165 protein-coding genes and 2 riboswitches (2 of these 167 running past the window's edge) are annotated in these 230,686 nt (G+C 57.9%); of the genes, 119 read left to right on the top strand and 46 right to left on the bottom strand.

Annotation, left to right across the window (positions count from 1 at the left end):
* The 16 genes from ABD796_RS22825 to ABD796_RS22750 all read left to right on the top strand — a co-directional run.
* Nucleotides 1-534: the 3' portion of an aldo/keto reductase gene (locus tag ABD796_RS22825; RefSeq protein WP_344912200.1), read on the top strand. The gene continues 471 nt to the left of window position 1, outside the view; only the last 534 of its 1,005 coding nucleotides appear in the window; its start codon lies beyond the left edge, outside the window; the stop codon is at nt 532-534.
* A gap of 238 nt (nt 535-772) precedes the next feature.
* Nucleotides 773-1,882, top strand: a complete 1,110-nt coding sequence (locus tag ABD796_RS22820) for an ABC transporter ATP-binding protein (RefSeq protein WP_344912199.1) — start codon at nt 773-775, stop codon at nt 1,880-1,882.
* A 31-nt stretch (nt 1,883-1,913) separates the two neighbouring features.
* Nucleotides 1,914-4,886: an extracellular solute-binding protein gene (locus ABD796_RS22815; RefSeq protein WP_344912197.1), complete on the top strand. Its 2,973-nt coding sequence runs from the start codon at nt 1,914-1,916 to the stop codon at nt 4,884-4,886.
* Nucleotides 4,876-5,778, top strand: coding sequence for a carbohydrate ABC transporter permease (locus ABD796_RS22810; protein WP_344912195.1), 903 nt, complete (start codon nt 4,876-4,878; stop codon nt 5,776-5,778). Before ABD796_RS22815 ends, ABD796_RS22810 begins: the two co-directional genes overlap by 11 nt.
* A gap of 41 nt (nt 5,779-5,819) precedes the next feature.
* Nucleotides 5,820-6,623 (top strand): carbohydrate ABC transporter permease, encoded by an 804-nt coding sequence (locus tag ABD796_RS22805; protein ID WP_344912931.1) that lies wholly within the window; start codon nt 5,820-5,822, stop codon nt 6,621-6,623.
* A gap of 20 nt (nt 6,624-6,643) precedes the next feature.
* Nucleotides 6,644-8,785 (top strand): YIP1 family protein, encoded by a 2,142-nt coding sequence (locus ABD796_RS22800; RefSeq protein WP_344912193.1) that lies wholly within the window; start codon nt 6,644-6,646, stop codon nt 8,783-8,785.
* Nucleotides 8,782-11,052: a DUF5696 domain-containing protein gene (locus ABD796_RS22795; RefSeq protein ID WP_344912191.1), complete on the top strand. Its 2,271-nt coding sequence runs from the start codon at nt 8,782-8,784 to the stop codon at nt 11,050-11,052. The genes ABD796_RS22800 and ABD796_RS22795 overlap by 4 nt, the downstream gene beginning before the upstream one ends.
* A complete protein-coding gene (locus ABD796_RS22790; protein ID WP_344912189.1) occupies nt 11,049-11,918 on the top strand; it encodes a carbohydrate ABC transporter permease in 870 nt (289 codons plus the stop codon). The genes ABD796_RS22795 and ABD796_RS22790 overlap by 4 nt, the downstream gene beginning before the upstream one ends.
* 29 nt (nt 11,919-11,947) lie before the next feature.
* Nucleotides 11,948-12,913 carry a carbohydrate ABC transporter permease gene (locus ABD796_RS22785; protein WP_344912186.1) on the top strand — a complete coding sequence of 322 codons (966 nt, stop codon included), beginning with the start codon at nt 11,948-11,950 and terminating at the stop codon, nt 12,911-12,913.
* A gap of 311 nt (nt 12,914-13,224) precedes the next feature.
* A complete protein-coding gene (locus ABD796_RS22780; protein WP_344912184.1) occupies nt 13,225-14,595 on the top strand; it encodes an ABC transporter substrate-binding protein in 1,371 nt (456 codons plus the stop codon).
* Nucleotides 14,596-14,835: 240 nt separating this feature from the next.
* On the top strand, nt 14,836-16,191 hold the full coding sequence (locus ABD796_RS22775; RefSeq protein WP_344912182.1) for an ABC transporter substrate-binding protein: 1,356 nt from the start codon (nt 14,836-14,838) through the stop codon (nt 16,189-16,191).
* Between the two features lie 56 nt (nt 16,192-16,247).
* Entirely contained in the window at nt 16,248-17,588 is a 1,341-nt protein-coding gene (locus ABD796_RS22770; protein WP_344912180.1) for an LLM class flavin-dependent oxidoreductase, read from the top strand.
* Nucleotides 17,585-18,913 carry an LLM class flavin-dependent oxidoreductase gene (locus ABD796_RS22765; RefSeq protein ID WP_344912178.1) on the top strand — a complete coding sequence of 443 codons (1,329 nt, stop codon included), beginning with the start codon at nt 17,585-17,587 and terminating at the stop codon, nt 18,911-18,913. Before ABD796_RS22770 ends, ABD796_RS22765 begins: the two co-directional genes overlap by 4 nt.
* Nucleotides 18,914-18,988: 75 nt before the next feature.
* Entirely contained in the window at nt 18,989-20,185 is a 1,197-nt protein-coding gene (locus ABD796_RS22760; RefSeq protein WP_344912176.1) for an LLM class flavin-dependent oxidoreductase, read from the top strand.
* Nucleotides 20,186-20,203: 18 nt separating this feature from the next.
* The gene (locus tag ABD796_RS22755; RefSeq protein WP_344912174.1) at nt 20,204-21,538 is read left to right on the top strand and encodes an LLM class flavin-dependent oxidoreductase; all 1,335 of its coding nucleotides are present in this window, start codon (nt 20,204-20,206) and stop codon (nt 21,536-21,538) included.
* Nucleotides 21,539-21,641: 103 nt separating this feature from the next.
* Nucleotides 21,642-22,715, top strand: coding sequence for an isocitrate/isopropylmalate dehydrogenase family protein (locus ABD796_RS22750; RefSeq protein ID WP_344912929.1), 1,074 nt, complete (start codon nt 21,642-21,644; stop codon nt 22,713-22,715).
* A 68-nt stretch (nt 22,716-22,783) separates the two neighbouring features.
* On the opposite strand, the gene cysK is transcribed toward ABD796_RS22750, so the two are convergent.
* Together cysK and ABD796_RS22740 are read right to left on the bottom strand one after the other, a co-directional pair.
* On the bottom strand, nt 22,784-23,725 hold the full coding sequence (gene cysK / locus ABD796_RS22745) for a cysteine synthase A (RefSeq protein ID WP_344912172.1): 942 nt from the start codon (nt 23,723-23,725) through the stop codon (nt 22,784-22,786).
* Nucleotides 23,726-23,877: 152 nt separating this feature from the next.
* Entirely contained in the window at nt 23,878-24,009 is a 132-nt protein-coding gene (locus ABD796_RS22740; protein WP_344912170.1) for a YqzM family protein, read from the bottom strand.
* Between the two features lie 321 nt (nt 24,010-24,330).
* On the opposite strand from ABD796_RS22740, the gene trxA reads away from it, so the two are divergent.
* Together trxA and uvrC are read left to right on the top strand one after the other, a co-directional pair.
* Nucleotides 24,331-24,648 carry a thioredoxin gene (gene trxA / locus ABD796_RS22735; RefSeq protein WP_344912168.1) on the top strand — a complete coding sequence of 106 codons (318 nt, stop codon included), beginning with the start codon at nt 24,331-24,333 and terminating at the stop codon, nt 24,646-24,648.
* Nucleotides 24,649-24,812: 164 nt separating this feature from the next.
* Complete coding sequence (gene uvrC / locus ABD796_RS22730) at nt 24,813-26,894, top strand: excinuclease ABC subunit UvrC (RefSeq protein WP_344912166.1); 2,082 nt, start codon at nt 24,813-24,815, stop codon at nt 26,892-26,894.
* 212 nt (nt 26,895-27,106) lie between these two features.
* Here uvrC and ABD796_RS22725 read toward each other — a convergent pair whose 3' ends face one another.
* Nucleotides 27,107-28,720 (bottom strand): CPBP family intramembrane glutamic endopeptidase, encoded by a 1,614-nt coding sequence (locus ABD796_RS22725; RefSeq protein WP_344912163.1) that lies wholly within the window; start codon nt 28,718-28,720, stop codon nt 27,107-27,109.
* A gap of 248 nt (nt 28,721-28,968) precedes the next feature.
* A riboswitch (cyclic di-AMP (ydaO/yuaA leader) is annotated at nt 28,969-29,114 on the top strand.
* Between the two features lie 171 nt (nt 29,115-29,285).
* Here ABD796_RS22725 and ABD796_RS22720 point away from each other — a divergent pair.
* Both ABD796_RS22720 and ABD796_RS22715 read left to right on the top strand, forming a co-directional pair.
* Nucleotides 29,286-30,626, top strand: a complete 1,341-nt coding sequence (locus ABD796_RS22720; protein ID WP_344912161.1) for a TrkH family potassium uptake protein — start codon at nt 29,286-29,288, stop codon at nt 30,624-30,626.
* A 12-nt stretch (nt 30,627-30,638) separates the two neighbouring features.
* Entirely contained in the window at nt 30,639-31,304 is a 666-nt protein-coding gene (locus tag ABD796_RS22715; RefSeq protein WP_344912159.1) for a potassium channel family protein, read from the top strand.
* A 68-nt stretch (nt 31,305-31,372) separates the two neighbouring features.
* On the opposite strand, the gene ABD796_RS22710 is transcribed toward ABD796_RS22715, so the two are convergent.
* Nucleotides 31,373-32,245 carry an AraC family transcriptional regulator gene (locus ABD796_RS22710; RefSeq protein WP_344912157.1) on the bottom strand — a complete coding sequence of 291 codons (873 nt, stop codon included), beginning with the start codon at nt 32,243-32,245 and terminating at the stop codon, nt 31,373-31,375.
* Between the two features lie 202 nt (nt 32,246-32,447).
* On the opposite strand from ABD796_RS22710, the gene ABD796_RS22705 reads away from it, so the two are divergent.
* Nucleotides 32,448-37,559, top strand: coding sequence for a heparinase II/III domain-containing protein (locus tag ABD796_RS22705; protein ID WP_344912155.1), 5,112 nt, complete (start codon nt 32,448-32,450; stop codon nt 37,557-37,559).
* A 176-nt stretch (nt 37,560-37,735) separates the two neighbouring features.
* Here ABD796_RS22705 and ABD796_RS22700 read toward each other — a convergent pair whose 3' ends face one another.
* On the bottom strand, nt 37,736-38,635 hold the full coding sequence (locus tag ABD796_RS22700) for a LysR substrate-binding domain-containing protein (protein WP_379117153.1): 900 nt from the start codon (nt 38,633-38,635) through the stop codon (nt 37,736-37,738).
* Between the two features lie 448 nt (nt 38,636-39,083).
* Here ABD796_RS22700 and ABD796_RS22695 point away from each other — a divergent pair, with 448 nt between their 5' ends.
* From ABD796_RS22695 to ABD796_RS35690, 4 genes are all read left to right on the top strand, one after another.
* Nucleotides 39,084-39,749 carry a succinate dehydrogenase cytochrome b558 subunit gene (locus tag ABD796_RS22695; protein WP_344912151.1) on the top strand — a complete coding sequence of 222 codons (666 nt, stop codon included), beginning with the start codon at nt 39,084-39,086 and terminating at the stop codon, nt 39,747-39,749.
* A 16-nt stretch (nt 39,750-39,765) separates the two neighbouring features.
* Nucleotides 39,766-41,526 carry a succinate dehydrogenase flavoprotein subunit gene (gene sdhA / locus ABD796_RS22690; protein ID WP_344912149.1) on the top strand — a complete coding sequence of 587 codons (1,761 nt, stop codon included), beginning with the start codon at nt 39,766-39,768 and terminating at the stop codon, nt 41,524-41,526.
* Between the two features lie 2 nt (nt 41,527-41,528).
* The gene (gene sdhB / locus ABD796_RS22685) at nt 41,529-42,281 is read left to right on the top strand and encodes a succinate dehydrogenase iron-sulfur subunit (protein WP_344912147.1); all 753 of its coding nucleotides are present in this window, start codon (nt 41,529-41,531) and stop codon (nt 42,279-42,281) included.
* A 285-nt stretch (nt 42,282-42,566) separates the two neighbouring features.
* Nucleotides 42,567-43,079 carry a PD-(D/E)XK nuclease domain-containing protein gene (locus ABD796_RS35690; protein ID WP_379116871.1) on the top strand — a complete coding sequence of 171 codons (513 nt, stop codon included), beginning with the start codon at nt 42,567-42,569 and terminating at the stop codon, nt 43,077-43,079.
* A gap of 310 nt (nt 43,080-43,389) precedes the next feature.
* Here the strand turns inward: ABD796_RS35690 and ABD796_RS22680 are convergent, their stop codons facing one another.
* The 4 genes from ABD796_RS22680 to ABD796_RS22665 form a co-directional block, all read right to left on the bottom strand.
* The gene (locus tag ABD796_RS22680) at nt 43,390-44,766 is read right to left on the bottom strand and encodes an ABC transporter substrate-binding protein (protein WP_344912145.1); all 1,377 of its coding nucleotides are present in this window, start codon (nt 44,764-44,766) and stop codon (nt 43,390-43,392) included.
* A 25-nt stretch (nt 44,767-44,791) separates the two neighbouring features.
* On the bottom strand, nt 44,792-46,303 hold the full coding sequence (locus tag ABD796_RS22675; protein ID WP_344912143.1) for an extracellular solute-binding protein: 1,512 nt from the start codon (nt 46,301-46,303) through the stop codon (nt 44,792-44,794).
* A gap of 33 nt (nt 46,304-46,336) precedes the next feature.
* Nucleotides 46,337-46,879: an RNA polymerase sigma factor gene (locus ABD796_RS22670; RefSeq protein WP_344912141.1), complete on the bottom strand. Its 543-nt coding sequence runs from the start codon at nt 46,877-46,879 to the stop codon at nt 46,337-46,339.
* Nucleotides 46,880-47,633: 754 nt separating this feature from the next.
* Nucleotides 47,634-50,651 carry a TIM-barrel domain-containing protein gene (locus ABD796_RS22665; protein ID WP_344912139.1) on the bottom strand — a complete coding sequence of 1,006 codons (3,018 nt, stop codon included), beginning with the start codon at nt 50,649-50,651 and terminating at the stop codon, nt 47,634-47,636.
* A 299-nt stretch (nt 50,652-50,950) separates the two neighbouring features.
* Between ABD796_RS22665 and ABD796_RS22660 the strand changes: the two genes are divergently transcribed.
* The 6 genes from ABD796_RS22660 to ABD796_RS22635 all read left to right on the top strand — a co-directional run bounded on the left by ABD796_RS22660 (nt 50,951) and on the right by ABD796_RS22635 (nt 56,874).
* Nucleotides 50,951-51,373 (top strand): hypothetical protein, encoded by a 423-nt coding sequence (locus ABD796_RS22660; protein WP_344912137.1) that lies wholly within the window; start codon nt 50,951-50,953, stop codon nt 51,371-51,373.
* A 160-nt stretch (nt 51,374-51,533) separates the two neighbouring features.
* Nucleotides 51,534-53,885, top strand: a complete 2,352-nt coding sequence (locus ABD796_RS22655; RefSeq protein ID WP_344912135.1) for a glycoside hydrolase family 31 protein — start codon at nt 51,534-51,536, stop codon at nt 53,883-53,885.
* Nucleotides 53,882-54,793, top strand: a complete 912-nt coding sequence (locus tag ABD796_RS22650) for a Gfo/Idh/MocA family protein (protein WP_344912133.1) — start codon at nt 53,882-53,884, stop codon at nt 54,791-54,793. The genes ABD796_RS22655 and ABD796_RS22650 overlap by 4 nt, the downstream gene beginning before the upstream one ends.
* Before the next feature lie 41 nt (nt 54,794-54,834).
* Nucleotides 54,835-54,942 (top strand): twin-arginine translocation signal domain-containing protein, encoded by a 108-nt coding sequence (locus ABD796_RS22645; RefSeq protein ID WP_344912131.1) that lies wholly within the window; start codon nt 54,835-54,837, stop codon nt 54,940-54,942.
* 366 nt (nt 54,943-55,308) lie between these two features.
* Nucleotides 55,309-56,628 carry an ABC transporter substrate-binding protein gene (locus tag ABD796_RS22640; protein WP_344912129.1) on the top strand — a complete coding sequence of 440 codons (1,320 nt, stop codon included), beginning with the start codon at nt 55,309-55,311 and terminating at the stop codon, nt 56,626-56,628.
* A 39-nt stretch (nt 56,629-56,667) separates the two neighbouring features.
* Nucleotides 56,668-56,874: a hypothetical protein gene (locus ABD796_RS22635; RefSeq protein WP_344912127.1), complete on the top strand. Its 207-nt coding sequence runs from the start codon at nt 56,668-56,670 to the stop codon at nt 56,872-56,874.
* Between the two features lie 88 nt (nt 56,875-56,962).
* Here ABD796_RS22635 and ABD796_RS22630 read toward each other — a convergent pair whose 3' ends face one another.
* Entirely contained in the window at nt 56,963-59,992 is a 3,030-nt protein-coding gene (locus ABD796_RS22630; RefSeq protein ID WP_344912125.1) for a TIM-barrel domain-containing protein, read from the bottom strand.
* A 132-nt stretch (nt 59,993-60,124) separates the two neighbouring features.
* Here ABD796_RS22630 and ABD796_RS22625 point away from each other — a divergent pair, with 132 nt between their 5' ends.
* Genes ABD796_RS22625 through ABD796_RS22610 form a run of 4 tightly spaced genes read left to right on the top strand, consistent with a single transcriptional unit; the run spans nt 60,125 to nt 65,463 of the window.
* Nucleotides 60,125-61,477: an ABC transporter substrate-binding protein gene (locus ABD796_RS22625; RefSeq protein ID WP_344912123.1), complete on the top strand. Its 1,353-nt coding sequence runs from the start codon at nt 60,125-60,127 to the stop codon at nt 61,475-61,477.
* A gap of 53 nt (nt 61,478-61,530) precedes the next feature.
* Nucleotides 61,531-62,613, top strand: coding sequence for a Gfo/Idh/MocA family protein (locus tag ABD796_RS22620; RefSeq protein WP_344912121.1), 1,083 nt, complete (start codon nt 61,531-61,533; stop codon nt 62,611-62,613).
* A 24-nt stretch (nt 62,614-62,637) separates the two neighbouring features.
* A complete protein-coding gene (locus ABD796_RS22615; RefSeq protein ID WP_344912119.1) occupies nt 62,638-63,519 on the top strand; it encodes a sugar phosphate isomerase/epimerase family protein in 882 nt (293 codons plus the stop codon).
* Between the two features lie 39 nt (nt 63,520-63,558).
* On the top strand, nt 63,559-65,463 hold the full coding sequence (locus tag ABD796_RS22610) for a glycosyl hydrolase family 28-related protein (RefSeq protein WP_344912117.1): 1,905 nt from the start codon (nt 63,559-63,561) through the stop codon (nt 65,461-65,463).
* Between the two features lie 84 nt (nt 65,464-65,547).
* Here the strand turns inward: ABD796_RS22610 and ABD796_RS22605 are convergent, their stop codons facing one another.
* Nucleotides 65,548-65,721 (bottom strand): hypothetical protein, encoded by a 174-nt coding sequence (locus ABD796_RS22605; protein WP_344912115.1) that lies wholly within the window; start codon nt 65,719-65,721, stop codon nt 65,548-65,550.
* 458 nt (nt 65,722-66,179) lie between these two features.
* Here ABD796_RS22605 and ABD796_RS22600 point away from each other — a divergent pair, with 458 nt between their 5' ends.
* Genes ABD796_RS22600 through ABD796_RS22585 form a run of 4 tightly spaced genes read left to right on the top strand, consistent with a single transcriptional unit; the run spans nt 66,180 to nt 89,161 of the window.
* Nucleotides 66,180-71,522 carry a hypothetical protein gene (locus tag ABD796_RS22600; protein ID WP_344912112.1) on the top strand — a complete coding sequence of 1,781 codons (5,343 nt, stop codon included), beginning with the start codon at nt 66,180-66,182 and terminating at the stop codon, nt 71,520-71,522.
* A 36-nt stretch (nt 71,523-71,558) separates the two neighbouring features.
* Entirely contained in the window at nt 71,559-79,211 is a 7,653-nt protein-coding gene (locus tag ABD796_RS22595; RefSeq protein WP_344912110.1) for an S-layer homology domain-containing protein, read from the top strand.
* A 32-nt stretch (nt 79,212-79,243) separates the two neighbouring features.
* Nucleotides 79,244-88,453: an FN3 associated domain-containing protein gene (locus ABD796_RS22590; protein WP_344912108.1), complete on the top strand. Its 9,210-nt coding sequence runs from the start codon at nt 79,244-79,246 to the stop codon at nt 88,451-88,453.
* Between the two features lie 30 nt (nt 88,454-88,483).
* Nucleotides 88,484-89,161 carry a S1 family peptidase gene (locus tag ABD796_RS22585; protein ID WP_344912105.1) on the top strand — a complete coding sequence of 226 codons (678 nt, stop codon included), beginning with the start codon at nt 88,484-88,486 and terminating at the stop codon, nt 89,159-89,161.
* Between the two features lie 195 nt (nt 89,162-89,356).
* On the opposite strand, the gene ABD796_RS22580 is transcribed toward ABD796_RS22585, so the two are convergent.
* Entirely contained in the window at nt 89,357-90,367 is a 1,011-nt protein-coding gene (locus ABD796_RS22580) for a cation diffusion facilitator family transporter (RefSeq protein ID WP_344912103.1), read from the bottom strand.
* A 324-nt stretch (nt 90,368-90,691) separates the two neighbouring features.
* Here ABD796_RS22580 and ABD796_RS22575 point away from each other — a divergent pair, with 324 nt between their 5' ends.
* The 8 genes from ABD796_RS22575 to ABD796_RS22540 all read left to right on the top strand — a co-directional run bounded on the left by ABD796_RS22575 (nt 90,692) and on the right by ABD796_RS22540 (nt 97,684).
* The gene (locus ABD796_RS22575) at nt 90,692-91,048 is read left to right on the top strand and encodes a hypothetical protein (protein WP_344912101.1); all 357 of its coding nucleotides are present in this window, start codon (nt 90,692-90,694) and stop codon (nt 91,046-91,048) included.
* A 194-nt stretch (nt 91,049-91,242) separates the two neighbouring features.
* Entirely contained in the window at nt 91,243-91,740 is a 498-nt protein-coding gene (locus ABD796_RS22570; protein ID WP_344912099.1) for a cation:proton antiporter regulatory subunit, read from the top strand.
* 1 nt (nt 91,741) lies between these two features.
* Entirely contained in the window at nt 91,742-92,986 is a 1,245-nt protein-coding gene (locus ABD796_RS22565; RefSeq protein WP_344912097.1) for a cation:proton antiporter, read from the top strand.
* A gap of 5 nt (nt 92,987-92,991) precedes the next feature.
* The gene (locus tag ABD796_RS22560) at nt 92,992-93,858 is read left to right on the top strand and encodes a YitT family protein (RefSeq protein WP_344912095.1); all 867 of its coding nucleotides are present in this window, start codon (nt 92,992-92,994) and stop codon (nt 93,856-93,858) included.
* A gap of 238 nt (nt 93,859-94,096) precedes the next feature.
* On the top strand, nt 94,097-95,161 hold the full coding sequence (locus ABD796_RS22555) for a Gfo/Idh/MocA family protein (protein WP_344912093.1): 1,065 nt from the start codon (nt 94,097-94,099) through the stop codon (nt 95,159-95,161).
* A 199-nt stretch (nt 95,162-95,360) separates the two neighbouring features.
* Entirely contained in the window at nt 95,361-95,990 is a 630-nt protein-coding gene (locus ABD796_RS22550) for a DedA family protein (protein ID WP_344912091.1), read from the top strand.
* A 302-nt stretch (nt 95,991-96,292) separates the two neighbouring features.
* The gene (locus ABD796_RS22545) at nt 96,293-96,637 is read left to right on the top strand and encodes a hypothetical protein (protein WP_344912089.1); all 345 of its coding nucleotides are present in this window, start codon (nt 96,293-96,295) and stop codon (nt 96,635-96,637) included.
* 201 nt (nt 96,638-96,838) lie between these two features.
* Nucleotides 96,839-97,684, top strand: coding sequence for a YitT family protein (locus ABD796_RS22540; protein WP_344912926.1), 846 nt, complete (start codon nt 96,839-96,841; stop codon nt 97,682-97,684).
* Nucleotides 97,685-97,816: 132 nt separating this feature from the next.
* Here the strand turns inward: ABD796_RS22540 and ABD796_RS22535 are convergent, their stop codons facing one another.
* Nucleotides 97,817-100,048 carry a helix-turn-helix domain-containing protein gene (locus tag ABD796_RS22535; protein ID WP_344912087.1) on the bottom strand — a complete coding sequence of 744 codons (2,232 nt, stop codon included), beginning with the start codon at nt 100,046-100,048 and terminating at the stop codon, nt 97,817-97,819.
* Nucleotides 100,049-100,323: 275 nt separating this feature from the next.
* Here ABD796_RS22535 and ABD796_RS22530 point away from each other — a divergent pair, with 275 nt between their 5' ends.
* The 4 genes from ABD796_RS22530 (at nt 100,324) to ABD796_RS22515 (ending at nt 104,227) form a co-directional block, all read left to right on the top strand.
* A complete protein-coding gene (locus ABD796_RS22530; protein ID WP_344912085.1) occupies nt 100,324-101,982 on the top strand; it encodes an extracellular solute-binding protein in 1,659 nt (552 codons plus the stop codon).
* A 70-nt stretch (nt 101,983-102,052) separates the two neighbouring features.
* A complete protein-coding gene (locus ABD796_RS22525) occupies nt 102,053-102,229 on the top strand; it encodes a hypothetical protein (RefSeq protein ID WP_344912083.1) in 177 nt (58 codons plus the stop codon).
* A gap of 186 nt (nt 102,230-102,415) precedes the next feature.
* Complete coding sequence (locus tag ABD796_RS22520; protein WP_344912081.1) at nt 102,416-103,324, top strand: ABC transporter permease; 909 nt, start codon at nt 102,416-102,418, stop codon at nt 103,322-103,324.
* Nucleotides 103,325-103,342: 18 nt separating this feature from the next.
* Entirely contained in the window at nt 103,343-104,227 is an 885-nt protein-coding gene (locus ABD796_RS22515; RefSeq protein ID WP_344912079.1) for a carbohydrate ABC transporter permease, read from the top strand.
* A gap of 90 nt (nt 104,228-104,317) precedes the next feature.
* Here ABD796_RS22515 and ABD796_RS22510 read toward each other — a convergent pair whose 3' ends face one another.
* Nucleotides 104,318-105,787 (bottom strand): extracellular solute-binding protein, encoded by a 1,470-nt coding sequence (locus tag ABD796_RS22510; protein WP_344912077.1) that lies wholly within the window; start codon nt 105,785-105,787, stop codon nt 104,318-104,320.
* 257 nt (nt 105,788-106,044) lie between these two features.
* Between ABD796_RS22510 and ABD796_RS22505 the strand changes: the two genes are divergently transcribed.
* Entirely contained in the window at nt 106,045-107,034 is a 990-nt protein-coding gene (locus ABD796_RS22505; protein WP_344912075.1) for a zinc-dependent alcohol dehydrogenase, read from the top strand.
* Between the two features lie 159 nt (nt 107,035-107,193).
* Here the strand turns inward: ABD796_RS22505 and ABD796_RS22500 are convergent, their stop codons facing one another.
* The 4 genes from ABD796_RS22500 to ABD796_RS22485 form a co-directional block, all read right to left on the bottom strand.
* A complete protein-coding gene (locus ABD796_RS22500) occupies nt 107,194-109,029 on the bottom strand; it encodes an FAD-dependent oxidoreductase (RefSeq protein ID WP_344912073.1) in 1,836 nt (611 codons plus the stop codon).
* A gap of 229 nt (nt 109,030-109,258) precedes the next feature.
* Nucleotides 109,259-110,065, bottom strand: coding sequence for a histidinol-phosphatase (locus tag ABD796_RS22495; protein WP_344912071.1), 807 nt, complete (start codon nt 110,063-110,065; stop codon nt 109,259-109,261).
* A gap of 84 nt (nt 110,066-110,149) precedes the next feature.
* Nucleotides 110,150-111,052 (bottom strand): LysR family transcriptional regulator, encoded by a 903-nt coding sequence (locus ABD796_RS22490; RefSeq protein WP_344912069.1) that lies wholly within the window; start codon nt 111,050-111,052, stop codon nt 110,150-110,152.
* Nucleotides 111,053-111,113: 61 nt separating this feature from the next.
* Nucleotides 111,114-111,500, bottom strand: a complete 387-nt coding sequence (locus ABD796_RS22485) for a VOC family protein (protein ID WP_344912067.1) — start codon at nt 111,498-111,500, stop codon at nt 111,114-111,116.
* Nucleotides 111,501-111,703: 203 nt separating this feature from the next.
* On the opposite strand from ABD796_RS22485, the gene ABD796_RS22480 reads away from it, so the two are divergent.
* Together ABD796_RS22480 and ABD796_RS22475 are read left to right on the top strand one after the other, a co-directional pair.
* Nucleotides 111,704-113,230, top strand: coding sequence for an MDR family MFS transporter (locus tag ABD796_RS22480; protein ID WP_344912064.1), 1,527 nt, complete (start codon nt 111,704-111,706; stop codon nt 113,228-113,230).
* A 172-nt stretch (nt 113,231-113,402) separates the two neighbouring features.
* Nucleotides 113,403-114,023 carry a PadR family transcriptional regulator gene (locus ABD796_RS22475; protein ID WP_344912062.1) on the top strand — a complete coding sequence of 207 codons (621 nt, stop codon included), beginning with the start codon at nt 113,403-113,405 and terminating at the stop codon, nt 114,021-114,023.
* A 186-nt stretch (nt 114,024-114,209) separates the two neighbouring features.
* Here ABD796_RS22475 and ABD796_RS22470 read toward each other — a convergent pair whose 3' ends face one another.
* Together ABD796_RS22470 and ABD796_RS22465 are read right to left on the bottom strand one after the other, a co-directional pair.
* Nucleotides 114,210-115,766 carry a sensor histidine kinase gene (locus tag ABD796_RS22470; RefSeq protein WP_344912060.1) on the bottom strand — a complete coding sequence of 519 codons (1,557 nt, stop codon included), beginning with the start codon at nt 115,764-115,766 and terminating at the stop codon, nt 114,210-114,212.
* On the bottom strand, nt 115,756-116,451 hold the full coding sequence (locus tag ABD796_RS22465) for a response regulator transcription factor (RefSeq protein WP_344912058.1): 696 nt from the start codon (nt 116,449-116,451) through the stop codon (nt 115,756-115,758). Before ABD796_RS22465 ends, ABD796_RS22470 begins: the two co-directional genes overlap by 11 nt.
* Nucleotides 116,452-116,781: 330 nt before the next feature.
* On the opposite strand from ABD796_RS22465, the gene ABD796_RS22460 reads away from it, so the two are divergent.
* The 3 genes from ABD796_RS22460 to ABD796_RS22450 all read left to right on the top strand — a co-directional run bounded on the left by ABD796_RS22460 (nt 116,782) and on the right by ABD796_RS22450 (nt 118,927).
* Entirely contained in the window at nt 116,782-117,378 is a 597-nt protein-coding gene (locus ABD796_RS22460; RefSeq protein WP_344912056.1) for a YitT family protein, read from the top strand.
* 205 nt (nt 117,379-117,583) lie between these two features.
* The gene (locus tag ABD796_RS22455) at nt 117,584-118,042 is read left to right on the top strand and encodes a chemotaxis protein CheX (protein WP_344912054.1); all 459 of its coding nucleotides are present in this window, start codon (nt 117,584-117,586) and stop codon (nt 118,040-118,042) included.
* A 105-nt stretch (nt 118,043-118,147) separates the two neighbouring features.
* Nucleotides 118,148-118,927 carry an SDR family NAD(P)-dependent oxidoreductase gene (locus ABD796_RS22450; RefSeq protein WP_344912052.1) on the top strand — a complete coding sequence of 260 codons (780 nt, stop codon included), beginning with the start codon at nt 118,148-118,150 and terminating at the stop codon, nt 118,925-118,927.
* Here the strand turns inward: ABD796_RS22450 and ABD796_RS22445 are convergent.
* On the bottom strand, nt 118,914-119,075 hold the full coding sequence (locus tag ABD796_RS22445) for a hypothetical protein (protein WP_344912050.1): 162 nt from the start codon (nt 119,073-119,075) through the stop codon (nt 118,914-118,916). The genes ABD796_RS22450 and ABD796_RS22445 overlap by 14 nt on opposite strands.
* A 267-nt stretch (nt 119,076-119,342) precedes the next feature.
* Entirely contained in the window at nt 119,343-119,615 is a 273-nt protein-coding gene (locus tag ABD796_RS22440) for a YusU family protein (RefSeq protein ID WP_344912048.1), read from the bottom strand.
* Nucleotides 119,616-119,797: 182 nt separating this feature from the next.
* On the opposite strand from ABD796_RS22440, the gene ABD796_RS22435 reads away from it, so the two are divergent.
* The 15 genes from ABD796_RS22435 to ABD796_RS22365 all read left to right on the top strand — a co-directional run bounded on the left by ABD796_RS22435 (nt 119,798) and on the right by ABD796_RS22365 (nt 138,117).
* On the top strand, nt 119,798-120,589 hold the full coding sequence (locus ABD796_RS22435; RefSeq protein ID WP_344912046.1) for an alpha/beta hydrolase family protein: 792 nt from the start codon (nt 119,798-119,800) through the stop codon (nt 120,587-120,589).
* A 79-nt stretch (nt 120,590-120,668) separates the two neighbouring features.
* Nucleotides 120,669-121,091 (top strand): MarR family winged helix-turn-helix transcriptional regulator, encoded by a 423-nt coding sequence (locus ABD796_RS22430; protein WP_344912044.1) that lies wholly within the window; start codon nt 120,669-120,671, stop codon nt 121,089-121,091.
* Nucleotides 121,092-121,215: 124 nt separating this feature from the next.
* A complete protein-coding gene (locus ABD796_RS22425) occupies nt 121,216-122,760 on the top strand; it encodes an MDR family MFS transporter (RefSeq protein WP_344912924.1) in 1,545 nt (514 codons plus the stop codon).
* A 508-nt stretch (nt 122,761-123,268) separates the two neighbouring features.
* Nucleotides 123,269-125,224 carry a DUF8034 domain-containing protein gene (locus tag ABD796_RS22420; RefSeq protein WP_344912041.1) on the top strand — a complete coding sequence of 652 codons (1,956 nt, stop codon included), beginning with the start codon at nt 123,269-123,271 and terminating at the stop codon, nt 125,222-125,224.
* Between the two features lie 141 nt (nt 125,225-125,365).
* Nucleotides 125,366-126,016 carry a hypothetical protein gene (locus ABD796_RS22415; RefSeq protein ID WP_344912039.1) on the top strand — a complete coding sequence of 217 codons (651 nt, stop codon included), beginning with the start codon at nt 125,366-125,368 and terminating at the stop codon, nt 126,014-126,016.
* Nucleotides 126,017-126,252: 236 nt separating this feature from the next.
* Nucleotides 126,253-127,269 carry an NAD-dependent epimerase/dehydratase family protein gene (locus ABD796_RS22410; protein WP_344912037.1) on the top strand — a complete coding sequence of 339 codons (1,017 nt, stop codon included), beginning with the start codon at nt 126,253-126,255 and terminating at the stop codon, nt 127,267-127,269.
* A gap of 3 nt (nt 127,270-127,272) precedes the next feature.
* A complete protein-coding gene (locus ABD796_RS22405) occupies nt 127,273-128,340 on the top strand; it encodes a dihydrodipicolinate synthase family protein (protein ID WP_344912034.1) in 1,068 nt (355 codons plus the stop codon).
* A 94-nt stretch (nt 128,341-128,434) separates the two neighbouring features.
* The gene (gene sdaAB, locus ABD796_RS22400) at nt 128,435-129,124 is read left to right on the top strand and encodes an L-serine ammonia-lyase, iron-sulfur-dependent subunit beta (RefSeq protein WP_344912032.1); all 690 of its coding nucleotides are present in this window, start codon (nt 128,435-128,437) and stop codon (nt 129,122-129,124) included.
* Nucleotides 129,121-130,107, top strand: coding sequence for an L-serine ammonia-lyase, iron-sulfur-dependent, subunit alpha (gene sdaAA, locus ABD796_RS22395; RefSeq protein ID WP_344912030.1), 987 nt, complete (start codon nt 129,121-129,123; stop codon nt 130,105-130,107). Before sdaAB ends, sdaAA begins: the two co-directional genes overlap by 4 nt.
* A 182-nt stretch (nt 130,108-130,289) precedes the next feature.
* Complete coding sequence (locus ABD796_RS22390) at nt 130,290-131,480, top strand: M20 metallopeptidase family protein (protein WP_344912028.1); 1,191 nt, start codon at nt 130,290-130,292, stop codon at nt 131,478-131,480.
* A gap of 108 nt (nt 131,481-131,588) precedes the next feature.
* The gene (locus ABD796_RS22385; RefSeq protein ID WP_344912026.1) at nt 131,589-132,935 is read left to right on the top strand and encodes a helix-turn-helix domain-containing protein; all 1,347 of its coding nucleotides are present in this window, start codon (nt 131,589-131,591) and stop codon (nt 132,933-132,935) included.
* Between the two features lie 926 nt (nt 132,936-133,861).
* On the top strand, nt 133,862-134,767 hold the full coding sequence (locus tag ABD796_RS22380) for a Gfo/Idh/MocA family protein (protein WP_344912024.1): 906 nt from the start codon (nt 133,862-133,864) through the stop codon (nt 134,765-134,767).
* A 97-nt stretch (nt 134,768-134,864) separates the two neighbouring features.
* On the top strand, nt 134,865-135,917 hold the full coding sequence (locus ABD796_RS22375) for an alpha/beta hydrolase family protein (protein ID WP_344912022.1): 1,053 nt from the start codon (nt 134,865-134,867) through the stop codon (nt 135,915-135,917).
* Between the two features lie 19 nt (nt 135,918-135,936).
* Entirely contained in the window at nt 135,937-137,034 is a 1,098-nt protein-coding gene (locus tag ABD796_RS22370) for a hypothetical protein (protein WP_344912020.1), read from the top strand.
* Between the two features lie 252 nt (nt 137,035-137,286).
* Nucleotides 137,287-138,117: a helix-turn-helix domain-containing protein gene (locus ABD796_RS22365; protein WP_344912018.1), complete on the top strand. Its 831-nt coding sequence runs from the start codon at nt 137,287-137,289 to the stop codon at nt 138,115-138,117.
* Between the two features lie 227 nt (nt 138,118-138,344).
* On the opposite strand, the gene ABD796_RS22360 is transcribed toward ABD796_RS22365, so the two are convergent.
* The 3 genes from ABD796_RS22360 to ABD796_RS22350 all read right to left on the bottom strand — a co-directional run bounded on the left by ABD796_RS22360 (nt 138,345) and on the right by ABD796_RS22350 (nt 141,872).
* A complete protein-coding gene (locus ABD796_RS22360) occupies nt 138,345-139,229 on the bottom strand; it encodes a carbohydrate ABC transporter permease (protein WP_344912016.1) in 885 nt (294 codons plus the stop codon).
* Between the two features lie 15 nt (nt 139,230-139,244).
* On the bottom strand, nt 139,245-140,141 hold the full coding sequence (locus tag ABD796_RS22355) for an ABC transporter permease (RefSeq protein WP_344912014.1): 897 nt from the start codon (nt 140,139-140,141) through the stop codon (nt 139,245-139,247).
* 66 nt (nt 140,142-140,207) lie between these two features.
* Entirely contained in the window at nt 140,208-141,872 is a 1,665-nt protein-coding gene (locus ABD796_RS22350; protein WP_344912012.1) for an extracellular solute-binding protein, read from the bottom strand.
* 249 nt (nt 141,873-142,121) lie between these two features.
* On the opposite strand from ABD796_RS22350, the gene ABD796_RS22345 reads away from it, so the two are divergent.
* The 9 genes from ABD796_RS22345 to ABD796_RS22305 all read left to right on the top strand — a co-directional run bounded on the left by ABD796_RS22345 (nt 142,122) and on the right by ABD796_RS22305 (nt 155,918).
* Entirely contained in the window at nt 142,122-144,395 is a 2,274-nt protein-coding gene (locus tag ABD796_RS22345) for a helix-turn-helix domain-containing protein (RefSeq protein ID WP_344912010.1), read from the top strand.
* Nucleotides 144,396-144,568: 173 nt separating this feature from the next.
* Nucleotides 144,569-147,130 carry a DUF4838 domain-containing protein gene (locus ABD796_RS22340; protein WP_344912007.1) on the top strand — a complete coding sequence of 854 codons (2,562 nt, stop codon included), beginning with the start codon at nt 144,569-144,571 and terminating at the stop codon, nt 147,128-147,130.
* A 70-nt stretch (nt 147,131-147,200) separates the two neighbouring features.
* Complete coding sequence (locus ABD796_RS22335) at nt 147,201-148,148, top strand: carbon-nitrogen hydrolase family protein (RefSeq protein ID WP_344912005.1); 948 nt, start codon at nt 147,201-147,203, stop codon at nt 148,146-148,148.
* A 126-nt stretch (nt 148,149-148,274) separates the two neighbouring features.
* Nucleotides 148,275-149,426 (top strand): Gfo/Idh/MocA family protein, encoded by a 1,152-nt coding sequence (locus tag ABD796_RS22330; RefSeq protein WP_344912003.1) that lies wholly within the window; start codon nt 148,275-148,277, stop codon nt 149,424-149,426.
* An 18-nt stretch (nt 149,427-149,444) separates the two neighbouring features.
* Nucleotides 149,445-150,611, top strand: a complete 1,167-nt coding sequence (locus ABD796_RS22325) for a dihydrodipicolinate synthase family protein (RefSeq protein WP_344912001.1) — start codon at nt 149,445-149,447, stop codon at nt 150,609-150,611.
* A gap of 21 nt (nt 150,612-150,632) precedes the next feature.
* Nucleotides 150,633-151,454: a sugar phosphate isomerase/epimerase family protein gene (locus tag ABD796_RS22320; RefSeq protein WP_344911996.1), complete on the top strand. Its 822-nt coding sequence runs from the start codon at nt 150,633-150,635 to the stop codon at nt 151,452-151,454.
* 280 nt (nt 151,455-151,734) lie between these two features.
* Entirely contained in the window at nt 151,735-152,961 is a 1,227-nt protein-coding gene (locus ABD796_RS22315) for a Gfo/Idh/MocA family protein (protein WP_344911994.1), read from the top strand.
* Between the two features lie 191 nt (nt 152,962-153,152).
* Nucleotides 153,153-154,166: a LacI family DNA-binding transcriptional regulator gene (locus tag ABD796_RS22310; protein WP_344911992.1), complete on the top strand. Its 1,014-nt coding sequence runs from the start codon at nt 153,153-153,155 to the stop codon at nt 154,164-154,166.
* A 396-nt stretch (nt 154,167-154,562) separates the two neighbouring features.
* On the top strand, nt 154,563-155,918 hold the full coding sequence (locus tag ABD796_RS22305; RefSeq protein WP_344911990.1) for an ABC transporter substrate-binding protein: 1,356 nt from the start codon (nt 154,563-154,565) through the stop codon (nt 155,916-155,918).
* 287 nt (nt 155,919-156,205) lie between these two features.
* On the opposite strand, the gene ABD796_RS22300 is transcribed toward ABD796_RS22305, so the two are convergent.
* Together ABD796_RS22300 and acsA are read right to left on the bottom strand one after the other, a co-directional pair.
* Nucleotides 156,206-157,468 (bottom strand): serpin family protein, encoded by a 1,263-nt coding sequence (locus ABD796_RS22300; RefSeq protein ID WP_344911988.1) that lies wholly within the window; start codon nt 157,466-157,468, stop codon nt 156,206-156,208.
* A 274-nt stretch (nt 157,469-157,742) separates the two neighbouring features.
* A complete protein-coding gene (gene acsA / locus ABD796_RS22295) occupies nt 157,743-159,464 on the bottom strand; it encodes an acetate--CoA ligase (RefSeq protein WP_344911986.1) in 1,722 nt (573 codons plus the stop codon).
* Nucleotides 159,465-159,779: 315 nt separating this feature from the next.
* On the opposite strand from acsA, the gene ABD796_RS22290 reads away from it, so the two are divergent.
* From ABD796_RS22290 to ABD796_RS22265, 6 genes are all read left to right on the top strand, one after another.
* Nucleotides 159,780-160,844, top strand: a complete 1,065-nt coding sequence (locus ABD796_RS22290) for an SIS domain-containing protein (RefSeq protein ID WP_344911984.1) — start codon at nt 159,780-159,782, stop codon at nt 160,842-160,844.
* Between the two features lie 34 nt (nt 160,845-160,878).
* A complete protein-coding gene (locus ABD796_RS22285; RefSeq protein WP_344911982.1) occupies nt 160,879-161,670 on the top strand; it encodes a DeoR/GlpR family DNA-binding transcription regulator in 792 nt (263 codons plus the stop codon).
* A 12-nt stretch (nt 161,671-161,682) separates the two neighbouring features.
* Nucleotides 161,683-162,651: an ROK family protein gene (locus tag ABD796_RS22280; RefSeq protein WP_344911980.1), complete on the top strand. Its 969-nt coding sequence runs from the start codon at nt 161,683-161,685 to the stop codon at nt 162,649-162,651.
* A 1,071-nt stretch (nt 162,652-163,722) separates the two neighbouring features.
* On the top strand, nt 163,723-165,204 hold the full coding sequence (locus tag ABD796_RS22275; RefSeq protein WP_379116811.1) for an FAD-binding oxidoreductase: 1,482 nt from the start codon (nt 163,723-163,725) through the stop codon (nt 165,202-165,204).
* Between the two features lie 4 nt (nt 165,205-165,208).
* Nucleotides 165,209-165,787, top strand: coding sequence for an MFS transporter (locus ABD796_RS22270; protein WP_344911976.1), 579 nt, complete (start codon nt 165,209-165,211; stop codon nt 165,785-165,787).
* Between the two features lie 171 nt (nt 165,788-165,958).
* Nucleotides 165,959-167,404, top strand: coding sequence for an extracellular solute-binding protein (locus ABD796_RS22265; protein ID WP_344911973.1), 1,446 nt, complete (start codon nt 165,959-165,961; stop codon nt 167,402-167,404).
* A gap of 83 nt (nt 167,405-167,487) precedes the next feature.
* Here ABD796_RS22265 and ABD796_RS22260 read toward each other — a convergent pair whose 3' ends face one another.
* The 4 genes from ABD796_RS22260 to ABD796_RS22245 all read right to left on the bottom strand — a co-directional run bounded on the left by ABD796_RS22260 (nt 167,488) and on the right by ABD796_RS22245 (nt 172,872).
* Entirely contained in the window at nt 167,488-168,405 is a 918-nt protein-coding gene (locus ABD796_RS22260) for an N-acetylneuraminate synthase family protein (RefSeq protein ID WP_344911971.1), read from the bottom strand.
* A gap of 21 nt (nt 168,406-168,426) precedes the next feature.
* On the bottom strand, nt 168,427-169,392 hold the full coding sequence (locus ABD796_RS22255; protein WP_344911969.1) for an ABC transporter substrate-binding protein: 966 nt from the start codon (nt 169,390-169,392) through the stop codon (nt 168,427-168,429).
* A 125-nt stretch (nt 169,393-169,517) separates the two neighbouring features.
* Nucleotides 169,518-171,152, bottom strand: coding sequence for a helix-turn-helix domain-containing protein (locus tag ABD796_RS22250; protein ID WP_344911967.1), 1,635 nt, complete (start codon nt 171,150-171,152; stop codon nt 169,518-169,520).
* 91 nt (nt 171,153-171,243) lie between these two features.
* Nucleotides 171,244-172,872, bottom strand: a complete 1,629-nt coding sequence (locus ABD796_RS22245) for an FAD-dependent oxidoreductase (protein WP_344911965.1) — start codon at nt 172,870-172,872, stop codon at nt 171,244-171,246.
* 269 nt (nt 172,873-173,141) lie between these two features.
* Between ABD796_RS22245 and ABD796_RS22240 the strand changes: the two genes are divergently transcribed.
* The gene (locus ABD796_RS22240; RefSeq protein ID WP_344911963.1) at nt 173,142-174,422 is read left to right on the top strand and encodes an S-layer homology domain-containing protein; all 1,281 of its coding nucleotides are present in this window, start codon (nt 173,142-173,144) and stop codon (nt 174,420-174,422) included.
* 313 nt (nt 174,423-174,735) lie between these two features.
* Here ABD796_RS22240 and ABD796_RS22235 read toward each other — a convergent pair whose 3' ends face one another.
* Nucleotides 174,736-176,040: an aminotransferase class I/II-fold pyridoxal phosphate-dependent enzyme gene (locus tag ABD796_RS22235; RefSeq protein WP_344911961.1), complete on the bottom strand. Its 1,305-nt coding sequence runs from the start codon at nt 176,038-176,040 to the stop codon at nt 174,736-174,738.
* 110 nt (nt 176,041-176,150) lie between these two features.
* Nucleotides 176,151-176,906 carry a YceI family protein gene (locus ABD796_RS22230; protein WP_344911959.1) on the bottom strand — a complete coding sequence of 252 codons (756 nt, stop codon included), beginning with the start codon at nt 176,904-176,906 and terminating at the stop codon, nt 176,151-176,153.
* 236 nt (nt 176,907-177,142) lie between these two features.
* On the opposite strand from ABD796_RS22230, the gene ABD796_RS22225 reads away from it, so the two are divergent.
* From ABD796_RS22225 to ABD796_RS22210, 4 genes are all read left to right on the top strand, one after another.
* Complete coding sequence (locus tag ABD796_RS22225; RefSeq protein WP_344911956.1) at nt 177,143-177,826, top strand: response regulator transcription factor; 684 nt, start codon at nt 177,143-177,145, stop codon at nt 177,824-177,826.
* On the top strand, nt 177,823-179,229 hold the full coding sequence (locus tag ABD796_RS22220; protein ID WP_344911952.1) for a HAMP domain-containing sensor histidine kinase: 1,407 nt from the start codon (nt 177,823-177,825) through the stop codon (nt 179,227-179,229). The genes ABD796_RS22225 and ABD796_RS22220 overlap by 4 nt, the downstream gene beginning before the upstream one ends.
* A 371-nt stretch (nt 179,230-179,600) precedes the next feature.
* Nucleotides 179,601-180,077 (top strand): NUDIX hydrolase, encoded by a 477-nt coding sequence (locus tag ABD796_RS22215; protein ID WP_344911948.1) that lies wholly within the window; start codon nt 179,601-179,603, stop codon nt 180,075-180,077.
* Between the two features lie 341 nt (nt 180,078-180,418).
* Nucleotides 180,419-181,759, top strand: a complete 1,341-nt coding sequence (locus ABD796_RS22210) for an ABC transporter substrate-binding protein (RefSeq protein ID WP_344911944.1) — start codon at nt 180,419-180,421, stop codon at nt 181,757-181,759.
* A gap of 195 nt (nt 181,760-181,954) precedes the next feature.
* Here the strand turns inward: ABD796_RS22210 and ABD796_RS22205 are convergent, their stop codons facing one another.
* The 3 genes from ABD796_RS22205 to ABD796_RS22195 all read right to left on the bottom strand — a co-directional run bounded on the left by ABD796_RS22205 (nt 181,955) and on the right by ABD796_RS22195 (nt 184,361).
* On the bottom strand, nt 181,955-182,758 hold the full coding sequence (locus ABD796_RS22205) for a helix-turn-helix domain-containing protein (RefSeq protein ID WP_344911941.1): 804 nt from the start codon (nt 182,756-182,758) through the stop codon (nt 181,955-181,957).
* A gap of 134 nt (nt 182,759-182,892) precedes the next feature.
* Complete coding sequence (gene asd / locus ABD796_RS22200) at nt 182,893-183,681, bottom strand: archaetidylserine decarboxylase (RefSeq protein WP_344911938.1); 789 nt, start codon at nt 183,679-183,681, stop codon at nt 182,893-182,895.
* A 440-nt stretch (nt 183,682-184,121) separates the two neighbouring features.
* Nucleotides 184,122-184,361, bottom strand: a complete 240-nt coding sequence (locus ABD796_RS22195; protein ID WP_344911935.1) for a hypothetical protein — start codon at nt 184,359-184,361, stop codon at nt 184,122-184,124.
* A 188-nt stretch (nt 184,362-184,549) separates the two neighbouring features.
* Nucleotides 184,550-184,658, top strand: a riboswitch (TPP riboswitch).
* A 125-nt stretch (nt 184,659-184,783) separates the two neighbouring features.
* On the opposite strand from ABD796_RS22195, the gene ABD796_RS22190 reads away from it, so the two are divergent.
* The 3 genes from ABD796_RS22190 to tenA are packed head-to-tail and all read left to right on the top strand — an operon-like array spanning nt 184,784 to nt 188,609.
* Nucleotides 184,784-185,377, top strand: a complete 594-nt coding sequence (locus ABD796_RS22190) for an ECF transporter S component (protein ID WP_344912922.1) — start codon at nt 184,784-184,786, stop codon at nt 185,375-185,377.
* A gap of 21 nt (nt 185,378-185,398) precedes the next feature.
* Entirely contained in the window at nt 185,399-187,900 is a 2,502-nt protein-coding gene (locus ABD796_RS22185) for an ATP-binding cassette domain-containing protein (RefSeq protein ID WP_344911932.1), read from the top strand.
* Nucleotides 187,901-187,946: 46 nt separating this feature from the next.
* A complete protein-coding gene (tenA, locus tag ABD796_RS22180) occupies nt 187,947-188,609 on the top strand; it encodes a thiaminase II (RefSeq protein WP_344911929.1) in 663 nt (220 codons plus the stop codon).
* A 197-nt stretch (nt 188,610-188,806) separates the two neighbouring features.
* Here tenA and ABD796_RS22175 read toward each other — a convergent pair whose 3' ends face one another.
* Nucleotides 188,807-189,778, bottom strand: coding sequence for a hypothetical protein (locus ABD796_RS22175; RefSeq protein WP_344911926.1), 972 nt, complete (start codon nt 189,776-189,778; stop codon nt 188,807-188,809).
* On the bottom strand, nt 189,747-191,006 hold the full coding sequence (locus tag ABD796_RS22170; RefSeq protein ID WP_344911924.1) for a M48 family metallopeptidase: 1,260 nt from the start codon (nt 191,004-191,006) through the stop codon (nt 189,747-189,749). The genes ABD796_RS22175 and ABD796_RS22170 overlap by 32 nt, the downstream gene beginning before the upstream one ends.
* Before the next feature lie 164 nt (nt 191,007-191,170).
* Here ABD796_RS22170 and ABD796_RS22165 point away from each other — a divergent pair, with 164 nt between their 5' ends.
* From ABD796_RS22165 to ABD796_RS22135, 7 genes are all read left to right on the top strand, one after another.
* Complete coding sequence (locus tag ABD796_RS22165) at nt 191,171-191,473, top strand: hypothetical protein (RefSeq protein WP_344911921.1); 303 nt, start codon at nt 191,171-191,173, stop codon at nt 191,471-191,473.
* 287 nt (nt 191,474-191,760) lie between these two features.
* On the top strand, nt 191,761-193,536 hold the full coding sequence (locus ABD796_RS22160; RefSeq protein WP_344911917.1) for a sensor histidine kinase: 1,776 nt from the start codon (nt 191,761-191,763) through the stop codon (nt 193,534-193,536).
* Nucleotides 193,529-194,644, top strand: a complete 1,116-nt coding sequence (locus ABD796_RS22155) for a response regulator (RefSeq protein WP_344911915.1) — start codon at nt 193,529-193,531, stop codon at nt 194,642-194,644. Before ABD796_RS22160 ends, ABD796_RS22155 begins: the two co-directional genes overlap by 8 nt.
* A gap of 206 nt (nt 194,645-194,850) precedes the next feature.
* Complete coding sequence (locus tag ABD796_RS22150; protein ID WP_344912920.1) at nt 194,851-195,729, top strand: ABC transporter permease; 879 nt, start codon at nt 194,851-194,853, stop codon at nt 195,727-195,729.
* Nucleotides 195,723-196,583 carry a carbohydrate ABC transporter permease gene (locus ABD796_RS22145; protein ID WP_344911913.1) on the top strand — a complete coding sequence of 287 codons (861 nt, stop codon included), beginning with the start codon at nt 195,723-195,725 and terminating at the stop codon, nt 196,581-196,583. The genes ABD796_RS22150 and ABD796_RS22145 overlap by 7 nt, the downstream gene beginning before the upstream one ends.
* Nucleotides 196,584-196,661: 78 nt before the next feature.
* A complete protein-coding gene (locus tag ABD796_RS22140; RefSeq protein WP_344911911.1) occupies nt 196,662-198,212 on the top strand; it encodes an extracellular solute-binding protein in 1,551 nt (516 codons plus the stop codon).
* A gap of 125 nt (nt 198,213-198,337) precedes the next feature.
* Complete coding sequence (locus ABD796_RS22135; RefSeq protein WP_344911908.1) at nt 198,338-202,414, top strand: chitobiase/beta-hexosaminidase C-terminal domain-containing protein; 4,077 nt, start codon at nt 198,338-198,340, stop codon at nt 202,412-202,414.
* A gap of 205 nt (nt 202,415-202,619) precedes the next feature.
* Here ABD796_RS22135 and ABD796_RS22130 read toward each other — a convergent pair whose 3' ends face one another.
* Nucleotides 202,620-203,915 carry a hypothetical protein gene (locus ABD796_RS22130; protein ID WP_344911904.1) on the bottom strand — a complete coding sequence of 432 codons (1,296 nt, stop codon included), beginning with the start codon at nt 203,913-203,915 and terminating at the stop codon, nt 202,620-202,622.
* A gap of 311 nt (nt 203,916-204,226) precedes the next feature.
* Here ABD796_RS22130 and ABD796_RS22125 point away from each other — a divergent pair, with 311 nt between their 5' ends.
* Nucleotides 204,227-205,516: an aspartate aminotransferase type Ic gene (locus ABD796_RS22125; RefSeq protein WP_344911900.1), complete on the top strand. Its 1,290-nt coding sequence runs from the start codon at nt 204,227-204,229 to the stop codon at nt 205,514-205,516.
* 126 nt (nt 205,517-205,642) lie between these two features.
* Here ABD796_RS22125 and ABD796_RS22120 read toward each other — a convergent pair whose 3' ends face one another.
* Nucleotides 205,643-206,266 (bottom strand): NUDIX hydrolase, encoded by a 624-nt coding sequence (locus tag ABD796_RS22120; RefSeq protein ID WP_344911897.1) that lies wholly within the window; start codon nt 206,264-206,266, stop codon nt 205,643-205,645.
* 67 nt (nt 206,267-206,333) lie between these two features.
* On the opposite strand from ABD796_RS22120, the gene ABD796_RS22115 reads away from it, so the two are divergent.
* Nucleotides 206,334-206,852, top strand: coding sequence for a dihydrofolate reductase (locus ABD796_RS22115; protein ID WP_344911895.1), 519 nt, complete (start codon nt 206,334-206,336; stop codon nt 206,850-206,852).
* An 84-nt stretch (nt 206,853-206,936) separates the two neighbouring features.
* Here ABD796_RS22115 and ABD796_RS22110 read toward each other — a convergent pair whose 3' ends face one another.
* On the bottom strand, nt 206,937-207,083 hold the full coding sequence (locus ABD796_RS22110; RefSeq protein WP_344911893.1) for a hypothetical protein: 147 nt from the start codon (nt 207,081-207,083) through the stop codon (nt 206,937-206,939).
* Nucleotides 207,084-207,228: 145 nt separating this feature from the next.
* On the opposite strand from ABD796_RS22110, the gene ABD796_RS22105 reads away from it, so the two are divergent.
* Nucleotides 207,229-207,591: a helix-turn-helix domain-containing protein gene (locus ABD796_RS22105; protein ID WP_344911891.1), complete on the top strand. Its 363-nt coding sequence runs from the start codon at nt 207,229-207,231 to the stop codon at nt 207,589-207,591.
* 207 nt (nt 207,592-207,798) lie between these two features.
* Here the strand turns inward: ABD796_RS22105 and ABD796_RS22100 are convergent, their stop codons facing one another.
* Nucleotides 207,799-208,683, bottom strand: coding sequence for a LysR family transcriptional regulator (locus tag ABD796_RS22100; RefSeq protein ID WP_344911889.1), 885 nt, complete (start codon nt 208,681-208,683; stop codon nt 207,799-207,801).
* A 111-nt stretch (nt 208,684-208,794) separates the two neighbouring features.
* Here ABD796_RS22100 and aroA point away from each other — a divergent pair, with 111 nt between their 5' ends.
* Nucleotides 208,795-210,156, top strand: coding sequence for a 3-phosphoshikimate 1-carboxyvinyltransferase (gene aroA / locus ABD796_RS22095; RefSeq protein ID WP_344911887.1), 1,362 nt, complete (start codon nt 208,795-208,797; stop codon nt 210,154-210,156).
* Nucleotides 210,157-210,163: 7 nt separating this feature from the next.
* Here the strand turns inward: aroA and ABD796_RS22090 are convergent, their stop codons facing one another.
* Nucleotides 210,164-211,237, bottom strand: a complete 1,074-nt coding sequence (locus tag ABD796_RS22090) for a YheC/YheD family endospore coat-associated protein (protein ID WP_344911885.1) — start codon at nt 211,235-211,237, stop codon at nt 210,164-210,166.
* A 254-nt stretch (nt 211,238-211,491) separates the two neighbouring features.
* Between ABD796_RS22090 and ABD796_RS22085 the strand changes: the two genes are divergently transcribed.
* Both ABD796_RS22085 and ABD796_RS22080 read left to right on the top strand, forming a co-directional pair.
* Nucleotides 211,492-211,830, top strand: coding sequence for a L,D-transpeptidase (locus tag ABD796_RS22085; RefSeq protein ID WP_344911884.1), 339 nt, complete (start codon nt 211,492-211,494; stop codon nt 211,828-211,830).
* Nucleotides 211,831-211,869: 39 nt separating this feature from the next.
* On the top strand, nt 211,870-213,033 hold the full coding sequence (locus ABD796_RS22080) for a glycosyltransferase family 4 protein (RefSeq protein WP_344911882.1): 1,164 nt from the start codon (nt 211,870-211,872) through the stop codon (nt 213,031-213,033).
* 114 nt (nt 213,034-213,147) lie between these two features.
* On the opposite strand, the gene ABD796_RS22075 is transcribed toward ABD796_RS22080, so the two are convergent.
* The 3 genes from ABD796_RS22075 to ABD796_RS22065 all read right to left on the bottom strand — a co-directional run bounded on the left by ABD796_RS22075 (nt 213,148) and on the right by ABD796_RS22065 (nt 215,338).
* On the bottom strand, nt 213,148-213,558 hold the full coding sequence (locus ABD796_RS22075) for a VOC family protein (RefSeq protein WP_344911880.1): 411 nt from the start codon (nt 213,556-213,558) through the stop codon (nt 213,148-213,150).
* A gap of 223 nt (nt 213,559-213,781) precedes the next feature.
* Entirely contained in the window at nt 213,782-214,834 is a 1,053-nt protein-coding gene (locus ABD796_RS22070; RefSeq protein ID WP_344911878.1) for a CotH kinase family protein, read from the bottom strand.
* 147 nt (nt 214,835-214,981) lie between these two features.
* Complete coding sequence (locus ABD796_RS22065) at nt 214,982-215,338, bottom strand: hypothetical protein (protein ID WP_344911876.1); 357 nt, start codon at nt 215,336-215,338, stop codon at nt 214,982-214,984.
* A gap of 248 nt (nt 215,339-215,586) precedes the next feature.
* On the opposite strand from ABD796_RS22065, the gene ABD796_RS22060 reads away from it, so the two are divergent.
* The 11 genes from ABD796_RS22060 to ABD796_RS22010 all read left to right on the top strand — a co-directional run.
* Complete coding sequence (locus ABD796_RS22060) at nt 215,587-221,523, top strand: WIAG-tail domain (protein WP_344911874.1); 5,937 nt, start codon at nt 215,587-215,589, stop codon at nt 221,521-221,523.
* Nucleotides 221,524-221,898: 375 nt separating this feature from the next.
* Nucleotides 221,899-222,810 carry a glycosyltransferase family 2 protein gene (locus ABD796_RS22055; RefSeq protein WP_344911872.1) on the top strand — a complete coding sequence of 304 codons (912 nt, stop codon included), beginning with the start codon at nt 221,899-221,901 and terminating at the stop codon, nt 222,808-222,810.
* 4 nt (nt 222,811-222,814) lie between these two features.
* On the top strand, nt 222,815-223,945 hold the full coding sequence (locus ABD796_RS22050) for a glycosyltransferase (protein WP_344911870.1): 1,131 nt from the start codon (nt 222,815-222,817) through the stop codon (nt 223,943-223,945).
* Nucleotides 223,942-224,679 (top strand): glycosyltransferase family 2 protein, encoded by a 738-nt coding sequence (locus tag ABD796_RS22045; protein WP_344911868.1) that lies wholly within the window; start codon nt 223,942-223,944, stop codon nt 224,677-224,679. The genes ABD796_RS22050 and ABD796_RS22045 overlap by 4 nt, the downstream gene beginning before the upstream one ends.
* A gap of 128 nt (nt 224,680-224,807) precedes the next feature.
* Nucleotides 224,808-225,536, top strand: a complete 729-nt coding sequence (locus ABD796_RS22040; protein ID WP_344911866.1) for a sugar phosphate nucleotidyltransferase — start codon at nt 224,808-224,810, stop codon at nt 225,534-225,536.
* On the top strand, nt 225,533-226,747 hold the full coding sequence (lhgO, locus tag ABD796_RS22035; protein WP_344911864.1) for an L-2-hydroxyglutarate oxidase: 1,215 nt from the start codon (nt 225,533-225,535) through the stop codon (nt 226,745-226,747). The genes ABD796_RS22040 and lhgO overlap by 4 nt, the downstream gene beginning before the upstream one ends.
* A 16-nt stretch (nt 226,748-226,763) precedes the next feature.
* Nucleotides 226,764-227,327 carry a dTDP-4-dehydrorhamnose 3,5-epimerase gene (gene rfbC, locus ABD796_RS22030; RefSeq protein WP_344911862.1) on the top strand — a complete coding sequence of 188 codons (564 nt, stop codon included), beginning with the start codon at nt 226,764-226,766 and terminating at the stop codon, nt 227,325-227,327.
* A complete protein-coding gene (locus ABD796_RS22025; protein WP_344911858.1) occupies nt 227,327-228,370 on the top strand; it encodes an NAD-dependent epimerase/dehydratase family protein in 1,044 nt (347 codons plus the stop codon). The genes rfbC and ABD796_RS22025 overlap by 1 nt, the downstream gene beginning before the upstream one ends.
* The gene (rfbD, locus tag ABD796_RS22020) at nt 228,367-229,257 is read left to right on the top strand and encodes a dTDP-4-dehydrorhamnose reductase (RefSeq protein WP_344911856.1); all 891 of its coding nucleotides are present in this window, start codon (nt 228,367-228,369) and stop codon (nt 229,255-229,257) included. The genes ABD796_RS22025 and rfbD overlap by 4 nt, the downstream gene beginning before the upstream one ends.
* Before the next feature lie 4 nt (nt 229,258-229,261).
* Nucleotides 229,262-230,398 carry a CgeB family protein gene (locus ABD796_RS22015; protein ID WP_344911854.1) on the top strand — a complete coding sequence of 379 codons (1,137 nt, stop codon included), beginning with the start codon at nt 229,262-229,264 and terminating at the stop codon, nt 230,396-230,398.
* A gap of 98 nt (nt 230,399-230,496) precedes the next feature.
* On the top strand, nt 230,497-230,686 hold the start of the coding sequence (locus tag ABD796_RS22010) for a GT-D fold domain-containing protein (RefSeq protein WP_344911852.1). 827 nt of this gene lie beyond the right edge of the window; only the first 190 of its 1,017 coding nucleotides appear in the window; the start codon lies at nt 230,497-230,499; its stop codon lies off the right edge, out of view.

Genomic DNA, 230,686 nt, shown 5'->3' with positions numbered 1-230,686 from the left:
GGAGCATCCAACTTCGCAGCCTGGCAGCTCGCCAAGGCGCACGGCATCAGCGCCGCGAACCGGCTGCACCGGTTCGAGAGCATTCAGCCGGAATACAGCCTGATCTCGCGGGAAATCGAGCAGGAGCTGATCCCGTTCGTCCAATCCGAGCAGGTCGGGGTGATCGTCTACAGCCCGCTCGGCAGAGGCATCCTGACGGGCAAATACCGCGCCGGGGAAACCCCGCCGGAAGGCTCCCGCCTTGCGGCCGGCGAGAAGCGGCTGCAGCAGCTGCTTCAGAAGAGCCACAGCCTGACGCTGCCGGAAGCGCTAAAGACGCTGGCCGACCGCCGCGGGCTGACGCTCGCGCAATATTCGTTGGCTTGGGTGCTTAGCCGTCCCGGCATCACGTCGGCGATCCTCGGCGCTTCCAAGCCGGAGCAGGTGACGGAAGCGGCCAATGCTTGGGATACGCGACTGAGTCCCGAGGAGCTTCAAGAGATCGACCGCATTACGGAAAGCTTGTATGCGCCCAAGGTGCCGGTGCAGGCGTAACCCGCCGCATCCCGCATAGCACGGCGGAAGGCTTACGGCCGCAGCGCGAAGCAGCCGGCCTATGGCAATGCCAATTTCATGATCGACCGTTCAAACGGAGGCTGTCCAGCGAACCTTTCACACAAGGGATCGTTGCGGACACCTCCGTTTTTGCGTTTGCCCCGGGTTGGCCGCGATAGCGGTTCGGCCGGCGAAGGGCGAAGTAGACGTAGCGAGTTTTGGCGACCGGGAGGGACGTATGGCGAGCATTCGCATTCATCATCTGTACAAACGATACGGCAAAGACAAGCAAGCAGTGGTCAAGGACTTCCATATGGACATCGAGGATAAGGAATTTATCGTGTTCGTCGGCCCTTCGGGGTGCGGCAAGTCCACGACGCTGCGGATGATCGCGGGCCTGGAGGAAATATCCGAGGGCGAGCTTTACATCGGCGACCGGCTCGTCAACAACGTGCCGCCCAAGCAGCGGGATATCTCGATGGTGTTTCAAAATTACGCCCTGTACCCCAATATGAGCGTATTCGAAAATATCGCGTTCGGCCTGCGCATGGCGAAACTGCCGAGACACGAGATCGACCAGGCGGTCAAAAACGCCGCGCGCATTCTGGAAATCGAGTCGTTTCTGAACCGCAAGCCGCGGCACCTGTCGGGCGGCCAGCGGCAGCGCGTCGCTCTCGGCCGGGCGATCGTGCGCAATCCGAAGCTGTTCCTGATGGATGAGCCGCTGTCGAATCTGGACGCGAAGCTTCGGGTTTCGATGCGGATGGAAATCATCAAGCTGCACCAGCGGCTGGAGACGACCTTTATCTACGTCACCCACGACCAGATCGAGGCGATGACGATGGCTGACCGGATCGTCGTAATGAAGGACGGCATCATCCAGCAGATCGACTCGCCGGAGCGGATTTATTCGATGCCGAGCAACATGTTCGTAGCCAGCTTCATCGGGTCGCCGCAGATCAATTTCGTGCGCGGCCGCATTCTCGACAACAAGCTCGGGGGGCTGGAGTTTCATACATCGCGGTTCAAGCTGCCGATCCATGAGGCGCATGCCGGCGCCTTGAGGAAGCACAAGCAGGTCGATCGTACGGTCGTACTCGGCATCAGGCCGGAGCATCTCAATCTGGAGGCGCTGTTCTCCGAGGCAGTCGTATCCGGCGCCTACAAATTTACCGAATTGATGGGCGCCGACCGGTACTTGTACGTGGACATCGGTCAGGAGCAGCTGGCTATCGCCCGCGTCGATCCGTCGGTCCATTTCCAAGCAAACGAAACGGTTCGGCTCGGCGTACAGATGCTGAAGGCGCATTTTTTCCATCCGGATACCGGAGAACGCTTCACAGAATAGCACGATGGCCGTAAAAGGGAGTGGTGGCAAGTTGGTCCCGAGCACCCGGTGGTTGAAATACATAGGCAGCTTCGCGCTGCTGGCAAGCCTCATCGCCCCCCCGGCGGCGGCTCAATCCGTCCCGGCGGCGCCGACAGCGGCAACCGCAGCCGCCCCGGACAACGGCCGGACGGCAATCGCCGCTTCCGCCGACCCGGCATTGCCGGGAGTGGAGCCGTCTTACGCCGAGGCCGCCGCCGGATGGGAGAAGCAGGGCATACGGAACGCGTCGTCGACGGTCACCGTACGGGCGGATCAGCCGTCCGGCGTGTCGGACCCCGCGCAGCTGGCGGTCGGCGATTACGACGGGAAATCGCGCGTGCTCGTATGGAAAGCGGCAGGCAAAGGGTGGGTCGAATACAAGTTCGACGTGCCGGAAAGCGCGCTGTACGAAATACGTCTCGCTTACCGACCGCTGACCGGCAGCAGCGCGTCCGGCCCGGTATTGCTGGAGGTGACGGTGGACGGCGACAGACCGTTCGCCGAATCGTCGTCGACGGCGCTGTACCGGACGTGGCAGGACGTGCGTCCGATTGTGACGAACAGCGACGGCGACCAGATCCGCCCGCGCTCGAAGGACGTGTCGACGTGGGGCACGAGGGCGCTGCTCGATTCCTCCGGCGCTTACGCCGAGCCGCTGCAATGGCACTTCGCCAAGGGGAGCCACACGCTTCGTCTGGCCGGTGCCGAGCCCGTGGCGATCGAGCAGATCCAGCTCGCTCCGAGGGAGCGCATCGCTTCATACGAGGAAGTATCCGCGTCGTATCCGAAATCGCCGCCGGCGCAAGCGCCGACGCTGACGATTCAGGCCGAGGAGTTCGAAAGCAAAAACGACACGGCCATCAAGCTGTTCTCGGACCGTAATCCGCGCACCGTGCCGCGCGCGAAAGGGCGGATTACGTACAATACAGTCGGAGGCATTCGCTGGGTCGAGCAAAACCAGGAAATTACATGGTCGTTCGAAGCGCCTGCGGATGGAGCCTACAAGATCGGCTTCCGGGCGCTGCAAAACACGGTTTCGCAAAAAACGTCGTTCCGCACGGTACGGATTGACGGGAAAGTGCCTTTCCGCGAGTTTCTGGCCTACGGCTTTCCTTATTCCGCCAGCTGGAAAGGACGGGTGCTGGAGCAGCCGGACGGCAAGCCGTATCTCGTCTATTTGACGAAAGGCAAGCATACGCTGTCGCTGGCCGTCAACCATGCGCCGGTCGAGCCGGTCATTTCGGAGATCGAGTCGATCTCGCGCACGCTCGACGCGATCGATTGGGATTTGCGCTCGCTCGTCGGCGCGGTTGTCGACCGCAACCGGACGTGGAATATGGAGCAGGATTTTCCGGGCTTGACGGATAAGCTCGCCAAGACGGCTGAGCAAATGGAGCAGCTGGCCGCGCAGGCGGTCCAAGTGAACGGCAACAAGGACTCGATCAGCCAAGGGCTCGATACGGCGGCCAAAGACATCCGTTCGCTGCTGCGCAAGCCGGAGGAGATCCCCTACAACGTCAAGGAAATTTCCGCGATGCGCGACAAATTCGGCACCTTCATCGAAACGCTGCTCAAGCAGTCGCTGCAGCTCGACGAAATTTATATCGCCCCCGGAGACGGAGCGCTTCCCGCCATGGAGGCTTCGCTGTGGAGCCGGGCGTGGGGCGGGCTGGCGAACTTTTTCTATTCGTTCGACAGCCGGGACAGCATCACGAAGCTGGACGACAGCAAGCTGAACGTTTGGGTGCAGCGGGGCAGAGACTACGTCGATCAGCTCCAGCAGCTGGCGGACGAGCGATTCACGCCGGATACGGGCATACAGGTCAAAGTGAATCTGATGGCCAATCCGGAGCTTCTGCTCATGTCCAATGCGGCCGGCGTGCAGCCGGATATCGCGCTTGGCTTGACTCAGGATTTGCCGGTGGATTTGGCGATTCGCGGCAGTTTGCACAATTTGGCCGGTTTTTCCGATTTCCCGCAAATGTACCAAAACTTCAGTCCCGGCTCGTGGCTGCCTTTGTTTTACGACGAAGGCTATTACGGGGTGCCGGAGACGCAGTCGTTCCAGGTATTGTTTTACCGCGAGGACATTTTGAAGAAGCTCGGGATTGCCGTTCCGCAAACGTGGGAGGACGTCTACGACATTTTGCCGACGCTGCAGCAGAACTATATGAATTTTTACGTGAACCCGAGCCAATTTTCCCAGTTTTTCTATCAGAATAATGTGGAATTGTATGAGCCGGACGGTCTGAAAACGGCTTTGGACCAGCCGGAGGCGTTCAAAGCTTTCAAGCAGTGGACCGATCTGTTCAATACGTACGCGATCGAGCGCGAGGTGCCGAGCTTCTACCAGCATTTCCGCGACGGGACGATACCGATCGGCATATCCGACTACAACATGTACGTGCAGCTGGCCGCGGCGGCGCCGGAGCTGAACGACCGCTGGAAAATCGCCCTTATGCCGGGGGTCAGGCAGAAGGACGGCACGATCGCCCGCTGGGCCGGCGGCGGCCAACGCACCGGCGTCGTGTTCGAGAAATCGAACAAGAAGGAGCAGGCGTGGCAGTTTCTGAAATGGTGGCTGTCGGCCGACGTCCAGCAGCAGTACGGGGCCGATATGGAGGCGGTGAACGGCGTCGCCTTCCGGTGGAACACCTCCAATGTGGAGGCGTTCACCCGGCTTCCCTGGAAAAGAGAGGATGCACAGGTGATTTTGACGCAATGGAAATGGTACAAGGACATCCCCAACGTGCCCGGCGGCTACTTCTTGGAGCGGGAGACGAACAACGCCTGGATCCGTACCGTCGTCGGCACGACGAATTACCGCGCGTCGCTGGAGCAGGCGGTGCGGGACATTAACCGGGAGCTGCGCAGGAAACAGCAGGAATTCGGGTTCGTCGATCAGGAGGGCAACCGGCTGAAACCGCTCGACGTGCCGGTGATCGCCCGGCCGTGGGAAGGGATCGACCGCTATGTGGAGTAGACTGTGGTCGCACCGGACGTCCTATCTGTTCATCGCTCCGTTCATGCTGTGCTTCATCGCCTTTATCGTCGTGCCGGTGCTGACCGCCATCGGTCTCAGCTTTACGTATTACAATGCGGTTTCGCGGCCGGTGTTTATCGGCTGGAGCAACTTTCAGTATTTGGTGTCGCAGGATTTGCTGTTCTTGAAATACGCTCTGCCGAACACGTTCAAATTCGCACTGATCGTCGGGCCTGGCGGCTATGTGGCCGCCTTTGCTCTCGCCTGGCTCATCTCGCTGCTCAGCTCGCGGCTGCGCAAATGGATCGCGCTGGCGATGTACACCCCGTCGCTGACAGTCGGCATCGCCATGACGATCATCTGGCTGCCGATGCTGTCCGGCGACCGGATCGGCTATCTGAACAGCTTCCTGCTGAATCAGGGCATCATCGACATTCCGAAGCTGTGGGTCACCGATCCGAAGCTGCTGATGAACTCGATGGTCGTCGTTACGTTGTGGTCGAGCATGGGCGTCGGCTTTCTGGCGATGCTGGCCGGCATTCTCAACGTCGACCCTACGCTGTATGAGGCCGGCAAAATCGACGGTATCCGCAGCCGGCTGCAGGAGGTATGGTATATTACGATTCCGTCGATGAAGCCGCAAATGCTGTTCGGCGCCGTTATGGCCATCGTCACGACGTTCAAGACAGGGGCGATCGGGGTAGAGCTGTCGGGTAAAAACCCGACGCCGGAGTACGCCGGCCATTTGATCGTCAACCATATACACGACTATGGCTTTGTCCGCTTCGAGATGGGTTATGCGGCGGCGATTTCCGTATTCCTTCTGGTGCTCATGTACGCGTCCAACCGGCTGAGCTGGAAATTGTTCGGATCGAAGGAGGGGCAGGCGTGAGAAAAGCGTTCCGTCTTTCGCGGATTGCGCTGACGGTATCCATGGTGCTGTTTGCCATATTGATGCTGCTGCCGATCTTGTATATATTCAACCACGCATTCAAGCCGTACCACGAGTTGTTCGTTTATCCTCCGAACTTTCTCGTGCGAGAACCGACCGTGCAAAATTTTATCGAGCTGCTGTGGGTGACGTCGAACTCGATTATTCCGCTGTCGCGGTATTTGTTCAACAGCATCAGCATTTCGCTGGCGACCGTCGTCCTTACGACAGCGGCCAGCGCGCTGTGCGCCTACGCGCTCGCCAAGCACGTATTCCCGGGCCGAGCCTTCGTCTTCTCGACGATCGTGCTGATGCTCATGTTCGCTCCCGAGGTCGTGCAAATTCCGCGCTATCTCGTCGTCAGCGGTCTGGGCCTGATGAATACGTACTGGGGACACATCCTGCCGATGCTTGCCCTGCCCGTCGGGGTGTTTCTGCTCAAGCAGTTCATGGAGCAGATTCCCGACGCCCTGCTCGAATCGGTGCGGCTCGACGGAGCGAACGAATTCGTCGTCTTCCTGCGCATTGTCGTGCCGATCTGCATGCCGGCCGTGGCGACGGTGGCGATCCTGGCGTTCCAGAGCTCGTGGAGCAATATGGAGACGTCGACCTTCTTCATGCAGGACGACGAGATGAAGACGTTCCCGTTCTTCCTCTCCACGCTGACCAACAATTTGGCCAACAACGTGGCGCGTCAAGGCGCCGCGGCGGTGGCGGCACTGATCATTCTGGTGCCGAACCTGATTTTTTTCGTAGTTCTGCAAGGGAAAGTAATCGATACGATGGCGCATTCCGGCATCAAATGACCGAAGGGGAGGACGCATCAGTGAACAGGCGGCGGTGGCTTCGTCCGACAATCATGCTTGTGCTGGCGGCGCTGCTTGCGGGAGCGGCGGACGTCCGGCAGGCAGGCGCCTTTACACCTTACACGACGTACTACAAGGACGGGTACGGCCAATTGGTGCAAATCCAGTCCGCCTATAAGCCGGTCGACGTCCTCGGGCTCGATCTGACGGGGGGAGCCGGAGCGGAGAGCCGCGACCCGGCGTTCGCCGCTTCGCTCAACCAGCCGCAGGATCTGTTCGTCGACGGCCGGGATCAGATTTATATCGCCGATACCGGCAACAACCGGATCGTGCAGCTTGACGAGCGGGGCCGGTTCGTGCGGGCTCTGGATGTCAAGGAAAGTCCTTTGAGCCGGCCGAACGGCCTGTTCGTCGACGCGCAGGGGGACCTGTACGTCGCGGATACCGGCAACCAGCGGGTCGTGAAGCTGGACGGCGAGGGCAAGCTGCTGCGCGAGTACAAGCGGCCGTCCTCGGGCTATTTGCCCGCATCGTTCAAGTACGAGCCGACGAAGCTGGTCGTCGACAAGCGCGGGTTTCTGTACATTACGACGCTGGGAGCGTTCCAGGGGCTCCTGCAGCTCGACCCGGAGGGCAGCTTCCAGAACTTCTTCGGCGCGAACAAGGTGGCGTTCTCGCTGTTCGATTCGTTCAAGCGCTTCTTCTATACCCGCGAGATGTACCGCAGAGAGCTGAGCAAGCTGCCGGGAGCGATCGTCAATACGGCGATCGACCGCAACGGCTTCGTCTATACGGTGACGAAGGACATCAAGACCGATCAGGTCAAGAAGCTGAACATCGCCGGTCAGAACCAGCTGGAGACGCGCGGCGAGTTCGTGGCCTCCAAGGAAGCCAGCTACGGCGAGGTCGCCTGGTGGGCAGACCGCAATTCGGTGCCGCAGCTCCAGGACATCGCAGTGGACACGGACGGCAACATGACCGTCGTCGACGCTCTGCTCGGGACGATCAGCCAGTACGACGAGAACGGCAACCTGCTGTTTTTCTGGGGAAGCCGCGAAATCGCCGCCACGTCCAAGCTCGGTCTGGTCAAAAGCGCCTCGGCCATCGCCGCCACGTCCAAGGGCGAGCTGCTCGTGCTGGACAACGTCAACAACCTGATCCAGCGGCTCGTGCCGACCGAGTTCGGAGCTCTGGTCCATCAGGCCAACAAGCTGACCCAGGAAGGGCGTTACGAGGAAAGCGAGCCGCTGTGGCGAGAGGTCGTCCGGCTTGACGCCTTCTATACGCCGGCGTTGATCGGGCTGGCCAAAGCGGCTTATAAGAAGGAAAACTTCGCGGAAGCGGAACAACTGTTCTACAAGGCCGGCATCGGTCAAGGCTACTCCGACTCGTTCTGGCAGACGCGGCTCGTCTGGTTCCAGCGCCATTTCGCGCTGCTGATGAATAGTGCCGTCGCCGTCGCCCTGCTGCTCTTCGCGGTCGAGCGGCTGAGTCGCAAATGGGCCTACCGAGGCAAGCTTGCCGCCTGGTTCCGGTTCCGGCGCCCTCTGCTGACGCAGCTTAGGCACACGGGATATTTGATCAAGCAACCGATCGAGGGTTTCCACGCCATCCGCCACGAGAACAAGGCCAGTTTGACGAGCAGCCTGCTCATCGGCGGGGCGGCGATCGCTTCCTTCTCCTTCGTCAAGGCCGATACGAGCTTTGTCTTCAATCCGGCCGTTTATACGGGCGTGAAGCTCGGGCCGCTCGCAGCGCAGTTTGCCGCACTGTGGATCGGCTGGGTGATCTCCAACTTTCTAGTCAGCTCGCTCATGCGCGGCGAAGGGCGGCTGCGGGATGTGTTCAACGGCAGCGCGTACGCGCTGTTCCCGGTCATCATCGTCGGCATCCCGCTCACGCTGCTGTCCCATATCCTGACGCTGAGCGAGCAGGCTATATTCGGCTTCCTGCAGATCGGTCTGGTCGGCTGGACAGCGCTGTTGTTTTTCTGGATGGTGCAGGGCATTCAAAACTATAGCGTCGGAGAAGCGGTGCTGAACATCGTCTTTTCCTTGCTGGCGCTGGCCGTCATGAGCACGCTGCTGTTCATCTTCATCAGCTTGAGCGGCGAGCTGGTCCATTTCGTGTATTCCTTGTACCAGGAGGTGGTAATCCGGTGACGTTATCGAAAGTGCGGCTTCTATGGACGGTATCGGCTTCCGCGGTCGTGCTGGCCGCCACCTTGTGGCTGGGCGTGCAAATATGGAGCTGGCAAAAACAAGCCTCGACCTTACCGGCCAAAACGGCGCCGGCCGGCGCGTTCGCAAGCGCGGGCAGCACCGTGCTGCCGCCTGTCCTGCCGCCGGAGGAACGCTTCAAGCCTGTGGCCGAATCGGCTTCGCTGAAGCTGCTGGCAGACAGCGTAACCGGGCATTTTCAGGTGCTCGACAAAGCGAACGGCAGCGTGCTGCGCTCTTACCCGGACCCGGCTTACTGGGCCAAGGAGACGCTCCCCGCAGGCTGGAAAAACAACCTGCTGTCGCCGATTATCGTGGAATACGCCAACATCTCGAACTTCAAATCGGCGACGAAAACCGTAGGCCTGATCGGCGAGGACGGCTTCGTGGAAGGGTTCCAGACGACGGCGGACGGCTTCCGGGCGACGTTCGTGTTCGGCAAGGGACAGTTCAAAATTCCCGTCGAGGTGGCGTTGAAAAACAACTACGTGGAGACGTCGATTCTCGACGAAGGCATCGTCGAGGGAGGCAGCTTCAGCCTGCTGAACGCCAAGCTGTATCCGCTGTTCGGCAGCAAGCCTACCGACGGCCAGGACGGCTATCTCTTCGTGCCGGACGGCTCCGGGGCGCTTATCCGCTTCAAGCCAAACCGCATCATGCAGCAGCTGACTTACAACGAAAGCATCTACGGCAGCGACGGTTCCTTCTACAAGGAGAACACGGAGCGGCAGCCGGTGACGTTCCCGGTGTTCGGGCTGAAATCGGGCAGCCAGGGCTTTCTCGCCGTCGTGACCGAGGGCGCGGAGGCGGCCAACGTCTATGCGGCCCCGTCTGGCTCGGTGGGCATCTCCAACTGGGTGACGGCCGAATGGCAGTACCGCAAGCGATTCTTCCAAAGCGTCAGCAAAAGCACGGCGGACGGCTTCTTCACCTACTCCGCCGACAAATTCGCCGTTCCCCGGCGGACTGTCCGCTATTACGTGCTCGGCCCGCAAACGAACGATTACGTCGGCATGGCTGCGGTGTACCGTTCCTATCTGCAAAACGAGAAGGGCGTCAAGCCGCGGCAGCCGACCCGGCAGGGCATCCCGCTGTATATCGACCTGATCGGCGGCGATATCGAGAAAGGGCTGCTGCTCGACCGGTATAAGACGGCGACCCCGACATCGGAGGCGGTCCGGCTCGTTCAAGATATTTACGACCGGGGCATCCGCAACCTGACCGTTCATTATGCCGGCTGGCAGGGCGACGGCTACAGCACGCACGGCGACTATTTCCCGGTCGATTCGCGGCTCGGGGGCAACAAGGGCATGAAGGCGTTCATCGATTTCGCCCATTCTCTAAGCATCCCGGTGTACTTGGCGGCGAATTATTCGATCAACAACGACGGCAAAGGCTTCTGGCCGAGACGCGACGGTTTGCGGGATTTGGCCGGCAACGTGCTGGAAACGCAGCTCACCGGCAGGCAGGACCCGAGCTCGTTCGTCAGCCCGGGCTTTTACCGGAAGAAGGTCGCCTCCGATTTGCCGGACTTCAAAGGACTCGGGGCGGACGGCATTTATTTCGAGGACGGCATCGGCAGCCTGCTCAGCACCGATTACAACAGCCGCTACCGGGCCAGCCGCGGCGAGGCGATCGGCGTCCAGAGGGACATCTTCGACCGGACGAAGCAATCGCTCGGAGCCGTTGCCGCCAATAACGCGAACGCTTATGTGTGGGACCAGATCGATCACCTTCCGAGGCTCGCCGATGATTATTCGTACGATATTTTCTTCGACGAGGCAGTGCCGTTCGCGCAGATCGCGCTGCACGGCTTGATCGGCTATACGTCGGAATGGGCCAACCTGCGGGACGAATCGCGCAATGCCTTCCTGCGCAGCATCGAATACGGGGCTTACCCGACGTATATCTTCACCAGCTCGGCTTCGGATAAGCTGAAGGACGCCTATTCCATCTGGCAGTACAGTCTGAATTACAAGGACTGGCTCGACAGCCTGACGGAGGAGTACCGCAGAACCGACGAAGCGCTCTCGGCCGTTCAGGACAAGGCCATCGTCGGACACCGCGCGCTTGCGCCGAACGTGAAGGAAACGGTATACGAGGGCAAGTACCGGATCATCGTCAACTACAACTCGACGGAGTATACCGAGGGTAAGCTGCGGGTGCCCGGACAAGATTTCGTCGTCGTCAAGGGAGAAGCTGCGCCATGAAACTAACCGACAGATTGAGCACGTCCACGCTTCGCAAACTGGAAGGCTCGATGTTTATCGCGCCGTGGATATTCGGTTTTTTCGCCTTCGTCGCCTATCCGCTCGGGTACTCGCTGTATATGAGCTTTTTCCAGGTGAGGATCACGGTCAATTCGGTCGTGTACACGTATGTGGGGTTCAAAAACTACAAGGAAATACTCGTCTCCAACGGCAGCCTGCTGTATAACGACCTGTTTCCGTTTTTGCGCGAGTCGGCGATGATGATTCCGATCATTCTCGTATTTTCGCTGATGGTGGCGATTTTGCTCAATATCCGCTTTCCGGCGCGGACGCTGTTCCGGATCGTCTTTTTCCTGCCGGTCATCTTCTCTTCCGGGCAGATCGTGCAGGAGTTCATCAATCAGGGCGAAGGCTCGCTGATGATCATGCAGGCGCTCAAGATCGATGCTTACCTGCACGACTACGTGCCGGAATCGTGGGCGAAGCCGATCCAGACGGTGCTCGGCTCCTTCGTGCTCGTGCTGTGGTATTCCGGGGTGCAGATTCTGATCTTCCTGGCCGGCCGGCAGACGCTGTCGCCCTCGATGTACGAGGCGGCGCGCATCGACGGCTCCACGCCGTGGAATACGTTCTGGAAAATTACGCTGCCCGGTCTCGTGCCGTATATGTTCCTGAACCTAATGTACACGGTCGTCGATCTGTTCACGTTTCCGTCCAACCCGATCGTATCCAAGGTCAATACGACGAACTACGGCAGCTCGAGCGCGCTCGCCTGGATTTATTTCTCCATTATATTGCTGTTCGTGGGACTGACGCTGCTGCTGTACAGCCGGGTGGACAAAGCGCTTGCCGGAAGCCGGGCGTAGAAGAGGCCATACAAGGGGAGGGAAAGGCCATGGAGCCGCAAAAGCGGAGCGGGCTGAATCGTGTGCCGGAAGCGGCCTTGCGCAATACGCTCGACTTTTTGAAATACCGGTTTATCGGCGTGGAGTTCGACAAGGGCATTTTGTTCAAAATCTTGCTGTACGTCATTCTGATCAACGTGGCGTTCATTTATATCAAACCGATCCTGTACATGGTCACGACAATGGTCAAGGATGCGCAAAACATTTTGGACCCGACCGTCATCTGGGTGCCGAAGTCGCTTTATTTCGGACATCTGGCGGAGGCGACGCGCATTCTGCATTACGTGAAAAGCTTCTTCATCAGCATCTCGCTGTCGGCGTCCGTCTCGGTGCTGCAAATTTTTTCTTGCGCGGTAGCCGGCTACGCGTTCGCGCGGCTCGATTTTCCGCTCAAAAACTTGTGGGTGTCGCTCTTGCTGTTCACCTTCATTATGCCGCCGCAGGTCATCATCCTGCCGTCGATCATGCTGTTCAAAGGGTTCGGGTGGATGGACACGTTTCTGCCGATGGTCGTGCCGGCGCTGTTCGGGCACGGGCTGAAGGGAGCGATGTTCGTCATCATCTACCGCTCGTTCTATTCGAACTTGCCGAAGGAGCTGGACGAAGCGGCGCGGATGGACGGGGCCAACGCGATCAAGCTGTTCTTCCGCGTCATGTTCCCGCTCTCCAAGTCGGCGATCGTCGTCGTCGTGCTATTCTCGTTCGTCTGGAACTGGAACGACTTTTATTTGCCGTCGATCTTCATGTTCACCGCTCAGAACGTGCCGCTGTCGATTACGCTCGCCCGGCTGGCCGCCGAGCTGAAGCTGGCGGCGGGCGCGGGGGAGATGACCGTGTACGCGGAGTCGATCAAGATGGCGGCGGCGTTCCTCATTATCGTGCCCCTGCTGGTCGTCTACTTTTTCGCCCAGCGCTGGTTCATCGAAGGGGTAGAACGGACGGGGCTCGTCGAGTAGCGGTGCGCGGCCGGCTTCCGGCCGGCCCGGCCTATACGGTCAAACCGGTTGACGTCATGCAGCGAACCGTCATGCATGGGGGGCCTTGTGCGGCGAGGCGGATGTTTAGCCAATTCTGCATGTCCAAATACCTAGTAAACAGGTTTGATAAATAAGATTTATAGGAAAGGGGGAATGCCTGGAAACGAAGATGCGACAATACGACGAGGCGGCTTGCAAAAGGGGTTTGCCGGCTTGCGGCCCTTAGAAGGCGGCAAGCGGCGGTACGGTACAGCATGATTATAAACTCGATAACAGGCGGTGTCTTGGAGATGAAGAAGAAACTAGTATTGACGGTAAACGCAGTACTCGCGGTCAGCCTGCTGGCCGCGTGCGGCAAAGACGGCGGCGACGCCGGGGCTCCGGCTGCAGGGGGGGCGGCCGGCAATGCGGAGCAGAAGGCCAGCTTCAAGAAGCTCGGCGAAGAGCCGCTGAAGCTGACGTTCTTCAGCACGAGCGGCACGTTCCCGGACGTGGAATTCAATACGCTGATCGCCGCGCCGATCAAGGCCAAATATCCGAACGTGACGATCGAGCGCATCTCGCCGGCGGCCCAGACGACCAACGAGGAGGTGCTGTCGACTTATACGCCGGACATCATTTATTCGTCTTCGTCCTCGCACCAGCGGATCATCCGCACCGGGGCGTATGAGGATTTGCGCGGACTGATCAAGCTGCACAAGTTCGACGAATCGCGCATCAAGCCGATTTTGTACGATTACATCAAGGAAATTACGAAGGGCAAGGGCGACGCCATCATCGCCATCCCGTTCAACGCCAACCAGCACGTGCTTTACTACAACAAGGACATCTTCGACAAGTTCGGGGTTCCGTATCCGACGAACAAGCAGCAGACGTGGGACGAAGTGCTCGATATGGCGCGCAAGCTGACCCGGACGGACAACGGCAAGCGCTACGTCGGGCTGTCCGTAGACAATTTGACCGGTCTGGCCAAAGGGCTCGGGCTGCCGTACGTGGACCGCACGACGGGCAAGGCGGCGCTGGATACGCCGGAATGGCGGCGCATTTTCGAGCTGAACAAAAAGATATTCGAAATCCCCGGTTACGTCGCTCCGGACAAAAAGTGGAATTACGGCCGCGAGGAGTTTTACAAAGATCAGACGATCGGCATCCGCGTGACGTGGCTTGCCAACATGGTCGGGCCGATGGAGGAGCTGCGCCAGCAGGGCGTGGAATTCAACTGGGACATCGCGCCCGCTCCGAACTTCGCCGATCAGCTCGGCAAGACGAGAGAAGCGCAAATTCACTCGCTTTCCGTCAACAGCAAGAGTAAGCACAAGGATGAAGCGTTCCAGGTGATCGCGGAAATTTTGTCGGACGACGGTCAGAAGATCTTGGCGAGAAACGGGCGCGTTCCGGCGGTCATCAACCCGGCCCTAGAGAAGGAGTACGGTCTGGACATACCGGTGCTGAAGGGCAAAACCGTGCAAAACGTATTCGTCGGCTCGCCGCTTCAGGAGCACTATGTTCATCCGTACGAGCTGGAAATTACGTCGAAGTTGACCGACGCCGGAGCCGATCTGGCGATTAACGGTCTGGACGTCAATGCCACCATCCGCAAAGCGTCGGAAGCGATCAACAAGGAGGTCGAGACGCTGAAGACGACGATCGGCGCTCCGTAACGACAATAACGATCCGTTCGGCTCAAGCGGCCGACAGGCCGGCCGTTCGAGGCCGAGCGGATGAAGCGCCGCGAGAGAGCTTCCTGCGCTCTCGTTACGAAACGGTCATGTCCTTTCTTCCGACCGGCAGCCGTCAGACTTCTTATGGACCCCGGACAGGGAGAGCGCCGGCTTTAAGCCGGCCCTCTTCCGCCGGAGTCGCCGGGCTGCCCTATCCGAACGATAGGCGGTGTACTTTCCATGGTAAAGAGAATGTTGACGATTCATCTGCTGTTGCTGGTTCTATTGCTTGCGGCGTGCTCATCCGCCCAATCCCCCGGAAACGGACAGACCGCATCGGGAGCCGGCTCCGATAGCCCGGCCTCTTACAAAAAGCTGGGCGCGGAGCCGCTGAAACTGTCTCTTTACACGACGGGCGCCACGTTCACGGACATCGAATTCGCCACCATGATCGCCGATCCGATCCATAAGAAGTATCCGAACGTGACGATCGAGCGCATTCAGTCCGCTTCGAACGCGACGGCCACGGAAGTGCTGTCCACCTATACGCCCGATCTTATCTTCGGGAGCATGTCGCAGACGGTGATCCGCACCGGGGTTTACGAGGATTTGCGGGAGCTGATCAAGCGGCACAAGTTCGACGAAAGCCGGCTGAAGCCGGTCGGTTACGACTACATCAAGGATATTACGAAAGGCAAGGGCGACGCCGTCCTGGCCATACCGTTCAATATCAATCAGCACATCATGTACTACAACAAGGACATCTTCGACAAGTTCGGCGTTCCGTATCCGACCGCGCAGCAGCTGACGTGGGACCAGGCGGTCGAGCTCGGCGCCAAGCTGACGCGAACGGTGAATGGCATCCACTACATCGGGCTTGTGGCGGATAATTTGACCGGGCTGGCCAAGTCGCTGGAAAATCCGGTGCTCGACCGGCAGACCGGCAACGCGGCCATCGATACGCCCGATTGGCGCCGGGTATTCGAGCTGCAGAAGAAAATTTTCGATACCCCGGGTTACATTACCGCCGACAAAAAGTGGAACTGGACGCGGGACCATTTCATGAAGGATCAGATTATCGGGATGCGCGTCTCGTGGCTCGCCAACATGGTCGGCCCGCTTGAGGAGCTGCGGCAGCAAGGGGTCGAGTTCAACTGGGACATCGCGCCGACGCCAACGTTTCCCGACAAGCTCGGCTCGACGCGCGGGGCGCAAATCCATGCGCTGTCGGTCAACAGCAAGAGCAAGCATAAGGACGAGGCGTTCCAGGTGATAGCCGAGATTTTGTCGGACGACGGACAGCGCATTTTGGCCCGCAACGGCCGGGTGCCGGCTGTCGTGACCACCGAGCTGCAAAACGATTACGGCCTCGATATTCCGGTGTTGAAGGGCAAGCAGGTGCAAAACGTATTTATCGGCAAGCCGCTGCAGGAGCATTTCATTCACCCGTACGAGTCGAACATTACCGTAAGGCTGACCGAGGCCGCCGAGGATTTGGCGATCAACGGATTGGATGTGAACTCGGCGGTGCGCAAGGCCAGCGAGGCGATCAACAAGGATGTCGCGACGCTGCGGACGACGCTGGGCGAATTTTGACGGCCGGCGGGAGACGGCTTAGGTACGATTTCCCGCACGATAAGGAGGCAGGGGACATGAGTCAATCGGCAAGAAAGCTGCATCTTAACGCTTTTCTGTTCGGAACCGGACATCATGAGGCATCTTGGCGGCTTCCCGGCGCGGCGCCGGAAAAAAACACCGAGTTTTCGCATATTCGCGCGATTGCGCAAACCGCCGAGCGCGGCTTGCTGGATTCGCTGTTTTTGGCCGACGGGTACGAGGGACGCGCGAACAAGCTGGAGCCGTTCACGCTGCTGTCCGCCTTGGCGGCGGCGACGAAGCGCATCGGACTGATCGCTACCGTCGGCACGACGTACAACGAGCCGTTTCACGTCGCCCGCAAATTCGCCTCGCTCGACCATATCAGCAAAGGCCGGGCCGGCTGGAACATCGTGACCGGAGCGGGGGCGGCGGCGCCCAATTTCAGCAGGGAGGAGCATCCGGAGCACTCGGAGCGGTACGAGACGGCAGAGGAGTTCGTCGAAATCGTCAAGCGGCTGTGGGACAGCTGGGAGGACGACGCCATCGTCAACGACAAGGTTGGCGGCATCCATATCGACAACAGCAAAGTGCACGATATCAACTTTCAAGGTGATCGCTACAAGGTCAGGGGGCCGCTCAACATTGCCCGCCCTCCGCAGGGCTATCCGGTGCTCGTGCAGGCCGGCTCCTCGGAGACCGGCAGATCTTTTGCCGCCCGCTTCGCGGAGGTGATCTTTACCGCGCAGCAGTCGCTTGGGGAGGCGCAGACGTTCTACGCGGACGTGAAGTCGCGACTGGCCGGCTACGGACGCCGCCCCGACGAGCTGATCATTATGCCGGGCATCAGCCCGATTCTGGCCGAGACGGAAGCCGAGGCGCGGGACATCGAGGACGAACTGTTCCGGCTGATCGATCTGGACGGAGCCGTCCGCAGGCTGTCCGAGCGTCTGGGGCTGGAGCTGTCCGCCTCGCGGATCGACGAGCCGCTGTCGGTGGAAGCGGCCCGCCGCACCGAGCAGGTGAACGGCAACAAAAGCCGGCACCAGCTCGTGCTCGATCTGATCGAGCGCGAGCGGCTGACGCTGCGGCAGCTGATCAACCGGCTTGCGGGAGCGAGAGGTCATTTCACCTTTACCGGTACGCCGCTGCAATTGGCCGATACGCTGGAAGCTTGGTTCCGCCAAGGAGGAGCGGACGGCTTCAACGTCATGCCTCAGGTGTATCCGGGCGGGCTGGAGCTGTTCGTCGACCGGGTCGTGCCCGAGCTGCAAAACCGCGGGCTGTTCCGCACCGAATACGAGGGTACGACTTTGCGCGATAATCTCGGACTGAACCGTCCGGCCAATGTCCGCTACGCGGCGGACGACCATTCGCAGCGGGAGGTGGGAGCATGAGCGGCAGCCGTCGGGACCGTCATGTGCATTTGAACGTATTTTTGCGGGTAACGGGTCACCATGCGGGCTCGTGGCGTCATCCGGACGCGCATCCCGAGCTGGAGCACGATATCGATTATTTGATCGCTTTGACGCGTATTGCTGAGCGCGGCCTGCTCGATTCGGTGTTTCTCGCCGACGGGTATTCGGGCAGAGGCAGCAAGCTGGAGCCGTTCACCCAATTGTCGGCGCTGGCCGCGGCGACCGAGCATATCGGCCTGATCGCCACGGTCGGGACGGTGTACAACGAGCCGTTCCACATCGCCCGCCAGTTTGCTTCGCTGGACCATATCAGCGGCGGAAGGGCGGGCTGGAACATCGTCACCGGAGCCGGCTCGGCGGCCCATAACTTCAGCATGGAGGAGCATCCCGAGCTGGATGTGCGCTACGAGACCGGCGAGGAATTCGTCGAGGTCGTGAAGCAGCTGTGGGACAGCTGGGAGGATGACGCGCTGCTGTTCGACAAGCAGGGAGGCCGCCAATACGCCCCGGGCAAGGTGCACGAAATCAACTTCAAGGGGAGCAAATACGCGGTGAAAGGGCCGCTCAACATTCCCCGCCCGCCGCAAGGGTATCCGGTGCTCGTGCAGGCCGGCTCCTCGGAGGCGGGCAAGGAGCTGGCGGCGAAGACCGCCGAGGTCGTGTTTACGGCGCAGCAGACGTTGGCCGCCGGCCGCGCCTTCTATGCTGACGTCAAGGGCCGGCTCGCCAAGTACGGCCGCAGCCGCGACGAGCTGGTGATTTTGCCGGGGCTGGCCCCTATTATCGCGGATACCGAAGCGGAGGCGAAGGAGCTGGAGGAGGAGCTGTTCGGGCTGCTCGACAAGGAGGCGGCGCTTCGTCACTTGTCCCATTACTTCACCGTCGATCTGGCCGACTATCCGCTTGACGGGCCGGTGCCGGTCGACAAATCGAAGCCATACGGCTCGATCAAGCAGGGCATTTCGAGCCGCCACGAGGCTGTCGTCGACGCGGCGGTCCGCGACAACATGACGATCCGTCAGTTCGTCAACCGCAGCGCCGGGGGACACGGACACGTCACCTTTACGGGTTCGGTCGTCCAAGCGGCCGATTTTATCGAGAACTGGTTCCGCAGCGAGGCGGCCGACGGCTTCAATCTGCTGCCGCAGCTGTTCCCGAGCGGGCTCGAGATTATCGCCGACAAGCTTATTCCGGAACTGCAAAACCGCGGCCTGTTCCGCACCGCCTACGAAGGCGGCACGCTGCGCGACCGTCTCGGTCTGGCCCGTCCGGCCAATACGCGCCATACCGCCGCCGCCCAGTAACGGCTGCGACCGGAGCGGGGGCGACTATTCCTCATCACCGAACATTCATCATCGAATAAAGGAGTGGCAAGCACCATGTCTTATCAACATCCGATCGAGCCCGAATTCGGCTGGTATATGCCGACGCGGGGAGACGGGCCTTACATCGGCGTGAAGCCGGAGCGCGTCGTCGATACGGCTTACTTGATCCGCGTCGCCCAGGCGGTCGAGGAGGCCGGCTATACGTTCGCGCTTATTCCGACGGGAGGGGAATGCGCGGACGCCTGGATTATCGGGGCGACGCTCGCGGCGCATACGAAGACGTTCAAGCCGCTTGTGGCGATGCGTCCGGGGCTGATCGCCCCGGGGCTCGCCGCACGCATCGGGGCGACGCTCGACGAAGCGACGGGCGGCCGCGCGCTGATCAATATCGTGACCGGCAGCTCCCCGGAGGATATGCGGTCGATGGGCGACCCGCTCGCCTTCGACAAGGACGCCCGCTACGAGCGGACGCTGGAATATATTAAAATCGTCCGCCAGCTGTGGATCAACTCCCATGGCGCGCCAAGCGAACGGGCGCTGGCCGAGCATGCCGACGCCAACGCGATCGAGCCGGTCAACGTGAACGGCAAATATTTTACGATCGAGGGCGGGGTCAGCTATCCGCCGACGGTGCAAAGGCCGCATCCGCCGTTTTATTTCGGCGGCAGCTCGACGGCGGCCAAGCGGACAGCGGCAGAAATCGCCGACGTCTATTTGATGTGGGCGGAGCCGCTCGACTGGATCAAGGAGCAGATCGCCGAGGTGGAGCAATACCGGGAGGAGCTGAAGCGCGATCAGGGCGTGGACCGGACGATTCGTTACGGGCTGCGCGCGCAGGTCGTCATTCGCGAGACGGAGGAGGAAGCGTGGGAGGCGGCTCGCTCGATCATCAGCAAGGTCGATCCGCAGGTGAAGGAGCAGCAGGCCGTCCGTCACGCGGGAGCGCTGTCGATCGGGCAGCAGCGGCAAAATCAGGTGCGCGAGCAGGCGGCCGCCAACGATTACGTCATCGGGCCGAACTTCTGGGCCGGTCTGTCGATCATCCGCGGCGGCGGAGCGATGGCGTTTGTCGGCACGCCGGATCAGGTAGCCGACCGGCTGATCGAATATGTCGATATCGGCATATCGTCGTTTATATTGTCGGGCTATCCGAATCTGGAGGAAGCGAGCATTTCCGGCCGGTCGCTGATCCCAGCCGTACGCCGCAAGCTGGCGGAACGGAGCAAAACGGCGGCTTTTGCGCACGAATAAGGAAAGAAGGAATCGCAAATGGGCACATCCGAACGCAAGGTGCATTTGAACGTGTTTTTGCGCGGCGCAGGCCATCACGCTGCGGCCTGGAGACATCCCGAGACGACGCCCGAGCGCGGCTTTCAATTCGATTATTACAAGCAACTGGCGCTGACCGCAGAACGGGGCTTGCTCGATTCGGTGTTTATGGCGGACGGCTACGTCGGCACGGGGAGAAGGCTGGAGCCGTTCACGCTGCTTTCGGCCTTGGCCGCCGTCACCGAGCACATCGGGCTGATCGGCACGGTGGGTACGACCTATAACGAGCCGTATCATGTGGCCCGCAAATTTTCCTCGCTCGATCATATTAGCGGGGGGCGGGCCGGGTGGAACATCGTCACCGGACATACCGACGAGACCGCCTTCAATTTCGGCAGAGAGTCCCATCTGGAGCATTCGAAGCGGTACGAATACGCGACGGAATTCGTGGAGGTGACGAAGCGTCTTTGGGATAGCTGGGAAGAGGACGCTTTTATCGCCGACAAGCAATCCGGGGTGCAGATCGATGCCGCGAAGCTGCACGATATCCATTTCGAAGGCAGCGTCTACAAGGTCCGAGGGCATCTGAACATTCCGCGTCCGCCGCAAGGCTATCCGGTGCTCGTGCAGGCGGGCTCATCGGATAACGGCAGGGAGCTTGCCGCGGCGACTGCCGAGGTGATCTTCACGGCCCAGCCGACGCTGGCGGAAGGGCAGTCGTTCTATGCCGACGTGAAAGCGAGACTGGCGAAATACGGGCGGACTGCGGACGAATTAATCGTCTTGCCGGGACTTTGCCCGATCGTCGCCGATACGGCTGCGGAGGCGCAGGATCTCGAGGACCAGCTGAACGCCTATACCGAAGCGGAAGCTGCGGTCGAACGGCTGTCCGAGCGATTCGGCGTCGATCTGACCGGCTACCCGGTCGACGGTCCGATTCCGGTGCACGCGTTCGAGGAGGCGAAGGGGATCGAGACCGTCAACGGCAGCAAAAGCCGTCACCAGCTCATCCTCGACCTGATCCGCAACGAAGGGCTGACTTTCCGGCAATTGATCAATCGTCTCGCCGGAGGGCGGGGGCACCTGACCTTTACGGGCACCGCGATTCAATTGGCCGACGTGATCGAGCAATGGTTCCGCAGCCGGGCATCGGACGGCTTCAATGTGATGCCGCAGCTTTACCCGAGCGGTCTGGAGCGGTTCGTGGACAAGGTCGTGCCGGAGCTGCAAAACCGCGGCCTGTTCCGGACGGAGTACGAAGGCGCGACGCTTCGCGAGAACCTTGGGTTGAAGCGTCCGGAAAACCGGTATCGCGTTATCCCGGCCGCCCGGTAACAAGGCGGTTGAGGCAAGCATTCCGCCCGGTCCCGTTCGACAGGGCCCGGCGGAATGCTTTTGCTTTGTCTTTTGTCGCAGAGGAAGAGAAGGGATGGATGTTATGGGTGCTTATGCGATAGGTTTACTGTCGGGAGACGGGATCGGCCCGGAAATAACGGCTTCGGTTGTGGAGGTGCTGGGGGCGGCGCAGCGTCATAGCGGCTCGGCTCTGCTCCGCTGGGTGCGGCTGCCGATGGGGCAGACGGCCATAGCGCGCTACGGCGAGGCGCTGCCGGCTTTCGTCAAGGAGACGCTTCGGGAGTGCAGCGGCTGGATCATGGGACCGCACGATTCCGCGTCCTATCCGCCGGAGCTGCGGCACGAGCGCAATCCGAGCGCGGAGCTCCGCCACGGCTTCGACTTGTATGCGAACATCCGCCCGAACCGGTCGATCGCCGGAATCGCAAGCGTCGCGCGGCAAGCCGATCTGGTTATCGTTCGCGAGAACACGGAAGGCTTCTACGCCGACCGGAACTTGTTCGGCGGCGACGGGGAATGGCACGTTACGCCCGATGTGGTCGTGACGGCCGGCGTCTTTACGAGGAAAGCGTCGGAGCGTATCGCCCATGCGGCTTTCCGGGAGGCCGTAAGGCGCCGCAAGCTGGTATCGATCGTTCACAAAGCGAATGTCATCAAGCGCGGCTACGGCCTGTTCCTGGACTGCTGCTACGAGGTGGCCCGGCAGTATCCGGAGGTGCGGGTGAACGACTACCATATCGATGCGGCTTCGGCCCTTCTGGTGCGCCGGGCGGAAGAGTTCGACGTGATCGTCACGACGAACCTGTTCGGGGATATTTTATCCGATCTGGCTGGCGAACTGGTCGGCAGCATCGGACTCGCTCCTTCGCTTAACGCGGGCAGCGACTATGCGATGGCGCAGGCGGCGCACGGCTCGGCTCCCGACATTGCCGGGAGGAATGCGGCCAACCCGGCCGGTCTTCTGCTGTCGGCCGCGCTGCTGCTGGACTGGCTGGGGGATCGGCATGCCGATCGAAGGCTGAGGGAGCTCGGGGATGTGACCGAGCGGGCGGTGTACGCCGCCATACGCGATGGCGTGCGCACGGCCGATCTCGGGGGGACGGCGACGACTGCGGAGTTTACGGCTGCCGTAACGGCAAGGCTCGGAGAAAGCTGAGCTTCTTGCGAATCGGATTCTGCCGCGTCGCTCTGCCGTCCCCTGCCCGCCGATCGAGGGAGAAATCGTTAAATATGTTCCACAGGGAACAGTTCGGTCGACAAATAGCGTTCGCCGGTGTCGGGCAGCAGTACGACGATCGTCTTGCCGGCGTTTTCCGGACGGTTGGCCAGCTGCAGGGCCGCGTAAGCCGCCGCGCCGGAGGAGATGCCGACGACCAAACCTTCGTTGCGGGCGAGCAGCCGCGACGTCTCGAGCGCGTCCTCGTTTTTGACGGGGAAAATCTCGTCGACCGTATCCCGGTTAAAGTTGCCTGGCACGAAGCCGGCGCCGATGCCTTGGATTTTATGCGGACCCCGGGCGCCTCCGGACAGAACGGGCGAGCCGGACGGCTCCACAGCGATGATCTGAACCGACGGCTTGCGCTCCTTCAGCACTTCGCCGACCCCGGTAATCGTGCCGCCCGTGCCGACCCCGCCGACGAAAATATCGACCGCTCCGTCGGTGTCGCGCCATATTTCTTCCGCCGTCGTCTTGCGGTGAATGGCCGGATTGGCCGGGTTCGTAAACTGCTGCGGGATGAACGAGTTGGGAATCGTCGCCGCCAGCTCCTCGGCTTTGCGGATCGCGCCGGGCATGCCGTCCCCGGCCGGAGTCAGTACCAGCTCGGCGCCAAGGGCGAGCAGCAGCTTGCGGCGTTCGATGCTGAAGCTTTCCGGCAGCGTGATAACCAGCTTGTAGCCGAGCGCCGCAGCCGCGAAAGCAAGCGCTACGCCGGTATTGCCGCTGGTCGGCTCGATGATGACCGAATCTTTGTGCAGGAGACCGCGCTCCTCCGCGTCTTTGATCATGGCGAAGCCGATGCGGTCCTTCACGCTGCCGGCCGGATTGAAATATTCCAGCTTGGCGATCAGCGTCGCTCCCGCCTTCGTCTGTTTGTTGAAATTGACCAGCTCCAGCAAGGGGGTGTTGCCGATCAGATCGGTCAAGTTGCGGGCGATTTTAGCCATGAATGTCAAGCCTCCCGGTATTTAAATCCGATTTATCATATCGGTTAACTAAAATTTACTATAGGAGGGAATGAAACGCAACAACAAAAAAAGCCTCCCCGTCTTAAACGGAAAGGCTTGTCCCGCGTACGGCGGCTCGAGGCCGCGGCGAATCAGAACAGTTGAATGATGGTGGCGATAAGCGCGACCAGAAAGAAAAAACCGAACGTAGCGCCGAACCCGATGGCAACATCCAAAAAGTCGTTTCTCGGTTCTTCGTTGACGTGCATTCTAGGATCAGTCATGCGAGTCCCCCCCGTGCTTCACAAAATAGGCTATGCTTAGTATACCGAATCGCCGAATGGATTGTAAAGGAAAAGAAGTGACAAAACTTCAACATTTGCGGCAGGCACGAATCCTGGTACAAAGTCGGACCTTAAACGGTATCCGTAAAATGGACCGAATACACAGGAGTAGCTCTGACATTGTACTAGTATACGCCGTTTGCGAACGGAATATGTTTTCAGTTATGAAATGGACCGTAATTGTGGTATACTTTACATGTTGGACGAAATAGATTAAAATATAGCTACACACTTTTTGTTAGTGAAAGGGAGGATATTCCTATGGCTATCGTAACGGTATCCGATCAATCCTTTAAAAATGAAGTCGAAGGCAGCGGAACGGTGCTTGTCGACTTTTGGGCTCCGTGGTGCGGACCTTGCAAAATGATCGCCCCGGTATTGGAAGATCTGGATAAAGAAGTCGGCGAGCAATTGAAAATCGCCAAGCTGAACGTGGACGACAATCCGGAGTCCGCATCCCGCTTCGGCGTCATGAGCATCCCGACTTTGATCGTGTTCAAGGACGGCCAGCCTGTCGACAAAATCGTCGGCTTCCAGCCTAAGGACGCCTTGAAAAACGTAGTCGGCCGTCACCTGTAAGCGGCAGCCGATCATTCATACGCGGGCGGGATTGTGCAGAAGGTCCCGCTCGTCGTATGATAATAAAAGAACGACGAAAGCTCGGTTTCGCGCGTTTGGCGATACGGAGCTTTTTTTGTATATAGGACCGAATGACGGGATATAGAGGTAGGGGAGGACGGAACATGCCGGAGGAACGCGTCGGGGGACGAGACAAAACGCCCGAGCCGATCAAGCGGAAGCTTGCTCTGCTGCCGGATAAGCCGGGTTGTTACCTGATGAAAAACCGGGACGGCACGATTATTTATGTCGGCAAGGCCAAGGTGCTCAAAAACCGCGTGCGGTCGTATTTTTCCGGCAGCCACGACGGGAAAACCCAGCGGCTTGTCGCGGAAATATGCGATTTCGAATATATTGTGACAGCAAGCAACATGGAGGCGCTCATCCTCGAGTGCAACCTGATCAAGCAATACTATCCGCGTTATAACGTACTGCTGAAGGATGATAAATCGTTTCCGTATATCAAAATCACCCAAGAGGCTCATCCGCGCCTCGAAGTGACGCGCAAGGTGATCAAGGACAAGGCCAAATATTTCGGCCCGTATCCGAACGCCTTCGCCGCCCAGCAGACGAAGAAGCTGCTCGACCGGCTGTACCCGCTGCGCAAGTGCCGGACGCTGCCTGACCGCGTCTGCCTGTATTATCATCTCGGGCAATGCGTGGCTCCGTGCGAATTCGAAGTGCCGGCCGGCGAGTACGAGCGCATGGTCACGGAGATTGCCCGCTTCCTGAACGGGGGCCACGAGGCGATCAAGGACGAGCTGATTCGCAAGATGGAGGCTGCTGCCGAGGAGCTGAATTTCGAGCGGGCGAAGGAGCTGCGCGACCAGATCGTCAACATCAACGCGGTGATGGAGAAGCAGACGATCAACATGGCGGATGCGGTCGACCGCGACGTATTCGGCTATACGGTGGATAAAGGCTGGATGTGCGTGCAAATCCTGTACATGCGCCATGGCAAAATGATCGAGCGTCACGTGTCGCTTTTTCCGTATTACGGCGACGAATACGAAGATTTCATTACGTTCGTAACGCAATATTACAGCGAAAACCCGGCTATGCCGAAGGAGATCTTCCTGCCGTCGGTGGAAGAACGCTCCGGACGGACGCAAGCCGATGCCCGGTTGCAGGCGGCGGCTTCGCTCGACGGGCTCGATGAGCCGCTTGCGGCTGTGGCAGCGGAGTCGGAGGCTGCCGAAGTATTGGTATCGCCGACCGATTCGGCAACCGGTATTGTACCGCACGAAACCGTCTCGACGGCTGCCTCGTTGCCAACGGAAGGCGAGCTTGCCGTCGCCGACGCAGCGGTTGCGGCCGATCCGCTCGCCAAGGAACGGACGACCGACGACGAGGTGGCCGAATCGCTGGAGGCTTGGCTGAAGATCAAGGTGCATCACCCGCGTCGCGGGCGGAAGAAGCAATTGGTCGGCATGGCGTGCGATAACGCCCGGGTCGCTCTCGAGGAGAAGTTCCGGCTGATCGAGCGGGACGAGGAGCGTACGGTGAAGGCGGTGGAAAGTCTCGGCGAATGGATCGGCACCGGCACGATCCGCCGCATCGAGGCATTCGACAACTCGAACATCCAAGGCACGGACCCGGTATCGGCGATGGTCGTGTTCGTCGACGGCAAGCCGGACCGAAAGGAATACCGCAAGTACAAAATCCGCACGGTGCAAGGGCCCGACGATTACGAGACGATGCGCGAGGTCGTCCGCCGCCGGTACGAGCGCGTGCTGAAGGAACAGCTGCCGATGCCGGACCTGATCGTTATCGACGGCGGGAAGGGGCAGATCGGGGCCGCTCTCGATGTGCTGGAGAACGAGCTGGGACTGTATATCCCGGTTTGCGGTCTCGTCAAGGACGCGAAGCATAAGACGGCGCAGCTCATGATGGGCGATCCGCCAGAAATCGTGCCGCTGCCGCGGGACAGCCAGGAATTTTATTTGCTCCAGCGCATTCAGGAGGAGGTGCACCGTTTCGCGATCACGTTCCACCGCGAGACGCGGGCCAAATCGATGGTCGCCTCCCAGCTTGACGCCATACCGGGTATCGGAGAGAAACGGCGCAAGCAGCTGCTGAAGCATTTCGGCTCGTTGAAAAAAATCAAGGAAGCCGCCGTGGAGGACTTCCGCCCGATCGGGATCGGGGACAAGCTGGCGCGGGACATTTTGTCCGCCCTGCAAGGACCGGACGCTTCGGCGGATTGATTGCCCCATGAAATGGAAACAGAACGATTGGCCCGGGGCAGGATGTAGCTCCCGGGCTTTTCGGCGCGTTCTTCGAGGCCAGCGCTCGGATAAAAGCAAAAAACCAGTCTGACACTCCTTGTGTCTGGACTGGTTTTTTGTTTTAAGAATAGGTTGACCCGACAGGTTTATTAGCCGCAAAGCCGCCATGGTCACGGTACGGGCGTTATCGGTCAGCCCGGCGGCGCATGGATACTTCGTCTCCCCCGGAAGTTGCGGTGCAGCCGCCAGATCGTCCACGCGACGATGGCGGGCAGGATGATGTAGAACAAGCCGAGCGCGACATCGTCGAATCCGCCCATGTTCATCAAGGAAAGGCTCATCAGCAGGCTGTCCATGATGGCGTGCGCGAACAGGACGGTGGCGAAGCCGAATTTCAGGAAGGCGTAGCCGAATACGACGCCGAGCACGGTCACCTCGATAAACCGGGTATACACCGGGTAGATCGGATATTGCGTATGACTGAACGCCCAGATCATACTCGGCACGAGGACGGCCAAAAACGTGCTCGGCAGCAGCCTGCGGAACAGCGCGATGCCGAAAAACCGGTATATCGCTTCCTCGGAGATAGCCGCCGTCCATGCCATTAGCGGAAATAGCTCGGGTTTGAGCAGGTTATACATCGACCCGGACGGATCGTTGACCGCCCACATGTCGAACCGCTGCTCGGCGATGAAGAACAGCAGCGACTGCAAGCCAAGCAGGAAGCAGGCCAGCAAGTAGCCGCGCTTCATTCCGGCGAGTACGTCCTCGCCGAATCCGTCCTCTCGCCATCTCGGCCACAGATGCAAGCCGCGATCCTGCCAGAGGGGCTGACCGGCCGCCAAGGAAAAGTAGCCGACGGCGCCCATCACCGCCACGACGATATTCATCAAGATCATCATACCGCCCGTCGTATCGCTTGCCAGAAACGGATCGATCGTGTCCGTCTCCAGCGATTTGAACGCCGGCAGCATATTCCAATTATTGATCCAATACAGCACCAGAAACGTGAAAGTCAGCCAAAGACCGCGGACGAAAGCGATCTGCTTGCGCCTCGTGATCATCAGCGCGATCGCCGCCATGCCCATGATGACCGAAACGATCATATTCCACCGGGTCATCGTCGAAGCGGCCCGGTCCTGCTTTCCGACCCAGTCGGTGTGGCTTTTCGGCACCAGCAGCTCTTTGCGATAAGCCGTCACCTCGCCGTCCCGGATTTCCACGATCTCCCGCAGCTTCGCCTCGCCGAGCTTCACGCCGCGGTGCTCGAAAGCGAATTGGTACGGCTTCGTAGTGTTCGGAATGAGCATTTGCAGCCCTTCAAGCGGAATGCCCGCTTGCTGCAAGTACGTCTCCGCGATGAGGCGGCCATCGCGTACGGAAGGCGCGCTGCCGCTGCTGCGCTTTTGCCAGCCGAGCACGGAGCCGTTCGTCATATTGACGTCGACCTTGTAAACGGTTTTGCCTTCGGCGGCAAGCTCGACCCGATAGAAATCGATCGGTACGTTTTCGGCAAAATGGTCCTTATAGCCGTGCACCAGGCCGTTTTTTTGCACATAGCCGCTTAGCAGCTTGTCGGACTGGTAGATGGCTATCGTCCCGCGGACCTTGGTGTTGCCGTTCAGGCGGGCCGTGTAGTCTTCGGCTGCGGAGATGGCGGCATGCTTCGTGACGGCGGGGCGCGTCTCGTTGATAACGGCTTTATCCTTCGCTCCGGACAAGGACGGCCAGACGTTCGTAGCGATAAACAGCAAAATTCCGATAATGGCCAAAGTCCCGAGCAAGGAAGATTGCGAGCGTCGCATGCCAGCCCCCCTCTTTTTTTCTACCGTATCACACTTTATGGGCAATTGCCACTTTGCCCGCGGCCCCCGAACGCTCCTCCGAAACGGGCTTTACGCCGGGAAACGGAGCAATGCGTATACGGGACAACGAAAATGGCCCGACAGCGCGCTTAATTTGCCCGATCTCCTGTTTTTACAGCGATTATCCTGAAATTGCGGCTTTGTGCTCTGAACGCTGCGGGATTATAATCACTTCGTCAGCTACAAACCACCATATCGAGCCGAATTTCTTTATGAAAACGGGGGAACCATTTTTTGTAGGGGTGAATTTCGCCGGTGGCCGTCGCCGCCGCGAATAGGGTGCCTAACGACCCGAATCCGTCAGCTAACCTCGTAGGCTCCAGTCAGGAAACCACACCGCCAACGGCATTGGGATTCCAGTGTCTTTTTTTGTTGTTCCCATAAAAAAACGCGACCCTCCGGCGCGCTTTCGCTCCGCTCGTTCGGCGAAACGGAGTCGCCGCAGCAGGACGCCGATTGTGACGCCCGCTGCCTGTTCCCATCATCCGACGAGGAGAAATCGCCCTTGAAACGAAAATCGCTGCTGGGCCGTCTCACGCCTCCGCAATTTCTTGTCATCGGATTCGCGCTCATTATTGTTCTTGGCGGCGTGCTGCTGTCCTTGCCCATATCGTCGGCGAACGGACAAGGACTCCGCTTCGCGGACGCCTTGTTCACGGCGACATCGGCCACCTGCGTGACCGGCTTGGTCGTGGTCGATACCGGCACTTATTTTTCCGTCTTCGGCCAAGTGGTCATTATGGCGCTTATTCAGGTCGGCGGTCTCGGCTTTATGACGATGTCCACCTTGATCGCGCTCGTGCTGGGCAAGCGGATTTCGCTGCGGGAACGGCTCATCTTGCAGGAGGCGCTGAATCAGGGCTCCATGGAAGGCATCGTGCGGCTCATCCGCAAGGTGCTTGTCTATTCGCTGGTCATCGAGCTGACCGCCGCCGCATTGTTCGCCATTCGCTGGTCGTTCGATTTTTCCCCGGGGCGGGCGATTTATTTGGGCGTATTCCACGCCGTATCGATGTTCAATAATGCCGGCTTCGATTTGTTCGGCCAATTCCGCAGCCTAGTCCCTTATGCCGACGACGTTCTGGTGAACGCGGTGGCCATGGCGCTCATCGTACTCGGCGGCATCGGGTTTATCGTCATGGCCGAGGTGATGGAATACCGCAACAGGCGCAAGCTGTCCCTCCATACGAAAGTCGTGCTGAGCATGACCGCTTTCCTGATTGTGTTCGGGGCCATCGTCATTTTCCTGTTCGAATATACGAATCCGCGCACGCTCGGCGCGCTGGACGGCTCGGGCAAAGTGCTGGCCGCCTTCTTCCAGGCGATCACGCCGCGCACGGCCGGGGCCAATACGGTCGATATCGCCGGGCTGCGGCAGGCGACGCAGTTTTTTATCATCATGCTGATGTTTATCGGGGCGTCTCCGGGCTCGACCGGCGGCGGTATCAAAACGACGACGTTCACGACGCTGATCGGAGCGATGGTGGCGATGATGCGAGGCAAGGAAGACATCGTGCTGTTTCATTACCGTCTGGCCAAAGACCGTATTTATAAAGCGATTACGCTCACCTTATTCGCGATTATCCTCGTAATCGTGGTGGCGATGGTGCTGTCCACGACGGAGGATCATCCGTTTCTGATGATTCTGTTCGAGGTCACTTCGGCGTTCGGCACGGTCGGCTTGTCGATGGGGCTGACGCCGGATTTGACCCTCGTCGGAAAGTGCATCATTATGCTGACGATGTTCGCCGGCCGTCTCGGCCCGATCACGCTGGCGTACGCCCTGCAGCCGAAACCGGACAAGGAGCTGTACCGGCACCCGGAAGGCAAAATCATAATCGGTTAGGAGAATTTCTCGATGAAAATGAAACAATTTGCCGTAATCGGTCTGGGCAGGTTCGGCTCCAGTCTGGCGAAGGAGCTGGTCAATCAGGATCTGGAGGTGCTCGGCATCGACCGCGATGAAGAGACCGTAGAGGAAATGTCCGATGTGCTGACGCATGCCATCGTGGCTGATTCCACGGAAGAAGAGACGCTCCGCTCGATCGGGATACGCAATTTTGACTGTGCCATTGTCGCAATCGGCAACGATATTCAGGCCAGCATCATGACGGCCATTCTGCTTAAGGATCTCGGCGTGAAGAAGGTAGTGGCCAAAGCGTTGACCGAGCTGCACGGCAAAGTGCTGGAGCGGCTTGGCGTAGACCGGATCATCTACCCCGAGCGCGATATGGGCATACGAGTGGCGCATCAATTGGCCAACCCGAATCTGCTCGACTATATCGAGCTGTCGAAGGAATACACGATCGCCGAGCTGTCGGTGCCGCAGAAGCTGAACGGCGTCTCGCTGCAGAAGCTCGACCCGCGGGCCAAATACGGCTGCAGCGTCGTGGCGATCAACAAAAGCAGCGGCATCATCATCGCTCCGGCCGCAGCCGATGTGTTGAACGAACGCGATGTCATGGTCATCATCGGCACGAACAAGCAGATCGAATCGTTCGAGGAAGAGCTGGCCGGCAACTGACGAAACGACTGTCGCGCCGGACGCGTTCGCTCTGTTCCTGTTCTCCGTCCGGCACGGTCAAACGGTTCTTACAGGCTATGCCGGTTTTGGCGATATTCGCTCGGCGAGCAGCCGGTCCAGCGTTTGAACTGTTTGCTGAAATGCGCGCCGTCCTGAAAGCCGAGTTTCGCGGCGATCCGTTCGAGCGGCTGGTCCGGATCGAGCAGCTCCAGGCGGGCGCGGTGAAGCGTTGCATGGGTCCAGTGCTGACGCGGGGAGCGGCCGAATGTTTGGCGGAACAGACGCGCGCAGTAGGAGGGGCTGTATCCGAGCTTCTCGGATATGCGCGCGATGCTGTGCTCCACCGCGGTTGCGCTTCTCCCGTCGGCCGACCGGACGCTTTCCTCGATCATCTCGGCCATCCTTCGGGCAAGCCGCTGTCCTGCCTCTCCGGGATTGTTGACGGAAGGAACCGGCTCCTCCGCGTCCCCGAGCGCGGCAAATACGGCAAACAACTGGGAAACCAGCTTCATGCGGTGGGACGGCTGAGCCGGATTCGAGTCGTACGCCTGCCGGATCGTATCGATCAGGCAGACCAGCGGATCGCGAATGACCCGCTCCGCCTCGGAGCCCCGGCGGTACAGCCTGCAGCGATGCCTGCTCAAGGCGGCCCGGAACGGATAGTCCTCCACATCAAAGTGCAGCGCAAAATACGTCGCTTCCGTGTTTCTCGTATCGGTTACGCGATGGGGAACGCCAGGCGGAATAAGCAGTACGTCCCCGGCCTGCATCGTCATCTTATCGTTGGCGACAAGCACGTCCTGAATGCCATCGATCAAGTAGTTCATCTCAAAAACCGTATGATCGTGCAGAGGTCTCGACCAATGAGGCTTCGTCACGCGCAGATGGGTCTGGTATACCCGGAAGGCGGTATCCATATCGGGCATATACATCGTGTCCATTCTGAACCTCCCAACGAACGAATGGTAGCATGACTTAATAATAACATGTTTAATACTTGTATTGATCAAATCTAATCCAAAATAGGGCAAATTTGTCCAAATTCTCGTATCAAATGTCCATGTGCTTTCCTTCGGCACTCCTTTATACTGACGAAACGATGCGTTCTTGCATCCAATCCGTTCTCAAGAAGGAGTGAATTGATTGAGTTCCAGACGATTGTCCGTTCATCAGGTTTGCCGGGATAGGCGTTTTGTCCCGTGGATCAGCGCGATTGTGTCGTTCGTGCTGCTGATCGGGCTGCTTCCGCCGACGAAGGTATCGGCCGAAACAGCGGACGAGCCGGTCGTATACCGGTTTTTGGATGCGTTTTCAGGGACGGGGAACTTGACCGCGCTGGGCGTTTTGACCGCGCCGCCGGTGACGACCCGCAACGCCGCCTACGGCGCGGCAATCGGAGCGAGAGCGGTCGGGCAATCCCGCTCGTTCCAGTTTGCCGTTGCCAAGACGGGGACTTATAGCATTTCTTTTAAAGGGTATTTGTATTTCAGCGCCGGCATCGGCCAAATCGCGATCGACGGGACAACTGCGGGGACGTACGACTTTTACGATCCGGGCAGCCGGTTCGGTCCGGTCGTCGTACTGGCCGAACGTTATTTGGAAGCCGGAAACCATACTGTTACGTTTACGGTTACCGGGCGAAACCGATCGGCGACTGTGGGGGATAACTACAGCATGTATGCGAGCGAGCTGATTTTGACGCCGGTAGAGCCCAAGGTGTTGCTTGCCGCCGCGCCGGCAAAGACGGGACTGACCGTCGGGGAGACGGCCTCCATCCGGCCGTATGTTTCCATGTCGGATGGCACGCCGGTCACCGTTACCGGCGTTACCTATGTCAGCAGTGCGCCGGCCGTTGCGGCGATAAGCGCGGAGGGAACCGTTACGGCTTTGTCGGTCGGTACCGCTGTTGTGACGACCACGGCTGCGACGAACCGGGGCATCGCTACAGCGGACGCGTCGATACGGGTATCGAGCAATGCTGCTCTGCAAGGAGTTCGTATTGATCTGTCGCCCGATGAGATGTATCCCGGGGCCGTATCGCAGATTGCGTTGATCGGCACGCTTGCGGACCAGACGACCGTCGAGCTGCCTTCGGCTGCCGCCGAATATCGGGTGGACGATCCATCGGTGGCCGCCGTATCGCCGCAAGGAACATTAAAGGGTCTGGCCTTCGGCGAGACCGTGCTGCGGGCGGTCGCGACCTGGAACGGCGCGACGGTCGAAGGTTACCGCAACGTGACCGTCGGCGTCAGGAAGCCTTCTTCGCTCAAGCTGGAGGCGGCGCCTTTGACCGTGACGGTCAGCCAATACGGGGAACCGAAGCTGACCGGGCTGTACGGGGACGGGACGGAGGCGGCGTTGACCGGCGCGCATATCGTTTACGCCAGCTCGGATGAACAGACGCTCGCCGTGGATGCCGCAACCGGGGCGTATCGCGGCGTGCGGCCCGGCATCGCGGAGCTGAAGGCGACCGTTGCGACAGGCGGCGTCACGCTGAACGCGGCGGTGCCGGTGACGGTTACGGCATTGACCAGCGACAAGACGCGCAGTACGTATTATACGCCGCAAAAGGTCGCCAATGCGCGTCAAAACGCGAGCGGGTACGATTGGGCGGCTTCCGTGCGCAGCGCGGCCATAACGGCTGCGGACGTTTACGTCAACCTCGATCCCGACTTTTTATGGAATCTGGTCGCGCCGCAGTCCATCCCCCGCAGCTATGGCGTCAACCAGGCGAAGGGCAGTCCCGTGACCGGCAAGGAGATCGACAAGTACGGAAACTATCCTTATACGGCGGATCCTATTAACGAGCCGTGGAAGATAGTAGACCCGAGCAGCGGCTACAAGTTTCCGACCAACGACTTCGGCGCGTATTACGCCAGCGGTCTCGATAAGCATGGCACGTTCCGACCGGAGCTGGCCGACCGCAGCCTGCTCGTCAACACGCTCTACCCGGAAAAAGGCCCGACGTGGGGCGTGGACGACGGATACGGCTGGGTGGACGGCAACGGAGACACCTATACGTTCGTCGCCTACTATGCCCACTGGTTTTTGTGGCATACGAGCGGATTCATAACGAACGCCATTACGACACTGCGCGACGCGTACCTGTACACCGGTGACGTCAAGTATGCACGGGCGGGGCTAATTTTGCTGGACCGGGTGGCGGACGTATATCCCGAGCTGGACACGTCGGTGTTCGATCCGAAGATATTCTTGCAATCCGCCGGCGGCACGGGGACGGGCAAGGCGATCGGCTCGATTTGGGAGACTAGCACCGTCAAGGCGTTCGTCAGCGCCTACGACGCTTTTTTCCCGGCGACGGACGATGCGCAGACGATCGCGTTTCTTAGCGCCAAGGGCAGCCAGTACAAGCTGTCGCGCAAAGACTCGGCGACCGGCATTCGCCGCAATATCGAGGACGGCATCCTGCGCCAGGTGTACCCGGGCGTGAAGAAAAGCCAGATCCGGGGCAACGTGGGCATGCATCAGAGCGCGCTGGCTATGGCGGCCGTCGTGCTCGACACGATGCCGGAAATCGGCGAATGGCTCGATTTTAACAACCGCTCCGGCGGGCTGGTATCCAATCCGTGGCGCGTGACGGGCGGCAACGTGCTGACCTCTCTCGTGAACGACGTGGATCGGGACGGGCACGGCAATGAAGCCGCGCCGGGCTACAACCGGCTTTGGCTCGGCAATTTCATTCAGGCAGCCGACATTTTGTACGGCTACGACAAATACCCGATGGCCGACCTGTATCAGAACATCAAATTCCGCAGCATGTTCGATTCGATGTACCCGCTGCTTCTGTCCGAGCGCTACGTCCCGTCGATCGGGGATTCGGATTCGACGGGCAATCCGTCCTTGACCGGCCTCGACAAAGCGCAGGCGATCCGGGCGTTCGAAATTTACGGAGACCCGATCTTTGCGCAGATGGCTTACTTTCTGAACAACGATACGACCGACGGCATTCATGGCGACATTTTCTCCGAAGATCCCGGTTCGGTGGCGGCCGGCATCCGTGCGGTTATCGACGAGAAGGGGCCGCTCGTTCAGAAGAGCGTCAATTTGACGGGCTACGGCTTTTCGGCCTTGCGTGACGGGGAGAACGACAAGACGAAGTACGGCATCGGCTACGGCTTTCCGCAGCTTGGCGTAACGGAGGCGACGACGGCCTACAATACGTACGAAGCGTCGGGAACGGTCCAGCTTGAGGCAACGACGGCCGGACAGCGCATCGCGTTCGCCTTCGAGGTCGAGAAGCCGGGAACGTATTTCGTTCGGCTCAAGCCTTTCCGCGCCGCCTCATACGGTATATATAACGTCTATATCGACGGAGTGTTCGTGAAGCGGATCGACTTTTTCGGCTCGTCCAAGGACGAGGAAACGCTGGCCGAGCTCGCTTTGGCAGCCGGCAGCCATACGATCCGGTTCGAGAACGAAGGCAAGTCGCCGACGGCGAGCAATTTCAAGATGGGCGTTACCTCGCTGCGTCTGCTCACGGCGGACGAGTTGGAGCGGGTGGAGAAGCAGCGCAATACGCTGCGCGACACGTGGATGTACTACGGCCGCAGTTCAGGCCATGGCCATCGCGATACGTTGAACCTCGGCCTGCATGCATACGGGCTCGACCTTGCCCCTGATCTGGGCTACCCCGAATTCGCCGACTCGGTCGATATGCACCGGGCGCAGTGGGTGACCAATACGATCAGCCACAATACGGTCGTCGTGAACAAGCGGAAGCAGAACAGCCAGTTCGTGGGCATTCCCGTCCAATTCGACGAGACCGACCGCGTGAAATGGACAGAAATCGGAGCGCCGCGCGTTTATCCGCAGACGGAAACGTACCGCCGTACGACGGCGATGATTCGCGTGGACGACGATCAATCGTACACGGTGGACTTTTTCCATGTGAAAGGCGGAACCGACCACCATTACAGCTTTCACAGCGCCGAAGGAACGGTTACGACCGAGGGACTGACGCTGACGGCGCAGCCGACCGGCACCTATGCGGGACCGGGCGTCGCCTTCGGCGAGCGCGCAGACGACGTGGCCGGGGCAGGCTACATGGGCAGCGGCTTCCATTGGTTGAAAAACGTGGAGCGTACGAGCGGTGCGGTCGGGCCGTTCAGCGTGGACTGGAACGTGCGCGATACGTGGAATGTGCTCGGCCAAGGCGCGCGGGCGAACACGGACATTCATCTGCGTCTGACGATGCTCGGGGCCACGGACGAGGTGGCATTGGCCGACGGCGTGCCGCCGAGGAACAAGCCCGGCAATCCGCCCGAGCTGCGGTATATGATCGCCCGCCGTTCGGGACAAAATCTCGACAGCCTGTTTACCTCCGTCATCGAGCCGTACAAAGGCCAACGGTATATTAGCGCAATCGAACAAGCGGAAGTGAAGAAGAACGGCGTTGTCGTCCAAACGGAGCAAAGCACGGCCGTACGCGCGGTCAAGGTAACGCTTGTCGGCGGCCGTATCGATTATGTGATGCTGTCTTCCGATCCGGGTATCACGTACACGATCGACGACAAGATCGAGTTCCGCGGCGCTTTCGGCGTATACGCCGAAAAGGACGGGAAAACCGACTATTTGTACGCGGGTGACGGAGCTTCGATCGGCAAAATCGGCGAAACCCCGCTCGTCTCGAACGCCGCAGCGACGGGCAAGGTGATCGATTTCACCAAGGAGCTGTCGCTTGCCAACACGATCGACGTCGAGCTGCAACTGCACGGAACGGACCCCGGTCAATTGGCCGAACGCATGGTCTACATCGCCAATGACGGCGAGCGCAACGCCGTTTATCCGATTCGCGCCGTTACGGGGCTCGGCGGCAACCGTTATCGGCTCGACATCGGCGACAAGACGACGGTCCGCGGATACGTCGATGCGAACGATTTCGGAAAAGGGTACGTCTATGATTTGGCGGCAGGAGCAAGCCTGCGCATTCCGCTGTCGGCGGAAGCGTCCTTCGGGGAGAAGCCGGTCACGCTGGCGGATATTGCTTCGGCCATCGACGGTTATCGCAGCGGCGGAGGTCTGAATCCGGTATTCGCGGATCAGCTGGCTTACCGGCTTGCGATCATCGAGCTGCTTATCGACCGGGGAGAAACGGCTACGGCGGTCGCCTACATGAACGATTTGCTGGCGCAAATTCGCGATCTTTCCGTGCGACAGCAGGGGCTGATCTCCGAAGCGGCGTTCGGCTGGCTCGAGGCCGCAGCGCTGGCCTGGATCGAATCGGTGTCGCCTTGATCTGACGAGAGGGTTGACGAGGGTAGACTGGATTGGAGAACGGAATGAAGAACGGACGAGAAGTTTGAGGGAGAGTTGCATTACTCGTCTTTCCGGACAAACTGGCAGAAGCGGGAGTACGGCCTTCGTGGCCGCACGTCCCGCTTCTTTGCCGTGTGTCCGGCGCTGCGATCGGTTCAACGGAAAATATGGCCGCCCGCATAATGCTGCTTGGCATGGTGAATCCACTGCCGCGTCGACGTGTTTAGAGACGACTCCGACCCGAACAGGAGGGAGGTCGTGCGCGTCGTCTCCTGCAGCTCGGGAATGTTGCGCAGCACGAGCCCGTTATTGTCCAGCACCGTTTGGCGCAAATACGATTTCGGCAGCAGCGTCGCCACATTGCACGTGGAGACCAGCCGCAGTATCGCTTCGAACGAGTCGATTTCCATTTTGACGTCGGGATACACCATATACCGATGAAACAACTCGTCCATCAAAATCCGGTACCAGGTGCCCTTGGAAAACAAAATCATCGGCAGCTCCTGCAGCTCATTGATATCGATGCCGGGTTTTTCCACCCATTTGTGGTAGGAAGGCAGCACGAGGCACAAATGATCCTCAAACAACGGCACGCATGTCAGCTCGGGGTTGTCGATTTTGGAAGCGACCAGTCCGAGGTCGACCTTTTTTTCTTTGACCAGGCTGACGATTTCATGGGTTTTGCCGGTGATCGCTTTAATGTCCGTCTCGGGAAATTCGCGCGTATACAAGGCGATCAGGTCGGGCAACGTTGATTGCAGCGTCGTCAGGCTGGCGCCGATCGTAATGCTCTTGTACGAGGAGCGGTGCTCGGCGATGCGCTGCAGCAGCTTGCGCTCCATCTCGCCGACTTCCAGAGCGTACTCGTAGCAAATTTGGCCGAGTCGGGTCAGCTCGAGCTTCTTGCCTTTGCGCTCGAACAGCAAAATGCCGAGCTGCTCCTCCAATTGGGCCACTTTGCGGGAGAGCGCGGGCTGCGAGATGTTAAGCGTCTGGGCGGCCTTGTTCAGGCTGCCGTGCTCGACGACGACGGCGAACGCTTCCAGGTTCGGCAGCATCGGAGTGCCTCCTTTCTTCGTATCGCTTCAATAATATAGGCAACGATAGTTCATGTGCCTCTTATAAGCTGAGCGCATAACCAATTATAAGAAAACGGCACTTCCATTATAAGTCCTTTGGGAGTAACATGAAAGCTGTCAAAGAAAGTTCAAAATTGCGGTTTCGGCTCCACTGAAATGCAGCAAGCAGGTTCTCGATCCGGAATCAGCGCGGGCAACGACGAATGACGTCCAAATTTGACATTCCGGGGTTTAAACCTGCTCTTCCTTGGCAAAATAGGCATGTATATGCAGTTATGCCGGGAGGGAACGGTGTCGACGAAAACGCTGTCGAAAATTCGACTTTATGCGACATTTTGTTGACGCTTGTCACACTCGGGAGTACAATGAAAGATGGTTTGTTTTGCACACGTTGTCATATTTCTCTAAGGGGGAACTCGTTTCCATGACCGGTAATTCCTATTACTACCGAAAGCTTCATTCATTGCTCGGGGTAATACCTGTCGGCTTCTTTCTGGTCGAGCACTTGATTACGAACTATGAAGCGTTCAATGGCGGACATCAAGGTTTTATCGACTCCGTACGGTGGTTGAACAGCTTGCCGCTCGTCTTTTTCCTGGAGCTGTTCGGCATTTGGCTGCCGATTCTGTACCATGGCATTTACGGCTTGTTCGTGGCGTTCCAGTCGCGCAGCAACGTTAGCAATTACGGGTATTTCCGTAACCTGATGTTTACGCTGCAGCGGGTAACCGGGGTCGTTACGCTGATCTTTATCGCCTGGCACTTCTTCACGACCCGCTTCCAGGTGACGCTCGGCAATCAGACGCACGATTCGCTCGGCGTTCTGATGCACGAAGTGTTTACGACGCCGGCGTACTTCACGATGTACCTGATCGGCGTACTGGCTTCGACGTTCCACTTCACGAACGGCATGTGGTCGTTCCTCGTCAGCTGGGGCATCACGGTCGGGCCTCGCGCGCAGCGCGTGTCGAGCATCGTATGGATGGGCGTATTCGTGGTCATGTCGATCATGTTCATTCTGACGATGGTAGCCTTCACGGACGCGTCGTTCCAGGATACTTCCGTGCTGGATATGGCGGGCAAACATTAAGGGGGAGTGAACAGCAATGGCAAAATCCAATATTATCGTTGTCGGCGGCGGCCTTGCCGGGCTGATGGCTACCGTAAAAGCGGCCGAAGCCGGGGTTCACGTCGACCTCTTCTCGCTTGTACCGGTAAAACGTTCCCACTCCGTATGCGCCCAAGGCGGGATCAACGGAGCGGTTAATACAAAAGGCGAAGGCGACTCCCCTTGGGAGCATTTCGACGACACGGTGTACGGGGGCGACTTCCTCGCGAACCAGCCGCCGGTCAAGGCGATGTGCGAAGCCGCGCCGGGCATCATTCACCTGATGGACCGGATGGGCGTCATGTTCAGCCGGACGCCGGAAGGTCTGCTTGACTTCCGCCGCTTCGGCGGAACGCAATATCACCGCACCGCTTTCGCGGGCGCGACGACCGGCCAACAGCTGCTGTACGCGCTGGACGAGCAGGCGCGCCGCTGGGAAACCGAAGGTCTCGTTACGAAGTACGAGAACTGGGAGTTCATGTCGGTCGTAATCGACGATGACGGCGTATGTCGCGGCGTGTGCGTGCAAAACCTGCGCACCATGGAAATTCAGACGTTCCGCGCCGATGCGGTTATTTTGGCGACAGGCGGACCTGGCATCATCTTCGGCAAGACGACCAACTCGGTCATCAACACCGGGACGGCGGCAAGCGCCGTGTACCAACAAGGCGTTACGTATGCGAACGGCGAATTTATCCAAATTCACCCGACGGCGATCCCGGGCGACGACAAACTGCGGCTTATGTCCGAATCGGCACGTGGCGAAGGCGGACGCATCTGGACGTACAAGGACGGCAAGCCGTGGTACTTCCTCGAGGAGAAATATCCGGCATACGGCAACCTCGTGCCGCGCGATATCGCGACTCGGGAAATTTTCCACGTCTGCGTCGATATGAAGCTGGGCGTCAATGGCGAGAACATGGTCTACCTCGACCTGTCCCACAAAGATCCGAAAGAGCTAGACGTCAAGCTCGGCGGTATCATCGAAATTTACGAGAAATTCATGGGCGACGACCCGCGTAAAATTCCGATGAAGATTTTCCCGGCCGTTCACTATTCGATGGGCGGCATGTGGGTCGATTACAACCAAATGACGAACATTCCGGGCCTCTTCGCGGCCGGCGAATGCGACTACCAATACCACGGTGCGAACCGTCTGGGCGCGAACTCGCTGCTGTCGGCGATTTACGGCGGGATGGTGGCCGGTCCGAAGGCGATCGAATACATCAAAGGCTTGAATAAGTCGGCTGAGGACGTATCCAGCTCCGCATTCGACCGCGAGACGAAGAAGAACACCGACAAATACGAGAAGCTCCTGAAAATGGACGGCACCGAGAACGCCTATGTGCTGCATAAGGAACTGGGCGAATGGATGACGAACAATATGACCGTCGTCCGGACCAATCCGAAGCTGCAGGAAACGATCGGCAAAATCAAGGAACTCAAGGAACGCTACCAGAAGCTGAACATGACCGACACCGCCCGCTGGAACAACCAAGGCGTGGCCTTCTCCCGTCAGCTGTGGAACATGCTGGAGCTGTCCGAAGCGATGACCGTCGGCGCCCTGCTGCGCGACGAAAGCCGCGGAGCTCACTACAAGCCGGAATTCCCGGACCGCGACGACGACAAGTTCATGAAGTCGACGCTGGCCAAGTGGACGCCGGACGGCCCGCAAATCTCGTACGAAGATATCGACGTATCGCTGATCGAGCCGCGTAAACGCGATTACACGGCCAACAAGAAGACGGGAGGTCACTGATTATGGCTGAGACGAAAACAATCAAGTTGGTTGTCACCCGTCAGGACGGCCCGGATTCGCAGCCGTACACGGAAGAATTTGAAATTCCTTACCGCCCGAACATGAACGTCATTAGCGCGCTCATGGAAATCCAGCGCAATCCGAAGACGGCCAAAGGCAGCGATACGACCCCGGTATGCTGGGAATCGAACTGCCTGGAGGAAGTATGCGGCGCCTGCTCGATGGTTATCAACGGCAAGCCGCGCCAAGCGTGCTCCGCGCTGATCGACAAGCTGGAGCAGCCGGTTCGCGTGGCGCCGATGAAAACATTCCCGATCGTCCGCGACCTCGTCATCAACCGCGAGCGCATGTTTAACGCGCTGAAGCGCGTCAAGGCTTGGATTCCGATCGACGGCACGTACGATCTCGGCCCGGGTCCCCGGCTTGCCGAATCGAAGCGCCAGTGGGCTTACGAGCTGTCCAAGTGTATGACGTGCGGCGTCTGCCTCGAAGCTTGCCCGAACGTAAACGACCGGTCGAGCTTTATCGGTCCGGCGGCGATCTCCCAGGCCCGCCTGTTCAACACGCACCCGACGGGCGAGATGAACAAGCACGAGCGTCTGGACGCGCTGATGGACGACGGCGGCATCGAAGGCTGCGGCAACTCGCAGAACTGCGTCCGCTCCTGCCCGAAAGGCATCCCGCTTACTACGTCGATCGCGGCGATCAATGCCGAAACGACGAAGCATCTGTTCAAGAAATGGCTTGGCATGTAAGGCCGGGCTCTAGCATACGATGATTGAAAGAGGAGAATGCTGTGGCATTCTCCTTTTTTGACGTTGGCGAAAGTTTAACTTCGCTAAAGCGGTATAGCGAAGGACGGCTTACAGGGCAAATCGCGATAAACGGATTCTCCGGATGATGAGACGGGTAGACACGTTAACGTGTCGACATTGCGTCGCGACTTCTTTCATCAATGCCGGGCTTTCTGGAATGTCCCAGACTACGATATGTAAAACTTATTCACCAAGTAATTCCGTGAAAAAGCGCCGGTTCCGACGGTGCGCCCCGACTTTTGGTACCTCGTAGTGTTCCAAAGAACACTAACTCGGCAAAATGGCGGGTTTTCGGCGCGGGTAAGGTTCTTTCGAGCATTATCCGGAGCTGCCACCGCGGAAAAACAACGATTTCCCGGCTTCCGGCGCTTCGTAGTGCTCCAAAGAACACTAACTCGGCAAAATGGCAGGCATTCGGCGCGGATAAGGTTCTTTCGAGCATTATCCGGAGCTGCCACCGCAGAAAAACGCCGATTTCCCGACTTTCGGCTCCTCGTAGTGCTCCAAAGAACTTTACATCTGACTGAACTGTACCACCCCATTAGCGAGCGAGAAGTCGACCAAGGGTATATCGATATTTATTTGGAGAAAGATTTTCGAAAGCAAGAAATTCGCTACGAGTGGCTTTGGGAAAGCAAATATTTGCGTCTGGAGGACCGCAGGAGGTCAAGAAACAAGGGAAGGATCAACTTCTCGGATATGCAAACAGCCGTCAATGGAGAGAGCGCCGGGATTTGAAAAAAGCGCTGTGGATCGTAGTCGGCAAATCGGAGCTATATGTGGAAACCATTCCATAAAGAGGTTCAATCACAAATTGGATATATAGCCGGAAAGCCTTGAGCCATCATTGAGCCATCATTGAGCCATCAAGGCTATTTCGGCTTGTAGAAGGTTCGTATAAGGGACGATTGGGGAAAACGTAAAGCAAGCCGCGCCCGCGAGAACAGCGGGAAGGCGGCTTGCTTTACATTCCTAATAGAGAGGCAATTCGTCTGATCAGGTCGCTTTGCCGTCTCGTTCGGCGAAAGGGTGGCACGAGGATGAGCGCTCATTTTCCCCCAGGTTTCGCCTTTTCCTCCATCCATGCTTGATCCAGCGAGGCTTGTCCTTCCTTCTGGATCGTTCGCATCGCTTCCTCTACCGTTTTGCGGCCGTTGACCGCTTCGTCGATCTCGCGAATGACAAGAGTCAGGAATGTCATATAATAGCTTCCCGGCATGGCCGCGTACGCGTTGTCGTCCTGCTTTTTTGGCTTCAAGCTGTAGAACGGATCCAGACTGCGGCCGTCTTTCGTTTTCGCGAAGGCGGTGCGGGTTGACAGGACGTCGGACGTTTTTTGACTGACCTTAGCCGCTTCCTCGCTGTTGAAATATTGGACGGCCTTCCAAGCGGTTTCGGGATGCTCCGCGTTAGAGGAGACCGCGTAAATCGGAGAGATTCTGAGATGGCGGGTAACGTCCGGGTTCGCCGGATCGACGGGAACGGTGACGATGCCCCAATTCAAGCCGGTTTCTCCCCACTGCTTCATGCGAAACATTTGCTCCGTGCCGCTGATCATCATCGCCGCTTTGCTCGAGCTGAACAAATCCATTTGCTTGGTTTCCTCGGGGCCGTAATTGATCGGCTTCCCGTCCTTGTAATAATAGAACAGGTTGCCTTTTTTGAACCCGTCGATGACATGGCCGAACGCCTTTTTCCAAATATCCGACTCGAGGGTGACCCGTTTGCCGTCGGGACTTAAAAAGTCGGCGCCTTCTGTAGCCGCTATGTCCGCAATGAAATCGAATGGCGTCCAATACTTTTCGTGAATGCCGTAGATCCGCTTCTCCGGGTTCGGATCGACCGGAAACCGGCGGGCGAGCTGCATCGTTTGCTCCCATGTCATTTTATCGGTCGGATAAGGAACTCCGAATTTGTCGAACAAATCTTTGTTGTAATACAGTGCGCTGCTCGACAGCTCCGGAGCCAGGCCGTACAATTTGCCCTCGTCGTTTAGCCGCAGCTGCGCGAGAGCTGCGGGAGTAAAGCTGTCCAGGTCGAATTTCGATTTCCGGACGAACGGCTCGAGATCAAGCAGAAGCCCTTCGTTCGCCCATCTCTGGTATTCTGCCGGGTCGTACGTAATCAGTAAATCCGGCTTTTGCTCGCGAATGAGCTTCGTGTAGCCTTCATAGTAGTTTTTGTCGGGGCCGAACAAGTCTTTGGTCGGAATGACCTGAACGTCCACCTCCGGAAACTTGACCGCAAAATAATCGCCGTAACTCCTCGAAAACGACTCTTCATCGTACATCGGAACGCGCAGCATCCCTTTGGCCGGTTCGGCGGATCGCTTGTCCGAACAGCCGGCGATAAGGGCGGACAACGCCAGCAAGCCGGTTACAGCCACGCGAAGGGGCCGAGTGAAGAGCAAGTCGTCTTTGTTCATTTCTAATGTTCAGCCTCCATCCCGTTCACGGTTTTGCAGCGGCTTTCTTCTGATCGAGCACCCATTGTCCACGCTGCTGAATCGCCTCAATCGCCTGGTCCAAGCTTTTCGCGCCGGATGCGGCCGCCTTAATCTCTTCGGTGACGGCTGCGGACATAGCGTTGTACAGCTCGTTCGTATAGATCGGATTCGCCCGGGCGGCGGCCTCCGTATCCGGCCGAAGCATCGTAAACGCTTCGATGCGGTACGAATTCGTCGACTTGGCGGTCGTTTTGCGCGTGCTGAGACCGATTCCCGCCATTTGAAGGGCTACCTTTTTCGTCATCGATTCGCTGTGAATCAGCTTGATCAGCTCCCAAGCGTCTCTCGCATGGGCCGCCTGTGCGGGTATGGCGTAGATGCCGTCAAATGAAATTGACGCCGACACGTCCGGATTGGCCGGGTTCACCGGCTCCGTTGCGATATCCCAAGCAAATTCGGCCAGGTTGTACCGCTTCTTCGCTTCGATCAATTCACTTGCCATCGAGGAATTCGTCACCATCATGGCTGCATTCCCGGTCATAAACGGATTGCGCTTGTAGAAATCGATGCCCGAAATGGAGCCGGTTCTCGGCTTCTCTTCGTACAGCCAGCCTTTTCGGACTCCGTCCGTCACGAACTGCCATATGCTTCGCCATGACTCGGTATGAACCGTCATCTTGCTTCCGTCCTCGTTCGTCAAGCCGAGCCCGAGCGTCCGGGAAGCGGCGTCGGCAGCTCCGAAAGGCGAGGCCATATAAAGGGAAAGGCCGTATACCCGGTTGTCTCCTTCTCCATCGGCGGGAATGCGCTGCGCCAGCCGGAACAGCTCGTCCCAGCTCATCTTGTCGGTCGGATACGGGACGCCGAACCGGTCAAATATCGTTTTGTTGTAATACAAGGCGTTGGCCGAGAAGTTCGGGGCCAGGCCGTACAACGTTCCGCCGCCCATCGCCCTGATCGAGTCCACGATGCCGTCGTTGAAGCCCGACAGGGCGTATTTGTCCTTGTCTATCAGCGGCTTAAGCGAAAGCAGCGTTCCTTTGGCGGCCAGCTCCCGGTAAATGTCGACCGGCAAATAGACAAGGTCGGGCTTGTCGCGGGCAATCATGTCCTCGTATTGGGCGATCCGGTCCTTCTGCGGATCGTAAGGCGGCGAATTGACCGTCTCGATATCCATATTCGGGTATTGGATAATAAAAGCGCTGCCGTAACGGCTCATGAACGACATGCCGTCGTACCATTGCACCTTAAGCGATCGTTCCGTCTTGACGTCAAACGGGTCGCTGTCAACCTCTTGCCTGAAGAAGCTCAAAATCGGCTCCCGCTGGACAAAGAGAACGGCGCTTACCAGCAGTAGAACGGCTGCCGCCACCCATGCCTTGCCTTTGCCGCGTCTATGTGTCGCTTCCAATGCGATTCGCTCCTCCACGCTTTGCTTCAATTTGGCCGGCACTCCTTGCGGATTCAAGGGGAAGTGCCGCAGTTCTTTTTCCCAATCCGAACGTATCGGTCTCAAAGGTATCGCCTCCTCGCTGTCGGTCCTCGCAGATCAGTCGAACAATTGTTCCTTCAAAAGAACGGGGACCTTCGCCCGCGCCCGGTGCAAGCGCGACTTGACGGTACCCTGCGAAAGGTTGAGCATGGAGGCGATCTCGGGAACGGTCAACTGGTGATGGGCGTATAAGAGCAGCGCTTCCCGCAGCTTCTCGGGCAAATCCATCACGGCTTTCCAGATGTCGCCGTTGACCATCCGGCTCAGCACTTCCTTTTCCGTCGAAGAAGCCGTTTCCGACCTGCGGATCGTCGCCATCAGAAGCACTCGGCGGGCCCATGCCGATTTGCGGTGGTCTTTGGCGACGTTGCGCGTGATCGCGAGCAGCCATGTTTTGACGCTCGATTCCCCGCGGAAGGAGAACATGCTGCGGTATACCTTGAGGAAGACGTCCTGGTAAATGTCGTCCGCCTGATCGAAACGACTCGTCAGGAAGAAGGCATAGTTCCACACATCGTTGCCGTAGCGCTCCATAAGATCCCTCAGGATGATGTTTTTGTCCGTGCTGTCGGACAGCGTGCCCAAATAGTCCAAACCCACTTTTTGTTCACCTCGATCAATTGGACGAGCGCTTCGGGAAAAGGGTTCCCTGCTTTGCGGGGAAATTGTCGGGTGGCATTAAAGGAAGAGGAGGGGAGTGCCGGGAAAAGCGGGCTGTTATGTGCGATCGGTTAAGCAGCGGTGGATTGATTTTGCATATAGGTTTAGCCAAAAACAGTGTGCAGCGTTAATATCCTATTTTGTCGAATTTAATTTTAAAAGTATATTTCATTAATAGACAATTCGTGATTTTTTTGCGTGGCTCAATTAGGTTGGAAGACACGCTCTAGAAAACCTCACGTACGGTTTGATGGGGAGGGGCAGAATTTTCTGCCCTTTACTCTAGCACAAGTGTAGGTGCGCCCGGCTGCAGAGGGACATCCGGAAAGCCGGGCGCAGTCAGCAATGCTCATCCGTCCATGACGGAGCCGGTATTTTTATAACCTGTAGACGGGGGCAGGTCGATACGGCTGCAGGTGATTAATACTCCGGCGGCCGTATTCGGATCTTGCTGTTTCGTCAGACAGTGGCATAAAACTATAGTGAAATTATTTATAAAAAAAAGCGCGAACCCGTGCGCCCGCATACTCGGCGGAGCAACGTTTCACGCTATTTTTCAGCCCATCGGGATTACAAACATTTCAGGCAAGGCGGAGTACGAGACAACCAATTCGTCGCCCGGCATCAAGGTGTACTTGATGTCCTTTCCGAGCATGAAGCCGCTATGCGGCTTTCGCGCGGCTTGTGGCCGCCGTCAATGTTTCAGCTCGCCGGGAGTCACACCCCAATATTTGCGAAACACGCGGATGAAATGGCTCGTATCCTTGTAGCCGAGGCGTAAGGCCGCCTCCGAGACGGTGCTGCCGGCGACGAGAACCGCTTTGGCCCGTTCCATCTTTCTGGATAGCACGTAATCGGTGAACGTCTTGCCGATCTCCTGTTTGAACAATCGGCTCAGATGGGACGAATTGACATGCAGCCGTTCGGCCATCGTTTGCAGCGCAAGCTCGCCGTCGATCTCCTTTTCGACAATGCCGGACACTTGCTTGATCAGCGGATGGACGTTCGCTTTTTTGGAATATCGTCTGTAGTCGACGAAGCGCTGCACGGCTCCCCGCATGAGGCTATAAGCATGCTCGCTCCCGGACAGAGCCTGCATGTTGCGAAAAGCGTCGTAATCCCCGCCGAGCACCGTCTGAATCGTCCAACCTTGGCGGTTGCAAATGCGCACGAACAAACCGTAAAGGATGAGCAGGTTTACGCGCGCTTCCTCCGTGTCCGAATGGCGTTCCATCTCCTCGACCCACCATTGCTCCAAAGCCGTGAACGCTTTGGCCGGATCCCCGGTCTCCAGCCCGATTTCCAGCTCGGCCTCCCACAATGTATTCGCTCCGGGCGAGGCGGGCTTTGGCTCGTCATGCCCGCGATCCGGCAGGGGGGAGGCGGACCACGCTCTTCCGGGCGGCTCTAGAACTTCCCCGTCCGGTCGTTCCGCCGCTTCGCCGACGTTGCCGGCAGGTTCCTCAGGTTTCTTGCGCCGGGTAGCATCGTAAAGGACTTCGATCGTCAGACCGTCCGGTCTATCTGTCTTTTCCTCCACGATCAGGCGGACGAGCCAAGACGTCCGGTCAAAATGCCAACCGGCATCCGTCATACCGCTTTCCTGCGGCTGCCCCATTTCCTCGATGACGCGTCCGTCGACGGCGACCTGCAGCGGTTTCGCCTGAACGTGAAGAAGCAGCTCGTATTTGCGCTTGACTGGCATCCCCTCATACTGTCCCGTCCGCCGGCCGATGGCGATCCGAGTCCATTTCTCCGTCGCCCGGCAAGAGATGGCCGTCTCGGCGACCTCGCGATCCAAATACCGGTAAGTCGTCCCGTCATCCTCGATAAGCGTATATTCGCTTTCCCCGTGCGGATAAACATGCAGGCCGAGTTTTTCCGGCTGCTTGGCTCCGATATGCGTCACCTCCGGCCAGACCGGAATAATAGCTCCTCCACGCACGAACAACGGACCGCCAGCCGGGGCTGTCACGGCATACTCCATTTCCAGCGGTCCCGTATGCCGTTTGCCCGTCCAATAATCGAACCAGACGCCCTCGGGCAAATAAATCCGATTCGTCAACGCGGCTGTTAGCAAGTAGTCTCCCAGCATGTATTGATGGAGCAGTCCGTCCGATCGCGAGTCGGCGGGATAAGCCAGAGGCATAGCGCGGACGATAGGCATTCCGGTGCGAGCGGCACAGTGGGCCGCCGAGTAAATATACGGCAGCAGCCGGTAGCGCAGCTTGGCGTATGTCTTGAACGTTTGCAGCAGGTCATGTTCCAGCAGGCACGGATGACGCCAATAAGCCCAACTGTTCAACTGCGACCATGGCTGTAAAAATCCGAAATGAATGCCTTCGGGAGTCGAGACATCCATATCCGTGGTCGTATGGACGTGACCCGACATGCCGTGGTTCAGCAGGGAAACGAGCCCCGGCTCTTGTTCGGAGTTTCCGGACCATGTTGCGGCAAATTGCTGCATGCCGGTAAACCCGGACACGGTGTAGATCATCGACCTAAGACCGGTCTGCTCCTTAAAGCCCAAATGCATCTGCTTGGCCAGCATAAGCGGATACAGGTTGTGCATCTCTTCGTCATCCATGCCGTTGCCCCATCGGCGTCCGGGCTGTGGGATCGCTTGGTAAGCTCCGCTCAGCTTGAAGGCCGAGACGCCCTGCTCGACAAACTTCCGCAGGTGAGCGTACCAGGACTCCTTATCCGCTTCATGGTCCGACGGCTCTGCTGCCTTGGTCCGGGCGCCTGCCAGCTGCCGCTCTTCATACACGCTCAGGTCATAATCGCAGCCCAGCCATAAGCTAAGCTTGAAGCCCAGCTTGTCCAGCGCTCCGATGAAGGTGTCGGATTTTTTCGCATAAGAGGGAATGCCGAACCGTTCCGGGTGCCAGCTCTTGTTCGCCGAGAAATCGTTAAATTCTTTCATCCATCCCGGCTCCAATCCGATCATGTCGCAAGGAATGCCTTCGCGGCGAAAATTGAGGGCGTCATCGACCATCTGGCGGGCGTTGACCTGCTCATGGCATACGTAGGTCAAGCCGTACGCCCAAATGGGCAGCAATACCGGTTTTCCGGTCACGTCCGTGTAGCGGTCCAGCAGTTGCTCCAAACTATCGCCGACAAAAACAAAGTAGTCCAGTTCCCCGCCTAGTCCTTCGAACGTCAGCCGATCGGGCTGCGTGCAACCGATATCGATTTCATGCTTCCATGTCGTATTGACCAGAAGCCCCCAGCCTTTGCTGCTCATCAAAAGCGGAACGGGAGCGTAACGCTTCACATTCTCCACCCACATGCTCACGCGATGTCCGCGGTGTTGAAGGCGCTCTCTCGACTCATCCCCCAGCCCGTACCATTTCTCGCCGTCCGTCATCGAGAAATGGACCGCAAACCCTGTTCCGGCCCCATACCGGGACGGTGCAGCGTGATTGGTCAGAAGCTCGCCGGACTCCTTGTACAAAGAAAGCATTCCACTTGCAGCCTCGACACGGAGCATTGCTTTTGCAGTGCTCAGCGTGATGCGGGAACCGTCATTATCCGTTATGACATCGCACAAGTGCCGACTGCGGATGATACCGTATCGTTCGAGCGCGGATTCCGGAAAGTCGTTCGTTTCTCTCATACGAATGCGAAACGTATAAGGAGATACGGCTTCCACGCGCATAAAGCCGCCGCTTGCGATTGGAATTACGGTTGAATGAGCGTATTCGTCCAAGTTGCACGGCCTCCTTGTCAGCTAATAGAGAAATTGTCATAACTAGGCGATCGATTGCAATCGATCTTCCTACGTTCTGAATGCGGTTTCATATAGAATGATTGTAAATCGGCGAAGGGAGAGAAAGCAATGGTCAACAGCAAGGTGAAAAAAGCGCGGTGGCATTAGCGGCGACAGTGCTGACAGTGGGAATGCTTGCGGGATGCACAAACGGGCCGAACGAGCCGCCGCAGGAGCCGATCGAGCTTGTCATTTAATATCCGTTTATAAACGATTGGGATGAAGACGGATTAAAAAAGATGATGGGGGAACCGCTCAAGAAAAAATTCCCCTATATCACTCCCAAGTTTATCGTCGGTGGTTCGAAGCCGGGAACAAGCATTACCGAACTGATTGCGGCAGGCCAGAAAATCGACATTATGTTTTTCTCGATCGGAGCGACGCCGCCTACGCTGCTGGATCCGAAAATGGAGTACGATATTTCCCCGCTGATTAAAAAATATGACTATGATCTGAGCACACTGGAGCCGACGACGGTTAATATGGCCAAGCAAATCGCCAAAGACCGTAATACGGCCATGTTCCTCGAAATCACCGGTACGCATGCCGCCCAACTGGAAGGAATGAACTTTGATATCGCTACGTTTCCGGTCTTTAAAGATGCGCCGTCGGTCGGTCCTCAGCGATGCTGCCCCAAAAATACGGTCCTGCGAGCGCAGTAACGAGATATAACAGCATCGCGACGACCGAATTTTACAATGCGGTCATTGCAACGATTACCGGTGTGAAAGATCTGAATACAGCGTTTCGCGATGCCGAAGAAACGGCCAATCAAAAAATTCAGACGGCGAAGCCGAAATAAGTACTGGAAAGGTGCACACTGTGGAAAAAAATCAGATTCATCTATCGCTGCAAAACGGCGAGCAGATGCGAATTCAAGTTATCGCGCCGGATACATTCCGCATCCGCATAAGCGCAGCGGGCGATTTCCGCGAGCCGGCGCTGATCCGTTACGGAATATTGGACAACCGGCAAAAGGCTGCCGTTTGTTCGGTAGACGATCAAGAGCACGTATGGATCATTCGTACGGAACGGGCACAGCTTCGGGTAGAGAAAAGCAGCGGCCGCATCGAACTTACGAATGTCCAAGGGGAGCTGCTGACAAGTCACGCAATACCACCGTGGTCGAACCCGCAGCGCGGGTTCGGCGCAGAGTTCCAGCTAGCTGATGAGGAACGGTTGTACGGGCTCGGCGACGAAACGAGGGAACGTATTCAAAAGCGCGGTCATCGGGCTAACATGTGGGTAGCGAATGTGAAAGCTTACGCTCCGATTCCATTTCTGATGAGCAGCAAAGGCTGGGGGCTTCTCATCAACACGACTTGGAGACATGCCGTAGATATCGGGAGCGCTAAGCCCGACCGGCTGCGATTTTGGGGGCGTCGCGGCGAATTGGACTATTACTTATTCGCGGGTGAAACGCTTGCCGATCTGTTGCAAAGCTACACATCCGTCGCCGGCAAGCCTCAGCTTCTCCCGATCTGGTCATACGGCCTTACATTCGTATGCAATGAGCAGGCAAATGCTCGCGAAATGATCGACGATGCGCTGAACTTTCGCCGGGAAGGCATCCCATGCGATTTGATTGGGCTGGAGCCGGGCTGGATGGAAAAGCATTACGATTATTCGGTGAACAAAAACTGGCATCCGGAGCGGTTTGCCATTCCGAAATGGTTGCCGGACGGAGGGCCTGCCACTTTTTTCGGCGCCTTGGAACGGCTTGGCTTTAAATTAAGTTTATGGCTGTGCGCCGATTACGACCTTAGTTTGCATGAAGAACGGCTAATTCAAACGAATGAGGAAACAACAAGCGTTACTACCGTTTCAGGCGGCGAGGGGGCCGGATTACAAGGCGCGCATCCGGACGATTATGAACAAGATACGGCACTCCAATACCCGGTATATATGGATGGGATCACGAAACGAAGCGAGGCGTGGTATACGCATTTGAACAAGTTTGTGAGACAGGGCGTTTCCGCGTTCAAGCTGGATGGAGCCAAACAAGTTCTCGACCACCCTGACCGGCTGTGGGGCAACGGGATGAGCGATGAAGAGATGCATAATCTGTATCCGCTGCTGCTAGCGAAGCAAATGTACCAGGGCTTCAGGGAGCAAGCCGGACGCAGGCCGATGATTTATACGGCGGGCGGGTACGCGGGCATCCAGCAATATGCGGCCACCTGGGCGGGCGATACCGGCGGAGGACCGAAGCCGCTAGTGTCTCTGCTCAATCACGGGCTGTCCGGTCACGCGAACACGAGCTGCGATATGGACGTATTTACTCCGGCCGGGCTCCATTTCGGATTTCTGCAGCCATGGTCGCAGGTGAATAGCTGGGCGTATTGGCGCCACCCATGGCTGCTTGACAAAGGCATGCTGGCCATGTTCAAGATGTACGCGAAGCTGCGCTACCGTCTGCTGCCGTATATATATGCCACAGCGCATGTCGCCGCCCGCTCCGGTATGCCGATCGTCCGGGCGATGCCGGTCGCTTTTCCCGACGATCCGCATTCGGATGAGCTGCTGCACCAATATATGCTCGGGGATTTTTTTCTGGTCGCCGCCTTTACCGATCAAGTTTATTTGCCGGAAGGAGAGTGGATCGACTATTGGACCGGCAAACGGGTTGTCGGTCCGGCGAATATCGCCTGCGACGTGCCCGCATATGCGGGAGGACCGCTGTTCGTCCGCGCGGGCGCGATTATTCCGACGTGGCCGGAGATGGATTATGTAGGCGAGAAATCCGTTGAGCGTCTCGGCTTGCGCGTTTATCCGTGCGGAGACAGCGAATTTACGCTTTATGAGGACGACGGGACGACCTTTGCATACGAGGAAGGCAAGATCGCGACGACATCGTTCGTATGTCGCGAGCGGGAGGAAGACCTCGCTATCCATATCGGTGTTCGGGCGGGCTCCTATAAAGGCATGCCGGAAAGCCGAAGCTACAATCTCGTTATCGATTCAGAGGAGCAACCGGCACATGTAACCATGGGCGGAGAGGAACTGCCGCAACTGGCGAATTCGGAAGCGGATCGCTTCGACGGCGATGCCGGCTGTCCCGCGCCGGAGGGCTGGATTTATGATCCCGAACGGCGAACGATTCGCCTGACGGTGGCGGAAGACGAGCAGAAGTGCAATCCGCTGGAAATTCGGATAAGGAGGTCGACCCGTTGACGAAAACGACTGCGACTGCGTTAAAGCTCGGGATGATCGGCCTGGATACGTCGCATACGACCGCCTTCGCCCAATTGCTTAACGATCCGCAAAACCCGCACCATGTTCCGGGGGGCCGCGTGGCCGTAGCCTTTCCCGGCGGCTCCCCCGATTTCAAGTACGACTACGTGCCGAAGTACACTGCCCAACTGCGCGACGAATTCGGCGTAAGCATCGTAGACAGTCCCGAACAAGTCGCCCGGGAATGCGACGCCATTCTGCTTGTATCGGTAGACGGGCGCGCGCATCCGCAGCTGCTTGAAGCGATTGCGCCGTATGGCAAGCCTGTTTTTGTCGACAAGCCTTTTGCCGTCTGCACCGCCGACGCCGTCCGCATGTTCGGGCTGGCCGAGCGATATGGGTTTCCCTTGATGAGCGCTTCCTCGCTGCGCTATGCACAGCCGTTGACCGAAGCGCTCTGGGACGGGGAGAGCGGCGCCGTGATAGGCGCCGACACTCAGGGCCCGATGGCGCTCGAACCGACGCAGCCGGGACTGTTCTGGTACGGCATTCACGCCGTTGAAATGCTGTATGCGATTCTCGGACCAGGCTGCATCCACGTGACTGCCGAAACATCGGAGCACCATGAGCTCGTTGTCGGCAAATGGAAAGACGGCCGCATCGGCACGGTGCGCGGCAACCGCAAAGGCAACGGCGTCTTTGGAGCCGTCGTCCACCGTGAAAAAGGAAGCCGATGCATAAACGCGTACGCGGGAACGAAGCCTTTTTACGCCTGCATGCTGGAAGAGGTGTTGACCATGTTCCAGACGGGGGGTTCGCCGCTGGCCAAGGAAGAAACGATCGAAATCGTCCGTTTTATCGAAGCGGCCAACGAAAGCAGGCATAGCGGAGACACGGTCGATTTGTAACAGAAGGAGTCACGGAAGATCGCGATATCGGAGGGATATCGATGAATGGTACCGAGAATATGTGCAGAAGAAAGCTGTTGGCTGCGATCGGAATGGCAGGAGCGGCCGCGGCGGTGGGCGGGATGCAAAGCGGGTGCGGCATCTGGTGAGCGGTTCAAAAGAATGATCGGGTCGGATGCCGTAAGCGTCGCCTGGTTCGGTCGGAGTCGAATTTGTCAACCTGTTCCATAACACGATCGAGCTGGCTCGGTTACCCGTTTCTGCACAAACGTCCTACTATCGGCGAAAAACAGTCTCGGGTTTTACGCCAATCTCATCTCGCTGGGACTGTTTCAATACGGCAAAGTCCATCTACTGCTGAAAAATCAAAATTCGGGCTGGGCGAACGGAAACGAATTTTATGGCGGCTCCTTTGGCGAAGGCGACGACAAAGTGATCGGCGCGAGGCTTATGGCAGGAAAATCACGTTTAAAAGCGGACAATTAAAATGGAATATTTTACAAGGGAGGTTCGATATGGTAAAGAAGAGCTTATACGGATGGAAGGTCGTCCTGCTTGCGTTCATCACGGTTGCGGCAACAGCTTGCAGCGGGGGCCAGAGTACAGGAAAGCAGCAGACGCAGGAGCAGACGCCGCAGCAGGCGCAGGAGCAGAAGAAGCCTCTGGGGCCGATTGAGCTGAGCTTGTTCAGTTTGACCGGGGGGACCCAGGAATGGTTCGATACCACATACGGCAAATATTTATATGAAAAATTTCCTGACATCAAGTTTAAGGTGAGTTTTGCCGGCCAGACAAAAATTGAGGAATATGTCGCGAACAAAAACCCGCTCGATATCGCATTCGGAGCCTACACCACCTACCATCTGAATCTGCGCGAGCTGAATCTGCAAAACGACATTAGCGACTTGATCAAACGAGACAAGGTCGACTTGGCCAAATTCTCCCCTGCCGTCATTGAGCTGCAGCGCCAGATGGCGAACGGCGGGATCTATGGTCTGCCCGCTTTTGTAGGCACCTCCGGCTTGTACTACAACAAGGACTTGTTCGACAAATTCGCCGTTCCTTATCCGAAGGATGGGATCACGTGGGATGAAGTGTACGATCTGGCGGTCAAACTGACGCGGAAAGAAGGAGACACGTCCTACTACGGTTTCGTCAACGATAACTTTTACTTGCAGGTCAACCAATATTCACTGGATCTGGTCGATCCGAAAACACTCAAAGCGAGCTTCGAAACAGATGCCTGGAAAAAGATCGTTCAAACGTTTACTAAATTCATGATGATACCGGGTGTCGATGTTACACAAGCTACCGTTGTCAATTTCAATACCAAAGGTAACGTGGCGATGGCCACGAACTATACCGGCTGCTGCGGAAACACGCCCGGAGCCGCCGTCGCGAACTGGGGCGTTGTCCGAATTCCCGACTTCCCGGATATTCGGAATGTGGGACCGCAAGTATTCCCGAATTACTGGTTTATGAGCTCGATCAGCAAGCAGCGAGACGCCGCCTTCGAGGTAATGAAGTTTATTTCGTCCGAGGAATTCCAGATTTCTCTGAACGCCAGAGGATTGGCTACTGCGTTGAATGATACGAAATTGCACCAGAGCTACGGCAAAGATCTCCCAAAGTATAACGGTCAAAATGTGGCGGCCTTGTTCCCTAAGCATGCCAAGATGTCCAACATTACCGAGTATCAGGTCGTCGCCGCAACAGAGCTGAACACCGCGCTTACGAACATCGCCACGAAGGGCGTTGATCTCAATACCGCTTTGCGCGAAGCTGCGGAGGCAACGAATAAAAAGATTGACGAAGCCAAGACAACAAAGAGATAACAAAACGCTGCTTTTCGATTCGGGGTATTTACCGCAAAAGTGCAACTCGGCCAATACCGACAAGGAACCCTGCTGTACAACGATAACTGCGTGGCTGGCAGCTTTGCGGGTTGGGTCTGCGTTGCCGGCGGTACTCCCGGGTACGAGCCGGAAGCTTCCGCGCTGATAACCGAGCTGCTGCTCCGGTACGTCTGGGCCGAGCTTGGCAAAGAGCCGATGCCGATGCCGCGAATAACGGGCTCTTGATTCGCCCCGCCCGGTACCGAACGAAAAGCACCGCGCCCTTCCTGAGAAGGATGCGGTGCTTTTCAGTGTATGCGGCTTGCGGCCGCCGTCAATGTTTCAGCTCGCCGGGAGTCACGCCCCAATATTTTCGAAACACGCGGATGAAATGGCTCGTATCCTTGTAGCCGAGCAGGTCGGCCGTCTCCGAGACGGTGCCTCCGGCGATCAGCAGCGTTTTGGCCCGTTCCATTTTGCGGGACAGCACGTAATCGTTGAGCGGCTGGCCGATCTCCCGTTTGAACAGCCGGCTCAGGTAGGACGAATTGACGTGCAGCCGTTCGGCCAACGTTTGCAGCCACAACTCGCCACCCGGCTCTTTCTCTATAATGTCGGACACTTGTTTGATCAGCGGATGAATGTTGTCCTTCTTGGCGTACCGCCGGTAGTCGAGGAAGCGCTGAACGGTTCCCCGCATCAGGCCGTACGCATGTTCGCTCCCGGACAGAGCCTGCACGTTGCTGAAAGCGTCGTAGTCTCCGCCGAGCACCGTCTGCAGCGTCCAGCCTTGGCGGTTGCAGACCTGTACGAATAGTCCGTACAAAACGAGCAAGTTAACGCGCGACTCTCCGGCTTCCAATTGACTCTCCATCCGTTCGATCCACCATTGTTCCAAAGCCGTGAACGCTTTAGTCGGATCTCCGGTTTCCAGGCCTATCTCCAGCTCGGCTTCCCATAGCGCACCCGCTTGGATCGGTGACATCTTCGACCCCGGGTCGTCAGCCCAGCAATTTGGCGGAGGCGAGGCGGGACGCATCTTGCCGGAAAACTCCGCCGCTTTTGGTTCCCGGCCCGCACGTTCCACCTCTTGGCCGCCCTGGCTGCAGGCTGCCGCCGATTTCCGGCGCAAGGTTGCATCAAATAAAAATTCGATGCTCAGGTCGTCCGGTTTGTCCGCCTTTTCTTCCGCATTCAGGCGGACGAGCCACGTCGAGCGGTCAAAATGCCAACCGGCATCCGTTATGCCGTTATACGGCGGCTGTCCGACTTCCTCGATAATGCGCCCGTCGACGACGACCTGCAGTGGCTTCGCTGTCACGTGCAGAAACATCTCATATCGGCGCTTTGCCGGCATTCCTTCGTACCGACCCGTCCGTCGGCCGACGGCGATCCTCATCCATTTCTCCGTCGCCCGGCATCTTACGGACGTCTCGGCGACATTGCCCTCCAAATACCCGTAAGTTGTCCCATCATCCTCGATGAGTGTGTAGTTGCTTTCCCCGTAAGGGTATAGATGCAGGCTGATCGTTTCCGGCTGCTTCGTTCCGATATGGGTCACCTCCGGCCATTCGGGAATAATCGCCCCTGCCCGCACGAACAACGGCCCGCCCGCCGGCGCCGGCGCGTTATAGTCGAGCTCCGCCGGTCCGGTATGCCGGCTTCCGGTCCAGTAATCGATCCATTCTCCTTCTGGCAAATATACGGTTTCGGTAAAAGCGGTGACCAGGAAAAAATCCCCTAGCATGTATTGGTTCAGTAGTCCGTCCGCACGCGGATCGTCGGGAAACGCGAGCGGCATCGCCCGTACGATCGGCATGCCGGTGCGGGCGGCCTGATGCGCCGCCGAATAAATATACGGCAGCAGCCGGTAGCGCAGCTTGGCGTACGCTTTGAACGTTTGCAGCAGATCGCGCTCCAGCAGACACGGATGACGCCAATACGCCCAACTGTTTATCTGCGACCATGGCTGCAAAAATCCGAAATGAATGGTCTCGGGAGTGGAAACATCCATATCGGCGGTCGTATGAACATGGCCGGACATGCCGTGGTTCAGCATGGAAACGAGCGCCGCCCCCTTCCCGGAGCTGCCCGCCCACGTTGCGGCGTATTGCTGTATGCCGGTAAAGCCGGACAACGTGTAAATCATCGGCCTGAGCCCGGTCTGTTCCCGGAACCCGACATGCATTTGCTTGGCAAGCAGAAGCGGATACAGGTTATGCATTTCTTCATCGTCCATGCCGTTGCTCCATCGGCGGCCGGGCTGCGGAACCGATTGCCACGATCCGCTCAGCTTGAACGCGGCGACGCCCTGATCGACAAATTTTCGCAAATGCTCGTACCATGGCTCCTCGTCTTCCGTCTCAGGCGTTAGCGCGGCGGAGTACGGGGCGGCTCCAGCCAGTTGCCGCTCTTCGTATACGCTCAAGTCATGAACGCAGCTCAGCAACAGACTCAGCTTGAAGCCGAGCTTGTCCAGGGCACCGATAAACGTTTCCGATTCATTCGAGAACGGGGGAACCCGAAACCGTTCCGGGTGCCAGTTTTTGCTCGTCGACCAGTCGTTCGGCTTTTCCATCCAGCCCGGCTCCAGCCCGATCATATCGCACGGAATGCCTTCGCGGCGAAAGTTAAGGGCGTCGTCCATCATTTCGCGGGCGTTCACCAGTTCGTGGCACACATAGGTCAGTCCGTACGCCCACCTGGGCAGCAGCGCCGGCTTGCCGGCAACGTCCGTGTAGCGGTCCAGCAACTGCTTCGGACTGTCGCCGACAAATACGAAGTAATCCAGCTCCCCGTTCGCTCCTTCGAATGTCAACCGGTCGGGCTGAGTGCAGCCGATGTCGATTTCGTGCTTCCACGTCGTGTTGATCGCAAGTCCCCAGCCTCTGCTGCTCATCAGGAACGGAACGGGAGCGTAGCGCTTCACGTTCTCCACCCACATGCTGGCGCGATGACCGCGATGCTCGATACGCTCCCTCGTTTCGTCCCCGAACCCGTACCATCTTTCCCCGTCGGCCAGCGTGAAATGAATGGCAAACCCTTGTCCCGCTTCGTAGCGGGAAGGCGCGGCATGCCGGGTCAGCAGCTCGCCGGAGGCGCGGAGCAAGGCAAGCGTCCCGTTCGCCGCATCGACCCGTAGTTCCGCCTCGGCGGTGCGCAGCGCGATGCGGGAACCGTCGTTTTGCGCGACCATATCGGCATTGGGCCGGCAGCGGATAATGCCGTATCGTTCCAGCGCGGATTCCGGAAAGTCGTTCGTCGTTCGCATCCGGATCCGCAGCGCGTGCGGGGCTAACGCTTCCACGCGCAAGAAGCCGCCGCTTGCGATCGGAATAACGGTGCAATGGCTGTTATCGCTCAAGTTGCAGGGACCCCCTCGACGGCTGATGAGATACAAGTCATACATAGTCGATCAGTTGCAATAGATCGGCTAACGACGCGAATGCGTTTTCATATATAATCTGATTGTAATTCGACGAAGGGAGAGAAAGCAATGGTCAACAGCAAGGTGCGAAAAGGGGTGTCGGCCGTGACCGCGACGGTGATTACCGTTCTGATGGCCGCGGGATGCTCAGGCGGGGGGACGTTGCAAACGGCGGAAAAGGAAGGAACCGTCAAGGAAGGACAACCCGCCAAGCCGGTCGAACCTCCGCAGGAACCGGTCGAGCTGGTCATTTATTATCCGTACGTCAGCGATTGGGACGAAGCCGGCCTTATGCAGACGTTCGGGGAACCAATCAAGAAGAAGTTCCCCTACATCACTCCCACTTTCATAGTCGGCGACTCCAGGCCGGGCAGGAGCATTACCGATCTGATTGCCGCGGGGCAAAAAATCGACATCATGTTTTGTTCCATCGGCGCGACGCCGCCCACTATCCTTGATCCGAAGCTGGAGTACGATATCACGCCGCTGATCAAGAAGTACGGCTACGATCTGAACAAACTGGAGCCGACGAGCCTAGATATGGCCAGACAAATCGCCAAGGGTGGCCTTTACGGCTTGCCGGCCTACGTTCCGCCTTCGGCGCTGTATTACAACAAGGACATCTTCGACAAATTCGGAGTGCCTTACCCGAAGGACGGCATGACGTGGGACGAGATGTACGAGCTGAACAAGAAGCTGACCCGCAAGGAAGGAGACGCGCAATATTACGGTCTGTCGATGTCGTTCAGCGGTGCGGCGCAGATGAATGCGCGGAAGCTGAATCCGATCGATCCGGCGACAGAGAAGGCGAACATCAATACGGCGGGCTGGAAAAGCTTCGCCGAAAATTTCATCCGGTTCTATCAAATTCCCGGTTACAGCACGTCTGTTGACGTAAGCGCGCAATTCAACCGGTTTTTCAAAGACCGCAATACGGCGATGTTTGTGGAGCTTACCGGCATTCATGGCGCGCTCCTGGAAGGAATGAACTTCGACATCGCTTCGTTCCCGGTATTCGCCGACGCCCCCTCCGCGGGACCGCAGCCTTACCCGACCTACTACTATATTCCGAACACAAGCAAGGTTAAGGACCAAGCGTTCCAGGTCATCTCCTACTTCACCTCGGAGGAGTTCCAGCAGCAGAAAGCCAGGGAAGGGAAGCTGCTGCCTATATTGCAAAACAAGACGGTAAAGGAATCGTTCGGCCAGGACGTTCCGCTGTTCAAAGGGAAAAATACGAAAGCGATGCTACCGCAAACATACGGCGCCCCGAGCGCGGTGACGCGGTACAACGGCATCGCCACGACCGAATTTTACAATGCGGTTATCGCCGTTATCGGCGGGACGAAGGATTTGAATACGGCTTTCCGCGATGCCGAGGAAATCGCCAACCAGAAAATACAGACGGCCAAGCCGAAATAACATGCATAAGGAGCTTGTAGTCGGAAACTAAAATTGGAAGAGGATGTGTATCAATGGATGCAAAGGTGCTAAAGGTTGGGATTATCGGGCAAGGTCGCAGCGGCCGCCATATACATGGAAACCAACTGGTTAAGATGAAAGAGCTTTATGAAATAACGGCAATTGCGGATTCAATCGAAGAACGACAACAGCTTGCAAAGCGCGAATATGGCTGTAACGCTTATCATACATGGCAAGAAATGATTGAAAACGAAAAACTTGATCTCGTTGTGAATGCCGCTCCGAGCCATCTTCACTTTGAAATTTCAATGCAATTATTGGATAGAGGGGTGAATGTTCTTTGTGAAAAGCCGCTTGCGAAAACGGCGGAAGAGGTAAACCGGCTAATAGAGAAATCGAAGAAGTCTAATAAAATCCTTGCGGTCTTCCAAAATGCCCGTTTCCAGCCTGCTTTTATCCAGATTCGCAAGGTAATTGAATCCGGGATACTCGGACGTATTATCCAGATCGATTTTACCAGCAACGTTTTCGCGCGCAGATGGGACTGGCAAACGCTGCAAAGCAGCAACGGCGGGAATTTGATGAATACCGGGTCGCACCCTTTAGACCAAGCGCTACAGCTGTTTGGAGCGGATGTTATGCCGGAAGTCACTTGTATTATGGATCGAGCGAATACGTTTGGAGATGCGGAAGACTATGTAAAGCTGATTCTGAGAGGTCCTGGCCGTCCAACAATCGATCTTGAGATTTCATCCTGCAGCGCGTATCCACGACATCCATTTATCGTACAAGGAACAAACGGCGGACTGTATGGCAGTTTACAGCATTTGGAGTGGAAGTATTTTATTCCGGAGGAAGCGCCCCCGCAGCAGCTCATAAGAGAGCCGCTATTCGATCAGAACGGGAATCCTGCTTATTGCAGCGAAACATTGAACTGGTATAAGGATAGTTGGGATATAACTAATCGTTCAGATTCTATGACGTTAGATTCCATGGAAAAGAACTTGTACAGCAAGCTATATCAGACATTGGTGAATGGCGTTCCTTTTGAAATCACACCGCAGCAGGTGCGGCAGCAAATGATGGTTATTGAAGAATGCCGTCGGCAAAATCCACATATTTATGCTGGGTTATAATAAGAAAGCAGAGGAACATTCGAAATGAAAATAGCTGTGTTTAGCGTGACATTAATCGATTACAGCATCCATGAAGCGATGCGTATAGCGAAGCAGATCGGCTTCGACGGAATCGAAATCGCCGGGAGAGAGCCTCACTTATCAAGTACGACGAGCGCTCCGAGGATCAAGGAGATTAGCTCCGTAGCGGACGGGCTCGGCTTGGAAATTCCGGCGATAGGAGCCTATGTAGGCGGTTTTTCAACGGCAAGCGATCAAGAATGCCAGCAGGCGTACAGCGACTTTGAGCGTATTCTCGAAGCTTCGGGCGTGCTTGGCTCCGATATGATTCGTGTCTCTGCGGGGGGGCCGACCGCATTTTTAGCTCAAGACTATCATTATGCCAAATCGGCTCACTGGCTGAAAAAATGCGCAGAGGCGGCGAACGCACAAGGAAAAAAGATCGTTCTGGAAATTCATAATAATTCGCTGGTCGAAACGGTTGAATCCGGCTTGCGTCTCGTGGGTATGGTCGGTGCGGACAACATCGGGTTGATTCACGATGCAGGCAATATGTACATTACCGACACGGATTATGGAAGAGAATCGGTCATTCAACTCGGCAATAAAATGTTCCACGTTCACGTTAAAGACGAGAAGCGTATAGCTGAAGCGGGCGCACCGGGAACGTTCAGCAATTTGACTAAGCACGGTACCGAGAAGTTTATGCAATGCTTGCTTGGAGAAGGCGCTGCCGATCATCAGCCTCTGTTCGATGCGCTGAAGGAAACCGGTTATTCCGGCTGGCTATCGCTGGAATGCTTTGCACCGCTGCCGGCCTACGAACGGCTGGAGCACGACTTCAACAAAGTGAAGCAAATGTTGGGGCGAGCACGAGTGCAAAGCACCTTCGAAACCGCTAAATAACTCCACAAAGCCGCAAGACCACAAAACGGAGGGATTGTTATGAACGGTACGGACAGCATGAGCAGAAGAAAGTTGCTGACTGCGATCGGCCTGGCTGGCGCCGCCGCCGCCGCAGGCGGCTTGCAGGCGGGGCTGGCGCGTGCGCTCGCGGCCCCGACCGGGGTCAGCGAAGCCGTATACGGGGGAGGGATCGGCTGCTCGAGTTGCGTCATCCCGACCACAATCGCGGCAATTCGAAGCAAGACCGATTCTGGCGTGGACGAGCTTTATTATGTGACCGATCCGGGCCAGGAGGGGCATTTCCGGCTTGACCCGGCCGACGCAGCCTCAGTGGACAATACGGGAACGGTACTCGTTTCGGCATACGGGGAACGGTTTAAGCGGCTGTACGGACGGGAGCCGGTCAACGCGGCCTGGTTCGGGACCAAAGGGGATGGCATCGCAAACGACACCTCCGCCATCCGGCAAGCGATCGCCGCGGTCTCGACCGGGACGGTGTACGTGCCTCCCGGCAGCTATCTGATCAACGATACGATCGAAGTCCCCCCAACTCTAAGCTTCATCTGCGAAGGCGCTCTAGTGTACGACGGGGAAGGAACCGCTGTCAAAATCGGCTCCGACACGGCGTATACGCGAAATAAGACGTATAAGCTCTCCGTCGACAAAAAAACGATTAATTTTGCCGGCAGCTCCGTCGGCGTGGAGTTCGTTAACCTGTACCACAACACGATCGAGCTGGGATCGGTCACCCGCTTTTGCACAAACGTGCTGCTATCGGCGAAAAACAGCCTTGGCTTCTACTCCAATTTTGTTTCGCTCGGCATGTTTCAATACGGGAAAGTCCATGTGCTGATCAAAAACCAAAACAAGGGCTGGGCGAACGGCAACGAATTTTACGGAGGCTCGTTTACAGGCGGCTACGACCAGGCGATCGGGGTCAAATTTGAAACCGACTATAACGGATTGAACGGCAACGCGTTTTATTCGCCGAAATTCGAGATGGGAGTGGGCGGAACCCGCTTTACGGTACCCGTCCATATGGTGAATTGCAGCGGCAACCGGTTTATAGCCGTACGTACGGAGGCGAACAATCCGAATTATTTCGCTTACCTGAAGGACTGTCTGGACAACCATTTCGATTTCACCATGGCGCTCAGTTCAACGAAACTGTACGAGCTGGGAAAATCTTTGCGCAACGCGGTCAACGACAACAAAACGCTGCTGTTCGATTCGGGCTTCATTGCGCAGAAGTGCAATTATTACGAGGGAGACAAAGTGTTCGTGCGTAATCTGGATTTGCTGTCTTTGGACGGGGCGTTTCAGCGCAGCTCCGTCGTCGAATCCGGCGTCTCGCTCGTCACCTTCAACGGGCAAAGCGTCAATTGCGCGACCTTGCGAATGATTCTCAGCCTGTATGTGGACACTTCGCTTCTGAAAACGTTCCGGTTCGTCAAAAACACCGTACCCGGTACGGGCACACGGCTTCACTTCCGCTGTCTGGACGCAAGCGGCTCGCTGCTGACGGGAGAGAGCGTGCCGGTAACGGCCGGCGATGGCTGGGAGTACAACCGGTACATCGTCTCCAGCAATGAGCCTTATTTATACACCTACTACGGGGGAACGTACACCGAATCCAACGACTCCGTCCTGACCGACATCCGCGTCCATCCCGACGTAAAAACCATTCAGCTGCTGGTGGCGATGAAACAGTTGATCTGCTTTCAAATTTACGGAATTGGAACGACCGGGCCGGAACTGTGCCGAATATGGACGAATTCCAACAACGACCGGGCCTACGCCGCCGCAGCTCCAACGCTGGGCGAATACCGCAAGGGCACCATTATGTACGACGACAACAGCACGGCCGGCGGTTACGCGGGATGGGTTTGCGTGACGGCGGGATCACCCGGCACATGGAAGAGGTTCGGCGCAATCGAAGCTTGATTTCGGTCCGTTCCGATCATCGGCTCGCAGCAGAAAGGTCCCGCCCCCGAATCGACAGGGCGGGGCCTTGCGACGCGGAAAGCCTCACGGGGCCAATGCGTGCCGCCGAGTTGGGTGATCGAGCTCGGCCTTCAATGTGGCTTCCAGCACATCCTTGAACATGTCCCTCAACGTCGCCTGGACCTGATCCACGGACTGAAATTGATGCTCCTTCACCAGTTCCTGAATCGCTTGCTTGCTCCAAAATTTCTCCGCCATTACGTATTCCCTCCGAAATTGAATTATCTAGTATGCCCCATTTGAATCCATTTCAAAGGTTCCACGTTTCATTTTACAGACCTATATGAATTTGTCCCTTATACAGACTGAGCAGTGTGGCCCTATTCATCGTTTCCCACCACAATGGCTATATCAAAGTACCGCTAAAGATCTTATGGTGTATTGGTTTGTGTTCCTCCACATCGAAATGATTGCCTGTGATGTCGGATGCAGTTCCATGTCGCCCCCTTCACATCCCCCCACCCCTTTCCACCTCCCCATGTCCAGAATCGGTTCAGAATCGATCGTTATAATAGTTCTTATGGCCTTATTCGCCTTTATTTGAGCGGGGGAAAAAGGAGGCATTCTGCATGGAATCCTAGAATTCGACAAAAAAATGAATCAATTGCAGAAACGGCAGTCGTTTCATGATAGGACTTTAGAAGGAGGAATAATTGGTGTATAGAAGAAAGCCCGCCAGAAAAGCAATAGCGATCGTTCTAACGCTGATGGTGTTTATGTCGCTTCTGCCGAATCCGTTTTTCGGATACGTGTATGCGGCGGACGATAAGAAGGACTTGGAGGTCAGATTCGGGGCAGGAACACGGATTGGGAACCTGTCCTATGAGGCGGAGAACGCATTCTTGAACTTTTATCATAATCAGACGCCCGGTTTCGTTCAGACCATAACCTCCCCGCATCATCGCACAGGCGATTGGGCAGGGGGCGATGTTTTATTGGGATCGACCGACCAAGATGGCGACGAGACGGCCACGGTACAATTTCAAATCAAGGTGAAAGACAATCCCGTCCTGAAAGCTCTTGCTCAAAGCGGGCACGCCGAAATTTTGTTCGGCTATAATCGGATTTATTACCATTCCGGGGGCGTATGGCCCTTCGACTGGAAGAGAAACAGTACGATCCGCTTCGAGTTGAATGACCAAACCCGGCTGTACGCCACCACTTCAGGCGACGAGGATGACGTAGGCCCCGGGAGCGGGTCCGCAATCATTAATGAAAATTCCGTCATTAAGATAACGGTAACCGGCGGGAGAAGAAAGGACGGCGAATCCCCGACGGGTGCTTCGGGGGTGTACATCAAGTTCCAAGACAAAACCCGTCCGACCCTGACCGGCTACACGTTCGACGGCAACGGGGCGCAGCGCCAGAACAATGCGGGCCAACGGGAGCTGTACGTCAAGCAGGATGAAAACATTACGCTGGCTTTCGACTTCAGCGAGCCGGTTATGACGACGGCGATCGACCCGCAAAACAGCGACTACTTTTTGCGCCATCCGCTGTTTGTGAATCCGGACGGAGACGGTCTGCCGGCTGCGGGCCAGCCGCAATATTTGAAAAACATTACGTTTGACGCCAATACGCTAAAGACGGTCCACAGCAGTATCGCTTACCAGTACAAAGGCGTCAAATACCATCACAGCGGCAACAATGCGCTGGAGCCCAAAGTGTTCGGTCCGACGACGAATGTCGCGCCGATCGACCAGTCGCTGGAGGAGAAGCTCAGGGGCGCCGTTCTTACGGATGCCGCGGGCAATTTGGCCGACATTAACTGGCCCGCCACTTCGTTCTCCCGAAAAGCGAGCAACGCCAGCAATATTTACCTGAGAGGCAAATCGGTCGATCCGTTCAACCCGAATGCCGGTCTCCGGGTGATCGTCGATGCGGTTGCGCCCAAATATTCGAAAGGCGCCAACGGCATCCAGCCGGAAATATTGACCGGATCGACGGTCAATAACGGTGACGTCATCCTGTTCACCGTCCAATTATCCGAGGAGACGGTCGTGAAGAACGGCTATCTTCTGGAAGATACGTTCCTGAAATTCAACAACGGCATGAAAGCGAGATACGATTCCGGTGCGGGCACGGCCAATTGGACGTTCAAGATGACCGTCGATCCCGGCGTCGCCGTGGAGACGCCGCTGCTCAAAGTCATTGCCCTGAGCAACGAGGCCAAGCTGGACGATTCGGACTTATACGTCATCTATGACTATGCGGGCAACCCGCTTATTCAGCCGGCGGATTACGAGGGCATTCACCGGGACGGCAACGAAACGAACATCAACTCGAAGATCGATTGGGCCGGCTTGTCCATCGATAACACGCCGCCGGTTATTTCCTACCAATACGAAGCAGGCGGGGCGAACGATACGACTTACCTGAAAAACGGCAAAGTGACGATCGACGCCAACGATCCGCCGGTGATGGTTCCGTCTCTCGACCCGCTAACCGACCTGCGCGGCACGCTGCGGCCGAGCAACGGCATTTACCGGCCGTCCAACGTAACGGGCGCCGGATCGCCGGCCGTCGGACTGGTGTACTACACCTGGACGCGCTCCCCCGGCGACCCGTTCCAAGCCAGAACGGCGGATCAGAACGCGGCTGTCAAACGCTATTCGCTGTCGGCCAAGCAGCCGTCGCAGGAACTGTACCCCGACGAGTTTGCCGGACTGAACTTGTCCGTCGCCAACAACAAGACGAATATGATCGCTCCTCCGCCGGAAGCGTTGACCGAGCAAGGAAGCGGAGAGTGGTATTTGCATACGTGGACGGCCGACATGACGTGGGACACGGCCAGAGAACGGATGCAGTACGAGAAGATGAAGACTTACAAGCAAAACAACGCGGCGCAGTACGAAGCCTGGAAGCTGGAAAAGGACGGCTCCGACGCCGACAAGACGTTCTACGCCGATAACAAGGCGATGATGGCAGTCGGCCAGTATGGCGACGTTAACGTATGGCCGTTGGACGATTTCAAGCACGACGACTCCAACTGGACGTACAACCGGACCGTTCTGAAGCTGGACAATAGCGGACCGAGCATTTTGCTGGCTGCAACGAGCGGCGACAAAACCGCCAATGTCCAAGCGACCATCCAGATGACGGACGAGCACAGCGGCCTCCAAAACGGCTGGTACGCCTGGGTAAAGGCGGGCAGCACTCCGTTGGCTTGGAACGAAGCCGTCCTGACCGGCGGTCTCGTGACGGTATCCACGCTCAATGAAGTGGCGGAGGACGGCCAATATTCGCTATATGCGAAGGCGGTCGATTTTGCCGGGAACGAGCGGATCGTCAATTTGACCGAAGCGAACCCCGTCACGGTCGATTCGACTAGCCATGTGAAAGGCCGCTTCACGCCGATTCCCAACACCGGCTATACGAAAAGCACGGACGTCGTGTTCCACCTCAGCGGCCTGTCGTCGATGAGCGTAACCGGCGTGACGTATGTGACTTATGCGACGTACGGACCGAATAGCCTGTCCGGTCTGACCGGTACGGCACCCGTCGTCTCTTATGCATTCAGCGCCAGCTCGGTTCGTCCGGAGAGCGCGTCCGCGTACACCGTTTTCCAGTCTTGGAGCGATGACCCGCTTACGGGCGAGCGCAACTATACGATTCCGGCGGATTCGTCCAAAAACGGCATTCACTATATCCATATCCAGGTCAAGGAAGCGAATGCCGACCGGTACTACTATTTTTCGATCGCGTATTATTTCGATAACCAGCCGCCTGCGGTGACGTTCAGCAAGCAGTCCGTGCCGTACCCGCAAGCGTCCCACGCCGTGACGGTGACGGTAACCGAGCCATACAGCACGAACGGACTCCGGCAGCGGTACCAATGGGTAAAAGGGGACGCTCCGCCGCCATCGGCCAGCTCCGAATTGTGGATCGATCTTCCGGCCGGAGGGCTGGTCGTCATTGACGACAAAGCGCTGCTGCCCGGGGAAATCGCCGATTTCCGGCTCTATGTCCACGCCGTCGACGGTGCCGGCAACGAGACGCTGACGGCCACATCGGGCCAGTTCAAAGTATCCCGCGCGGGAGGGAAGGACGATCCGCCCGCTCAGACGACGTCGGACCTGATCTATTTGTACGGAGATGCCGATGACGGCTATACGGCCATCGTCAAGCTGGGGCTGGATACGATCGATAAAGCCGGTTATGCGTACTCCATGTCTCCGGATGGGGGGGATAGCTGGGCCAAGTGGCGTCCGTATACGAACTTCGTGGCGGTGAAGGTGCCGACCGGCGACGTCTCCAAGCTGAACATCCAGGTGAAGTACAAGACGCCGGGAGGCTCCATGAGCGCGCCGCAGAAGCTGGACGTCAAGGCCGTGTCGGTCGAACAGCCCGTCTATGCGCTGGCTGCTCTCAGCACGACCCGTCCGGTGCATCCGACGATCGGCGTAGGGATCGACGTGACGCCGCCCTTAGGCATTAAGGTCGTGCCGTCATCGGTCAATCCGTCCGTTCCGGTGCGCAGCGGCAACAAATTTACGGTAAGCGAGAACGGGACGTACAGCTTCGATCTGACCGATACGAGCGACGCGTCGCGCAAGGACACGCTCTACGTCGTCGTCGACAACATCGACGGCATACCGCCCATGGCGTCGGTCAGCATACTCAATACGGCCCCGACCAACGGCAGCGTTCTCGTACAGCTTGAACCGAGCGAGCCGGTCAAGGTTACGAATCACGAGGGGCCGATCTATACGTTTACCGAAAATGGCAGCTTTACGTTCCAATTTCTCGATGAGGCGGGCAACAGCGGCACGGCAAGCGTAACGGTGGACAATATCCGCAAGGAAAAGCCCCGGGCCAAGATCGTCCGTTCCTACGCCTACGGGGAGCTGGGCAGCCAAACGTTCGGCACGATTCGCGACGGCAACGGCAGCGTGCTGCTGTCCTCGGGCGTAACGCTGGCCGTCGAGAAGGAGGACCCGCAGGCGGAGGACATTACCGTCGTCGGCGGGCAGGCGAGCGTCGTGTTGCAGCAGAACGGTTCGGTTTCCTTTACGGTAGCCGACCGGTTCGGCAATACGGAAGTGCTGCGCGAAGAGGTGCAAACGATTGTGTCTGCACTGCCCGAGCCGGAGCAGATTACGTATACGTTCGTCGACGAGTCCGGCAATCCGCTGCCGGAGGAGCAGATTGCGACCATTGACGGCAAGCGTTACGCGAAAGGAAAAGTAAAAGCGACCATCGTCGGCCGAACGTCCGCTCCGAATGCGGTGTTCTCCGGTACGTCCGCCGTTGAGGAGAACGGGGTGTACCAAAACCGGATCAGCGGTCCAGACGGAAGCTATACGTATTCCCGTTTTTATTCGGCCAACGGCAGCACGGCCGTCGCTTTGTCGGACTTGCTCGGCAATGTGACGAAAGTTCCGCTAACCATAGAAGGAATTGACAATAAAGCGCCGGAGCTGGTCCTTGGCCAAGCAACTGTCGCCATCGCCCAGAACAAGCCGGGCTTCGACTTCCGCACCGATCTGGGCGGCTTCCGGGTAAGCGACAATGTGTCCAAGCCGGAGCGGATCGCGGTGACGATAAGCGGGCTGGACCTGGGCAAGCTCGGGAGGCAGCGGGTCGCCTATAAGGCGGCGGACGAAGCGGGCAATGTCGCGACCGTCTATCAGGACGTGGTCGTCGTCGGCGAGACGGGCATGAGCATTATGGCGGACGGGGTACTGATCTCCGCATCGTCCGGCGAATCGGCGCTATTCGACCGCAACAAGCTGACGTTCCGCGTGACCGGCTTCGACCGGATGGACGTGAACGGGCAGGAGCGCGTCAACGAGTGGGCTACGTACGATTTGATGTACCAGTCGGGACTGTACCGCGAAGGGCAAATGAAATATATCGCGGAGCGGGTCAGCTACCAGGATCTGCTGAACGGGCAGTTTGCCGTGACGTTTCCGCAGACGGGCTGGTATACGATCATCGTGCGCAACCAGGAGCGGGAGCGGGAATATGCGACGTTCTTTATCGGCAGAAAAGAATAGCAGGCTACTCTTCATTCAGAAACAGGAGGCGCTCAGGTGAAGCTCGTCAATAGGACGCTAGCACTCTTACTTGTTTTTATACTTCTTGCAAGCTCGCTGACCGGCATCACGACGGTGCTCGCCGCGGAGGCGAGCACACCGAACAAGACGGTGCTGCAAAACGATTTCATTAAAGTTACGGTCGACAACGGCACCGGCCGCTTTGGCATCCGCACCGTGGAGGGCCAGCCGATCCGCAAAAACGACCAGAACGTCAACATGCTGTTCCGCGGCGACGATCCGGAAACGTCCTTCACGACGTTCCGGATCGACGGAACGGATTATATTTTCGGCAACCCCTACAAATTCGCCGCCAATTTCTTCTCGGAGATTACGAAGCCGCGTATTGTCGTCAATTCGGACGGCACGCAGCAGATCGAGACGGTGTGGAAAATCAAGGGCGTCGAGATCAAGCAGGTGTTGATGCTGTACTTGTCATCCGCGGACAAGACAAGAGCCGGCAACGTCAATGTGCGCTATGAAGTGTTGAACCGCAGCGGAGCCCAGGTCGAGCTCGGATCGCGCATATTGCTCGATACGATGGTCGCCGGCAACGACGGACCGGAGTTCCAGATCGGCACGGCGTACAAAGTGCCGCTGATGGTCGAGCGCAAGCTTGTCCATAATCCCGAAGCGGACCCGAACATCTCTGAGGAGGACCGGGCGCTGTATAAGCTGCCTCCTTACTGGGTCATGCGGGACAAGCTGGATTTGTCCAACCCGCTCGCTACCAATGTGGTGGCGTACGGCTTCAACAATTTTGCCGAGAACAACATCCATATCGTCGACGAGATGATCGTGGGCCATTGGAACGGACTCGCGAACACCAAATGGGATTACACGCCGAACGGCAACCTCGATTTCACGAGGGATACGAACGATTTCGGCACGGCCGACTCCGCGGTTGCTTTTTATTGGAAGCCGAAGCCGCTGGCGAACATGGCCGCGCAATCGTTCGAAACCGTATACGGACTGGGAGAGATTATCGAGCCGGACAAGGCGTTCTCCATCCGTTTCATGGACACGGCGCAGCAATTGGCGACGCTCGGGGACAACAGCGATTATGCCGACGAGGGCGTGTTCGATATTACCGCCGAGGTGGAGAACCTGGCGATGTTCAATATGGAGCATACGGACATCACGGTGCAGCTGAGCTTGGAAAGCGGGCTCAACTTCGTCAAGCTGGACGAGGCTGGGAAGATCGTGCGGGACAAGAACGGCAAGGTCGCGACCGAAGCGTACCGCAGCAAGGAGCTGCAGTTCATCAAGCCCGCTACGCCGGAGGAGGCGGCTCAGGGCATCAAGCCCAAATACAAGCCGGGCGATACGATTGTCGCTTCCTTCAAGGTGCAGGCGAAGGGCAAGCCGTGGCCGACTACGAAGGAATACTTGATGACGGCGAGAAGCCCGGAGACGCAAGGCAAGGTCGAGGGCATCGAGGACGAGAGCATCAAAGCCCAATACGAGTCGAGCAAGGCGAATTTTATCCTGCTGCCGCCGATCGGACAGGCGGCCGCCACTTACGCGTACGGGCTTTCGCCCAAAGAGCTGTTCAGCAGCGACGTAAAATATTTGACCGTCAACCTGACGAATATCGAGGCATACACGGCCGGCAGCGCCAATGCCGAACCGAACTTCGATCTGTTTTTGAAGGAGAAGCTGACCGGCAAACGGTACAAGGTTCCGGTAAAGGAGTCCGTCATTCTCCAGCCTTCGGACGACGGCTTCTCCGGAGACATGCGCATCACCTACCGCGGCGGAGCGCTGGTCGACAGCGCCGGCAACGTACTGCAAGGCGGATTGGGGGCCGATCTGCCGCTCGGCGAATACCAGGTCGAGATCGTCTTTAAAGGCGAAACCGGGGGCGATGCGGAGATCGCCGCCATGTATAACATCACGACGAAGCAGACGTTCAGCGTGACCGACAATCCGCAATCCCGCATCCGGGAAGCGGGACTGCTGGCCGTTTACAAGCAGAAGGTCGATTTATCCCACGTGACGCCTTCGATTGGCGGCAATCTGCTGAAGGAAATCAACGAAGCTTTCCCTGGAAAGCCTTTTGCCAGCGGCACCGACTTGTACAGCGCCGTTACCGTTTATAAGTCGGCCAAGCAGTACGTAGGCGCGGCCAGCAAGGCGCTGGACCCGAAATTCAAGCTGAATGAATTCCTGTCCGACGATTCCTTGAAGGAGGTTCCGGCCTACCAGTACCGGCTGTTCGACTCGCAGCAGGAGTACGACCGCTTTTTTGACGAGACGGACGCGCGCGGAGAACCGGTCCGAGAAATGCTGGTCAACGTGCGCGGCATGATCAAGCAGGTCGGCACGGGTACGGATCAGCAGGTTGTCGTTGACACGAAAACCGAGCCGGCGATCATTAACGATTCCGTCGCGTACAAAGGCAAGGATATGGTATTCGTTCGGGGCAAGCTGGATATTTTCAATGCTGCCTCGGGTGTGAACGGCTACAATACGATGCCGTTTTTCGACACCTTGTTCGTCAAGGGCGAAGGGACGCTCAGCGTGGCGGGCAGCGGCTTTATTTTCCACCAGGGCGAATGGACGCTGGATTTCTTCAACGGTTTCAACAAAACGTTGGGCGAAGGCTACGTCATCGAGAATCAAATATTTCCGGACAGCGAAGACAACGAAGAGGACGACAGCCTGAACGGCACGCTCAGCTGGGCGGTGGGGGCGCTTGGCGACCGGCTTAATCCGCTTCGCCAGCTCATGCTGACTCACGTGTACTTTAACAAGCAGAGCTTATTCGCGCCGCCGAGCTTCTCGATTTCCGGCTTCGGTTTTTCCTTCAACGATTTCATCCTGCGGCAGGGCGGCATTTCGTTCGGCGGCAAGCTTTCGATGAAAATTGTCGATGCCGAGGTGCGCAACGTCATTTTTAACAGCAAAGGGTTCGTGGGGGTGGACGCGGGGTTGAAGTTCGACCTGAGCAAAGACCTCGGCCTGTTCGAAGCGAAGAAGAAGGACGGCAAAAAAGCGGACAAGAAGGGCGCAAGCGGCGAAATCAACGTCGTTCACTACGTGCAGGACGTGCCGGACGTCTCGAACCGGTACGGAGTGAAGTTCAAGGCGGACATTAAAGCGCTGGAAGTGCAGGCGGAGCTTTCCTTGAAAAAGGTGGCCGACGGCCGCATCCTGCCCGACGTAATCGCCTTCGGCACGACGCTCGGCAAGCCGGGGGTGCTCATTACGGGAGCGACTTACTTGACCGCCGTACGCGGTGCGGTGCGCGAGCTGGCCGACACGATCGCTGGGGGCACGAGCAAGGACCCGTTCCCGCTCGTTGTCCAAGCCGGCGTCAGCATGCGGTTCGGCATCGCGCCGGCATACCATTTCGGCGATATCGACATGACGGTGAAAAGAACGGGCATCGCGCTGCAGGGCAAGCTCGACTTCTCCGTCAAGATGGACCCGGATAAGAAGGATCTCGTGCCGATGATCAGCAAGGCGCTGCTCGAAGCCCAATGGGTGACTCCATGGTTCGTACGGCTGCAGGCCGAGGTGGACATCGGCGGCTGGGATGTCATCGTCGGCAAGGCGGGCATCTTCGTCGGACAAAATCTCGAGAAAAACAGAACGGACTTCGAAGGCTATCTGGGAGCCAAGCTGCAAATACCGAGCGGCGTGCCCGTCGTCGGCGGCTTGCCGCTGGCCAGCGTGTTCTTCGGCATCAACAACGATAAAATATGGGGCAGCGTAGGCATCCTGTTCATCTCGCTCGGCGTTACGTACTACTGGGGCGGCGGCGTCGAATTCGGCACCTCGGGCGAAGGATTGCCGGAAGGCTTCGTTCATTTGCTGGTGGAAGATCCCGAGCGCGGCCCGCAGCTGCTCGTCATCGGGCAGGGAATGGAGACGATCGCGACCTCGCGCATCGATACGGAACAGCAAACCCACGAGATCGTCTACCGCGATGTAGCGGAAGGCGTCAAAATTCTCGACAACGGTTCGCTGAACATGGGAATTGGCGGCATTAACGCGAAAAACGGCGGACGCGTGCACGAAATACCGCTGGATGCGGTAACCGGCAACGCGCTGATCGAAATTGAATACGAGAGCAAGGACATGCCGGCTTTTACGGTCAAAGACGCCGCAGGCAGGTCGTATCCGGTCGTATTCGACGACAACAACACGAACCCGCAGGCCAACGCGTTTCATCAGATTGTGTCCAGCAAGGATAGCTCCAGCAAAGTCGATATTAAGCGGGCGTATGTCATCGTTCCGCAAAGCCAGGCCAAGCTGGGGGGCAAATGGACGCTGACCGCGGTATCCCCCGTGGAAACGCGGCTGCTGAACGTGCCGGTCGGACCGGAGCTGAAGAGCGTAAGCCTGGCCAAGAACAGCTCCGACGCCAACGTGTTTACCGCGGGTTGGAGCGTGGACAACGCGAAGGCGGGCGACACGGTCAATCTGTACTTGACGAAGGATGCGGTTTCGACGGCAACGACGAAGCTCGCGGACGGCAAAGAAGTGCTGGAACCGGGCGAACCGGGCTTGCTGATCGCCAAAAATGTGCCTGTGGCGCAGGGCGGAGACGTTACGGGAGTGACAAGCAGCGGCAGCTATTCCATCGATGTGACGCGGGTTCCGCTGCTCGGCGATACGGAAGACATTCGCGGCCTGCTGCAGCAGGGAAGCTACTATGTGCGCGCCGAGCTGAAATCGAACGCAGGCTTCGGCACGAAGACGTCGGTCGAGAAATTCGATATCGTCGACCCGCTGGCGCCTGCCGAAGTAAGCGAAGTGGACATCAAGCCGGCAGGCAACGGCTACTTCGCGCTTTCCTTCAAGCCGGGCGCGCCGCGGCCGGGTCAAGAGCCCTTCGAGCGCAGCTACCGGATCGAAGCGCTGCAGGAGGCGGGCGGCAAGCTGGCGGCTTATCCGAACTTTGCCGAGCAGCTGCTGACCGAAGCCGAGCTGGCCGGTCATTGGAACGCGGCGAGCGGCAAGTACGAAGGCATCCCCGTCGGCGGCTGGACGGCGATGTCGACTTCGGACGAGATCAATCAGGGAAGCTTGAACGGAACGACGCTCGATTTGAAAAACGTAACGTACTCCGGCCTTAAAGTCGGCGAAGAGTACGTGATCGGCGTGACGGCGGCGACCAAGCCGCCGAAGGACGCCGACAAGCATGAGAATGTGCATTACGCAGGCAGGATCGACAGCGGCAAGAAGCTGCTGCCGGTGCCGGCCAAGCCGAAGCTGAAGACGGACGAGGCGGCAGCCGCCGTCTCGATCGCAGCGGCAGACGGAACTAGCGGGTTCGATCAGCCGGCTTATATCGAGCGGCTTACGAATAAAACCGAGCAGACGATCGACGTTTCGTCGGATCAGCGGAACGTCGTCGTGGAAGCTTTTTACGCCGAGCAGTCTCTCGGTTCCACGGCTTTGACGAATACGGCGAACGGCAGCCGCGGGACGCTCCGCTTCGACCGGTTCAAGACGGACGGCCCGTATGCCATTGAGCTCGTTTCGACCAACACGGACACGGGCGATGTGTCGGTAACGATGCTGTACTTGACGGTGGACACGAGTCCGCCGATCCTGTACATCGACGAGCCGTCGACCGGAGTCCGGTCGAAAAACGGACTGATTACCGTTTCCGGCACAACGTCCAACGACGCGGTCCTGACGGTGAACGGAACCCGGCTGACGGTTGCGGACGACGGAAAGTTCAGCGGTCAGGTGAACGTATCGGGCGCGGAGCCGGCGGTGACGCTGGCCATCGTCGCCCGCGACGGCGCAGGCAACGAGAACCGCGCCGACGTGTCGGTGACAAGCGACTCGTTCCGTGTGCCGGTAGCCCTCGTATTCAAGAGCGCGAAGACTCTTCAGCCCGGCGAAAAGGCGGCTATCGAGCCGTATTTGCGCGTTCCAGACGGCAAAGACGGACAGGGCAAGCCGAAATTCAAGGAAATCGCCGTGCCTGCCGAGGACCGCAGCCGGTTGAGCTACGAGGTGACGACGGGCGATGCGATAAGGCTGGAGAAGGACGGCACGATGACCGGGCTGAGCGTCGGCTCGAGCCTGATTACGGCCCGATACGCCATCTCCGATAGCGTCTCCCTTGAGGGAATGCTCGCGGCTTCCGTCGAAACGTCCAAGCCGGCCGGCCTGGGGGCGATCGACGCCTACACGGCCGCAGTGACCGGAAACACGTCCCGCACCAAGGTCGTTATCCGTTCGGCCGGAGATTTGACCGGACGCCAGCTCGTTTACCGCGTGTATCCGAATCGCTCGGAAGCGGTCATTCCGCAATGGAATCAGGACATCAGCGCATGGAGCTTCCTGCCGCAGAACGGGGAGATCGCCGCAAAGTCCGGCGATACGGTCATCGTGGCGACGAGAGCGTCGTCGACCAAGCGGGCCGACGCCGCAAGCGGCTTGCTGACCGCGGCTATTTGGAGCGCTGCGTCTCCAGGCATCGGCGGCGGAGGCGGTGGAGGAGGCGGCTTCCCGTCAGCGGGCAAAAGCGGGCTCACCGTCAACGGGCAAGCTGTCGAAGCGGAGCGAAAGGGAGACGCGCTGACCGCCCGCATTAAGGCAAAAGACGCGGCTGCCGACGCCGGCAGCGATATCGTGGTAGCCATGAATGACGCGTCGGTCAAAAACTATACGTTCCGCTTCGAGCGGGAGATCGGGCAATGGGCTGTCCGCAATAAGAAACATATTGTGATCGAGCTGCCGACAGCCCGCCTGGTCATTACGCCGGATATGCTGGCCGGAATGAAGGAGGAGCTCGAAGTCAGGGTCGCTCCGAACGGAGAGGCGGAGCTCGCTGCGCTGAAGGGGATAGCCGGCTCCGTGGAAGCCGCTTTGCTGGCGGACGGGCAGGGCGTAACCGTCGAGACGAACGTGCCGGAGGCGAATTGGAACTCTTATCTGGCTCTGCGGCTTCCTGTTCCGGAAGGATTGCAGCAAGGCGACATAACGGCGGTTATTACCGCAAATGCGGACGGAAGCTGGACCCCGGTGCCCTGGAGGCTCGATGAGGGCGAGGGGCAGGCTTACGTCGATGTACGCCTGACCGGCAGCGGCAGCGTTGGCTTGATTCGCAATACCAGAACGTTCGGCGACGTGGCTGCGGATTTCTGGGGCAAGGCGGTTATCGACGAAGCGTCGGCGAAGCTGTTCGTGCAGGGCAAGCAGCCCGACCGCTTCGATCCGGAAAGCCGCATTACGCGAGCGGAATACCCGACGCTGCTGCTTAGGGTCGCAGGCTGGATGAGCAAGACCGGTACGGCGAGCTTCCACGATGTGAGCGAGAACGATTGGTTCGGCCGCAGCGTGTCGGTGGCCGCCCGTATGGGTATCGTGAACGGGCTGGAGGATGGCCGCTTCGCTCCGGAGGCGACATTGTCCCGGCTGGAGGCGATGACGATGGCCGGACGGCTTCTGAAGGCGCTCGGCATCGGCGAGGAGATCGGGGAAGAGGAAGTCGAGCGTATTCTGGATGCTTACGGAGACAAGGAGCAGATTCCGGATTGGGGGAAAATTCCGGTTGCGCTCAGCATCAAGGCGGGCATCATCGAGGGGGATAACGGTCTGATCCGTTCCGCGGATTCGCTGACCCGGGCCCAAGCCGCCGCAATCGCCACCCGGCTGGACCGTTATATAACGGGCAAATAAACATTGAGGATATTAACGAAGGCGGTGCATAGATGGTTTTGAAGCGCAAAGCGGTATATGCGGCTCTGTTCGCCGTGCTGCTTCTGACGGTATCGGCTTGGACGGGGCTGCGATTGTTCCGGGCCGAGGCTGTCTCGGGAACGTGGCTGGAGCATGCGGATACGGACTGGTATATTTCGACATACGCATCGTTTGTTATCGATACGCCGGAGAAGCTGGCCGGCATCGCCAAGCTGGTCAACGAAGGGAAACGGGCGGATGGCACGCCCGTTCAGGTCAACGGCTTCAGCGGCAAATTGCTGCAGGTTGACCGCAATCTGGACTTGTCCGCCTATGCCTGGGTGCCGATCGGTACGGCATCCAGCCCGTTCAGGGGCAGCTTGATCGCCCAAGGCGGGCAAGTGTTTACGGTGTCCGGCATGAGCATCACCGGAGGCGCTATTTACGCCGGGCTCGTCGGTTTCATGGACAACGGAACGGTCGGCGGCTTCGTATTCGCCGGCAATGGCACGATTTCGGTAACCGAGAACGTCTACGGAGGAAGCGTGAGCAACGACGTGTACGGCGGGTTGTATGCCGGCGCAGCCGTCGGAAGGATGATCAACAACAGCGCGGTGTACAATGTGACGAATCAGATCGCGTTGAACGTCAATGCACTGTCGACGAGCGTCTACGCAGGCGGCATCGTCGGTTCGGGCGAAGGAAGCGTCTCGAATTCGTTCAATCAGGCACCAGTCACCGTAAGCGGAGCGAACGCCCATGCGGGCGGTATCGTCGGCCGTGCGGATAACGGCGGATTGAAAGTCAAGAAAGCGACCAATAACGGGGCGGTGGGCGTGAGCGGCAGCGGGGCGCTGCATGCCGGCGGTATCGCCGGGTCCGCGCTCGGGTCGATAGTTATGGCTGAGGACAATACGCCGCTCGTTAATACGGCAGCCGTCAAGATTGCCGGCGGGCAGACCGGTTATGCTGGCGGTATCGTCGGCAAAGCGGGCGGGGAGGCTTCGTTCTCGAACAATACGACGAACAGCGGAGCGGTCGAGATCGAAGCGGCGTCGGCGAGCGGCACGTATGCGGGCGGTCTCGCAGGCGCCATAACGGCCCAGCAAATCGATCCCGTGTTTTCTCTGGCTTTCGCCAATACGGCGCCCGTCGTCAACCACGGCGGCGCCAACGTTCATACCGGCGGGCTTGCCGGTCTGATCGCCAGCTCCTTTACCTGGGAACAAAGCTATGTGAATACCGTCGGCATTACGGCAACGGGCAGCGGCCCGATGTATACCGGCGGTCTGATCGGACACATTACCGGCGATTTGCGGTTCGGCGGCTTTGCCAAAAACACGGCGCCGATTGCCGTATCGGGCGGAGCTCTGGCGGCGAAGCCGGACGAAGCTTACACGGCCGGTCTGGTGGGCTATGCGGGCGGCCGCGTGCTGTTCGACCATCCGGCGGCTCAAGCTTACGGTAACAGCGGGGCCATAACGGTACATGGCGGAACCGGGTTGTATACGGGGGGCGTTGTCGGCAACCGGGCTTATGCCAGAACGTCGGGCGAGCCGAGCAGCAACGTATACAGTACCGCCAAAATAACGGTAATCGGGCAAACGAAGCTGTATACCGGCGGCTTTATCGGGCTCGTGCCGAATGAAGGCGCCGATAAGGCGATATCCGGCGCTTCCTTCACTAACGAAATCGAGGTAACGGGCGCCGCATCGGATGCGAGCCACACGATCAGCACCGGCGGCATTGTCGGCTATTACGTCAACGGCAGCGGCAGCGGAACGGTCAATCAGTCGTCGTTCCAGGGCAAGCTGACCTCTACCGGCGGCTCCTACGCGTACACGGGGGGCATCGCCGGCTATATGGACGGAGGCAAGATAACCGGCGTTCAGGTCGGCAATACGGCGGCCGACTACGCGGCCATTCGGGCCGACGGCGTAATCGGAGGCGTGGCCGGCTATTCGAAAGGAACGATCGATACGGCTGCCGTCGTCTTCACGAAGCTGACCGTCCGGACGAAGGACGGCTCGGCAGGCGGCATAGCCGGTAAGGCGCAAGGCGTCATCCAAGCGGCAACGGTCGGAGACGCGGCTTATGCAGACGGCTACAGCGTGCGTGTGGAAGCGGACGTGCGCAACGCTCCGGACGGCATCGACCGGCTGACGGCCGGGGGGATCGTCGGGCAGAACGAAGCTGCCCTGACGATTGCCGCAAGCGCCGTCGAGAACGTCGGCTTGCTGAACGAAAGCGGCCGGAGCCAATATACGCTTGGCGGCGTAGCCGGCTCGTTGACGGGCGAGGCGTCGGTAGGCGCTGCCGGTACGCCTGTGCGGGTCAAGCAGCTGAAATTCGAGATCAAGTCCGACGATAGCCGCATAGGCGGAGCGTTCGGCGCGAGCCGCGCTCCTATCGCATATGTGAAAACCGAGCAGCTGGATTTCCGCATTACGGCGGCAAATGCCAGGGCGGGGGGCATTGCCGGCGTTTACGATGTCGCCCCGGGAACCATTCCGGCGGAAGCTGTGCACGGAACGGGCGAGCATCCGCTTGTCGCGTCGGGAATCGCATTTGATTCGCAAGGAACGGCTGCCCGGGTCGGCGGTCTGTTCGGGGAAAATAGCGGCTTCACGCAGAGAGGGCTGGCCGAGCGGATCGCGATCGGTTCTAGCGGCGCTTCCAACCGGGTCGGCGGCATAGCCGGAAGCAATTCCGGCACGCTGGAAAACAGCGAAAGTCGTCATGCGGTCATTTCCGTGCAAGGCATGGCGGCCGAGGCAGGCGGGGTGGCCGGACATTCGGAAGCGCCCGCAGGCGGCGCTGCCGCGGCTGTCGTGAGCGGAGCGCTGGTGACGGCGGGCGAGGAGCCGCTTGTGACGACGACGGTTCCGAACTCGTTCGTAGGCGGCATCGTGGGATGGGCCAAAACGACGGACATTACGAACCCGCGGGTAACGGCGGTCGCGCCGGACTATGCGATATTGTCCGTACAGGCCGCACAGGTGGCGGTTGGCGGCATCGCCGGTCGGATCGAGCAGGGTAAAATCGCCGGCGACGCAACCTTGACGAATGCGGAAAATGTGCTGATTTCCACCTCCGCGGCAAGCGTGTCCAGTTCAGTCGGCGGCATCGCCGGGTATAGCGAGAAAACCAAAATCGAACGGTTGTCGACCCAGAAGGTGAATCTGGTCGTAAACGGCGGCGAAACCGTCGTCGGCGGCATCGCCGGTTACAACCGAGGCTCCAATACGGGCATTATTGCCAACAATTACATGGCGGACCTGAGCATCAAAGTTAATGCGGGCGCCGTATCGCCTACGGTCGGCGGCTTTGTCGGCCTTAACGATGCGCGCGAGGGCGATGCCGGCCTGAATCCGGCGACGGCGGTGAGCACGATTCAGAACAGCCGCATCGTCGGCAGTGTGCAGGTAGCCGCGCCTTCCTCCGTCACGGGCGGCATGGTCGGCGAAAACCGTACGCTTGTGGCGAACAACAGCATCGCCGATAAAATTCCCGTAGCCGTCAAAGGCGACGGCAGCACGATCGGCGGTTTGGTCGGCTTGAACACGGAAGCCGGAACGCTTTATTACACGTACTCCAATGCGAACTTGACGATCGAAGGCCGCGATACGTTGGGCGGTGGCTTGGTTGGTCACAATAAAGGCCGCGTGCTGTCCTCCTACGTGGACATCGACATCGTCGGTCGCGCGACCGGCACGGACAGCCAATCCGTCTTTCTCGGCGGGCTCGTCGGGCGCAATAGCGGCGGCGGTACGATCGACAAATCGTATAACGGCTCCAAGGTAACGGCGGAAGGCATCTATTCGGTCGTGGGCGGCCTCGTCGGCGAGCATGCCGGCGGAGCGATTACGAATTCGTATGCCGCCAGGGAAGTCACGGCTAGCGCCGACTATTCGTACGCCGGCGGCTTTATCGGCAGAATCGTCAACGGGACGGTGACGACCAGCTATTCGGCGGGTCAAGTATATGCAGCTGGCGGAGCTTATGCCGGCGGCTTTGCCGGACGATACGACAACCCGAGCAAGGAGCTGCTCTACAAAAACTATTACGTCAAAGACGAAGACGAGAAAATCAACCACGATTTGCCGGACTTTGCGGAAGGCAATCATCGTTGGCTGCAGGTGCATGTGCGGCTGAGCACGATATTGGCCTCGACGCTCAAGGAACGGGATATTTTCCCGGCCTTGTCCACCTGGGATTTCAGCGATACGTGGAAGTACGGCTCGCTGAAATCCGACTATAAATATCCGGAGCTGTACCGCAGCGCCAACACGGGCGGAGACGGGGGCAGCGGCAGCGACGTCAACGCGAACATCAATTGGTATATGCGGGATAAGGACGCCATTTATTACGATATCCGGACGGAGGCCGAGCTGGCCGGTCTGGCGGCCGTCGTGAACGGCTCGTTCCCCGGCGTCGAGCGGTTTTCCTTCGAAGACCGGATCGTGCGGATCGCCAACCCGATTCATATTCAATCGAAGCAGTGGGTGCCGATCGGCAGCAGCGAGGCGAATCCGTTCCAAGGGAAGCTGGAAGGCAACGCGCATCTGATCGACGGGTTAAGCCTGATTCCCGATCAGACGTACTCCGGGCTGTTCGGGGTGATCGGCCCGAAGGGACAAGTCGATAACGTCGTGATGGAGCCGTTGTCCGTAGCCGGGCAGCAGTTTACCGGCGTACTGGCCGGGGTGAATCAAGGGAAAGTATCGCGTATCTCGATCAAGCTGCTGAACGGCTCGACCGTTAGCGGCGGCACCGTCGGCGGCGTGCTGGGCCGGAATACGGGAACGTTCGAGGCGATTTCGCTGTCGCTGGAAGGCGGCAGCCGCATTGAGGCGACAGGTACCGGTTCGATTGCCGGCGGGCTTGTCGGCGATAATGTCATGGCGCTTCATCCGGGCTTGTACCAATTCACCATAACCGAAGGAAGCATCGGCAGCCTGGCGGGCAACGCGACCGTAGGCGGCCTGATCGGGCAGCAGTCCGGGGACGTATCGGGCATCAGCCGTCCGATCAATGCGGCTTATCGGATCTATGCCGCGGGAGCGGGCAATACGCTCGGCGGTCTGATCGGCCGTCAAATATCCGGCACGGCGGATGGGCTGGCCGTCACGTTTACCGACGGCGTGCTGGAAGCGAAGGGCGCCGGCTCGGTTGCGGGCGGCCTGATCGGCCGGTCGGAGGCAGGAGGCCTGATCCGCAATGCGACGGTTACCGCTACCGGCGAAGGCCGGACGATATCGGCAAACGGTACGGTCGGGGGGATTGTCGGCAGCAAGGAAGGAAGCGGCACTAACAAGTTCGATATGGAAAACGTAAAGGTCGACAAAATCGTTCTCGTCACGCTCGAGCCAAGCGCCGAAGCGCTGGCCGGCGGCATCGCCGGGGAACTGACGAACGCAGCCGTGCATCAGGCCGTATTCGACGCGACGCTGCGGGCGTCCGGCGTGAACGTGACGGCGGGAGGGATCGTCGGCAAGGCGGTTCACTCTATTTTGTACAAGTCCGATGTCGTATCCGACATCGCCGTCATCGGATCGGGGACGAGCGCCGTCGGCGGCATTGCAGGGGTTATCGCTTCGCACGATGTCCATGCGTCTCTGGACTTCGGCGGCATGATTCCGTTATACCGGGGCATTTATGAAGCAAACGTTCATTCCAAGACGATCGAGGCGAAAGGATCGGGCAGCAGCGCGGACTTGTTCGTCGGAGGCATCGTCGGCCAGAACCGGACAGCTTCCATTTACAGCGCCAAATCGACCTCCGACCTGTTGGCGGATGGGGCCAGAACGATTGCGGCAGGCGGCATCGCGGGTGCAAGCGACGGCGTGATCGTCGGCTCGTGGGCGCAGAACGGCATCACGGCCGGCGCAGGAACTGTCTACGAAGTCGGCGGAATCGTAGGGCGGGCAACGGGGGGAGCGATCCATTATACCCGCATAACCGCTCCGAACGGGCAAAAAATTGCGATCGGCGCCGCGGTGCGCAATCCGGGCGCGGTTCCGGCTACAAGAGTGGGCGGCTTTGTCGGTAGAGGCGATGCGGTCGCGGTAACGGACTCCTTTGCGGACATTCCGGTCGAGGTTTTATGCGACAATCCGGACAACACGATCCATGCGGGCGGGTTTGCCGGTTTGCTCGGCGATGCGGGCATCGGCGACGCGCGGATGGAAAGGGTGTACGCTACAGGAGCGGTCGCCGTCAAAGGCATTACCGGCTCGTACGTCGGCGGCTTTGCCGGCTCGGTGGACCGTTACGTCATTGTCGACGCCTATGCGACCGGCAATGCGGCGAATACGGGCTTCGATACGGCCAGCGGCGGGTTTGCCGGAGTCGTGGAGCGGCGGGCCGTCATCCGACACGCCTATTCCTCGCAGCGCAGCATCGCGACGACCGGGATCAATCATGCGACCCGCTCGTATACCGGCGGCTTCGTCGGCTATAACGACGGTACGCTGGAGGACGTATTCGCACGCGAACCGGATATAGCCGTAAACGTTAGCGGAGCCAACGTGTATAAAGGCTCGCTGGTCGGCTACCAGTTCCGGGACGGTAAAGTGATTCGCTCCGCCTATCTGGGCGGTATGAACCCGATCGGCTACAATCAGGGCGGCTCGGCGGACGTAAGCCGACAAGATGTTTTCGGCAATTATGCGTTCGGCGATTGGAGCTTCGATCTCGACGCCGCCTTCCTGATCGATGCCAAGGGGGCGGAGCTGACGCTTTATAACGCGCAGCAGCTCGGCGGGGCGGTCGCCTTGTATAACGACCCTACGGCCCTCGGCTTATACCGGCTGTTCAAGCGGGACGCGACGGAGAAGCCGGAGATCGCCCGGATCGTTCTTGCGGCGGATATCGATCTGAGCGGCCGCTTATGGAAGCCGTTCGCCGACTTCCGCGGATTTTTGGACGGGAAGGGCCATACGATCACGGGATTCCGTTTGACGAAACCGGCCGCCGACCTGCAGGGCTTTATAGCCGAAAACCGCGGACGCGTCGCCAACATCCGCTTTATGCAGGCGGAAGTGCAGGCGGGGTCCAAAGCGGGGATCGTTGCCGGAATCAACCATCCGGGCGCTTCCATCGACGACGTGTCGGTGATCGCCGGTACCGTGAATGGCACCGATTTTATAGGCGGTCTGATCGGTTTTAATGGAGGAGCCATAACCGGATCGTCCTTCCTGGGTATTGTAACGGCGACAGGCGGTCCGTCCGGCGGAATCGCCGGCTACAACGAAGGGCGCTTGGAGCGGGTCTACACGGGCGGCGCGGCGATCGATAATGCGGTCGGACCGGCGTTGTCGGCGGTAACCGTCTCTGTTGGCGGCCTCGTGGGAGAGAACGCGCCCGTCGGCTATATTGGCAACGGCTTCTCCTATATGGACGTGAGCGCCGGCGGGGATCATGCGATTGCCGGCGGGATCGTGGGTACGAACCGCGGCGAAGTCGTTCAGGTTTACGCTTCCGGGAAAGTCGGAGCAAACGGCTTGGCAGAAGCGAAGGCCGGCGGCATCGCCGGTTATGCGGAGCGGGGCTCCATCGCCGGAGCGGTCTATGTTGGCGAAGCGACCGCATCCGTAGAGGGCAAAATCAAGCGCGGCAAAGCGCAGTTCGGCGGCATCGCCGGCCGCAAAGACGCGGCGGCGACAATCTCGAACGCTTATTTCAACAAACAGATGCTCAAGGACGCAACGGCTTATTACGACCAATCCGGGGCGCGCGCGGACGGAGCGGTCGGGGAAGCGATCGGGTTGTCCGCCCGCCAGCTGACGGGAAGCAGCTTGCCCGCCGGCCTCGATGCGGCGGCCTGGAGGTCTGCGCAGGGCTTCTATCCGCAGCTGGCGTCGTTTGCCGGACAAGACGTATCGAAGCTCGCGGCAGCCGCCGTCGTGCTGAACGACTCCGATCTTGTGCACCGGATCGGCTCTCCTTTCGAGCTGACCCGCGATAACAAGGTCGTCTGGTCGGCCGAAGATGCGGCAGCTCTATCCATCGTCGACGCGGCGGGAACGATCAAAGGGACGCTGAAGACCAAAGATGCGGCCAAGCTGCGCGTAACGGTTCAAGACTACAGCCGTCCGATTGTGCTGAACGCCCCGGCGCCGTTATACGAAGAGACGGCCAAGGCTCCGGTATTCGGCACCTCGAGCCGGACGTTCACCGGATCGTTGTCGGTGACGCTGTCCGCCGACGAGCCGTCGGCCCGCATTTACTATACCTTGAACGGCGGTCAGCCCGGAACTAACTCTACGTTGTATAACGGGCCGATCCAGCTATCGGATTCGGGAACGATCCGGGCGGTCACGATGGTCGCGGGCAAAGAGCCGAGCGAGGTGCTGACCGGCACATTCTCGCGGCAAGCTGTCGGAGGAGGCGGAGGCTTCTACGTTCCGCCGGCACCGGACATTACGATGCAGATCGGCTCCAATACCGTAAAATCGGACGGGAAAACGCCGGTGACCATAGCCCTGAACAGCAAGCTGACGCTGACCGCTCCAAAGGGCAGCATCATTTACTATACGACGGACGGCAGCGTGCCGACCAAGAAGAGCGCGGTTTACAAGGACGGGATTATCATTACCGGCAACACCGTAATCAAGGCGATTACCGATAAGGACGATCGGGTGATGACGTTCTCCTATGAGGTCGAGAAAGCGAAATTCGACATGAAGGGCGAGGCCGGCCGCATTCCATATATGACCGGCTACGAGAACGGGCTCTTCAAGCCCGATGCGGCTCTTACGAGGTACGAGCTGGTAGAGGCGTTGGAGCCCCTGCTGGACAGAGAGGACGTAACGGTGGCCGGCCTACTGGAGGACGTTAAGGAAAGCGCCGAGCCGCTGGTCGCATTTTTCGCTTCCGCCGGCCTGATCGAAGGATATCCGGACGGTACGTTCCGCGGCAACAACGGGCTGACGCGCGCCGAATTCGTGGCGATGATGTCCAGAGTGTTGAAGCTGGATATCGCCGATGCGGGGGAGACACTGCTGGCTGACGTTTCCGGCCACTGGGCGGAAAAATACGTCAATGCATTCACCAAGGCCGGTTATGTGGACGGCTTCCCGGACGGCACGTTCATGCCGGACGGAGAAATTACGCGGGCGCAGGCTGTCGTCGTCATCAACCGGATCATCGGGATGAAAAACGAGCGCCTGCCGGCACGGTTCAGCGATCTGACCGCAGACCATTGGGCTTACGATTACATTATGCCTGCATTGAAATAAGCGGGAAGCTTGGAGGAAGGCGGCTGATCGATGAAACGAACGATAGTAATCTGGTGTTTGCTTCTTCCTTTGCTGTCGGGCCTGCTTCTGTTCGCCAATGTCCAGGCGAACGAGCCTGCCGTCTTCGACGCGGAAGCCGTCTTCGAACGGAGCGGGGACGCCGTCTTCTACTTGCGGATTTTGCGCGACGACGATTCCGTGAAGGCGACGGGGACGGGGGTCGTTCTGACCCCCGGCGGTCTCGCGGCGACGGCGTATCATGTCGTTAAGGACGGCGAACGGCTGGAAGGCGTTTTTCCCGACGGGCGCACGGTAAGCCCGATCAAGGTCGTCGGGTACGACGAAGCGACCGACGCCGCTCTCATCGAGCTGCCGGAGCCTGCTGCGGCTCAGAAGGAGCAGGGCGGCTACGCTGCCGTTCCGCAGCGCGGATCGGCGCTCAAATACGGCGAGAAAGTGTTTGCGATCGGCTATCCGATGGCCAACACTCCGATTATTACGGAGGGAATCGTCAGCTCGCCCAAGGCGGAGATCAACGGCCGGGATCGCGTTCTGATTTCGGCCCAGGTGGCGAGCGGCATGTCCGGCGGCCCTGTGCTCGACCGGTACGGCAATTTGGCGGGGATCGTCTCCGGCTCGTTGCGGACGATAAATAATATTCATCTGGTCATCCCCATGGAAGACATGCGGAGTTTGCTGCCGAACTAGAACGGCAACGGCTTCCGCTTTGGGCGAAAAGACACCCTTACCATGGCCGATGACGGCTTTAAGCCCCGGTACCGCCGATGAAGCGGCGCCGGGGCTTTGTTCACGTCAAGAGGGACAAATGATTAATGATCGGTTCCGAAAGAAGACGATGCAGCTTCGGCGACCGGCAACGATACGCCCGTTTGGGACGCCTCATTACGGCTGAGCACCAGCCTCAAGAAATTGCCGGCTCTCAACCGGTCCGGATGCGTGACGGAGCTTCCGCGCCCGCTCCTCCTCTTCCTTATGGAGCAAAAATTGCTTGCCGTATTCCCCATGCGGATGAATCGTCGCATGCTCGATCTGGATCGTCGAGTGTGCGATGCCGTATTGGCGCTGCAGCGTCTCGTTGATCGCCAGAATGACGCAGAACGGCTGTACCCGCTCGTCGATAAACACATGGGCCGACAACGAGTAATGATCGGAAGAAATGGCCCACAGATGCATCTCATGCACATCCTCGACGCCTTCCACATCGCCTATCGAGGCGCGGATTTGATCAAGGTCGTATTTGTCCGGAACGGATTCCATCAGAATCAGATACGATTCCTTGACGATTTTGGCCCCGCCGATAAAAATGATGCCGCCGATCACGACGCTAATGAGCGGATCGAACCACCCCCAGCCGGTGAACGATATGAGGATAGCCGAGGCGATGACGCCGATCGAGCTGAGCAGGTCGCCGATAAAATGCCACAGCGCGCTTTTGACGTTCAGGTTGTCTTCTTCCTTCATACTGCGGCTCAACACCATCGTCAGCACCAGATTGACGACGAAGCCGATCGAGGCGATGGTCAGCATCAGCGACAGGTTGATCTCCTGCGGATGAAGCGCCCGGCGCACGCCTTCGTAGAAAATTCCGGCGGCGATGAGACAGAGAGCGAAGCCATTCAGGAACGAGGCGATGATCTCGAACCGCAAAAATCCGAATGTGAAACGGGCGTTCGGCTGACGGGAAGCCAAGTAGATGGCGGTCATGCTCAGCCCGAGAGCGATCACGTCGGACACCATATGGGCCGAATCCGACAATAAGGCGAGCGAATGGGAGGCGAGCCCCCCGACAATTTCCACGACCGTAAAAAAGGCGGTCAGTATTAGCGTAATCCAGAGCGCGCGCTTGGAAGCGACCTGTTCCTTGACATGACGCAAATGATGATAATCGTACATCGGAAGTCACCTGCTTTCCAGAGGGGAGAAGATTCGGAATTGTTCGTGTTTTTCATTATACTCCTTGAGTTTTTAAAATCAATACTTATTTATAATAATTATAAATAAGGAAGAATGGTTATCGTTATCAGTTCCTCTGCCGTATCGGTTGAACGAAATAACTTCAAGAATTATAGAAGAAAAAATAACGTTTTCAAGCGATAAAGGGAGAGAATAAGAGTAAATTGGATATAAGAATCGATAACCCTGATAATAACTTGGAATTTGGCCGAATTTATGTTAAAATGAACCTAACAATAAACGGAAAGGAGGGAAAACCCTTTGATGCATACAAAGTCTGTCCGCAAAGCCGGATTGCTGATTATTGCGTTCGCTCTTCTCTGGTCGTTTCTGATGCCGACCGCTGAACGGGTCGTCACGCCTATCTCCAAGTCGATTCCGGCCGTGTCCGCACCGGCTTCCATCCATTCTCCGCTCGGTGCGCCCGTTCATTTTGCGCAGAAGCTCCGGCTCTTGCTGCCGCTTATCATATTGTTCGTGTTCGTTTGCTCCATTCTTTGCGATATTCGCGTGCGTACGCGCGTCGAACGCTTTGCCCCCCCAGTACCGCTGCTTCGCAAGCAGTTGTTTTTGCGTCCCCTTAAATTCACTTCCATGTATGTTCCCGCGTATTTCGCGTAATCCTGACTTTTTAACGGAATGAACCAGCCATTGTCGGAAAAGAATAACAGCGAGTGTCGCATGCAGTTGCCGTACTCGGGTATTGTTAGGCATGCCCGCAATAGCTTTCCCATTCAAGAACGGGCATTGCCCTTATCCGATTGTGCCGCTGCATCTGGACGGTTGCACACCATACCACAATCGGAGGATAACGGATGAAACCAATAAGGGAGTCAGATTTGCCGGGAATCGGCCGCAAATACGAAATCGAGACGTATTCCCGGGAGAAGTTCGTCATTGTCATACACGATGACGGCCGCAGAGAAATTTATACGCCGGACCGCGAAGATCCGGATGAGAGCGTATCGATCGCCACGCTGGAGGACGACGAGGCGCGGGCGATTGCCGCCATTTTGGGAGGAATGAATTACAAGCCGAAAGCGATGGAAACGATCGAGGTCGCGCTGAACGATCTGATTATCGAATGGTACCGCATCGATACGGATTATCCTTGCGTGGGCGTATCGATCGGCGAACTCGGCGTACGTCAAAAAACCGGAGCAAGCATCATTGCCGCCGTATATCCGGACCATACGCATCACATCAATCCGGGGGCGGAATATAAGCTGAAGGGCGGCAGCACGCTCATCGTCGCCGGTGAAAGGAATCAGCTCAAGGTGCTCAAGCAACTGCTCCAGCATGGGGGGCGTTAATATGGATCACCTCGTGCTGGAGATCGGCCTTGCCGTCGTCCTGATCGCTGTAGCCGGTCTGCTGTCGACGAAACTGAAGTTTTCGGTCATTCCGTTTTATATTTTGATCGGCATGGCGGTCGGACCGCATGCTCCAAAGTGGGGCGTGTTCGACTTCCGCTTCATCGAAAGCGCGCCTTTGATCGAATTTATGGGCCGTTTGGGCGTGCTGTTTCTGCTCTTCTACCTTGGTCTGGAATTTTCAGTCGGACGACTGATCAAATCGGGCAAATCCATCGTCGTGGGCGGTACGATCTATATTGCCATCAACTTTACGCTCGGCTTGCTGTTCGGCTTGGCGTCCGGGCTGCCCTTTAAGGAAATGCTCGTCGTCGCCGGCATCACCACGATATCGTCGAGCGCGATCGTTGCCAAAGTGCTCGTCGATCTAAAGCGAACGGCCAATCCGGAAACGGAAATGATTCTCGGCATCATTATGTTCGAGGACGTGTTCCTCGCGGTCTATATTTCCATCTTGTCCGGTCTCGTGCTAAGCGGCTCCTCGTCCTTCGTGGGGGTTGCCATATCCGCTCTGGTAGCGCTTGTGTTTATGCTGGGCGTGCTCATCATCGGGCGCAAAGCCGTACCTTTGCTGAACAAGGCGCTTAATATCCGCTCGAACGAGCTGTTCCTGCTTGTCGTCTTCGGGGCTCTGATGGTCGTTGCCGGCTTCTCCGAGACGATTCACGTCGCAGAGGCGATCGGCGCGCTGCTTGTCGGACTCGTACTGGCGGAAACCGAGCATATGAAGCGCATCGAGCACATGATCTTGCCGTTCCGCGATTTCTTCGGGGCGATGTTCTTCTTCAGCTTCGGCTTGACGATCGACCCGACTACGCTCGGAGGGGCGGTGTGGCTGTCGCTGGGAGCCGTTGTGCTGACGCTGATCGGCAATTTCGTCGCCGGCATGCTGGCCGGACGTAGCGCAGGCTTGTCGCCGAAGGCGTCGGTCAATATCGGGCTGACGATCGTGTCCCGCGGTGAATTCTCAATCGTCATGGCCAATCTCGGCAAAGCCGGTGGGCTGCTTGCGATCCTGCAGCCGTTCGCCGCCCTGTACGTCCTTATTCTGGCCATACTTGGGCCGCTTCTGACAAAAGAATCGAAACACATCTATAATTTGCTGTACCGGCGGAAAGGAAAGAAGGCCGCCCAAGAGCAGACGCAGTCCCCGGAACCGGTTGCGGCCGAGCAAAGGGAGGGCTGAGGCGTATGCGTGGCGCCATGAAAATCGGTTATCGTCCGAAACGGTTCAAGGGCCCGTCCCGAATCGGTTGGCCCGCCGTCTTCTCCTTCCTGGCCGGAGCCGTGCTGATCGCTGTTGGTCTCGAACTGTTCCTGAAGCCGAACCGGCTCGTAGCCGGAGGGGCTCAGGGCATCTCGATCATGCTTTCCCATATAACGGAAATGCGAATGGGCTTGTTCCTGTTTCTCATTAATGTCCCGTTCCTGTTCGTAGCCGATCCCCGCTTTGGCAAAAAAACAGCGCTCATCCGACTCGCCGCGCTTCTGGCGACGGCGGCCGTCACCGTGCTGCTCGATCCGATTCCGCCGCTTACGGAGCACTCGCTGGCCGCTTCCATGCTCGGAGGACTCGCTCTCGGCTGCGGCGCGGGGCTCGTGCTCCGGGTCGGCGGCTATACAGACGGGGTCAATGAAGCGGCGTATTGGGTCAAGCGGAAAGTGTCGTTGTCCATCGCTGAGCTGGTCATGCTCGTCAATCTGTCGATTTTGGCGGTTGCCGGCTTCTTGTTCGGCTGGGAGCAGGCGATATATTCCGTCATCGCCTATTTTATCGCTTACCAGTCGCTGCGTTTTACGATGAGGGGCCACCACCGCTACACGATGGTGCATATTTGCGGAGGCAGTCTCGATGCGGTCCGTCTGGAAATGCAGCGCGTGCTCGGCTCCGGGTTTCCCGTCGTGACCGAGAAGCCGGGGGAGGACCTGACGGTCATTATTACCCGCGAGCAGGAGCAGCCGCTGCGCGAGCTGCTGCACGAGGCGGCGCCGGCTGCGACGGTCAGCATGGTTCCGCTGCAAAGCGCGAAGCATCATGAATACAAATATTTGCAATGAGCGCCAGAGGAGGAGCTTCTTCCGCTGTTGCGGGCTTCAGATCGGGGAATTCGGCTCCGGGACGTCCGCAAACGGAATGAGGCTTCTTTTGTATGCCAGGCGTTAAAAAGTGCAAAACATCGGACCGGGATGATAAAGATTGTACGCGCCGGACCGTTTATGATGGACTTGTGAAGGAAACGCCGTCAATACCGGCAACTACGAACCTACAACGGGAAAAGGGAAAGGATGCGGGAATATGAGTAAAATTCGTCTTGGCATTATCGGTTGCGGAGGCATGGCCGGAACGCACTCGGGAGGATTTCATTATTTGTTGGACCGGCTGGAAATTACCGCCACATGCGATATCGAGCTGGAACGCGCGCAGAAGGCGGCCGAGCTGACCGGCGCCAAGCTGGCGGTTGCGGATTATCACGATCTGCTGGACCATGTCGACGCCGTGCTGGTCGTTTTGCCCCATGACTTGCATTTTGAAGTGGGCATGGCTTGTCTGGAAGCCGGCAAGCATGTGCTGATGGAGAAGCCGATGTGCAATACTGAAGAGGAATGCCTAAAGCTGATCGGCAAGGCGGAGGAAGTCGGCAAGGTGCTAATGACCGCATATCCGGTGCGGTTCTGGCCGATCGTGTTGAAGTTGAAGGAATTGATCGATTCGAAGGCGTACGGGGAATGCTTCCAGCTATCGGTCTGGACGGAGCAGTACACGCGCTACTATGACGGGCATTGGGCGCTTTCGGCGGATCGGCTAGGCGGGGGGCAGTTTTTCAGCCACGGCTGCCATTACGTCGACCTGCTGCTTTGGTTCCTTGGCCGTCCGGTGCGCGGCACGCACATGGGCACCAACTTCGGCACGCCCTGGATGGAGAAGGAAGGCACCAGCAACGTAACCCTCGAGTTCGAGAACGGGGCATTGGGCTACCACTTCGGTACATGGGGCGCCCGCGGAACGCGTCTTGGCTGGAGTGTTCACGCACACTGCACGGAAGGCATGCTGGAAATCAACCGCGGCGACAATAAGCTGTACGCGCATACGCATATCAAGGAAGAGAAGGCCAATCTCGATTCCGGGTCGCGGACCCAGGTTCTGTACGAGGCCGACGAATCGGGCAAATTCACTCACCATGAGCTGGAGCACTTCATCGACTGTATCCATAGCGGCGCGACTCCGATTACCGACGGACCGACCAGCCTGCAAGGGCTGCGCGTCATCTGGAAGCTGTACGAAGCGGAGCGCAACAACACCGTAGCCGATCTGCGCGGACTCGGTTTGGATCAGCCTTGGGAGACAGTCAGCCGCACGTAAAGCGTATATTTTCTCAAAACAAAACCCGGATTTTCACACGGAAGCGCAAGCTGCCGTCGCGGAGGTCCGGGTTTTGGCGTCGTTCGCCCCGACTATTGTCCGGGAAATATACTGATCCCCGGTCCGTTCATGCGTCCCGCTCCCTCCGGTATACTGAGCATAACAAGAATGCCGCAACGATCTCAAGGAGCTGTCGACCATGGAATGGATGAACGTTTTATTTGAGCAATACGGCTATGTGCTGCTGTTTTTCGGCTTGTTTGCCGAATCGCTGGCGCTGCCGTTTCCCGGCGAGCTGGCTATGGCGATATCCGGAAATATGGCTTATTTAGGGAATTCTAACATTTGGCTCGATATGTTGTTTTCGTTTTCGGGCGCCGTGATCGGCACGATGCTTACGTACTGGCTGGGTCGCCGGCTCGGTGCGCCGTTTTTCGCCAAGTACGGGAAGTACATCTTCCTGAAGCGGGAACGGCTCGACAAGCTTTCTTCCTGGTTCGGCAAATACGGCACGAAAATTATACTCGTCAGTTATTTCGTTCCCGGCCTGCGCCACTTTACCGGCTATGTGTCCGGCATTATGAACATTCGCCTCGGCACGTTTATGCTGTACAATACGGCCAGCGCGGTAATATGGGTCGCGTTCTACGTGTCCGTCGGCCGGCTGTTCGGCCCGCAGCTGGAGCAATTGCTTCATCTGGCGTCTGCCTACTCGTGGCGGGCGGCGGCCTTGCTAATCGCGGGATTTGCTCTGATGCTCTATATCAAGAAGCTCAGGGTCAAGCTGCAGAGGAAAAGAGTCGACGAGAGAGGCTTCTCCGAATCGTGAAGCCTATACGTCTAGCTTCGAATACTGAAATGCCGATTAGAGCCTCCCTGTGGACGAGGCTCTTTTTGCCGCTTTCATAACGGGGGCACGATCCGGGCGTATACTATCGAAACTGGGGAGCGTGCGTCGCATTCGAGCACGAAGCACGAAAAAAGACGATTCATTTCTGACACAATACGTGATATTCGGAGAAAATCGGAGGGAATAGCATCAAAAAAGCCAGGATGAGGCGTTTCGCTTTGAATTTTGCACGAATTTGTGATATTCTGGCTTTAGAGACATAACGGGGGAGGGGGCAGACTATGATTGCATCCAGAGCGTTGCACATTCATCTGAAGCTGATCGTCACCTTTGCCTTGCTCTGGTCGTTCCTCATGCCCACGATTGAAACGGTGGTCACTCCTGTCTCCAGTTCCATCCCCGCGGTTTCATCCGCAGCCGCCGGATGCTGCATCGCCAGTACCGTCGGCCAAAGCATTGAGAAGCCGGAAGAAGCGGTCGCTTTTACCGTATTCGCGCTTTTGCTGTTTCCGCTGAGACGGATCGTAACCGCTCTGCGGCTGCGAACCACCCGCGCCATCCCTCTCCTGATGAAGAGCTTGCTGCTTCGTCCGATCAAATTCACTTCGAATTATGTTTCCGTCTAGTCGCGTTTCGTCAAGCTGCATCATTGCGCATGCCTTGCCGTATCGGAAGGAGCTTATTTGTCGTGCTGTTTGATCCACATGCGCCAAGGCATGCGTACCCGCGAAGTCAGCCGTTTCCGCGAAAAAGCTCTTGGGAGGTTTCCGATGAAAACAGACACTGTACAGCTGCAACAAGCGCAGCCCCAAACCCAGCATACCCATATGACGCGATCGAAGTTCATTCAACGGGTGCTGTTCATTACATTCGGCTCGGCCCTGTTTTCCGTCGGGCTGGAAATTTTTCTCGTACCGAACAATATTATTGACGGCGGCATCGTCGGCATTTCCATTATCGCCTCGGCTCTGTCGGGGCTTCCGCTCGGCATTTTCCTGCTCGTTCTGAACATTCCGTTCTTTTATCTAGGGTATAAGCAGATAGGCAAAACGTTCGCTTTATCCACCTTGTTCGCGGTCATCGTCATGTCCGCCGGCACGTGGCTGCTTCATTCCGTCAAGCCGCTTACCGACGATCCGCTGCTCGCGGCCGTATTCGGGGGCATCATTCTCGGCGTCGGGGTCGGCATGGTCATCCGGTTCGGGGGCTCGCTCGACGGTACGGAGATCGTCGCCATTCTCGTTACCAAAAAATCGCCGTTTTCAGTCGGCGAGATCGTCATGTTTTTCAACGTGTTCATTCTGGCCAGCGCCGGGTTCGTGTTCGGCTGGGACCGCGCGATGTATTCGCTGATTGCTTACTTCATCGCTTACAAGATGATCGATGTCATTATCGAAGGCTTCGACGAATCGAAGTCGGTATGGATCATCAGCGAGCGGCATGAGGTGATCGGTCAGGCGATCATTCAGCGGCTGGGCCGCGGCGTGACGTATTTGCATGGGGAAGGGGCTTACACAGGCGGTGAGAAACGCGTCATTTTTTGCGTCATCACCCGTCTGGAGGAAGCGAAGATGAAGACGATCGTCGAAGAAGTCGATCCGTCGGCGTTCTTGGCAGTCGGCAACATCCACGACGTCAAGGGCGGCCGTTTCAAGAAAAAAGATATTCATTGATGCGAGTAGGGGATATCCCCCAAAAAAAAGAAGCCTCGACGCGGGTCGTCAAGCCCCGCGCGGGGCTTCCTGCATTTTTCTGTATTACGTACGGGTCACGGAAGGCATTTGGCCGGTCCGTGCGGCGACGCTTCACTTCTGAGGGTTCAATATACGGTCACGGCGGTATTCCCCGGGTGTGAAGCCGGTCAGGCGTCGGAACATGCGGGTGAACGAGTTGGCGTTCTGGTAGCCGACCCTGGCGGCGATATCCTGAATTTTTTCCTCGGTGGCGGTCAGCATTTCCTTGGCCTTGCCGATTCGGAATTCGTTCAGGTAGTCGCTCAGGTTTTGTCCCGTCTTTTCCTTAAAATAGTTGCGCAGGTAACCGGTCGAGATATTCAGCCGATCGGCGATCAAGTCCTGGTAAATGTCATCCCCGTAATGCTCCTCAATGAACCGGACGACAAAGTCGACGATCGGGTCGCGCGCCTCGCGCTTCTCGCGGATCAAGGCTGACGCCTGTGCAAGCAGCCGCTCGAAAAACTGCCCGTACTGCTCGGCGGATACGAAGCGTTCGATTTCGTCAAAAGGCGAGCCTTGCGAATCCAGCGCATGCGTATCGATTTTGTGGGCCATCAGCGTCATCAGCACCTTGGATACGAGATCGCTCGCAAACTGCCGGTAATGCCAGGCGGAGGCAGCGGATTTATCCAGCCGGTTCAGGGCGCCGCGCGCCAATGCCGTCAGCGAAGCCTCGTTGCCGGATTCCAGCATAGCCGCGAAGTTGCGGTCCTCCTCGTTCGTCCAAAGCAGGAGCGGATTCGTTGCGCCGACGGCGTCGACGATTTGCGTCTCGTCGTTCAGCTTGCGGCTGCGAACCATTTCGCCGGCGGCCTCGTAAGCGGCCGTGAACTCCGTGGGCGCCCATAGACGGGGTTGACAGGCGATCGTCAGCTGGTAGTACGTCTTATCCCTATCGAATATGGACTTCAAATAAAGCAGCTTCTCGGCGATTGCGGCAGAGACGTCCTCGTCCGTAAAGACGATGGACAGGATGCGGTCCTTCTCGATCTGCATCGTCAACGAGTCGGCGAACGAGCCGGTTATGTTTAAATTGATAAATTCCAGAAAATACGTCGCCTTGAGCGGATGTTCGTTGCCAAGCTGCCCGTATTCATGCGTATAATGAATATGGAACATAATAAAGTGAAACGGTCTGTCGGTCTCCACCAACGACTGCATATCGGTGTCCAGCGCCTGGATGCTTTTGATTTTGTCCAGGTAGCCATACTTTTGCAGCAGCGTGTTTTTGCGGTGAACCGATTCGATCATATGCTCGAGCCCTTCGCTGATTACGTTGAACTCGTGAATCGTGCTGCCGTGCCGGATGGCGGGATTCATTTGCCGCAACGATTCGACAATGCGCTGCACGGGGCTCTTGAAGCGGAAGCTGAGCAGCACCGACAAGGCGAGGCTGATCAAGATCGATAGCGCGAACAAGGACAGCAGCAGCACGTTCATTTTCGTCAACTGGGACGCGACGCTTTGATACGGCACTACGCTGACATAGGTAAGGCCGGACAAGCGCCCCTGCTGATAAAAGAAATAATTGTTCGCATGCGACACGTATGACAGACCCGTCGACAGCTCCGGCAAAGCGGCGGGGCGCAACCCGGCGCTGAAAAACAGCTGCCCGTCTTTGTCGGTCATATAAAAAGGGTTGTCGGACGTCCCCTTCAAGGCGGCGAACATGCGGTCCGGGTCGACGAGGGCGCCGACGTAGAACTGGCTGCCGATCTGGCTCTTGACGATAATCGGGAAGTAGCGGCCTTTGTCGAACGTTACGAGATCCATACCGCGCTTCTGGAAATCGGCCGACGGAAAGGCGCGGAAATGAAAGTCTTCCGAAAACTGACGGGCCCAGAAGTCGGAGCCGTATTCGCGGCTGACGTAATATTTGCCGAACATGTCCTCGGCGCGCGTATAGCCGTTCTTGTCGATGACGAAGCTTTGGTCTTTGAAGTAAACGAAAACGTTTTCCAGATCGAGATTGTAATTGCCTACAATCGTCTTAAACTCGTCGGCCAGCTCGTTGACGATCGGGAAATCGGAATCGATATTGCCTTTCTTCAAGGCAACGACCGAATTGTTGAAAAAGTAGCGGGTGAGCAGGTCGTCCAGCTGGCTTAGCTGCTTTTCATAGCCGTCTACCGTTTTGGATACGCTTATCGAATTGGAACGGATCAGTTGATCGCGCATTTGACCGTAGAAGAAATGATAGGCGAATACGTTGAAAGCGAAGGAAATGAAAATGACAATCATGAAGCCGAGCAGCAGTTTGGCGAACAACGATTTGCCGTTAAACCGGATACGGCGTTGCAAAGGTGATTCCTCCGTTCTGAAGGCGTTTACGTATATTCAGTATACTAGATGAAACCGATTTCAACTACCGTTTTGACTATTCCGATTCGTATCTCCTATTCCGAATGGCAGAAAGATGGCCGTAGGATCAAGAAGTGCCGGTTCGGAATAAATGCGGCGAAACGGATTGTTGTGGCGGCAGCCGGCAGCGCTTACGATGGGCAGCAAGGATACCTGAAATTGGGGAGCGGTGTCCATCATAACGCGATCGCGACAGAAAGGGGTTAGAAAGCAAGATGAAACAAGCGCTCAAGATGTTGGTCGGCTTAAGTTTGATAGCGGTTCCAATGCTCGCCGCATGCGGTAAGACCGAAGAAGCGGCCAAAACGCCTGCGAATGCGGGCAAGCCAAATACGGAGGCCGGGGCGAAGGTGCCGGAGAAGTACGATCCGCCGATCGAGCTGACGACGGTCAACTTCAGCTATGCGACGACGAAATTTTTCAACGGGGAGGATATCAACAACAATATTTGGACCCGCACGCTTCAAGAAAAATACGGCATCAAGGTGAAAACCCAATGGTACGTGCCGAACACGGAATACGATAAGAAGACAAATCTGATGATCGCTTCCGGCGATATCCCCGATTTCTTTGCGGCCACGCCACAGCAGTTCCGGCAGTTGGCCGAAGCTGGCCAACTGGAGGACATGACCAAGCTTTATAACGATTATGCGCCGGAGTCGATCAAGAAGGTGATGAAGGAAGCCGGGGATACGGTGCTGAAGTCGGCGATGCTGGACGGCAAGCTGCTGGCGATTCCGTGGTCCGGCGTGGCGAAGGAAGGGCCGGCGGTGCTATGGATCCGCAAGGACTGGAAGGACAAGCTGAACCTGCCCGATCCGAAGACGATCGACGATATGGTGGCGATCGCGGACGCCTTCACGAAGAAGGACCCGGACGGCAACGGCAAGGACGACACGTTCGGCCTGGCAATGGACAAGGAGCTCAGCATGGCGGTCGGGTGGCTGAACGCTTTCGGCGCCTCCAACGATTTCTGGATCAAGGACGCCTCCGGCAGTCTCGCGTACAGCGAAATCCAGCCGCAGACGAAGCAGGCGCTCGCCAAGCTTAGCGAGATGTACAAGGCAGGCCACTTCGATCCGGAATTTATCGTCAAGGATACGAACAAGGTGAACGAGAGCATCGGCGGCAATAAGATCGGCATGATGATCGGCAGCCGGGGCTCGGCGAACTTCCCGCTTGTCGCGCTGACGCCGAATCAGGAATGGCAGGCGTATCCGATGCCGACGATCGACGGCAAGCCGTTCCAGGCGCAGCTGCCTTTAAATATTTTCAGCTACTATTGGGTTGTGAAGAAAGGAACGAAGCATCCGGAAGCGATCTTCAAAATGATGGACTTCTGGCTGGAAACGTATTATTACAACAAGTCCGAAGAGGTGTACTACAAATATATCGTGCCGAGCAAGGAAGACCAGTCCGGGCTGTGGACGTATTCGCCGGTCAAAATTTATTTGCCGGACAACAATATCGAGAACTTCCGGCAGGCGACCGCCGTGCTGGATGGCAAAATCAAGCCGGAGGATCTGTCTCCCGAGCGGCGCAAAGTGTACGACCGGATTATGCTCTACAAGGGCGGCCAGAAAAACCTGTGGGGCGAGTTTGCCCAGAACGGCCCCGGCGGCTCCGCGAGCATCATTGATCAGGTTATTAAGGAGAACCGGTTTGTCAGCAATGAGTTCTACACGACGCCGACGGCGACGATGGCGGAACGCAACGAGCAATTGAAGAAGCTGCGGACGGAAACGTTCATCAAGATCGTGACCGGCAATCTGGGCATCGACGCGTTCGACAAGTACGTGGCGGACTGGAAAAAGCAGGGCGGCGACATCATTACGAAGGAAGTGAACGACTGGTACGCCGCCCAGAAAAAATAAAGCGTTGGCGACGATCGGAAAGACGCGGATGAATGCGTCTTTCTTTTTTTTACCCGCTGCGGAGGCTGCCTTGAGGACCAAGCGCCGTATTCCGGTGCGCAGCAACTATGCCGAAACGGCGGAGCGGGGACATTTTGTGCGCAGCGGAATAGAAGTGACGAAACGGATCGTTGTAGCGGCCGCGCCGGACGGGCTAAGATTGGATTGCGGGGAGCCGTTTCGGTCGAGGCGCAAGCCGGCTGGATGATGCTGGCTGGCGGATACTGGCGAGGACGAGCGGACCCTGGGCACGACATTGCGGAAAGGGGCATATAGGCATGCAGACATGGCCGCTTGAAAGTGGCAGCGGTTTCACCGATTGCGTCTTGCCGCACCATCGGGGCGGAAGCGGAATCGGCGAAGCCGGGAACGAAGGAAAGGGGGCGCGTCGGCGATGAGAACGATACGGACCGCGAAACGGTTAAGGGAGCTGCCGCTCCATTTGATGATACTGCCGGGGGCCATTCTCGTGTTCATCTATCATTATGTTCCGATGGGCGGACTCGTCATGGCGTTCCAAAAATATATTCCGACCCGGGGCATTCTTGGCTCGGAATGGGTGGGCTTGCGCAATTTCACCTACGTATTCAGCTTGCCGAGCACGCTGGAGGTGTTCCGAAATACGCTGTTCATTGCCGTGCTGAAAATTATCGCCGGACTGATCGCTCCGATCGGCACCGCGCTGCTGCTCAATGAAATCGGCAAAGCCGCGTTCAAGCGGACGGTCCAGACGCTCGTCTATTTGCCGCACTTTTTGTCATGGACGATTCTCGCGGGCATCCTGATCGATATTTTGTCTCCTGGCCAAGGGATCGTCAACAAGGTGCTTGGCGTGGTCGGCATCGACCCGATCTTTTTCCTTGGGGACAACAAATGGTTTCCTTACACTATCGTCGTCTCCAACGAATGGAAGGAGTTCGGCTTCAGCACGATCGTGTATTTGGCCGCCTTGTCGGGCGTCGACCCGTCCTTGTACGAATCGGCGGTCATCGACGGCGCGGGTCGGTGGAAGCAGACGTGGCACATTACACTGCCCGGCATCCGTCCGGTCATCGTCCTGCTGACGACGCTAAGTCTGGGACAAATTCTGAACGCGGGCTTCGAGCAGGTGTTTAATCTATACAGTCCTTACGTTTACGAAAGCGGGGACATCATTGATACGATGGTGTACCGGATGGGGCTCGAGAACGCCCAGTACAGCTTAGCGACGGCCGTCGGCCTACTGAAATCGGTCGTGTCGCTGGTGATGATCTCGATCTCGTACTTGCTCGCTTACCGATTGGCCAATTATCGCATCTTCTAGAGAGGGAGGGAACCGGAGGTGGTCGAAAGTCCGTCATGGGGCCGCAAGCTGTTTATCGCAGGAAATTATACATTTATGGCGTTTCTCGCCTTTCTATGCCTGTTTCCCATCGTCCACGTGCTGGCGGTGTCGTTCAGCTCCAGCTCGGCCGCGGCGGCGGGGAGCGTGGGACTGTGGCCGGTGGAATTTACGACTAAGGCTTATGAATTCGTCATCCGCAAAGTCGAGTTCACCCGCTCATTCGGCGTATCGCTGGAGCGGCTTGTGCTCGGGACCGTCTTGAACATGACGATGTGCGTGCTGATCGCCTATCCGCTGTCCAAGGAAACGCGCGATTTTAAGATGCGCACGGTGTACGTCTGGTATTTCTTCCTGACCGCTTTGTTCGGCGGGGGGCTGATCCCGACGTACATGACAGTCAAGAATACCGGACTCATGGACACAATCTGGGCGCTGGTGCTGCCCGGAGCTGTCCCGGTGTTCAATGTCATCCTGCTGCTCAACTTTTTCCGGGCGCTGCCCAAGGAGCTGGAGGAGGCCGCCTTTATCGACGGCGCAGGCCATATACGCACGCTGTGGAGCTTGTTCATCCCGCTGTCCAAGCCGGTGCTGGCGACCGTGCTGCTGTTCACGATGGTCGGCCATTGGAACGCCTGGTTCGACGGGCTCATCTATATGAACGATCCGACTAACTATCCGCTGCAAAGCTATCTGCAAACCGTTATTATCCAGCAGGACATGAGCGCGATGTCGGACAGCGACGTGGAACTGATGCAGGAGCTGTCCAACCAGACGGTCAAGTCGGCGCAAATTTTCCTCGGTGCCCTGCCGATTATCGCGGTCTATCCGTTCCTGCAAAAGTTTTTCGTCAAAGGGATTGTGCTCGGCAGCGTCAAGGGCTGAGCGTTGCGGATGCTGGGACCGTAGTCGCACTAGCAAAAAGCGGCAAATCGGGGGCTGCGGCGGAACGGGCGTCGCTGAAGCAGCAGCACGTTAGCCGTGCTGCTGTTCGGCGCGATCCGCGCCCAAAGGGAAGGAAAGCCGGCTTAGCTCCGCAAGCAGCGTATCGTCGTCGATCATGCTTGACCAGTACAGCTTGAGCAGCCGGTGCAGCGGTTTGAGCAGCGGAATCGGCAAGCCGAGATCGGCATGCCAGCGGAATGAAGGGATAATATCGCGAAACAGCTGGAAATGCTCGGGCCGGTTCAAGCCGGCCTGCTGTCCGTTCGGCTGGGCGGACTCGGCACGCTCGGCCGCTTCGGCGGCCGGTTTGCAGGCGGGGATGCTCAGCGTGCGGGAGCGGATGGCCCGCTGGGCCTCATGGGAAGCGGCATAGCTGATAAACAGCTTGACCGCTTCTTTGTGCTGCGACGCTTTGCCGGCCATAAGCCCGATGGCGATGGCCAGCGTCGCCGGGGAACCCGAGGTCGGCAGAGGGACGGGAGCGATATCGTACCGCAATGCTTCGCGCTTCAGGTCGTTCAGGCTGTTGTAGGTGGCCAGCTGCATCGATATTTTGCCTTCGGCGAACAGACGGGTCGCTTCCGGCTGGTTTTCCGACAAATAGGGCGGGAATACGTCGCGGTTGCCGATAATGTCCCCGCAGAGGCGAATGCCCCCCAGCAGCTGCGCGCTGTCGGTCGGCGCATAATAACCGCAGTCGTCGCGCGCGAAGCCAGCTCCGGTCTGCAGAAGGAAAAACGGCCAGCGATTGTCGGACAGCGCGAAGAAATGGAACCCGTGCCGCTTGCCGGGCACCGTCAGCCTTGCCGCGCTGTCCAGCAAGTGCTGCCACGTCCAGCTGGAATCGGGCTCGAGCAGACCGGCTTCGGCAAAATGGTCCTTGTTGTAGCAAAGCACGAGCGGCGTAAACATCAGCGGCTGAACGAACGACTCCCCGGTCCCGTCCACGGCAAACCGTTCGTTCAAAAACGGGTATGTGCCGGGCGCGGGAACGAGTGGTTCGAAGCGCTCGGCCGCGCCTTCGGCAATCAGCTCGGTGAAGTCCATATGATGAACGGTATATAGATCGGCCGTTCCGTTCGCGACGCTTTCGCGAATCGTACCGGCGTAGGAGCCGGAATCGGTGAGCGGGCTTGCCGTGATCGGCTTTACTCGGATCGCCGGATAAAGCCGATGGAAATCCTCCAGCAGCTCGGTAAAGGCGACATCCCTTTCGATGGACGGGTAGCAGGCGATCGTAATCGTTGTCCGCTGATGGCTGCTATTCGCGGCGACACGGCTGCCGACCTTGTCGATTTTGACGATCAGTCCTTCGGCGACGAGCTGCTCCAGCCCTTTGCGCACCGAATTGTTGCTCAGGTCGAATTGTTTGGCTAGCGCGCTCTCGGCGGGCAAAAAGTCGTCCTCCGCATAAGTCCCGTCCAAAATCCGGCTGCGCAGCTGCCCGACCAGATGGTCCAGCCGATCGGCGAACGTTTTGCGGCTTTGTCGTTGCGGCATGTCGTCGCCCCCTTGTCATGACTCCATGGTTTTCCTTCAATCAGTATATCCTAATTGATATCTTTTTTGAAATATAAATTACTGTTAGCCGGAGTAAATGAATAATAAATTACAATATGAATTAATATCATCTTTTTTCTATTGACCGCACTGAATATCAATTATAAAATGAATTAGAATCGTGAGTTACAGGATCGATAGGCAGAAGGCAACCGACCGATTATTGCAATCGGATCGTTACATGGGAGGGAATACTTATGAAAGCGGCAAGAAGTTTGGACGGCCGTTTGGAGATCGTCGACATTGCGTTACCGGAAACGACGGACTGCTCCGTGCTTGTGCAGACGGAATATTCGGCGGTGAGCACCGGCACGGAGCTGATGGTGCTGCGCAAAGGGATCAATGCTTTCCTCGGCTATAGCGCAACCGGCATCGTCAAGGAAGTCGGCAAAGATGTGGATCATGTGCGCGTCGGCGAGCGGATCGTATGCTACGGCGCGCAAACGCATGCCGAATATTTCAATGCCAACCGGAATCACGTGGCTCCTCTGGCCGAGCACGTCGATCCGAAAGTGGCGGCGTTCTCCGGCATCGCTACGATCGCCTTGCAGGGGCTGCGGCAAGCGGACTTGCGCTTCGGCGAAACGGTCGTCGTGCTCGGCCTTGGCATCGTAGGCCAATTGGCGGCGCAAATCGCACAAGCGGCCGCTTATCGCGTCATCGCGATGGACGTGATGGAGACGCGCTGTACGATCGCCGAGCAGTCCGGCATTGCGGACGTATGCCGTTCGGCGGATCAGGTGATCGAGCGGGTTCGCGAGGCTACGAGGGGACAAGGCGCGGATTGCGTGCTCATCTGCGCAAACACGAAAGAACACAAGCTGATCGACCAGGCGATCGACTGGATTTGCGATAAAGGCAAAATCGTCATCGTCGGCGATACGAATACCGAATTCGACCGCAACAAACTGTTCGCCAAGGAAGCTCAGATCACGATATCGCGGGCGGGGGGACCGGGCCGCTACGATACGGCATACGAGCAGGAAGGGCGGGATTATCCGTATGGCTACGTCCGCTGGACGCTGCAGCGCAACCTGGACGAATTCGCCCGCCTGTTGGCATCGGGCCGGATGAACTTGCAGCCGCTCATTACCGGCATGTGCCGTCTGGAGCAGTTGGAGGACGCTTACGCGCAAGCGGCGGCTTCGCCGGCGGAGACGATGGGAACGCTGATCGAGTTCGTTTGAATACACGGCCAGATCATTCTGTCCCAATCATAAAGAAGCCTCCCGCCTATCCGGGCCGGTCTGTGGACCGCCGGGTGTTGGCAGGAGGCTTTTGTTGCGTTGCGCGGGCCGATTTCGTTCCGGCTCCGGGGCTTTCGCTTCATCTTCCGTCAAATATAATCAAGGTTGCGCCAGAGGGGCAAGTTCCTCGCTGTAGATGGTAATGATCCGGTTCTGATTGTCCCAGTATGTCTTGTAGCCGAACAGATCGCTAATATCGCGCAGGTTGATCAGCACCCGGTTGTTCAGGATGTGGATCGGCGCAACGATGGTCCGCTCCCGGTCGGGATCGTCGGTGCGGGTGTAGCGAATCTCGCCGCGGTCGAGATCGATGCGGATCGACTGCGCCCCGAATGCGCGGAGCAGCTCCTCGACGGGCGTCCATGTTTTGCCGTCGACGGTGACCGGCCTGTGAGCCGTGAATTTGACCTCTTGGTCGTTGAAATAAACGCGGATAAACGGCAGCGTGCGCGCCTGATTCCGGTTGGCCAGCAGTGTAATGTGGCCCGCATTCAACTCGGCGATGTCGGTTTCGGACATGCCTTCGATTTTACTCGCGCCGTTGCCCGGTTGCAGCTCGACGCCGTACCGCTCGCGCATCTGCTGCTGGAACGCGGCCATCTGCTCGGGCGATACTTGCTTCAACACGGTGCCCGTGCCCTTGAGCCGGGACAGAAGCGTGCCGATGCTCTCTGCGGCGAGCGCCCCGTTCGGCTGAATGCGCGCGCTGCCGTAAGCGACCGGTGAGGCTCCGACCAGCTTGCCGGTCAGGATGACGTTGTCCGCATCTCGCAGCAGGTAGCTGCGCAGAGGCATGCCGTATTTGTCAGGCCTACCGATGGCGAAGCCCTCGCGGTTCGAGCGGGAGCCCTGGATGTCGATGAAATAGCCGCCGACGGCCACATTGTCCCAGAACATCTTGCCGCCGAGCAGATCGGAAGCCTGGAGCGTATACTCCGTCGGGTAATGATCGAATTCGCGAATATACAGGTAGTCCGGCTCCCCATCCAGTTCCAGATGCTGAAATCCGGCGATGTGCTGCCGCAGATGGTCGCGGATGCGCGGCATCTCTTCGCGGGCATACGCCATCGCCCGGCTGACCGTTTCCGGCTTGCTCGGATCGACGTCGTAAACCTGCAGGGCGTTTATAATAATTTGCCCGTCCTTTTGGTTTAAAATATTAAGCCCGCGCAAATTGACCTTATCCGGGTTTTGCGGCTCGTAGCGGGCGACGATGGGCGGGAAGCCGTAAGCGATGTTCGGATCGACATACGTCTCCGGACCGTACTGCGTCATCCGCTCCGCTTTGTTCATGCTCCAGAACTGGGCGTAAAACGTTTGCCAGTCCACGCCCTTGAATTTCATCATATAGGTAGCGCTCATATATTCATTTTGGGTATTTTGATAAAGCGCTTCCAGCCCCGGTAACCGCCCGATGCCGAGCAGCCGGACTAGCGCCCCGTTGTCGGTATTGTCCGCGAAGTAGTCCGCTTCGATCGTGTGGGACCGGCCTGCGGACGTGCGATACGTCAGCTTCCGGAGCGTGCCGCCGTCCTTTTCCGCTTCGATCAGCGTGATCCCTTTGAGTGTCGGAATGCTTTTGGACAAGCTGTGAAAATACGTCTGGAAATCGCCCAGCTTGCGTATGCCGCCGGCGTAGTAGCGCTCGAACAGCTCCTTGATGGAGCCTTGTACCAGGGAGGTGCCTTTATCGTCGAACGTTTCGTCCAAATACAGCATTTCTCCGCGGAGCAGCTGCCCGCCGACTTTGGCGTCCGGCTCGAGCAGAATGACCTTCAGCCCCAGATCCTGGGCTCTTCGGGCCATATACATGCCTTCCAGCTCCGTGCCGATGATGACGAGATCCGCTTTGCGGACCGATTTAAACCCGAATTCCGCGTACAGCACAACCGCCGCGAGAATGGCAAGCGCTCCGACCCAACTCTTTTTACCCAACCCATGCAACTCCTTGATATCCTGTAAGATGAGCGCCGATTACTGCCTCTATTGTACGGTAAAATGCGGAGCCGGGCAACGGGCACCCCAGATCAGGTCGGGCTTCACCCAAAGAAAGGGGCCCCTCGTCGATGGGACGGGAGGCCTACTCGTATCGATTTCATTCATTCGTGCTGCAACGGGAGGACCATTCTTCGTTAGCGCGCGCAGGGTGTGCCGCGCCGAACGGTTACAGCGGGACGATGACCCGCTCCTTCTGCCGGAAAAATACCCATTCCTTGAAGCCGATTTCCTTCAGCTTCCGCTTGACCTCGTCAAACTCGTCGCCAACCCGGTCCGGTACGTGGGAGTCGGACCCGAACGTCGCCGATACGCCGTAGTGCAGGGCGCGTTCGAGAATCGCATCGGACGGATACCAGCCTCCGCAATCTTTCATTTTGCCGGACGTATTGATCTCGATAGCCAGCTTGTTCTGCCCGATGACGCGCAGCGTCTCCTCAATGGCTTGGGTGGGGATATCGGAGAAGGGGGGGTAATAGCCTTTCATCGCGTCGATATGTCCGAGAATCTGGAACATGCCGCTTTGCGCCGACTGCCGGATCAAGCCGTAATACAGCTCCTTCTGCCGCACCTGCTCGCTTTCCTTCAAATGAGTCCAGCGCTTCTTGTTGAAAATGCTAATGCCGTCCGACTTGTGCACCGAGCCGATAATGTAGTCGAACGGATAGCGGGCGTAGATCGCCCGGTAAGTCTCGGCGTGCTCCGGGAAGAAGTCCGATTCGACCCCGAGCAGCACCTCGATACGGTCTTTAAACTCTTCTTTCAGCCGAAGCACTTCTTCGATATAACGGTCGAATTCGCTGCGGGCCATGGCAATGCCCGGCCACGGCTGGTCTTCCTTTTCGCCGAAATAAGGCGAGTGGTCCGATATGCCGATCACCTGGAGGCCATGTTCCACTGCGGATTCGATATAGTCGCGGATATGGCCTTCCGCATGTCCGCAGCGATCGTGGTGCGTATGCAGATCGAATTTCATGTTGGGCTCTCCTTTAAGAGCTTTGCGCAGCAAAGCTGGCATCGTAAGCATAAGCTGAGCTTTGCGCAGCAAAGCGGCATCCTTTTATTCCGAGCCGTGGAAGTTCGACTCGGGCATCCCCTTCAAATCGCTCAAAAACTGCTGCATCGCGGAGCTCGTATATTTGCCGGCTTTCGTAATGACGCCGATCGGATGCGTCAGCTCCAACTCGTTGACCTGAATCATCTTGAGCGTCCCGAGCCGCAGCTCCCCTGCGATCGACAGTTTGGAAATGATCGCTGCTCCGAGATTAAGCTCGACCATCCGCTTGACCTCTTCGCTGCTTGACAGCTCCATCACGATCGGGGGCTCGATTTTGTAATTATGGAACACTTGATCCGTAAAACGTCTGCCGGCCGTTTCGGGGGACAGCATGATAAAGGGGATATCCTTCAGCTTGTCTACGGTAGTATGCCGCAAATCCGCAAGCGGATGCTTGGGCGATACGACAAGCTCAAAAGTATCATAATACAGGATCGACGTATCCAGACCCGGATGCTTGTCGAACAAATAGCCGATGCCGACATCAAGGGCGCCGCTCTCCACGCTCGCCATAATCTGCGAAGAGGTCATCGAGTGGATGGTCGTCTTGATCAGCGGATACTGGTTTTGAAAATAAGAAAGCACCCGCGGCAAAATCTGCATGGCGATTGAAGTCGTCGTACCGAGTTGGATATGGCCTTGCGGCGTATGGTTCAGATCGTCCAGCTTCTGCTTCAGATCTTCGACCGTCTGCAGAATGCGTTCCGCATGCTCCAGGAAGATCTTCCCGCTGTCCGTCAGCGTTACCGGCTGATTGCGGTCGACGAGTACGGTGCGGAATTCTTCTTCGAGGCTCTTGATCTGAGCAGAAACCGCCGGTTGGGTCAGATTGAGCAGCTCGCCCGCTTTACGGAAGCTCATCGTCTTGGATATGGTGACCAGCGTTTCCAACTGGTTGATATTCACGGCATTCTCCTTTCTTTGCGTCTCCGCTTGCCGCCGGGTTTACCCGGACGGCCGGAGAAAATCAGGCTGGCTGGAACAGCTCCAACCATTCGCCGTCCGGTCCGTAGAAGAACCGGTAACGCGCGCCGTTCGGCAGCACGGTGATGTCCGGATCGATGAACGTAACGTCCAGCTTGGCGATGCGGGCGATCTCAGCGTCCAGATCGTCCACGGTAAAAGCGATATGATGAACTTTACCCTCTTCGGCGAGGCGTCCGGTATAGCCTTGGACAAGCTCCAACTGAGTTTCGCCGGCTCCCGGGCTGCCAAGAAAGGCCAGCTTGATCGTGCCGTTGCCATGATCGAGGGTACCGAGCGTTTCCAGGCCGAGCACATCGCGGTAAAAGGCGATCGAGCGCTCCATGTCGGTTACCATAACGCCTACATGTTCGATTTTACGTACTGCCATTCTCTACCTGCTCCCTCCGAATAGAAGTGAAAAATCAGTCTCCCGACTGTTCCGATGTCGTCTTGTCTATTGTACCTTTAACGTGTCGGCAGGGAAAGTCCCGCCTAGGAAACATTTCCTATTTTCGCTCTTGCAATATACTCAAATTTGAATATAATAATTTGTGTATCTTATTTTTTGGAAAAAATGAGGGATGTGACAAAATGAATGCGCAAAAATCCAATGTCAAGCTGACCGTTGTCGGCCTGATGCTCGGCCTGCTGTTGGCCTCGCTCGACCAGACGATCGTCTCGACGGCGATGCCGACGATAATGGGCGAGCTGGGCGGTCTCGACAAATTCGTCTGGGTCTACTCCGCTTACCTGATTGCGAGCGTCACCGCCATGCCGATATTCGGCAAGCTTTCGGATATGTACGGCAGGAAGCTATTTTATTTGCTCGGTCTGACCGTGTTCATGGTCGGCTCCGCTCTGTGCGGCACCGCCGATTCGATGGTGCAGCTGATCGTGTACCGCGTGATCCAGGGGATCGGCGGCGGGGCGTTGATGCCGATTACGTTTACGATCGTCTTCGATATTTTTCCTCCGGAAAAACGGGGCAAGATGCAAGGGCTGTTCGGCGCGGTATTCGGCATATCGAGCGTCTTCGGGCCGCTGGCCGGGGCGTATTTTACCGATTATATGAACTGGCGCTGGTGCTTCTACATCAATCTGCCGCTCGGCATCGTCTCGTTCTTTCTGCTGCTGCGCGCTTACCACGAATCGCTGGCGCACCGCAAGCAGCGGATCGACTGGCTCGGCACCATCACGCTTGCCGCAGCCGTCCTGTCTGCCATGTTCGCGCTGGAGCTGGGAGGCAAGGAATACGCCTGGGGCTCCTGGCAGATCGTCTCGCTGTTCGTTAGCTTCGCCGTCCTCTTCTTGGCCTTCTTGCTGACCGAGACGAAAGTGTCCGACCCGATTATCCCGCTCGGCTTGTTCCGACATCGGCTGTTTTCCTCCAGCATGGGAATCAGCTTCGTATACGGGGCGATCATGATCGCCGGCGCTTCTTATATTCCGCTATTCATTCAAGGCGTATTCGGCGGCTCGGCTACAAGCGCCGGCTCGGTCTTGACGCCGATGATGCTCGGCGTCGTCGCTTCGAGCGCGATAGGCGGCCGTTTTATCGGCAAGCTGTCCTTCCGCACGATTATGCTCGGCTCGGTCACGCTCATTCTGATCGCGGTGTTGTTGCTGGGCACCATCGATATCGGGACGCCGCGCTGGGTCATTACTTCGTATATGGTGTTGATCGGCCTTGGCATCGGTGTCGCGTTCCCGGTGACCTCGATCTCCGCGCTGTACAAGGTGGAGGCGAACCGCCGCGGCGTCGTCAACTCGCTGGTCGGCTTCTTCCGAACGATCGGCTCGGCGATCGGCGTGACGGTTTTCGGCTCCTTGCAGAATGACGCCCTGCGCACCAAGATGAAGGCGATTGCGGATCCGGCCTTTGCCGACAAAATCCCGAACGCCCAGGTGCTGCTGCAGCCGGAGGTGAAGAAAAACATTCCGGGCCCGATACTCGATAAGCTGATCGCCGCGCTGGCCGATTCGATCGCTTATGTGTTTCAATGGTCCACTTTATTCGTGGCCGTTGCGGTCATTCTGATCCTGCTGATGGGCAGAGCCAAGATGGAAGTTTCGGCCTCGGGCCCAAAAGCGGAACCGACATCACCTTCGCACGTATAACTAGGGATAAGGACATCCTTCGCGTTCCTGGCGCACATGACGGGAAAGAGGGATGACGTAAACCTGGCGCGCGTTCGGGCATGGCACCGTCGGAAACTGGCGGTTTTTCCTCTGAAGGGATGTCATGCGTCGACGTGCGCAGAAATTTGCTTGCAGGTGATGCCAAGTGTCGATGAGACTCGCAATACTCGGGTTATTGATGGAGGGCGAGAGCCATCCTTACGAATTGCGACAAAAAATGATAGAGCGGGAAATGCACCGCTTTATTAAAATGAAAGACGGCTCGCTCTATTACGCAATCGATCAATTGAAGAAAGAAGGCATGATCGAAACGGTCGAGGTCGTACGCGACACGAACCGTCCCGAGAAGACGATATACCGCATTACCCCGGCAGGCAGAGACTGCTTTCAGAGGTTGCTGATCGAACAGATGGAGGCGGATGTGCCATTCCATCACCCGATGCATATGGCGCTGCCTTTCTCTCATTATGGGGATACGGATAAAATTATCGAGGTGCTGAGGAAAAAGCTGGTCTTGGTCGAAGAGCGGACCGAACGGATGAAGCAAGTATACGAGGAACATATCGGCATCGTGCCGCGGGGCGTGCTCCATCTGATGATCAGCGGCTACGAGCACGGACTGACCACCACGCGCTGGCTGAGACGGCTGTTGCAGGATGCCGAGGACGGGCTGCTCAAGAACTGCTTCGATGCGATACCGGAATATCCTCCGACGCTGCCGGCCGACCGGCCGGAAAAGCCGGACGGCGCCGGTGAAGGGGGAGCGCTCTGACTGCGGGCTCCTTTAACATTGCATAACAAAAGAAGTCTCCCATCCACTTTATGGTGGTTAGGGAGACTTCTTTTGTTGTGCCGGCGCAGCTTGATCCCGGGACAGAGCGTGACCGGAACGGGGAAGCGAAAGCGACGGCTTCCGCTCTTCCCGACAGCGGCTTATCTCCATCCGCATCGGGTCCCGTCAGTCGGCCAGCTTGAGCCGGACCCAGAAACGGATTTCGTCGCCCTCGCACTCGGCCCATATTTCGCCGCCATGGTAGTCGATGATGCTCTTGGCGATGGCGAGTCCGAGTCCGGAACCGCCGCTTTCCGACGTGCGGGCCGGATCGATACGGTAGAAGCGATCGAACAGACGTTCCAGATCTTGAGGCGAAAGCGGCGTACCGTTGTTGCTGATGCGTACGGTCGCGTAGTCGCCTTCGCGGAACAGCAGCACCCGGATCGTGCCCGGCTTGTGGCTGTATTTGACGGCGTTGGTCAACAGATTGTCGAATACGCGAATCATTTTATCGGCGTCGACGCTGACCTTGAGCTTCTCCGGCGGGAACGCCCGCACGATCGACAGATCGTTCTCCTCGGCGTAGCCGACCATCTCTTCCAGCAGCTGCTCAAGCAGCTCGTTGATGCACACCGTGTCCAGCCTCAGCATATCGCCTTTATTGGACAGCTTGGTGTATTCGAACAAGTCGTCGATCAGCGTTTTGAGCTTCTCCGATTTGCCGTAGGCGATGCTGACGTACGAGTCCGCCTGTGCATCGGACTCGTAATTTCTATCCTTCAGCAGCCGCAGGTATCCCATGATAAGCGTGAGCGGCGTGCGCAGGTCGTGGGAGACGTTGGTGATCAGCTCGTTTTTGGTCGCCTCCGCGCGGCGTTCCTCCTCCATCGTCTGCTCCAGCTCCACCGTCATCCGGTTGATGCTGTCCGCCAGCGTGCCCAGCTCATCACGGCTTCTCAGCGGGACGCGATAATGCATCTTGCCTTTGGATATTTCCAGCAGGCCGCTGGCCAATTCCTCGATATATTTCATTTTTCGCTTGGTAATCCAGAAGAAGACGAAGATAAAGGCCACGAACGCCAGCAGCGCCGGCATCGGGCTGCCGCCCCCCGATTGGTAGACGATATTCGGCGATGGCAGGCCGGATACGACAAGATAAGCTTTCTGGCTTTGCAGATTCAGCGGGTAGAAGCTGGAATACTCCTGGTTCTGGTATCGTCTGTCGTTGATCCGGGCGTCCATCGCATTGCGGATAATGTTGTGCAGGTCCACCTGGCTTTCGGTGGCGTTGGCCGACTTGAAGAGTACCCGGCCGTCCAGATTGAGCAGCAATATTTTCAAATCCGGCTTCCATTGATTGTAGCGGGCGATAATATCGGCGATTTTCTTCTCCGTTGCTTGCTCGCCAGCCGGCGCGGACTCGGCGGTATTGGTGCGGTACATGACGGAAGGATTGTCGTTCTCATTGTTGATGTCGTTCAAGATCGAACGGGCTTGCATATCGATCTCGTGGACTCCGTTCGAGTAATCGATGATCGGATATTTGTTGGCGTCGGCGAACAGCGGCATCGTCAAGCTGCGCACGACCAAACCGACCAGCACGCAGAAGACGAACGTCAAAATGAGCTGCAGCCGGATGCTCGATTCGATATGCCGCCGGACGAAGACGTAGATGTCGCGCAGAAAGCCGAGCGCCATAAACAACCAGTGAAGCGGATTGAAGAGCGACCTACTTTTCAATTTTGTAGCCGACCCCCCATACGGTCTTGATGTACTTCGGCTGGCGAGGCGTCGTCTCTAGCTTCTCGCGTATTTTGCGAATATGCACCATAACCGTATTGTCCGATTCGTAGAAAGCTTCGTTCCAGACCGACTCGTATATTTTCTCGATGCTGAACACGATGCCGCGGTTGCGCGCCAGCAGCTCGAGTATGGCGAATTCGCGCGGCGTCAGCCTCACCTCGCGGCCCTCCACATGAACTTCGTGGGTCGCCGTATTGATGATAAGCTCGTCGATCTCGATCTCTTCCTCCAGCCGCGGGACAGCTACATTCAGCCGCTTGTAGCGGCGAAGCTGGGATTTCACCCGCGCGACCAGCTCCAGCGGATTGAACGGCTTCGTCATGTAATCGTCGGCGCCCGTGCTCAGTCCCATGATCTTGTCCATATCCTGGCTTTTGGCGGAAAGCATGATGATCGGCATGTTTTTTTCTTCGCGGATGCGCATGCAAGCCTGAATGCCGTCCATCCGCGGCATCATAATATCGAGAATGATCAGGTCGACCTCTACGCGCCTCAGCACGTCAAGCGCTTCGACGCCGTTGGCGGCCCGCAGCAGGTTGTATCCTTCGTTTTTCAAGTAGATTTCCAGCAAGTCCAAGATTTCCTGCTCGTCGTCCACCAGGAGCAGCGTCTCCTGTGCCATACGCAATCGTCTCCATTCGTTGTTCTCGCGATAAAAGAATACCACAGCCGGCCGGCGATAGAAAACGCGGCTTCGCGCCTGCCGCCGCCCGGACGGATCGCATGATGCCCGCCAATGCTCGGATTTTCAAGTCGTATACCGCCGGCAAGCCTGCGGCAGAAGCGGGCTTGTACCTCGACAATAAGAAGCGAACCGCTTCATGACACGGTTATGCAATGAGCCTCATTATAGCCTTCATTTCTTAAGAAAGTTCCTCGCGAGTTCTTAAAGAATTCTTAATCCCATACAATGAATGGGACGAGGAATAAGGAAAGGGCGTGCAACGCGTTCATGAAATGGATAGCCATTGTGCTCGGCAGCTCCGCCTTGGCGTTCGGGGTAGACGCTTTTCTGTCTCCATACCGGCTGATCGACGGGGGCTTGATCGGCATCGGGCTGCTGCTTAACTATCACTTCGGGATCATGCCGGGCTTGACGGTTTTGCTCATTAGCGCGCCCGTGTTCGTTGGCGTGTTTTTTTATGATAAGGCATTGTTCCGGAGTGGCGTATACGGTCTGCTCGTGTCCTCGCTGTTGATCGATCTGTTTTCCCCGGCTGCGGAATGGTTCCGGCTGGGGATCGCCGCGCATGCGCTGCTCGGGGGCTGGCTGATCGGGACCGGAGTCGGCATGATGCTCGCATACCGGACCAATTCCGGGGGAACGGATCTGATCGGGCAAGTGGCCGCTGACCGTACCGGGCTTCCGGCCGCGTTTTACATTTTGCTGTTCGATATGATGGTGCTGCTCGCTGCCCTGCACGTCATCGGAGCGGTCCGCACGCTGTATTCGCTGCTTGCGATCGTCGTTGTATTCGCGGCTACCATGCGCTATTCGAAACGGAAGTTTTTAGGCAAAAGCATCCATTTTTTTGGGGTAAAACGATAAAAATAGGACTTTTTTACTCGTCAAAAAACGACAAACAACGGGATTTTACGCCAAAACTTTCCCGTTTGACCAGTTCGAAACGACTGCTTCCTATATACAGGTTTAGGAAACTCGGGTATAATTGGATCAAGTCCTTTGCAGTGTTCAGCGGGTCGGCCCCGCAAGTTGCGGAGGTTCATGTTTGTCGAAAAGGGGACTCTGTGTAATGAAGGCCGAGTACATCAATCCATTTTTGGAATCAGCGAGAATCGTACTGGAGCAACTGATCAATGTGCGTCCGACGACCGGACAACTCGGTATCAAAGACGTCAAATTCGTGGAAAGCCATATTTGGATTCAGATCGGCATGACGGGCCAGATGGAAGGCGACATCGTTTTCGGGCTTCACGAGGAAGTGGCGCTCAAGCTCGTATCGGCCATGATGGGCGGATATTCCGTAACGGAGATGGACGAGATGTCCCAGAGCGCAATTTCGGAGCTTGGCAACATGATCAGCGGCAATGCCACGACCATCTTATATAATCAAGGAGTGCGCGTCGATATTACGCCGCCGAAGCTGATCCAGACGGCTGCCGCCGCCGGTTTCGCTCCGACCCGGGCTTTGACGATTCCGCTGATGATGGATCAGATCGGACAGCTGGATATTAAAGTTTTAATTACTTGATGGAATTGACTCGCGCGTTTGTATATAATGAGATTCAAGCGGAAGAGGCCCTGCAGCCTCTTTTTTCGTTGTGCCATTCCCGTCGGAAGGAAGTGGACGCGGTATATGTATAATTGGAACGGACGCGTTGTCGCCATTACGGGCGCGTCGAGCGGCATTGGAGCGATAACGGCGGAGCGGATCGCCGAAAGGGGCGGGACCGTACTTCTGATGGCGCGTAGCAAGCGGAAGCTTGACGAGCTGGCCGTGCGGCTGAAGGGTGCGGCGTTCGCTTACGAGCTGGACGTCTGCTCGGACGATTCGGTGCAGGCTGTCTTCAAGAAGGCTTGCGAGCGGCACGGCCGGATTGACGTGCTGATCAACAACGCGGGCTTCGGGAAGTTTACGACGTTCGAAGAGACGCCGTTGGCCGATTTTGACAAAATGATGGACGTCAACTACATGGGAATCGTCCGCTGCACGCAGGCTGTTTTGCCGGCCATGCGCAAAGCGGGGCAAGGTCATATCGTCAATATCGCTTCCTTGGCGGGCAAGATCGGTACGGCCAAATCGACCGGCTACGCCGCCACGAAGCATGCGGTGCTCGGTTTGACGAACAGTTTGCGTCAGGAGCTGCACGGAAGCGGCATAACGGTTACCGCAATCAATCCCGGGCCTGTCGATACGCCTTTCTTCGATCTGGCCGATCCAGGCGGCGGTTACGTCGCGAATGTCAAGAAGCTGATGCTGAAGCCGGACCGGGTCGCATTGGCCATCGTAAGGGCGGTGGAACGGAAACAAGCCGAAGTCGATTTGCCGCGAATTGCCGGATTTGGCGCCAAGCTGTTTCATTTGTTCCCGCGGACGTTCGAGCGGGTCAGCCGCCGGTTTCTCAATTTGAAGTAAGCAGCAGGGCAATGCCGATCAGGGCTCCCCAGATCGGGAGGCTGAACAGCACGGCCCACAATAGGCCGACGATAACGCTGCCGCCTTCCAGTATAGAATCTTCATAAAGGCCGGCTTTCGACCGGCTTTCTTTATCGCTTTTGAACATCGCGTTCGCCCCTTGCGTCGATATGGGAATACATGTAGTATGGGCGAAGCGGCGCATTCCAAAACGTGGAGAGCCTTATAAAAACCAACAACTCTGCATCATATGAACAGGCCGGCTTGTGCAAAAAATACGGCAGATTTGCGGCAACGAAAAATAGACCTTCCTCGGAAGGTCTTTGCCGGCTCTTTGCCAAAGAAGCCTTAAGTGTCAAAAAAAGAGGAAAGAATAGCCGCATCTCCGGATGGCGGCTTTGCCGGGTTCCCTCTTTTATTCCGGATTGCTTTTGACGGACTGATCCCGCTCCGCGCGCACCGCTTCGTTCATACTCTTGATCTCCTCGAACAGCTTGCGGATTTCCTGCTTCGCTTCCGGATGGCTTTGGTTCCAATGGCTGGCGAGGGCCGGCATCGTCTTGTGAATGTGATTATAGATCGCCCATTTCTTTACTTTTTCAACGGTTCCGGGGGTGGATTGGCCGGTCAGCAGCTCGGCGAATTTGTCCACCAGAGCGTCGAATTCACGGTCGAATACTGGATTCATGGCTTAAAGTCAACCTTTCTCGCGTCATTTATTTCCAGTCTACTGAAACCGGGCGCCGCTTGTCAAAGGCATCCTTGCGGATGTTCGAAACGCAGGCATGGACACAACTGGTTACAGGCTTTGTTGGCCAAGCCGGGCAAGCTACATCCAAATAAACAAAATAGAAGGGGGAGAAGCGAACTATGGGGACGGACGGCACGTTGGCGGAACGGGAGCGGCTGCCGGACCCGGCGCCGGGAATGCGTCTGGAGCGGTGGACGTATTGGAGCCAGGGGTTGAAGGTAAAAGGGTACTGGTGCGCGCCCGAATCGGACGTTCCGCTGCCGGGACTTGTGTACTGCCGCGGCGGCATCCGTGGCGTTGGTATGGTTCGCGTGGCGCGGATCGCTACGCTGGCCAAACGCGGCTACGCCGTGTTCGCCCCTTTTTACCGGGGCAATGAAGGCGGGGAGGGGCGCGAAGATTTTGCCGGGGAAGACCGGCACGATCTGTACAACGGCATCCGTCTGCTGCGCGCCATGCCCGAAACAAAGCCGGGTGCGGTGCCGCTGATCGGCTTCTCGCGCGGAGCGATGATGGCATTGCTGGCAGCCAAGGAATGCGAGGGCGTGGGGCCGGTGACCGTCTGGGGCGGCGTAAGCGATCTGCTGCTGACGTATGAAGAACGCGTCGATCTGCGCCGCATGCTGAAGCGGGTCGTGGGGCATCCCCGCAAAGACCCAGACCAATATTGGGCGCGCTCTCCCGCTTGCTGGGCGGACCGCATTGAATCCCCGGTGCTTATCGTGCATGGATCGGTGGACGAGCATGTCGGCGTCGAGCACGCTTACCGGCTTGCCCGGGCGCTGGAGGCGGCGAACAAGCCTTACCGGTTGGATATTTACCACAGTCGGGCTCATGTATTCCCTCGTGAAGAGGACGACAGCGTCCTGGATTCCATTTTTGCCTGGATTGGGCAAACGTCAGGCAATTGACAAAAGCCGAAATGGATTTTATAATTTAAACTAGTTAAATATTAAATAGTGAAAATAAAAAAGACAGGTGGTGTATCGATTGGGCGCCGATTCGGAAACCTATGTCGAACGATTTCATACTGCGATGGAAAGTTTCAGACGAAAAATGCTTCAAGAATTTTCCTCGCAGGTAACGTTCGGATTGACGCCTCCGCAATTTTTTTTACTGCATCTGATCAAGGAAAAAGGTCCTTGCAAAGCTACCGTACTCGCCGAGCAAACCGAAGTGAAGCCGAGCGCGATTACGGTCATGATCGATCGTCTCGTCAATCACGGTTATGTGGAGCGGAGCCACGATACGAAGGATCGCCGGGTTGTCCTGATTCAGTTGACTGATCAAGGCAAGCAGGTGCTGGAACAGATGGAAAGGATTCGCAGGCAGATGGTTCAGCGTTTGTTTGACAAGATTGAACCTCAGGAAGCCGAATATTTTTTGAATATTTTAGAAAAACTCGTTAAATAAACATAAACTTTTGGCTTACCATCCAGTCCCAGGCATATAAGGAGGATTTCCTTTGTCAACCCAACAAGAAATAAAACCGGCAGAGCAACCGCTGCAGCGCCGGGGGCTGCTTATTCTCGGCCTCATGATCGCGATGCTATTCGGGGCGCTCGACCAGACGATCGTAGGCACGGCGATGCCGCGCATCGTCGGCGAGCTGGGCGGGCTCGGCCTGATGGCGTGGTTGACTACGGCTTATATGCTAACTTCCACCGTCGTTGTCCCGATAGCCGGCAAACTGGCCGACTTGATCGGCCGCAAAGTCGTTTACGTTACCGGACTTGTAATTTTTATCGCGGCATCCGCTTTGTGCGGCATGGCCCAAGGCATGACCGAGCTCATCATTTTCCGCGCCCTGCAAGGTATCGGAGGCGGCATTATGATGCCGATGGCGATGATCATTATCGGGGATATTTTTACAGGCAAGGAACGTGCCAAATGGCAGGGCGTATTCGGCGGCCTGTTCGGCTTGTCTTCCGTCATCGGTCCGCAAGTCGGCGGTTGGCTGGTCGATTCGCTGAACTGGCGCTGGGTGTTTTACATCAACTTGCCGGTCGGGGTGCTCGCCACGATTTTGATCGCCATGGCTCTGCCGAAGCATAAAGCCGAAGGCAAAGTCGTCTTCGATATCCCGGGCATGGCCACGATGATCGTCGGGGTCGTCAGCCTGTTGCTGGCGCTCACGTTTGGCGGCACGAATTACGCTTGGGGCTCGTGGCAAATTATCGGTTTGTTCGCGCTCGCAGTCGTCTCCCTCACAGCCTTTATTCGGATCGAATCGCGAGCTGCCGAGCCGATCCTGCCGATCCGTCTATTCAGTAACCGGGTATTTACGTCCATCAACGCCGTCGGCTTCCTGATGGCGGTCGGCATGTTCGGCGCGATCATGTTCGTGCCGCTGTTCATGCAAGGCATCGTCGGAGTGAGCGCATCGGCATCCGGCACGGTCATGACGCCGCTGATGATATCGATGATCATTACGAGCATCGTCGGCGGGCAGATCGTTTACAAAATCGGCGTACGCGTGCAAATCATGGTCGGTATGATCATTATGGCCGGAGGGTTTATTTTCCTGACCCAGCTCGGAATGAATACGACCAAGCTCGGCGCATCCGGCATTATGGTCGTGCTCGGGGTCGGAATGGGACTTGTTATGCCGATTTTGACGCTGGCGCTTCAGGACAGCTTTCCGAAATCCGAGCTTGGCGTCGTCACGTCGTCCAGCCAGTTTTTCCGCTCGATCGGCGGTACGTTCGGGATGACCATTCTCGGCGCGATCATGAACCACCAGTCGACCAAGCTGCTGACGCAGGATTTGGAGCCGGTGTTGACGAAGGTGCCGGACCAGTCGGGCATGATCGCCGGCTTGACGGAGAAAATTCATACCGATCCGCAAAGCCTGTACTCCATGCTGCTGTCTCCGGAAGCGGTGGCGAAGCTGCCGAAGGAATTCGTCGATCTCGCATCGCCGATCCTGAAAAGCTCCATGGTAACGGCGCTGCACAGCGTCTTCTGGCTCGGCTTTGCTTTTGTACTGCTCGGTGCGGTCATGACGCTGCTCATTGGCCGGATCAAGCTGACGGAACGCAAGAAGGGCGAGAAGAAAATGCAGGAAGCGACTATACACTAAAAACCGAAAAAAGAAAGGCCGCTTGCGACCCAATGGTTGCGGCGGCTTTTTTGACTTCTATAACTCGGATGTACTCCATCGAAAAGGCTTCGATCCGAGCTCTTCTTATGTTCAGAATCCCGTGCCTGGTGCACCGCGGGATCGAGCAGTCCATCAGCTTCTGTAACGTTTACCTCCAACGGATTCATGACGGCTTTCAAGCATGTAGAGAAGATATGCCATAAGATGAAGAACTCTGGCTATTTCATTACAAGTGAAGATCTTTACAATTTACATTAGGAGAGGGCACTACGTGGAGTACACTCCATGGGCCGAACCGGGCTTCATGTGTCAACGCTTGGGCAAGGCGACGCTCGGCCGGCGGGAGATTTCGCAACGAGCGATGAGCTTGAAGCCGAGAAGATGATCCATAAGGCAATCCATAAGGGATTGAAGCCATGAGGAGCTGCATCGGATGTACGCCTTGTTCCACGGTAAGAAGTTGTTCGAACAAGAGGAGGGGATAAGTGTGAAAGAACATGGGAACGAACTGCCGCAAATCGAAGCGACAGAACGCATGGTGCCCCCGGAGTGGGCGTTGCGGGAGCAGTGGCTGTTCGCAAGCTTGAATCAGGCTGCGAAGGAGTTTGTCGAGCGCTATACTCATCCGGACGGCACCTTGATCTGGCAGAAGGAATGGCCGGGGATGGACGGATCGGACGACCCGTATGAAGCATTCATGAACCTGGCGCTGCTCTACGTGCTTGGCGGAAGCCGGGAACTGCACGACGTGTCGCGAAAAATATGGGAAGCCATTACGTGGCAATGGACGGAGTACGGGCAAATCCATCGGGAATTCGACGCCTACTACGATTGGATGCACCACGGAGAGGGCTATTTATTTCTGTACTTTCTCGGGCTGGCCGGGCCGACGACATTGAAGGACCGGCAGCGGTCGGATCGCTTCGCCCGGATGTATACGGGCGACGATCCGGAAGCCCAGAACTACGATAAGGCGCTGCTGCTGATCCGATCGCCTCTGAACGGCAGCAAGGGACCCCGCTTTACGGTGTCGGAGGAGGACTGGAGCACGCATCGCGGCATTCTCGATCACTATCCGGCTCCGTACGAAGACATCCCGGGCGTCGATTATGCAAGCGGCAAATGCCCTTGGTCGGACGACGAAGTGTATCGGCAGCTGATCGCGACAATGAACGAGCGGATGAACCGCGGGGACGTCCCTTTAAATTTGAACGCCAGCGGTTTGATCGCACATGCTTACATGCATACGAAAGAAGAGACTCTCCGCGAATGGGTGGTCGATTATCTCGCTGCATGGGAGGAGAGAACCCTCCGTAACGGCGGGATTATTCCGGACAATGTCGGCCTGACGGACAAGATCGGCGAATATAACGACGGCAAATGGTGGGGCGGGTACTACGGTTGGAGGTGGCCGCACGGCTTCATGACGATCATCGAGCCGCTGACGAACGCTTGCATGAATGCCGTTTTGCTTACAGGGGACATGAAACGCCTGGCGCTCGCCCGCTCCCAGCTCGACGCGAACTGGGAGCTGCGCCGGGAAGAGAACGGACAAGTGCTCGTCCCGAACAAGCACGGGGATCGCGGCTGGAGCGATTGGCGGAAACCGCTGATCAAGTATCCGATTTATCTGTGGACGATGTCTATGGCGGATGAAGATTTGCAGCGGATCGAGCGGATTCCGAAGGATCATGAATGGAATGAAGTCATCGTGCCGGTCGTATCCGGGAGGGACAGCCGTACCGGAAGGGAGACGAAGCACTATATCGGCAATACGGAGCCTTGGTTTCAATATATTCGCGGCTGCAACCCGGATTATCCGGTAACCGTCTTGACCGCCAATATGGAGCTTGTCGGCCGACAGCTGGAACGGATGCGCTCCGATGAGGGCAATCCGCGCAATTGGAGCAGCGGCTTCCATGACGGGGACTTTTCCAACATTCATATCTGGCAGGAGATGTGTCCGCTTTATTTCGAGGCTCTGGTGCAGCTGACGCTGGGCGGACCGATGCACATTTCGCACGGCGGCTTGCAGCATGCGCGGGTGCGATATTTTGACGCACAGGAGCGGCGGCCGGGTCTTCCCCCTGGAGTTTCGGCGCTTGTAGAGGCGCTTGCGGACGATAGCGCGACGCTTCAGCTCTGCAACACCAGCCTATTCGACGAACGGGAGGTCGTCATTCAGGCGGGGACGTTCGGCGAGCACCGGTTTACCGGAGCGCAGCGGATCGGTCCTGACAGCCGCCCGCAAGGGCCGTCCGTCGAGATCGGGGGCAAGTGGTTAGCCGTTCGTCTAAAGCCTGGAGCGGGCATCAGGCTGAGCCTCGGCATGGAGCGGTATGTGAATGCGCCAAGCTACGAGGGGCCGTGGGAGAATTGCTATTCCTCCGACCCGTCGTTAAGCGGACGGAGCGGTCAAAGGGGCGAAACGCCATGTACGTAAACAGTCGCGTTTCCTTCAGCAAGGACATCCTTTTTTCGAATGTAACGGACTTTCTTATCATTCGCTCAACAACGAGCTGAGCAAAGAGGAGGAAGGTAAGATTCGTGCAGGCAACGGCCGGCGATTTTACCGGAGCGAACCATGATAATAACAAGATGGATGTATCGGGCTCAATTGATGGAAGGTTCCCGAGACGGTTTCGTCCGGGCATTGGAAGAATCCACCCCCCTCTGGGGACAGGAGCTTCGGGCGCAGGGGATGGTCGACGGCTGCTTGTTCGAGAAAGATGGCGATTTATATCTTTACCTTGAGACGAGCGGCGAAGGCTTCGAATGGAAATGGCCCGACGCTTGCCGGGAGATGCTGCAGCTGTGGCCGGGGGAGAAGGGCGGCTGTCGATTGGCGGTGCCGATGCTCGATATTTTTCACGACGGTGAGGCGGAGGGACGGGAATTCCGCAGCGGGGATTCCGTCCGCGAGCGGATCGGCTCGCTGGCGCGGCTGAAGCCGGAGATGTACGGCAGCTATGTCTTCTATCATTACGCCAAGCAGGAGGAGACGCCGGGCAGCTTCAATTCGACTTATATGATTGGCGCGCACGAAAATATAATTTTCTCTTATCACGAACTGCCTGCGCCCAAAGGAGAAAGCCAATCGACGCGAAGAACGTGGCCGGAGCCCATTACTCCGAACAACTGGCACGACATCATGCTGCCGCATTTCATCCCCTGGTCGAGCGGAGAGTCTGGGCCCGTCCTGTGGGAGAAAATGAGCATTCTTCTTTCTTTCTAACACGTAAATACGATGGCCGGCATACCTCCTTCCGGAGTGTAGACCGGCTTTTTTTTGCGTGAAGGTTTATCCGTATTTTTTTTCTTTTCCGCACAGCGCCTTGCTTCGTCTTCTCATGTCGGACGTATTGTCGTGGGCGAAGCTTTTTGGACATTTTATAGACTTGTCTTTTAATCTGCGAATCGCATAAGCTTAAGGTAGTAATTCATCCATTCCGAAACGCGAAGGGAGTTATTATGAAAACGATAGCGGAATTAGAAGCAAAGCTGGCGGAGCCTTCCGAGGCGCTCGTCAAAGATATTGCGGCGATAGACGGGGATATTATGCTGCTCGGGATCGGCGGCAAAATGGGGCCAAGTCTGGCCAGACTGGCGCAAAACGCGCTGAAGCAAGCGGGCGTCAGCAAAAAAATATACGGCGCGTCGCGTTTCTCGGACAAGGAGCTGAAAGCCGGGCTGGAGGCCGACGGCATTGAAACGATTGCGGTCGACCTGCTTAACGACAACCAGCTTCAGCAGCTTCCCGACGTGAAAAACGTCATTTATATGGCCGGCAACAAGTTCGGAACGACCGGCAACGAGCATTTCACCTGGGCGATGAACTCGTACTTGCCCGGCCGCGTCGCTGAAAAATACAGAAATTCGCGCATCGTCGTCTTCTCGACCGGCAACGTGTATCCGCTCACACCGGTATTCTCGGGCGGCGCGACGGAAAGCACGCCGCCTGGAGCGAACGGCGAGTACGGTATGTCCTGCCTCGGCCGCGAGCGCGTGTTCGAAAGCTTCTCGCACAAATACGATATCCCGATGGCGATCTACCGTCTGAACTATGCCATCGATCTTCGCTACGGCGTTCTGCTGGAAATCGCCAAGGCGGTCAAAGCCGGCTTGCCGGTCGACGTAAGCATGGGCCATGCCAACGTCGTATGGCAAGGCGACGCCAACGAATGGGCGATCCGCTGCCTAAACGTATGCAGCACCCCGCCGGCCGTTTTCAATATGTCCGGTCCGGAAACGCTTTCTCTCCGCTGGGTGGCCAACGAGTTCGCGGCCCGTCTCGGCACGGAAGCGAACCTTATCGGTCAGGAATCGGATACCGCGTTGCTCAGCAATAGCGCGAAAGCGCACAAGACGTTCGGCTATCCGCGCGTCAGCGTCGGGCAAATGATCGACTGGATCGCCGAGTGGGTCGCCGCCGACGGCAAAACGTGGAACAAGCCGACACATTTTCAGGAAAGAGAGGGGAAATATTAAACGATGAGCCGCAAACCATTAAGTCCCGAGCAAACGAAGGCTCTCCACGACGGCCTCGTTATCCCCGCCCAGCCGCTCGCGCTTACCGAGGAGCGGAAGCTCGACGAACGTCATCAGCGGGCGCTTACCCGTTATTATATCGCTGCGGGCGCCGGCGGCGTCGCCGTAGGCGTGCACTCCACGCAGTTTGAAATCCGCGAGCCGCAATACAACCTGTACGAGCCGGTGCTCCGGCTTGCGGCGGAAGAAGTGGATCGCGCCGGATTGGATCGTCCGTTCCTGAAGGTCGCGGGCATCTGCGGGCCGACCGAGCAGGCGCTGAACGAGGCGGATATCGCCGTGAGCATCGGCTATGACGCCGCGCTCGTCAGCATGGGCGGACTGAAGGAATGGACCGAGGAGCAGCATCTCGACCGCCTTCGCGCGGTGGCGGAGAAAATTCCGGTTATCGGCTTTTATTTGCAGCCGTCGGTCGGCGGCCGTATTTTCAGCTACGAGTTTTGGCGGCAATTGGCGGACATCGACGGCGTCGTGGCGATCAAGATGGCCCCGTTCAACCGGTACCAGACGATCGACGTCGTGCGCGCCGTCGCCTCGTCCAGCCGCAGCGCCGAAATCGCGCTGTATACGGGCAACGACGACAACATCGTCACCGACCTGCTGACGACCTACCGCTTCCGGATCGACGGCAAGCCGGTCGAGAAAAAAATCGTCGGCGGCCTGCTGGGCCACTGGTGCGTCTGGACGAAGAAAGCGGTCGAGCTGCTGGAGGAAGTGAAGCAGGTGCGCAACGACGCGACTTTGTCCGCCGAGTGGCTGACCCGCAACATCGAGGTTACCGAGACGAACGCCGCTTTCTTCGATCCGGCGCATCATTTCGCCGGCTGCATTCCCGGTATTCACGAGGTGCTGCGCCGCCAAGGATTAATGAAAGGGACATGGTGCCTCAATCCGCATGAGGTGCTGTCGCCGGGGCAATCCGAAGAGATCGACCGGATGTACCGCGATTACCCGCACCTCAACGATGACGAGTTTGTCCGCGCTCATCTGGGCGAATGGCTTGCCGATTGATCGAACAAAAAGCGGACAGTGAAATAATGCTGTCCGTTTTTGTCCGTTTCGAATAAAATATTGCATGACGGGGAAAACGAGGGGTTAAACGAACATGCGATTCAAGGACGTTTTTTCGATTATCGGTCCGGCCATGGTGGGACCGTCAAGCTCGCATACGGCGGGCGCCGTCCGAATCGGACGGGTGGCGCGGCACATACTCGGCGAACTGCCGCAGAAGGCGGACATTTTGTTTTACGGCTCATTCGCGGATACGTATCGCGGGCACGGCACCGACCTGGCCATCGCAGGCGGATTGCTCGATTTCGACACCGACGATGCTCGAATCCCCTCTTCGCTTGCGATTGCCGAACAGCTCGGAATGGATATCGTGTTTAAAGAATCGAAAGGCCAGTTTCCCCACCCGAATACGGCGAAAATTATCGCCCGAAGCGGCGAGAGGGAAATTACGGTCATCGGCTCCTCGATCGGCGGGGGCAACATTGAAATGCTCGGCGTGAACGAATTCGACGTCAAATTTACGGCGATGTACCCGACGCTTATCCTGTTCCACGACGACCGGCCGGGCATGATCGCCGACGTTACGCGGGTGTTGAGCCGGGAAAACGTCAATATCGGACATATGTCGGTGGACCGGAAAGGGCGCAGCGGAGAAGCGCTCACCGTCATCGATACAGATAGCTCGCTTACAGCCGAACTGATTCGGGAAATCGCGCAGCTTGCCACGGTGCGCGACGTCCGGCTGGTCGATCTGACGGCGGCTGGAGGGGGCGAATCATCATGAGATTCCGTACGCTGCAGCAACTGGTCGCTCTGTGCGAGCAGGAAAATAAAACGCTCGGCCGTCTGATGCTGGAGGAGCAGGCCAAGGAATCCGGCAAGGACGAGCAGGAAGTTTTCCGGAAAATGTCGGAGTATTACGCGATTATGAAAGATGCGGTCCGCAAAGGGCTGACCGAGGATACGACGTCCCGAAGCGGACTGACCGGTCGGGACGCCCAGCGCGTCATGACGTATATCGGCGAGCATGAGGCATCGGTCGGACAGGTTGCCGCCGAAGCGATGGCAAACGCGCTGGCCGTCTCGGAAGTGAACGCCTCGATGGGGCGCATCATTGCCACGCCTACGGCCGGCTCGTGCGGCATTATACCGGGCGTGTTTGTGAGCAGTCAGAACCGTTTCGGCTGGGACGACGATACGATGACGTACGCTTTGTTCGCCGCCGGCGCCATCGGTTACGTCATCGCCAACAATTCGTTCGTCTCCGGCGCCGAAGGCGGCTGCCAGGCCGAAGTCGGTTCTGCCATCGGCATGGCGGCCGGCGCCATGGCCGAGCTGCGCGGCGGGACGCCGTCGCAGGCGGCTCACGCGGTCGGCCTCGCGCTGAAAAATACGCTCGGCCTGATCTGCGATCCGGTCGGCGGACTGGTGGAAATTCCGTGCATCGTGCGCAACGGCTTCGGGGCGGTCAATGCATTGGCCGCCGCAGATATGGCGTTGGCCGGCGTGCGCAGCGTCATTCCGTCGGACGAGGTGATCCAGGTGATGCTGGAGGTCGGCATGAGCATGCCGGAGAAGCATCGCGAGACGGCAAAGGGCGGGCTGGCCCAGACGCCTACCGGTAAAAAAATTATGGATTCGTTGTACCGCAAAGGCGCGCCGAAGCAGTCGTCCGGAAAACAAAGCGACGGCGCAACAGGCCCGGCTCCGGCCGATGCCGATAAGGCAGGCGGGGCTGCCGAGCACGCGGCCGATCCGGAAGGCTGACGCTTTACCGCCGCCCGCGAGCCATCGTTGGCAGCATCAATGAAGGAACGGTATTCCGTTACGGGCTTTCCGAAGCATCATCCGGAGGGGCGTCTGAAGCGGAGACGGTTCCTTTGTGCTTATCAAGCTGTTTTTATTTTTCCCGGCAAGCTACTTTATAGCAGGAGAGGATGAATCAACGCATGACCCAAGCCATTATGTTTCAATCGCTAGTGGACGCGGGTAAACGGCTGGAGCCTGAGCTCGTCGAATTTCGGCGCGACCTGCATCTGAATCCCGAGCTGAGCATGCAGGAGGCGGAGACGGCCGCCAAGGTGGCGGACCGTTTGCGCGCCTACGGATATGAAGTGAAGACTGGAGTCGGCGGACATGGCGTCGTCGCCGAGCTTACCGGCGCGAAGCCGGGACCGACGATCGCGCTGCGCGCCGATATGGATGCGCTTCCGATCGAGGAGGAAAGCGGCGAGTCGTTCTCGTCCCGGCGCCCGGGCGTGATGCACGCTTGCGGCCATGACGCGCACACGGCCATCTTGCTGGGTGCGGCCCGCCTGCTAAGCGAAGAAAAGCATCGTCTGGCAGGCTCGGTGCGCTTCCTGTTCCAGTCGGCGGAGGAAATAAATCGCGGCGCCAGACTGATGATCGAACAAGGAGTTTTGGAGGGCGTCGCCGAAATATATGGATTGCATAACCTTCCTACGCTGCCGGCGGGGAAAGTGGCCACCCGTTACGGCTCGCTGATGGGATCGGTGGACCGGATCGATATCGCGCTCACCGGCAAGGGAGGCCACGGAGCCATTCCCGATGCCAGCATCGACCCGGTCGTCGCCGCTTCTGCAATCGTCATGGGGCTGCAAACGGCGGTTAGCCGGGAAATTTCCCCGTTCGACCCGGTCGTCGTCACGGTCGGCAGCTTGCAGGCGGGGGATACGTATAACGTCATTCCGCACCGGGCTTCGCTTGTCGGCACGATCCGCACGTTCTCTCCGGTCGTGCAGGCATCGATGAAAGAACGGGTAACCCGGCTTGCGGGCAAGATCGCGGAAGCTTACCGGTGCGAAGCCGTCGTCGAATATACCGAAATGACGCCGGTGCTGGTCAGCGCGGACGATTGCGTCGCCCACGTGGAGCGCACCGTCGAGGCGGTCATCGGCGCGGACAACCGCATCGAAGCCGCGCCGACGCTCGCCGGCGAAGATTTCTCGCTTTATTTGCAGCAGGTGCCGGGCTGCTTCTTCTGGCTCGGTTCGGGGCCGCAGGAAGGTGCGGAGCACGCGTACGGGCTCCATCATCCGAAGTTCCGCATTGACGAGCAATGCTTGCCGCTCGGCGCTTCGCTGCTGGCGGCTATCGCGATCAGCCGTCTCGGCGGTTAGCCATAAACCGCTGAAATCCCGCGTCTTTCGTCGTGCGTGTCGGCTTGCCGCAACACGCGGCTCTACCGGCCGAGTACGTCATTATATGTCATGTCTGGAGGCTGAACCATGGCCGAAACGAACAACGCTCCGATCGCCAAAGGCATTGCCATCGGGATCATCGGTCCCGAGCAACTGGTCGAGAAGATGAACACTTGCTTAAAGGGGTTTCCGTCGTTCGATCCGATCTCCCGCGTCTATACGCGCGAAGAAGAAGCGCCGGAACTGGCCCGCGATCTGATGGATCATGTCGAGGTGCTGCTGTTCTCCGGTCCGGTGCCGTACCGGCTGGCCGTGCAGAAGCTGAACTTTAAAATACCCGTCCATTATGTCCGGTTGTCAGGCACGGGTTTGTACCGGTCTCTGTTTCGGATAGGGCTGCATAGCGGGTTGGCCGAGATGTCTGTCGACACGCTGTCCAAGCAGTCGCTGGAGCAGGCGTTCCGCGAGCTTGGCGAAACGTACCGGGGCACCGTTCATTATCCCGGCTCGGAGTTCGTGTCCCAATCGGCTTTAATCGATTTCCATGCCGAGCAATATCGCAGCGGCAAGGCGAAGGCGGCTTTGACGAGCGTCGGCTCCGTCGCGGCTGCGCTGACCGGCATGGGCATCCCGAACGAATGGGTGCTGCCCACCGATCAGGATATTATCGTGTCGCTGGAGCGCTCGCTGCTGTCGACGGAGACAAGGCGCAGCAACGAATCGCAGATCGTCGTCGGCTTTATTCACGTGGACGAGTTCGACCGGCTCGCCAAGAAGAAATCGTCGGAACACGAGGTGCAGCGGCTCAAGCTGGACATCCACCGCATGCTGCTCGGCTATGTGGAATCGCTTGACGGGCATCTGACCCATCTTGGCGGGAATGAATATTTGTTCATAACGACGCGCGGCATATTCGAACGGGAAACTGGCGGCTACAAGTCGATCCCGCTCGCCCGCGTCGTGGAAAAATATTACGGGCTGTCGCTCAGCATCGGCATCGGCTTCGGCCGCTCGGCCAACGAGGCCGGGACGCATGCCCGACTGGCGCTGCGCAATTCCAAAGAGAGCGGCGGCGATATTTGCTTCATCGTGCGCGAGGACAAGAGCGTAATCGGTCCGCTGGAAATGACCCATCCGCACGAATATGATCTGTCGCTGATCGACGCCAATTTGCTGAAACGGGCCGAGGAAGCCGGGTTGACCTCCGGGTACTTGAGCAAGCTTGTGGCCCACGTGACCCGCTTTGGCAAAACCGACTACACCGCGCAGGAACTGGCCAACGTGCTTGACGTTACCGTACGCAGTACGCACCGTTTCCTGCTGGCTTGGCTCGATTCCGGGCTGATTGAGATTATCGGCGAGGAGAAGGGCAAATCAAAAGGCCGGCCCAAACAAATATACCGGCTTTCGTTCCTGAGCGAGCTGGTCCGCTAGCTGCCGGCAAAGTGTGTGTACGCACGATGCGGCGCCGGACAAGAAGGGCCTTTCGAAAAGAACCTTATCGGCGCCGGAAGCCTGGCATTCTTTGGAGCGATACGAAGCGCGGAAAGCCGGCGCGCGGGTAGCGGGACTGGCGTTTTTTCGGGGTGACGGCCGCGGATAATGTCCGAAAGAACCTTATCGGCGCCGGAAGCCTGGCATTTTGGCGAGATAGTGTTCTTTGGAGCACTACGAAACGCGGAAAGCCGGGGAATCGGCGTTTTTTCGCGGTGGCAGCCCCGGATAATGTTCGAAAGAACCTTATCCTCGCCGGATGCCTGGCATTTTGGCGAGATAGTGTTATTTGGAGCATTACGAAGCGCCGAAAGCTGGCGTATGCGCGTCGGAACTGGCGTTTTTTCGCGGTGACAGCCCCGGATAATGCTCGAAAGAACCTTATCCTCGCCGGAAGCCTGCCATTTTGGCGAGATAGTGTTCTTTCGAGCACAACGAGGTGCCGAAAGCCGGAGCGTGCGCGTCGGAACTGGCGTTTTTTCGCGGTGGCAGCCCCGGATAATGTTCGAAAGAACCTTATCCGCTCCGGAAACCCGCCATTTTGCTGAGATAGTGTTCTTTGGAGCATTACGAAGCGCCAAAAGCTGGCGCGCGCTTCGGAACTGGCACTTTTTCGCGGAGGTAATTGTGAGAAGGTACCAACCGTATACAGCAGCCGGTATGATTCGGTATGGCTTCCAAGATTAGCGTGGCATTAGGCGAGCACCGAGAGTCCGAAACAGGAGCCGCAAAATCGTAAAATAAAGCGAATCCCATCGAAAGAAAAGGCAATATTTCCGCAGCCGCTCTTGGTATAGTTACTAAGGAAACGGCCTTCTCCGGAAGCGTCGGAAATATACTTACTTACGGATGAGGAGGTGCGTTCCATGTCGAACGCATTGAAAATCGGAATCATCGGATTGGATACGTCCCACGCTACCGCTTTTACGCAGCTGTTAAACGATGCCGCCCAACAATATCACGTACCGGGAGGCAAAGTGGTTGTCGCTTTTCCGGGAGGATCCCCGGACTTCGAACTGAGTATTTCCCGCGTGCAGGGTTTTACCGATAAGCTTCGCGACGAGTATGGGGTACAAATCGTCGATTCCGTGGAAGCGGTCGCCAAGCAAAGCGACGCTATTTTGCTGGAGTCGGTGGACGGACGCGTGCATTTGGAGCAGTTCGCCAAAATTGCACCCTTCGGCAAACCAGTGTTCATCGATAAGCCTTTGGCGGTCGCGTCCGAAGACGCCAGACAGATCGCGGCTCTCGCCGCCAAGTACGGCGTCGCCGTCATGAGCGCTTCTGCGCTTCGTTATGCGGAAGGGCTCACCGAGGTACTCGGCAACGCCGAGAAGGGCGCGGTGATCGGGGTTGACGCCTTCGGTCCGATGGCGATCCAGCCGACGCAGCCGGGCTTTTTCTGGTACGGCATCCATACGGTCGAGATGGTATTCGCCGTGCTGGGCAAAGAATGCGTGGACGTTACCGTCACGACAAACGACGACCACGATATTATCGTGGGACGTTGGGCGGACGGGCGCCTCGCCACGCTGCGCGGCAACCGCAAGAACAACAACTCGTTCGGTGCGGTCGTTCACCGCGAAAAGGGCAGCCAGTTCGTGGACGTCTATTCCCATCCGAAGCCGTATTACGCCAGCTTGCTGGAGCGCATCATTCCGCTTTTCCAAGGCAAGGGCGCTGCGATCGATTTCGCGGAATCGATTGCGGTCATCCGCTTTATCGAAGCGGCTAACGAAAGTCGCGACAGCGGCAAAACGGTAGCTCTGTAAGCAACTAAACAAACATATAGAACGGCAGCCTAGAGACAAGCGGGAGAAGGATCGACCTGCTTGTCTTTGTTTTTGAATCGGAAAGGAGGCGGCTCACTTGAGCTATACATTGGAACGGTTGAGGCAAGGCGGGGTGCCCCCGCTTCTGAAGGGCATAACGGACAAGGCAGGCTGGGAGGCGAAGCGCACCGACATCCGGCGGCGGTGGCACGAGGCCATCGGCGGCATTCCGCCGTCGGTGCCGGTCCGCTACGAGGTGCTGGCGGAGGAAGAGGAGGAGCGCCATACGCGGCTGCATCTCCGCTACGAAACGGTTTACGGCGATGTCGTAACCGCTTATCTGCTTATGCCCAAAGCATCGCCGGGACTTGCCGGAGGCAAGCTGCCCGCCGTGGTGGCGCTTCATCAGACCGACCGCGAAGGGAAGGCCGAGATCGCCAAGCGGACGGGTCGCCCGAATCTGCGGTACGGCTTGGAACTGGCCGATCGCGGTTACGTCGTGCTGGCCCCGGATACGATTACCGCTGGGGAGCGCATTTACGAAGGGGCGGGCGCTTTTCAGACCGCCCCCTTCTACGAGCGTTATCCGGAGTGGTCGGCGGTAGGCAAAATGATCGCCGATCACCGCCAAGGCGTCGATCTGCTCGTATCGCTCGATCGGGTCGACGCAGCGCGCATAGGCGCCATCGGCCACTCTCTTGGCGGATACAACGCGATTTTCCTGGCGGGCGCCGACGAACGGATCCGCGCGGTCGTCTCCAGCTGCGGCTTCGCCACGTTTACAGGCGACTCGAATCCGGGCCGCTGGGGACGTCGCGACTGGTTTTCCCATATTCCGGCGATATCCGACGCACTGGAGCGCGGGGAAGTGCCGTTCGAGTGGCATGAAATCGCCGCTTTGGCGGCGCCGACGCCACTGTTCAACTGGAGCGGCCAGTCGGACTCGATCTTTCCGCATTGGCAGGCGATTGTGCAAGCGATGGGCGATCTGCACGGACTGTACGATTGGCTGGGCGCAGCGGACAGAATGCTGTCGCTCGACGGGACAAGCCCACATGATTTTCCGCTCCCGGTGCGGGCGGCGGCGTATGCGTTTCTGGATATGTGGTTGAAGGGTACGGGCGAGGCCGGAAAAACTGAAATCCAATAAAGGGCGGGGAGTGGGATCGATGACGCAGGCTACACAATCGCAAGCCAATTGGACGGTACGGTTTCCTCTGGACGGGGATATGCTGACCGAGCGGGACGGCGAAGTACGGGACGGCAAGCTGCATATTGTCGTAGAACTGGACGTTCCGGACGAAAGGGCTCTGCGGGTGAACGGGGCGCCGGTACGGCCGCAGGATGGGATCTGCCGCGCGGACGTTACTCTTGAAGGCTACAGCAACACGATCGTAATTGACGACGACAAGCAGCCCGGCGCCGGACAGACAATCGTCGTCTATTGGCTGCGGCGGGCCACGAGCAAATTCCGTTTGTCCGTAGACGATAGCATTTGGTTTTTGCAGGATATTGCGCAGCAGCGCGACGCGTACCGCTCGATTTTCGACAACCCGTATTTGGCGGTCTTCAAAGAAGCGCACGATACGTACGGGCTGAAGGTGCAGTTCAATCTGTACGACCGGACGGACGGCTTCGATCTGTCGCAGATGCCGGAGCGCTTCAAACCGGAATGGCAGGCGAACGCGGACTGGCTGCGTCTAACGTTCCATGCTTTGCAGAACGATCCTCCCAAGCCGTATGAACACGCTTCGCCGGAGCAGCTGCTGGTGGACTGCGAGCGGGTGACCGGGCAAATTGTCCGTTTTGCCGGGGCTGAGCTGCTCGATCCGGCGACGACCATTCATTGGGGTGCGGTCACCCGCGAAGGATGCAGAGCGCTGCGAAGCTTCGGGATGAAGGGCTTGGCCGGGTATTTCCGCGTTGAGGACGGAAAGCCGATTGTCTCGTATTACTTGAGCAATGAGCAGACCGCTCATCTGGAGAAACGGGACTTCTGGAAAGACCATAGCGAGGATCTGGTGTTCGTGAAAATCGACGCCGTGCTCGACCGTCTCCAGCTCGATGAGGTCGTCCCCGCTCTGGAGCGCATCAAGTCTTTGCCGCACGAATCCGGTTTTCTGGACGTGATGGTTCACGAGCAATATTATTACCCGCACTATTCGGCCTACCAGCCGGATTACCGCGACAAAATTATGGCGACCGCCCGCTGGGCAGCGGAGAACGGCTACGAGCCGGCGTTTCTGAGCGAATGCTTGTTTGAGTAGAGACAGGTTGTAAGCGTACGCCCAACGCGCTAAAATGGCATAGGGAGCCTTGCCGGGGAAATCGTGCCGGGCGGGCTTCCGGTACGCGGTCGGTTGTTCGGCAGCCTTGAAGCGGACGGTTCGTTACGCGGGACACGGCAAATACCCGCAGCGGACGATTCGCGGTAGAGCTTTAGGCACACCGGCGCGTATATCCCGCGGGCTTTTGCGTTTAACGTATGCAGGAGACGCTTCCGTGATGGAGGGAATGCCATGGCGATCAAATGGATCGACCTGTCCCGGAATCCGATTTATATTTACGAGCAAAAACATATGGGCGGCCATAACGTGTCCGAGCATCATCACCAGAGCTATCAAATCTTGTTCGTGCTCGACGGACAAGGCTCGATCCGGTTGGACGGGGGCGAGACGCAGGAGCTGAAGGCGGACGATACCGCGCTGCTCGTGCCTTTCTCCGTTCATGCCGTCATGTCCGATTCCCGGCTGACGCTGCTCGTGCTCGCTTTCGACGAAACGGCGCTCGATCCGGAGACGGCCGGTCAACTGCTGCACGGCCATCTGCATACGTCGATGCTGATGAAGCCGTCGCTTTTTACCGGCAGTGAGCTTCGCCAACAGCTGCGGAAGCTGCTGTTCGAGCAGTCCAAGGAGCCCTCGGCGCTCGGAACGCTGTCGATGCGTATTCAGCTGTCTCAGCTGCTCCTGACGCTGACCCGGGCCGTTCAAACGTCGACGGGAACGGGCTCCAACCGGCAGCGCGCGGAGAAAATCCGCAGCTATATCGATTCGCATTATTTCGAACCGCTCACGGCGGCGGATATTGCATCCAAGCTCGGCATTAGCACGCGGCATGTCAACAACATTTTTAAAGAACGGTACGACATGACCCCGATGCAGTACTTGACCGAGGCGCGCATCCGGCTTGCCCAGAAGCTGCTGGCGGAGACGGATAAGGATATTATCTCGATCTGTTTCGAGGCCGGGTACGACTCGGTGTCGACGTTCTACCGTTCGTTCAAAGCCGTTGCGAAGCTGTCTCCCAAATCGTACCGGCAGATGAACCGGCCGACCGACGTGGAATGACGAGGGATTGTGCCGAAAGCTCCTGCAAAAGGAGCTTTTTTACGTATGTGAAAATTCGGCAGCGGATCGATCAACGTGCTTAGTTACTAAAGCTCTCAAAGACCGGCCGGTGGAACTTGCGGACGGTTGGATGGTTCGACTTCCCGCTAAACATATCTGCTCCCAGAGGACGGCGTAGCCGTTTATCCCGGTCTCGTCCATCATTTGGAATCGCCGTACCTGCACGATTATTCCTTCACGCTGCCGACAACGATGCCTTTGATAAAAAACTTTTGCAAAAACGGATAAACCAGCAAGATAGGCAAGGCGCCGAGAAAGATTTGCGCCGCGTTGATGGTGCGATTGGAAAGGGCCTTCATCAATTCCGCTTCCGCGGCGCTCGACGCCGAGAACGATTTGTCGATGATGACGGTTTTTAAATAGCTCTGCAGCGGATAGTTGTCCGGAAGATTCATATAGATGATGCCGTCAAACCAGGAATTCCAATGCCCTACCATCGAAAATAATGTTAGCGTGGCGATCGACGGAGCGGATAAAGGGATGTAAATGCTCCATAATGTGCGAAAAGGCGTCGCGCCATCCATCTGCGCCGATTCCTCCAGCTCCTTCGGCAGCCCGCGGAAAAAATTCAGCATCAGAATGACGCTCGTAACAGGCACGATACCGGGCAAAATAAGCGCCCAGATCGAATCGATCAATCCGGTAGTTTTGACGGTCATATAGGTTGGTACCAGACCGCCCGAGAACAAAATCGTGATCAGAAAATACCAAGCGTAATAAGTTCGCCACTTAAAGACGGAGGCTTCCTTCGAAAGTGGGTATGCGGTGAGGACGACCATGATCATATTTAGAACGGTTCCGAGCACTACGCGCTTGACGGATATGCCGAATGACTCCAGAAAAGCCGCTTTGCCGAACACGAAACGATAAGCGGACGTCGTCCACTCGACCGGCCACAGCGTCACCTTGCCCGCCGCTGCAGCCGAACTGGAGCTGAAGGACACGGCCAACACATGAATTAGCGGAAACAGGCAAAGGAAAGCCAAGAAAGATAAAAAAATATAATTAGCGACAAGGAATGTTCTGCGCCCTATTGACATGCTCTGAATCAATGTGTCGTCCTCCCGCTAAAAAATGCGATATTTTGCGAATCGGTAAGCCAAATAATAAGAAACCGAAATAAATACGAAGGAAATGATCGATTTCAAAAGTCCGACCGTCGTCGCGTTGCTGTACTGGGCGTTCAAAATGCCCATGCGATATACATAGGTGTCGATAATATCCCCGGTCTCGTAGACGAGCGGATTGTACAGATTGAATACTTGCTCAAAGCCCGCGTTCAGGATGCTGCTCATGCTTAATGTAGCGAGCAATACGATAGTCGGCCTTATGCCCGGAAGCGTAATATGCCATGTTTGTCTCAGCCTGCTCGCACCGTCCATAACCGCCGCCTCGTAAAGCGCGGGATTGATCGAAGTAAGCGCCGCCAAATAAATAATGGTGCTGAAGCCGAACTCCTTCCATTCGTTCGTGACGACCAGCAAATAGGGGAAAATATCCTTGTTGCCGAGAAAGAAGATCGGTTCGAAGCCCAACCATTGAATAAGCTGATTCACGATACCGTCGGACGGGGATAAAATATCGATCAGAATACCGCCAAGCAGTGTCCAGGAAAGAAAATGCGGAAGGTAGATGATCGTTTGGACCCCCCGTTTAAAAACCTGCCGCGATATCTCGTTTAACAGTAGGGAAGTGCAGATCGGAGCAATCAGGCCCACGACGATTTTCATAAAGGCGATGAACACGGTATTCCAGAATACGCGACCCGTTCCGGGCAAGCTGAACGTATAATAAAAATTGTTCAAGCCTACCCATTCCGAACCGAAAAAGCCTTTAGTCGGAACATACTGCTGAAAGGCCATGACCAAACCGAACATCGGAATGTATTGATACACGAAAACGAACAGAAATGCAGGTAAAAGCATCAAGTGAAGATAGCCCGTATAGGACAAACCTTTCTTCATGAAACAGTCCCTCCGATGGAAGTGGAGAGGAGAGGGAATAACGAGCCCTCTCCAATCGGGTGATGTTTATTTTTGTGCGGCATACCATTCATTCACTTCTTTGGTGATCTCATCGCCGCCGAGCTTTTTCCATGAGGCGACGAAGCTGTCGAAATCGCTTACAGGGGCGGTGCCCATAATGATTTTGGTGAACGTTTCCAGCATCATCGCCGTCAGATTCGCTTGTTTGCTGACCATGGAAGCGGTAGGCGTAGTTGTAAATAGATTTGGCATAAACTGATCGTTTTTCAAATACTGCTCGAGCACTCTTCCCGACCCTTCGGGACCGTTCTGGGCATTTTCCCACCAGAAGGATTTATCGCCGTCTTTATATTTCGTTATTTTTTCGAGTATGGAGCGCTGTTGAGGGGTAATGTCCGCCACTGTTTTTTTGCCGCTCAGAACCGCATTGACTTGCCGGTAGGAATCGAGATTGTTTAACGGTCTGTACATTTTGGCCGGCGCCAGGAACCAAATCGGATTGAGATCTCCCGGCGGCGCGATAAACGTTTTGTAATCTTCATCCGATGTAGTGAAATAGAACTTGTCCGTAAATACATCCAAAATTTTTAAAAGTGCCTCCGGATGCTTGCTTCCTTTTTTCACAACCCAGTAAAAGCCGTTGACGTTCAAATCATGCTGCAGCTTGACAGGCTTGTCGTCGAGGGAAGGAACGGGATAAGAATTCCACTCCACGTTCGGCAAGCTCGCCGATGCGGGATAATTGGCTCCGCCTCTGTCGGAGAAGAAAATGCCGACTTTGTTCGCTCCGATCGTTTCCATCGCTTTTTCGGCATTTTTCACGGCAAACTCCGGATCGAGATGTCCGGCTTTGAACATCTCCTGCAGCTTTCCGAGCGCGGTTTTCATCTCGGGCTGAATGCTGCTGAACGCCAGTTTACCGGATGCATCTTTTATCCAAATATTGTTGTAAGCATGATAGCCGTTCAAGAAGCCTGTCAAATACAGGAGGTTCTTATCGAGCATGATTCCGAACGTATCTTTCTTGTTATTTCCGTCCGGATCCTGTTCGACGAATGCAGCGGAAATGTTCAGCAAATCGTTCATCGTTTTCGGTTCCGGCAAATTCAGCTTCTTCATCCAATCGCTTCGAATCCACACCATCGGTACGCTTTCCCGCTGCAGACCCGTCCAAGGGATGGCCATCAGCTTGCCGTCGATCGTCGCCGATTTCAGCACTTCCGGCCCGGCTTCCTGCATCAGCTGTTTGACGTGCTCCGGTGCGTACTTCTCGTATACTGCGGTCAAATCCTCGATTAATCCGGCTTGGCTAAGCTGCTTGAACTGCTGAGGCTCCGCTGCAAAAAAATCCGGGATATCACCCGATGCGATCATCAGATTCGTTTTTTGCTGAAGTTCCTCTCCCGAGGTCGTCGCCCACTTTCTTGTCACTTTTATGCCGAGCGTGTCTTGGATGTATCTGGTCCACATATTGTTGTTGATGGAGTCCCCGTTCGCGAACTTGACCAGAGAGCTATAGTTGGATACGGTCGTCACTTCGATCGGGGGGTCGTACTTGGCCGAACTTCCCGGATCGGTCTTCGGCGGCGAGCTGCTCTCTGGCGCTTCCGATTTTTCGGAGCTGCAAGCCGCGAGTAGGGTCGACAAAACGAGCAACAGCGAGATTCCCTTCACCTCTCTGCTCGTCAAGCCAATTTGTCTTCTTTTCATTCTCGATGGACCCCCTTAGTGATTGGATGTTTCACGTTCACGCCGGAAAAGGCTTGCGGCGGTTCGGTGCTGTGCTTAATGTAGCCCAGTCGGCAGGCGGATAGTAGATGCAATTTTTCATATCGTAATAAATAACGGTCGGGCATGAAAAATGGAATATAATATGAATTATAAGCGATGTTAAAGCAGTTGAGATCCTGCTATATTGTTCGGACAAACACCATAACCGCTTGGAGGGCCTGATCGCCAATGTGGAACATGCTGCATTTACCCTTTAAGAAACAGTCCTTGCTAAATCGGCTGATCATGAGCTTTCTGATCGTCATTGTGTGTCTTGCGGCGTTCCAGTTCTTGTCCTTCTCCTTCTTCAAGAAAAAGGTTCAGCAAGAGATTGTGAAGTTTAGCAGTCTCAATTTGAAGTATGCCGCAGAAAGCTACGAGAAAAATTTGGAGCTCATCGACACGACCATTGCCACTCTTTATTTCGATGAGAAGATGCCCCTTATTATGAACGACCGGTCCGCGGGCAATTTCAAAATGTTGAATCTTTTCGTGTCCCAGCTCCAGCGGCATGTAAGCGGCGACCAGCTTTACGCGGACGATATCGTCGTTTATTTCGGCGACACGGGTACTGCAATCAGCAAAGAGGGGATACGCAGCATTGGGGATTTGGCAAACATCGAGATCATTAGCGACGCTTATCCCGCCGCATTCTGGGAGGAGCAGGTTTCGAATACGTATAGCTACAAATGGTTTCCCGCGGCCGAATTCAAACGGAAAACGTTGGACAAGCAGATTATTTCCAGGGGCGAGCTGTTTCCGATTATTTACAAAAACAGCCTCAACCCGCAAATGTATTTCCTCGTCTTACTGGATGCCCGCCAAACCTTTAAGGCTTTTTATCGTTCCATCCAGGACGATTTCTATATTGTAAATGAAGCGGGCGATGTTCTATTCCATACGGATCCGTCGCAAATGCCGGAAAAGAAAGACTTGCAAACGTATGCAAACGCGGATGAAGGGAACTGGAGTCAAGGAAGCAACTTGCATTTCTACACGAAAGGCAAACATTCGGGTCTGACCTACGTCAGCGTCGTTCCCAATAGCGCAATCACGGCTCAGCTTCAGCAAATGAATATCGTGCTGCTGGTCATTCTCGGAGCGGCCGTTCTCGTCAGCATTGCGATCTCCGTGTTCTTGAGCTGGAGGTTCCATCATCCGGTACAGCAAATCATCAAGCTGATCCAGAGGCCGAACGAGGCGTCTCCCACTGGGAGCAGCATTAATGAATTCAATATCATCCGCGGCAAAATCGGCGACATGATGGTGATTAACGAGGAAATCAGCAACGATTTGAGCAGGCAAAACTCGATTATCAAGAAATACAACTACATTAACAAGATGAAACGAATCTATTCGAGCTACGACAAGGTAGAGGAAGATTTGCTGGAATCAGGCAATCCGTTCTATGTAGTGCTGTACTCTATGACTTTTACGAATAGGCTCCATAAGTTTTCGCCCGAGAACCAAGCGAGAGGCATATATTACATGGACCAATTTATTCAAAGAAGCTTGATGGACGATTTCCCGGACGCTGTAACGATTCAGATCGAGAAGGATCAAATTTTATCGCTGCTATTCGTGAAAGGGCAAGAGCAAAGAAACGATCTGCTGGCAAATCTGCAAGGCTTGCAAACGATTTTCGACCGGGACAAGGATTATTGTCTTGTTACGATCGCGTCTGATCTCGTCTTGCGCGATTCCACCGAATTTACGACGGCCTACGAGGAAACCTTGGAGATGCTGCAGCTGCGTAAAATGGTGCCGGGCACCCAGCTTATCGTCGAGCCGGTACCCAAAAGCGCCCATGTCCTGCGCGTTCCTTCCCTTAATCAGGAATTTGTCGCCCATTTGCAGGCGGGTAACGAAACGGCGATTCAGACCGCCGATCTCATGCTTCGCAAGTTAGCCGGTAATGAGGGGAATTTGTATCAGTTTACGCATCTTTCCAGAGAAATCATTGTCGCCGTTATGAAGGCTTTGACTGCCGCCAATATCGATGAGGAAGCTATGCCGGGGAAAGAATCGCCTTACGAGAGACTGAAATCATGCGCTGTTGCAGAGGATTATTTCGCTTTTTTTCAGGAGCTGCTTCAGCATTCACTGAATTTGATCCGCGAGAAGAAGGCGGAGCAGGAGCCATTGAAGGACTCGATTTTAAACTATTTACACCGCAATTACCATATGGATATTTCGCTGGAAACGGTGGCGGACAAATTCAATTTGTCCAGCGGCTACTTATCCCTCTTCTTCAAGGAAAAGACGCAAACGAATTTTCTCTATTATTTGAACGAGCTGAGGGTCGGCAAAGCGAAGGAACTGCTGCTCGAGACTAACATGAAAGTCCATGACATAGGCGAACGGGTCGGCTTCCAAAGCGCGAATTCGTTTATCCGTTTATTCAAAAAGTTTACGGGTATCCCGCCGGGCGCATTTCGGCGGATGAATCATAAATTGGAATAGCTTTAGGGGTACAAAACAATTTTTTCGTATTCCATTTTATATGTCATGCAAAATGGAACACGTTATACAAAATGGCATATGGTGTTCGACATCTCCGGTTTCTATGATGGACCCAGACCGCTTATCGGCAACAGCCGTCCGGAATGCGGTTCCAAAAAAATGGAGGTGAAAGAATGGCAGGTTTCAAACGTCAAAGAGTTATCCCGCTGCTGCTGCTAATCGGCATGTTGTTCAGTACGACAGCGGGGAATGCAGCGGCACGGACAGAACTCCCGACACTTGAGCCGACAGCCTATACGGTTGTTCATGAAGGAGTCGGCCAAGCGGTCATCGTACACGCAGCGAATACGGATCAGAGGGTTATACAAGCCGCCGCCAAAATAGCAGGCTATGTGGAGCAGTCAACCGGAGCGATGCTGCCGATCATGGATGAACTCGCATGGACGGGCAGTAACATAAGCGATAAAGTCCCGATCTATGTAGGCATCGCCGCTCAGTTAAGCGCAGGCTCGCAAAGCGATTTGCCGTCGATGGACGATGAAGGCTTTATTATGGAAGCGGGCAACGGCGGAATTGCGATCGCCGGGAAAACATCGGCAGGAACGGAACATGGCATTTATGAGTTTCTCGAGCGATACGTCGGAGTACGCTGGCTGCTGCCCGGACCGGACGGAGAGGATGTTCCGCAAATGTCCTCGATTGTAGTGCCCGTCGGGATAGTAAAGCAGGAGCCGGCTTTTATGTCCCGAATCCTGAGTCCGATGACGTTGCCTACTAATGTGACCGGTCCCGTTCAATTCGAATGGGCGAGGCAAAACCGGCTGCCGTGGCGTTTTAACGCCTATCACAATATGTATTTACTGTTTCCGGGAGCGAAATACGGAACGAGCAATCCGGAGTTTTATCCGATCATCCATGGACAAAGGTTTATTCCGGGCGCACAGGATATTTCCGGATGGCAGCCGTGTTACTCGGAGCCGGCGACCATAACGGAAGCCGTGTATACGATCGTCCGGTTTTTCACGGACAACCCGGATCAAGTCAGCTATTCGCTTGGCGTGAACGATTCGGCCGGTTTCTGCGAAGAGAACCCGAATCATCCGTTGTATACGAATAAAAGCAATTCCAAAGGGTTTCACGACATGTCGGACATTTACTACAATTGGGTTAACCAGGTGGCTGAAGAGGTGCTGAAGGTATTTCCCGACAAGTGGTTTGGCGTACTGGCTTATGAAAATGTCATCGATCCTCCGTCCTTTGCATTGAATCCTCGCGTCGTTCCCGTTCTGACGAAAGACCGGATGGCGTGGCTCGATCCGCAGGTGGGAGCGGCTGACGATCAGTTAATGGCGCAGTGGAACGCGGTCGCATCCAGCACGGGATGGTACGATTACATGTATGGCACCCCGTATGCCGTTCCGCGGATTTATCCTCACCTGATGGCGGATAATTATGCAAAAGCTAAGCAAATGGGCGTATCGGTGCAGTACGCGGAAATTTACCCGAACTGGGGAGAAGGACCGAAAGCCTGGCTGTCCGCCAAGCTGCAATGGAATCCGGATCAGAATGTTGATGCACTCCTGCAGGAATGGTACGAAAGAGCAGTAGGCCCGAATGCCGCGCCAGATTTAGCCGCGTATTATGCGCATTGGGAGAACTTTTGGACACAGCGTATACCAAGCTCGACATGGTTCCAGAAGTATAAAAATAGCATCTATCTGCTGTTCTCCGACCCGATATATCTCGATCTAGTCACCATGGACGATATTACGGTCAGCAGACAACTGCTGGAGTTGGCGCTGGCCAAAGCCGTGACGGATAAGCAGAAAGCCCGTGCCGCGATGTTATTGCGGGCGTTCGAATACTACGAGGCCTCGGCCATCAGCTATATGTATTCCAAAGCCAATTTGGGCTCGGGCGGGGATATTAACTTTGCGATCGAGCAGCTATTCAGCGATGAAGATGCCGGAAGCGAGTGGACCGAGAAACGGATCCAACTGCTGGATTCCTTTAAAGACGATCCGGTTCTGCTTCATCCCTTGGATCCGCGTAATGTCGGGCTTATGTGGAGCGGGACTCCGAATCTTGCCGGTCCATTCTGGAGTATCGTCGATTACGTGAAAAGCCATGAGCCTTCGGGAGGACCGGTCAGTATCAGGATTCATGGCTATACGGCTAGCGCGGATCCGCGAACGAAGAAAACCGCCCAAACGCTGGAGAAGGCCATGGCCGGACCGCCTTCGCTTACCCTGAACGGATCATTCGAAACGGCAACGAATCAGGTGCCGAACAACTGGGCGGAATGGAACGCTAGCGCGAAGCAAACCACCGTTACAGAGCATGTATACTCCGGCCAAGCCGGCGTGGAAATTCAGCTTGCAGGCGGCGAGGCCATGGGGGGCATCGCGCAAATTTTGGCGACCAAACCCGGACCGCTAGCGGGAAGGGTCTACTTTAAAGTGCCGGAAAATACGGTGACGGCAAACGGTACGCTCCAATTAACGTTCCACTATCGTCTGAAAAACGAGACGTCCGTCTTCTTCGCCTTGCGTTCGGAAGCCAAACGGTTGGCGGACTATGCGGGAGAAGGCTGGGGCACGGTCGATCTTTTTGCCGAAATCCCCGAGACTGTCAACGGCGTCGAAATTGATTATGCCCAGCTTGTCGTGCTTCTACAAGGGCTGCCTGCGGAGAGCAAGATTTATGTTGACGATGCGGAGATGTATCAGTACTAGAATGGAAATCGAGGGGGGCGACATCTTGACGAAGGACGCCCTCCGGGTTTGATTCGAAGGAGGAGTCTTCATGGCGAGATTTGCGAAAATCAGCTCTATCGGCTGCGACTACAAGGAAATCGACTCAAGTCTGGATATGCGCGAAGCCGTTCAAGTAATGAAGAAGCATTTGCGAGGCAAGCTGAGCCGGGTTTTGCCCGACCGTCCCGATCTGATCGTGTTTCCCGAGGTATGCGATATGCCGCGCAGCTTCACGGGGGAGCGGCTCAAGGCGTTTTATCAATGCCGAGGGGACTCCATTCTGACGATGATGCGCGAAACGGCAAAGCAGCAGCGCTGTTACATCGCTTATCCTCGCCTGCGACAGGTCGAAGACGGAACTTGGCGGAATTCCGTGGAGTTGATCGGCAGAGACGGGGAGATTGTCGGGATCTATAACAAGAACCATCCGGTCGATATCGAAATCTCGGTTGACGGCGTATTGGGCGGCAAGGACGCGCCGGTTTTGTCGTGCGATTTCGGAACGGTGGCCTTCGTCATTTGTTTCGATTTGAATTTTGACCGTTTGAGGGAACTATACGTGAAGGCCAAGCCGGATGTGCTCGTCTTCGTCTCCATGTATCATGGCGGGCTGATGCAGCAGTATTGGGCATATTCGTGCGGCTCGTTTTTCGTAAGCGCGATCAGCCAGTCCTACCCGAGCCAACTTATTTCTCCGCTCGGTCAGGTGCTCCGGACGAATACGAATTATTTCGACAGCTTCACGGAAAAGGTCAACTTGGATTACGTGCTCTGCCATCTCAACGGTCACTGGGAAAAGCTCGTCGCAATGAAAGAGAAGTACGGGGAACAGGTGCGCATTGTCGAGCCGGGCTATGTCGGAGCGGTCCAAATATCCAGCGAAGCGGAGTCGCTCACGGTCAATCAGCTGGTGCAGGAATACGAGCTGGAAACCTTCAGCGATTACTTAAAGCGGTCGCTAGATTTTCAATCTTTGCCGGGCCATGTCGAGCCGTAATAAGAAATATATCCGATTGTCCGCAAAATCGCTTCCGAAATTGAGAATCGCTTTCCCGGAATTGTAAGAAAAGCGCTTTCGCCTTCGTATACAATACGGGTATACGAACCGAAGGGAGCAATGAACATGGCAGTGAAGCATATCGGTATTATTATGAACGGGGTAACGGGCCGCATGGGCACGAACCAGCATTTGATCCGCTCGATTCTGGCCATTCGCAGTCAAGGGGGCGTCGCGCTTCCGAACGGAGACGTCATTATGCCCGATCCGATCCTGGTCGGCCGTCAGGAAAACAAGCTGCAGGCTTTGGCGCAAGCCCATGGCGTGGAGCGGTGGAGCACCGACCTGGAGGCATGCCTGGCCGATCCTTATAACGAAATTTATTTTGACAGCCAAACGACGGTCCGCCGCGCCGAAAGCATCAAGCAGGCGATCGCCGCAGGCAAGCATATTTATTGCGAGAAACCGACGGCCGTCGATCTCGAAGGTTCGCTCGAGCTGGCCCGCGTCGCGACGAAGGCCGGCGTGAAAAACGGCGTCGTACAGGACAAATTGTTCCTGCCGGGCTTGCTGAAGCTGAAGCGGCTGATCGATTCGGGCTTCTTCGGGACGATTTTGTCCGTACGTCTGGAATTCGGCTATTGGGTGTTCGAAGGCGACTGGCAGCCGGGGCAGCGGCCGTCCTGGAACTACCGCAAGGAAGACGGCGGCGGCATTATCGTGGACATGTTCGCGCATTGGCGTTACGTGCTGGACAATTTGTTCGGCGAAGTGAAATCGGTTTCGTGCCTCGCCGCCACTCACGTTTCGAAGCGGCTGGACGAGCAGGGCGTGCCGTACGACTGCACGGCGGACGATTCCGCTTACGCGACGTTCGAGTTGGAAGGCGGCATTATCGTACAGGCGAACTCGTCCTGGACGGTGCGCGTCGACCGCGACGATCTGCTGACCGTTACGGTGGATGGCACCGAAGGCAGCGCAGTGGCAGGCTTGCGCGATTGCAAAACGCAGCACCGCGTCAATACGCCTAAGCCGGTATGGAATCCGGACATTCCGAACCCGTTCAAGTTCCGCGACCAGTGGGTGCAGGTTCCGGACAACCAGTCGTTCGACAACGCCTTCAAAATACAATGGGAAATGTTCCTGAAGCACATCGTCATCGATACGCCGTTCCCGTGGGATCTGCTCGAAGGCGCAAAAGGCACGCAACTGGCCGATCTCGGCTTGCAATCGTGGCGCGAACGCCGCTGGATCGACGTGCCGCAGTTGAGCTTGTAAGAGGAGGCGAGAAGCGTTATGGCCAACACACTGCTGCTCCCCCGCGCGGGGGGCGAACTGTACGCATATACGATGGGCGACGCGATCCGATTCGCAAAGCACAGCGAGCCTTTCAAAGGGCGCATCGCCTTCTCGGCCGCTCATGTCGTCTGCGATCCGTTCGCGGATGCCGATCCGCTGAATAACGCCCAGATCGATTGGAACGGGACGCTGGCTTACCGGCACCATCTGTGGTCGCTCGGCCTGGCCGTGGCGGAGGCGATGGATACCGCGCAGCGCGGGATGGGACTCACCTGGGAACGCTCCAAGGAGCTGATCCGCCGTTCGGTAGCGGAAGCGCGTTCGGTGGGCGGGCGGATCGCCTGCGGAGCGGGCACGGACCATCTCGTCCCCGGTCCTGCCGTGACGCTGGACGATGTAGAAGCGGCTTACGAGGAGCAGGTCGGTTTCGTCGAAGGCGAAGGCGGACAGGTCATCTTGATGGCGAGCCGTGCCTTGGCCGCTTGCGCCAAAGGACCGGAGGACTACGAACGCGTGTATTCGCGCATCCTCGGCCAAGTGAAGCAGCCGGTCATTCTGCACTGGCTGGGCGATATGTTCGATCCGGCGCTGGCTGGCTACTGGGGTTACAAGGAGGATCTGGACGCTGCCATGGATGTTTGTCTGCGGGTGATCCGGGCGAACGCGGACAAGGTGGACGGCATCAAAATATCGCTGCTCGACGCCGGCAAAGAAATTCGTATGCGCCGTCTGCTGCCCGAAGGGGTCAAGATGTATACGGGCGACGATTTCAACTATCCCGAACTGATCCGCGGAGACGACCAAGGCTACAGCCACGCGCTGCTCGGCATCTTCGACGCCATCGCGCCCGCTGCGGCCGAAGCGCTGCATGCGCTCGATAGGGGCGATCTGGACCGTTATGAAGCCTTGATGGAGCCGACGGTGGCGCTGTCGCGGCATATTTTCCAGAAGCCGACCTATGCTTACAAAACAGGGATCGTGTTCATGGCCTACTTGAACGGCCATCAGTCGCATTTCCGCATGATCGCGGGCGCCGAAGGCGCACGTTCCGTCGTCCATCTGGCCGAGCTGTTCACGCTGGCGGACAAGGCCGGTCTGTTGGCCGACCCGCAGCTGGCGATCGATCGCATGAAGCGGGTGCTGGCGCTCGCGGGTATTCACTAACACCTTACGGGAGGGATCGCCTTGGAAGCGTTACGCTCCATCGAGAGACTTAGCTTGAATCAAATTACGACGGACCGGCTGAATATGCGGGAAGCGGTCGACGTATGCGTCCGCGCCGAAGTGCCTTGGATCGCCTTGTGGCGTCATAAAGTCGCCGAGGCGGGTCTTGCCGAGAGCAAGCGGCTCGTCCGCGATGCGGGCTTAAAGGTCTCCAGCCTGTGCCGCGGCGGCTACTTTCCGGCGGCTACGGCAGCCGGACGCCAGGAGCGGATGGACGATAACCGTCGCGCCGTGGAGGAAGCCGCCGAGCTTGGCACCGACGTGCTCGTGCTCGTCTGCGGACCGGCGCCGGACCGCGATATCGACTATGCGCGCAAGACGGTGGCCGAGGCAATCGCCGAGCTCGCTCCGTTCGCCCGTTCGCATGGCGTGAAGCTTGGCATTGAGCCGCTTCACCCGATGTATGCGGCCGAACGGTCGGTCATCAATACGCTGGCGCAGGCGAATACGCTCGCCGAACGGTTTGACGTGCAAGACGTAGGCGTCGTCGTAGATGCCTTCCACGTCTGGTGGGACCCGGAGCTGTACGATCAGATCGAGCGGGCCCGGGGCCGCATTCTCGGTTTTCACGTCTCCGACTGGATCGTGCCGGTGCCCGATCTGCTGATGGGCAGGGGCATGATGGGAGACGGCGTGATCGAGCTGCGCCGCATGCGCCATGCGGTAGAGGCGGCAGGTTATGCCGGCCCGATCGAAGTCGAGATTTTCAACCAGAAGATTTGGGATATGCCGGGGGACGAAGCGCTAAGCTTGATCAAGGAGCGCTACCTGGAGCACGTCTAGCTTTTGCCTTTGCGATACGGACAAGTTCGTATTGCGCACACTGCCCGGGAGGCCGACCGCTTCCCGGGCAAACGTGCGCGCCCGTACAATGGCAGAGCTAATCCTGGGGTCTGACTTTGTATTTGCACAAACCAAAGCAAGGTCCGCTCTCTTTTGCTGAACAAGAAATCCGCCCATTTCATTGGATGAAAGCGGCTTCTTAAGCTTGCCGAGCAAGAGATCGGTCCCTTATTATGAAATAAGGTTTAGGGTTTGACTTCGTACCAGGGAGGAAAACGGTGTGAGAACAGTTCGAGCAGGGATTATCGGCATAGGCGGATTCGGCGTCAATCATGTGAAAGCGATGGCCGGTCTGGTTCAGGAAGGTTTGCTGGAGGTGGTCGCATTCGCCGATGTGCGGGCCGAGGCGTACGCCGCGGAGTACAGTCAGCTCCTGTCGTGGAACGCCGCTCCGTATGCCGATTACGAGAAGATGCTGGCCGAGCATCCGGAGATCGACTTCGTGGTCATCTCGACGCCGATCGCCGCTCATAAGCCGATGAGCATCCGCGCGATGCAGCTCGGCTTTCATGTGCTGGTGGAGAAGCCGCCGGCCGTCACGGTGCAGGATGTGGACGAGATGATCGCCGCCCAGCGGGCGAGCGGCAAGCTGTGCCAGGTTAATTTTCAGAATACGTCCGGGCGGGCGTTCCGGGAGCTGCTGGAGCATATTGCGGCCGGAGCGATCGGCCAACTGACGGATGTAACCGGCGTGGGCATGTGGAAGCGGCCCCGCTCGTATTACGAGCGGACCGGCTGGGCGGGCAAGCTGACGTACGGCGGCCAGTACGTGCTGGACGGCACGTTCAACAATCCGCTCGCTCACCTGCTGAACAACTCTCTGATCGCCGCGGGAAGCGGGGACGCGTCGCGGGCCGAGCCGCAATCGGTGCAGGCCGAGCTGTATCATGTCAATGCTATCGAGGGCGACGACGTGTCCTGTATCCGGGTAAATACGGCGAACGGCGTGGACGTATATTTTTATGCGATGCTGTCGCATCACGAGAACGACGCGCCCTACATATCGCTGCGCGGAAGCGAAGGAGAAGCGTTCTGGAGCTACCAGAACAAATGGACGATCCGCAACCGCGAGGGCGAGACAAGCAGCGCCTACGGAGCGGAGAATTTGCTGCGCAACATGTACTTGAACCTGATGCAGGCGATCGGCGGGGAGGGCAAGCCTCTGCTGTCGCCGATCGAGCGCTGCCGCAGCTTCGTTCTCGCATCCAACGGCGCGTACGAGTCGTCGGGGCTGATTCGTCCGATCGGCGAGCCTTACGCGGTCGAACGGGAAGAAGGCGAGACGACGGTGCGCCTGCTGCCCGGGCTTTCCGAAGCGATGCAGGACGTTGCCGCCCAAAGGAAGCTGTATTCGGAGTACCCGCTGCCGTGGGCTGTGCCGACGCAGCCGTTCTCCACGAAAGGGTACGACCGGTTTGAGCTTCCCGCCGGGATGGCGCGACGCTGACGGCCGAATTGCAAATGCTGGTGGAAGCCGGTCCGTAAGCGGAAGCCGCTCCGACCGCCTGTAGCCCCCATGCGAAACCGTTCCTTCCGGTCGTCGACCGGACCGGACGGTTTTTTTGCGATGCAATTGGAGCCGGAATACGATATAGTATACGTAATCGTACTTGCATTTATGGTGAAAAGAGGATTTCCATGAGAGTGACAGTGAAGGATATCGCCAGGATGGCCGGGGTTGCCCAGCCGACCGTCTCGAAGGCGTTGAACAACGATCCCGGGGTCAGCGAAGAAACGAGAATGCGTATTCTCCAAATCGCCAAGGAGCTCAATTACGTGCCGAACCTGGCCGCCAAACGGCTCGTCACCCGCCATTCGAACTGCATCGGTCTGATCTGGCCGCGGACGGAAGGGCTGTTCTACTACCATCTGTGCAACGCCATTCAACGGGAAGTGACGCAGCGCGGCTTGACGCTGCTCATTTCCGTCGCCAATCCGGCGGCGGCCATCCATACGTTCAACGAGCATTTCGTCGACCGTATTTTGTTTTGGCATATGGCCGAATGGGTTCCGAATATGCCGTTTCTCAAAGAGATGGAAGCGTTCCAGGGCGAGCTGCTGCTGATGGGCGGCGTGAGCATGGAAGGGGCGCATCGGATCGAGATCGACCGCCGGGCGGGTATTTACAAAGCGGTGCGTCATTTGGCCGAGCTCGGCCACCGCAAGATCACGTTTATCGGCAAGCCGTCGGACAAGCTGAACGGCTATTTGCAAGGGCTGGTCGAGTTCCGGATGGAGCATCATCCCGATTACTTCATCCAGCGCGACGAGAAAGGCAAGGTGCCGGAGCAAACGGTGATCGAGCTGTTCTCTCGTCCGGTCGGGGAGCGGCCGACCGCGATGATCATCGACAGCCAGGGCGTGTTGTTCCAGATGCTGAAATGGTTCCGCCGGCTGAAGGTCAACATTCCGGACGACTTGTCCTTGATCGTCTACGACGATGTACCGGAGATGGAGGACATTCTCGACGTGTCCCTCACCGTGGTCGGACCGAATATCGGCATGCTGGCGAAGCAGGGCGTCGACATTTTAGCCGCCGACCGGTCGGACAAGTCCGCGAAGGAGGGCGAGGGAGAGGCCTCCCGTCCGATTCGGCTGCTGATCGAGCCCGATCTGGTCGTCCGCCAGTCGACCCGGACAGTAACTAGCTGACGGTTGACCGGTCCAGATGCCACTCCACCCCCGTTTTGACGAAAGCGGGGGTCAAATTCGTTTCTTGAGACAACCCGAAACCAAGCGATGCACGTTTTTCTTTACAAATAGAGAATACGTATACTATAATGATCGCATAATCGAAATTAAACTCCATATTTATGCTTCTTTTGGTTTATGGAAACCGAATTCTTTTTAGTTTAAGAAATCGATTTCTTAGAAGCGGGCACAATGCCGTTAAGGGGGGATGACAGCAGGGGGAAGACAGGAGCCATCGATCCGGTAGAGTCATATAGGCACAAATGCAAACGTTTTCAATGCGGTGACAAGCGTTTCGGCTAGAACGGTACGATTGCCTGGGAATCCATTTGAAAAATCTATAGGGGGGCAACTTTCATGGTGAAGCAAGCAGCATGGTGGAAAACGGCGGCGGCCGGCTGCGCGGTGGCGACGCTCGTCGCGGCGTGCGGCCAATCGGACGGCACGGGTGCGAATTCGGACGCCACGGGGAATGCGGACAGCAAGGCGAGCAAGCAGGCTGCGGTCGACTATACGCAGGGCAGCTACGAGGTCGTCATTCAGGATTTGGCCGGAGGCGGCGAAGAGCCGTTCGAGAAAACGTTCGGCCAATACATCCGCAAAGCATTCCCGAACTTTAAAATAACGTTTATTCAAAGCAAGGACGGCACCCGTCTGCAGGATTTGACCACGGCCGGGCAAAATGTCGATCTTGTGTACGCTTCTCTGGAGACGATCTCGAGTCCCTTGCTCGCCACCGGCCAGCAGTTTGACATGACCGGATTGATTCGCGAGCACGACATCGACCTGAGCAAGTTCGAGAAGACGACGATCGATGCGGTCAAAACGATGGGCGGAGGCAAAATCTACTATTTGCCGGTTACGACGATGGTGCAGGTGATGTTTTACAACAAGGGCATCTTCGACAAGCTTGGCGTGCCGTACCCGAAGGACGGCATGACATGGGACGACATGCATGTGATGAATCAAAAGCTGACCCGCAGTGAAAGCGGCGTCAACTACATGGGAATTTCCGCCTCGCCGAACCATATACTGCGGATGAACCAGATGTCCGCGCCGTTCTACGACCCTCAGACGAAGAAGCCGACGCTAAGCGACGAGCGATGGAAGGCGGCGTTGGAGACGTATTTCCTGAACGAGGCGACGTCTACGTACAAGTCGTGGTCGACGGCGAAAAAGAAGCTGCCGTATTATACGGAAATGACGGCTTCGCAGGAGCTGGCCATGATGGTATTCAACTCGCAGTGGCCGTTCGACGGCCCGCAATATGTGAAGGACATCGACTGGGATCTCGTTTCGCTGCCGACGCTCAAGGGGCAACCGAAGGTCGGCTCGCAGGCGTCTCCGCGGATGTTCGCGGTCACAAGCACGGCCAAAAATAAAGGACCGGCGATGGAGATCATCAAGCGGCTGACGTCGACCGAGGTGCAGACGGAATATTCCAAACAAGGCTTCATGACCGTGCTGAACGACGACAACGTCAAGAAGCTGATCGGCAGCGAAAGCATCTACAAGGACAAAAACTGGAAGGCCGTCTACTACAACGACATCGCGCCGAAGGCATACCAGAGCATTTACGACGGCGACATTTTGCAAAAGTATTTGACGCCGAACGTGCTGAAGGTTGTCACCGGACAAACGGACTTGAACTCGGCGCTGCGCGACGCGCAGGAGCAGGCGGAGAAGTTCGTCGCGGCCGAGCTGGCCAAGTAGCGATTGCTGCAAACCGACGCGTTCGTGCGGCAGGACGGCTTTCCGGATTCATCCGGTATCGGCAGCATGATCCCGGTCGTCGTGTCGTCGGGAGGAGCACGGCTCAAGCGGCTTGTAAGAAGGCGATTGGCTCAGCGTGAAGTGGTTCTTAGCGGGGCGCAGCACCTGGCTATAGTAAGCGCTGAAGACGGAGTCGACTCTCGGCGCGCCGGCCGGCATGACGCCGGTCGGCCTGCATTGAAGACAAGAACCCGAAGACACGAGCCCGAAATAACGCTCCGTTCCGTTTAAAACTGCGGATCGTACACCGTTCCGACAAACAGCAGCGCGCCGGTCTGGCGCTCTTGAAGGGCGAACAAGAACGGGCGGTCGATATTCATCCGAAAGCCGGATGGATTCGGTGCGGAGCCGGCTCTCATTTCCACTTTGGTGACGGCTGCGGCTTCGGTTCCTTTTTCGTCTACCCGGACATACGTTTTGTGCTTGACTTCTCCGATGTACATGTTGGGCGGAGGGGTGAGCATGCCGCTGAAGTCTGCTTTGAGCGGATCGAAGGCGAGCGCCATGCCCATAACTTTCAGCGGCTCGTTAAGTGTAGCCGCGTATTCCAATTTGAAGCGGGGGAGCGAAACTTCGCCCTCCTGCTTTTGCAGCGACCCGATCAGGGCGGACCATTCCGTACCGGTCAGCCGCTCTACAAGCGACGAGAGCTTCACGCCCTCGTCAGGCAGCAGAATGATCATCCCGGTGCTGCCGTTGCCGTAAGGGAGCCTGACGGCGGCGTAGCCTTGCTGCTCGGCATAATCGAACGAGCCCCTGCGCGCCATCGTCGAACGATCGACCTTCGTTCCGTCGGCGAGCAGGAACGGCCTGTCGCGCGTCGCTTCTTTGTCGAACGGAATGGTCCAATCGCCTTTGAAATAGACCGCATTGAGCAAAAATAACATCGTTTGCGGGTCGATCGGGGCGTTCACCATCTGGTCGATCCGGCCATTGGTCTGCTTTTTTGCCCATTGGTTGATCGTATCCGCCGCACTCCGTTTGCCGAAATCGAGCTGTTCCGTCCGGGCGCCGTAAAACTCTTTATTCAGAGTGAGAAAGTCTTTTTGAAAAGGCACTCCTTTGCGGGCCCAGAGCGAATTGGCGACCGAAAGCTGGACGGAGGCATCGGCGTTTTGCAAAACGTGCTGAAGCGCGCGCGCCCCGACGTTCGTTTCTTCCGCGCCGATTCCCTGAAGATGCAACCCTTGCGCGAGGGCGTTGCGCGTCGGCCCGGCTGCGCCGTTTATCGTCATGGATAGCGCCAGCGCAACGCTCACCGGAGACAGGACGGCATTGCCCGCTTCCGGTCCGACTGCGGTCGTTTTGCGAAACAACTCGAAGCCGAAATCGTTATACGCGCTCACCAGCCTAGGTCCGACGTCTTCCGCCGTGTACGTTTTGCCGTTGTTGTTCTTCTTGTCCGGTTCTCCGCAGCCCGTTCCTATAACCGCCATCAGACATATCGCCGCCAATATGGATGTTCTTCGCGAACGTTTTCTTGAATGCATGCTCGTCCCCCCTTGCTTATTTCCGTTGGCCCCGTATATATTTTGCTTTTAGGTAAAGCGAACTTTAGCTCAGGTCTCGGTTTTCCGAAATGGAGCCTCTTCCGGTTTTGGACGAAACAAGCGTCCGGAATGTTGCGTTTTTACGGAAAAATTTTCCGTTCCTCGGTATGACTGGCTGGGAGGGAAGAACTGTCTTTGGGCAAAATGGGATAAAAAAACGCCTTTCCGTCGCGGGAATCCCCGTCCGGAAAGGCGTTTATTCGTTATGCAGGTATTAGTCTTCGATCGTCGACAGGTCGCCGGTCGGGAGACCGAGCTCCCACGCTTTGAGCACGCGGCGCATGATTTTGCCGCTGCGCGTCTTCGGCAGCTTGTCCTTGAATTCGATCTCGCGCGGAGAGGCGTGAGCGGACAGGCCGACCTTGACGAACTTGGCGATGTCGGCTTTCAGCTCATCGCTCGGCTCGAAGCCGGCGCGCAGCGAGATGAACGCCTTGATGATTTCACCGCGCAGCGGGTCCGGCTTGCCGATGACGCCCGCTTCCGCGACCGCCGGATGCTCGACCAGCTTGCTTTCCACTTCAAACGGCCCGACGCGCTCGCCGGCTGTGTTGATGACGTCGTCGACGCGGCCTTGGAACCAGAAGTAGCCGTCCTCGTCCATATAAGCCGAATCGCCGGATACGTACCAGCCTTGCAGGCGGAAGTATTCCTCGTATTTGGACGGGTTATTCCAAATTTTGCGCATCATCGAAGGCCAAGGCGTCTTGATCGCCAGATTGCCCATCCGATTTGGCGGCAGCACATTGCCGTTGTCGTCTACGATAGCGGCGTCGGTGCCCGGAATCGGCTTGCCCATAGAGCCCGGCTTGATGTCCATGCTCGGGTAGTTACAGATCAATTGGCCGCCCGTTTCCGTCATCCACCACGTATCGTGAATGCGCTGCTCGTACACTTTCAGACCCCAGCGTACGACTTCTGGGTTAAGCGGTTCACCGACACTCAATACGTGACGGAGGCTCGACAGGTCGAATTCCTTCACAGTATCGTCGCCAGCGCCCATCAGCATGCGGAAAGCGGTCGGAGCGCTGTACCATACGGTAACTTTGAACCGTTGAATCGTATTGTACCAATCTTGCGGGCTGAACCGTCCGCCGCGGATGACGTTGGTCGCGCCGTTCAGGAAAGGAGCGAAGACGCCGTAGCTCGTGCCCGTTACCCAACCCGGATCGGCCGTGCACCAGTACACGTCGTCTGCTTTCAGATCGAGTACGATTTTGCCCGTATAGTAATGCTGGATCATGGCATTGTGAACGTGAACAACGCCCTTCGGTTTGCCGGTCGAACCGGACGTATAATGCAAAATGAGGCCGTCTTCGCGGTCTACCCATTCGATATCGAGCTGCTCGGAGGCTTGCGCCAATTCTTCCTTGAAATTCAGTTGACCTTCGCCTGCTTGAATATCGTCACCCACGAGGATAACGTGCTTCAGGTGCGGCAAATCCGCTACGGGAACGCGGGGCAGAAGCGCCGGCGTCGTCACGATCGCTACCGCTTGGCTGTCTTCCAGACGGTCGCGCACGGCTTGCTCCATGAAGGCTTCGAACAGCGGACCGACGATGGCGCCGATTTTGATCGAACCGAGCAAGGAATAGTACAGTTCGGGTGAACGCGGCATAAAGATGAAGACGCGGTCTCCCTTTTGCACGCCCAGCTTGCGGAGCACGTTGCCGAACTTGTCGGAATTCGTTTTCATTTGCCCGTAAGTGACGGCTTCTTCGCGGGCGGCGTCGCTGTAGTAGAGGGCAACCTTGTCGCCTAGCCCGGCTTCCACGTGACGGTCTATTGCCTCGTACGCCATGTTCACTTTGCCGGTCGCATGCCAAGAAAATTCCTTCTCGACCTCGCTCCAATCGAACGAGCGGCGGGCTTCTTCGTAACTTTTCAAGTTGGCATTCGTTGCTGTCGCTTTAACGATGTCCGTTTGCTTCTCCATAAATCTGCTCCTCCCGAATGAAACACCTTATGAAACGCTTTCAGTGTTGCATCTCTTAAAACAATGTTTCAAAAAAACTCCCAAGATATTATATCATATCGGTTTCTACCTTTGCATGAGATTTTTCAATTTTTGGACAAGATTATATAGGGAGGAGAATGTCCCTAACATGTCCCTAATGCGAAACGTCTGCCAGTTCTCGATTTGGCGAACTATTTGATTGAAAAAATCAATAAAATGATTGAAAAAATCAAAAACCGAACTTATACTATATAATAGAATGACTTATCCCATCCAGCGAAGGAGTGGTTTCAAATGACAACCGCACATACTTACGGCCAACTGACTTACCCGGAAATATCCGCGCAGGCGGACGCGCTGGCGGCAGCGCTCAAGCAATTGGAAGTTCAGAAAGATTGGGTCGACCGTTTTATCGGCAATCCGGCTTTTGACGAAATTATTTTTATCGGCTCGGGCTCTTCTTATTATCAGGCGCAAACGATGGCCGCTACGTATAAAAAATGGGTCGGACGCCCGGCAAGCGCGCATCCTTCCTCGGAAATTTATTTGTTCCGCGACGCCGCAACGGTGCCCGGACGCCAGTATTTGCTCGTCGGCGTATCGCGTTCCGGCGAATCGACGGAAGTGATTCTGGCGCTCGAATCCGTCAAGGACGTTCCGGGATGGACGACCTGCGGCATTACGTGCCACGAGGACAGCAAAATGGCGCAATTGGCCGAATGCCTCGTTTCTCCGCTCGGGAAGGAAAAGAGCACGGTCATGACGAAATCGTTAAGCAGCATGACCTTCATGATGCAGGCGGCCTCCGCGCTCGCTTCCGGCAAGGCGGATCTGTTCGCGGAAGCGGCCAAGGTCGTGCAAGCCGACGCAGCCGTCGTTCAGGCGGCGGACCCGTTCGCGAAGACGTTCGTGCAGAACCATGAACTTCACAAGTTCGTTTACTTGGGCATGGGTTCGTATTACGGCTTGTCTCAGGAGGCATGCCTGAAAATTAAAGAAATGTCCTACGTGTGGACGGAAAGCTTCGGCACGCTGGAGTTCCGTCACGGACCGAAGTCGATCGTGGAGCCGGGGACGCTCGTCTGCCTGCTGCTGTCGGAGACGGCCCGTTCTTACGAGCTGAAGGTCGCGGAAGAAATGAAGGAATACGGCGCGACGGTACTGATCGTGACGGCCCGCAAGGGAGACGATACGGCTTTCGCCGACGCGGTGTTCGAGACGGGCGGCGCGGATTGGAGCGACGAGTCGCGGGGCGTACTGTACTTGCCGGTGCTTCAATATATCGGCTTCTACACGGCGCTTAAGAAAAACGTCGATCCGGACCATCCGCGCAATTTGACGCAAGTCGTTAAAATTTGATACTTATTACACCGAATCATGGAGTGAACGCTTTATGCAGGAGCAGTCTCTTACCAAAGGGGAGCAGCGACGCCAGGCGATCCTCGGCATGCTGAAGCAGAAAGGGCGGGTGTCCGTGCAGGACATCGTCGACACGCTTGGCTGCTCGGAAGCGACCGCCCGGCGGGATCTGGACGCGCTGGAGCAGTCGGATTCAGTCATCCGCACGATCGGCGGGGCGATATACGACGCTTACCATACGGTCAAGGAAGCGTCGTTCGAAGAGAAAACGTCGCTATCCTGGGTAGAGAAGGAACGAATCGCGGCGACCGCGGCCTCGCTCGTCGAGGAGGGCGATATTATTGGCCTGTCGGGCGGCACGACGACTTACCTGATCGCCAAGCAGCTCAAGGAGCGCAGCGGCATTACGGTCGTGACGAACGCCTTGAACATCGCGATGGAGCTGGCCGACAGCGACGGCATTCAGCTTGTCGTGGCCGGCGGCGTGCTGCGGCACAAAAGCTACGAGTTGTGCGGCCCGCTGGCCGAGAAAATCGTGGACAGTCTCAATATCGGCAAAATGTTTCTGGGCATCGACGGTTTTGCGCTCCCCCAAGGACTGACGACGCATTCCGAGTCCGAGGCCGAGATCGCCAAAATTTTGATCAAACGGTCCGAGCGGACGTTCGCGGTGTTCGACAAGTCCAAGGTCGGGCGGGTGTCGCTCTTCTCCATCGCGCCTGTGGCGTCCGTGCATGCGTGCATTACCGACGTCCCTTTGGAAGGGCAGCTCCGGGAAGAACTGCGCAAGAGCGGCATTCGCGTGTATGTGGCCAAGCAGAAGTAGGAGGAAGCGAAGATGACTCATTACATTGGAGTCGATATCGGGGGCACGAATATCGTATGCGGGCTGCTCGACGAACAACTGGAACTGCTCGGTAAAGTGAAAAAGCCGACAGGCGCGGCGAACGGCGTCGACTATGTACTCGATCTGATCGCCTCAATGATCGACGAATTATTGGCCGGGCAAGGGCTGTCGCGCGCCGATCTCGGCGCGGTCGGGATGGGCAATCCCGGTTTTATCGATCCCGAGCGCGGCATATCGCTGTCTTCGGCCAACCTGAAATGGCACAACGAGCCGATCAGCGACAAGCTGGGCGGACGGCTCGGCGGCATTCCGGTGTTCATCGATAACGATGTGCGCATGTACACGTACGGGGAGGCGGCGCGTGGCGCCGGACGCGGCTTTAAGCACGTCATGGGCGTTACGCTCGGCACCGGCATCGCGGCTGCCATGATCAATGACGGCCAGTTGTACTACGGCAGCGGCTTTCTCGCAGGCGAGCTCGGCCACGTGCCGCTCGACGGGGAAACGGCGCTGTGCGGCTGCGGCCTGCGCGGCTGTCTGGAGACGATCGCTTCCGCGACGGGCATTGCCCGCATTGCCCGCGAGCGGCTGGAGCGCGGGGAGCCGAGCGTTCTGGCGGAGTGGTTCCCCGGGGAACAACGCAGCGCCATAACGGCCGCCGATATTTCGCGCGCCTACGATCAGGGCGACGCCTTGGCGCGCGACGTGCTCGACTTTGTCGGCCGCAACCTGGCCAAAGGGCTGGCCTGGGCGATCGCGCTGTGGAGCCCGGACGTCATCGTGATCGGCGGCGGCGCAGCCAATGCCGGCGAGCGGCTGTTCGCCCCGATGCGCGAAGCGCTTGAGCCGCTCGTTCTGCCGATGTACCGCGACCGGCTTGTCATCAAGACGGCCGAGATGAACGACGATGCAGGAGTCGTTGGCAGCGCCGCATTCGCGAAAGCCCGGGCGGGGGCCTGATTTAGCCCGGTTCGATTGTTTAGCTCAAGAACGTTCTGCGTAAAAACGCCTTCGTCTGCCTGCTTGGCGGAATGGAGGCGTTTTTTGACGCGGATAAAGCTTTCGGCAGGCGGTTTTCGGGGCCCGAGTGAAAACGCCGGCTTAGCTCCTCTCCGCGCTCCTCCAGGTGGAGCTAATGCTCCTTCGAACACTATTTCGCGTCCAACGCCGCTTCAGTTGCGAAATAACGCTCTTTCGAACACTATCTCCAGTCAACTGGCCCGAAAACGTCCGCTCCGCGCTCCTCCAGGTGGAGCTAATGCTCCTTCGAACACTATTTCGCGTCCAACGCCGCTTCAGTTGCGAAATAACGCTCTTTCGAACACTATCTCCAGCCAACTGGCCCGAAAACGCCCGCTCCGCGCTCCTCCGTGTGGAGCTAATGCTCCTTCGAGCACTATTTCGCGTTCTACTCGGCTTCAGTTGCGAAATAACGCTCTTTCGAACACTATCTCCAGCCAACTGCCCCGAAAACGTCCGCTCCGCGCTCCTCCAGGTGGAGCTAATGCTCCTTCGAGCACTATTTCGCGTCCAACGCCGCTTCAGTTGCGAAATAACGCTCTTTCGAACACTATCTCCAGCCAACTGGCCCGAAAACGTTCGCTCCGCGCTCCTCCGTGTGGAGCTAATGCTCCTTCGAGCACTATTTCGCGTCGAACGCGACTACAACCGCGAAATAACGCTCTTTCGAACACTATCTCCAGCCAACTGGCCCGAAAACGCCTGCTCACGCTCCTCCGCGTAGAGCTAATGCTCCTTCGAACACTATTTCGCGTTCAACGCGACTCCAACCGCGAAATAACGCTCTTTCGAACACTATCTCCAGCCAACTGGCCCGAAAACGCCCGCTCCGCGCTCCTTCCAGGTGGAGCTAATGCTCCTTCGAACACTATTTCGCGTCGAACACCGCTCCAGCCGCGAAATAGCGCTCTTTCGAGCACAAACTCCGGCGCATGTTGACGCAATGACGACGATGGCGTACGTGTCCCAGCTTCTAATCAAGATAGCCGGAGAAAGGATTTTCCGCCAGTCATGTCGAACTTTGACAAAAGAATTTGCCGAAAGTGGGGGCATCCGGTGAAGAAAAGCATTGTCCTCGCGCTGCTGGCCGTACTCTGCTTGTTCGAGTACGTTCGCACCTCCACGCCCGACCAGGACCCGTACCGGGTGACCGATTACAGCAGGCTGCATCCGGTCAAGGTGGAACGGGTGGCGCAGGGGAAGGAAGAGAAGCAGCTCATCGCTTTGGTGCGGGAAGCGTCGGAGAAAGGGCTGCGGCTCTCGATCGCCGGCCAGCGGCACAGTCAAGGGGGCCACACCTATTATAAGGACGCCATCGTCCTCGACATGACGTCCTACAATCGCATACTGGAGCTCGACCCGGAAGCGAAGACGGTGCGCGTACAAGCCGGGGCGACGTGGGGCGACGTGCAGCGGGCGGTCCAGCCGAGCGGACTGGCGGTGCGGACGATGCAATCGCAAAATATTTTTACCGTAGGCGGTTCGATCAGCATCAACGCTCACGGCCGCGATATTCGCAACGGCTCGATGATCGGTTCCGTCGAATCGTTCCGGCTGCTGACCGCAGACGGGGAAATCCGCAGCGTCAGCCGGACGGAGCAGCCGGAGCTGTTCTCCGCCGTCCTCGGCGGCTACGGCTTGTTCGGGGTGATCACGGATGTGACGCTGCGGCTGACCGACGACGAGATGTACCGGATGACGACCGAGCAGGTCGAAGTCGACCGTTACGCCGCCTATTTCCGCGAGCATGTTATGGCCGATCCGGATGTCCGCATGCACATCGCCCGTCTGTCAGTCGCGCCGGACCATTTCCTGCAAGAGATGTATGCGATCAACTACACGGTTGACGGGACGTCCTCCCCCGATCCGGGGGCGCCGCTCCAGTCGCGGGAACGTTTCGTCGGCGTGAAGAAACTGCTGTTCCAGCTGAACCGTTCCGGAGATTGGGGCAAAAATGCTTACTGGGATTTGCAGCAGTCCGTCGTGCCGATGCAGCAGGGCAAGCGGATCAGCCGCAATAACGCGATGGGGTCGGAATCGGCCTTTATGGAATACCGTCAGCCGGGAGCGAACGATCTGCTTCAAGAATATTTTATCCCGGTCGACCGGTTCGGCGACTTCGTCGCCTCGCTCCGCACGGTGCTGTCCGAGGAACGGATGAACCTGCTCAACATAACGGTACGATATGTCGGGGAGGACCGCGAGCCGCTGTTGGCCTATGCGAAGGAAGACATGTTCGCGCTCGTCTGCCTGTTCCACGTCTCGCTGTCCGAGCATGCCCAAAACGAGTTTCAGCGCGGTGTGCAGCGGATCGTCGACGCGGCGCTCGCGCTCGACGGCACGTACTATTTGCCGTATGCGCCGTATGCCACGAAGGAACAGTTTCAAAGGGCGTACCCGCAGCAGGAAACGTTTTGGGCGCTTAAGGACAAGTACGATCCGCAGGGCTTGTTTATGAATCAATTTTACGAGCAGTACGAGGGGGGCGAATAAGCCGATGGATGTGAAATGGCTGATCCGTTCGCAAAGCATTGTGACGCTTGCGGCGGGAATGATCTACCCGTATTATCTGCTGTTTCTGAAAAACCTCGGAAACAGCTATTCCAAATACGGGCTGGCGTTCGCCGTGTTCACGATCAGCTCGGCCGTCGCCTCGCAATGGCTCGCTCCGAGGCTCGACCGTCAAGCCGTCCCGGTGCTGATCGCCAGCTCGCTCGGGATGAGCGCGGCGATGGTCGCTTTTCCATGGGCGCCCTCCTATGCGGCGGTGCTGGGGTTGCAGCTGTGGATGGGCGTATGCAACGCGATGCAAAAAATGAGCGAGCGGCAGCTGCTCGCCGACCATACGGTCAGCGGCGCCCGCGGGACGGCTATCGGCTCCTATCATTTCTGGACCTCGGTCGCTTCCGGGTTCGCGGTCGTCGCCGGAGGCTATATGATCGATTGGTTGAGCATCGACGCTCTGTTCTATGCGAGCGCGCTTTTGTACGCATACAGCGCCTGGGCGGTTTGGCGTCGACAAAGGGGCCGCGGCGTGCGCGCGGACGCAAGGGATTTGGAGGAGGACACGGTATAGCCGGAAAACAGGCGTGCTATACTAAATAAATTGAATCATTCAACTTCATTCGCTAAACTCCGATAGAAGGTGCTTGAGTTAAGATTCAACTTGAAGAAAAGGCTAACAATTTACAAACGATGTGACGTACGGTAAAATAGGAATAATAGACTTGTATTGGAGCGAGATCCATTGCTGCGAAGAAGGAACCTTTTTCAGGAGCGTTACAACCACTTTCTGCACGAGTTGAAAAATGAAATATTGAGCGGCGGCCTTCAGCCCGGCGAATTTATCTTGCCCGAAAATACCCTTAGCGAAAAATACCAGATCAGCCGCGTATCGGTGCGCAAGGTGCTGGCTCAACTGGTGGACGAAGGGCTGATCGAGAAAATCGCCGGCAAGGGCAACCGGGTTAAGCCTCCCGTCGAGGAGATCGTCAGGCAGACGATTACGCTGGCCTGGTTTTCCCAATCGTACGAGCAGGAACTGCTCGGCACCATAATCCGCCAGTACGAGGCGGTCCACCCTTACGTTAAGATAGAGCTGGTCATTTTGCCCTCGGAGCAATATACGACGAAGCTTGCCGACATGATCGAGCAGGGAAGCGGACCGGACGTCTTCTTCATTTCGGATACGCATATCCGGGATATGATCGAGAACAAACGCTACGACGTTATCGAACCGTACGAACCGGCGAAGTTTACGCCGGAGCTCAGCTATGGTAAGCTGTTCGATATTTTCAAAGTCGACGGCAAGCAGCTGTCCGTTCCGATCCATTTCTCGCCGATCGTGATCTGCTATAACAAAACGATGTTCAAGCAGGCGGGCATTACCGGAGACGACCCTCTCCGCACATGGAACGATCTGCTCGACGCCGCCAAGAAATGCACGGCCGAGCCGAACGAGGACGGCATGATCGATCAGTACGGCTTTTGCTTCTCTTCGTCGACGAACCGGTGGCCGTCGTTTATTTTGCAGAACGGCGGACGGTTCAAGTCGGACGACGGAAAACGCTCGGTGTTCGGGGATGCCCGCAATGTCGAAGCGCTGCAATTTTGCAACGATCTGATGTACAAGCATCAAGTGTCGCCGATTTACTCGCATGCGAGCAGCTATTTGGCGGAGCAGGTGTTCAAGAAGAAGCGCTGCGCGATGATGCTGTCGACCTACTATTTCATGAACGAGTTCCGCGGGATGGATTTGAGCTGGGACGTGCTGCCCGTGCCGCATAACCGCGAAAAAGGGACGCTCCTGCTGTGCGGTTCCTTGGCCATCAACAAATACTCCGACAAGATCAAGGTGGCGCAAAGCTTCATCGACTTTTTCGTCGACGAGGAGGCGCAAACGATCTTGAAGCGCGGAGGCTGTACCATTCCGGCCCTTCGCTCGGTAGCCGAGGACAACTCGCTGCTCAATCCGGATATTCACCCCGAGCATTACAATACGTTCGTCGATGTGATGGAGTACAGCTATTCCCACCGCGCTCTGGGTGTTACGCGCGCCGACGTGGCCATTATGGACGACGAGCTTAACCTGCTGTGGGCCAATATGGACACGCCGGAGGAAGTATGCCGCCGCATCGAGGAGCGCATGAACAAGCGGTCCGAATCAAATGGGAGCGGGATCGTCCGCGCTTAATTCGCCAGAAACGAGTAACAGGCCTGCTCCAGGAGACAGGCCTGTTAGACGTGCAAGCGAAGGAGGCGATGCCGTCTGTCCGATCAGGCGAGCGGCTGAACCGGGCCGTACGTTTTGCCTACGATCGGGGCGAGGCTTTCCAAATCGAATGCCAGCCGGCTCCATTCCCGGGCGGAAAGCGCGATGTCCCGCTCGCCGTCTTGGTTGTCGTCGTCAAGATCCAGCTCGATAAAGATGCCGCTCGCTCCGGCGGCCACCACCGCTTTACTGAGCGGACCGACCATCTCGCGTCGTCCCGGAGCGTGCGTCGGATCGGCGAATACGGGCAGGTGGCTTAACGTTTGCAGCGCCGGAATGGCCGCAATGTCCAGCGTATTGCTCGTATACGTTTCGAACGTGCGGATGCCCCGTTCCAATAGAATAACGTTCGGGTTGCCGCGTTCGAGGATGAAATCGGCGCAGCGCAGCAAGTCGCGGTACGTGGCGCTCAATCCCCGCCTCAGCAATACCGCTTTGTCCGTTTTTCCGAGATGGTGCAGCAGATCGCGGTTTTGCATATTGCGTACGCCTACAGCCAAAATATCGGCATATTCGGCGCATACCTGGACATGCTGCGAGGACGGAACGGGCGTCATCGCCAGCAGTCCGTGCCGGTGGGCAACGTCGCGCAGCGTTTGCAGCCCTTCGATGTCCATTCCCTCTTCGACTCCGAGTACGAATTCGCCGCGCAGGATGTGCGCTCCCGATGCTTTCAGCAGCCGCGCCACTTCTTCAAGCTGCTCGCGCGATTTGTATTCGCTCGGGCCGCCGATGACCGACAGCGCGTCGCCGCCGATCGTTGTATCGCGAATGCGGATGACCGTGTTGTCCGGTTTACGGCTCCGGCTCCCCGCACCGTTGTACCCTTCTCCCGGCCGGGCATTTCCGGCCGGGGCGCTGCCGTCGCGATCGCCGGCCGTCATGGAAGGAGCCCCGCTATTCATCGTGCTTATCGTAGTCATGCGAATTCCGCCTTCCCCTCGTTATTTTTTGGATGCGAACAACGTATCCGCCAGCTCCAGCGATTTCATCATGCCCATCGCCGAATAGTCCAGCCACGGCTGCTGATCGATCATATACACATGTCCGTTTTTGACTGATTTCATATTGGTCCAGATCGCGCTGGCTTGAAGCTCCTTGTACAACGTTTGGGCATCCGAAGTAGGGGATACCTCCAGCAGAATGCGGTCTGCGTCATACTCGGGCAGCACCTCCCGGGAAATCGCTTGCGGCCCGTTAGGCAGCTTGTCCAAGCCTTTGACCGGCTTGAGCCCGAGATCCTGATACAGCAGCGAACCGTAGCTGCGGTCAAGGCCATAGAGGCGCAGTTCCTTCGGCATGATGCGCAGCACCATTACCGTATCGTCGCCGGCCGTCTTCTTGACGTTTTCTTTGACCTTGGCCAGCTTGGCGTCATATTCCGCCAGGAATGAATGGGCTTCCTTGACGCGCCCGGTCGCTTCGCCGAGCTTGACGAGCTGTTCTCTCCAGGTCAGCGTGCCCAGAGCCGGCAGCGAATAGAGCGGGGCGATTTTCTCGATCTGCTCCTTGTTGCTTTTCAGCAGCTCGTCCTGCCCGATAATGAGGTCCGGAGCCGCCTGTACGACCGCTTCCAGATTGGGCTCCTGCGAATTGCCCAGATTGACCGTGCCTTTCAGCATATCGGCCACGTGGGGCAAGAAGTCTTTGCCGGCCTGCGTCACGGCTCCGTAAGGCTGAATGCCGAGCGCGAGCAAATTGCTTGTATGCAATATCGATAACGACACGATACGCTTCTTGTCCGCTTCGGGGCCGGATGCCTCCGGTTTGGAATCGTTCTTTGCCGCCGTAGCACCTTCCATCTTCGTTTCAGCGACGTTTGCCCGGCTCTCTCCGCCGCTGCAAGCGGCCGTAACGAGGAGCAGCAGGCCGAACATCATGGCGCCTGTCGTTCTGTATAGCTTGCTCATGCTGTATGCCTCCCATGGAAAATGTGGATAAAACAATAATGATAATCATTATCACTACCTGATTATAAAGGTTCCTCCACGGCCGTTCCATGGCATATTTTAAGTTTATCGCTTTTGGATTATTTTCAGCGGCGATGCATGTGCGACAGCAGCGTTACGGCCTCGTCCAGCTGTCTGCTTATCGAATACGGGGAATAACCGCTCCATTTGTTCCAGTCGAGCGCCAATACGCGCCCGTCGCGTACGGCCGGGTGGCGGCGCCAAGCTTCGCTGGCTTGCAGCTCGGCGAGTCTGCCGATAGCTTGTTCTTGCGGCTGCACGAGAATGGCCAAATAATCCGCTTCACATTCGCTGAACTGTTCGGGTCCGACCGGCATCCAGTTGAATACCGTTCCGGCCCTGTATTTGGCCATCTCCCGGACAATCGGCCCCGGTGGAGTCAACTGCAGCGAGCGGTAGAACACGTGGCCGATGTTGCGGCCGCCGTACATTTTAAGCTTATCGCCCGCGACCACGCATATGGCGATCGTACTTTTGCCTGTCGTTCGCGCAACTTGGCGGCGGGCACGCTCGGAGGCGCCTTCGTGGCGCTCGATCCATGCGCGGGCGGCCGTTTCCTTGCCGGTCAGCTTGGCAATTTCGCGCATATGATCAAAGCAGTCGAGCAGCAGCCACGGAATCGTAACGATCGGCGCGATGTCCCCCATATGCTTGCGCGTCTCGTCTATAATATGCTCCTTGCACAAGATCAGGTCCGGCTTGCTGCGCAGCAGAGCTTTGCGGCTCGTTTCCCAATTTTCATAGGCACCGGCGTCGCCCCACTTGCGTTCGGAGAGCAGCTCCCCATGGCCGTATACTTCGCAAGGCTCGACGCCCAAAGCGAGCAAGTGATCGGTATAGGGCAAGGAAAGCGAGGCGATCGGAGCGTGCGGGCGCTTTTTCATATAGGCTGTAGGAGCCATTCCGCAATACGCCTTGAATCGGCGGCTAAAATAAAATTCGTCGCCGAAGCCGGTCAGTCGGGCGATATTGCGCAATTTGTCGGGTGAAGCAAGCATCAGCTCCTTCGCCCGGTTTATTCGCAGCCGGGTCAAATAATCGATCGGGCTTCTGCCCAGCTTGCGCTTGAACAGCGCCGAATAGTAGGCCGGATGCGTTCCTGCTATGCGGGCCAGCGACTGCAAGGTGATGTCCGAGGCGTACTGATGCTGCATATGCCTTAGCGTGCGCTGAATCGGATCTCCGGCGTATTCGGCAAGCCGGTCCGATTCGTTATCCAGAAGTAGCCGGAACAATTCCCGAACGTCTTGCTGGTAAAGAAGCGGATCGGCGTCCGGATCGTTCACGACGAAATCCGCGATCTTCCGGAGCAGCCGGGTCGTGCGCGAGGCGCCGCTTGCGGCGAATTTGCCTTTTACAGGGAAGGAAAGCTCTTTGTCGTAGACGAGCTGCCGCTCGCTGCGCTCCGTCAGGCGGAACACATCGAAGGAGAGGCGGTATACCGTCAAGGGCCTCGACGGATCGCCGCGAAGCTCCGCGACCGTGCCGGGCGCCAGGACGAACGCCGTTTTGGCGACGAAGTCCGACGGGCGATTGTCGATATACAGCTCGCCTCTGCCTTTCAGCGCGAACCATAACGTATGGGCATTAAGCACGTGCCGTTCCGGTTGAAGCTCGCGGCTGGAAGCGATGAGCTCGCATTGCCTAATATGAATCCATATCTGATGGAAAAAAGGATGATGCTTTTCTTCGCGCTTCATGTGATGCCTCCCGTCATGCCTTGGTCGACGATTTGTACAGAAAGAGGACACCGCCAGCGGCGATGTCCTGACCCGAGCTTGCTTGATTCGGTTACTTCCGCTTGTACTGCGCGTATACGATTTCCCCGGTATCGAGCTTGGCGAGCTCGTCCTTCGTCCAGCCGGCCAGCTTGTTGACACCCTTGACGCCGGTCAGTTTGATCTTGTACTTCGATTCCAGCAGCTGGTGCAGCGCCGGCATGTCGGCTTCGGTCAGCTCCTTCAGCTTCTTCTTGCCCTGAATTTGGCCGAGAATGACGCCGATCGATTCGGCGGCCAGACCGGTGTTCGGCTGGATACGCGCGCTGCCGTAGGCGATTGCGGAGGCGCCGACGTTTTTGCCGGCCATGATGACGTTGTCGTACTTTTTCAGCAGGAAGCTGCGCAGCGGCATGCCGTATTTGTCCGGACGCCCCATCTCGATTCCCCACTTGTTGAGGCTCGTTCCTTGCAGGTCGAGCGGGTAGCCGGCGATGCTGACGTTGTCCCAGAACATGTTGGCCCCGAGCATGTCCGACGGCTTGAGCACGTACTCCGTCTCGTAATGGTTATACTCCCGTATGTACAAATAGTCGGGGAAGCCGTTCAATTCGGTTTTCTCCCAGCCGGTGATCGATTTGCGGAAATGGTCCACGATGAGCGGGATTTCTTTCTTGCCTAGCTCCATCGCTTCCGCGACGGACTTCGGATCGGACGGATCGACGGTGTAGATGAGAAAGGCATTGATCAGCACATCGCCGTCCCGCTGGCTCACCGCGTTCAGGCCGCGCAGGAAGACGCGGTCGTTGGTCGGCTTGTAGCGGTCGGTCATGCCGGACAGTCCGATGGCGAAGCTTTCGTTGACGTAGCCGCCGCCGTACTTCTTGCTGCGCTCGGCTGCGGTCAAGCCGTTGAAATGGGCGTTGAACGTTTTCCAGTCGACGTTTTTCAGCTTGATCATCATGCCGGCGCTCATGTATTCGATCTTGTCCGGATGGCCGTAAAACGCTTCGAGTCCGGGCATGCGCGTCACGTTCAGACGGGAGGCAAACGCCGCGTAGTCGGTATTTTCCACCCAGTATTGGGCTTCGATCCGCTTGGCCGTGCCGTCCTTCGTCTTGTAGTCGACCGAAGCGACCGTGGAGTCGCCGGCGCCGGTAGCCGGAGCGTTCGTCTTGACGCTAGTAATCGCAATTCCCGATTCCAGCGGGATGCCTTCGCGCAGCTCGTCGAAATAGCGGACGAATTCGTCTTTTTTACGGATTTTGCCGTTTTTGAAGCCGTCGAACAGCGGTTTGATCCGCCCTTGCACGAGCGAACGGCCCTGCTCGTCCTTCGTTTCGTCCAGAAACAGCATCTCGCCCGCGATCAGCTGGCCGCCGATCTCATCGCGAGGATCGAGTATTTTGACTTTCAATCCTTCGTCCATGGCGGCGCGGGCCAAGTACATGCCCTCCATCTCGCTGCCGAACATCACGACGTCGACCTTCTCGGTCGGAATGACAGGCTCGGGCGGCGGGGCCGGCTTCGCAGGCGTTTTTGTCGGATTGTCCGAGCCCGGCGGCACCGATTGTCCGGCGACCGGATCTCCGGTGGCGGACGGTTTGTTGCCTTGCGTGGCGATGACGGCCCAGCCTGCAAAGAGCAGGACGAGAAATAGGACGGAAGAAGCCAGTATGACGGTCTTGCGGTTAAAGCGCATGCGTGAACCCCTTTCCAAATGCGGATAGTCACTTAACAGTCTATCATTTTTTGACTCACCCCCACAAACGTTTTGGCCAAAGCGAATGGATTTAGCAGTACCGGAAACACTTCGCGAAGGTTCTGGACCGAGAAGCCGGACGATCCCGGCAGGACCCGTTATCTGATCAATAACCGGGAATAGGGCGGTCCACTCTCAAGTCCGAAAGATCTACTGGAAGCGTATACATGATTGTATGAATATATGAACAATAAGGAGAGTGTAGAAACATGAAAAAAATGTTGAAAACGGCGGTTCTGACGACGGTAACGCTGGCGATGATCGCGGGCGGAGCCGGCTCGGCGCTGGCCGATGGCAAAGGAAAGGGCAACGACAAGAACGACAACAAGCACGGCGGGAATGCGCCTTACAGCTGGAACAACGGAGTCTCCGGCAAAAACGACAACAAGGGAGCAAGCAATATCAGCTTCGAGAGCAAGGGCAATATGAACATCATTATCAATTTCAGCGATTTGAAAGGTGCCGATGTAGAATGGGCGGCGAGATACATAGCCAGCCTGTCCGGCAAGCGCGTATTCGAGGGCTTCGAGGACGGGACGTTCCGGCCGAAGGAAAAGGTGACCCGCATCCAAGCGATTACGGCGGCCGTCCGGCTTATGGGACTGCGCGACAAGGCGGAATCTGCGGATGCAGTGAACACCCGGCTTAACTTCAAGGATGCGGACAAGGTGAAGCAGCAATATCCGTGGGCAGTCGGCTATGTCGCCGTGGCGCTGGAGAACGATCTGTTCTCCGAGGTCGATGCGTCCGTCGATCCGGACAAACCGGCCGACCGGCTGTGGGCGACAACGCTGCTCGTGAAGGCGCTGAAGCTTGATGCGGAGGCGAAGGCGAAGATGAACACGAAGCTGACGTTCAAGGATGCGGCGCAAATTCCGGCCGGGTCTGTCGGCTATGTGGCGGTCGCCATCGAGAAGAAGCTGATCGACGGCTTCGAGGATAATACGTTCCGCCCGAACGAAGCGGTGACCCGGGCCCAACTGGCCGCCCTGCTCGACCGGACCGGCGATCAGCTCCCCGGCGAGGAACAAAATGTCGTAACCGGCACTGTAACCGGATATCCGAACAACAATGTGCTGACGGTCAATAAAGGCGGCGTCCCGACTTCGGTGACGATCGATCCGAACGCATTCGTCTACCGCAGCGGCGTCCGCGTCGGACTCGGAGCTCTCCAGCCGGGCGATGTCGTCCGCGTCAAGCTGGTGAACAATATTGGGATTTACGTCGAAGTGACATCCGCAACGACGAACCCTAACGTCGACTTCACCTTAACCGGCCGCGTCTACTCGTACGAATCGACGGACGAGAAATTGACGAAGATCTATGTCAATACGGCTGCGAACACCAACGACCAGCCGGTCGTGCAAAGCTTTGCGGTCGATGCCAATTATACGATCGAGAACGGCGACCGCATGTCGTTGATCGCCGGCCGCAGCATTACCGTGAGCGGCACGAACCAGGTGGTCAAGAAAATCAAGGTCAACTGGTAAAAGGGCCAGCAGCAGGATAGCAAAAAAAGCCGCAGAGCGGGCGCGATCGCAATCGCCCGCATGCGGCTTTTTTTGTCGATTACTGCTGCGCAGCAACCGCACTCATCCCTCGTGACGGTGCGATCGATATTCCGGTCCGGCTATTTGCAGGGCATCGTCGTCGCCCTGGAAGCGCTGGAGCCGGAGGCGGATAAAAGGAATAACAGCGCCAAAAAGCCCTGCCTACCGGCGGATTCCGGTTTATCCGGTTCCTGTCGGTAGGCAGGGCTTTTTTGAATCGGTTAGAGCGCATGCGGCCCGGAAGAGAGCGACGTTACTTGGCCGCTTGCTCCAGATCGGTCACGCCCTGATAAATTTGGTTGAACAGATCCTCGAGATCCTCGGCCTCGATGCAGGAGAAGGCCACGCGCAGGTCGGTTTCGCCGAGAGCGATCGTGCCGATCCCGTACTGGTCCAGCAGGTGGGTGCGCAGCGCCTCGGCGTCGACCGTCTTCAGCTTCAGGCACATGAAGTAGCCGGAGTTGAACGGATAGTACGTCCAGGCGGAGTCGAACTTGCCGCTGTCGAGCAGCTCCTTCGTCCGGTTGGCGCGTGCTTTCATAATATGGAACTTCTCCAGCCGCTGGCTCTCGAAATCCGGCGATTGCAGCGCGCGCAGCACGAACGTCTGCGACGGATGCGGACCGCTAGAGATCGTCGCCCGGATGATGCCCGCCGTCTTCTGTTCGAGGGCGGCAAGCAGCGGCGCGCTCGGGGACGAATACGTAATGAAGCCTACGCGGAAGCCCCAGACGAATTCTTCCTTCGTCGCCCCATCGACCTTGACCGGGAGAATACGCGGATGAATGTCGGCGAGTTGGCCGAACAGCGATTCATGCAGCGAATCTTCGAAGAACAGGCTGAAATAGGCGTCGTCCGTCACGGCTACGATATTGATGCCCGCTTCCGCGCCGGCCAGCAGGGCGGCTACGATCTCCCGGCCTTCCGCAGCGTCCGGCGTATACCCGGTCGGATTGTTCGGGAAGTTCAGGATGACGATCGCCTTGCCCCGTTCCTTCTGCGCCAGCACCGCTTCGCGCAGCGCTTGCGAGTTGAACCGGTTGTTCGCGTCGTACAGCGGGAAATTGATAATGCGCGCGCCGCGACGGATGCCGAAGCACAGCTCGTAGTTTTCCCAGTTTTTGTCCGGGAAAATAACGGCGTCTCCCTCGTCCGCGAACAGGTCGGCTACGATGCTGAGCCCGTGCGTGAGCGCGTTCGTGACGATCGGATTGCTGATCGTCTTGCCTTGGGCCGACGGGTTTTCCACCAGCATCTTGTCGCGCCATGCTTTGCGCAGCGCCGGTTTGCCTTCGGGCGGAGCGTACGGGTAAATGTCGTTCGGGTCGTACGCGTCAAGCGTATCCTGAATCGCCTTCAAATACATCGGCTTGCCCTTCTCCAGAGCGGTGCCGATCGTGGCGTTAAATGTGGTGGCTTTCGCTTTCGCTTCGGCCGATTGGCTCAGTATGCCTTCCTTCGGGAAGTAAATCGCTTTGCCCAGCCCCGAAAGCATGGAAAATACGTGAGGGTTCTCCTGTTCGATGGTCGCATTCAACTGCTTTACCAGTTCGTTCACTTGAGTCCATCCTTCCAAACCGTGTTTTCTTATTGAAGGTCGCCTTATTATACCATTTCGTCACAGGCGAGTCACCCACGGATTGGCTTGCTCCGGGCTTCGCAAAACGCTTATTTGCCGAACACCAGCTCCATTCTGACGGTCAGGTTGTTTTCCGCGGCGAGCACGACCGTGTGCGGGTTTTTCATCCCGAAATCGCCGAATGTGACGACGGTGGAGCCGGACAGCTTCAGCTGCGCTTTCTCGTACAGGGCGTTGGCGTCGAAGACGACGTCCTTGGTTATGCCTTTCACCGTCAATGAGCCCTTTATCTTCAAAGGTACGACCTGACCTTCCTTCCAAGCGGCCGGCAGCCCCTCGAACGAGGTTACCGCAAAGGCAGCCTTCGGATGGCTTGCCGCTTGAAGCAGGTCGTCGCTCTTGATATGGTTGTCCCGCTGATTGTTGCCCGAGTTGAGCGAGGCAATCTCAACTTCGCCCTGTCCTTTGGTTTGAGCGGGATCGGCGACGTTCACGGTCCACTGTCCCTTCACTTTGTCGCCGGCGATATTGACCGTTTCCTTCGAGGTAGTGACGGAGACATACACCTTCGACGAACCGTCTACGGTGCTCCACGTTCCGTTCAGCTTGTCCGCCGGCACGGCGTCGGCAGCGGCGGCTTGGCCGGAATTTCCCTGCGACGGGGAAGCCGGAGAGGCGTTCTGTCCGGGCGAAGCTTGTCCGGCCGACGGAATGACCTGCTCGATCTCTACATGGTTGCCGGCGTAGTAGTCGTAGGCGGTATAACCTCCGGCCAGAAGCAGAAGAGCGAGGCCGGAAGCGTACAGGACGTTTTTGTTTTTGCTTGTTTTGGGGCGGTTAGCCATATGATTTCCCTCCGTATCGTTGGATGCCGATTGTCTGTTTACTCCGGTTGCGCGGGCTGTCCATTGCTCAAGGGCGCCGGTAGCTGCGCCGCTTGTGTAACAGTGTACCAACCGTTCGTGTCGGGAAGAAGTCGGCTCCGGAAAAAGAATCGGTCGATTGACGTCCGGCGGGCTTGCTGGTATACAATAAAGAAATGAAGGAACGGACAAGAAACGGACGTTAGGGGGAGAGGCGGATGCGGACGATTTTGCTCGCCGAGGACGAGGAAGCGATCGCCCGGGTGCTCACGGCTTATTTGAAGCGCGCGGGCTTCTCGGTCGAACGGGCGGCGGACGGGGAAGAGGCGTTGCGGCTGTTCGAGGCGTCGCAACCCGATCTTGTGCTGCTCGATGTGATGATGCCGGCCATCGACGGCTGGACCGTGCTGGAGCGCATCCGCGAAAGAAGCGGCTGTCCGATCATCATGCTGACGGCCAAGGGCGATATCGAAAGCCGGCTGGACGGGCTGAACCGAGGCGCCGACGACTACATGTCCAAGCCGTTCGTGCCGGAGGAGGTCGTCGCCCGCGTCAATGCCGTCCTGCGCCGCCCGGTTCGCTGGATCGCCGGCGGGGAGCAGCGCCACTTCGGGCGGCTGACCGTCGATTTTGCCGCGCACCGCGTATGCCTGAGCGGGGCGGAGCTCTTGCTCAGCCCGCGGGATTTGTCGCTGCTGCTGTTTCTGGCCGAGTACCCGAACCGTACGTTTACGCGCGAGCAGCTGATCGAGCAAGTATGGGGCATGGATTACGAGGGTAGCGACAGAGCCGTCGATCTGTCGATCAAGCGGCTGCGGCAAGTGCTTTCCCGGTGGCCGGAAACCGAAGGAGAGATCCGCACGCTGCGCGGAACGGGGTATCAATTTTGGGTAGGCGAATGAAACCGACCTCGATTTTGTCGTATTGGACGTTCCGCTACTTGCTCATCCTGTGCGTTGGGCTGGCGCTCGTGGCGTCGGCCGCCGTGCTGTGGGTGCGCGCGGCGACGATGGACAGCCGGCTGCAGATGATGGGGCTGCTCTCGCAGGAAATCGCCGACCGGGTCGCCGGCGACGGAGACATTCCGGTTATAACGAAATCGCTCGACGAGCTGATCGGAAACCGCAAACGGTATTTCAAGCTGAACGACGAGCTGTGCGTGACAATTACGGGGACGTCCGGGCAGATGTTCTACAACGACGGGACCGTGCCGCCGCAGGAAATCCGCAAACGGCTGAACGAAGAGATGACGGCGCCCGTCAACCCGGATTTTGTAACGGTCTCGACGCCGATTTACAATAAAGCGGGGACGACGATCGGCCACGTGACGCTGATCCAGACCCGCAAAGCGCTGGTCTTCACGCCGCATCAGAACGGAGTTCTCGCCATTCTGCTTATCGGTCTTGCCGTCTTCGGTTGGCTGACGGTATACTTGCTCTCCCGCAAGCTGTCGAGGCCGATTCGGCAAGTGGCGGCTGCCGCCAGGCAGGTGAGCCACGGTTCTTACGATATCCGGCTGGACGGGGAATGGCGGGAAAGAGAGATCGGCGAGCTGGTCGGCTCGTTCAAGGAGATGACGTCGCGGCTGCGCCAGCTGGAGGAGTGGCGAACGCTGATGATGGCAGGCATTACGCACGAGCTGAAGACGCCGGTCACTTCGGTAAAAGGACTCGTTCACGCCGTTCGCGAAGGCGTCGTACAGGGCAAGGAAGCCGACGAGTTTCTCGATATCGCCTTGAAGGAAACCGACCGGCTGCAGACGATGGTCGCGGATCTGCTCGATTACGATGCTTTGGCTGCGGGATTCGTGACGGTAAGGCGGGAGCGGCTGGACGCCGGAGCCTTGATCGCGGAAATCGTTCACCAATGGAACGTGGTTCACGAGCCGGAACGGCCGTTGGCCGAGCTGGAGCCGGTCGCGCCGGGGCTGGAGCTGTTCGGCGATCCGTTCCGCATCCAGCAAATCGTCGTCAACCTGCTGAACAATGCCAGGCAGGCAGAAGCGCCTGGCCGTCCGCTGGCGATTGCGTTACGCACGGCTGGCGCCGGCGGGATGGCGGAGGTCGTCGTGGCCGACAATGGCCGGGGCATTCGCGAAAACGAGCGCGATTTCGTGTTCGAGCGTTTTTTTCGCGGAGAGGAGAAAAGACAGCGCATCCGCGGCCTCGGCCTCGGCTTGACTTTCAGCCGGATGCTGGCCCGCGCCCAGGGAGGCGACCTGCTGCTCGTCCGCAGCTCGTCCGACGGCAGCGAGTTCGCTCTTCGGCTGCCGCTTGCCGGGAGCGTTCGGGAGGATGCTCTCTAGGCGCCCAGGGAGCCCAATATCGGCAGAAAGGCATGACGCTGCACCTGTAGCGGACGGTTGGCTGCGCCGCCTGGTCGGCGCCAGCCGTGGAGTTGGGCACGTCATGCCCCGACTCGTCTGAAGTTGCGCTGCTGCAGGAGATGGCGGTACGAATTGCGCAAAAAAGAGCGGCCCCCGTCGGTTGTCCCGCTACATTGCGACTCTTTCGTGGCCATATGCATGTATAGAGCGTACCGATACCGTGAATACCTGTAATGCGTACCGATTGCGCTGGAACGGCGATTTTCTTTTTTTAGTGGGATCGGTTACAATTATTGAACATTGTGACTTTGTGGCAGCCGCCGTGAGCTTGCGGGCGGGGAGGGGGACGTATGAATCCGAAATTGAGAGCCGCCGGGATTATGATTCGCGATTTCAAAGCGGGGGACCCCAGGCATGGAAGCGAACGACAGGTGTTGGTGCAGTGCGATGAGGACGAATCGTTTTACCGGTTTGCCGGAGGAACGGTGGAATACGGAGAGACGGCTGCCGAAGCGATCGTGCGCGAGTTTATGGAGGAGTACGATCTGGAGGTCAAGGTCGGTCCCCTTATAGCGGTGAACGAGCATTTTTTTCAATACTACGGCAAGGAGCATCATCAGGTTACGCTGATCCATCATTGCGAGCTGGCGGAGACGGACGACATTCCCGAGCCGCTATGGCATAAGGAGCATTCCTCGGTCAAGCTCGTTTGGCGTACGCTGTCCCAGCTGAAACGACGTCCCGTTTATCCGGAGGGGATCTTCCCGATGCTGGAGCAGGAATATCCGACGATGGTGCATCTCGTCACGGGCCGGGGTAACCGGTAAGCCGTAGGCCAAGAGCAGGGCATGACAGGCTAGGCGCAAGCGTTCGCTTGCGCCTTTTTGGCATGGGCGCCGCGTCGCTGCGAGTCAAACGCGAGAGTCGGCTCGTCCTCCCCGCGGAAGGCAAGTTTTATGAGCAGACTTACGGCATGGCCTGAGCCGAAATATCGGGTTTGGCCGTGTTTCTTCGAGCTGGGGAATCCGGCTTTTCGATTTAAGCGAATCGGATAAATGATCGTTGTTTCCTCTATGTCAAGCGGTCAAGCGAGCGTATAAAATAAAGGTAATCTTAGAGGTTAGCGCTAACTTGACTGAAGCAACGATAAAAGGGAGGATCGATTCCAATGATGAAGAGAAGCGGATGGTTGACCATAGTCGCATGCAGTTGTGTATCTTTATTGTCGGCCGCTTGCAGCAGTGGCAGCGGCAACGGTAACCCGGATGCCGCCAAGCCGGGTGAAGCGGTTAATCAGGAAGAGGCGGCGGAGCTGACGTTTTACGGGAACTCCACTCAATCGCAGCAATATTTCAACACGTATTACGGGGATGCGATACGCAAAAAGTTTCCGAATTACACCATCCATTATTTGCAGCTGGACGCTGCGGTGAAAGCGACGACATTGCCCGAGCTGGTCGCGACGAAAACCACGATCGATATTTACTATGCCACGATCGGTAATTTTGAAAGCGCTTTACAAACCTACGACTTGCAGGTTGATATGACCGACCTGATCAAAAAGCACGGCATTGATACGAACCGGTTTGAGCCGACTTTGATCGACGCCATGAAAATCAACACGGGAGGGCTGCTGTACGGCATTCCGATTCAGTCGAATGTTCAGGCGCTCTATTACAACAAAGATCTATTCGATAAATTCGGAGTTCCCTACCCGAAAGACGGTATGACGTGGGACGAGGCTGCGGAAATTTCCGGCAAGTTGACCCGCTTTGCCGACGGCAAGCAATATTACGGCTTCTCCGCAACATTCGGCCATACGATTCGCTCCAACCAGTTCTCGCTGGCTCGGGCCGACCCCAAAACGGAAACGCCGACAATCGCCGCCGATCCGAAATGGAAGACGTTTTACGAGACGATATTCGGCAAGATGATGCCGGGAGAGGCGTACAAGCAGCGCTTCTTGCAAAACTCGACGCTGGACGGGATCAATGGCTTTATCAAGGATCAGGAGGTGGGGATGCTTAACTTCTTCGCCCAACTGTACTTGACGAATCCGGAAGAGCTGAAGGCGATGAACTGGGACTTGGTGTCGATGCCGACCTTTCGCGAACTGCCCGGGATCGGCTCGCAAAGCTACCCGATGTACTTCGGCGTAACGAAGCTGGCAAAAAATCCGGATGCCGCTGCCAAGGTGTTGAAATATATGGCTTCGGAAGAATTCCAGGTTTCGCTGGCGCGCAAAGGGTGGATGTCGTCGCTGAACACGGAGAAAGTGCGCAAGGAATACGGTCAGGATACGCCGTTCAAGGAAAAGAATTTCGCAGCTTTGTTTATCAATAAACCGGCTGTCATTCCGGCCGCGCCGATCTACGACCCTGCCCTCGTCAGCCAATATCAGGCTGCGGCACAATCGCTGATCAAAGGAACGACGGATATCAATACGGTATTCCGCAATGCCGAGGAGGCGGGGAGCAAGGCGATCAAGGCTGCCCAGCAGGCCAAGTGACGGCGTCGAGCGTAATCGGCCCCGGGGAACCGGAACATTGCAAGATTCGTACAACGGCGAGGGATATATGGTCGCTTTCCGCACCGCATTCGATCCGACTCGGCCGCAATAGCGCCTCTCTTCTGCCCCAAGCCCCGATCAAGTCCGCCCCGGCGGGTCGGGGGCTTGGGTTTTTGACGTCCGGTTTGCCCGGGATCAAGGAATGCAGTCGGAAGGATTTTTGCCAGTCATTTTTTTGAACAGTCGGCTGAAATAATAAATATCGTGGTAACCGACCGAAAGCGCCGCCTCCGTCACGTTGCAGCCGCCGCCCAACAGCAAATCCTTCGCTTTGTTGAGGCGGATATGGTTCTGGTACTGCACGGCGGTCATGCCCGTAATTTTCTTGAACAGCAGCCGGAAGTGGGAGGCGCTCAGTCCGGATAGGCTGGCCAACTGGTCGGTCGTGAAGCTTTCGGCGTAATGCTGCAAAATATGGTTCGCCGTCCGCTCTATCGCATTGTAGCGGAAGTTCCCGTGCATGGAGCGGTTTTGTTCGTGGAGCAGCTGATACAGAATGTCCATGAGCAGGCTGCGGCATTTGACGTTAAATCCGGCTCTCCGTCCGGTCCAAACTTGGCTCAGCTCGAGAAATAGCGGGGAAAGCTTGTACAGATGAGGGCTGCGAATCCATCGTTCCAGCCGGTCGAATTGCTCCCGGGACGGCTCGTCGAGAAACTGGGCGTCGAACGAAATGAAAATGAACGACCACGGATGGTCGGGATTGGCGTAAGCGGAACGGACGACGCCTCTCGGGAAAAACAATAAATCGCTTTTGCGAATGTGGAAGTCTTTTCCTTCCACTTTGTAGAAAGCTTCGCCTTCCAGACAATAGGCGACAAGGTATTGGGCATTGTTGGATATTCCATCCATTTTCCATTGCGGATTCGGCTTTCGTTCGCTGATATGACTGATTTCGACGTTGAAATCAAAGTCGCTGTATGCGTAGACGACAGACATGAAGGGCACCGCTCCATCCCATCAAACAGTCTTGTTGAAAGCATGAAAGATAAGTCTATTTTAGCACGGGTATCCTGAAAATGGAAAAGCAAACATCCTTCGAATTTGACGGATGTTTGCTTATGTGTCGTGCCTCATTTTTTGCCGTGTAGTTGTCCCAACGATTCACCCATCCTGACCTTACTGCCTACGGCCAAGTCCCGGCGGGGCTCGAGGATGCCGTTCTCGGTCAGCAGCACGACGGTCGAGCCGAACTCGAAATAGGCGAGATCGTCGCCGCGCTCCACACGGTCCGGAAGCGGCTCGACGTAGCAGATGCTGCTGACGTTCATGGCGCCGACCTTGACGACGGCCAGTTCGCCGTATTCGTGGTCAATATACGTAATAAGCCGTTCGTTGCGGCTGAGCACCCGTTTCATGTGGCGCAAGCCGAAATCGTTGACGGGGTACACTTTCCCTTTCACATGCTCCTTTTCCACAATTACGCCGGATGCGGGAACGTGAATTCGGTGGTAGTCCGTCGGGCTTAAGTAGAGGACGAAGTAAAAGCCGGACCGGTAACTGACGGTCCTCGGGGAACGGTTCAGCAGTTCTTCGACGGTGTAGTCTTGTCCTTTGACGTTCAGCAGCGTGCCCGCCTGAATCGGCCCCATGCCGGTAATAAGCGCGTCGACCGGACTCAGCAGGGCGTCCGGGTTTTCGTCGAACGGGCGCAGCCCCGGCTTCAGACGCCGCGTAAAAAATTCGTTCAACGTCCGGTATTCCGCAATCGCCTTCTCAGCGTCTTCAATACGGATTCCGTACGATTTGGCGAACTGCGGGATGAGCAGCCGGCTTGCTTCCGATCTGGCAAATGCGCCGGTCAGGCGCGAGATCCATTTCCGCGAAGAAAGCTCGGTCAACAATCGAAATAACGGTTTCATCTTCGTCCATGCCCCTTGCGAGAGATATATCTTATCTTGACATAGAACAGGCGGCAACGCAACAGCGATTCCCGCACCCGTATCTCCCGATCTCCCCAGGACGTAATGGAGCCTTCTCGGTTCCGCAGCGGCAAACAGACGAGCTGCTGCGGCAGCCGTCCTGGATCGAAGGGGCTGTAGAGCTGGCGGTTACGGAGCTTTAAGGAAGAGGTCAGCCGCTGGCTGGAAGCCGACTATTGCCGGGCCCGCAAAGATGATTACAAAGGATTCGATTTTCGGGGAAAGACTGCGGATTCTGGCGATCGATGACGTCATGGAGAAGGCCGTGCAATTGCTGCGATCGCGGAGAGGATGTACGGCGAGCGGAAGCGTCTGTCCGGCCATCTTTATTCCGTCGCGGCGGCTGCGCCTGAATCGGGAACGCTTTCAAACGGGCAAAATTAGCTGCTTGTCGCCATGCCGATCTTCTCCGCCCGCTTGCCGTTCTTCTTGTATTCTTGGCAGGAGAGGCATGTCGCCACATTGAGCTGTACCGGGATGGCGCAGCCGGAGTATTTCACGCAGTGCACGGGTGTTCGGTCATCGGAGTCGGAGGCGATATGCACGCAGAAGCGGCATCCGGATATCAGTTCGTGCGTGGCGTCCAGCATGGTCTGCTTCAACCGAACGAGTTCTTCCATGGTTTTGCGGCTCCTTCGATATTCGATTCCGTTGCCTTTTGCCGGATAAAGTCGAGTCTGCGCAAGAATGAATATCCATATAATAACATATCCAAATTCAGTCTGTCACTATTTGGAATTATATCTTTGTTAGGTTTCATGACAAGCCGGAAAGCCGGTTGACAAACGTTGGAATCGTGTTACGATATAGAAGTCACTAGGGGAGCCCGGCCGGGCTGAGATTGGATGCTTGCGCATCCTAGACCCTTCGAACCTGATCTGGATGATGCCAGCGTAGGGAAGTGGGACACCGTAACGTTCGAAGCGCTTGATGTCGAATACGCGTCCGCCCTCTATCGGGGGCGGGCTTTTTTTTGCTGCGAAACGGGCCGCCTGAAGTGACGAAAACACTCGTTATCGAAAAGGAGCTGGGGTTATTGTCCATCGCAAGGAAGCGTTCCAAAGGCTTGAAGCTGACCGACATTCTGGTCACGATCGTCATCGCGATCGTGTTCGGACTCATTTACCGGATCTGGGGACCGGTATACGATGTCGTCAAGCTTGTCGGCCTGCAAGCCGAGCAGCTCACGTACGGCATGTGGTTTATCGCCGCCACGGTCGCGTTCCTGCTGATCCGCAAGCCCGGTGTGGCACTGCTGGCGGAAGTCGCCGCCGCGTCGGGAGAGCTGCTCACGGGCTCGCAGTACGGGGTCGAATCGCTGACGTACGGCATTATGCAGGGGATTGGAGCAGAGTTGATCTTCGCTCTGTTCGCATACCGCTCCTATTCGCTTGTCACCGCTTGCCTGGCCGGGATCGGCGCGGGACTCGGGGCACTGGCGATGGATGCGTACAAAGGCTATTTGCTGGAATTGCAGGGCTGGAACTTGACGTTGTACCTCGTGTTCCGGTTTATCGGCTGCATCGTTATTACCGGCGGCTTCGCCTATTATCTGGTCAAGGCGCTGGAGGCGACCGGGGTGACCCGGATCGTGCGCCCGGTGTCCGATGCGGACCGGCAGGGGCTCCATGATTGAACGGCGGCGGGGTGAGGCGGCATGACAATAGCGGCGGGAGTCGAGAAGCTGAGGCTGAAATTTCCCGGCGCCTCCTCCCTGACGTTTCGCGATTTAACGTTCTCGGTGCGCAGCGGAGAGCGACTGCTGCTGCTCGGTCCGAGCGGCTGCGGCAAGTCTACGCTGCTCCAGGTGCTGACCGGCCTGATTCCGCATGCGGTTGACGTCCCTGTGGCGGCAGACTCGATCGTCGTGCCGGAGCGGTGGGCGTATGTGTTCCAGGACCCGGATACGCAGTTTTGCATGCCGTTCGTGGACGAGGAGCTGGCGTTCGTGCTGGAAAACCGGTTCGTCCCCCGAGACGAGATGAAGGAACGGATAGAACGGCTGTTGGACCGGGTCGGCTTGAAGCTGGCCGACCCGCATACGCCGATCGCCGCATTGTCGCAAGGCATGAAGCAGCGGTTGGCGATTGCCGGGGCGCTGGCGCTGGAGCCGGACGTGCTGTTCCTCGACGAGCCGACGGCGCTGCTCGATCCGGAAGGCGCGGAGCAGGTGTGGGACACGATCCGAAGCGTGGACGAAGGGCTGACCGTCGTCATCGTCGAGCACCGGATCGAGCCGATCGTCGACTATGTCGACCGGGTCGTATTATTCGGCAAGAACGGGGACATTGTCGCCGACGGGCCGCCCGGGGAGATGTTCACCCGGCACCGCCATCGTCTCGCCGAGGACGGAATCTGGTATCCGGGGGTTTGGGACGATTGGGCGCGGGGGAGGCAGCCGACGGATGTCCGTGCTGTTCCCGGCATGGTGGAAACGCGCTCGTCGGCTTCGATCGACGGCAAGGCTTTAATCGAGCTGGACGGTTTTTCCGTCAGTCGGCGGAAAACCGAGCTGCTGAGGGTGGAGCAAACAACCGTCGGCACAGGGGAATGGATTGCGGTCGTCGGTCCGAACGGGGCGGGCAAAAGCACGCTGCTGCTCGGATTGATGCGGCTGCTGGCAACCGGCGGCACCTATATGCTGCACGGCCGGCCGGCGGAGCAGTACCGCGAGCTGTCCGCGGAAATCGCCTTCGTGTTTCAAAACCCGGAGTTCCAGTTCGTTTCCAACTCGGTCTATGACGAGGCGGCTTTCTCGCTGCGTCAGGAAAAGCGGCCGGAGGCCGAGGTGCAGGCGAGGACGATGGAGCTGCTGGAATCGTTTGACTTGACCGAACGGAGGGAGAACCACCCTTTCCAGCTGTCGCTGGGCCAGAAGCGCCGGTTGAGCGTCGCTTCGGCGATTGTGAAGGAGCAGCGGATTTTGCTGCTTGACGAGCCGACCTTCGGGCAGGACGCGCGGAATACGTTCGCCTTGCTGGAGCGGCTGGAGCAGTGGCGAAGCCGCGGCACCGCCATCGTCATGGTCACCCACGACCCCGAGCTGGTGCAGCGGTTCGCCACCCGCGTCTGGGTGATCGAGAACGGCCGGTTGACCCGCGACGAGTCTGCCGCCGAATGGGCCGCTTCGGAAACGGCTTTGTGGGAGGACCGGCGGAGCGGCGGCGAAGAGGCATGGCCCGAGGGAGGCTCGCCGAAGCGTGGGCCGGCGCCACCGACGCCGACGTCTGTCGAATCGGCTGGTGAGGCGAGGCTTCGCCGCGATCAAGAGCGTGTTCAGGAGAGCAAGGTGGTGTCGGTGTCGGAAACGGGCATGAGCTCCGCTTCGTCGGAACCGCTCGGTTCGCAGCGGCAGCCACCGGAGGCGTCCTCGTTTGTATCTTACCGGGAAACGGGGATGCATCGGGTGAACCCTTCTTTGAAGCTATTCGTAGCGCTGGTCTTGTTTTTCTGCGTCCTGTTTACCCATAATCCGAGCGTAATGCTGAACGGCGTGCTGGTCGCTTTCGCGATCCTGTTCGCAGGGAGCGGACACCCGTCCAAGCGGCTCGCCTTGTACGTGCTGCCGGCGCTGCTGCTATTCGTCTCTTCGTCCACGTCGATGATGTTTTACGGCAAAGGAGAGACGCTTTGGTGGGAATGGGGCATCATCCGCGTAACCGAGGAAAGCTTTTTTCGCGGCATGCAGGTCGGATTGAAGTCGCTCGGCTTTGCCATGATCGGCCTGATCTTTGCTTTGACGACCCGGCCCGTGTACTTGTTTTATTCGCTGATGCAGCAGGGCAAGGTACCGTCCCGGTACGCTTACAGCTTTATGGCGGCCTTGAGGTTGCTGCCGATCATGCTTGAGGAGTTCCAGACGCTGCGGCATGCTCTTGCGGTGCGCGGCGTAGGCCGCGAACGCGGGATCGGCGGTCTGATCCGCCGGATGAAGGCGTACGCGGTGCCGATGCTGGCCCAAAGCATTCGCAGGGCGCAGCGCATCGCCGTGGCGATGGAGGCGAAGCGGTTTACCGGGAGAGGGCCGCGGACGTATTATTACGCGATCGGCTTTTCCTTGGCGGACGCGGCTTTTATTGCCGGGGCGATCGCCGCATGCGCGGCCGCTTACGCGATCGGCGTGGCGGTGCCGTATTTTGACGTGACGGACGTGCGGTAAAGGCCGCCCTTTATGATTCGCGATAACCAGAGAGGAGACATAAATCATGTTGTTTTCCAAACGCGTAAGAGAAGCTGCCAATGCGAGCTGGGAGGCGAGCTTTACCCACCCGTTCGTTACGGGGATTGCGGATGGCACGCTGCCGCTCGATTCGTTCCGCTTTTATGTGCTGAACGACGCTTATTATTTGTCTTGCTTCGCTCGTATTCAGGCGCTGGGAGCGGCCAAGGCGGACGACCTGCCGACGGTCAGCCGGATGGCTGCGCACGCGCAGAGCACCTATGAAGCGGAGCTGTCGCTTCACGCGAAATTCTCGGCGCTGCTCGGCATTACCGAGGAGGAGCAGCGGACGCTCCGGCCGGCTCCGACCGCCTACGCCTATACGTCCCACCTATTCCGCGCCGCCTATACCGGCCATCTCGGCGATATTATCGCGGCTATCCTGCCGTGTTATTGGCTGTACTACGAGATCGGTGAAAGGCTGCAAGGCGCCCAGCCGGACGAGCCGATCTACCGCGAGTGGATCGCTGCTTACGGAGGAGACGGGTTCAAGCAGCTCGTACAGGAGCAGGTCGACCGGCTGGATGAGATTGCGGAGAAGGTGACGGAAGCGGACCGCGAGCGGATGCTGGACCATTTTGTGACGAGCAGCCGTTACGAGTACCAGTTCTGGGACATGGCTTACCGCAAGGAGCAGTGGCCGGTGTAAAGGACGGGCTGCCCGTTCCGCCCGGCAAAGGATGATTCCTGTGACTAATGGGGTTGTCCCGTAAGTCCGAATTTCATTTCAAACAGAAGCCTCCATCCCCACTTCTTAGGTGGGTTTGGAGGCTTCTATTGGCTTATTTCGGGACTTTGGAACAAGCCCTTTGCGGTCAATTGAGCAAATACCCAGCGGAGCGCCGTTCATCCATCGAGCGGGTCTGTCGACCGGATGGCGGACTGCGCGCCGGGGATCGCATTTTCCGGAGAGGGCGGGACGTACGCCGCTTCGCTGCCGTTGCGGACGATAAGTCCCCGCAGCATGTTTTCGGCAACGATGTCCAAATTCGAACGTCCGGCTTGATCAAGAAACGGAGGCCGTTCGCGAAAATAGTCGGCATGCCCCCCGATAATTGGAACCGGAATCCGTTCTCCGGGAGCGTGCTTCAGCGGATTCCAGCGGGGCAGTCCGAAGGTGCCGCTTTCCCAGCCGCCCCAGCTGCCGATCCGGCATATCGGGTCTTTGGGGGCGCCGCCAGCCGGATGGACCGCATACAGATACCGCACGTTCGGTCTAAGCTCGGAGGCGATCCGGCCGCGCGGGCAGCCGATTTGGGCGATGCGGATGTGCGGTGCGCCCGCCAGCCGGCGCAGCTGCATGGCCGCGTGCACAGCGGCCACGCCTCCGCCGCTGTGGCCGATAAGGAACAGAAGATCGGCTGCGCTGCAATCGTCGAGCGCCTCCAGCACCATTCTGCCGCCGAGCGACCGGTCGAAGGCATGGACAGGCAGCGACATATCGCGGCGAACTTGACGAATTTGGCGGAAAAGGCCGCTGCTCCAATCGCCGTAAGGGAACAGCAGGGCGGAGCGGACGACGTTCATTCCGGCCTGTTCGGTCAACGTCCGCGCGATCCGCTCCAGCACGCCTTCCATAAAGTTCGGCGATGTGTACACGCCGGCGGCCGCGAAGACGGCCGCTTTAAGCGGCGATGCGGCTGCGGGAACATCGGACGGGAGCGAATCGGTTCTCGGAAGCAAAGCTGACGGGGCGCAGCCGGCGGAATCGGCAGGTAGTTGGATCAGTGTGTCGTCCGCTACCGTAAGCGCCGGGATGGAAAAACCGTCCGCCTGGGCCTCTCCTTTACTTGGAACGGTTTTCGAAAGCTTGCGCATCGGCGATCCTTTCCAAGGCGCTCGGGTGGGTAGAGCGGAATAGCTTCACCAGCCACGGCGGATCGATCTCGTCCAGCGTCGCCTTGGCGAGCTTCTGATGCATGCTGACCGCGCTGCTGGAATGGCCGATCAGCTGCTCCGCATACCGGTCGGCCGCGCTCTCCGCCTGCCGGGAGACCGCATTGGACACCGGCAGCGAGGCGAAGGAAACGACCGAGAGCAGCAGAAGCATTAGCGGCAAAGCGGCCGCTTGCCCCGGCTCGCGAATGCCCCAAGCTTTTCCCCACCGGCGGATCAGGAAGCGAAGCGCGATGCTGCCTAGCCCTAACATCGCCAAAGAGCCGCCGACCGCGCCGAGCACGCTCCATTCCAGATGATGCATCACATAGTGGCCGATTTCATGAGCGACGATCAGCAAAACCTCGTCCCGCGTCATCCGCTGCAGCGTCGTATCCCACAACACGATGCGCAGGCTCGGCCCGATGCCGTCTACATAAGCGTTCAGGGCATTCGTCTTGGTGGACATGTCGACCTCGAATATGCGTTCCGTCGGGATGCCCGCTTCTGCGGCCAGCCGCTCGATGCTTAGCTCCAGCTCCGGATCGGACAGGCGCGAAAATTGATTGTACAACGGGTCGATCACCACCGGTTGAATGTACATGAGAAACAGCGTGAACGGAATCGACAGCAGCCACAGCTTCAGCCACCACCTCCCGCCCCGGCGAATGAACCAGAAGGCGACGACGGCGACGGCTAGCGTGATGAGCGTATCGATGCCGAAGGCGACCAGCTTGTCCCGGACCCAGCCGGCAAAAGGCTGCGTCGATATATGATGGCTCCGCGACAGCATGTAGCCGGTGAAGCGGACGGGCAGCTGGGCGACGAAGGCTACTGCGCTAATCATGACGGCCAGCACGGCCAGCCTGGCCGCGAACGGCAGCCGGGTCTGCTCCAGCTTCGCCTCCCAGCTTTTCGCAAATCCCCCGAACAGCAAAATGACGTATACGCCCCACTGCCACGGATAGGAAATAAAAAACAGCCAGTTGCGCTGCGCCGAATAAACGCCGCTTTCGCGAAGCTGGTCCGGGGATAGGAACGTCGCCGGATCGGCGGGCGTGCCTCGGAAGGCTGCGGGCACCGTGTTGCCGGAACTCAGCCATAAGCCGATGCCGATAACGACGACATACAGCGCAAACCACAGGCAGTACAGTCGGATAGCTTTAGGCAAAGGGCGCCCTCCTTTTGCGGAAACGATTTCCATTCCATCATAGCATTCGCGAAGCCGTCATGAAAGCGGCAGGCCTCGGGAGCCGAGCTGCCCGGTTCGCGTATCCTTTGCTCTGCTTCTGTCAATGCTGAAACGTAACCGAAAAGTGGAGGTGCAGGGCAACTGTGAAAATTTTGATCGTCATCGGCATTGTGCTCGTTCCCGCAGTCATGGTGTTGTTTCGCTGGATGTCGGCGCGAATGAAGCTGCTGATCGATGCGCTTGGACTGGTGAGCGCATTTGGCTCCGGCATTCTGACGGCATTCGCCGTCTTCGATATCCGCCAGCATAACACGGTGTACGAGACCGAAGTGCACCGGGTGTTCGACAGTATGTGGTTTATGGGATTTTCCAGTTATCTGGGGCTTTATTTGCTGGCGAGACTGCTGTGGGACGTGCTGAAGGCATACCGGGAGGAGGATGATTGAAGGGGCGGGAGTATCCCGCCGCGTGAATCGTTATGACCGTTTTGCCGTTTTTCCGCTGTAGGCGCTTGTAACCATGTGCCCGATATTTTTGTGGCGTTCCGGATTGGCCGTATAGTAAGATAAAGCCAATCGGCGGATTTCCACAATTTTACCGAAGAGGAAATTCCGCCAGTCCGAGATCCCCGTTCGCCCGCATGGTACGGAGAGCGGGAAGTGCGGTTTTCTCCGTACTGCAAGCGCATTCAAGGTTGCGATCCGGCAAACGATACATGAAGGCAGTGAGGCGGATGCGCCGTTTATGGCCAGACAAGATGCGGAATAAACTGTTTGCCGCGGTTTTGCTGTTTGTGCTTCTCCCGTTTTCCGTGCTGCAAATCCGCAATTTCAATCAACTCGAAGCGTGGCTGAAAAGAAACATCTCCCAACAAAACCTCGCCCAGCTGGAAATGATGAAGGGCAACCTCGACGAGCTCAAAATCGATATGATCCGTTCGGTGCTCCTGCTCGAGCACGATCCGGAGCTGCGCCAGCATCTGACAAATCCTGCAGGCTATGATCCCGAAGACCGCAAGGCGTTCGTGCGCGGCAAGCTGACGGCGGCCCGGAACGCTCTCGCCAACAGCGGGGGATATGCGGAATATTTCCTGTTCGACCTGTACGGCAACCGATATGCCAGCCTGCCGGAAACGGAGCTGCAATCGAGCCGGACCGGGTGGGGGGCGCTCGCGGAACCGTCGCTGTTCGCGCAGTGGGCAGCGTCCGGCGAATCGTTGTCCTGGGGCGTTCGCGGCACCGCTGCAGAGTCGTACAACGAGGCCCCCCGCTCCTCGTTCTACACGCTGACCGTCAAGCTGGAGGAAAGCGGCGGCAATCGCCCGTTTGCCTATCTGTGCATAGGCATGGATATTAATGGCTGGCTCGCTTTCGTCAACGACCGGTTTCAGGTGAAGCAATCGTTCTATTTGACCGATCACCGGGGCGTTCCCTTGTTTCAGACCGACGACGGACTTGGCCGCTCGATGGCCGCTGCCGTCGTCGCCAGCGTGAAGAGCGACCCCAGCCGCTATATCGAGGGGCCGGGGGGACTCGAGTTGTACAGCGGCATTTATTTGCCCGGGCTCGACGGCTATTTGCTGAACCGGTTTCCGCTTCACCTCGTTTCCGGCGACCTGCAGCGGATGCAAAACCAAATGTTTATGACATTTTTACTGACCGTCGCCTTCTTTATCCTCGTGACATTCGCGCTGCTGTCCGCCATCGTCCGGCCGCTGAACGTTATGCAGAAGACGATGGCCGGTCTCGTGGAGCGGAATTTGGATGTACACATGCCCGAAAGCAAGTTCAGGGGCGAATTTCTGACGCTGGCGCGCGCCTTCAACCGGATGATCGGCGACATTCACAAGCTGATCGCACGATTGAAGGAAGAAGAACGCTCCAAGGAAGCGAGCCGCTTTCAAGTGCTCATGTCGCAGATGAATCCGCATTTTCTGCTGAATACGCTGAATACGATCAAATGGAATGCGCGCAACCACGGGGATGCCGGCACGGCGGAAATATGCCGGAATTTGGGCCGGCTGCTGGAGAACAGCCTGAATACGGAAGCCGATCTGATCCATCTGAAGGATGAAATCGAATTGGTCAAATCGTATGTGTTCATTCAGTCGTTCCGGTACGGACATGCATTCGAGGTAGAGTATGCCATTGATGGACAAGCGGCCTACGCGCTCGTACCGAAGCTGAGCCTGCAGCCGCTTGTGGAGAATGCGATCCAGCACGGCCTGCTTCCGATGGAGGGCAAAGGCCGCATAGCGATTCGCGTCGAGCCTGACCGTCGGCGTCTGCATCTGGAGGTGACGGACAACGGAGTCGGACTCGCTGCCGCGACGCGGTATCCGAGACGCCGCCAAGGGATCGGTATCGGCAATTTGCGGGAACGGCTTGCTCTGCTGTACAGAGGGGAGGCCGAGCTTCGGCTCATTGCGCTGGAGCGAGGGACGATCGCTCGCATGACGCTGCCGCTGCTGATCGCTTCGCCGCACCGCGAGGAGGAGTCTCATGCATAGTATTTTGCTGGTGGAAGACGAGGTTTTCGTTAGACGGTCCATATGCGAGGCGATTCGGTGGGAGGACGCCGGATTTACGATCGTGGCGGAAGCTTCGAACGGCCGGGAAGCGATGGACGCCATCGCGAATTACGCGCCGGACATTGTGATCGCGGACATCTTCATGCCGGTGATGGACGGCATCGACCTGCTCCGGACGGTGCGCGAGCGAGGGCTGGAGACACCCTTCATCATGCTCACTTGCGCCAACGAGTTCGAATACGCACGGCAAGCGCTGGAATACGGAGCTTCCAGCTATATACTGAAGTTGTCGATGGACGACGAGCAGCTGCTAGGCGCGTTGAACAAGGCGAGAGTGCAGCTCGACCGAAGGAGCGGCCGGCGGCAGGGCGAGAATGGGAACGTGCAGACGGACAGCCTGGAAAGGGGAAATGCCGTCTTCGGCGCAAAGGCCGGTTCAAACGTACCGGAGCCGTTTCCGATTCCTTGGGAGTGGGAGCGAGCGTTGATCCGCAGCTTCGAACAGTTGGAATTGCGGGAGTGCGGCGAGCAATTGGCGGCATTATCGAAGCATATGGAAGACGCCGGCATTCCGCTGACGCAGGCGATGGATGTCGCCGGGAGACTGGATGTGCTGTTCTCGCGCATCAGTCGGAAACCTGCGCCCGATAAAGCGGAGCTGATGCGCTGCACCGGTCGCTCACAGCTATTCGACGTTCTAACGAGCCGGATGAACCGATATGCCAAAGGCCGCAACGCGCCTCCTCCTCCGGAAACCGATCATCCGGAAATCAACCGGATCGTGCAGTACGTGGCCCGCAGCTTCGACGAGGACATTTCCCTGCAAACGATGGCCGCCTATGTGAGTATGGACGAGAACTACTTGAGCGGATTATTCCGCAAAAAGACGGGCAGCACCTTCACGGGGTATGTGCACCGGATCCGGGTGAACGAAGCTTGCCAATTTTTGCTGCATACCGATCTGTCCGTAGCCGAAATCGGCGAGCGTGTCGGTTTCCCCAATCCGAGCTATTTTTTCAAAATTTTCAAACGGTTTGCCGGGTGCACCCCAAACGAATACAAAGCGCAAAATCGAAACAAGGACTAGCCGCGACGGCTGCATCCTTGTTTTTTTTCACTAAAATCGTGCATGAAATGACGGTATTTTGTTCATTATGCGGCGCCCGTCCGCTTGGTATGATAAATACAAATCGGAATCGAAAGCGGTGTGGCGGGGTGCATACGGTTGTTGAGAAGGCGGGGGCATGGGCAGCGAAGCCGCGCCGGTTCCGGACGTGGTCGCATATATGGCGGATGAAGCCGCTGTATGCGATGCTGTTTCCTTGCCTGGTCTGGTACTTGCTGTTTAAATATTTGCCGATGTACGGCGTCGTCATCGCCTTCAAGGACTACAACATATCCGCAGGCATGTTGCAAAGCGGATGGGCGGACCCTTGGTACAAGCATTTCAAAATGTTCTTCGGCTCGCCTTATTTCGGACAGCTTCTCGCCAATACGCTGCTGATCAGCATATACAAACTCGTGTTCGGCATCGTCCCCTCCATCGTACTGGCCGTCATGTTCAACGAATGCAAAGCCGCACGGCTAAAACGCTGGGTGCAGACGTTAAGCTGCATGCCCCATTTCCTGTCGTGGGTGATCATCTACGGCGTCGCGATCGCTTTCCTGTCGGAGACGACGGGTTTGTTTAACCGCTGGATTGTGGAGGGAGGAGGCAAAGCGGTTCCGTTCCTTAATTCGACCGAATGGTTCCGCAGCGTCCTGGTGGCAAGCGAAGTCTGGAAGGACGCCGGGTGGGGAGCGATCGTCTACCTGGCGGCGATGAGCGGTATCGATCCGACGCTGTACGAGGCGGCCAAGGTGGACGGCGCCAGCCGGACCCGCTCGATCTGGCATATTACGCTGCCCGGCATCCGTCATGTCATCGTGCTGATGCTCATGATCCGGTTGGGCGGCATCATGGACGCCGGCTTCGAGCAGGTATATATTTTTTACCATCCGAAAGTGTATCCGGTTGCGGATATTATCGATACGTGGGTGTTCCGGACGGGATTGGAGCAGATCAACTTCAGTCTGGCGACCGCGGTCGGGTTATTCAAGTCGGCGATCGGCTTCGCGCTCGTGCTCGGCGCGAACCAGCTGGCCAAACGATGGGGAGAGAGCATATGGTAACAGGCAGATCGGACAAGACGTTCGACGGACTGAACAGCGTCGCTCTGGTCATGATAGGCGTCGTCTCCTTGTTCCCCCTTCTATACGTCGTCTCCATGTCGATAACGCCGTACAGCGAGGTGATCCGCAACGGGGGGTTCCTCATCATACCGCGCAAGCTTTCGTTCGAAGCGTATCATCGTATTTTGCAGGACGCGGCGCTTGCCCGGGCGATGGCGGTGACGGTATTCCTGGCGGTCGCGGGGACGCTGATCAATATGGCGCTTACGACGATTGGGGCTTACCCGCTCAGCCGCAAAGAATTGCGCGGCCGTTCGGTATTCCTGCTCTTTATCGTGGTCACGATGCTGTTCAACGGCGGACTCATCCCGACGTACCTGGTCGTCAAGTCGTTCGGCTTGCTCAACACCGTGTGGGCGATGATCGTTCCCGGCGCCGTTGCGACGTTCAACATGCTCCTAATGAAAAGCTTTTTCGAGAGCTTGCCTGAGGAATTGTTCGAATCGGCGAAAATCGACGGGGCGGGGGAATTCCGTATTCTGGGGCAAATCGTCGTCCCGTTGTCGGTGCCGTCGATGATGACAGTCGGCCTCTTCTATATGGTCGGCCACTGGAACGCCTTCTTCTCCGCTATTCTGTACGTCACTGACCGCCAATGGCATCCTTTGCAGGTGGTGATCCGCAGCATGCTGCTGATGTCGCAATCTTCCGAGCATCAAGCGGAAGTGACCGTCCCGACGGCAGCTATGCAGATGACGGCGGTCATCGTGGCCAGCGTGCCGATTATCGCGGTGTATCCGTTCATTCAGAAGCATTTTACGAAGGGGATGCTGCTCGGAGCGATTAAAGGCTAGCTTCCGATGCCCCTTGAAGTCCGGGTTCTTCTAGCTGGTTCGCGCGTCATTACGTATAGAGAGAGAGGGATATAGAGGATGAGAAAAAGAAACATCTCAGCGGCGCTGGCGGCAACGACCGTACTGACGGTATTGACGGCGACGGGGTGCAGCAGCGCCGGAACGGCCAAGCAAGCCTCGCCATCGGCGAATACGGCTAGAGACACGACGGGCGTTCCGGCGGATCCGGTCAAGCTGGAGATCGCGCAGGTCAGTTACGGAACGAATCCGCCCGCGGACGATTTCTTGAGGAAAGAATTGGAGCGGAAGCTGAATGTCCTTCTGAAGATGACGCTTGTGGCGGACGCCAAAGAGTACGAGAGCCAAATTAACGTGCGCGCCGCTTCCGGCACGATACCCGATTTGACCATGCTGGTCAACAAGAAGCAGATGCAGCAGCTTGCAGATGCCGGGGCTCTGCTCGATTTGACGCCGTATGTGGACAAACTGCCGGAATACAAAAAATTTGCCGGCGCCGACGTCATCAAGAAGGGGACGTACAGCGGCAAGCAGTATGCGATCGCCAAGGCGGGCCAAAGCGCCCAGGGGACGTACTGGATTCGCAAGGATTGGCTGGACAATCTGAAGCTGGCGATGCCGACGACGATCGAGGAGCTGTTGACGGTAGCGAAAGCGTTTACCGAGAACGATCCGGCCGGTACGGGTAAGAAGGACACGTTCGGCATTACCGGTCCGCGAGGCTTTATCGCCTTCGATGCGATCCTCGGCGCCTACGGAGTCACGCTCGGGTACGACGACCACCAGTTTTTCCTCAAAGGCGACAAGGTCGTGAATACGTTCTACGAGCCGGCCTTCAAGGAAGCGATGCGCATGATTAAAACATTCATCGATGCCGGCGTGGTCGACCCCGAGCTGATGAGCAACAAAGGCTCGATGGCGACGGACAAGGCGTTCCAGGGCAAAGCGGGCATTATCAGCACGAACTGGTCGAACATCGCCAAGGACGAATTCGTAAAGGTGTGGAAAGAAGCGAACCCGAAGGCAGAATGGGTCCAGCTCCCCCCGCCCCAAGGGCCGAACGGCGTACAAAACAGCTCTCCGCGCAGTATCGGCAGCGCAAGCGGCTTGTGGGTCATTCCGAAGCGCCTGGAGAGCCAGCCGGACAAATTGAATAAAGCGCTCGAACTGCTGGACTACGTTTCTTCGCAGGAGGGCAACCTGCTCGTTCAATTCGGTTTGAAGGATACGCATTTTAAGCTGGAGGGCAATAAAGCCGTCATTACCGAAAAGGGCCGCAAGGAAGCGGGCTACACGTTCCTGTACCAGTTAACCGGGCGCCCGGAGATCGAATATTTGAAAACGAAGTTCGACAAGCAAGCCGGCTACGTCGACTTTGAAGCGAAGCTGCCGCGCATTAACACGCTGGACGCTTTCGTCGACAAGCCTCAGGGCTACAACGCTGCCGACGCAGCCCGGTTCATCGAGGAGGAAATGATCAAATTCGCCTACGGCAAAAGCAAACTGGCCGATTACGATAAGTTCCTCAAGACGCTGGAAGGCACGTTTCAATATAAGATCTACATCGATTCGGCAATGAAGCAGTTGAAGGAGCTCGGCTACGGAAAATAAATCATAGCAGGCGGCAACAGGGCACGTTTTCCGGAGTTTTCGCGCGAGAATGGCCCTTTGTTTTGCAAAAAAAAGGTATAGGGAGAGGTGATGTGGGCATGTTTTGCAATTGCAGAAATTGGACAATGATTCAAATTCCGGCGTTTCTTCTGCTCCTGTTCGCGGCGTTGGCCGGGCTAAACGGGACGGCGCATGCGGCAGGCTCGGTTCCTTCGGACGGCCTGGATCTATGGCTGAAGGCAGACGCCGGCGTGACTGTCAGCGTGTACGGGAACGTCGCGCAGTGGGATGACCAGTCGGGTAACGGCAATCATGTCGGACAAGCGGACGAGTCCCGGAGACCGGCGTATGTGCTCCACGGAATGAACGACAAGCCGGCTGTCCGCTTCGACGGCGTGAACGATGTGCTGGAACGGACGCTTTCGTCCGCGTATAGCGGCAACAGTTCGATCATCCTCGTCATGAAACAAAGCTCGGTCGGTCAAGGCGGGAACAAGGGCATATTCGCTACGAACTCGGGCGCGACAGGCTTCTCGATCGCGGTCGACACCGCGTCCCCCGGACAGCTGCTTGCCCTGTCGCCTACGCAGCACTTCAAGGCGACCAAGCCGCTGACGACCAAAGACATGATCCTTAGCGTGCTGTTCGATACCCGGACTGCAAGTCCGCGGTTCCAGTCCTACGAGAACGGGGAGCTGTACCTCGACTCCACGAACAGCGCGGCAACTTCCTTCAAAGACTACGTCAAGTACGTTCTCGGCAGAAACCAGTGGAGCACCGGAGCCCATCTGGCGGCGGACGTCTCGGAAGTGCTGGTGTATCGGAAAACGCTTACGTCTACAGACCGTCAGGACATCGAAGTTTATTTGAAAGAGAAGTACGGTTTGGGACCGGTAGCGGAGGTCACCTCCGATCGAACGGCAGGAACGGTCGCGGCCGGAACGCCGGTTTCCCTCGGCTCGGCCACGCCTGGCGCTTCGGTCTGGTATACGACGGACGGCAGCGACCCGCGCTACTCGGCTTCCCGGACCGTATACAGCACTCCGATCGCGATCGATAAGGACAAGACAATCCGCGCCTATGCCTCGAAGGCGGACAGGGCGGACAGCGGAGTCTCCTCCTGGGCGTACTCGACGGCTACCGGCGGCGGCAACGTGCCTGCGGACGGACTGGATTTGTGGCTCAAGGCGGGAGCGGGCATCGTCACCGCCGACGGCGCGTTATCCCAATGGGAGGACCTGTCGGGCAGCGGCAACACTTTGACCCAAACGGACAGCGCCAAGCAGCCCGTCTATGTGCCGAACGCGCTGAACGGCTTTGCGTCCGTACGCTTCGACGGCGTCAACGATCTGCTGGAGCGGACGCTCTCGTCCCCTTACACCGGCAACAGCTCGATCTTTCTCGTGATGAAGCAAAGCGCGGTAGGTCAGGCGGGCAACAAAGGCATCTTTGCTACCGGAAGCGGCGGGCAGACCTTCTCGATCGCGGTCGACAACGCTACGCCGGGACGGCTGATCGCGTTGGCGTCGACGCAGCATTTCCTAGCGACCAACGTATCTACGACGAATTTCTCGACGGTCAGCACGCTGATCGATTCGCGTCCGGCAAGTCCGCGCTTCCAGTCGTACGAGAACGGCGTCCTTTATACCGATTCGGGCAATAGCGCGGCTACCGTGTTTAATACGTTCAACCGTTACATGCTCGGCAAAAACCATTGGGCCAGCGGCGGCCATCTGGCGGCGGAAGTAGCGGAGGTGCTCGTGTATAGAAGAGTACTGACCACTACCGAACGGCAGGGCATCGAAGCGTATTTGCAGGAAAAATATTTCAATGCCACGCCCGTCACGATGGGTGTGACAGCCAGTCCGCCGGCAGGTACGGTCGCCACGGGCACGCCGGTATCGCTGTCTACGGTCACGGCCGGCGCGGAAATCTGGTATACGCTCGACGGCAGCGATCCGCGCACATCCGGCACCCGCAGCCGCTACACGTCGCCGATTACGGCCGATACCGATTTGAGGATTAAGGCTTATGCGGCCAAGCCGGGCTATGCCGACAGCGACGTCGCCCTGCTGCTTTACTATCTGGCCGAAGTCGAAGACGTTCTCGCCTCGCCCGCAGCCGGTATGGTGACGACGGGAACGGTCGTGACGCTGGCGACGGCTACCCCAGGGGCGGCGATCTGGTACACCACGGACGGCAGCGATCCGAAGACGTCTGTCTCGAGACTGCCGTACGTCTCGTCCATCACGGTAAACGCCGATACGCACATCCGGACTTATGCCGTAAAGGCGGGGATGGTCGATGGCTACGCAGCCTCTTATTATTACACCGTCGAATCGACGCCGGGGCTGTTCCGGGTTCAGGCCAGTCCGGGCGCGGGAACGGTGAAGGCGGGGACGCGCGTAACCTTGACCGCTTCCGTATCGGGCGCGGCGATCTGGTACACGACGGACGGAAGCGATCCACGGACGTCGGACTCGCGCATGCTCTATTCGTCGCCGATCGCGGCCAATCTTTTGACGGTCCGGGCTTATGCAGTCAAGGAAGGACTGACGGACAGCGGCACGTTCGCATTCATTTACTCGCTATACCCTTCCAGCTATGTGGACATCAGGCGATTCGGGGCTGCTCCTGACGACGCCATCGATGACACGGAGGCCATCCGGGGGGCGATCGCCGAAGCGAAGGCGACGAACAAGGCGGTTTTCGTTCCGGCCGGCACCTTCCGGCATTCGAACCACTTGTATTTTGACGGAGTCTCTCTGCTCGGCACGGGCAGCGGCTCGGTGCTGTTCGCGACGAACGATGCGAAAGAAAACGTACAGGTAAGAGGCAGCGGAGTGACGGTGAGCGATCTGAAGCTGCTCAATATGGCGACAACCCGGGGGAACACCGACGAGCATGTGCGGCTTAACTTGAACCACGCCACCGACTATCTCGTGGAGCGGGTGGAGGTCGACGGCTCTTACACAGCGGGTATTTTCAATTACGGCGCGACGTACGGCGTCATCCGCAACAATTTCGTCAAGAATACCAAGGCGGACGGTATTCATGTGACCGAAAACACATCGCATCATATTGTCATTGAATACAATAAGGTCACGAAGGCCGGGGACGATATGATTGCGGTCGTCAGCTACGGCACGGGAGCGGACTATGCGCATCACATCGTCATACGGGGCAATCTCGTTTACGACAACAATTGGGGGCGCGGCATAACGGTTGTCGGGGGCGGCGACATCCTCATCGACGGCAATACGATTACCAATCCCAAGATGGCCGGTATTTATATCGCTTCCGAATCGTCCTACAAGACGAATCGGGTGGAGAACGTAACTGTTACGAACAATACGATAACGAATGCCGGATTGGGCACCGACTACGGCGCGCTGCAAGTACACGCCAACAACAGGGAAATAACAGGAGTCGTATTCGAGAACAATACCGTCTTGAATTCGAGGTATTATGCCGTGCTCCTGAACGGCGCTCCGCGCAGCTCACCGAACCCTCCGTGGCAGGAGGTCGTCTTCCGCCATAATCGGTTCGAACATTCGGTTTCCGATGCAGTGCTCGTCAGCAACGCTTTTCGGGGCTCGGCCTTGTTCGCGGATAATGTTATAGCGGATGCTTCGGGCTACGGTATTTTGTACGATGCTCCGGTGAGCGGCTCGTCGTTCGAGGCGAGCGGCAACGTCTTTACCGACACGAATGCGGGCGGTACGGCATCGAGCGTCATTCGCATCGAGACAGGGAACGCCGACAGCATCCGCGTCGTCAACAACAAGCACAACAATCCCGCCGGCTATGTGCTGCCTTACTTCATCGAGGAGTACGTCAACGCAGCGGTGGAGACGTATTCAGGCAACGTCGGCCCTTCCCCTTCCTACCTGAACGGTCAAGCGGTCAATCCCGGAACGCCGACCTCTGCGAGCGTTTCGGTTAGCGTGGATAAGCGGCTTGTCGTGAGCTTCGTCGAGCCGAGCCGGACGGAATATGCAAAAATGTTCGTCGCGGTCTATGTCCGGGGAAGCGCCGGGGCGCCCGTATTCGCAGGGACGTTGACCAAAGGAACCGCGCTGCTTACTACAAGCGTCCTGCCGCCCGGCGACTACGACGTCGTGCTCGACAGCGCGGACGCCGACGGCAACGTCGTCACGGCCAACCGGACGGTCCTCGGTGCGACCGTGACAGGGCCGTGAGCGGGATGAGCCGCGCGACCGGAATAAGTTGAACGAAGGATGAGGAAGTCCGTTGGACAATAGTCGGCGGAATGGAGTTGAAGGCCATAACTCGCTGCAACGCCATTTCGTTCAACTGATAGTGGATTGAAAAAATAAAAAACGGGAAACTGCGCTGCTCGCGGTTTTCCCGTTTTTTTCATTCTCATGACTCGCAATGTCAAGGCTAAGGCTGCTTTTGCGCTGCGGAACGTTCTTCCGGGAACGAACCGACCGCCTCGAACAATTCGCGCCCCGCCCAGCCGTAGCAATAGAACAGAACGTCGTCCGCGGCGCTTTCGCGCGCCTTGCCGAGCGCCAGCGAAAGCTCCTGCGGGGTCAGATTCCACATTTGCACGCCGCTGAAAATGTGGGTCCCGGGCTGTGAGAGCGCCCGTACTTTATCGTTCTCGATGCCGACGAATTCAATCGGGAATCCGTCGCGGCGAAACGATTCGTACGTGATCGGATAATCCATGGCGAACAGCCGCTGGAACGCCCGGAACGCCCGCTCGCTCTCCTCCGGCTCGCTCGCAAAGCTGTCGATCAGCCCCTGCACGTCTGCGCCGCCTCCCAGCTTGTGATACGGAAAATGCTTCAGCGCCGGAGATTGCTTCGTCAGCCGTGTATAGTCCTGTCCCAATATCCACGAGTAGGAGGGCGGCCACAGGTCAAGCCAACAGACGATGGCCGGATTGCGGCGGCGCAGGCTTGCGACCAGCTTCTCGATAAAAGCCGAGACGCTGTCCTGCTTGAAGCCGACCCACGCTTGCAGCGTTTGCGAGCCGAGCAGGAGCGATACGGCCTGATCGTAGCTTTTGTCCCGCAGCAGACCGGCGACCTGTTCCATCTCTTCCCGGACCGCGTCGGCTTCGAGCCCTCTTGCAGCCAGACCGCTGCGGCAGCGTTCGCAGAAGCAGGTGAACAGGCCGCTTGGGTCGACCCTCTCGCCGGCCCAATCCGGAAAGCGCAGACGGTCGAGCAGGAAGGTCGTACAGCCGTATTTGTCGCTGACCGCCGCGAGTACGTTCGTCCACAGCTCGACGACATCGCGGCCGTTTGGACAAAGCCAATGCTCGATCGTCCGTCCGCGGAAGTCGACGACGCCGTTATCCGCCATATTTCCCTCGAACCGTCCGTTCAGCAGATTGACCCAGGGGACTACCTCATATTCGGTCTCCCGGGTCGCCTCCAGCAAGAGGCCGAGCGGGTCCTGTCCATTCTCGACGCTGGGGTCGACGGTCTGATACAGCCCGGGGAACAGCTCCTTCGTATCGAGTGGAACATGAAACGTCCCGGTTCCTTGCACGACGCCGCGCTTCGGATTATGGGGGAGCACCCCGGCCGGATAGGGGTTGCGTTCGAAAATCGTGTTCAGTTCAGGTAACAAATAACGAACAGGCCCCATCGTGCCGATCAGCTCCAAAATCGCGGCAGGGCCTTCGTCCAACATATCATGAGGGTGAAGATGAATTCCGCTCAATACAAGTGCCTCCTTACCAGTCATTGGAACGGGTCGCAAACGTCCGACGTCTGCGCGCCCTCCCCTGAAAATGAATTCCGCGCCGTCAAGGCAATCCCTTCTGCGATCGGTCTTCGCGGCCGTGAGATGTCATGAAAGTACCAAAAAAAGCAATCGTTTGTACGTTTGAGATTCTGCAAACGGGGGATGGCGGGAGGAAACGGGCATGACGGATAACGGATCGATGTACGGAAAAGCCGTACTTGAACCGTTTCCCGCCACCTGCTATTCTGGCTATAGTCTATCGCATAACGGTATGGGGGGCATCTGGCATGAACGAGTGGAGCCGGTTGGATGCGGCGGAATTGAATGAAATATACGTGGAGCAGTTGGAGCAGTACAAGGCTTACCAGGACCGCAAGCTGAGGCTTGATATGTCGAGAGGCAAGCCTTGTCCGGAGCAGCTTGATTTGTCGGCCGGCATGCTGGACGCGATACGGGCAGGGGAGCCGGTTACGGCGGAGGACGGAACGGACGCGCGCAATTACGGCGGGCTGGACGGCCTTCCCGAAGCGAAGCGCCTCTTCGCGGACTTGCTCGGGGTACAGCCGGACGAAGTGATCGTTGGCGGCAGCTCGAGCTTGACGATGATGTACGATACGATCGTCCGGGCGATGCTGTTTGGCGTGCCGGGCGGCGACAAGCCCTGGGGCAAGGAAGCGGCGGTCAAATTTTTATGCCCCAGCCCCGGCTATGACCGGCATTTCGCCATCTGCGAGCAGCTCGGCATCGAGATGATCGTCGTCGATATGAAGGAAGACGGCCCGGATATGGACCAGGTGGAGCGGCTCGTTGCCGAGGATGCCGCGGTAAAGGGCATCTGGTGCGTTCCGAAATACAGCAATCCCGACGGGATTACGTATTCCGACGTGGTCGTGGACCGGCTGGCCGGCATGAAGACGAAGGCGGGGGATTTCCGCATCTTTTGGGATAATGCCTATGTGGTTCACGATTTGTCCCCATTGCCGTCACGGCTCAAGCCGATCTTCGCTGCGTGCCGGGAGGCGGGCTGCCCGGACCGGGTGTTCGAATATTGCTCCACGTCGAAAGTCAGCTTCGCCGGCTCCGGCGTCGCCGCGATGGCGGCAAGCCGGGGCAATCTGGATGCCATCCGCAAGACGCTGGCCGTTCAGACGATCGGACCGGATAAAATCAACCAGCTGCGGCATGTCCGTTTTTTCGGCGGCCCCGACGGCGTTCGCGCCCATATGGAGAAGCATGCGGCCATTCTAAAGCCGAAATTCGCCGCCGTGTTGACGCTGCTGGAGGAGCGGCTGGGCGGGATCGGAATCGCTTCGTGGAGCAAGCCGGACGGCGGCTATTTTCTGAGCCTGAACACGATGGACGGCTGCGCCAAGGCGGTCGTCGCGATGGCCGCGGAAGCCGGCGTAACGTTGACGAAGGCGGGAGCGACGTTCCCGTACGGGCTCGACCCGCGCGACCGCAACATACGGATCGCACCGTCATACCCGTCACTGAACGAGCTGCAGACCGCCATCGAAATCATCTGTCTATGCGTACGCATCGTCAGCGCCCGGAAGCTGCTTGACGCGCGGGTCTGACGACATGAAGTGCCGATAGCGGGTGCGGTGCGAGACTTTGTTCGGTGGCGCGAGTCCAGTCGAGCGAAGGGCCGGCAGGGGTCAGCGGCGTGCCGCCTGCGCCTACCGAAGGCCGCCCGACTGCGGTTATGCGTACCGGGAAAGAAGCGCATCGAGGACGTGCCGGTAATAGGCGTCGCCGTGAGGCACGAAATCAGAGCGTTCCAGCAGGCGGCTGACCGGTATGGGTCGGCCGTCTGCTGCCGTCTCCAGCCCGGTGCCGGACACCGCGCCGGTTTCCCCTGCGAACAGCCGGGACACGTCTGCCGCGGCGACCTTCACGAGCCCGACGACTTCGTCCGGCTGAAGCCGGTATTGCTCGAGCGGCTGACTGCATGCCAGCAAATACGTATGGTAAAACTCGCGGTCAATCAGATCCCGGTAGCGCATTTCCACGGGAAGGACGCCGATAGGGACCAGACGCTCGAACGGAACGACTAAGCCCAATTCCTCCTCCAACTCGCGGACGCCGTCCTCGGGGGCTTCGCCTGCAAGCAGATGTCCGGCGCATGTAATATCGTATTTGCCGGGATGGGTATCCTTGTCGGGGTGGCGCTTCTGGAACAGCAGCGCCGGTCCTTCGGCTTCCGGAATGACGATCCAGCAGTGAAACGTCTGGTGCCAGTAGCCGTTGAGGTGCGTGTCCCGTCTCGTGGCGGTGCCGATTCGGTTCATATGTTCGTCGAAAATATCGAAAAGCTCTTGCTGCATCAAGAGTCGTCCCCCTGTCGGCTGAGTGTCGTGCTTATCCAGTATAACAGAAGAGGAGAGAGATCGAATGAGCGCGGGAACAAGGGCGGGCATCGCGATGATCGCTGCGATGGACCGGAACCGGGTTATCGGTAAAGCCAAAGGGATTCCGTGGCGGCTGCCGGAGGAGCAGCAATATTTCAGAGCCGTCACGATGGGACATGCGGTACTAAGCGGAAGAGTTAATTTCGAAGCGATGAAGCGTCCGCTGCCGGGAAGAAGCAATATCATCCTGACGCGGGATCCGGAATACGCCGCGGACGGCTGCGAGGTGGTACATTCGGTCGGGGAAGCGCTGGAACGGCATGCAGCCAATAACGGTTCCCCGCTATTTGTCATTGGCGGGGAACAAATATACAGGTTGTTTTTGCCTTACGCGGATACGTTGTACTTGACGGAGATCGATGCCGAATTCGAAGGGGATACCTGGTTCCCTGCTCTGAATAGGGCCGAATGGCAGGAGGTATCCCGTAAACCGGCGCTCGCCGATCCGCAGACGCCTTATCACTACGAGTATGTAGTATACCGGCTCCGGCCGTCGGATTGATTCACCGGTGCAAAGGTCCGGCAGACGCGGAACCGGGCGAAGCTTCGCCTCGGATGCCAGAGACTCCCCGGCACCCCGGGTGTCTTACGTGCGTTTCGTACGTCGGATTTCCTCCATTTCTTTGCGCATTTTTTCGCGGTAACGCAGCTCTGCGCGAATCGAGTAAATAAACCCGATCAGGCCGAGGACGATTACCCCGATAATAATCGGAGTGCTATAGGCAGGCAGCACGTTACGGATTCCCCCTAACTGGATTGAGTTGAATTATTTTACATAGATCATACTTCAAATTATACACCACCAATTGAATAATCATCAACAATATTTTGAAGAAAATTCAAATCTCTTATACTGAATGTCAGAGGTGATAGAATTCATGACTTTCGGTGCGAGATTGAAAAGCGCCAGAAATAGCAAACGCTTCACCCAGCATCAGGTGGCCGATACGCTTGGCCTTAATTTCACGACGATATCCAAATACGAGAACGACAAATCTCAACCCGACAACGAGATTTTGCAAAAAATGGCCGTCTTGTACGATGTTTCGATAGATTGGCTGCTGACCGGGGAAGCCGGCGGGCTGTCCGGCACGGGCGGCCGGGCAAAAATGTACTTCGACGGCGAAGTCGAGGATCTGACCAAGGAAGAAGCCGAGCATTTGCGCGACAGTCTGGAGATGTTCCGTCTGCTTAAAGAGAAGCGGGCGAAATATGACAGTGATAGTAATTCCGACAAATAGGATAAAATTACTTAATTTGGAATTTACGAAAGTTCTTAAATCAAAGTATACCAAATTCTGGTGGATTTGAACAGGTGGAGCTTCTGTTTTGCAGGCGAACGGGGGCCTAAGCAAAAACGAACAAAGCGAAACAAACACAACCTCATAGACATGTTTTCTAAAAAGCACATTCGCCGCGGGCGGTGCTTTTTTTCGTTATCCGTCAAGTCAAGCGAACTGGCGGGACAGCTCGTCCACGAACAAAGCGGCGGCCAACGACAGAGAGCCTTGCTCCGCCGATACGACTCCGATGGAGCGTTCGGGCAGCGGCACTGAGGTGTGCAGCTCGTACAACGTCCCGGCTTCCAGCTCGGCGCGGACGAAATCGCGCGTGACGAGGCAGACGCCCATATTTTTGATGGCGAATTCGATGCTCAAATCGATGCTGCCCAACTCGATATCCGGCTCTAGCTCCAGGCCCAGCGTCTGCAAAAAGGCGCGCAGAAACGCGCGCGTGCGGCTCTCCGCGGAGAGCATGATGAACGGCTCCTTCACAAGGCGCTCCAGTCCGACTGGCTGCTGAGCCATGGCGGCATAAGCCGAGCCGCCGACGAAGCAGTCGCGGATCGTCCGGCTGGCCGTAATACGGAAGCCGTCTCCGGCGGGCAAATGAACGATCGCGCAGTCGATGTCGCCTTCCTCCAGCTTTTTCAATAGAAGCTCGCTCTTGCCATGGATGAGACGAATGCGGATGCCGGGATGCCGTTGCCGGAACGTTTCGAGGAAAGGCAGCACATAATATTTGCATAAGGAATCGCTGGCGCCCATCCGGACGACGCCGGACAGAAACGATTTCATTTCTCCGATTTTCCGTTCCCCGGCCAGCAGCAGGCCGAACGCCTGCTCGACGAAGCGGAACAGCACGCGTCCTTCCTCCGTCGTCTCGACGCCCTTGGACTTGCGCACGAGCAGCTTGACCCCGAGCTGCTCCTCCAGCTGGCGGATCGCGTAGCTGGCGCTCGGCTGGGTGATGAACAGTTCCTCCGCCGCTTTCGTAATGCTGCCGCAGAGCACGGCGCGGTAGAACACTTTGTAATGATCCATCGTACTCATGATATAGAACTCCTCTATGCCATCGATTGTAACTATCCATTATTCAACTATCATATTTCCCCTTACAATGGAAATCAAGCAAGACTACCGATGTGGAGGGGAACGAGGACTATGGAGAAGAAGACGGAAGCGGATTTGGAAGCAAGATCGCCGTGGACTGGATTGGCCGGCATAGCCGAAGCGGAGCTTGTCCCGCCGGCAAAGCCCCCGCAAGGGGAGGACGTGCGGGCGCCGGGGAGCAAAAGCGTCTCCAACCGGGCGCTCCTGCTGGCGGCGCTGGCCGACGGCCCGTCGGTGATCCGCAACGTCCTGAGGAGCGACGATACGTATTGGTGCATCGACGCGCTGCGGAGGCTTGGCGTCACTATCGAAGTTACCGGCGACGAGGTGCGCGTGGAGGGGATAGGGGGCGACTGGCCGAACCGCCAAGCCGAGCTGTATATCGGCGCGGCCGGAACGGTCGCCCGCTTCCTGCCGGGCGCGTTGGCGGCGGCCCCGTCCGGGCAATGGACGCTGCGCGGCAGCCGGTCCTTGAGCGCCCGGCCGCTGGCGCCGCTCGTGCAAGCGCTCGGGGAAGCCGGTGCGAACATCCGCTATGCGGAGGACGACGGCCGGCTGCCGCTCGTCGTGACCGCAAGAGGGCTTGAAGGCGGAAGGATCGCCATATCCGGCGACACGTCCAGCCAGTTTGCAAGCGGTCTGCTGCTGGCGAGCCCTTACGCGAGGCGGACGACGCACATCACGGTGCCGGGAGGCATCGTCCAGCAGGCGTACGTCGGCATCACGATCGATTGGATGCGCCGGTTCGGGGCGAACGTCGTCCACGACGAACGGTTCGGCCGGTTCGAGGTCGCGCCGGGCCGTTATACCGGCAGGCAGGTGGAGATCGAGGCGGACGCCTCTACCGCTTGTTATTATTTGGCCTATGCCGCCGTAACCGGGGGCCGCGTGCGGGTGACGAACTTGCAGTCGGACACGCGGCAGCCGGATATCCGGTTCGCCGGGGTGCTGGAGCGGATGGGGTGCCGCGTCCAGGCAGGGCCGGAAGGCGTGGAGCTTAGCGGCCCTGCCCGGCTGGCCGGCGGCTTCTCCGTCAGCATGCGGGAGATGTCCGACCAGACGCTGACGTTGGCCGCGATCGCGCCGTTCGCCGATGCGCCGATCACGATTGCCGACGTCGCCCATATCCGCCACCACGAATGCGACCGGATCACGGCCATATGCGCCTCGCTGCGTGCGCTCGGCATCGATGTGGAGGAGCGCGAGGACGGGCTGACGGTGCATCCCGGCGTTCCCGTCGGCTGCGCGCTGCCTACCTGGGACGACCACCGGGTAGCGATGTCGCTTGCGCTTATCGGCGCCCGGACGTCCGGCATTCGCCTGCTCGATCCGGGGTGCGTATCGAAAACGTGCCCGTCGTTTTTCGACGATCTGCGCCGGCTGGGCATGGAGGCGCTTATGAAGCGGGCCTGACTTGACGTTACGAATCCCCCTTTTCCAATAAATATTTGGCGAACCCGACGGGATTGGCATAGATGCGCTGGAACGCGTCCGGCATTTGCCCTTGCTGGAAGCTGTACCGGAGGTCTCGGCCATTGCATTCGATGAACATCGGGAAACCGTGCTCCGTCAAGCCGACGTCCAGTCCGATGTCCGCGAGCTGGGGCAGATGTTCGCTCAATTGGCACGCCACCCGCAGCGAGAAATCGCCGACGCCCTGGCGCACCGCTTCGAGGTCGAGATGCGGATACGACTGAAGTACCTTTTCCAGCGTATACACGACTCCGCCCTGCGCGACATTGGTCCGGAACGCGCCCGGCTTGGCTACTTTGGCGGCGATGCCGGTAATTTGCCAGTCTCCGGTCTCGTTGCGCTGGACCGATACCCGCAAATCGAACGGCCGGCCGTTGTAGGTTGCCAGCGGCAGCAGCTGCTGCACGAGGTAAGAACGCGATTTCAGCTTGCGGCGGGCGATGGCCGGCAATACGTCGCGAAACGGAATCGTTCTGCCGCGCGGAGCGGCTCCGTGCAGGAGCCAGCCTCCCGATGTCCGTTCCAGCTTCATGATGCCCATGCCGATGCTGCTGCTGTTCGGCTTGAGGATCAGCTGCGGGAATTGCGCCATCATCTCCCGGACGGAGGACGGCGTCGCCTGATGGGTGACCGGCAGATGCGGCCGCAGGGAAGGCTCCAGCATCAGCAGTTCGTGAATATGGCCTTTTCCGTAGCGGTTCCATTCGTTGAAAATGCGTTTGCCGTCCGCTACGAGGCGGCGAATCGCCAGCTTCGGCTGCGGCTTCGTATACAGCGTCCGGTTATGGATGACGTCCGGTGCGGGTATGAGGCAACGCCGGTATCCTTCTTCTTTTTTCACATAAGCGTAAATAAACGGCTGCCCCGGCTGAATATCCTTCAGCCGAAAGAAGCACGGGGTGACGCCGTGAAGCCGTCCGGCCAGTTCATAGCAGGGCAGCGACTCGTGATACGTGCGGCCGCTCGGAATGCGCTGGAACCAGGAATCGTTGACCAGAATGCCGATATATCGATTGTTCATGTCTCAGTCTTCACCTCCCGTATACCGTATGCGCCGGAGCCCGTCCCGGTATGGACGAGTGCGTACGGGCTTCTGTTCGCGGGCCGAATGCGGAGCGGGCGCGTGATATACGGGAACCTGATGCGCAAAAAGTCGGCTCCGTATCGTAGAGCAGCCGGCTTCGTCCCGGCATATGCTGATATAGACCGGGGCAGGACTCTTGCGTCAAGCGCGGAGAGCCTGCACCCGAAGATACGAGTAGGGAGGTGCGGAGCTTGCCGTCAACCCGCATCATTGTGGATTTGCCGACCCGGATGCTGCATCTGCTGAAGGACGGCCGAGTCGTTCGAACTTACCCGGTCGGCATCGGGAAAATGCTGACCACCACGCCGACGGGCGAATTTACGGTCGTCAACAAGCAGCCGAACCCGGGCGGACCGTTCGGCGTGTTCTGGATGGGCCTGTCCAAGCCGCACTACGGCATTCACGGCACGGACGATCCTTCGTCGATCGGCCATATGGTGTCCCACGGCTGCATCCGCATGCAAAATCGGGACGTTCTCGAGCTGCAAAGCCAGGTGCCGATCGGAACGCCCGTCACAATCAGGCAGTAGCCGGACGTGAGCGCCGGCATAGAAGAGGAGGAAGGCATCATGTCCCGAATGCGGCTCGCAATCGTGACGCCGGGAACCTTCCCCGTGCCGTCTGGCCGAAGCAGTTCGGTGGAGCAGGTGGCGATGCAGGTCGGGGAGAAGCTGAAACGTCAAGCGGAGGTAACCGTCTTCGGCAAAAAGACGAGGAGTCTGCCGGCGCGGGAGCTGCTGGACGGCATCCGGCATATCCGTCCGCCCGTCAAGCCGTATATTCGCCAGGTGGCGAGGGTATTGAAGCGCGAAGTGCCGGATATCGTGCAGTGCGAGAACCGTCCCCGCCACGCCCGGTTGCTGAAGCGTCTTTTTCCGGAGAAGCCCGTCGTGCTGTCGCTCCATTCCACGACCTTCTTATCCAGACCGCACATTTCTGCTCCGGAACTGAGAGGCTGCTTGCAGGCTGCCGACGCGATCGTTGTCAACAGTCAGTTTTTGAAGGAGCGGGTGGCCGCGTCCGACGCGTCCGTCGCCGCCAAAATCGTCGTCAACCATCTGGGCGTCGATACCGAACGGTTCGTCTCGCGTTGGACCGAAGAAGAGGAACGGAAGCGGCAAGCCCAACTGAACGCGCTTGGGCTGGCTGGTAAAAAAATCATTTTGTACGTCGGGCGGTTTATTCCGATCAAAGGCGTGCATCAGCTGCTTGCCGTCCTGCCGACGATCACGGCATTCGAGCCGGAGGCGGTGCTGCTGCTCGTCGGAGGCGCCTATTACGGCTCCAATCGAATGACGCCGTACGTGCGCCGCTTGCGCCGCATGGCCCGCGACGCAAAACCGCACGTCCGGTTTATCCCCTTCATCCCGCACGAGCAGATGCCGTCCTGGTTCCGGCTGGCCGATACGGTCGTCGTGCCGTCGACCGGCGAGGAGGCGTTCGGGCTGGTCAACGTCGAAGCGATGGCTTGCGGCGTACCGGTCGTTGCGTCCGCGTCCGGCGGCATGAAGGAAATTATCCAGCACGGGAGCACGGGTCTGCTGGCCGAGCCGGGCGCTCTGGCCGAGCAGCTCGTCCGTCACGTCTGCGCGCTGCTCGGCGACCGCGACTATGCCCGGAGTCTGGGCGAGAACGGCATGCAGCGGGTGCACGACCATTTTACGTGGCAGCATACCGCCGACCGTCTGTATGCCCTGTACGACCGTTTGCGCGCGAACGGCGGGATGCCGTAAACGGCAGGAACGGGAAAAAGCCTTCGACATCGCCTGTGGCGGGACGAAGGCTTTTTGGGCTAACTGTGGTTCGAGCGGACGGGCCATAGACGGCAAAGTCCGGCAAGCGTCGATTTAGGATCGATTGTTCGGGTCTTCCGTGACAATCATCCAGTTCACGCCGAACTTGTCCTCGAACTGGCCGAAAAAAGTGCCCCAGAACGCCATGGAAAACGGGTGCTTCACCCGGCCGCCTGCGGACAAGTTGTCGAACGCTTCGCGCGCTTCGGCTTCGTTCGGAAATTCCAGGTTCAGACTGATGCCGTTGCCCGGATTTACCGGTTCGGTGACGGTGTCGGCCATGAAGAACGAGGTGCCGGCGGCAACGAAGCTCAGGTGCAGCACTTTGTCCTTCAGTTGTTCGTTGGCTCCCGGCATCTGGCCGTGCGTCATGACGGACAAAATTTCTCCGCCGAGCGCCTGGATGTAGAATTCGGCTTGCGCCCGGGCATCCTCCGAGAATAAATAAGGGGTATGTTTGGCCATGCGTCGACATCCTTTCGCGGATTGATGGGAATCGTTACTGCACGTAGTATAGCATGCCGCGAAAGCGAAGATTTCTTACGGATTGCGGTTCGGAGCTTGTCCGGGGCAACGAGCGGGCGCCTCCGCAGCGAGCGGAAGCGCCGGATACGGGCCGGAGCAGGCGGCCGGGGAAAGCGCAGAGGCGCGGCTGCATCCGGCCGCTGCGACGCTTGCACGGCGCTTGCTACAGTCGCGCCAGCTCCTCGCGCACGACGTCGCGTCGCTCCCGAATGTAGCGGCGGATCAGTTCCGGCTCCCCGTCGAAGACGTCGCGCGACCATTTGCGGGTCGCGTCGCTATAGACGCTGTCCTTGATCTCATTATGAATGCGGGCAACGACTGGCATTACCGCCGACTCGGTGAACGATACCTCCAGCAGACGCTCCATCAGGGCGCGGTATTTCCGCCGAATGCGCGTATCGGAGAGCAGCGTTTCGGTCAGCACATTATATCCAGTGACCTTCACCAGATCGATGGCGCAAGGCTTGCCGTAGCAGTTGCGTCCCCAGGTGCCTTCGTAGTCCCACGGAATAATCCGGTAGCGGCCTGTCGCTTTATGTTCGTACAGCGCGTAGTTTTGATCGAAGCCGTCGTAATTGCCCGTCAGCACCGCCCCGGCCAGCCAGCGCAAATAGTTGTCGATATCCAGCCGCCGCAGATGCGCTTGCAATTTTTTGCCTTGCCGGTCGTGCAGACCACGGATAAACCGGATCAGCCGCAGCTTTCCCGTTCCGTTCCCGATCACCAGCCGATAGCCCTCGAACAGTGTCTTTTTGCGCCTGCCCGTTTCGGGGCTGACGAGGGAGAAGTTGGCGCTGTCGTTGTCGGCATAAACAAGCGTGGCGGCGGAGAGGCGGCGTCGGCAGAAAAACGCGCGGTTGACCGCTTCGATCAGCAGGTAGACGCCTTGGCTTCGCCCGTTCAGGCGCAGCACGCAATGCCGGGTAGCCGGGCTCGGCACCCCGATCGATTGAAAAAAACGAAACGACAGCGCGTTGCGCATTAGCGAAGGGTCGTCGTATTCGGCATTAAAATGGTACGTTTTGCGTCCAATGCGGATTTCGTACGACTTCTTCGGATATTCGCGCGTATGCCCTCCGCGGTAACGGACGAGCAAGGGCACGCGGCGTCCCTTGTACAGCAAATGGCCCTTGGTAAAAACGCCGCTCCACAGATGCTTCTTCATCCGCTCCAGCCCGTCGGCGCCGATGACGATGTCGAACTCGGATAATGGCATGGCAGCTCGCTTCCTTCTTTCATTGAACACAAACAACCTACCCTTAGCGGGTAGGCTGCAGGTGCGATACGATATGCGGAAGCGGCGCGAAACGTTACCGTTTGCATCCATTTGCCGCGCGAACGCGGCCACCGGCCGCGGTGCGGTTTACTTGCGGCATTTGCACCGGCAAGGGCAGCCGCATTTGTGTTTGCGGTGCGGCCGTTTTCCTTTGCGAGGGGCGATCGGGCGGTTAACGCCGCCGGTACGTTTTCCGGCGCCGCCGGTCAGGCTGCCCGGAGGACAGTCGTTGGCCTGTCTTCCCGGCGACCGAAGGCCCCCCGTCAAATTGCCCGGCGGGTGGTTGCCTCCGGTCAAGCTTCCGCCGGTGCGGTGATGGCCGTGCGTGCGTTGTCCTGCCGTCAAGCTGCCTTTGGAGCGGAAATGCTCGGGAACGTGGCCTTGGCTACGATCCTGGAGCCATCTTTCATAAAGCAGATCTGGTACGTTTTTGATTCTAGGCATGGATCCGTCTCCTCCTTTCCTGTGCCAATGGTATAGCTTATGCCTTGCCCGTCCGGTTTGGCCGGGTCATTGGCGCATCCGCACAAAAATGGGGGGATGGCGCTGCGGCATACGCCTTTGCCGCGAATACCCGTCGTTATCCCGTCCCGGCCGCAGGCCGCCCGCTCTTTTTGCGTGAAAACAGTGACCGCCTACTGGGTGAACGCATATGTTACAGATGACCAAACCTGCAAAGAAAGGTGACCCGGATGAAAAAAAATAAATCAAGCGAACGTTCAAAACGCAGCAAGCAATCCGGTCAACGGATTTACAATGCGAGCATGAACGAGCTGAAATGGCTGGATGACGAAAAGCCGACGAAGGAGACGCGCAGCAAGAAGAATGAAGCCAAGGACGAGGTCCGAAGCGAGACCGACCCCGACAAACCGGAAAGGGACGACGGGCAGATTGCGGCGATCGCCTCCGTCGCGGCGCCGGAAGCTCCCGCTCTGGTCGAAGACGTACGCAGCGTTCGACCGCCGAGCAAGGCTGCGCCATCCATACCGTTTACTCCGATGGCGCCACCAGCGTCTACGGCTCCGCCTGCTCCGCAATCGGTCCCGGGCTCGACCGTCGTCTTCGGCGATAGCAGGACGATAAGCAAACCCGCTGCGCCCGTACCTTCCGCCGCACCGGTTCAGTCCGCCAAAGGAGAAAGCTCCGCCGAACCGGACAAAGTCGCCAAGCCCGCCAAGTCTGCCGCGAAGGCTGGAAGCGCGGCGTCCGCCAAATCCGGCAACGCGAGTGCCGAGACGGTCAAGCCGACCCGAAGCGGCAGATCGGGAAAAGCGAAGCCTTCGGAACCGGTCTCCGCCGTCGAGCCTGAGCCGCAGTCGCGCCCGGCTGCAAAGGAGCCGCCCGCTCCCGCGGAGTCCGTGGAGCTGTTCGCCGAGCCGACGGACATTTCCCCGGTGCTGCTTTTGTTCGAGCGTGCCCAGCATGAGAACGTAGCCGTCGTCTATACCGACGATATCGTGGACGAGGCGGTGACGAACGAGAAGATTGCCAATCGTTCGATCGAAGGCAGCAAAATCCGTCCGAACAGCATCGGCCGCGATTCGCTCGCCGACTATGCGGTCGATAACACGAAGCTTGCGGAAGCCAGCGTGTCGGCGAACAAAATCGCCCCGGCGTCTATCGAAGACCGGCATATCGTTCAGGGCGCGATTTCCGGCCGGAAGCTGAAGCCGAAATCGATCGGCGGCGAGAAGTTGATCGACAACAGCATCACCTCGGAGAAGCTGGCCGACAAGACGATCGATTCGATGAAAATCGCCGAAGGCTCGATTGAAGCCAAGCATTTGCACAACCAGATCATTTCCACGGATCTCATTCAGGATCAGGCCATAATCGGCGAGAAAATCAAGAGCGGCTCGATTTCCTCGATGCATTTGACCAACGGCGCGGTCAATTCGGCCAAAATCGCCGACGGCGCCGTGTTGAACGAGAAGCTGCGCGACGGCACGATAACGGGGGAGAAGCTCGGCGACGAGACGCTCGGTTCGCGCCATTATCGAAAGGAGTCCGTGCTGGGGGAGCATATAGCGGTTGGGGCGGTGGCCGCGGAACATTTATTGGCAAACTGCGTCCAGCCGGTCCACCTGAGTCCCGAAGCCGTGCAAACGCCGCATCTCGCGGATCAGGCCGTAACGGACGACAAAATGGCGGACGAATCGGTCGGATCGCGGCAACTGCAGCCGGAGTCGGTCCGCTCGTCGCATCTGATGCCAGCGTCCGTAGCCGAAGCGCATCTGGCGGACGAATCCGTGTCGACGGCAAAGCTGGCCCGGCAGGCGGTAACCGCCGAGCGGCTGCGCGACGGAGCCGTCAAGGAGACGAAGCTCTCGGACGGCGCGGTGTCGACCGCCAAGTTGGCGGACGAAGCGGTCACGCCGGCAAAGCTGGCCCCGCGGTCGGTAGAGCGGCACCATCTCGCACCGGGCGCGGTAAGCACGGAAGAACTTGAAACCGGGTCCGTCGGCACGACCGAACTGGCGGACAGAAGCGTAACGACCGCGAAACTGGACGACGGGGCCGTGACCGAGCCTAAGCTGGCGGACGGAGCCGTCACGTCGGCAAAGCTGGCCGCGGGGTCTGTCACTACCGGCCATTTGGCGGATGGGGCCGTTACGGCGGAGCTGCTGGCGGACGGATCGATATTGACCCGCCATATCGACGCCGGCGCGATTACGAGGGAACAGTTGCAGAAAAACGCGGTCGGAACGGAGACAGTACAGGACTACTCCATTACGTGGAGCAAAATCGCGCTGGGCTCGATTACGCGGAACCATCTCGTGCTGGGCAGCGTCTACACGCATCATATCGTCGATCACGCGGTCACGACGGCCAAGATCGCGCCGGAGACGGTGTCCACGGACAAAATGACCGATCAGGCCGTCACGACCGCCAAGCTGGCCGACGCCAATGTGACGTCCGCCAAGCTGGCGGAGGGAGCGGTGCGCAGCTCCCATCTGGCCGGCGGTACGGTTCATGCTCATCATTTGGTGCCAGAAGGCGTTCAAGGCGAGCATATAGCGGCCCGTTCGATTGCTCCCGAGCATTTGGCGGATCGGGCGGTGACGGCTAAAGCGATTGCCGACGGGGCCGTCATCTCCGCCAAGCTGGCCGGCGGCGCGGTCACCACGGCGAAGCTCGCGCCGGCTAGCGTGGACAGCGCGCGTCTGGCCGACGGAGCCGTGGAATCGCGACATCTGGCGCGAGGAGCGGTAACAGGCGGAGCTGTGGCCGAGGGAAGCATCGGGTCCGCGCATTTGTCCGTCCACAGCGTCGGTCCGGAGCAGCTCGCCGACGGAGCCATCGGTCCGGCCGCCCTCCAGCAAGGGGCGGTGACGACGGAGAAGCTGGCGGATGGCGCCGTCAATGCCGATAAGCTGGGCTTCAATGCCGTCAAAGCCGAGCATTTGTCCACGCAATCCGTCCGCTCGCACCATATCGCTTTGCAGCATATTACCGAAGCTCATTTGCAGGACCGGTCGGTTTCCGCGAGCAAGCTGCAAGCCGAGGCGGTCAAAGGCGGGCATATCGAGCCGGGCGCGCTGGGAGCCGAGCATATTCGACCGGGGAGCATAACGGCCGATAGGCTGGCGGATGCGTCCATCGGTACGGAGCAGTTGGCCGACGGGGCCGTTACCGGCGAGAAGCTGTGCCCTCGGTCCGTTGGCCGGGAGCATCTCGGCAACGAATCGGTGGAGTCTCGCCATCTGAGCGATCAATCGGTAGCCGAGGAGCACATTCAGGACGGCGCGGTCGGAACCGGCGCCCTGCAGGACGAATCGGTTGCGGTCGAGAAGCTGGCCGACGGAGCCGTGACGACCGTGAAGCTGGCCGACGAATCGGTCACGCCGGAGAAGCTGGCTGCGGAATCCGTCACCTCGCCGAAGCTGGCAGCCGGCAGTGTAACCGCCGAGAAGCTGGCGGACGGCTCGGTTACCGTCTCCAAGCTGGCTCCGGGGGCTTTAACCGGAAGCGGGCTCGCGTCCGATGCGGTCGAGAGCCGTCACCTGCGACCGGAATCGATTCATAGCTATCATATTGGCAAAGGGGCCATTCAAAGCGAGCATCTTGCCAACGTAGAGTGGCTGCCTGCACGGCTGGCCGAGGGCAGCGTTCCCGGCGGCAAGCTGCACAGCCGTTCCGTTACGGCGAAGCAGTTGGCGGCCGACAGCGTGACCTCCGATCAGCTTGCCGCGCAGGCGGTCACGTCCGAGAAGCTGGCTGACGGAGCGGTGACGACGGAGAAGCTGTCCGCGAACGCGGTCACGCCGGAGGAACTGGCGGACGGAGCCGTGACGACGGAAAAGCTGTCCGCGAACGCGATCACGACAGAGAAGCTGGCAGACGGAGCCGTAACGACGGAGAAGTTATCCGCGAACGCAATCACGGCGGAGGAGTTGGCAGACGGAGCGGTAACGGCGGAGAAAGTGTCCGCGAACGCGATCACGAACGGGAAGCTGGCGGACGGGGCCGTGACGACGGAGAAGGTATCCGTGAATGCGATCACGTCGGAGAAGCTGACGAACGGGTCGGTGACGACGGAGAAGGTGTCCGCGAATGCGATCACGAACACGAAGCTGGCCGACGGAGCCGTGACGAGAGAGAAGGTATCCGCGAACGCGATCACGTCGGAGAAGCTGACGGACGGAGCCGTGACGACGGAGAAGGTGTCCGTGAACGCGATCACGAACGCGAAGCTGGCAGACGGAGCCGTGACGACGGAAAAGGTATCCGCGAACGCGATCACGTCGGAGAAGCTTGCGGATGGAGCCGTTACCGGCGAGAAGCTATCGGCAAAAGCGGTCACGTCTGGGGAGTTGGCGGACGGAGCCGTGACGACGGAGAAACTGGCGGACGGCGCGGTCAATGCCGATAAGCTGGGTTTCAACGCCGTCAAAGCCGAGCATTTGTCCACGCAATCCGTCCGCTCGCATCATATAGCTTTAAAGCATATTACCGAAGCTCATCTGCAGGACCGGTCGGTTTCTGCGATCAAGCTGCAGGCCGAGGCGGTCAAAGGCTGGCATGTCGAGCCGGGAGCGCTGGGAGCCGAGCATATCGGGCCGGGAAGCATAACGGGCGACAGGCTGGCGGATGCGTCGATCGGTACGGAGCAGCTTGCCGACGGGGCGGTTACCGGCGAGAAACTGTGCCCAAGGTCCGTGGGCCGGGAGCATCTCGGCAACGAATCGGTGGAGTCCCGCCATCTGAGCGATCAGTCGGTAGCCGAGGAGCACATTCAGGACGGCGCGGTCGGAACCGGCGCCCTGCAGGACGAAGCGGTTGCGGCCGAAAAGCTGGTCGACGGAGCGGTGACGACCGTGAAGCTGGCCGACGAATCGGTCACGCCGGAAAAGCTGGCTGCTGAATCCGTCACCTCGACGAAGCTGGCGGCCGGCAGCGTAACCGCCGAGAAGCTGGCTCCGGGGGCTTTAACCGGAAGCGGACTCGCGTCCGATGCGATCGAGAGTCGTCACCTGCGCCCAGAATCGATTCATAGCTACCATATCGGCAAAGGGGCCATTCAAAGCGAACATTTTGCCAACGTAGAGTGGCTGCCTGCCCGGCTGGCCGAGGGCAGCGTTTCCGGCAGCAAGCTGCACAGCCGTTCCGTTACGGCGAAGCAGCTGGCAGCCGACAGCGTGACCGCCGATCAGCTTGCCGCCCAGGCGGTGACGTCCGAGAAGCTGTCGGACGGAGCCGTGACGACGGAGAAGCTGTCCGCGAACGCAATCACGACGGAGAAGCTGTCCGCGAACGCAATCACGACGGAGAAGCTGGCTGACGGAGCCATAACGACGGAGAAATTGTCCGCGAACGCGATCACGCCGAAGGAGTTGGCTGATGGAGCCGTGACGACGGAGAAGGTGTCCGTGAACGCAATCACGACGGAGAAGCTTTCTCCAAATGCGGTAACATCCGAAAAGTTGGCCGACGGTGCCATTACGGTACAGAAGCTTTCCGCGAACACAGTAACGCCCGACAAGATTGTCAACGGAAGCGTAACGGCCGAGAAGCTGGCTTTCGGGGCCGTAACCGGGGCGGCCCTCGCCGGCAACAGTGTCGAGGGAACGCATATTCGCGCCGGCGCGATTAACGGGCATCATATTGAAGCCGGTTCGATCGAGCCGCATCACCTGAAGAGCATCGTGCTGCCTCCGGCCTCCGACTTCGCGCAAGGTTACGCGTTGGAGAGAGGCAGAGTCGCAACCGATCATGTGGCCGACGGCGCCATCACCTCCGGGAAGATCGCCGACGGGGCGGTCGTAGCCGACAAGCTGGCTCCTCTGGCGGTACAAGGAGAGCATCTCGCCGAGCGGTCGATCGCGCCGTCGAAGCTGGACTTCGCCCCCGTGCGGACTACGGCCGCAACGGGATGCGCGCTGCAGCAGTTCGGCGCCGTTCCGTTCCAGTTCGAGGTGCATGCCGAGACCGTCGTCGTGGAAATAACTTTCGCGGAGCCGTTCTCCGCATCGGATTGCATTCTGGTGGCAACTACCAATCACCCGGCCTGCTACGCGGTGCTGAAAGCCCGCACGGAACGGGCCGCCCTGATCGAGATCGTCAGAACCAAATTCACGCCAGAGCCTTCCGGCATCGTCAATTGGATTGCGATTGGCTCCAAAGTTTGACGGGAGCTTATCTGTTTCGGCGCCATCTCTTTGCCCGCCGTCCCGGCGGCCGCAAGCATCAGTGCCCTGTTCTTTTCCGGTCCGCCTTTTAAGGCGGGCCGTTTTTTTGTGCTTGTCCGCAAGCCGCAGCGCCATACCTGGTGTTAAGGCCGGTGCTCCGGCTGCTGCGGTCATGGGCTTGAACTTTGTCGACGAAAGGTTCGGCAGGGCATTTGCAGCCCTTTTTGTCGGACAATCGGCAGATGCCCTTCCGTCGAATGCGGATTTTCATAAGATGACTCATAAGCAAGGCAACCCGGATCGCCTTGAACGGCGGTCCTTCTTATCAGCGGCATGCGTGCGTATTCAGCCTGGACCAACGATCGGAGGTGAATGATGTTGAAGTCGCGTGCGGGTAAACGAACGGCGCCCAACCGGCGCAAGTCCCGCCCCGGAGCCGCCCGGAACCGCCGGCCGACTAGAGGCGGGAAAGCCACGTTCTCTGCGCCTCCCGAGACGCCGAACCCAATGCCGGCGATAGCCGACCTGGCAACCGGGGGGACGCCGAATGCGCCTGTCGTCTCGGTGGTCATACCGGTCGTCAACGAACGAAGGACGATCGCCCGGGTCGTCCAGGAAGCGTTCCGCATCCACCGCAGCACGGAGGTCATCGTCGTCGCCAACGGGACGACGGACGGCAGCGGCAAAATAGCGGAATCGCTAGGTGCCCGCGTGCTGTATTACCCGTCGGCGCTCGGTCATGACGTGGGACGCAGCATCGGGGCGAGGGAAGCGCGGGGCAAAATCATTGTGTTCACGGACGGGGATATCGTCATTTCGGCCAAGGAGATAATGCCGCTTGTCAAGGCGATCGACAACGGGGTCGATATCGCGCTGAACAGCTATCTCGGGCCGACCGACAAGATGAGCGTGCACGGCGTCGTGCTTGCCAAGCACGCTTTGAATATCGCATTGTCCCGTCCTGAACTCAAGGGAGCCTCGATGACGACGATTCCCCACGCGTTGAGCCGCAGGGCGCTCGAAGCGATCGGCTGGGAGCATTTAGCCATCCCGCCGAAAGCCCAGACGATCGGCATCTGCCGGGGGCTCGACGTTCGGGCGGTACACCATATCGAGGTCGGCCGCACCAACCCGAAGCGGAGGAAACGGATGGGCAAGCATGGGGACGATCCGTTGGAAGGTCTGATTGTCGGCGACCATCTCGAGGCGCTCGACTGGTATATCCGGGCGACGAACGAGCGAGGGAATAAGCCCGACCTGACGCGGGCGAGGGAAAGCGTGAGGTGAAGTCATGAGCATACGAAAACGCGCGAGGCGGAGGTCGGCGCGCCCGTCAAACGGCCGGCTGCGCCGGTTCCGCCCGGGCGGCAAGTGGAAAGGCAGAAGGGCATCCCGTTCTCGAGCGGCACCCAAAGCCGGAACCGGACGCGGACTGGACGCCTCCGGCGTGGCGCAGCGGGCATTCACCGCCGGTCGCGAGGCTGCCCTGCAGGCCGACGAAGGAGCGGACGGAGGGGTTATCCGCCTGTTGAACCGCAGCTGGAACGGCTGGCGGTCGACCGAGCGCGCGGCCTCCTGGACGTGGAGTCTGTATCACGAGGCCGCGGACAAATTCGTCGCCGGCTTCGAGAGCGTGAAGGGCGTCCGGCTCGGCAACCCGGTGCTGGTGCCGACGACGAAGACGATCGGCGCGGTCGTCACGGCGATGAACGAGGAGAAGGCGATTCCGGTCGTATTGGAGCAGCTCGAACGGCTTCCCCTCGACGAGCTGGTCATCGTCGTCAACGGCTCTGTCGACCGGACGTTCTGGAATGCGCGGAAGCCGGGCAAGGGCGTCGTCGTGCACTACGCGCGGCCGCTCGGGCACGACGTGGGGCGGGCGGTGGGAGCGAAGCTGATCCGCTCCGATATCGTGCTGTTTATGGACGGGGATTTTCCGATCTTTGCCGACCATCTCCTTCCGTTTATCGACGCCGTGGAGACAGGAACCGATGTCTCGTTGAACGACATCATGCCGTATATCGACGTGTTCTCCAGTCGCGACCAGGTCACGATCGTCAAGGAAATGCTTAACCGGGCGCTGGGGCGGGCCGATTTGGAAGCCAACTCGATGACGGCGGTGCCGCATGCGCTGTCGCGCCGGGCGCTCGATACGATCGGATGCGCAAGCCTGATCGTGCCGCCGAAGGCGCAGGCAATGGCGATCCGCAGCGGCCTGAAGGTCGAGGCCGGGCCGAGCATCGACGTCATCGCCAAAAATCGGGTGCGCGACAAAAACTCCGGACACGACAATCCGGTGGGCCGCATGATTATCGGCGATCATCTGGAGGCGTTCGAGCTGTTGATGCGCGAGAACGGGGCCAGACTGCACGCCGCGGACGTCATACGCGACCGTCAGGCGCTCGGGAGGGCTTCCTCATGAGCATGACCAGCATCATCATTCCGACCTTCAACGAGCTCGACCTGCTGCGAGAATGCATCCAGGCGATCGAGACGTATACCGATACGCCTTACGAGATCGTCGTCGTGGACAACGGCTCGACCGACGGGACGATCGATTATTGTCTCAAGAAATCGGTCGTGCTCGTCTCGCTGCCGGAAAACCGCGGCTTCCCCGAGGCGTGCAACTACGGCTTGAAGGCGGCCAGCGGCAGCGAACTGCTGCTGCTCAACAACGATGTCGTCGTATCGAAGCGGTGGCTGGCGAATATGCTGAATAGTCTGTACAGCACGGAGCGGGTCGGCATCGTCGGCCCGCGCACGAACTATGCGAGCGGCATGCAGCAGATCGAGCTGGCCTACGGCGATATGAATGAATTTCAGGAAACCGCCGATCAATTCAACGTTTCCGATCCGGCGAAATGGATCGAAGCCAGGCGGATCGTCGGTTTATGCTTCTTGTTCAAGCGGGAGCTGATGGACCGGATCGGACTGCTGGACGAACGGTTTTCTCCCGGCCATTACGAGGACGACGATTACTGCTACCGGGCCCGGCTGGCCGGATACCGGCTGCTGATCGCCGGAGATACGCTCGTGCATCATTACGGCAGCCAGAGCTTCCGCAAGCAGGGGCAGGAGCGGATGGACCGGCTGGTGGATATGAATTTCCATAAATTTGTGGACAAATGGGGAGTCGATCCGAAGACGTTCATCTGACCGGGCGCCCGGGTGCTGGAACCGGACCGGGAACAGGGTCGGTCGCAGCAGCCTTGGGATCGCGCTGCGGACGGAAGTCGCCGGCTTCTAAAAACTTCGCGGTTTTGTGCAGAAAGGACGGAACGCATGTGAAGGGCGTAATTTTGGCGGGAGGCACCGGAACCCGGCTGGCTCCTTTGACGAAGCTGGTCAACAAGCATCTGCTGCCTGCGGGCAAATATCCGATGATCCATTACGCGGTAGCCAAGCTCGCCCAGGCGGGCATCGACGACATCCTGCTCGTGCTCGGCAAACAATCCGCCGGCCTGTTTATCGACTACTTGGGAAGCGGTAAAGCTTGGGGGGTCCGGCTGACGTACCGGATTCAGGAGGAGGCTGGCGGCATAGCCCAAGGGCTGTCGCTAGCCGAAGGGTTCGTCGATCCCGGAGAGAAGATGGTCGTGCTGCTCGGCGACAATCTGTTCGAGGACGACTTGCAGCCATATGTCGAGCAATTCAGGAAGCAGCAGCAAGGGGCGCTGGTCATGCTGAAGGAGGCTGACGACCTGAACCGTTACGGCGTACCGGTTTTTTTGCAGGACAACATTATTTTTATCGAGGAAAAGCCGTCCACGCCGAAATCCCGCTACTGCGTGACGGGGATCTACATGTACGATGCGAGCGTCTTCCAGGTGATCCGCCACATTCGGCCGTCGCAGCGGGGAGAGCTTGAAATTACCGATGTGAACAATGCGTACGCGATGGAAGGGCGTCTCGGCTACGGGCTGCTAAGCGGCTGGTGGACGGATGCGGGCACGTTCGGTTCGCTCCGCGAAGCCGGCGAGAAGTTGGGCGGCCCCCAGGGAGAAGAACGATGAAGCGGTACGATTACGCCGTCATCGGCGCAGGGATTATCGGGCTGACGATCGCCCTGGAGCTGAAACGACGGTATCCCGGTTCCGAAGTCGTCGTAATCGAGAAGGAGGCGGACGCGGCCTGTCACGCGAGCGGGCGGAACAGCGGGGTGCTCCACGCCGGCTTCTACTACACCGCCAACAGCCTGAAGGCGAGGTTTGCCCGGGATGGCAACGCAGCCATGCGCCGCTACTGCGAAAGCCGCGGACTTTCCGTCAACCCGTGCGGCAAGCTGGTGGTGGCAAGCGACGAGCGGGAGCTGGAAGGGCTGGAGGAGTTGAAGCGGCGCGGCGACGCGAATGGGGTCGAACTGCACTGGCTGAGCGAGGAGGAGGCGCGCGCCTTCGAGCCCAATGTACGGACGTTTCGCAAAGCGCTGTTCTCGCCCAATACGGTGACGGTCGATCCGCTGGAGGTATGCCTGTCGATGAAGCGGGAGGCGGCGGAGCTGGGCGTGGAATTTCATTTCAATGCCAAGTACGAGGGACGTACGGACGAAGGCATCCGCACCGGCAAAGGTCCGATCCGCGCCGAATATATCGTCAACGCTGCCGGGCTGTATGCCGACCGCATCGCCCGCGATTACGGCTTCGGCACCCGGTATACGATCATTCCGTTCAAGGGCATGTACGTGAAGTATACGAAAAACAAAACCGATATCCGGACGAACGTTTATCCGGTGCCGGATCTGGCCAATCCGTTCCTCGGCGTGCATTATACGAAAACCGCGGACGGCGGCATCAAGATCGGACCGACGGCGATTCCGGCATTCTGGCGCGAGCAGTACCGCGGCTTCTCCCGGTTCAGTCTCGGCGAATGCCTGAGCATTTTGTATTACGAAGCGAAGCTGTTCGTTACCGATTCGTTCCATTTCCGCCGGCTGGCTTTTCAGGAGTTGAGAAAATACGCGAAGGCCCATCTGGTCCGGCTGTCGACGAAGCTGGCGAACGTCGATCCGCAAGGCTTCGGACCGTTTCTGCGGCCGGGCATCCGGGCGCAACTGCTGGACACCCGCACGCTCGAGCTCGTGCAGGACTTCGTCGTCGAGGGCGACGCTCGCTCGATGCATGTGCTCAATGCCGTATCGCCGGCGTTTACGTGTTCCATTCCGTTCGCCGCGCATGTGGTCGATACGATTGAAGCCAGCCGGAATGCATTCGGGCCGGAAAGGTAAAGGGGGAGAACACGCGATGAAGCTGATTCGCACCAAACTGCCCGGGGTGCTCCTTCTGGAGCCGGTCGTCCACGGCGACCACCGCGGCTTCTTCATGGAAAGCTATACGCGCGGCAAGCTGGAGGAGCTTGGCCTGACGTACGACTTCGTGCAGGATAACCAGTCGTTGTCGGTTCAGCCGGGCGTGCTGCGCGGGCTGCACTACCAGCTGTCCGCCAAGGCGCAGACGAAGCTCGTCCGCGTCTTGAGCGGGGCGGTGTACGACGTAGTCGTCGACATCCGCCAGGGCTCGCCGACATTCGGGGAGTGGATCGGAGTAGAGCTGAGCGAGGACAACAAGCGACAGATCATCGTACCCAAAGGGTTCGCACACGGGGTATGTACCCTTTCCCCGAATACCCAACTGCTATACAAGGTAGATGAGTATTATTCCCCCGAACACGACCGGGGCATCTTGTGGAACGACCCGCAGCTTCGCATCGACTGGCCGGTCGCCGAACCGGTTTTGTCCGCCAAGGACGCCGGCCAGCCGCCGTTGAAGGATGCGGAAATCGACTTTGTGTACAGGGAGGGACTTTAATGCGAACGGTGCTTGTCACGGGAGCCGGAGGATATATCGGCTCGGTTCTCGTACCTAAGCTGCTTGCCGGCGGATTCCGGGTAAAGGCGCTGGATCGTTATTTCTTCGGAACCGACAAGCTGCAGTCTCATCCGCATCTCACGATCGTCCGGGAGGACAGCCGGCGCATCGCGGAGGAGCATATTGCCGGGGCGGATGCGGTCATCGATCTCGTCGCCTTGTCCAACGATCCGAGCGGCGAACTGTTCCGCGATGCGACGTACGAGATCAATCACGTTTCGCGGGCCAGAACGGCGCGTATGGCGAAGCGGCTCGGCGTGGAGCGGTACATTTTGCCCTCGTCGTGCAGCATCTACGGCTTTCAGGAGGCGGATACGATCGTCGACGAGAGTTCGCCGTCCAACCCGCTATCCACTTACGCCAAAGCGAACGAGAAAGCCGAGGAGAGCGTGCTTCCGCTTGCCGACGACCGGTTCACCGTCGTGGTCATGCGCCAGGCGACGGTTTATGGCTTCTCGCCGCGGATGCGGTTCGACCTCGCCATTAACGGCATGACGCTGGGCGGCTGGAAGAACGGAACCATCCCGCTTATGAAGGACGGGACGCAGTGGCGGCCGTTCGTCCATGTCCAGGATACGACCGACGTGATGCTAAGGCTGCTGGACGCCGATCCGCAGACGGTGAACGGGCATATTTTCAACGTCGGCTCGAACGACAATAACTACCAGCTCGGTCCGCTCGGCGAGACGATTGCCCGGACGCTGCCGAAGCCAGTGGAGATCCAGTGGTACGGGGAGCCGGACCATCGCTCGTACCGGGTCAGCTTCGACAAGATCGAGCGGGCGCTCGGCTGGAAGGCGCAGTGGACGGCGGCCGCCGGCGCGCTGGAAATCTACGAGGCGCTGGAAGCCGGACGCGTGACACGCTTCGACCAGACGGTGACGCTCGGCTGGTACCAGGAACTGGTGAAGTGGCATCGTCTGATCCGCGAGACGGAACTGTACGGCGGCATGATCGATATTCCGGGAGCTGACGGCGAATGAAACGAATTGTGCTGCTTGGCGCGAACGGACAGCTCGGTACCGACATCCGGCGAGTATTCGCCGGAGCGGAGGCGGAGGCGGAGCTAGTGCCGCTCTACCGCGGCAACCTCGACGTTGAGCGGACGGATGTCATCGCGGTGGCGCTGCGCGAGTTGGGGCCGTTCGATGCGCTGATCAATTGCACTTCTTATCATAAGACCGACGAATGCGAGGATTACGCCGCCAAATCGTTCGTCGTGAACGCTCTAGCGCCGCGGGAGATGGCCAAGGCGTGCCAGGACGCGGGGGCTGTTCTGATTCATTTCACGACCGACTACGTATTCGACGGCCGGAAACGGACGCCTTATCGCGAGGAGGACGCCACTTCGCCGCTCAATGCGTACGGCGTCTCCAAGGCGGCCGGGGAGCATTTTGTGGCCGCGCACCATGATAAGCATTTCATCTTCCGGGTGTCCTCGCTGTTCGGGACCGCGGGAGCGAGCGGCAAGGGAGGCAACTTCGTGGAGACGATGCTCCGCCTGGCCGCGTCGGGTCAGCCGCTGCGCGTCGTGGCCGACCAGATCATGTCGCCTACGCATACGATCGACATCGCGGAGACGGTTAAGGCATTCCTCTTGCAAGAGGTGAACGATTACGGCACGTATCATTGCTCCGGCGAAGGCGAATGCAGCTGGCACGACTTCGCTGCGGAAATTTTCCGCCAGCGCGGGGCGGCCGCCGATCTGAGGGCGGTGACGACAGAGGATTATCCGACGAAGGCGAGAAGGCCGGCTTACAGCGTGCTGGACAACGGCAAGCTTGGCGGCATCCGCCCGATGCCGCATTGGACCGATGCTCTTGCCGGTTATTTCCGCCTTCGCGACGAAGGCGGACAACGAAGGGGGTGAGCCTATGCGTCGGCTCAAAAGACGACTGAAGCCAGGCAAAGTCGACGCGCCGCGCCGGGACGAGGGCGTCGCCGGCTGGGAGAACGGCTACCTGGAAGGGCGCAGCCAGGGCTATCATTACGGGCTGTGCGAATCGATCTACGCCCGGGCGGCGACGGAGACCGGCGTGCGCCACGACGTGAAGGTGCTGTACGTGAAGGCGAACGGGTCTCCCTACGCCTCTCTGGATCAAGGGATCGAGCATGCTCTGAGGTCTATCGCGCGGGAGGTCGCCGTCGTGCAGCCGGATGGCGACGCGGCGCAGGCGGCGGCTGCGGAGAAGCCGGATCTGGTGCTCGTGCTGGACGCGGCGGGCGTATCCGTTCCGGCCGACCAGATCGACCGGATTCGTGCCCAAGGCATCCGCACCGCCGTATGGCTGCCCGACGACCCGTACCATTCCGACGCGACTGCGACTATCGCGCCCCATTACGATTACGTGTTTACGCTGGAGTCGAGCTGCGTTCCCGTCTATCGCGAGCTGGGCTGCCACCAGTCGCACTATTTGCCGCTGGCGGTCAATCCGGGCTTTACGCGGCAGTTTAAGGTCAGCGAGGCGTACCGGCACGATATTTGCTTTGTGGGGAGCGCTTTTTGGAACCGGGTAGCCTATTTCGACGAGATCGCCGACTATTTGGCCACGAAACGGGTGAAAATTATCGGTTATTGGTGGGAGCGTCTGAACAAATACGCCAAGCTGGCCAAATTTATCGACGGCGTATGGTTGTCGCCGGAGGAGACGGCTAAGCATTACAGCGGCTCCAAAATCGTCATTAACCTGCATCGCTCCGCCGAGGACGCCGACCATAACAGCAACAGCCGTAAAATTCCGGCCAACTCGGTCAATCCGCGACTGTTCGAAATAGCCTCATGCGCGGCGTTTCAGCTTGTCGATCAGCGGCCCGATCTGCCAGGGTTGTACACGCCGGGACACGATATCGTCACCTTTTCGACGCCGCGGGAGCTGGTCCGCCAGCTCGACTATTACTTGAACCATGAGGAAGAAAGGCGGGAAATCGCGAGAAGGGCCCTGTTCCGGACCGTCACCGAGCATACGTATGCAAAGCGACTGCAGCAAATGCTCGGCATCGTCTTCGGATGAAGCGCCCGGACAATGGTCGAATGTCCCCGGCACGGAACGTCCGGGGACGAATACGATAAGAGAATAAACAAGCACAACGCACAAGGTGGTGACGACGATTGCCTCGTCTCGTGTTGCGCAAGAAGAAGACGCTGCCGAAACGGAAAGTGAAGGTAAGAATCCGCCGCAAAGCTTTGCGGAAACCGCGGGTCGTGCCGCCGGCCGGTCCAGTCGGAGGCGATTTGTACAACGGCGGTTATGACGACGGTTATAACAAGGGCTTCAACAAAGGCCACGAAGAAGGCTACC

Source organism: Paenibacillus hodogayensis, assembly GCF_039536325.1.
Classification (GTDB): Bacteria; Bacillota; Bacilli; order Paenibacillales; family NBRC-103111; genus Paenibacillus_AB; species Paenibacillus_AB hodogayensis.
This window is presented reverse-complemented; position numbering and strand designations above follow the sequence as displayed.

Excerpts from the sequence above, each read along its gene's own strand:
- sdhB (WP_344912147.1), top strand. The coding sequence starts at position 41,529 with ATGGCTGAGACGAAAACAATCAAGTTGGTTGTCACCCGTCAGGACGGC.
- ABD796_RS22205 (WP_344911941.1), bottom strand. The coding sequence starts at position 182,758 with ATGTCTGTCGTCTACGCATACAGCGACTTTGATTTCAACGTCGAAATC.
- ABD796_RS22015 (WP_344911854.1), top strand. The coding sequence starts at position 229,262 with ATGCGTCGGCTCAAAAGACGACTGAAGCCAGGCAAAGTCGACGCGCCG.
- ABD796_RS22060 (WP_344911874.1), top strand. The coding sequence starts at position 215,587 with ATGAAAAAAAATAAATCAAGCGAACGTTCAAAACGCAGCAAGCAATCC.
- ABD796_RS22625 (WP_344912123.1), top strand. The coding sequence starts at position 60,125 with ATGGTCAACAGCAAGGTGCGAAAAGGGGTGTCGGCCGTGACCGCGACG.
- ABD796_RS22260 (WP_344911971.1), bottom strand. The coding sequence starts at position 168,405 with ATGACTACGATAAGCACGATGAATAGCGGGGCTCCTTCCATGACGGCC.
- ABD796_RS22785 (WP_344912186.1), top strand. The coding sequence starts at position 11,948 with ATGGAGCCGCAAAAGCGGAGCGGGCTGAATCGTGTGCCGGAAGCGGCC.
- ABD796_RS22450 (WP_344912052.1), top strand. The coding sequence starts at position 118,148 with ATGTATAATTGGAACGGACGCGTTGTCGCCATTACGGGCGCGTCGAGC.
- ABD796_RS22615 (WP_344912119.1), top strand. The coding sequence starts at position 62,638 with ATGAAAATAGCTGTGTTTAGCGTGACATTAATCGATTACAGCATCCAT.
- ABD796_RS22105 (WP_344911891.1), top strand. The coding sequence starts at position 207,229 with ATGACTTTCGGTGCGAGATTGAAAAGCGCCAGAAATAGCAAACGCTTC.
- ABD796_RS22770 (WP_344912180.1), top strand. The coding sequence starts at position 16,248 with ATGAGTCAATCGGCAAGAAAGCTGCATCTTAACGCTTTTCTGTTCGGA.
- ABD796_RS22390 (WP_344912028.1), top strand. The coding sequence starts at position 130,290 with ATGACCCAAGCCATTATGTTTCAATCGCTAGTGGACGCGGGTAAACGG.
- ABD796_RS22475 (WP_344912062.1), top strand. The coding sequence starts at position 113,403 with ATGAGACTCGCAATACTCGGGTTATTGATGGAGGGCGAGAGCCATCCT.
- ABD796_RS22425 (WP_344912924.1), top strand. The coding sequence starts at position 121,216 with ATGATCGCGATGCTATTCGGGGCGCTCGACCAGACGATCGTAGGCACG.
- trxA (WP_344912168.1), top strand. The coding sequence starts at position 24,331 with ATGGCTATCGTAACGGTATCCGATCAATCCTTTAAAAATGAAGTCGAA.
- ABD796_RS22435 (WP_344912046.1), top strand. The coding sequence starts at position 119,798 with ATGGGGACGGACGGCACGTTGGCGGAACGGGAGCGGCTGCCGGACCCG.
- ABD796_RS22410 (WP_344912037.1), top strand. The coding sequence starts at position 126,253 with ATGAAAACGATAGCGGAATTAGAAGCAAAGCTGGCGGAGCCTTCCGAG.
- ABD796_RS22455 (WP_344912054.1), top strand. The coding sequence starts at position 117,584 with ATGAAGGCCGAGTACATCAATCCATTTTTGGAATCAGCGAGAATCGTA.
- ABD796_RS22270 (WP_344911976.1), top strand. The coding sequence starts at position 165,209 with ATGGATGTGAAATGGCTGATCCGTTCGCAAAGCATTGTGACGCTTGCG.
- ABD796_RS22025 (WP_344911858.1), top strand. The coding sequence starts at position 227,327 with ATGCGAACGGTGCTTGTCACGGGAGCCGGAGGATATATCGGCTCGGTT.
- ABD796_RS22585 (WP_344912105.1), top strand. The coding sequence starts at position 88,484 with ATGAAACGAACGATAGTAATCTGGTGTTTGCTTCTTCCTTTGCTGTCG.
- ABD796_RS22350 (WP_344912012.1), bottom strand. The coding sequence starts at position 141,872 with ATGAAAAGAAGACAAATTGGCTTGACGAGCAGAGAGGTGAAGGGAATC.
- ABD796_RS22610 (WP_344912117.1), top strand. The coding sequence starts at position 63,559 with ATGAACGGTACGGACAGCATGAGCAGAAGAAAGTTGCTGACTGCGATC.
- acsA (WP_344911986.1), bottom strand. The coding sequence starts at position 159,464 with ATGGAGAAGCAAACGGACATCGTTAAAGCGACAGCAACGAATGCCAAC.
- ABD796_RS22580 (WP_344912103.1), bottom strand. The coding sequence starts at position 90,367 with ATGTACGATTATCATCATTTGCGTCATGTCAAGGAACAGGTCGCTTCC.
- ABD796_RS22560 (WP_344912095.1), top strand. The coding sequence starts at position 92,992 with ATGCGTGGCGCCATGAAAATCGGTTATCGTCCGAAACGGTTCAAGGGC.
- ABD796_RS22090 (WP_344911885.1), bottom strand. The coding sequence starts at position 211,237 with ATGAACAATCGATATATCGGCATTCTGGTCAACGATTCCTGGTTCCAG.
- ABD796_RS22285 (WP_344911982.1), top strand. The coding sequence starts at position 160,879 with ATGCAGGAGCAGTCTCTTACCAAAGGGGAGCAGCGACGCCAGGCGATC.
- ABD796_RS22725 (WP_344912163.1), bottom strand. The coding sequence starts at position 28,720 with ATGCGACGCTCGCAATCTTCCTTGCTCGGGACTTTGGCCATTATCGGA.
- ABD796_RS22440 (WP_344912048.1), bottom strand. The coding sequence starts at position 119,615 with ATGAATCCAGTATTCGACCGTGAATTCGACGCTCTGGTGGACAAATTC.
- ABD796_RS22810 (WP_344912195.1), top strand. The coding sequence starts at position 4,876 with ATGTGGAGTAGACTGTGGTCGCACCGGACGTCCTATCTGTTCATCGCT.
- ABD796_RS22465 (WP_344912058.1), bottom strand. The coding sequence starts at position 116,451 with ATGGCACAGGAGACGCTGCTCCTGGTGGACGACGAGCAGGAAATCTTG.
- ABD796_RS22155 (WP_344911915.1), top strand. The coding sequence starts at position 193,529 with ATGCATAGTATTTTGCTGGTGGAAGACGAGGTTTTCGTTAGACGGTCC.
- ABD796_RS22680 (WP_344912145.1), bottom strand. The coding sequence starts at position 44,766 with ATGAACAAAGACGACTTGCTCTTCACTCGGCCCCTTCGCGTGGCTGTA.
- ABD796_RS22185 (WP_344911932.1), top strand. The coding sequence starts at position 185,399 with ATGACAATAGCGGCGGGAGTCGAGAAGCTGAGGCTGAAATTTCCCGGC.
- ABD796_RS22755 (WP_344912174.1), top strand. The coding sequence starts at position 20,204 with ATGGGCACATCCGAACGCAAGGTGCATTTGAACGTGTTTTTGCGCGGC.
- ABD796_RS22330 (WP_344912003.1), top strand. The coding sequence starts at position 148,275 with ATGGCAGTGAAGCATATCGGTATTATTATGAACGGGGTAACGGGCCGC.
- ABD796_RS22370 (WP_344912020.1), top strand. The coding sequence starts at position 135,937 with ATGACGCAGGCTACACAATCGCAAGCCAATTGGACGGTACGGTTTCCT.
- ABD796_RS22175 (WP_344911926.1), bottom strand. The coding sequence starts at position 189,778 with ATGCGCAAGCTTTCGAAAACCGTTCCAAGTAAAGGAGAGGCCCAGGCG.
- ABD796_RS22790 (WP_344912189.1), top strand. The coding sequence starts at position 11,049 with ATGAAACTAACCGACAGATTGAGCACGTCCACGCTTCGCAAACTGGAA.
- ABD796_RS22305 (WP_344911990.1), top strand. The coding sequence starts at position 154,563 with ATGGTGAAGCAAGCAGCATGGTGGAAAACGGCGGCGGCCGGCTGCGCG.
- ABD796_RS22225 (WP_344911956.1), top strand. The coding sequence starts at position 177,143 with ATGCGGACGATTTTGCTCGCCGAGGACGAGGAAGCGATCGCCCGGGTG.
- ABD796_RS22255 (WP_344911969.1), bottom strand. The coding sequence starts at position 169,392 with ATGAGCAAGCTATACAGAACGACAGGCGCCATGATGTTCGGCCTGCTG.
- sdaAA (WP_344912030.1), top strand. The coding sequence starts at position 129,121 with ATGAGATTCCGTACGCTGCAGCAACTGGTCGCTCTGTGCGAGCAGGAA.
- ABD796_RS22280 (WP_344911980.1), top strand. The coding sequence starts at position 161,683 with ATGACTCATTACATTGGAGTCGATATCGGGGGCACGAATATCGTATGC.
- ABD796_RS22310 (WP_344911992.1), top strand. The coding sequence starts at position 153,153 with ATGAGAGTGACAGTGAAGGATATCGCCAGGATGGCCGGGGTTGCCCAG.
- ABD796_RS22495 (WP_344912071.1), bottom strand. The coding sequence starts at position 110,065 with ATGAAATTCGATCTGCATACGCACCACGATCGCTGCGGACATGCGGAA.
- ABD796_RS22125 (WP_344911900.1), top strand. The coding sequence starts at position 204,227 with ATGAACGAGTGGAGCCGGTTGGATGCGGCGGAATTGAATGAAATATAC.
- ABD796_RS22530 (WP_344912085.1), top strand. The coding sequence starts at position 100,324 with ATGAAACAAGCGCTCAAGATGTTGGTCGGCTTAAGTTTGATAGCGGTT.
- ABD796_RS22380 (WP_344912024.1), top strand. The coding sequence starts at position 133,862 with ATGTCGAACGCATTGAAAATCGGAATCATCGGATTGGATACGTCCCAC.
- ABD796_RS22780 (WP_344912184.1), top strand. The coding sequence starts at position 13,225 with ATGAAGAAGAAACTAGTATTGACGGTAAACGCAGTACTCGCGGTCAGC.
- ABD796_RS22240 (WP_344911963.1), top strand. The coding sequence starts at position 173,142 with ATGAAAAAAATGTTGAAAACGGCGGTTCTGACGACGGTAACGCTGGCG.
- ABD796_RS22345 (WP_344912010.1), top strand. The coding sequence starts at position 142,122 with ATGTGGAACATGCTGCATTTACCCTTTAAGAAACAGTCCTTGCTAAAT.
- ABD796_RS22520 (WP_344912081.1), top strand. The coding sequence starts at position 102,416 with ATGAGAACGATACGGACCGCGAAACGGTTAAGGGAGCTGCCGCTCCAT.
- ABD796_RS22550 (WP_344912091.1), top strand. The coding sequence starts at position 95,361 with ATGGAATGGATGAACGTTTTATTTGAGCAATACGGCTATGTGCTGCTG.
- sdaAB (WP_344912032.1), top strand. The coding sequence starts at position 128,435 with ATGCGATTCAAGGACGTTTTTTCGATTATCGGTCCGGCCATGGTGGGA.
- ABD796_RS22070 (WP_344911878.1), bottom strand. The coding sequence starts at position 214,834 with ATGCCATTATCCGAGTTCGACATCGTCATCGGCGCCGACGGGCTGGAG.
- ABD796_RS22145 (WP_344911913.1), top strand. The coding sequence starts at position 195,723 with ATGGTAACAGGCAGATCGGACAAGACGTTCGACGGACTGAACAGCGTC.
- ABD796_RS22250 (WP_344911967.1), bottom strand. The coding sequence starts at position 171,152 with ATGAAGCGCGAAGAAAAGCATCATCCTTTTTTCCATCAGATATGGATT.
- ABD796_RS22140 (WP_344911911.1), top strand. The coding sequence starts at position 196,662 with ATGAGAAAAAGAAACATCTCAGCGGCGCTGGCGGCAACGACCGTACTG.
- ABD796_RS22645 (WP_344912131.1), top strand. The coding sequence starts at position 54,835 with ATGAATGGTACCGAGAATATGTGCAGAAGAAAGCTGTTGGCTGCGATC.
- ABD796_RS22340 (WP_344912007.1), top strand. The coding sequence starts at position 144,569 with ATGGCAGGTTTCAAACGTCAAAGAGTTATCCCGCTGCTGCTGCTAATC.
- ABD796_RS22575 (WP_344912101.1), top strand. The coding sequence starts at position 90,692 with ATGCATACAAAGTCTGTCCGCAAAGCCGGATTGCTGATTATTGCGTTC.
- ABD796_RS22075 (WP_344911880.1), bottom strand. The coding sequence starts at position 213,558 with ATGGCCAAACATACCCCTTATTTATTCTCGGAGGATGCCCGGGCGCAA.
- ABD796_RS22150 (WP_344912920.1), top strand. The coding sequence starts at position 194,851 with ATGAAGCCGCTGTATGCGATGCTGTTTCCTTGCCTGGTCTGGTACTTG.
- ABD796_RS22195 (WP_344911935.1), bottom strand. The coding sequence starts at position 184,361 with ATGGAAGAACTCGTTCGGTTGAAGCAGACCATGCTGGACGCCACGCAC.
- ABD796_RS22460 (WP_344912056.1), top strand. The coding sequence starts at position 116,782 with ATGAAATGGATAGCCATTGTGCTCGGCAGCTCCGCCTTGGCGTTCGGG.
- ABD796_RS22805 (WP_344912931.1), top strand. The coding sequence starts at position 5,820 with ATGGTGCTGTTTGCCATATTGATGCTGCTGCCGATCTTGTATATATTC.
- ABD796_RS22570 (WP_344912099.1), top strand. The coding sequence starts at position 91,243 with ATGAAACCAATAAGGGAGTCAGATTTGCCGGGAATCGGCCGCAAATAC.
- ABD796_RS22080 (WP_344911882.1), top strand. The coding sequence starts at position 211,870 with ATGTCCCGAATGCGGCTCGCAATCGTGACGCCGGGAACCTTCCCCGTG.
- ABD796_RS22540 (WP_344912926.1), top strand. The coding sequence starts at position 96,839 with ATGACGCGATCGAAGTTCATTCAACGGGTGCTGTTCATTACATTCGGC.
- ABD796_RS22715 (WP_344912159.1), top strand. The coding sequence starts at position 30,639 with ATGAAAATGAAACAATTTGCCGTAATCGGTCTGGGCAGGTTCGGCTCC.
- cysK (WP_344912172.1), bottom strand. The coding sequence starts at position 23,725 with ATGGCTAAAATCGCCCGCAACTTGACCGATCTGATCGGCAACACCCCC.
- ABD796_RS22590 (WP_344912108.1), top strand. The coding sequence starts at position 79,244 with ATGGTTTTGAAGCGCAAAGCGGTATATGCGGCTCTGTTCGCCGTGCTG.
- ABD796_RS22445 (WP_344912050.1), bottom strand. The coding sequence starts at position 119,075 with ATGTTCAAAAGCGATAAAGAAAGCCGGTCGAAAGCCGGCCTTTATGAA.
- ABD796_RS22620 (WP_344912121.1), top strand. The coding sequence starts at position 61,531 with ATGGATGCAAAGGTGCTAAAGGTTGGGATTATCGGGCAAGGTCGCAGC.
- ABD796_RS22775 (WP_344912182.1), top strand. The coding sequence starts at position 14,836 with ATGGTAAAGAGAATGTTGACGATTCATCTGCTGTTGCTGGTTCTATTG.
- ABD796_RS22545 (WP_344912089.1), top strand. The coding sequence starts at position 96,293 with ATGATTGCATCCAGAGCGTTGCACATTCATCTGAAGCTGATCGTCACC.
- ABD796_RS22100 (WP_344911889.1), bottom strand. The coding sequence starts at position 208,683 with ATGAGTACGATGGATCATTACAAAGTGTTCTACCGCGCCGTGCTCTGC.
- ABD796_RS22055 (WP_344911872.1), top strand. The coding sequence starts at position 221,899 with ATGTTGAAGTCGCGTGCGGGTAAACGAACGGCGCCCAACCGGCGCAAG.
- ABD796_RS22385 (WP_344912026.1), top strand. The coding sequence starts at position 131,589 with ATGGCCGAAACGAACAACGCTCCGATCGCCAAAGGCATTGCCATCGGG.
- ABD796_RS22760 (WP_344912176.1), top strand. The coding sequence starts at position 18,989 with ATGTCTTATCAACATCCGATCGAGCCCGAATTCGGCTGGTATATGCCG.
- ABD796_RS22660 (WP_344912137.1), top strand. The coding sequence starts at position 50,951 with ATGATGGGGGAACCGCTCAAGAAAAAATTCCCCTATATCACTCCCAAG.
- ABD796_RS22335 (WP_344912005.1), top strand. The coding sequence starts at position 147,201 with ATGGCGAGATTTGCGAAAATCAGCTCTATCGGCTGCGACTACAAGGAA.
- ABD796_RS22115 (WP_344911895.1), top strand. The coding sequence starts at position 206,334 with ATGAGCGCGGGAACAAGGGCGGGCATCGCGATGATCGCTGCGATGGAC.
- ABD796_RS22290 (WP_344911984.1), top strand. The coding sequence starts at position 159,780 with ATGACAACCGCACATACTTACGGCCAACTGACTTACCCGGAAATATCC.
- ABD796_RS22605 (WP_344912115.1), bottom strand. The coding sequence starts at position 65,721 with ATGGCGGAGAAATTTTGGAGCAAGCAAGCGATTCAGGAACTGGTGAAG.
- aroA (WP_344911887.1), top strand. The coding sequence starts at position 208,795 with ATGGAGAAGAAGACGGAAGCGGATTTGGAAGCAAGATCGCCGTGGACT.
- ABD796_RS22510 (WP_344912077.1), bottom strand. The coding sequence starts at position 105,787 with ATGCCGCAACGACAAAGCCGCAAAACGTTCGCCGATCGGCTGGACCAT.
- ABD796_RS22480 (WP_344912064.1), top strand. The coding sequence starts at position 111,704 with ATGAATGCGCAAAAATCCAATGTCAAGCTGACCGTTGTCGGCCTGATG.
- ABD796_RS22045 (WP_344911868.1), top strand. The coding sequence starts at position 223,942 with ATGAGCATGACCAGCATCATCATTCCGACCTTCAACGAGCTCGACCTG.
- ABD796_RS22505 (WP_344912075.1), top strand. The coding sequence starts at position 106,045 with ATGAAAGCGGCAAGAAGTTTGGACGGCCGTTTGGAGATCGTCGACATT.
- ABD796_RS22485 (WP_344912067.1), bottom strand. The coding sequence starts at position 111,500 with ATGGCAGTACGTAAAATCGAACATGTAGGCGTTATGGTAACCGACATG.
- asd (WP_344911938.1), bottom strand. The coding sequence starts at position 183,681 with ATGAAACCGTTATTTCGATTGTTGACCGAGCTTTCTTCGCGGAAATGG.
- ABD796_RS22275 (WP_379116811.1), top strand. The coding sequence starts at position 163,723 with ATGTCGAACTTTGACAAAAGAATTTGCCGAAAGTGGGGGCATCCGGTG.
- ABD796_RS22325 (WP_344912001.1), top strand. The coding sequence starts at position 149,445 with ATGGCCAACACACTGCTGCTCCCCCGCGCGGGGGGCGAACTGTACGCA.
- rfbD (WP_344911856.1), top strand. The coding sequence starts at position 228,367 with ATGAAACGAATTGTGCTGCTTGGCGCGAACGGACAGCTCGGTACCGAC.
- ABD796_RS22415 (WP_344912039.1), top strand. The coding sequence starts at position 125,366 with ATGATAATAACAAGATGGATGTATCGGGCTCAATTGATGGAAGGTTCC.
- ABD796_RS22135 (WP_344911908.1), top strand. The coding sequence starts at position 198,338 with ATGATTCAAATTCCGGCGTTTCTTCTGCTCCTGTTCGCGGCGTTGGCC.
- uvrC (WP_344912166.1), top strand. The coding sequence starts at position 24,813 with ATGCCGGAGGAACGCGTCGGGGGACGAGACAAAACGCCCGAGCCGATC.
- ABD796_RS22215 (WP_344911948.1), top strand. The coding sequence starts at position 179,601 with ATGAATCCGAAATTGAGAGCCGCCGGGATTATGATTCGCGATTTCAAA.
- ABD796_RS22820 (WP_344912199.1), top strand. The coding sequence starts at position 773 with ATGGCGAGCATTCGCATTCATCATCTGTACAAACGATACGGCAAAGAC.
- tenA (WP_344911929.1), top strand. The coding sequence starts at position 187,947 with ATGTTGTTTTCCAAACGCGTAAGAGAAGCTGCCAATGCGAGCTGGGAG.
- ABD796_RS22740 (WP_344912170.1), bottom strand. The coding sequence starts at position 24,009 with ATGACTGATCCTAGAATGCACGTCAACGAAGAACCGAGAAACGACTTT.
- ABD796_RS22300 (WP_344911988.1), bottom strand. The coding sequence starts at position 157,468 with ATGCATTCAAGAAAACGTTCGCGAAGAACATCCATATTGGCGGCGATA.
- ABD796_RS22230 (WP_344911959.1), bottom strand. The coding sequence starts at position 176,906 with ATGGCTAACCGCCCCAAAACAAGCAAAAACAAAAACGTCCTGTACGCT.
- ABD796_RS22160 (WP_344911917.1), top strand. The coding sequence starts at position 191,761 with ATGCGCCGTTTATGGCCAGACAAGATGCGGAATAAACTGTTTGCCGCG.
- ABD796_RS22565 (WP_344912097.1), top strand. The coding sequence starts at position 91,742 with ATGGATCACCTCGTGCTGGAGATCGGCCTTGCCGTCGTCCTGATCGCT.
- ABD796_RS22245 (WP_344911965.1), bottom strand. The coding sequence starts at position 172,872 with ATGCGCTTTAACCGCAAGACCGTCATACTGGCTTCTTCCGTCCTATTT.
- ABD796_RS22695 (WP_344912151.1), top strand. The coding sequence starts at position 39,084 with ATGACCGGTAATTCCTATTACTACCGAAAGCTTCATTCATTGCTCGGG.
- ABD796_RS22210 (WP_344911944.1), top strand. The coding sequence starts at position 180,419 with ATGATGAAGAGAAGCGGATGGTTGACCATAGTCGCATGCAGTTGTGTA.
- ABD796_RS22405 (WP_344912034.1), top strand. The coding sequence starts at position 127,273 with ATGAGCCGCAAACCATTAAGTCCCGAGCAAACGAAGGCTCTCCACGAC.
- ABD796_RS22355 (WP_344912014.1), bottom strand. The coding sequence starts at position 140,141 with ATGAAGAAAGGTTTGTCCTATACGGGCTATCTTCACTTGATGCTTTTA.
- lhgO (WP_344911864.1), top strand. The coding sequence starts at position 225,533 with ATGAAGCGGTACGATTACGCCGTCATCGGCGCAGGGATTATCGGGCTG.
- ABD796_RS22220 (WP_344911952.1), top strand. The coding sequence starts at position 177,823 with ATGAAACCGACCTCGATTTTGTCGTATTGGACGTTCCGCTACTTGCTC.
- ABD796_RS22065 (WP_344911876.1), bottom strand. The coding sequence starts at position 215,338 with ATGCCTAGAATCAAAAACGTACCAGATCTGCTTTATGAAAGATGGCTC.
- ABD796_RS22640 (WP_344912129.1), top strand. The coding sequence starts at position 55,309 with ATGGTAAAGAAGAGCTTATACGGATGGAAGGTCGTCCTGCTTGCGTTC.
- ABD796_RS22120 (WP_344911897.1), bottom strand. The coding sequence starts at position 206,266 with ATGCAGCAAGAGCTTTTCGATATTTTCGACGAACATATGAACCGAATC.
- rfbC (WP_344911862.1), top strand. The coding sequence starts at position 226,764 with ATGAAGCTGATTCGCACCAAACTGCCCGGGGTGCTCCTTCTGGAGCCG.
- ABD796_RS22710 (WP_344912157.1), bottom strand. The coding sequence starts at position 32,245 with ATGGACACGATGTATATGCCCGATATGGATACCGCCTTCCGGGTATAC.
- ABD796_RS22050 (WP_344911870.1), top strand. The coding sequence starts at position 222,815 with ATGAGCATACGAAAACGCGCGAGGCGGAGGTCGGCGCGCCCGTCAAAC.
- ABD796_RS22765 (WP_344912178.1), top strand. The coding sequence starts at position 17,585 with ATGAGCGGCAGCCGTCGGGACCGTCATGTGCATTTGAACGTATTTTTG.
- sdhA (WP_344912149.1), top strand. The coding sequence starts at position 39,766 with ATGGCAAAATCCAATATTATCGTTGTCGGCGGCGGCCTTGCCGGGCTG.
- ABD796_RS22365 (WP_344912018.1), top strand. The coding sequence starts at position 137,287 with ATGGCGATCAAATGGATCGACCTGTCCCGGAATCCGATTTATATTTAC.
- ABD796_RS22555 (WP_344912093.1), top strand. The coding sequence starts at position 94,097 with ATGAGTAAAATTCGTCTTGGCATTATCGGTTGCGGAGGCATGGCCGGA.
- ABD796_RS22750 (WP_344912929.1), top strand. The coding sequence starts at position 21,642 with ATGGGTGCTTATGCGATAGGTTTACTGTCGGGAGACGGGATCGGCCCG.